The sequence below is a fragment of the Arthrobacter sp. TmtSoilC79 genome (assembly GCF_059739405.1).
Window position 1 is genome coordinate 3,193,565 of sequence record NZ_AP046051.1, and the last position, 230,686, is coordinate 3,424,250.

Consider the following 230,686-nt stretch of genomic DNA (forward strand, 5'->3'; position numbering starts at 1 on the left):
CCACCCGCGAGCAAGCCCTCCAGCGTTCACGCCGCGCCCTCGAGGAGATGGTGGTTGAGGGTATCCCCACCGTCATCCCGTTCGACCTCGCGGTAGTCACCGACCCCGCATTCGCACCGGCGGAAGGCTCGTTCAAGGTGCACACCCGCTGGATCGAGACCGAGTTCGTCAACAGCATCCCGGCATGGTCCGCCAACGCAGCAGGCGCTGAAACGCCCGACGCCGGTGAGCGCCAGCGCGTCGTCGTCGAGGTTGGCGGCAAACGGCTCGAAGTGGTTCTGCCCTCCGGACTGGGTGGTGGCACCGCAGCAATTTCCAGCGGTTCAGGCACCAAATCCGGCAAGTCCAAGAAGCGCTCCCGCTCGGCCGGCGCCACCGCTGCTGCTGCGGGCGGCAATGCACTCACCTCCCCCATGCAGGGCACCATCGTCAAGGTAGCGGCTTCAGAGGGTGACGTCGTGGCAGAGGGTGACCTGATCGTGGTCCTGGAAGCCATGAAGATGGAACAGCCGCTGACCGCCCACAAGGCAGGCACCGTGCGCGGCCTCGCTGCCACCGCTGGCGAGACCGTCGCAGCTGGTGCGGTCATCGCCACCATCGAGGACTAGCGCAAAGCACCCGAACACGACGGCGGCTCCGCACCATTGGTGCGGAGCCGCCGTCGTTAAGGGGTGCTTAGGCTACGTTGTTTTCGTAGTCCGTGTTTTTGGTTTCCCGGCTCAGCCAGAGGGCGATGAACGTCAAGACCGCGGCGAGGGCCATGTAGGCACCCACCCAGGCGGTGGACCCTTCGCCGAGCTGCCAGAGGGCAATCGCGATGAATGATGCTGGAGCTGCGCCCAACACCGATGAGAGGTTGTAGGCCACAGCCGAACCCGTGTAGCGGACGTTCGCCGGGAACAGTTCCGGAAGGATTGCCGCCATGGGACCGAAAGTGAGGCCCATCAGCGTGAAGCCAACGATCAGGCCAACCATCGCCGCTGCCTGGCCAGGCCCAAACATGGCGAACCAAAGTGCGCCGAATACGAAGATGCCGGCGGTGACTGCCAGCAGGAACTTGCGTCGGCCCCACTTCTCCGCGAGCGGCCCGGAAACCACCGTGAAGATGCCGAAGAAGACGACGCCGACGATCAGCATCCAAAGGAACTGGTTCTCCGGAATGCCCAAGCCGGGAACGAAGGAGTCTACCTGGGCCGGGGTCATAGGCTTGCCTGCCTTTTCAGCAGCAGCCTTGGCTGCTTCCAGGGAGGCCGGAGCCTTGCCGAAAGTCAGCGTGAAGGAAGTCATGATGTAGAACAGCACATACGTTGCCAACATGATGAACGTTCCCGCCAGGACGGGGCGCCAGTGATTCTTCAGCGTGGCGCCCAGTGGCAGCTTCTGGACTTTGTCCTGTTCGATGACCTTGCTGAAGGAGGCACTCTCCACCAGCTTGAGCCTGACATAGAGACCAACGATCACCAGTACTGCGCTGAGCAGGAACGGCACACGCCAGCCCCAGTCCATGAATTGCTGATCCGTAAGAGTGCCGCGCATCCAGATGAAGATCAGGTTGGCGATGATGAAACCGATGGGAGCGCCCAACTGGGGGAAGGTGCCGTAGATGGCGCGCTTTCCTTCGGGCGCGTTCTCGGTAGCCAGCAGCGCGGCTCCCGACCATTCGCCGCCCAACGCCAGGCCTTGGCAGAAGCGGAGAACCACCAGCAGGAGAGGAGCGAGGAGGGCCCAGCCGGCAACACTCGCGGTGGGCAGGCAGCCGATCAGGAACGTAGCGACACCCATGGTCAGCAGCGATGCGACCAGCGTTCCCTTTCGTCCGAACTTGTCGCCGAAGTGCCCGAAGACGACAGCGCCCACAGGGCGCGCCACGAAGGCTACGCCGAAGATGGCAAAGGCGCTAAGCAGCGCGTTGATGTCCGTCGCGTTGGGAAAGAAGAGCTTGGGGAAGACCAGCACCGAGGCAGTTGCATAGACATAGAAGTCGTAGAACTCGATGGTGGTGCCAATCATGCTGGCGAAGATCACCCGTCCGCGCGAGTTCACTGGCTTAGTGGACTCGCCTTCCTTGGATGGTGCAGTGGAAGACATGTATTTGCAGCTTTCTTTCACGCCGGCAGATGCCTCTGGAGCCTACCCGGCGATGGATTATTCGAGAGTTCAATAATAGTTCCCGCTGTCCATTGACTGGACAACCAAGTCCAGCATGCGGACAACCGGAAAAATCCCACACTGTGGTCCGCGCCACATTACCTCACCAGCGTCTCACTCGCCGGTGACCCCGCCGATAGGGAAATGTCACAGGCCGTTTACAAACAGCGACAGTGCGCGAAATGCGCCAAACCTACCTTGGAAGAACAACGTCCCCCACCAAGGAGGCACTTCCGTGACTGTTGACCGCACCGCAGATGCACTGGCCCCCATCCAGTCCACTGCCACCGCCGCTCCCGCCCTCGAACACCGCCCCGGCCGCTGGATCGCCAACTGGGACGCCGAAAACAAGGGCCAATGGGAATCCGAAGGACGGTCCATCGCCAAGCGCAATCTCTACTGGTCCATCTTCGCCGAATTCCTCGGCTTCGTCGTCTGGCAGCTGTGGTCCATCGTGGTGGTCCAACTCCCCGCGGCCGGCTTCCGGTTCGATACCAACCAGATCTTCTGGCTCATCTCCATCCCCAGCCTCGTGGGCGCCACGCTTCGTATCCCCTACACGTTCATGGTTCCCAAGTTCGGTGGCCGGAACTGGACCATCGTCTCAGCGCTGCTCCTGCTCATTCCCACCACCGGGCTTGCCATCTGTGTCTCCAACCCGGAAACACCCTTTGGCGTCATGCTCCTGGTGGCCGCCCTCGCCGGTTTCGGTGGCGGCAACTTCGCCAGCTCGATGGCCAACATCACCTTCTTCTACCCGGCCCGCGAAAAGGGTTGGGCGCTGGGCCTGAACGCTGCCGGCGGCAACCTCGGTGCCGCCGTCGCCCAGCTTGTTGTCCCCATCGCCATCACGCTGCTGGCCGCAGGAACCGTCAACCTGCCCATGGCAGGCATCATCTGGATCCCGCTGATCGTCATCGCCGCCTTCGGTGCCTACAAGTACATGAACAACCTCACCAACGCCAAGGGTGACGTGGCCGGTTCACTGGCCGCACTGAAGGAACCTCACCTGTGGATCATGGCGTTCCTTTACATTGGAACGTTCGGCTCGTTCATCGGCTTCGCCGGCGTCTTCCCCAAGTTGATCAAGGACTACTTCCCGGACTTCTCCTCCATCCACGTCGGAGCAGTGGCACTCTCGCTGGCGTTCCTCGGCCCCCTGGTCGGCTCCCTGGCCCGCCCCTACGGCGGACGCATGGCCGACCGCATGGGTGGCGCCCGGATGACCATTACCTCGTTCGCTTCCATGGCAGTCATCACGCTGACCATGATCTGGACGCTGCCCCTGAAGAACTTCTGGCTCTTCCTCACCCTGTTTCTGTTCCTCTTCCTGGCCAGTGGGTTCGGAAACGGTGCAACATACCGCATGATCCCGGTCATCTTCGCAACGTCCAGCCGGGCAGCACGCTCCGGAGCATCCAGCGCGGCCACTGCACGGCTCGCCGCTTCCTCCCTGGGCCTGATCTCCGCGATCGGAGCCTACGGCGGCTTCGTAATCCCACAGGTCCTCAACGCTTCCAACTCGGCCAGCGGCTCCTACACCCCGGCGTTCTACGGATTCGTTGGAGCCTACGTCCTGATGCTCGCCGTCTGCTGGGTTTGCTACATCCGCCCGGCACAGAAGCGCAACACGATCGGACACATCTAGATGCCCAACGGCGCCGATACCCACTGCCCCTACTGCGCGCTCCAGTGCGCCATGACGTTGACCCCGACTGCCCCGGCAGCCCCCGGGACAGCGGCCACGAACGCACCCACCGCAGAAACGGCGAAGCCTGAGCTTCCCTTGGAAGTTTCCGCGCGCGACTTCCCCACCAACCGGGGCGGGCTGTGCCGTAAAGGCTGGACATCGGCGTCGTTGTTGCGTCACAACGGGCGCGTCACAGAGCCCATGCTCAAAGGTTCCGACGGCGTTCACCGGCCCGTCTCCTGGGACCAGGCCCTCATGCTCATCACGGCAGCGGTCAAGGAAACCCAACAGCAGTTCGGAAATGACGCCGTGGGAGTTTTCGGCGGCGGCGGCCTCACCAACGAGAAGGCCTACCTGCTGGGCAAATTCGCCCGGCTGGCCGTGCGCACCTCCCGCATCGACTACAACGGCCGGTTCTGCATGTCCTCCGCCGCAGCTGCCGGCAACCGGGCCTTCGGCGTAGACCGCGGCCTCCCCTTCCCCGTCACGGACCTGGACACGGCCTCGGTGATCCTCATGCTCGGTTCCAACGTAGCCGAGACCATGCCACCGTTCGTCCAGCACCTTCAGGGCGCCCGGGACGCCGGCGGGTTGATTGTGGTGGACCCCCGCCGCTCGGCTACTGCAGCGTTCACGTCCGACGGCGGCGGCCTCCACTTGCAGCCGACGCCCGGCACTGATTTGGCGCTGCTTTTGGGCATCAGCCACGTGGTCGTCCACGAAGGGCTGGCAGACGCTGACTACATCGCCGCCAACACCAGCGGGTACAAGGCGGTAGTACGCAGCTTGTCTGCATTCTGGCCGGAGCGGGTGCAGTCCATCACCGGCGTCCCAGCCACCCTCATCCGGGAAACTGCCCGCCGCCTGGCCCAAGGAGCCCGCGGCCACGGCAGCTACATCCTCAGCGGCCGCGGCGTGGAACAACACGTTGATGGCACCGACACCGCAACTGCAGCCATCAACCTGAGCCTCCTCCTGGGCCTGCCCGGCTCCGCCCGCAGCGGTTACGGCACCCTTACGGGCCAGGGCAATGGGCAGGGCGGTCGCGAACACGGGCAGAAAGCCGACCAGCTTCCGGGCTACCGCAAAATCACCGACCCCGCGGCCCGCGCCCACGTTGCCCGCGTGTGGGGCATCGAGGAGTCGCTCATCCCCGGACCCGGGCTCCCCGCCGTCGAACTCCTCAACTCCCTTGGCAAGCCCGACGGCGTCCGGTGCCTTTTGGTGCACGGCGCCAACGTGGTGGTCTCGGCGCCCGATACCAACGCAGTGATTGAAGGGCTGCGCAGTTTGGATTTCCTGGTGGTCTGCGATTTCTTCATGTCAGAAACCGCTGCCGAAGCGGATCTGGTGTTGCCCGTGACGCAGTGGGCCGAGGAAGAAGGCACGCTCACCAACCTCGAGGGACGCGTGATCCGCCGTCGACGCGCACTGACGCCTCCCCCGGGTGTTCGCAGCGAATTGTGGCTCATGGCCCGGCTGGCGGAGTTGCTTGAGGCCCCTTCGACGTTCAGCGATGATCCCGAGACTGTTTTCGAAGAGCTGCGCCTGGCCTCTGCCGGTGGCTTGGCTGACTATTCAGGCATCGACTACGCCATGCTGGACCGCGGCGAAGCGGCTTATTGGCCCTACCCTGCAGGCAGTTCCGGGACGCCGAGGCTCTTTGCCGATGGCTTTGCCCATGCTGATGGCCTGGCCGTCATGGTTCCGGTGACCCCGTCCAAGCGGGCTGTCCGTTCGTTCGCGGATGACTCCCTGGCACTGGCAACCGGCAGGCTTCTGGAGCACTACCAATCCGGAGCCCAGACCCGGCGCGTGAGCGAACTCCTGGCCTCCCAGCCGCAGGCCCGGCTCCTGATTCACCCGGGCACGGCGGCCACCCGCGGCATTGCCAACGGCGACTACGCCACCGTGACCAACGAACGCGGAGAAGTGCTCTGCCGTGCCGAGCTGAGCACCGCGGTCCGTCCGGATACGGTCTTCCTGCCGTTCCACTTTCCCGGCCAGGAAAACGCCAACCGGCTCACGGAAGCAATCACTGATCCCATCTCCGGCATGCCGGAGTTCAAGACCAGCCGGGTGTGGGTCCGGAGGGCAGTGGCTGCGCAAGCTTCACCGGCCATTCCCACAAGCAGTCCAGCCATGGCCGGTTTGCCGGTAAACGCCAAGGAGGCCTCATGAGTGAGCGCATTGTTGTTGTTGGATTCGGGCCGGTGGCCGCGCGTCTTGTGGACGAACTGCTCCCTGCCGTCCGCGCCGGGCTGGTGCAACTTCTGATAGTAGGTCAGGAAACTGAAGCGGCGTACAACCGGGTGATGGTTGCTGAGCTCGGCGTGGGACGCACCACTGCGGAGGCCTTGGCCATGGCCGATGTGTCCGAACTGGAAGCCGACGGTGTTGAGGTCCGGCTGGGCATCAAGGTCAAAAGGATCGACCGCGCCCGCCAGCTGGTCATCCTGTCCGACGGTTCCTCCGAACACTATGATCGTCTGGTATTCGCCACCGGGTCCCGTCCAGTGATTCCCAACCTCACCGGCCTCAACCCCGATCCGTCCCGGCCCGTCCTTCCATCCGGGGTTACTGCTCTGCGTGATTTGCGGGATGCTGCCGTGCTGCGTTCCGCCGTGGCTGAAGGTCAACGCGTGGTGGTCCTGGGCGGCGGGGTGCTCGGGCTGGAAACCGCGTTGGCTGCCGCGGAAGAAGGCGCCCAGGCCACGGTGGTTCACAACGGGCCCTTCCCACTCGGCAGGAGCATCGACCGCGGCAGTGGCTCCGTCCTGACCAGCAGCCTGCGTTCCCGCGGCGTCCGGGTGGCCGGCAACGCCCGCTCCACCGGCGTGGAGACGGCCGGACCTGGCGGCGCCTTCTCCGCTTTGCTGTTGGATGACGGCTCGGCAATCGACGGCGACCTGCTCGTGTTGTCCTGCGGTGTGCGCCCGCGGATCGAGTTGGCGGAGGGGTGCGGGCTTCCTACCGCCACGGGGATACTGGTGGATCACCACCTCCGGACCTATCACGAGCCACACATGTTCGCGATTGGTGACTGCGCCGAAGTGCACTGCCCGGATGCGTCGTGTGTTGACTGCCGGACTGCTTCCGGCCCCTCCGGTCTTGTTGGTCCCGGCTGGCGGCAGGCTGAGTGGTTGGCCGAGTACCTTGTGGTCCTTGCCCGTGACGGCCAGGAAGCAGCAGATACCTTGGAAGCCCTGGCCACGGAGAAGCCCGGAGTGGTTGTCCTGAAGGCACGCGGCATCAACCTGGCCCTGGCAGGCGATAATCAAGCGGATCCGTGGGATGAGGAGTTGCTGGAGGCCGGCGCAACCTCCGGACGCCCCCGCCGCCAGATTTCCCAGTGGGCCGATCCCGAACACGGCCGCTACGTGAAAATGACCACCCGCGGCGGAGTGCTGGAAGGCCTGGTGGCCGTGGGCATGCCCCGGACCGCCGCCGAGTTGGTGGTGCTCTTTGAACGTTCCTCGGAGCTGCCTGCCGACCGGTCCCTGTTGCTCCGCCTGGATGGACCTGACCAGCTTGATGCCGACGCCACCAGCAACGACCCCCAGCGGACTGTATGCCGCTGCGCCGGGGTGAGTGCGGCCAGTATTTCGGAGTCCGTGGTGCACGGTTGCAGCTCCGTGGGCGAGGTCTCCAAGGCCACCCGCGCCGGAACTGGCTGCGGAGGATGCCACGAGGACATCAAGGGGATCATCGAGAAGCACTTCCAGGCAGCCGCCGCGTAGCTGTTGGCGGGGGTGCCCGGCCCCCGATTCGGGGGTTCCCTGCTCGGAGTGCCGCGTGCACAGTTCCCCGTGGGGGTGCCCGGCCCCCGATTCGGGGGTTCCCTGCTCAGAGTGCCGCGCGCACGGTTCACCGCGGGGGTGCCCGACCCCCGATTCGGGGGTTCCCTGCTCGGAGTGCCGTGCGCACGGCATACTTTGCAGCGAAGCCCCGAAGCGGCGCCTTAGACTGCTCGGGTGAACGTATCCGAGCAGGCACCAGGGGTATTTTTCGTGGAGGGACCTGCATCCAACTGGCTGATCGTGCGGGATGCTTCGGGATTCATGCTGATCGACGGCGGCTACCCCGCCGACCGTGACCTGGTCTTGGAGTCCGTGCGCGGACTGGGCCTGGAACCCGCCGATGCAAGGGCCATGCTGATCACGCACGGGCACGTGGACCATACAGGATCCGCGGCGTACTTCTCACGGACTTTCGGCACACCCATTCTGTGCTCCCCCGAGGAACTCGCCCACGTCCAGGGCAAGGAGAAGCATCAGGTCACGTTCGGCCAGGTTCTCCTACGTGCTTGGCGTCCCCAGGTTTTCCGTTGGATGCTCCACGTGATCAAGGCCAAGGCGCTTCAGGCAGAACCAGCCACGCGAGCCGAGGCCTGGACGTCTGAATCACTCCGCCACCTGCCCGGAAAGCCAGAGGCCATCCTGTTGCCAGGGCACACCCCAGGCAACGTTGCTCTCTTGCTACCGGATGCCGGCGCCATTGCAGTGGGCGACACGTTCGTCAGCGGACACCCCATCAGCCCGAAGTCCGGTCCGCAGATTTTGCACAGGATGTACCACTCGGACGCCTGCGGTGCCCTCACCTCGGCACTCTCGCTGGGCGCGGTCCAAGCCACTGGGCAAGCCACTGCCAAAGCCACTGTGATCCTGCCAGGCCACGGTCCCGCACTGCACATGCCATTGGCTCAGGCAGTGCGCGCGCTGCGTATGTAGGAAGCAGAAACGCCCGTTTCGATGGCTTGCTGCGCAGGGTGCCGTGCGGACGGCATGATGCGCAGCGAAGCCCCGAAACGGGCGTCCACTTTGGCTGGCGGTTACATGTGAACGTGCAGGCGCCGCGCAGCTTCCGAGATGGATCCGGTCAACGACGGGTACACCGTGAAGGCGCTGGCCACGTCATCAACGTGGAGCTTCTGGGTTACCGCGACGGAGATCGGGAAGATGAGCTCGGATGCGTTCGGCCCCACCACTACGCCACCGATCACGGTGCCGGAACCCTTGCGGGCGATGATCTTGACGAACCCGTCCTTGGTGTTGCGCATCTTGGCGCGGGCGTTGCTGAGCAGGGACAACATCACAACATCGCCCTGGTATTTACCCGAGGCCAGATCGGCCTCGGACACACCCACGGAAGCGATCTCCGGGGACGTGAAAATGTTGGAGGCCACTTGGTTGAGCTTCAGCGGCTTCACGCCGTCGCCCATGAAGTGGGCAATAGCGATACGCCCCTGCATGGCCGCGACCGAGGCCAGGGCGAAGACGCCCGTGCAGTCGCCGGCAGCATAGATGTTGGGAGCTGTGGTGCGGGAAACGCCGTCCACCTTGATGTGGCCGGACTCCGTGAGGGTCACGCCGGCTTCTTCAAGGCCAACACCGGCAGTGTTCGGGATGGAACCAACACACACCAGGCAGTGGGTACCTGTCACGATCGATCCGTCACCCAAGGTGACCTTGACGCCGTCGTCCGTTCGCTCCACCGCGTTGGCGCGGGACTTGGAGAGGACGGTGACGCCGCGGCGTTCAAAGACGCCTTCGAGCAACTTGGCCGCATCCGTGTCCTCACCGGGGAGGACCTGGTCACGGCTGGAGATCAGGGTGACCTTGGAGCCCAAACCGTTGTAGGCCGAGGCAAACTCGGCGCCGGTGACGCCCGAACCCACAACGATCAGTTCTTCGGGAAGCTCATCCAGGTTGTAGATCTGGGCCCAGTTGAGGATGCGTTCACCGTCGGGCTTGGCGGTGGGAAGTTCACGCGGATGTGCGCCCACAGCCAGCAGGATGGCATCGGCGTCAATGGTCCGGGTGCCCTCGAGCGTGAGGACCTCGATGGTGTTGTTGTCCAGCAACTTGCCGGAGCCGATCACGATCTCCACGCCCAGGCGCTCCAGGCCGGCACGGATGTCCTCGGACTGTCCATGGGCCAGGTTCAGCACGCGATCGTTGATGTGCTTGAGGTCTGCACGGGGCTTGGAAGCCGAGCCGTCGCCGTCGAACTTCACTCCGAGCTCATCCGCCTCGCCAACGCGGGTCATGAGGTCGGCGGTAGCAATGAGGGTCTTGGAAGGCACGACGTCGGTCAGGACGGCTGAGCCGCCGAGACCTGCACGCTCAACGATGGTGACGTGGGCGCCGAGCGAAGCGGCCACCATGGCAGCTTCATATCCGCCGGGACCACCTCCCAGGATCGCGATACGGGGGGCACTGAAGTCAACTTGGGTGGTCACAATCCTCAATTCTCGCTCATTGCCGCTCTGGCTGCCACTCAGCCCACCCTCACCAGCTCGCGGGTCCCTACCAAAGTCCCGTGGCCGCAAGGTAGCTTGTACCAGTGAGTAACACTGAGCTGATGAACACAGACCCCTTTGAGGCCGCGAAAGCCGCCGCCGACTTCATTGCCGCGGAGACCGGCGTCGAGTCCCATGACGTAGCCCTGGTGCTCGGATCCGGATGGGCGGAGGCTGCGGATTTGATCGGTGAAACCACCGCCACCCTGAACGCCACCGAAGTTCCCGGCTTCCACAAGCCCGCCGTGGTGGGCCACGTTGGCACCATCCGCTCCGTCCTGACCAAAGAAGGCAAGCGGGCCCTGGTCCTTGGCGCCCGGACACACTACTACGAAGGACGCGGCGTACGCTCCGTAGTCCACGGTGTCCGGACGGCAGCTGCCGCCGGATGCAAGACACTGGTCCTCACCAACGGGTGCGGCGGGCTCAATGAGGACTGGACCCCGGGCACTCCCGTACTGATCAGCGACCACATCAACCTCACCGCAGCATCTCCGCTTGAGGGCGCGACGTTCGTTGACCTCACCGACCTCTACTCCTCCCGCATCCGCGAGCTCGCCCGTGAAGTAGATCCCTCCCTGCAGGACGGCGTGTACGCACAGTTCACCGGGCCCCACTACGAAACACCGGCAGAGGTCCAGTACGCCAAGCGGATCGGGGCAGACCTGGTGGGGATGTCCACGGCGCTGGAAGCAATCGCCGGCCGCCACGCAGGCATGGAAGTTTTCGGCATCTCGCTGGTCACCAACCTCGCCGCCGGCATCAGCCCGGTTCCCTTGAGCCACGCCGAAGTCCTTGAAGCCGGACACGCAGCCGGAAAGCGGATCTCCAAGTTGCTGGCAGAGATCATCGCCAAACTCTAGCTTTGCCCGGGCAACTCCGCCGGGAGTGGGATCCCACCCCTTTAAGACCACTTTTAGGGGCGGGATCACACCGCCCGTTGCCCCTGAAGCGCTCAATGAGGATAGTTTTGACCCTATGACATCCAGCGATGCCGCATTTGACCAGCTGCTCACCGACGCCCGCCAATGGGCCTCACAAGACCCGGACCCGGCGACGTCGGCTGCCTTGGAGGAGCTGACGGAGCTCGCCGAGGGTGGAGATGCGGCAGCAGTGCAGGAACTGGGCGACAGCTTCAGCGGCACCCTGCAATTCGGCACGGCCGGTCTCCGCGCAGCCCTCGGCCCCGGCCCGAACCGCATGAACCGCGTCGTGGTCCGGCGCGCAGCAGCAGGCCTGGCAGCTTTCCTCACGGAGACGGTAGCCGCAGCGGCCCCCGGGACCCGGCCGCGCGCCGTCGTCGGCTTCGACGCCCGCTACAACTCGGACATCTTCGCGCAGGAAACTGCCGCGATCTTCGCCGCCGCGGGCATAGAGACGTTCCTGATGCCCGCAGCACTTCCGACGCCGTTGCTCGCCTACGCGGTCAGGAACCTGGACTGCGACGGCGGCGTGATGGTTACAGCCAGCCACAACCCGCCGCAGGACAACGGCTACAAGGTCTATCTCGGGCGGCATGCTGTTTCCGAGAGTGGACGCGGCTCCCAGATCGTGGCTCCCTACGATGCGCAGATCGCGGAAAAAATCGACGCTGTGGGTGCGCTGGACTCCATAGAGCTGGCCGATAGCGGTTGGACCGTACTGCCCGTGGCCATCGCCGCGGACTATCAAGCCGCCATGGCCGGGCTGGTTGACCGGGAACATTTCCCGGCCCGGGACCTCAAAATCATCCTCACCCCCATGCATGGCGTCGGCGGCGAAACAGCTGTCTCCGTCCTGAATGCCGCCGGATTTGGGGATGTCACTCTCGTGGCTGAACAGGCTGAACCCGATCCGGACTTCCCCACTGTTGCCTTCCCCAACCCCGAAGAGCCTGGTGCGCTGGACTTGGCGCTCGCAGCTGCCGCGGAGGCCGGCGCGGACATCGTCCTGGCCAACGACCCCGACGCCGATCGGGCTGCGGTGGCCGCCTTGGACCCGTCCACGGGAACCTGGCGGATGCTTCGTGGAGATGAAGTGGGCGCGCTGTTGGGTGCACACATCGTGGCGCGGCGGGCAGTCGGTGAAGGCGAGGAAGCCAGGGAGGGCGTCTTCGCAAACTCGATCGTTTCTTCGCGCCTTCTGTCCCGGATCGCCGCTGCCGCGGGGTACGCCCACGAGGAAACGCTCACTGGCTTCAAATGGATCTCACGGGTTCCCGGCCTCACCTACGGGTACGAGGAGGCCTTGGGGTACTGCGTTGCGCCCGAGCTGGTGCGGGACAAAGACGGTATCTCAGCGGCGGTACTGATCGCGGAACTGGCAGCAGCTGCCAAGGCCGAGGGCAGGACGATCTTTGACACCCTTGACGACCTCTACCTGGTGCATGGCCTGCACGCCAGTGACCAGTTGAGCATCCGGGTGGCGGACCTCGGACTGCTGGATGCCATGATGAACCGCCTGCGCGTCAATCCGCCCGAAGCGTTCGGAGGCTCCGCCGTCGAGGTCTTTACCGACCTTGCCGAAGGAAGCGAAGCCTTACCGCCCACGGACGGACTGCTGTACCTGACCCGGGACCAAAGCCGGGTCATCATCCGGCCCAGCGGCACCGAGCCCAAGCTCAAGTGTTACTTGGAAGTCATCCAGCCCGTGGAGTCCGCCGCGGAACTTCCCGGTGCCCGCCAGGCCGCACGGACCTCCCTGGACGATGTCCTCAGGGATGTCCGCGAAGCGTTGGGTCTTTAGAAGCGTCGGTCTTTAGCCGGGTTAGAGTTCAATCTCGATGAAGCCATCCACCAACCGGGTGGCGAACACATCGAGGGCGAGCTCGGGGTTGGTGAAGCACTCCCCGGTTTCGAGGTCGTAGACCTCTTTATGCAGTGGCGATGAGATGGTCGGCCGGCTTCCGCGGGATCCGATGATCCCGCGGGCCATGACGTTGGCCAGTGTTGCCGGGTCCTGCTGAGCCACGGCGAAGACCTCGGTGGACGCGATGCGGAACAGCGCAACCTGTCGGCCTGCAACCAGTGCCGCCTCGCCCCAAGCCAGCTCGAGTTCATCCAGCGGGCAAATCCTGTGCCACTCGCCGGTAACGGCAACATCCACGGCACGGTCCAGAATTACGGTCATTTCAGCCCCTCTCACTCTGTCCGGGTGCTGGCATTTTCGCCGTCACTCCCCCGGACCGGGCCACGCTTGCGGCCACTCTTCCACGTTAGGACCCTGGTGTTTCATCAGGTGTCCGCGTTTGTGTCCAGCGCGTAAAAGAGACCTCACGCCTCACGAAATGCCGTTGTGATGCAGAAGTTAAGATCACGAAACAAAAGGGAAACTGACGCGAAACTGCCCATACCTAGTCTGGAACCACGAGTTGCAGCAGATCCGTCTGCAACGTCTGCGAAAGGCCCACCAGTGACCGGACACACTTCAAGCACAGAGAACCCGCGCCGCGTCGTCGTCGTCGGCGGCGGCCCCGCTGCCCACCGTTTCACCGATGCCATGGTCAACCGCGGTCTTGAAGGCTGGCAGGTCACGGTGCTGACCGAAGAGGCCCACCTCCCCTACGACCGCGTGGCGTTGAGCAAGGCCCTCACCGAAACGGGTGTGGACCTTACTTTGGGCGACGCGTCCATGTGGGACCACGAGGCGCTGACCCTGGTGACCGGCGAGCGCGCCGTGAAGATCGACTCCGCCTCCAGGAGTGTCCTCACTGCCGCGGGGAACACGTACGAATACGACCACTTGGTGGTGGCTTCGGGCTCGGATGCAGCCCGCCTCCCGATTCCCGGTGCCGAACACACTCACGTGTACCGCACGCTCGATGACGTCTGGGCCATCAACAAGGCCATCGCCGAGCTCCGGGAAAAGCTGGGCCGCAAGGTTAACGCGGTCACTATTGGTGGCGGCTTGCTGGGCCTTGAGTCCGCTGCCGGCACCGAACAGTTGGGTGCCACTCCCATTGTCATCAACGGAGCACCGTGGCTGATGAACACGCAATTGGATGAGGGTGCCGGGCAGTCGCTGGGTCGCCTGATTGAGGCCAAGGGCTTTGAGGTCCATGGTGGCGTGTTCCCTTCCGAAGTACTGACGGACGACGACGGCAACGTCACCGGCGTCTTGATGGCGGACGGCCGCACCATTGAGGCGGACATCGTGATCGTAGCCGTCGGGGTCAGGCCCCGCGACGACCTCTTCCGCGCAGCAGAGGGTGAGGAGCAGCTGTTCAGCCTGGGCCAGCGTGGCGGCGTGGTCATCAACGATTACTGTGCCACTGAGGTGGAGGCCATCTGGGCGATCGGTGAAGTGGCCAACTTCGGAGGCATGTGCCTTGGATTGGTGGCACCTGCCAACACCATGGCCGAGATCGTTGCCGACCGCCTGCACGGTGGCGAGGCGACATTCCCCGGCTTCGACACTGCCACCAAGCTCAAGCTGTCCGGCGTGGATGTGGCCAGCTTCGGTGATGCGTTCGCCCGGACCGAGCATTCCCTGGAAATTGTCTACGCCGACCCGGCACGCGGCGTTTACCAGAAGATCGTCACCACCGATGATGCCAAGACCCTCTTGGGCGGCATCTTCGTGGGCGATGCTTCCCCCTACATGAGCCTTCGCCCGCTCCTGGGCCGCGAACTGGCAGCAGAACCCGGCGCGTATTTGAGCGCCGCGGGTGGAGGTGAGGCACCTGAGACTGAGCTTCCCGACGATGCCATCCTGTGTTCCTGCAACAACGTGGCCGCCGGAACCATCCGCGACACCATCAATGGGTGCGGTGCCTGCGAAGGCAACTCCCCCGTGCAGGAACTCGGCGAGCTCAAGGGCTGCACCCGTGCCGGCACCCAATGTGGTTCCTGTGTCCCCATGCTCAAGAAGCTCCTCGAGGGCGAACTGACAAAGTCCGGCATCGAAGTTTCCAAGGCACTGTGCGAGCACATCAGCCTGTCCCGCCAGGAACTCTTCGACGCCATCCGGGTGCTGGAACTGACCTCGTTCGAAGAGATCATGGCCAAATACGGCACCGGCGCCGGCTGCGACATCTGCAAGCCGACCATTGCCTCCATCCTCGCAAGCCAGCACTCTGCGTACGTCCTGGACGCCGGACGTGGGTCCCTGCAGGACACCAACGACCGCGCCTTGGCGAACATGCAGAAGGACGGCACGTATTCGGTGGTCCCCCGCATCGCAGGTGGTGAGATCACCCCCAAGGGCCTTGGCGTCATCGCAGCCGTCGCTGAGAAGTACAACCTCTACACCAAGATCACCGGCGGCCAGCGCATCGATATGTTCGGTGCACGGCTGGAGCAGCTCCCGGACATCTGGAAGGAGCTGGTGGACGCCGGTTTCGAGTCCGGGCAGGCTTACGGCAAGAGCCTTCGCACAGTGAAGTCCTGTGTTGGATCCACCTGGTGCCGTTTCGGAGTACAGGATTCGGTGGCCATGGCCATTGCGCTGGAGCTTCGCTACCGCGGCCTCCGCAGCCCGCACAAGCTGAAGATGGGTGTTTCCGGTTGCGCCCGCGAGTGTGCCGAGGCCCGGGGCAAGGACGTGGGAGTGATCGCCACCGCGGACGGCTGGAACCTTTACGTCGGCGGAAATGGCGGTGCCACTCCGGCACACGCCCAGCTGCTGGCCAAGGACCTGGACGACGAAACGCTGCTGAAGTACATCGACCGCTACCTCATGTACTACATCCGCACCGCCGACCGCCTCCAGCGCACCGCGCGCTGGCAGGAAGAGCTGGACGGCGGCATCAAACACGTCGAGGAAGTGGTGGTCAACGACTCCCTGGGCATCGCCGAGGAGCTTGAGGCCGCCATGGCCAAGCACATCGACACCTACGAGGACGAGTGGGCAGAAACCTTGAAGGACCCGGAGCGCCTCCGCCGTTTCCGCTCCTTCGTCAATGCTCCCGACCAGAAGGACGAATCCATTTCCTTCGTTCCGGAGCGTGGCCAGATCCGTCCGGCTACCAATGAGGAAAAGGGTGGCGTGCTCATCGCGTCGACCATTCCGGTCCGCAGCGAAACCGTCGGCGCAGGAAACTAGGGGTTCACCATGCAGCTCACCATTGATCTCACCGACCGCGACGTCCTTGTCACGGGCTCGGACACCTGTGCCCGCCAAGCCATCCGGCGTTACCAGGCTGCCGGGGCCAACGTGTACCGCCTGAGCACACCTGCGGGGGTGCCAGGTGACGGGCTGCTCCCGGAGCGTCCGTTCCTGGTGGCCGTGGTGGACGACGGCGACGACGGCTGGCTGCCGTTGGTGGAACGCTGCCGCGAGGCCGGTGTGCCCGTGGCTTTTGAGCCTGCCCCCGGCGCGGAGGGTCACGTGACTTTGGTGGGCGGAGGCCCGGGAGCCCTGGACCTCCTGACCGTCGGCGCCGTGGACGCCCTGCGTGATGCCGACGTGGTGTTCTATGACCGCCTGGCCCCTTACCAGGAGCTCGCCGATCTGACCTCTGCGGAACTGGTGGACGTGGGCAAGCAGCCTGGCCTTCACAAAGTCACGCAGCGCGACATCGAGAAGCTGATGGTCGAAGCTGCCCTTGCGGGCAAGAACGTGGTCCGGCTCAAGGGCGGGGATCCCTACGTGTTCGGGCGTGGCGGCGAGGAGGTGGCTGCCTGCGTTGCCGCCGGGGTCCCGGTACGGGTCATCTCCGGCGTCACCAGCGCCATCTCCGTTCCCGCCGCAGCCGGCATCCCGGTCACGCACCGCGAAGTGAGTCACATGTTCACGGTGGTCTCCGGCCACGCACCCTTGACCGAGACTGAACACATGCATTTGGCCGGCCTTGGCGGGACGATCGTGGTCCTCATGGGCATCGGCACACTTCCGCAGCTGGCCGCCGGGTTGCGCCGGGCAGGGATGAAGCCAGAGATGCCCATGGCCGTGGTGGAACGCGGTTACCGTCCGGGGCAACGCACCACCATCGCTGACCTGGGTACGATCGAAACAGCTGCCACCGGCTGCAGCAATCCGGCTGTGCTGGTCATTGGCGAAGTGGTCAAGGTAGCCGAGGCCAACCGCAACCACGCTGAAGCATCCGCTGAACTGAGCCGCCTGGCGGCTTCGCTCCTTGAAGCCTGAGGGTAAAACTTATGACTGTTGCACGCACCTTTGAAGTCCAGGACCCTACTGCTGCTCCGGAAGTTTCCGAGGCCGCCGATGCGCCGCTGGATGGATTCCGGATCGGAGTCACCTCGCACCGCCGTTCCCGTGACCTCATTGAGGCCCTGGAGCGCCGCGGTGCGAGCGTGTTGCACGCCCCCGCGCTGAAGATCGCCCCGGTGCAGGAAGACATGGTCCTTATTGAGGACACCCGCACCATCATTGCCGCGAAGCCGGACATCTGCATCGCCACCACCGCGTACGGCATGCGCCGTTGGTGTGAGGCCGCTGATTCTTTCGGCATCGGAGAACAACTCCTGGAAACACTGTCCGCCTGCCGGATGTTCGTCCGTGGACCCAAGGCCCGCGGTGCCGTACGCGCGGCCGGTCTTGCCGACGTCGGAATCAGCAGTGACGAAACCACGGCCACGCTGGTTGACATGCTCCTGGCCGAAGGCGTGCGCGGCAAGACGGTGGCCGTGCAGCTGCATGGTTACACCGATGTGCGCCAGCTGGAACGGCTGCGCATGTCCGGTGCCATTGTCCTGACCGTCACCCCCTACCGCTGGGTGAAGCCCGACGGCGAGGACAAGCTCCCGCGCTTGATCGAGGCTGTGGTGGGCGGCAACCTCGATGTCCTGACCTTCACCAGCGCACCAGCCGTGGACGCGATGTGGAGCACAGCCCACGAAATGGGCCTTTACCGTCAGCTCATCGAAGCCCTGAAGGGCCCCGTGACGGTTGCCGCAGTGGGGCCTGTCACCGCACAACCACTGGTCGACGCCGGTCTGACGCCACTGATCCCTGACCGTTACCGCATGGGGGCGCTGATCCGGTTGGTTACCGAGCACTTGTCCCTGAACCATGTGCGCCGCTTGGAGACCAAGAGCGCCACCATTGAGCTGCGTGGGCGTTGCCTGCGGATCAACGGTGAGGTCATTGACTTGGCGCCCGCTCCCCTGCTGCTCCTGCGTGCCCTGCTCGGCGCGGGCGGGGCAGTGTTGTCCCGCGAGGCGCTCTCGGACCTGTTGGATCTGCGCGGCTCCGTGCATGCCCTGGACATGACGGTCAGCCGGCTGCGCTCCTCGCTGCCCGATGGCAAGCTCGTGGAAACGGTAGTCAAGCGCGGGTACCGGCTGCGGGCGTAGGTGTACTGCCCGGGCCGCCTGCCTGGGGTGCCTGCCTGAGTTGCCTGTCCGGGCTGCCTGCCGGCAGTAGTGGCGTCCGCCCACCTCAGGCCGCCTTCACCAAAGGAAGTTCATCCCAGTTGGTGGTGTACCGGGGACTGAGCATGTCCCGTTTCATGGACCAGTCGGGTCCTCCCTTGATTCCGGCGTGCCCCAAACCGATGGAGCCCCGGCCGTAGCGCTTGCTGACTTGCTCCAACAGGGGGCCGATCCCACGTTCCTCGTGCCGGTTCTCAAAGATCTCCAGTGGTTTCTGGTTCCCGCTGGGGCGGAGGTCAGTAACCATGATCCCGGCCTTGGCGTATCTGACCCCTTCCTGGATCCTGGGAACCAATGCATGGGCAGCCTTGGTCAGCAGCACGGGATCCGAGGTGGGCATGGGCAGCTTGACGTTAACCGTGGGAAAGGACTTGTCGTTGGGGTTGTAGAACGAGGTGGCGGCAAAGGCTGTGAGCAATTTTGCTTGGAGATCGTGTTTGGCGAGCCTGGCACTTGCCATCTGGCCGTAGACGCTGAGTACCTGCCGCAGCTGCGCCGCCGTCGTAATCGGCGTTGAAAAGGAGCGGGAGAAGATCAGCTGGTCCCTCCCGATCCTTTCCTCCTCCATCGGGATGCACGGGGTGCCCTGCAACTCCAGCACGGTGCGCATCATAAGAATGGAGAATTTGTCCCGCAGGGCCACAGGGTCGGCCCGGACCAGGTCAAGGATGGAGAAGATCCCCATGGCGTTCAACCGTTTGGTCAGCCTGGTGGCCACGCCCCAGATCTCAATCACCGACAGCCGTGCCATCAAGGCCTCCCGTTGGGCCTCAGGAACGGAGTCCCAGCGGCACACTCCATTGAAAGCCGGATTGTGCTTGGCCCATTTGTTGGCCAGCTTGGCGAGCGTCTTGGTACGGGCAATCCCCACGCAGACCGGCACGCCCACATGCCGTTGGCACGCAGTTTTGATGGTCCGTCCCAGTTCGAGCAGCTCTTCCGGTTGACCTTTTACCCCCAGAAACGCCTCATCAATGGAGTACACCTCCTGCCATGCCGAGTACCGGGCCAGGAGCTCCATCACACGGGAGCTGATGTCCCCGTAGAGCTCGTAGTTGCTTGAGAGGGCAATGAGACCCCACTCCTTGGCCCGTGGAGCAAGTTTGAACCAAGGCTCCCCCAGCCCGATCCCCAGCTTCTTCGCTTCCGGAGACCTGGTCACTGCGCAGCCGTCGTTGTTGGACAGCACAATCACTGGCTTGCCCTCCAGCGAAGGGTTGAAGGCACGTTCCGCCGAAGCGTAGAAACAGTTGATGTCCACGTGGGCGATCTCTTGCATCCGGTGCATGAGTGCTGGCTTGGACATCGGTCTCCTCCGTTCGGCCTTAGCACGCGTGCCGCCATTCTGGAGCAGGACACGCCGCGCACTCGAACATATATTCGAATACCTTTACTGTACCGCCAGGCCCCGACAAATAGCTGAGCTCTTCCTACCCGATGTCCACGGCAGCGGTAAGGCATCCGTACGACTGGCTCCGTTGAACCAATCCTCGCCAACCATTTCGGTCGTTGTATTCGATGTTCGTGAACGGCGCTCCCGCAGCATCGAGTCGATCGGTTTCCAGTACAAACACGTTGTCGAGTTCGACGCATGTATGCCTGACAAATCCACCGTCAAAAGGGCTGTAGTCGTGTCGCGGGTTCAGGCTGGCGGTGCCTGTATCGTTTGGACCCAATGATGTAAACCCTGTCAGGTGTCAGAATTCCCTTCACGCGCTTCCCATCCTAACTATCGGAGTGCGTCACGGAGATGTTGTTGGCCAGTGTCCCAAACGTGGCATCGAGGCTCAGAGCATAAGCCTGTTGGCCCAAACCTATCCCGGCCTGTTGACCCGCGGTTCGCGAGGAGATGGAGAGATTGTTGTACTTGGACTTCCGCTTCAACCTCATGGCAGGATGGTCCGCCGGAGTGGGTCTGGTCGAAGCAGGACCGCCATTCCACCCAGCGTCGTTGACAAAATTGTTTGGAATCGGCCCCCAACCATCAACATTGGAGTTCTTGGCTGTGTCCGCGATCATGTTGTTGCCAGACGAAGCGATCTGGCCATTAACGCTCTCTGACTCCTCAAGCCAAAAGCCTTCGCCGCCGCAATTCTGCGCTTCGACCGAGGAGAATTCGCAGGAACCGTAAATCGTGGTACTCGGAATTGGAGAGGTTGAAAAGGCCTCGACCGGAGAACCGGACGAGGCCTTTCGTAGCCAGCAGGTTGGGGCGTGTAGCAGTAACTACCAGGTAACCAAATCCATCCCCGCGCTGTTCGCAATCGTGCGCGTAGACGTAAACCACACGTATCGACTGCAGTAGTTGGCCCCGCCGTCCCGAACGCTGCCGCAATTGCCGTAGTTATATAGGGGGCCAGCGACGGCCTGGATCATTCCGACAGCGCCGACGCTGCCATTGCCGTAGGGGGCAAGTACGGGCCCACCGCTATCCCCTTGGATTGCGGCACGCTGACCGTCCACTGTTTGGTAGCCCTCGATTTGGGAGGCGTAACCGTACCCGTCATTCCAGGAAAAATTCGTGTAAAGGACGCTGATATTGCAATGCACGCCGGAGTTCCCGCCGCTTGTGCAGATCCAGTCGCCCAATGAAACGTCGTGGAATCCAGCAACAGGTTTGGAATATCCTGCCGTGTTGTTCCACGCGCCGTCAAACATCCAACGGCTTCCGCCTTCGGACAGCATGGCGGCTTGACCATCGGGAGTATCCCACCACTGCATTCCTGCTGAGGATCCGGTATTGTCGCGGGCAGTCCACCAGCCAGATCCCTCACAGTGGCGGGCCGTATTGGTCCACTGCCCTGTTCCCGTTCTGGCTTTCAGCGCAAACCCAGTTGTGCAAGCTGTTTGGTTGCTGTTGAGTATGTACGCACCTGAGTTGAAGGGGTGGGAGTCATTCATGCGAGTGGCGGGGCGTGACTGGACTCCATCAATGACTTGGATAGGCCACTTGGTAATGTCGCGTGCAAGGTTCTCCACTGCAGCCCGTTCCGATGATGTGAGCAGGCCGCCTTCATTCTTGACGGCGTATCCGCGGATGGATATTTCACCTGAATCATCGCCGATGCCTCCGATGGAAGCTATCTTGAATCCCAGCGGTTCAAAGGCCTTGTCATTATTTATGAGGGCTTGAGTCGCCGAATCAATTTCGGGGACCGAATATGGACGCTCGGAGAATGTCACCATGATGCCTCGCTTTCGTCCTTCGTTGGCGACGGTTTCGCGAAGCAGGGATGAACCCTTCCACAATGCCTTTACAGAAAGGCTTTTTGCATCATTAACCTGTTCAACGTAGCCAGCATCGTAGATTCCCGGGACCTGTGTGATCCAGTACTTGAAGTCGGAGAGCTTCTTCTGGTTGTCCAAGAAGTCGACACCTACACTCTTGGAGTATTCCTCGATAGCGCCCTCCCCCGGCGGCGTGACCGGGGCATCCGATGCCGCCACGGCGGGGCTGATAATGCCGAGCAGCAAGACAAAAGTACCTGCTGCAATGGGTAGTGGTTTCTTCAATGAATCCCCGTCCAGTGCGGGCCGATTCGGTCTCGGTCCGTGTTTGATGAATTATTCAATGTCTTAAGACTGTGGCGGTCCGCAAGGCTATGCCCGAGCCGCGTATTGCTCCCTAATACCTGAATCCGGGGCAGTTCAGATCGCGCCGAAAGTCAGGGAGTCTTGACCTCTCGTCCATGTCAGCGCCCCGTTGGTGTAGTTGAGTTGAACGCCGTCCTTGAGGAAGTTGAGGGCCCAGGTCTGCTGTTCACCTCTCGCAGCATCAACACAGCCGGATGCGCCGATCGCGAGCTTCCCGGACAATGTCATGTTCGAGCCATCAATGGTGACGGGGGTGTTCACTGGTCCACATGGAAGAACAGCCGTCAGGTATGTTTCCTGACCAACTCGGTCCAACTGTGCTGTCACTTGTCCCTCGCTGACCCATGCCATGGGCTGACCTTCAGCAGTACCGGCTGTACTTTTGAACTTCCCGCACGGCGCATCAGGCAGGAATTTCGTGCACTCGCTCGAGGGCGACGCCGACCCGGTGCGCACCTCGGGACCTACGGCCGGCGTTCCTCCGGTTCCGCACGACGAGACGGTTATTGCTGCCAGCCCAACGGCAGCAATACTCAAGAACGACCGCAGTGTCTCCATAACTCCCCCAGCAAAATGATCAACAAAAGCGAATACTAATTGATTAAACGCAGAGCATACCCCGCCCAAAAAGTCCAGAAAAGGTAAGGCGTGCACAGGTCTCGAAGCATACGGTTCATTTACCTATTACACAAGCAATTTTGCTTGGAATTTTGATAGCAAAATTCAAAGGATGCTGATGACCATCCTTTGCCTCGGTAATTCCCGGAAGTTACTCAAACACAAGTAGACGGGCTGCCCTCTCCGGGTCAGTCAGCCTGCTTCAGGGAAGGCGACGCTGTTTGCCCCGAAGCTGGCCACCGCTGCCACAAATACAACACAGCGTCCTCGCAGAGATACTGCGGAGGGAAGTCGCTGAACGCTGTTGTCCTGACACTGTTCGAACGCGCTACGAACCCGCTATGGACTTAAAGATTCGCGACAACGATTTCTCCGCCTGAATGGTCACAAGGTGTCCCATTCTGCAGAATCAACGCCCTGTGGACCTGCTGAACACAGCGCAATCCACCGCGCTCATGTTGACGCTGGCCGGGTACCCCCCCATGACGGGCAGCGTCCTTACGTCTGCAGATCATCTAGACGTTTCAGCCCAGACAAGGACCGCGTTTGACCACCGCCGACGAAAACTTCAAATTAGTCCAACCGCTTATCGGCACGGTGATTGACGGCGGCATAACCCTCCTGGCTGCCGCCATTCCGTTCAATCGAACAAACAAGGCCAGCAAGAAGCGACAGAAACGGATTGACCAGCTCCCGTCCCAAAGGATTACTCGACGGAGAGACGCATAGGGCGGCTCAACTCCCTGCCTGATAAAGAGTTGGCGACGGAATGTCCGCCACTTCCCAGGATTGGTCCGGGCATCGTCGTCCCCTCATTTCCCTCCCACCCCCGCTAGGGGAACGTCACGTCACCTGGACGACCGGATGGGACGGGACCATCCAATCGGCCTCCATCGTCCTGGACACTCAGTTCGCGTCAGGAGAAACCCTCGAGGTGTTTGGATCCTGGCTGGTATCCAGTCCGGCTCCGTTCGTCCCGCCAGTTATTCGTTCAAAAGCTATTCGGCAAGTTACCGATAGCCGCCATAAATCTGCCGCTTCCTGCGCCGAAGAAGTCCGCTGCCGATGATGGCTGCAAGTTGTTTCCTGGCTGGTGAGTAGCGACCCTAGCGCGGCACCACGATCTCATCGACTCCGCACTGGAGCACAAGGTTGTCACTTCCGCCCGTCAGCATGCAGCCCTTGGGGTCGAAGAACTGTGTGGCGGACAGCCACGGGACACTTCGCTGCCAGAGCCCCCACGATTTTTGTGAATAAATGGAATACGTTTGTGGGTCGAACCCTGATTGTTCGACGATGACACTTTCTCCGCTGCTGGCCTTTACTTCGGTGTAGGTTGCCGCCACGGCGGCCAGCCCCATGCCAGCCGAATACAGAGACCACGGCAGAGCCGCCGCGACACTGGCCAGAACTGCAAGTACAGCAGTCAGCCGCCGGAGCCAGCCACGGGAAATCCGCCTGACCAACGCCGGTACAAGCAGAGCCAGTGCCACCACGGCAGCAAATCCGCTCAGAAGGTGAGCAAACAGAATGAACGCCCACCCCGGCATAACGAGGTAGACCAGAACCTCAGGCCATGAGTCGCTGACCCACGCTGCGGAGGCTTGGGCGACCGCTCCCAGCAACACCGAGACGAGGGCCGACGCGATGCCCCACATGAGGCGCGAGGCAACAGATCGCCTCGAATCCATTTCCGCGGAAACCCCTGCTCCTACTCGAGAAGCGCCCAACCGGGCCGCCGTTACGTCGTCTCCCGGCAACAGTTTCCGCACACCGCCATCCAATCACGCTTCTGACGTCGCCGTGGCGCGGCGGTCAGCGGAGCCAGCGAGGGAACCGGGCAATCTTTTCAGGTTTTGTTGCGCCCATTACCAATAGGCCGTGTGGTTCCTGCAGTGCGCCCGTCCCCTGATCCGGATCCGAAGGAGCGCTCAAGGGCAGCGATGAGTGGGGCAGGCGCCAGCCGGTCCAACAGGTCCACCGGCCTGGCATCCCGCAGTCCTGGGCTGCCGGTGACCATCCAGGCCGAAAAGTAATTGTGCGGAATCCTCAGTTCCATGGCACGCGCAAACAGGCGCAGCACCACGGGGTGCAAGGACAAGTCTTCGCGGAATTGGAAACCGGGACAGTACGTGCCATCTGCGGAAAACACGCGCACCAGTTGTTGCATCACAGGTTCGGGATCCTCATGTAGCTTCGCGAGCCGATGACGGACCCTTTCCAGATCCGGCAAGCCGAATTCGGCGCCCATCCGTTCCCAGAGTTCGCTGGGAACGGGCCCTTGCGAACGGGGCGGGCTCAAATGTGATGCAGGCATGTGGTGGCAACTCCCCAGATGGTGAGTTCAGAAAGGGCCGGCACGCGGATGTCCGGGTACTTGGGATTGTCGGCCTGGAGAATCACTCCCGAGGGCGTGACGCGGAGCCTTTTGATGGTCAGTTCCCCGTCGAGGACAGCGACGACGACGGACCCATCCCTGGGCTCCAGTGCCCGGTTGACGATCAGCTCGTCACCATCACTGATCCCTGCACCTTCCATGGACTGCCCCGTCACCCGGACCACGAAGGTGCTGGTGACGTCCTTGATGAGGTGCTCGTTGAGATCGATCCGGCCATCAAAATAGTCCTGCGCCGGCGAGGGATAACCGGCCGCCACCGGGAGAGGCGCCAGCAATACTGACATCAGGGAAAAGCCCGCATCTATCACGCGGGGGCCGACTATCACGCCCACAACACACCTTTATTCGAATATATGTTCGATACTTGAGTGTACAGCGGATGACGGACATTGTGGTCACCCCCTTGGTTTCCGCGGCGCAGGAGGCCGGCGGAATGGGGGCTGCAGCCGTTTACGCGTCCTGGCAAAAGACCGGTACTTTAGGGAAGGTCGAGCCAACGGAGGCTAGGCAGGAGACTCAACAAACCACCGTCTTCGACTGCAGGGTTCAATGCCGCGACGTTGTCCCCCAGTCGCGCTGTGCATCGCGAATTGGAGAGCCATGACCGCCCGGAGCAAGGACGTAGCTGATGCGCTCAGCGCCGATGTCACCCGTATTTTCAAGGAACGCTACCCGGATGAGCTGGCACACGCACAGGCCGTCCACGCACGCTCTGAGAAACTGGTTCTCGTCTTGATGTTCTCCACGGTGGCGCTGTGGTTCCTCGGCCCCGCGCTGTTCCTGACCGGTCTTATCAACCAAGTGGTCGTCATCGTGGTGCCGGGTCTGATGACCCTTGCGTTCCTCACCGTCGTGCTCGTAGCAATCGTCCGCAACCGGGCTGCGGCGAGGCCCGTCGTCGAGTACGCAAAGCAATGGGGTCAGAACGTCACAAGCGTGACGAAGAGGGGCATTACCGTCGCTGTTCCTAAGGGCGCTGTCACGGTGCCCGCGGAGTTCCGTGAGACGCGCGGGGTCACCCGCCAGCCCTGATGCCGCCATGGCGCCAAGCCCGGAACAGCGCTGCACGGCACCACCTGCACCAAGCCCGGGCGGTCTCCGCGGAGGTCTGTACGGCGGAACGGGACGAGTCATACCCTGAAGCTGTTCAGCAACGCGAACACCCGAAAAGAGGGCGGCCATGGCACGGGATCCCAAACCTACGTTGGAGCACTTGAACATCCTCCTCGGCGAGTGGGAAACATCAGTTCCGGGCAAGGATGTGCCCGGCCGGACCGCCTTCGAATGGTTGGAAAGCGGAGGCTTCCTCATCCAGCGTTCCACGGTCCAGCGGCCGGAGTACCCCAATGCGGTCAGCGTCATTGGAGCCACAGGCTCGGATGGAGCCTTCCAACAGCATTACTTTGACTCCCGGGGCGTGGCCAGGATCTACGACATGACGCTCAAGGACGGCGTGTGGACCCTGTTCAGGGATGGGCCCGACTGGCCGCAACGCTTCGTTGGCCACTTCTCCAAGGACGGCAACACCATTACTGCCCGGTTGGAACGCGGGACCTACCCCGGCGGGCCGCTGGAACACGACTTTGACATGATCTATACCCGCATTGCCTAGCGCGCGCTGAATCCACTGTCTCCACCTCATTTACAGATCCCCTGCCCGGTGGGAACATAAGCCCCATAGTCCGCGGAGGCATCGCCCGGCCACGCCCGGCGCCGCCAGCTGCAGCTATGTAGTCAGCTTTCCTCTGAGAGGAACGGCCATGGGTCGTCTGGGGACCGGGAACAGTGGGGCTGCGGGACCTGAGCCCGCTTCTGATCAGGCACGCCGCCGCGATGGCATCGAAAAGGTCGACGCCGTGGTGGTGGGCTCCGGCTTTGGAGGTTCCGTGGCGGCGCTTCGACTGGCCGAGGCCGGGCAGTCCGTTGTGCTCATGGAACGCGGCAAACCGTACCCGCCCGGCAGTTTCGCGCGTTCGCCGTCGGAGATGGGGCGGAACTTCTGGGATCCGGACCGGGGCTTGTATGGACTTTTTGATGCCTGGACGTTCCGCGGCACTGAGGGGCTGGTGTCCAGCGGGTTGGGCGGTGGCTCACTGATCTACGCCAATGTCCTCTTGCGCAAGGACGAAAAGTGGTTCGTCAACGAATCCCCCATCCCCGGCGGCGGATATGAGAACTGGCCCTTCACCCGGGCAGACCTCGATCCCCATTACGACGCCGCCGAAGCCATGCTCCAGCCCGTCCCCTACCCGTACATGGACACCGCGAAGACCCTGGCCATGGAGAAGTCGGCCGCGAACCTGGGACTGTCCATCACCAGGCCTCCCATAGCCGTCACGTTCTCGGCAGCACCAGGGACCGAACCGCGAACCAACCATGCACTGCCGCTGCCCGGCTACGGCAGTATCCACGGTCCTGCCACGGTGCGCACCACCTGCACGCTCAGCGGTGAGTGCGACATCGGGTGCAATGCCGGCGCCAAGAACACCCTGGACCACAACTACATCTCAGCGGCCGCCTTCAAGGGAGCCGATGTCAGAACGTTCCATGACGTCCGTGGCATCCGGCCCTTGAACCCCGGGTCGCCGGGTGGCGGCTACGAGGTCCGCTATGTGGTGCATCATCCGGATCATCACGGCGAACTTCTCACCGAACGCATCATCCATTGCCGCCGGCTCATGCTCGGTGCCGGCACATTCGGCACCAACTTCCTCCTGCTCCGAAACCGCGGTTCCCTCCCTGCGCTGAGCGACGCCCTTGGCACCCGTTTCAGCGGCAACGGCGACCTCCTGACGTTCATCATGGGTGCGAAGACGCCCCCGGCCAACGGCTCACGGCCCGGCGTCCGGAATCTGGCCGGCAGCCGGGGCCCGGTGATCACCACAGCCATCAGGGTCCCGGATTCACACGACGACGACGGCGATGGCCGCGGTTATTACGTGGAGGACGCGGGGTATCCGGCCTTCATGAACTGGCTCATCGAGACAGCGCAACTGGGCACCACCATCAAACGGACCGCCAAAGTGGCCGGGCAGCTCTTCAAGGACAGGCTGTTCGACGCCGGCCGGTCCAACGTCTCCGCCGACCTCGCCGCAGCGGTGGGCGATGGCCGTTTGTCCTCCAGTTCGGTGCCCATGCTGGGTATGGGCAGGGATGTCCCCGACGGTGTCATGACCCTCCGCGACGGGAGGCTGGCCATCGCGTGGACCATGGCAACCTCCAAGGAGTACTTCGGCCGCGTCCGCGAAACCATGGAGTCCATTTCCAAAGACCTGGACGGGGACTTCATCGACAACCCCCTCTGGTGGGCCAAGCGTGTCATCACGGTGCACCCGATCGGAGGAGCCCCCTCCGGACGGCATCCGGGCGAAGCAGTCTGTGATTCCTACGGCGAGGTCTTCGGCTATCCCGGATTGTTCGTGGTGGACGGCGCCGCGATGCCGGGCCCTGTGGGTGCCAACCCGTCCCTGACCATTGCAGCGTTCGCGGAGCGCACCTGCGCCCACATCATCGGGAACGCAGGGGAACCTGGTCGCCGGGGCATCCGCCCGGCAGATGCCGCAGGCTCCGGCGGGTCCGGCGAAAAGGTGGCCGTACAGCAGGAGGCGGCCGGCGCCGTCGTCGACGTCGCCGCGTCCGCTCCGCGTGCGTTGGCTCCGGACGCCACCAAAGGCAAGACCGCACCTGAGGAAAAGCCTGCGAGCGCAGTCTCTGAGGTGCCCGAGGCTTCCCAGGTGCGCAGCCGCGGACTGGGCAGGCCCGGCACTCCAGGCGTAAGCGGCAAAGAGGCCACCTCCGTCCGGTTCACCGAACAAATGCACGGTTGGTTCAGTCCGGGCATCGCCGATCCGGAGAAAGGGCGGAGCCTGGGCAGGGACCGGAGCAGGAAGATCATGTTCGAGCTGACCATCATCGCCGAGGACATCGAGGCGTTCGCCTCCGACCCGAACCATCCGGCCAGAGCTGAAGGCTACGTGCTGGCGGACTACTTCGGTGGCCGGATGCCGGTGGAACGGGGCTGGTTCAATCTGTTTGTCCAGGAAACCGCCGACGCCGCTGCACCAGCAAGGCGCATGCTCTACCGGTTGTGGCTGCGGGACCCGGGCGGAACACCCTTCACGTTCACCGGCCATAAACTAATCCGCAACGAGGCAGGATTCGACCTCTGGGCGGACACCACCACCCTGTATGCCACCATCCTTCGCGGGCATGTGCCACCGGATGGAGCGCCATTAGATGCTGTGCCACCGGATGCAGCGCCACCGGATCCAGGGACGCAGGATGCCCCGCCACCGGACGCCGCACAGCCAACTGCAGGCGGCGCCGCCCAAGCAGGCGTCGTCGGGGCCGGAATCCTCTACATCCGGCCCCTCGACTTCGCCAAGCAACTCACCACGTTCCGCGCCGAAGGACCGGCCCCGGCGGCAGGCTTGGTGACCTTCGGGAAGCTGTTTGCCGGCGAACTCTGGCAGGTCTACGGGCGGCGTCCCAGAGGCGTCCCCCTCCCGTTCACGTCAAAGCGATGAAAAGCCGGGAGCTCGCAAAACACCATGCCGTACTGGGGTTCACACCCCAGCCTGCGGTTCGTTGGCTCTCGCCGATGTCCTTGGCCAGGACTGCGTTGAAGGTCGCAGCGGCCACGGTCTTTGCCGATTTCGGCGATAAGCGCGAGCTTGAGGGCAGCTTCCCCTCGGATTCCCTGAGCTTGGACAAAATTCCCCTCCCGGGCCAACCAGCCCAGCCCGCCGTCAGCAGCCGCGGACTTCCCTCCCCTGGTGATCTCCGGGATGGGCGGGCCGCCGCTGCTGGGGCAACTGAGATGTGGCTCGACTTCGCGGCCGACCTCGGCGACGGCTTCGACGCCACGTACACAGTGGCGTCCTTGCTGGCCCAGGACACGCTGACGGTGGACGGGCATGAACTTCCCCGTGGAAGGGTCCTGGTCCTGGGCGGAGACGAGGTTTACCCGGTCGCATCCCCGGCAGCGTACGAGAACCGGATGGTGGGTCCGTACCGGGCCGCCTTCCCACCCGCGTTGCGAGGCCCGCTCAGCGCCCTAAAACACGTCGATTACGCGCACAGCGGGCCACCCAACGCGTCTCCGGTCATGCTGGCGCTTCCCGGCAACCATGATTGGTACGACGGCCTCACCTCGTTCATCCGGGTGTTCACCAGGCAGCGGAGCATCGGGGGCTGGCGGACCATCCAAACCCGCAGCTACTTCGCCCTCCGCCTGACCGGAACCCCTCCCGGTCCGGGCAGGAACGGCACCCCCGGCTGGTGGTTGCTTGGCCTGGACAGCCAACTGGGGCAATACATCGACGAGCCACAACTGGACTACTTCTACCGGAACGTCACTGTGCAACTGCAGCCCGGCGATGCGATCATCCTCTGCGTCGCTGCACCATTCTGGGTTGACGCCACGCAACCCGGGTGGGGTGACTTCCGCCAGGTGAACTTCTTCGAGCAGGACTACCTGCGCCGGCGCTTCAACCCTGGAACGGGCCTGTTCGACGCCACCGGTGCCAGCGTCAGGCTCTGGCTCACCGGCGACCTCCACCATTACTCCCGCTACGAGGACTCCCGCTACGAGGACTCCCCTTACGCGGACTCCCCTTACGAGGACTCCCCCTCCGAGGACTCCCCTTCTCCGGAAACCTCCGGCACCCAGCACCAGACCCCGGATCCGGGCAGGACCCAGATGATCACTTGCGGCCTGGGCGGCGCCTACCTCTCCGATACCCACGGACTGCCCGAACATCTCACCTTGCCTGCCGCGTCGGCCGCTCCCGGTGAATCGTCCAGCCTGCGGCAACCACAGCAGACAACAACACAGCAGACAGGCACGGAACAGCCAGACACCGGCCGCGTCTTCACCCGCATGCCCACCACGTTCCCCGGCCAAGGACACTCCCGCCTGCTCGGCCCGCAACTGGCCAACCCCTTCTCGCAGTTCTGGCTCCCCATCCGCAACCCCGGCTTCGGGCTCTCGCTGGGCATCATGCACGTGGTGGCCGCCCTGACGTTGTGGACAGTCTTCAGTGCCTTTCGCGGTGAGGCCTTTGTGGACAGCCTGCGCAGCCTGACTCGCGGAGACACCCCGGTACTTGTCATTGTCCTGATCCTTGCAGTGCCGCTCCTCCTGGCAGTTGCCTCGTTGTCCGCGCGTTCGTTGGGTCTGGCGCAGGCGGGCATCGTCGTTTTCGCCCGCGGCGCGCTGTACCAACTGTCCGCGCTCGCGGTGAGTACCGCCGTCGTGATCCTGATTCCCTGGCCGGTGAGTTGGCCGGACGTCGTGATCCTGCTTCTAGTGCTTGCCTTGGTACATCTGGGCGGGTGGGCGCTGGGCAGCGAGGCCTTTGCCCTGTACATCCTGGCGACGCCCAGTGGCGAAGTGGCCACGTGGAAGATGTCGGGCCAGGCGATCGAAGACCACAAGGGTTTCCTCCGCATCCATCTCTCCTCCGACGCCAACCTCACCGTCTACCCGTTGATGGTGGACACCGTCTGCCGCGATTGGAAATTGGCAACGAACGACGACGGCGCGCGGCCGGTACCGGTGGCCGGTTTGCCTGCCGTGCGGCTGCTTGAAGAACCCATCACCATCGCATGGAAGGGAAGCACCCCATGATCACCACCCGTGCCGAGCACAGGACAGAGGTCATCCCGATCCGTGCCCGCGACAACACACCCTTGAGCCTGGTCCACGTCACCTCCCCTGTTGAGGCCGTCAAAGGGCCGGTGATCCTGGTTCACGGCTCCGGCGTCCGGGCCGAACTGTTCAGGCCACCGGTCCGCACCACCATCGTCGACGCGCTCCTCGAGGACGGGTGGGACGTTTGGATGCTGAACTGGCGTGCATCGATCGACCTTGACCCCCTGTCCTGGACGCTCGCCGACGCCGCCGTGCACGACCATCCCGCCGCCGTCGAACACGTCCTGAAGTCCACCGGAGCCGAAAGCCTGAAAGCCGTCATCCACTGCCAGGGCTCCACGTCATTCACTATGTCGGCAGTGGCGGGCCTGCTGCCGCAAGTGGACACCATCGTGTCCAACGCAGTGTCCCTGCACCCCGTGGTCCCGGCGTTCTCACGACTGAAAATCGACTACCTCACGCCAGTGGTCAAAGCCTTCACCCCATACCTGTCGCCGGCGTGGGGCTACAAGTCCCAGGGCTACTTCACCCGCGCCATCCGGGGCCTGGTTAAAGCCACCCATCATGAATGCGACAACACCGTCTGCAAAATGGTCAGCTTCACCTACGGCAGCGGCCGTCCCGCCCTCTGGTCCCATGAGAACCTCGACGACGCCACCCACCAATGGCTCAGCGGTGAGTTCGCCGAAGTACCAGTAACTTTCTTCGAGGAGATGGGCCGCAGCATCAAGGCCGGGCACCTGGTGGCCGCCGGAAACCACCCGGAGCTACCTCAGAACCTGGTGGCCGAAGCCCCGCAGACCGATGCCCGGTTCGCCTTCATTGCCGGTCTGGACAACCGGTGCTTCCTGCCTGAAAGCCAGCAACGCACCTACGAATTCTTCCAAAAACACCGCCCAGGGAAGGACTCGCTCCACCTCATTCCCGGCTACGGCCACCTTGACGTCTTCTTCGGCGAGCACGCCTGGCAGGACACCTTCCCCATCATCGTCGATGAGTTGAACCGAACCTCCCCATCGACCACAGCCCCGGAGTCGAAGCCATGAAAAACCTCACCGAACTTGCCGTCCCCCTGCTCAAGCTCCTCCCATCACCTGTGCCGCGCAGGCAGGAACGGCTGCGTGGGCAGCACGCTTTCGCCGATGGAATCAAGTACGTCATGCCCGTCAATTCCGATGACTCACCAGTGCTGATGGCCGCATTTCCCATCAACAAACGGGCAGCCGCAGCCGCACTTCCCGGTTCGGAAATGCGGCCCTTCATCCTTGGCGGAAAGGGGCTGCTGGTGGTGACAGTGGTCAACTACAAATCCACCGACATCGGCAAATACATCGAGTACTCGCTCGCCATCGCCATCACCCACGGAAGCAGGCCCGCCCCACCCATCCTTCCCCTCCTCTTCCAAAAGACCTTCAAACTGGGCCAGTTCGTGGTGGACCTGCCCGTCAGCTCCGAAGTCTCGGTCAAGGGCGGCAAGGGAATATGGGGCATGCCCAAGCACCAGGCCAACCTGGACTTCGTGGTCACGGACTCCACCGTCTCAGCCCAATACGACAAGGACGGCCAATTGGGTTGCTACATCGAGATCCAACGCCCCGATCCCCTCAACCTGCCCCTCAAACTGGCCGCCTCCAACTACTGCGTCTTCCGGAACATGCTCTGGAAATCGGACATCTACTTCGAAGCCACCGGGGACATAGCCCTCGGTGCCCAAGCCAAGGCGCGGCTCGTCCTCGGTGACGCGCCCGGCGTCGAACCCTTGAAAGGCCTGCAGGTGGAGAGCAATCCGGTGTTCACCGCCTGGTTGCCCCAAGCCCACGGAGTCCTGGATGACCATTACGAAGCGTGGTTCCTCACCGCTCCAACCCAGCTCGAGGCTGTGGCCCTGCCTGGTGGGGACATGCTGGACAGCGTGGTGGACCTGGGCCAAGGGCAGGAATGGCTGGCACCGCCGGACCGGAGCCGGGTCTCCGGCGCTGTCCCAAGCCCGGCGCCCCGTGGTGGTGCCCAGTGAACTGGCTCCTCCTGCTGAACGCCCTCTACTTTCTCTTCGGCGCAACCATGTACGTGGGCACCATGTGGGTCCTGAAGTTCTTCCTCTACCCCACGTGGGAATCGTTGGCCCGCGATAACGTGGACATGCACTTCGGCATCCCCACCCGGGCGGCCACCAAGTTCTTCACCATCGTGGTGCCCGTCATGTTCATCTCCGGCGGCATCCTGGTGTGGTCCGAATGGGGCACCGTCCGTGTCATCCCCGCAGTGATCTGCCTGCTGGGAATCATCGTCCTGACCTGGGTGGGGCAAGGGATCATCATCCCCATCAACATCCGGATCCGCGGCGGCGACTTTGCCGACGACACCGAGCTGAGGTCATTGCTCAAACGCTGGATGATGCTCAACGACATCCGCTTCTACGTCTCCACCCTCACCTGGGCCGCCATGGTGTGGCTCCTGGTGGACCGTGGCCGGCTGCTCGAGTCATACGCGTGAACGCGCACCAGCCAGCCCAACCCGGACATCCGGCACAAGCCCGGAAACCGCACCCGCCAGGTACCGCGGCCTGGGCGGCCGCCGACCCCCTCCGTGCGGTACTCGCCGTCATTGCCATCATCACGGTCCTCACCGGAGCAATACAGGTCCCTTTCGGCGGGCAAGTCCTGCAACTGATCGGCGCGGACTCCACACCCGTGACCCGCCAACTCTTTGGCACCGTGGGAATGTTCATGATCGTGGTCGGCGGCCTTCTCCTCAACACCCTTCTCAACGACCCTCCCTCCCCCGAAGTGGTGCTGTGGTCCGCGCTCCAGAAAACCGGGGCCTTCGGAGCCGTGGGCATCGGCGTCCTCAACGGCGTCTTCGCGCCCATTGCCCTGATGGTGGCCTTCTTCGACCTCGCAACCGGGATCCTCCTCCTCATCCACTGGCGCCGCCTCACCGCCGCGCCGGCCACCATCGGGCTGCCAGGATGAAACACGCGGCAAAGCGTTCACTGGTCCTCGCCGGGGGCGGCATGCGGGTGGCCTGGCAAGCCGGCGTGGTGAAAGCGCTCGCCGAGGAAGGCTTGGAATTCCAGCACATTGACGGCACCTCCGGCGGGATCCTCACGGCGGGCATGATGCTCTCCGGTGTCCCGCCGGAAGAGATGTGCGCCCGCTGGTCAGGCGTTGACGTCAAGGACTTCGGCTCAGCATTGCCCGCGGGTGACTACCTCAAGGGCCCGTGGTCCCTGCCCGCCCTTGGCGACGCCGACGGCATCCTCGGCAAGGTATTTCCCGCCTTGGGCATCAACGACGCCACCATCCGTTCCCGCGCAACCCAAGCCCACGCCGTCGAGGGTTCCTTCAACGTGGTGGAATTCACCGAAAAGCGCTGCCACGCAATCGACGCCGCGGACATTGACGCCGGGCTGATGGCTGCAGGCATGTCGCTTCCGATCTTCCTCAAACCCCTGCGCCGCGATGGGAAAATCTGGACCGACGCCGTCTGGATCAGGGACGCCAACGTAGCCGAAGCCCTTCGGCGCGGCGCCGAAGAAATATGGCTGGTCTGGTGCATCGGTAACACCCCGTATTGGGGCGACGGGCCGCTGGAACAATACGTCCACATGATCGAGATGAGTGCCATGGGCGCCCTCCTGGCTGACTTCGACGCTGCCGCAGCCGCTGGACGGGAGTTTGTGCTGCACGTGATCCGTCCCCGCCACCCCCTCCCCCTGGATCCGGAGTTCTACCTGGGCAGGGTCGACGCCGATGCTCTGATCGGCATGGGGTACAGGGATGCCCGCGCCTATCTGGACACCATGACCTCCGCAGGGCTGGCCAAGGACGCCACATGCACGGCAATGACAGACCCTGCGCCAGGAGTCCGCTTTACCGACACGCTCCGGGGCGAACTGGACGGATCGCCCGTGACGTTCAAAGCGGCGGTGGTTCTTCCCTCCGATCCCGGGGATGAAGCGCCGCAACTCACGGGCTATCTGGAACACTCCCGCTTCGGGCGGGCATTCCTGGCCGGCGGGCGGCTGGAAACCCATGGCGATGACCTCACGTACCGTGCCCGGATAAGGGTCGACGACGGGTGGCAAACCCTGGCGCTGACACGGACCCTGAGCGATGACCCCGGGCCCGATGCCTGGGCTGATTCGCGTCACGCCCGGCTCGAAGTCGGCGGGCTGGCAGCCGATATGACCATGAGCCTGGGAGATGCTGCCGGGCTTCTGGCCTCCGTCGAACCAGTGGGCGCTCACGGATTTGTGGACCGCGCAGGAGCGGTGGCAGCTTTCGCGGGCAACGGGTTCCGTGAGCTGCTGCGCCGATATTGATCCCGTCCGCGGAGCTAATGTGACGCACGTTATTACCGGCCGGTAAACAGCGCGCTACGGATACGCCAAAGATGGCAACAGCGGGGAAACACCGGCGAAAAACCAGCCGCCTACGCTGATGATCAACAGCAGGTCATCTGAGCGAAAGGGCCAAACATGTCCGCCACCCCGTCCGCAGCTTCCCTCCACATCGTCATCGCAGGCGCAGGCCCCGCGGCCCAGGCTTTGGTGCGGCGGCTCACAGGCGGGTCGGACTCCCGGCAGCGCCCGTTCGAGGGCACCATCACCGTTCTCAGCAATCGCGACGACTGCCCCGACGCCTTGCTGGAACTCGCCGAACTCCCCCAGGTTTCGGTGCGCTTCGGACAGCCGGCCAGCTTCATCGACTCCGGCGCCAAAATCGTCACTACCGTGGACGGCATGGAGTTCTCCTATGACCAGTTGGTCATTGCCACCGGCTCGGCGCCCTCCCTCCCGCCCGTAGTGGGAGCCGAATCCGGCCTGAGCTATTCCACCATCGACGACGCCGCCGCTATCGGTGAAGCCGTCAAAGACCTCACCAAACTGGTAGGCCGCCGTCCCTTGGGAATCCTGGTGGGCAATGGACCTGCCGCAGGCCAGGCTGAGGCAGTGCTGCGCGCCCGTGGAGTCCGTCCCGTCCGCACCACCCTCCGCCCTGCCGCCGTCGTTGCCGCGTCGGGCGTTGCCGCTTCGGGCGTTGCCGAAGAGACCGCGTCAAACCTGCCGGCCATTGGCATCCTGTTCGAGGACGGCAGCAGCATGAAGGGTGACCTCGTGGTCCTTGCCGAGGAACGGACCGCCCGCAATGAACTCGCCGGGAGTGCAGGCTTGCTGGTTGCCTCCGACGGCGGCATTTCCGTTGGGCGCGACCTCGCAACCTCCGTCCCGGGCATCTGGGCGATCGGTGATGCTGCTTCATGTGATGGGCTCCGCCTTGGTTTGCTGCTCTCCGCCGAGTCTTCTGCGATGTTGTGCGCCTCCGGCATGCTGTTGGGCCTGCGGGGTACTGAAGATCAGCAGGTCCCGATGGCTGCTTAGCCAGCGCGGCGTGGCCGTCTTCCACGGCACCCAGGCCCTCCCTGCGGCAGGCAAGCCATGTGGCAAGATGGTCCTTTGACGGGCAGTGACAACCCTGCGGCCACCGGGCCGGCCACGCCCTGCACGGAAGGATCCCATGAGCAACCAAGCGGTCGCCCCGGCGAACATCGCCTCCTACATCGACCACACCCTGCTGAAGCCGGAGGCCAGCGAAGCAGACGTCCTCAAGGTCTGCGCCGAAGCCATCGAATACCGGTTCAAGTCCGTCTGCGTGAACCCTGTCTGGGTCAAAACCGTAACCAAAGCACTCAAGGGCTCCGGTGTGCTGACGTGTTCGGTCATCGGGTTCCCGCTGGGCGCCACGCCCACCGACGTCAAGTCGTTCGAAGCCCGCGGAGCGGTCCTCGACGGCGCTGACGAGATCGACATGGTGATCAACATGGCTTCCGCCCGGGCCAATGACAAGGGTGCGCTGGTGGACGACATCAAGGCCGTGGCCGAGACGGTCCATGCAGGTGAGGCCATCCTGAAGGTCATCATCGAGACGTCCATGTTGAACGACGAACAGAAGGTCATCGCCTGCGAAGCGGCCGTGGAGGCAGGGGCGGACTTCGTGAAGACTTCCACCGGATTCAACGGCGGAGGAGCAACCGTTGAAGACGTAACGTTGATGCGCAAGACCGTTGGGCCCGATATTGGGGTCAAAGCGTCCGGCGGAGTGCGGTCCCTTGCCGATGCACAGGCTATGATTGCTGCTGGTGCAACACGTATCGGTGCGAGTTCGGGAATTGCCATTGTCAAGGGTGAACAGGGTTCATCTGCCTACTAGGGGCTTCCAGGACCACCAGAGATTTTGAGCCCTGCGGGGCCGAGGAGGAACGAATGTCCAAGAACGCAACCAGCGCCCCCATCGAGCGCGAGAACAACCTGGTCCAGAGCATTGTCCTGTTCCTGGTCATGATTGTGCTCTTCCTGGGCGCCATCTACTCGCTGTCCTTCCTCAGCCTCGAGAACCCGTGGCCCATGGCCGTTTGCCTCGGCCTTTTCGCCCTGGCTTTCTGGATCCCGCAGACCATTCTTGGCCGCTCTGACTCCGCCGGCGAAAACTAAGCCTCTTATCTTCAAAGAAATGCGGCCCGGGTTCATACCCGGGCCGCATTTCTTTTTGAGCCAAACAATGACAGCCGCCGGGCCGTCAGGGGACCTGCACTACGCCCCCCAAGGCCGCCAGAACCCCTGGCCAGTGCTGTTGCGCCAGCGTCCACGCCGCAGCTCCCATGCCCACCATGGCGTAACCGCTGACCGGTATCAGGACCAACCATTCGCGTCGGGAACCGGCCCTCCCCAGCAGCGGGATGGAGAAGGCTCCATTTGGCCGCCAGATTCCCCGGATCGGGGATTTCCGCAGGAATTTCGGCGGCTTGATGACAATGGGCCACAGGAGCGGTACACCCCCCACAGTGATCATGTCCCCCACGATGTGCACCACCACACCTGTGAGCATGGACAGCGGTAACCAGCCCCACTGGTCCGGGGCAAACCAGGTGACCAAACCTGCCATGACCACAGCAAAGAGCCAGTTGGTGATCCACCCGGACTTCGGGAACAGGTTCAACGCCTTGGCCGCCAGGTTGATCATGAACATACACAGCAGTCCCGCGCCCACAGACAGCTTCCCCATGGGCGTCACCATCTGGAACTGAGCGGCCATGGCTGCCAGCACAACAAAGGCTGAGGCGCCCAACAGGGAGTGCGTCCCTTGGCGGTGCCCGCCGCTGGCCTTCTCAATTCCCACCGCAATCACATTGGACAACGGCGGCAGGGAGTTCGCAATGGTGCTGTGGCGGTGGTCCCAGTCGACTACCAAAGCAGTTCCCGCCGTCGCCATGGCACCGATCAGAATGCCGGTGGAATCCAGGGGGTACCAGCCCAGGGCGTACGGGCCGGTCGAGGCAATAGCTATCCACGCCGCGGCTCCTGACGCGGCGTGATGTCCTCCCATCATCGACGTTAGCCCGCCTTGACGGGCGCGTCGGTGAAGATCGCTTCGATGACGTTGTTGGCCCACTGCAGGATCTCGGCATCCTGAAGATCGCGTCCACCGATTTTGGCTGTCTTGGGCTTGGGAATCAGCACGGCATCCAGCGCGGGTTTCACCTGGGAGCCCGGGTACATGCGGTTCAGGCGCATGGTTTTGGACTCCGGCAGTTGCGCCGGCGAGAAGCGGATGAAGTTGCCTTGGAGCGCGACGTCGGACAGGCCGGCTTCGCGGGCACCTACACGGAAGCGCGCCACGGCAATGAGGTTTTGGGCTGGCAGCGGAGGCTCGCCGTAACGGTCCACGAGTTCCGCCAGGACCTCGTCGATGGCCTCATACGTAATGGCAGCGGCCAGTTTTCGGTAGGCCTCCAGGCGCAGCCTTTCCCCTGGCACGTAGTCGTGCGGAAGGTGGGCGTTGACGGGCAGCTCAATTTTCATCTCCGCGGCCTTTTCTTCGGCCTCGCCGCGGTATTCGGCCACAGCCTCGCCCACAAGGCGGATGTAGAGGTCGAAGCCGACGCCCTGGATGTGGCCCGACTGTTCGCCGCCCAGCAGGTTTCCCGCACCACGGATTTCGAGGTCCTTCATGGCCAGCTGCATGCCGGCGCCGAGTTCGTTGTGCGCGGCTACGGCCTTCAGGCGCTCCAGGGCCACCTCGCCAAGTGGCTTTTCGGAGGGGTAGAGGAAGTAGGCGTAGGCCCGTTCACGGCCACGTCCAACGCGTCCGCGGAGCTGGTGGAGCTGCGAGAGTCCGTACTTGTCAGCGCCATCGACAATGAGGGTGTTGGCGTTGGAGATATCCAGGCCGGTTTCGATGATGGTGGTGCAGACCAGGACATCGAACCGCTTCTCCCAGAAGTCCACGATGATTTTCTCGAGGCGGCTCTCGGACATTTGACCGTGCGCCACTTCCACCCTGGCTTCAGGGACGAGCTCGCGGATTTGGGCCGCGATGCGCTCGATCGATGAGACCCGGTTGTGGACGAAGAACACCTGGCCTTCGCGCATCAGCTCCCTGCGGATGGCAGCGGAGGTTTGCTTGTTCGTGTAGGGACCGACGTAGGTCAGGACCGGGTGTCGTTCCTCCGGAGGGGTGGCCAGGGTGGAGGTTTCCCTGATACCGGTGAGCGACATTTCCAGCGTGCGGGGAATGGGTGTGGCACTCATGGCCAACACATCGACGTTGGTGCGCATCTTCTTCAGCGCTTCCTTGTGCTCCACACCGAAGCGCTGTTCCTCGTCCACGATCACCAGTCCGAGGTCCTTGAACTCGAAGTCCTTGGACAGGAGCCGGTGCGTACCGATCACCACATCCACGGCGCCGCTCTTGACGCCCTCGGCCGTTTCTTTCGCTTCCTTGCTGCTCTGGAACCTGGAGAGCGGCTTGACCCGCAGGGGGAAGCCGGAGAAACGCTCCGTGAAGGTTTCGTAGTGCTGCTGGGCCAACAACGTGGTGGGCACCAGGACAGCCACTTGCTTGCCATCCTGGACGGCTTTGAAGGCGGCGCGGACAGCGATCTCGGTCTTGCCGTAGCCCACGTCACCGGAGACCAGGCGGTCCATGGGGATCTCTCGTTCCATGTCCGCTTTGACTTCATTGATGGTGGTCAGCTGGTCCGGTGTTTCCACGTAGGGGAACGCTTCTTCAAGTTCACGCTGCCACGGAGTGTCCGGGGCAAAGGCATGGCCGCGTGATGCCATGCGGGCGGAGTAGAGGCGGATCAGTTCGCCGGCGATTTCCTTGACGGCCTTGCGGGCCTTGGACTTGGTGCTGGCCCAGTCCGCACCGCCCATCTTGCTCAGCGCAGGGGTGTCACCGCCGACGTAGCGCGTCACTTGGTCCAGCTGGTCAGTGGGTACAAAGAGCCGGTCCCCCGGAGCACCGCGCTTGGACGGGGCGTACTCCAGGACCAGATACTCGCGCAGGCCGGCATCGGAGGCCGAGGTACCTGTCACCTTGCGCTGGATCAGCTCCACGAACCGGCCGATGCCGTGCTGCTCATGGACCACGAAATCGCCCGCGTGCAGCTGGAGGGGGTCCACGGCGTTGCGGCGCTTGGAGGGCATGCGCCGCATGTCCTTGGTGGAACTTGCCGTCGCCCGGCCCAGCAGGTCGGCTTCGGTCAAGAGGCCAAGTTTGAGCCCGTCAAGGACAAAACCACGCCCGACGGCGGCGGTGGTCACCTCGATGATGCCCGGTTGGGGCTCCTTGTCCAGGGACTCCACCCGGGAGCAGGGAATATCGGCATCGTGGAACAGCTCGGCCAGGCGTTGGGCAGGTCCGGGACCATCGGTCACCACCACCACGCGCCACTGCTCGCGGACCCGGGAACCGATGAATTCCAGCATCTCGGCCACTTCGCCTTGGTATCCGCGAGGTTCGCGGGCCCGCATGTTCAGGACATCGATATCCAGGACGAGGTCCTCGTCCGAGGCGAGCGAGGTGATGGACCACCAGGAGACGCCGTGGGCGAGGGCGGCCGATCGGGTATCGGTCAGTGACCGGAAACTGGCCGCATGCAGGTCGGTGGATGCCTGGGAAGACAGGTCAAGGGGCGCCGCACCGCCGTCGGACGCCGTTGACCATGCAGCTTCAAGGAATTCCTCGTTGGTGGCTGCGAGATCATGCGCGCGGGTGCGGACCTTTTCCGGTTCGATGACCACGGAGAGGGAGCCCGCCGGGAGCTGGTCAACGAACGGGACCATGGCATCCACCAGGACCGGGGCAAGGGATTCCATGCCCTCAACAGCGATCCCGCCGGCAATCTTCTCCAGCATGTCCGCAGCTGCGGGCATGTCGGCTTTGAGCCTGGCCGCGCGGGACATGACAGAGGCGGTGATCAGGATTTCCCGGCACGGCGGGGCGTGCAGTTCGGTGGGGTGGTGAATGCCGCGTGCGGACAGCGAGCGCTGGTCGGCCACGGCGAACCAGCGCATCTGGTCCACTTCATCGCCGAAGAACTCCACCCGGATGGGATGGTCCTCGGTGGGTGGGAAGACGTCGAGGATGCCGCCGCGGACCGCGAATTCGCCACGGTGCGTCACCATGTCCACACGTGCGTAGGCTGCGTCGGACAGGGCCCTGACAACCTCCGTGAAAGAACGCTCCTGCCCCACCTGCAGTGTCACTGGAACCAAGTCCCCCAAGCCGGCAACAATGGGCTGGACCACGGCGCGAACGGGAGCCACCACTACCCGCAAGGGGGCCGACGTCGAGGTTTCAGGGTGGGTCAGGCGGCGCAGGACGGAAAGCCGGCGCCCGACGGTGTCCGAGCGCGGCGAGAGCCGCTCGTGCGGGAGGGTCTCCCAGCTGGGGAAGGTGGCCACGGATTCGGCCGGCAGATATGAGGCGAGCGCAGCGGTGAGGTCCTCGGCTTCACGTCCGGTTGCTGTGACGGCGAGGACCACGGGAGCGCCGGCACCGTCGTCACCAGCGGAGGCCAGGGCGTCGGCCATTTCGGCGAGCAGCACAGCGCGCATGCCAGTGGGAGCGCTGATCTGGTAGTCGGTGTTGCGGTCGCTGAAGGGCCGCTGAGCTTCCGTTCGCACGCGGGCGAAAGTCTTGTCCTCCGCCAAGGCGCGGCGCAGACCGTTGAGGCTCATGACAGAAACTCCTAGGGTGGTTCCAAGGGCAGGCAACACAAATGCCCGGAAATTCAGAAGAACGCCGGGTCATTCCAGCCTACCTCTACCCCCAGCCCCAGGAGTTCCTTTGCAGCCTTCGGAAGCTACGCATTCCAACACACCGCAGGACACCAGGACCGTACTGGTAACAGGCGCCACCGGATACATTGGCGGACGTCTGGTCCCCCGGCTCCTTGAAGCCGGCCACAAGGTCAAGGTCCTGGTCCGCACGCCACAAAAGATCGCCGATGTCCCTTGGCATGATCATGTGGAGATCATCGAGAACAGCCTCTCGGACGCAGACGGACTCACCGAGGCCCTGGCCGGCGTGGACGTCCTGTACTACCTGGTCCACTCCATGGCATCCGGCAGCGGGTTCGAGGCCAAGGAGGAAGCCATGGCCCGGCTCGTGGCTGGAGCCGCGGCAGGGGCCGGTGTGGACAGGATCGTCTACCTCGGCGGACTGCACCCCGAGAACGAGGAACTGTCCATCCACATGCGTTCCCGCGAGACCGTGGGAAAGGTGTTCCTGGACTCATCAGTGGACTCGATCGTGTTCCAGGCCGGCGTGGTGATCGGTTCGGGATCCGCCTCGTTCGAGATGATCCGGCACCTGGCCGAAACACTTCCGGTCATGCCTGCCCCCAGTTGGGTGAACAACCGGGTTGAGGCCATCGCGGTCCGTGACGTCCTGCACTGCCTCGTGGCTGCTGCGGCGCTCCCGGATAAGTTGAACCGTTCCTTCGATATCGGTTCCCGGGACGTCCTGAAGTACAAGGAGATGATGAACGAGTACGCGGTGGAGCGTGGGCTCCCCCGGCGCCTGGTCATCGCGCTTCCCGTCCCGGCTCCCAAGCTTGCCGGATTGTGGGTGGCCCTGGTGACGCCAATTCCCCTGTCCATGTCCCTGCCTTTGGTGCAGTCGCTGCAGCATGACGCAGTGTCGCGGGAGCACGACGTCGACCGTTACATACCCCAGCCCGACGGCGGCCTGACCCAGTACCGCCGTGCCGTCGCTTTGGCGTTGGGCAAGGAACGGGACGGACAGGTGGAGACCACCTGGGCCAACGCGGGGATCGACGCCGATCCGCTTCCCAGTGACCCCGATTGGGCGGGCTACAAAGTCTTCCTCGATGAAAGGACCTTCCACAGCGAGGCCCGGCCGGAGCACGTCTGGACCATCATTGAGGGCATCGGCGGTAAGAACGGCTGGTATTCGCTGCCGCTGGCATGGCGGGTCCGGGGCTGGCTGGACAAGCTCCAGGGCGGGGCTGGTTTGCTGCGCGGACGCCGGCATCCCAAAACCCTCAACGCCGGTGAGGTAGTGGACTGGTGGCGGGTGGAAGCCATCGACCGCGGGCACCTGCTGCGCTTGCGGGCCGAGATGCGGGCCCCGGGCGGGGCCTGGCTGGAGTTGGCGGTGGAGCCCGACGGCGAAGGCAGCCTTTATAAGCAGCGCGCCATTTTCTTCCCGCGTGGACTTGCCGGGCGCCTCTACTGGCTGGGGGTGTACCCGTTCCACGGATTCATCTTCCCGTCCATGGCCCGGAACATCTCGGCAGCGGCCATCACCCTCCAGGAGAGCTCCCCGGCAAGCACCGGTTCAGGGGTGGCCGGCGGAACCCCGTAGGATGTTGGGAGCTAAAAAGCTTCACCACCACCATTCACGGAGGACCCATGGCCCTGAGCGCATCCACCACCCTGCCGCACAGCGTTGACCGCGTAGCTGCCGTATTTGTCGACGAAGAATTCCTGCGTCACACGAGCGAACTGGTGGGCGGCTCCCTGGAATCGTTCACGATCGACGGCGACCCCGCCGGTGCGTTCAGCACCGTCACTGTCCGCACCCTGCCCACCACGCGACTGCCGGACATTGCCCGGAAGTTCGTCGGCGAGACCCTGAAGGTCACCCAGACCGAGCAGTGGGAAGCTCCCGCGGCCGATGGCTCACGGGCCAGCAACATCGCCTTGAAGATTTCAGGCGCGCCCCTGGACGTCACGGCTGTCCAGCGCCTCGTTGCCGACGGTGCCAACACCAGGATCGAGCTCGAAGGCAACGTCACCTCTTCGGTACCGTTCCTCGGTGGCAAGATCGCTGATGCTGCGGAGCCGATGGTTGGCAAGGCACTGAACATCCAGTCGCAGCAGGCCCAGGCCTGGCTCGAAAGCCACTAGCGTGGAGATCCCCGCGATCCTTGCGGTTGTCCTGATCGTCGCAGGGCTCTGGTCGCTGCTTGTGTGGCCACAGTTCCTCAAGCGCGTCATGAAGGATCCCCGCGCCCGCGATGCCGCAGGCAAGGCCACCCGGTTCCTCACGGTCCACGTTGTCCTGGTCACCATCTCCATGGTGCTGGGATTGGCGACGGCGGCCATTGGCATTGCAGGCTTGGTCGCCTGAGCTTCACCCGGCCAAACAGGAAGCAGCGCGCGCTGTGAGAACTCATTGCGCGCGCTGCTTCCTGTTTTAGGCGGTGGCCTGGTTGAGGGCATCCTCGGCAGCAACCCAGGAGATCATGGCGCATTTGACGCGCGCCGCGTAACGGGCCACGCCTTCGAAGGCCGCCGCGTCACCGAGGACCTCGGGGTCGGCCTGGACCTTGCCGCGGGACCGGAGGACTTCGCGGAAGTTCCCGATCACCGTGTGCAGTTCCTCCACGGACATTCCCTCGCCGAGGTCGGTCAGCACCGAGGCAGAAGCCATCGAAATGGAGCAGCCCGCTCCGTCCCAGCTGATCTGCTGGACGGTTCCGTCCGCAACGGCGAGCCGCAGCGTGACTTCATCCCCGCACACCGGGTTCAGTTGGTGTGATTGACCGGTGGATGCCCCTTCAGGGGCGGCCGTTTCAGCCAGGCCACTGCCGTGCCGCTGCTTGGAGTGGTCCAGGATGATCTGCTGGTACAGCTGGTCAAGACTCATGGTGGTTATAGCCTGTTCGGTGGTTGATGGTTGCCCGGCATGTCAGGGCTGCTGATGGTCAGGCCTGGAAATAGGCCCGGACCCCGGAAACGGCGTCGAGGAAAGCATCGACGTCGTCGGTGGTGTTGTAGAGGTAGGTACTCGCCCGGGTGGTGGCTGTCAGGCCGAGCCGGCGGTGCAACGGTTGGGCGCAATGGTGACCGACTCGGACGGCGATGCCTCGGTCATCAAGGAACTGCCCGACGTCGTGGGCGTGCACACCGGCGACGTCGAATGCGGCCAGGCCGATCCGTTCCGACCCGGAGGCCGGTCCGACAACCCTGATGCCGTCGATGCTTTCAAGCCCCTTGACGAGGCGTTGGCCCAGCGTGGCCTCCCATGCATGGATGCGTTCGATTCCGGTCTCGGTCAGGTAGTTCACCGCAGTTGCGAGCGCCACGGCCTGGGAGATGCGCTGGGTTCCGGCCTCGAACCGCTGGGGCGCCGGCAGGTATTCGGCACGTTCCATGGTCACGGTGGTGATCATGGAACCACCGGTGAGGAACGGCGGCATGACATCCAGGAGCTCCTGCTTCCCATACAACACGCCGACGCCGGTGGGGGCCAGCATTTTATGGCCGGAGAACACAGCGAAGTCGACGTCCAGTTCCTTGACGTCCACAGCCATGTGGGGCACGGACTGGCAGGCGTCCAGGACCACCAAGGCGCCCACCCTGCGGGCAAGTGCCACGAGGTCCGCCACCGGGTTGATGGTGCCAAGGACGTTGGAAGCGTGGGTGAAGGCCAGGAGCTTGGTCCGCTCCCCCACGAGTCCGGCGGCGGCGTCCAGCAACAGGGTGCCGTCGTCTCTGACAGGGATGTACCTCAGGGTGGCCCCGGTCCGGAAAGCCAACTCCTGCCAGGGAATGAGGTTGGCGTGGTGTTCCATTTCGGTGACCACGATCTCGTCGCCGGGACCAATGGCCAGCTCTTTCAGGCGCGAATCACCACGGCCCTGTGCCGCCCACAATCCGGCGTTGGAGAGTGCGTAGCTGATGAGGTTCAGGCCCTCGGTGGCATTGGAAGTCCATACGGTTTCTTCATACTGTGCACCGATGAAGTCCGCCACCGTCTGGCGTGCGTCCTCGAAAACCTCCGTAGCTTCAACAGCCAGGTGATGGGCGCCGCGGTGAACGGCAGCATTGCGTTGCTCGTAGTACTCCTGCTCGGCCTCGATGACACTGAGCGGATTCTGCGACGTAGCACCGGAATCGAGGTAGATCAGGGGTTTACCGTTGACCATCTGGTCCAGCACCGGGAAGTCGTTCCGGATCCGCAACACCTCCGCATTGTCCATGGCATGCACGGACCGAAGCAGTGAGGCTGGGGTTGATACGGCAGTCAAGGGGCGCTCCTTGGAAATCCTTCAGGGACTCCCCATTATCCCACGTGGGGCTGCACCGGGCGGTGTGCCGTTCAGCACGTCAGCCGCCTGCCCTTCCCGGGACCCAGCCCAGCGGCGGAACGGCGCCGCTGTCGAATGCGCTGCGCAGGCGCTCAACCAGGACCGAGGCACGCCGGCTCGCCGCACTCCTGGTGCGGGCTTCGTACCCACTGGCCGCAAGGGAGTAGCACATGGCAGCATGGGCAAAAAGCCTGTCGGCAGACAAGCTCCTCCCGGCCGTCTCGAGCGTTTTGGGGTCCTGGTTCAGCAGCGCCGACGCAAACGTGCCAAGCGCGGTTCCCCGGGCTCCGTGAATTCCTGCTGCCAGCCCTGCCAGGCGCCGCTGCAGCACCAGGTCCTCGACGGCGGTACTGGTGGCGTTGAGCATCAGGAGGGAGACCGCCTCGGCTTCCAACATCGTGTTGCCCTGGTGGCGGAGTTGTTCAGCCAACTCCATCAGGTGGCCGGGCCTGCCGGCAAGCTGGTCCTGTGCGGCTGCCAAATACACGGAGCTGAGTTGCGCGAGCAGACCCCCTGGATCCTGGACTTCCCGCAGGGCCGAGACACTCTGACCACACCGTTCCATCGCCTGCGCAGGGTTCCCGCGCAGCGCCTCGCAGTAGGCCAGCATGGCCGCCGCGAAGGCAAGGACCGGCGGAAGGCCGGCGTCGGGAAGTTCCGCAAGGACAGGTTCCAACGTTGTCGCCGCCGCGCGGGTAAGCCCTTGGCTGAGTTCTGCATACGCGCGGGCAACGTCCAAACACACAGCAAGGTAGGTGGGCAGCACAAAGGCGGAAGGACAGTCCAACAGCGCATCAACCTGGCTCCAGGCCAGGTTGTTGCGGAGGCACACCACGTGTCGGAGCAGCACCGCCGGGCGGAACATGTCCAAGGCGGGGTTTGCATCAACTGCAGCCATGGCCGCTGTTGACCGCTCCAACGCCTCCGGCGCAGCCCCCGTCAGCAGCAGCCGTTCGGCTTCCCGGACGTTGCGGACCAGTTGGGCGGTCCCCTGTTCGCCTGAACCCTCTTCCTCCTGCCCGCTGCGCCACGCCCGGCCCGGAACGGCACCCAGGAGTTCGAGCGCCAGCAAGCGGTGACCGGCGTCGGCCTTCACTTCCGGCGATCCCCCGGCGGCTGCAAGTTCACTCAGTTCCGGAGCGGCTTCGCCCAACAAACCCTCGGCAACCAAAGCGCGGGCCCTCAGGAGCCTCGCCTCGTCCTTCCGCCCCGGGGCGGCCACTGCGGCGGCGGCACGGATGGCCAGTTCTGCCGTTGATGGCCTGTCGGCCGCCGGTGCTGCCGCGAGGAGAAGTTCGTCCGACAACGTCAGCCCGCAGTCCAGGGTCCAGTTCATCCAGCGCAGCAAGGTGGGAGCTGATTCCCGTGTCAGGACCGGCTCCTCAACGCCAAGGCGGAGGGCCAGGCTCCTGGGCCGGGGCACTGCCAGTCGGGTGCCCTCGCCGCGAAGCCAGGAACTCGTCCTGACCAGCGGCGGCCTCCCGGCCAACAGCCTGATGTGATGGTTTGCCAGGAGATGTTCAACGGCGGTGTGGCCGAAATGGTGCTCCACCACATCCACAGCCACCGGTTCCGCGAGCGCGATGAGTTCCAGGGCGTGCCGTTCCTCGGCCGGCCGTGCAGAGTTTTCCGCCTGCACCTGCGCCACCACGCCCGGCCAGTCACAGTGGGCGCGGACATCAATGGTCCAGTAGCCGTCCTTCTGCGCCAACAGCCCCGCGCTGCGGGCATCATTGAGGGCGATTCCCAGCAGCCCCACATTGAAACCGCTCATGGCGGCCAGAAGGCTGCTGGCACGGCGCTGGACCTTGCCGCCCAGGACAGCTTCGGCCAGCGCGTGCGCCTCCATGAAGCTGAAGGGAGGCAGGAAGAACTGTTCCAGGAAGCCGTCTTCCCAGAGTTGGTAAAGGTCCGGAGGCAGGGGCCGTCGGCTGTCGGCAGTAGCTACCAAGGTGGCGCCAAAGCCCGGAATCAGCTGCAGCAGGACAGCCAGTGAAGCGGGATCGAAGTAGTGGATATCGTCCACCAACAACACCAGCGGCGGACGCGCCGCCCGCACCTGGTGCTTGTTCCGGCGTCGGCCGCTGTTTGGCGTGTACAGGTACTCAGCGGCCCCCAAGGTGCTGGTCAAGGCACGCAAGACGTGAAGTCCCGGGAGCATGGTGCTGTCGCCAGCGCTTTCGGCAGCGGCGCCCAGTGCGCCATAGCTGATGGTTTTGAGTTCCGGCTTTCCCGCGAAAGTCCTGACGTCCATGGTTTCCGGGAGGCCCGCTTTGATGGAGAGCAACAGGTGGCTCTTACCGGATCCCCGGTCTCCCGTCACTACGATGCCGCTGGTGGAGGGGGAGGGTACTGCGGAAAGGATGATGTCCAGCAGCCGTGCCCGGTCTGCGAAGGGTGATGGCCTCAGCCCGACTGTGACGGTGTCTTCGTCCAGCCAGGGATCCGGCAGCATGCGCACTCCAATAGAAGCAGTCCCATGATCCGGGAGGGGTGGTTTTCCGCGAAGTGCGGGCTACCTGGCCTAGAAGCCGGCGGCGGCTGGGGGGAGAGTCTCGGTCTCAGAAGACTCTGTCGCCGCCGGCTTCGTCCAGGGCCGGAACACCTTCCGGTGTCCGGTGCATCGGCTCAAAGAGACCACCGATGCGGATGATGCGACTTTCGGAATCCCGGTGATGCTTGGGGCTGAACCGTTCTTCCAAGATCAATACTGCCGGGGCGGCGAACGCGGTACACCAGTAGTTGGTACTCGATTAGCTGGGGGCTTTTTCCGGGCCTCTACCTTGTTGTACTCAGTCCCCCAAGGGGCAACTACTTGGTTTGGGCACAACACGCCCGCGGGTTACTCCACTGATTGGCAAAATTCCCCGCGATGGCGGGCACAAGTGGCGTCAAAGGAGTGACTGAGTACTCAAACGGACACTGGTATCAGTGACGGACAGCAGCGCCGAGATCTTCCCGCCGGCGAATGCCCAACTTGGCGTAGCTGCGGTACAGGTGGCCCTCCACCGTGCGCACGGAGACCATCAGCTTCTCTGCGATTTGGCGGTCGGTAAGTCCCGAAACTGCCAACGCCACAATGTCCTGCTCCCGGCGGGTCAAAGGCACCGAGCGGTCCGCTTCGGCAGTGGGGTCATGGAGGAGGGCATCGCCGAGGCTGGCTTCGCTGACATCGCGCAGCACCGCCGCCTGGCGGGCCTCAGGGCGCTTCCCTTCGGCATCAAAGGACAGGGCGGCTTTGTCGAACGCCACGGCCGCCGGCCCGGGCATTCCCGCCGCAGCAAGGAGATTCCCTGCGTTGACGAAGCCTTGGCCATCAGCGCCCACATGTGCTTCCGCCAACGACAACCACCCGGCCGCCCACGCTCCGGACATAGTGCCGGCGGCTACCTTGATGGACTCCATGGCCTGCACGTCGCCAATCTCGGCCCGGAGCACCAGGTTCTGCAGCAGGACCCCTGGCAGGCGATGCAGGGACGCGGATTCCGGCAGCGTCCGTAGTTTGTCCAGGCCTGATCCTTTGGATACCAGTTCCTGGCCGGCCAGCGTGAAGAGCCCGGCCAGGGCCTCCACGTAGGCTCCGCCGGTGCCGGCCCGCCCATCACCGGCTGGGGCACCGGCAGGGGCGCCGGCCTCGCCGGCAAGGGCACCGGCCTCGCCGGCAAGGGCACCGGCCTCAGCTGCAAGTCGCTCGGCCAGCGCGGTATCGCCGGAGCGTGCTGCGGCGTAGAACGCCAGCGCATTGCCTAGGTTCCTCAGCTGTTGGGGATCCTTGACCCGGAGTGCCTCAACGGCGGGAGTCACCAGCTCCGCCGCTTGCTCCAGGCGGCCTTGCCGCAGCAGGGACAACCCTTGGAGGGTTTGGATATCGCCGCCAAAGACTATGAGTCCCAGTGCCGATCGTGCAGAGTACCGTTCAAGGCCGGACGCGGCAGCACCCCAGTCTCCAGCTCCCAGGGCGGCGAGGGTATAGCGGGCCAACACAAAGTCGCTGAAGTACAGGAGGTCATCATCGGCCGCGTCCAGCAGCGCCAATGCTTGACGTCCGGCATCCAGCGCTTCCACGGCCTGCCCTTCCACTGTCAGGAGCTCACACTTCATGGCCAGGAGGAACACCTGGTTCATGACGTGGTCCGGGTCCTCGCTGTTGAGAGCTTCCCCAAACCGTTCGATCCCCTCACGGAGTTCTGCATAGCAGCCATCGTGGGCAAGGGCGGCCAGCTCCAGTGCCGTAGCGTGCCGTCCCACGAGCCCCACCAGGGGGTCCGACTCAGGAAGGCCGCTGGTGAGCGCCGACGCCGCGGCCCTCGCATCGGCCACAATGTCCTCTGCGGTATCCCCCATGGCCGCCCGTGCAGCGGCCCACAACAGGCCTGTTCCCAGTGGGCCCGATGGATCGGCGTCCAAGTACCCCAGGTCTTCTTCCAACAGCCGTACGGCGTTGCGGAAGTCGCCGTCGTTGTAGTTGACCATGGCCATGACGGCACGGGCGCGTGGGCGCAATGCCTCGGAGCGGACCTTTGCCGCTGCTGCCAACGCAAGGGGGTTCTGCAGCAGTTTGGCGGCCAGGAATGCTGCTTCCAGCAGCTGTTCATCATCGACGTCGGCACCGCAGTCCAGCGCCCAGCTCACCAACCGGAGCAATCCCTCGGCCGTGGGTGGCTCCGCCAGCAGGTGCTGGACCATACGCTGGCGGATCTGGAGGCTGCGGGCCGGGGAGACGATCTGGCGCAGCGCCTCGCTGTACATGGGGTGCCACATTTTGAGTGGGCTTCCCGGCCCGTTGGTGGACAGGACCAACCGGCTGTCCATCAGCGACCGCAGCGTTTCCCTGCCCACCTGGGTATCGAGCACGGAAGCGGGGACCGGTTCGGAGAGGGCGATGACATACATCGCTTCCCTCTCAGCCTCGCTGGTGCGCAGAACCCTGTTCCGCACTACTTCCGCCAGGCCCTCGCCGCTGCCGGAGAGGGCGCGTGTCAGAAACCAGACGCCGTTACGCCGCACCAGGTTTCCATCGGCCTTAGAGTCATCCAGGAGGCATCGAAGTAGCAAAGGGTTGCCCTCGGAAACGGAATGCAGCACATCCACGGCGCTGGCCATGACGGTCCCGCCCAAGGTTTTCTCCGCGAGTTCAGCGACGCCCTCGTGGTCCAGGGGATGAAGCTCCAGGCGCTCGGCCAGTCCGTCATACCAAAGCTGAAGCAGAGCCGCGGGCAGACCGGGGCGTGGCCTGCCGGTGGCCACGAGCCTTGCCCATCCCGCGGTCACCAATTCGGCCAGGATCTGGGTACTGCCTTCGTCAAGATCGTGGGCATCATCGACAACCAGCAGGAGCCGCGCGCCCTCACCCCCACGGCGTTTCTCGAACTGGGCCCAGAACTCGCGCAGGATCGCCACGGGCGAGGTGGCTTGTTCCACGGGCAGATCCAGCAGGTAGGGCGCAAGGACACCGTAGGGCACAGCGGACAGGGCGGGGCTTCCGTGCACCCGCATGACCACCATTTCCCCTGCCAGGCGGGCCGCAATTTCAGAGGCCAGGGCAGTCTTGCCGATACCGGGGTCCGCCACCAGGAGCACGGCCCCCGCGCCTTCCTGACGCAGGATCTTCATGGCCAGTTCCAGCTCGGCGTCCCGGCCTACAAGGTGCTCAGCCCGCATGGGCACTCCGCACTTCTACGGCTTTGCCTGCTTCACAGCAGCCCATTGAGCTCGCCTCGAGACGAAACGCCCAGTTTTGTGAACACCTGGTACAAATGGCCTTCGACAGTTCGCACAGACACCCCGATATCCATCGCGATTTCACGATTGCTGACACCCTTCCCGGCGAGTTTAGCAATTTGGCGTTCCCGCTCCGTCAAGACCGGCGCGTCGCTGCGGGGTTGGATCGGCAGCGCGGACACGGAATGCTCCAGCCGTTCGAGCCTCAACTGAGCTGTGCGGGCAGCAGTTGTCTCGCCGGCGTCGCGGGCATAGTCCAAGGCCATGGCCACGCACCTGGCCTCAACCACCAGCAGGTCCAGGGATGCTGCGGCATCAGCGGCTTCCAGCATGGAACGGGAGTTTTTGCTCAATGCACCACGGGCGAGGTTCCCGGAGATCTGGGCAAGCGGGCCTTGTCGGCGCCCGGCAATGTCTTCAAGCAGCCGGTATTCCTCGTCAGTGCCCTCCACGGTGGCGCCGAAGAGGCAGATGCCGGCAGTGGTCAACCGCTGCTTCCCAACATCGTTGCGGACCCGGGCCAGGAGCCGCTGTTTCACGTCAGGGTCCCCCATCCAACGTCCGGCCATCTCAGCACAGAACTCCGACACGGATTCGGAGAAATACGTCCCGGTTCCCCGGCATGTCCTGTACAGGTCCAGGTATCGGCCTGCCTCCACGGAATTGCCCAGCTGGGCGTAGGCAAAAGCCGTCGCAGCGTAGGCCACCTTGTTCATGTTCATGGCCGGTCGGAGTTCCAGTTGGGCAACTGCTGACCGCAAAGGCTCAATGGCGCAGGCAGGTTTGCCGGCGTAGGCGTAGGCGAGGCCGATGCCCAGTTCGGTCAAAGCGCCCCTGTACTGAAGCCGTGAGGACCGGGAGGGTGTGCGCCGCATGAGTTCAATGCATTGCCGCCACTGTCCTGACAGCAAGAGCACCAGGAAAGCATGCTTCGCGAAGGCCTCTTCCAACTGGGCAGGCCTGTCCGTGTCCCCCAGATGCCGCGACAGTGTCCGCGCAAGTTCCTGCGCCTCAAGCTCCCGGCCAAGGATGCAACGGGCTTCCACCAGGAAAAACGCCGACCTCAACCAGTGCTCCCGGTCTTGCCCGGGGTCTTTGGCCAGTTCCTCTTCCAAGGCGTCGATGATCGAGGCGTACTCGCCCATGTAGGTGTTGTACTCGTAGTTGCACAGGTGGAGGCGGTTGAATGCCTTGGCCACCACATCAGCCGGGTAATTGCCCGCCATCGCTGCAAGAGTGTCCAGAGCGTCGGAAATGACCCCTGGGACCATGCCCGCCCGACCATCAATCCAGGTCATTGCCTGGCATTTCGCGGCACTTATTTCGGCAAACTCCAGCGGGTCCAGCGCGGCGAAGTGCGACTCGGATACCTCGTCCAGGGCCTGGGCTGCGTGCAATGGAAGGTCCAGCATGAGGTACGCCGCGGCCTTCAGGCGCTGGCCGGGCACCCACTCCTCGTCTTTGGGATCCAGGGACAACGTGCATTGGATGGCAAAGTTGGGGTCGAAGTCATCCAAAGCCGCGCGTCCGGCCGCAAGTGCAAGCGCCGGCGACGGTGTGGGCTCGTCCTCGCAGGAATGCATCCACGCCGCATAGCTCAGAAGATCCTGTGCAGCCAAACCCCGCAGTTCAGGTTCCTTGGGACCATGAAGCATCAGCCGCAGTTCACGCCTGCGGCGGGTACTGAGCCAGCCCTGGACTACCTCGCCCACGTAGGGATCTCGCAGGGACACCCAGTGGTCTTCGCCGCGTTCGACCGTGAGCAGCCCGGAATCTTCCATCTCCACCAGAACCTCGGTGCCGAAGATGGCTGCCAGGTCCACCAAGGTCGCGCGCTGCGCACAGGCCAGGATTTCGACGACGGTCCTGCTGGCCTGCGTTTCGCGCGCCAGTTTGGAACGGACAAAGTCCTCCACCACCGTGGCGCCTTCAAGTTTGATCCGGTCCCGGAGCGTCCAGACGGAATCGTTGAGCACCAGGTTGCCTGTGTGCCGCTGCTCTTCCAGGAGAGCGTGGAGGAGCATTGGGTTTCCGCCCACTGCCGAGTGCAGCGAGCCGACCAGCGTTGATGAAACATAGTGTCCAAGGACCGAACCCAGCACCTGCTTGGTCTGTTCTTCGCTCAGGGTGTTCAGGTGGACCTCACCCAACTCCCCTTCGAGGACCAGGCGATGGAAGTCGGCGGGGAGGTCGCTGGCACGTTGAACGGTGGCAACTACTTTGGCCGTACCGCTGGCCATGAGGTTCAACAGCACCCCCGTGCTCATGGGGTCCATGCCGCCGGCGTTGTCCACAATGAGCACGGTGTCCCGGCCCGCCGCTTCCTTCCTGATCAGGCTGGTTACTGCATGCAGGATTCCGGTAGGCGAACTCACGGCTTCCGACGGCAGCCGGGCCAGCAGGAAACCCAGGCAGCCGTAGGGGGTTTGTCCGTTGGCAACGGTGTTACGCAACTGGAGGCTGTGGACCTTGGGGCCCAGCGATGAGACCACGGCCCTGGCGAGGCCGGATTTACCAATTCCCCGTTGGCCAGTGAGGATCACCCCGTAGGACTCGGGAGACTCGAGGAACTTGCCTGCCTTCGACAGATCGTGGCTGCGGGCCAGCAATGACCACGTTTGCCTGTCCGTCGGCCCACCCACAAGATCGGGAGCCGCAGCCCTTGCTGCGCCTCCCCCGCCCTTGTTTAGCAACTCCGCCGACATTCGCATCCTTCGCTACACATCTGCGACAGTCCCCCACCGCTTACCTGCGTACCATGCACACTACCGTCGGGCGCCGACACTTTGTAGGCCTTGGGGTCGCTGGGACCGTCAGGCTTTCCTCAGGCTTTCCTCAAGATTTGCTCAAGTTTTTGCGGGGTGGTGCTTCTGCTGGGCTGACAACAAGCCTTGGTCCATGAGCAATTGCACGGCGTCAGCGGCTTCATCCAACAGGAACGGCAGTTCCTTCTTCTCAGCGGTGGCAAAATCCCTGAGGACGTAGTCGGCAGTCTCCATGCGGCCCGGAGGCCGGCCAACTCCCACCCGGACGCGCAAATAGTCCTTGGTGGCGAGTGCTTTGGAGATGTCACGGAGCCCGTTGTGCCCGCCCTCGCCACCGCCCAGTTTTAGCTTGACTGTGTTAAAAGGGATGTCGATTTCGTCGTGGACCGCAATAACGTGGTCGGGTGCGATGTCGAAAAAATTGCACAGTCCGGCAACAGGTCCCCCGGAGGTGTTCATGTAGGTCATGGGCTTGGCCAGCACTACCCGCGGGCCGCCGATGCCCAGCCGGCCCTCCACTACCTGGGCACGGGCCTTGTGGACCTTGAACTTCCCGCCCATGCGGGAAGCCAGTTCGTCCAGCACCATCTGCCCCACGTTGTGGCGGTTGTTGCTGTACTCGCTGCCGGGGTTGCCGAGGCCGACAATCAGCCAGGTCTCACTCATGGTCTCATCCTAGGAAAGGTTTGGTTGTTTCAGCGGCGGACGTGCCCAACCGACGGATTGGAGCAGCGGGGACAAAGGAAAGTGGCCGGGACCCGAAGGTTCCCGGCCACTCAACGGCTTGCGCCTCAAACAGTCAAAAGACTACTCAGCGGCCGGTGCTTCTTCTTCAGCCTCGGAAGCGGTCTCAGCGATGCGGACCACCAGGGTGTCACCTTCGGTGAGGAGGGTGGAGCCCTTCGGCAGCACGAGGTCGGACGCGTGGATGCTCTCGCCGGCCTTGAGGCCTTCGATGCTGACCTCGACGGCGGTGGGGACGTGGGTTGCCTCGGCTTCGAGGGAAACCGTGGTGGCTTCGAGGCTGGCAACAGCACCCGGAGCAACTTCACCGGAAACGTGGATCGCGATGTCGACGGTAACCTTCTCGCCGGCCTTGACGGTCTGGAGGTCAACGTGCTCGATGATCTGCTTTACGGGATCGCGCTGGATGTCCTTGACGAGCGTCAGGTGCTGCTCGCCGTCGACGTCGATCGCCAGGAGGGCGTTGGAAACGCGCACTGCCAGCGTGGTGGCGCGGCCCGGCAGGTTGATGTGGATCGGCTCTGCGCCGTGGCCGTAGATGACAGCCGGGATCTGGCCGGCCATGCGTGCACGGCGGGCGAAACCCTTGCCGAATTCGGTGCGCAGTTCTGCGGTGAGCTTCTGCTCAGACATGTTTACTCCTTGATTACTGTGGCGCCCGGGAAAATCCGGGCTGGTCTATCAGCAAGGGCGGAGGTCTGGAGACCTTCTACGCCCGGCTGGGATCGACCGCTGAGCAGCCGTTCCGCCTGTGTTGAAGGAGATGCAGACCCAGTCGATAACGGAGACCCGCAACCCAAGCCCACGCAATGTGGACCGGATGTGCTCTCCCTCGCCAAGGTATCCCCAAGAGTTTAGCAGCGGAACGCGTGCAACATGAAAACGGGCAGCAAAACGGGCCACCCGCAAGCTCGCAAGCTGCTGATGGCCCGTTTTGGAACAGACTTTCTTATGCCTTGCCGTCGAACAGGCTGGTGACCGAACCGTCGTCGAACACTTCACGGATGGCGCGGGCAATCAGCGGCGCGATCGACAACACCGTCAGGGACGGGAACCGCTTCTCGGCCGGAATGGGCAGCGTGTTGGTAACCACGACTTCGCGGGCACCGGAGTCGGCCAGGCGCTGCGCGGCGGGGTCGGAGAAGACCGCGTGCGTGCAGGCAATGATGACGTCCTTGGCACCGGCGTTCTTCAGGACCTGAACGGCGCCGGAGATGGTTCCACCGGTGTCGATCATGTCGTCGATCAGGACGCAGGTGCGGCCTTCCACCTGGCCAACAACAGTCTTGGAGACAGCCTGGTTGGGGACGGTGAGGTCACGGCTCTTGTGCACGAACGCCAGCGGGGCGCCGCCCAGTCGCTCGGCCCACTGCTCGGCAACGCGGACGCGGCCGGTGTCCGGGGAAACAACGGTGATGTTGTCGGCTTCAACCTTGGTGCGGATGTAGTCAGCCAGCAGCGGGATGGCCATCAAGTGGTCAACGGGACCATCGAAGAAGCCCTGGATCTGCGAGGTGTGCAGGTCCACGGACATGATGCGGTCCGCACCGGCGGTCTTGTAGAGGTCGGCCACCAGGCGGGCGGAGATGGGCTCGCGGCCACGGCCCTTCTTGTCCTGGCGGGAGTACGGGTAGAACGGCGAAACAACCGTGATCCTCTTGGCAGAGGCCCGCTTCAGTGAGTCGATCATGATCAACTGCTCCATGAGCCAGTTGTTCAGCGGCGCCGGGTGGGCCTGGATGACGAAGGCATCGGTGCCTCGCACGCTCTCGGCCGAACGGACGTAGATTTCCCCATTGGCGAAGTCGTAGGCGTCGATGGGCAGGAGTTCGGTCTCCAGCTCCTTCGCGATTTCCTGCGCCAGCTCCGGATGCGCCCTTCCGGCGGCGAGAATCAACTTCTTCTCTCCGTGTGCGGTAATTTCGCTCATGCCTGTTTGCCTTCTTCTATGGTTGCCGGGGATTGTGAAGATGTGGAGGCGTTTGCCGGTTCCTGCGCGGCTTCGGCCAGCTTGGCGGAGGCGGTGCCCGGGCGGTTGGCAGTGACCCAACCTTCAGCATTGCGCTGCGCGGCCAGGCTCAGGGCCAAGGCTCCTGCGGGAACATCCTTGCGGATGACGGCGCCGGCGCCACTGTAGGCGCCGTCGCCAACAGTCACGGGAGCCACGAATACCGTGTTTGAACCGGTGCGGACGCCCGAGCCGATCACCGTGCGGTGCTTCTTCTCGCCGTCGTAGTTGGCCGTGATGTTGCCGCAGCCGATGTTGGTGTCCTCACCGATTTCCGCGTCGCCGGCGTAGCCCAGGTGGGACAGCTTCGAACCGCGGCCGATGGTCACGTTCTTCGTTTCGTAGAAAGCGCCGATCTTGCCCGTCTCGCCCAGGACCGTGCCCGGACGGAGGTACGTGAACGGTCCGACACTCGCCTTGGCACCAATCGTGGAACCCGAACCATGGGTGCGGGTCACCTTGGCGCCCTCACCGACGTGGACGTCGGTCAAGGTGGTGTCGGGACCCACGACGGCGTCGCGCGCCACCGTGGTGGAGCCGTGAAGTTGGGTGTTCGGCAGCAGCCGGACGTCTTCGTCGAGGTTCACGGTCGAGTCGATCCATGTGGTGTTCGGGTCCACGACGGTAACGCCTGCGCGCATCCAGGACTCGATGATGCGGCGGTTGTGCTCGGCACCAAGCGCGGAAAGCTGGATACGGTCGTTGGCGCCCTCAACCTGCCAGCGGTCTTCAGTCACGACGGCGGCAACCCGGCCACCGGCGTCGCGCGCCAGTCCCAGGACATCCGTCAGGTACATCTCGCCCTGCGCATTGTCCGTCGTGACCTTCGCAAGGGCGGTGCGCAACACTGCGGCGTCGAAAGCATAGATACCGGAGTTGACCTCGCGGATGCTGCGCTCAGCCTCGCTGGCGTCTTTGTGCTCACGAATGCCGGTGACCGTGCCGTCCTCGGCGCGGAGGATCCGGCCGTAGCCGGTGGCGTCGTCCAATACGGCGGTCAGGACGGTGACTGCGTTGTGCTCAGCCTCATGGGTGCTGACGAGTTCGCCCAGCAATTCGCCGGTCAACAGCGGAACATCGCCATAGGTGACAACAACGGTGCCAACCAGTTCGGCCTCGGCGTCCAGGGCCTTGAGGGCCACCTCCACTGCACGGCCTGTGCCGGGAACATCGTCCTGGTCAACAATGAGGGCTTCGGGATCCAGCGCTGTGACGTGCCCAGCCACGCGGTCGCGTTCATGGCGGACAACGAGGGCGAGCTTCAGCGGAGAGATGGAGCGGGCTGCCAGAAGGGCGTGGCCCACCATGGAGCGTCCGCCAATTTCGTGGAGAATCTTGGGGGTCCGGGACTTCATGCGCGTTCCAGCGCCTGCGGCCAAAACTATGACCGCTGCGGGACCGTTGGATTCGGGGCTCACGTACTGGCTCTCCTTGCTCGGTATGTCCCGGGTAACCCGGCTTCGGAATGCTGCCATCCCATCGGACCCGGGCACCGTTTGAGCCGTTCCAGGTACAGAGAGGAGCGCATTTTCCGACCGTTCCGCCCATAGGATTCGAACCTATACTCCACGGCTCCAAAGGCCGGGGTGCTGCCATTACACCAGAGCGGACCGTGCATGATTCACACCCTCAGGCAGCAGGGCCTGACAGTTTCCCGGGCTACCGGGATGCACACACAAGAAACTAGTTTGCCATGACCATTGCGTGCTTCGCGACTTGACCGCCCGATCCCCCTTCCGCGGCGCACCACAGGACGTGTCCTGGACCCCTTTCCACCCTGCCGCACCGGGCCCGCACCCTGCCCTTAAGGCATGATGGTCACGTGAGCAAGCGCACTGAACTCCCCCGGCCCGAGGAAACCGCCGAGCCCTTGGAACAGGTTTCCAGCGGCCCCGCAGTACGCACCAGGATGACCGGGCAACAGCGCAAATCCCAACTGATCGGCATTGGCCGGGCACTCTTCGCGGCCCGCGGCCTCGATGGCACCACCATTGAGGAAATCGCTGCCAGCGCAGGAGTGTCAAAACCCGTCATCTACGAGCACTTCGGCTCCAAGGAAGGCCTGTACAGGCAGGTTGTGGAGACCGAATTCCGGATTCTGCTGGACTCCATCACCGAGGCCCTCAGCACCGAAGCCAAGCCCCGGGTCCTGGTGGAACGGGCAGCGTTGGCCCTCCTCGGCTACATCGAAGACCGCACCGACGGTTTCCGGATCCTGATGCGCGATGCCCCGCCCTCACAGCCCGAAGGCGCCTTCTCCACACTTCTCTCGCACGTCACGGCACGGGTGGAGCACCTGCTGTCCGACGAATTCGCCCGCCGGGGATTCAGCGCCGCGGACGGTGCCATGTATGCGCAGATGCTGGTGGGAATGGTGGCGATGACCGGACAGTGGTGGCTCGACAGCCGCACGCCGGACAAACGGGCTGTTGCCGCGCACTTGGTGAACCTGGCTTGGAACGGCCTTACGGGTCTGCAGAAGGAACCTGGACTGCGTTCAGAAGCCTGACTGCGTGTGAGCCTGTGGACACCTCCACGGCGCCAACGCCCTTCGCCGAGGCTTGGACACAATGCATAGGTGACCCTCCGCTCACGGGCGACCTTCATGCACCCTCTTCCACATCCCCCACCCTTCAACCCAACCCTCATCCACATCCCCCACCCTTCAACCCAACCCTCATCCACATCCCCCGCCCCTGAGCGGCGGGTTTGTAGGATGTGCACATGACAGCTCCCCAGCTCTACATCACCTTTCCCGGGACCGCGCGTGAGGCCCTGAGTTTCTACGCCGAGATTTTCGGCGGGGAGCTTTCGTTGCACAGCTTTGCTGAATTCAACCGAACTGACGGCCTCCCGGACGCCATCGCCCATGGCGTCCTGAGTGGCGTGGTCTCGCTGATGGGTTCAGATGCTGCCGGTGACGAAATGGCCGTCAGCATTCAAGGTGCCATGCTCTCACTGCTGGGAACTGCCGAACCCAAAGTTCTTCACGAATGGTTCGACAAACTGGCCGACGGAGGTCAAGTCCTGGATCCGCTGGCGCCAAAGCCTTGGGGTGCCTCAGACGGTCAAGTAGTTGACCGTCACGGTCTCCGCTGGCTCATAGGCTACGAAGGTGTGCGTTAGAGCCACCCAAACCCCGGGGATGTGAGAGACCGTCGCCCCCAAACCTCGGGGATGTGAGAGAACGTCGCCACCAAACCCAGGGGATGTGAGAGACCGTCGCCACCAAACCCAGGGGATGTGAGAGACCGTCGCCCCCAAACCCAGGGGATGTGAGAGACCGTTGGGAACACACAGGCGCAGCGGCGGGCATCCGGAAGCGTGCGTCAAAGCGACGAAGGAGCAGCACACGGAGGATGCGCGCCCCTGCGCCGCCAGCACGAGACACGAGCCACGAGCCACGAGACACGAGCCACGAGACACGAGCCAGCACGCGGAGGATGCGCGCCCCGGCACCCGCCAGGAACTACTCGCCGAGGATTTCGGCGGCCTCCAACCACTCGAGCTCAAGCCCCTCTTTTTCTTCGAGCAACTCCTGCAACTTGGCATTGAGCTCCCCCAGGGCGTCGAAGTCGCCCGATTCGGACTTCGCGGCCATCTGGGTGTGGAGCTTTTCTTCCTGCTGGGAGATCTTGCCGAGCTGCCGGTCGATCCTGTTGAGGTCCTTGCGGGCCTCGCGTTTTTCGGCTTCGCTGGCGCCGGACGGAGCGGCAGCGGAAGAAGAGCCGCTTGCAGAGGTCGGCGCACCGGAACTGCCACCGATGGCACCCGAGGCAAGGGCGGCTTCGCGCAGTTCGAGGTACTGATCCACGCCACCGAGCAGGCCGCGGAGCTTGCCGTCGCCGAGCAACGCCATCTGGTTGTCCGTGACGCGTTCCAGGAGGTAGCGGTCGTGGCTGACAACCACCAGGGTTCCGGGCCAGCCATCCAGGACGTCTTCAACGGCGGCCAACGTGTCGGTATCGAGGTCGTTGGTGGGTTCGTCAAGCATGAGGACGTTGGGCTCTCCTACCAGCAGGCGCAGGAGCTGGAGTCGTCGCCGCTCGCCACCGGAAAGGTCCGAAACGGGGGTCCACTGCTTTTCTTTGGTGAACCCAAGCTGTTCAACGAGCTGACCGGCAGTGAATTCCTTGCCGCCCACGCTGAAGGACCGCTTCTCGCGTTCGATCACTTCAATAACGCGCAGATCCGAAACGTCGTCCAGCTCTTTGACGTCCTGGGTGAGCACAGCAGTGACGACGGTCTTTCCGCGCTTCACTTTCCCGGAGCTTGGTTGGATCTCACCGTTGAGCAGTTTCAGCAGCGTGGACTTCCCGGCACCGTTCACACCCACCAGGCCCAGGCGTTCACCCGGGGCGAGCCGAAGCGTGATGTTGTCAAAGAGCTTCTGTCCGCTCTCGCCGCCCAAGAAGTCCAGGCTGACGTTTTCCAGGTCCAGAACGTCCTTGCCCAAGCGTGCGGTGGCCATTTTGCTCAGCGCCACGGAGTCACGGGGATCCGGCACGTCGGCGATGAGGTCGTTGGCAGCTTCGATGCGGAATTTGGGCTTGGCGGTCCTGGCGGGGGCGCCGCGCCTCAGCCAGGCCAGTTCCTTCTTGACGAGCTGCTGGCGTTTATTTTCGACGACGGCGGCCGTGCGGTCACGCTCGGCGCGGGCCAGAACGTAGGCGGCGTACCCGCCGTCGAACATGTCCACCATGGCATCGTGGACTTCCCAGGTGTAGTTGCAGACTTCGTCAAGGAACCAGCGGTCGTGGGTGACCACCAGGAAGGCGCCCTGGTTCGCGCGCCAGCGGGTCTTCAGGTGCCGGGCCAGCCAGGCGACGCCTTCGACGTCGAGGTGGTTGGTGGGTTCGTCAAGCATGATGACGTCGTGGTCTTCGATCAGGAGCTTGGCCAGCGCAACACGGCGCTTTTGCCCACCGGAGAGCGCATGGACGTTGGCGTGCCAGTCGACGTCGCCCACCAGGCCGCCCATGACTTCGCGGATCTTGGCGTTGGCGGCCCATTCGTGGTCCGCACGGTCGCCGACGATCGCGGCGCCCACCGTGAGGTCGCCGTCGAGTACATCTCCCTGGTCCAGGTAACCGACGTTGACGTCACCGCGTTTGGTGACACGGCCGGAGTCCGGCGTGGAGCGCAGGGCGAGCAGGCGCATGAGGGTGGACTTGCCGTCACCGTTGCGCCCCACCATGCCGATGCGGTCGCCATCCTCCAAACCGAGGGTGACGCCGTCGAGGACTGTGCGGGTCGCGAACGAAACGGTGAGGTTTTCGCCGCCGAGCAGGTGGGCCAATGGGTACTACTTTCTACTGCTGGAATGCGGAGGTACGGAGTTGGAGGGGTTCTAAAGCAGGGTATCGGAGATGATCCGGGCGCCCGGCACGGGGCCGTGGACAGCCAAAGCGGTGTGTCCGCGGTGACCCAGCTCTTCGGCAAGAACCGTGGCTGAGACCGAATCCCGGGCAAGCAGGGCGATGGTAGGCCCGGAGCCGGACACCATGCCGGCAAGTGCGCCGCGGGCCTCGCCCAGTCCAATGGTGTCCCGGAGCTGCGGGGCCAAAGCTATGGACGCCCGCTGGAGATCGTTGATGAGCACCCGGCTGAGGGTCTCCGGATCACCGTTGCGGAGCGCCTGCAGAATGGTGGGATCCACGTCAACAGGTTCAGGAATTTCGACGCCTTCCGAGTCCCGAAGGCCATCAAGAGTGCGGAAAACATCCGGCGTCGAAAGTCCGTAATCCGCGAAGACCAGCACCCAATCCATTTGCGCCTTGGCCAGGGCAGGCGATAGCTTGTCGCCCACGCCAAGCCCGACGGCGGTGCCTCCCAGGAGCGAGAACGGTACGTCTGCGCCCAACTCGGCTGCCAGATGGGCAAGTTCCTCGCGGGAAAGGCCGCTGTTCCAGAGTGCATCGCAGGCCAGCAGCGTGGCTGCGGCATCCGCTGAGCCGCCTCCCATGCCACCGGCGACCGGCACCCGCTTGGTGATTTCAAGGTGAACGCCGGTCGGCTTTTCGGACATTTCGGCCATGATCGCCGCTGCTTTGTAGGCAAGGTTCCGTTCATCCAGCGGGATGTCCACGCCGTCGAGGTCCAACGCACTGTCCGGGCTGATGCTGATGGTGATGCCGTCAGTCTCCGTGCTGGTGGCCGCCACCTCTTCGTACAGGGAGACCGCAAGGTAGACGCTGGCCACGGAGTGGTATCCATCGGGCCGCAGCGGGCCGACGCTCAGGGAGACGTTGACTTTCCCGGGCGCTTTGACGCGGACTGTCCGGGCATGGAAGCGGTCCCCCGCGAACGGGAGGCTGCTTGGTTTTCGGATGCCCGGGTTCATGCGTCCACGGGGTGGCGTGCTTCGGCGATTTTGACGTAGGCGGAGATGTCCAGGACCTCGCCGCGGGCGGTGGGGTCCACGCCGGCCGCAACCAGGCAGCGCTCTGCTTCTGCAGCACTGCCGGCCCAGCCGGCCAGGGCTGCACGGAGGGTCTTCCGACGCTGGGCAAAGGCGGCGTCGATCACGGCGAAGACCTGTTCGCGGGTGGCATGGGTTTGGGGCGGGTCATGGCGGGTGAAGGCCACAAGCCCGGAGTGGATTTTGGGTGCGGGCCAAAAGACGTTCATGCCGATCACGCCGGCTTTTCGCATATGCCCGTACCAGGCTGCCTTGACGGAGGGAACACCGTAGATCTTGGAGCCAGGTGTTGCAGCCAGCCGGTCTGCTACCTCGTCCTGGACCATGACCAAGCCGTGCTGCAGGCTCGGGAAGTGCTGCAGCAGGTGAAGCACCACCGGGACGGCAACGTTGTAGGGCAGGTTGGCTACCAATGCCGTTGGGGGCACGGGCAGTTCGGTGACCTTCATGGCGTCGGAAAGCACCAGGTGGAAGTTCTCTTCCGCCCCGGGCCGCCACGCCCGGACGGTTGCCGGCAGCTTTTCGGCCAGGACGGGGTCGATCTCCACCGCCACCACGGTCTTGGCGGCATCCAGCAAACCGAGGGTCAGGGATCCCAAGCCCGGGCCGACCTCCAGCACGGTTTCACCGGAGTCGATGTTTGCGGCAGATACGATCCTGCGGATGGTGTTGCCGTCGATGACAAAGTTCTGCCCGAGGGTCTTCGTGGGGCGTACACCGATTTCCTCGGCAAGCCGTCGAATGTCAGTGGCACCCATCAAAGGCGCGACGGCGGCGGGTTCGGAATTCGGTTCAGTCACCTAGGTATCGTATCGCCTGTGAGGGGTCAGGCTGCGTGCGCGCAGCCCCAGTCGCGGAGCCCGTTCTTGGCGTAGAGGCGGTTGGCGATGTCGATCTGCTGGGCCTTGGTGGCCAGGCTGGCGTTCGGAGCATAGGCGCCGCCACCGTTGGCAAGCCAGGTGGGGCTGGAGAACTGGAGGCCGCCGTAGTAGCCGTTGCCGCTGTTGATGGACCAGTTTCCGCCGGATTCACACTGGGCGATCCTGTCCCACATTGCCTCGTTCGGGGCACCGGTAGGACCGCTGGAGGTGGGGGCCGAAGCCTTGGCCGGAGCCGCAGCTACGGGGCGGGCTTTGGTGCCAACGCTGACCTTTTCGGTGACCGGCTTGGTGGTGACATTGCTCGAAACCAGGGCACGTGATGCTTCGCGTCCGTCAACCAGGACCAACTTGAAAGTCTTGACCAGGGAACCGGCTACGCCTTCCTGGGTCACCTTTTCTTCGCCCTTGTACAGATCGGCGGATTCGGTCTTGACGCTTTCGAAAGGCACCTCTTCGGTGGCTTCGGCGGTCTTGCTGAGGTCCACGCGGGAGACCTTGATCACCATGTCCTGGACGATGGGCGCGTTGCCAGGCTGTGAGATGCGGTCGTTGGCGCCGACGGTGATGCCGGAGTCCTTGAGGACAGTGGCGACGTCCGCCGCCGTCGTGGTGGTGCTGGTGTCCTTGCCGTCAGCCACCAGGCTGATGGTCTTGGGCGTGGAGATGGAAACGAAGGATCCGGTGACCTCCAGTGATGCTTCCTTGGGCTGGGAGATCTGGGAGGAGCTTGCCACGCCGAGTTCACTGACGAGCGCGGCAACGTCCGGGGCGTTCGTGTTCACGGTCTTGCGTGCACCGTCCAGTTCAATGGACACGGCCTTGGCGAGGTTGATGTTCACCACGGAACCGTTGTCTACGCGGGCGTCGAGGGCCGGTGAAACCCTGTCTGCGTCCTTCAGCTCGACCTTGGCCGCCTTGACCACCTGGTCAACGGTGCCGCCAAAGGTCTGGATGGAACTTACCTTGCCGTCCACGTTGAGGGTGACGGTCTTGTTGTTGCCCACGAAGGCGACAACACCGACCACCAGCGCTGCAACAACCAGCAACTGGGCACCGACTTTGAGGAAGCTGAACTTGCCATCCGTTGTGAAGAACTTGATCACGATTGCCCATAACTCTCAGACCGTCCGGGCACGGGGAAAAGCACAGAAATAATGCCAGCGGCAAAACGGAGGGGCCAGGCACAAAGCCTGGTCCCACACTTGCTGCCGGCATCTGCGCCGCCAATTACATTCAACTGATTCAGGCCGGTGTTAACCGGACCCAGCTGTCCGAAGGCCTTCCCCGACCCCGGCTACTTGTTTAACACAGTAACCGATCTGTTATAAACGAGCCAAGACTTCTGCATACCGGGTATTCATCCCCAGTTGCTCCAGGGACCCTTGCAGCACCGTCCTAGGCCCATGAACCGTAGGCCTGGAGCGTGTTTTCCGCCAGGCGCGAACAGAGCTCGGAAAGGTCATCTCCTGTCACTTCAGCCATGGACCGAACCGTGTACGGAACCATGTAGCTGGCATTGGGCCGTCCACGGTGCGGGTGGGGCGTGAGGAACGGTGAATCGGTTTCCACCAGGATCCGGCGTGGTTCGGCGATCGCCAAGGCTGCGCGAAGGTTCCCGGCGTTCTTGAATGTCATGGTGCCGGCAAACGACATGTACCACCCGTTCTGGTTGCAGGTCCGGGCCAATTCTTCGTCCCCGGAGAAACAGTGGAACACCACCCGTTCCGGGGCACCTTCTTCCATCAGGACCTGCACCACGTCGTCGTGGGCGTCACGGTCATGGATTTGCAAGGTCAATCCCAGCCGCTTGGCAATATCTATGTGTCGCCGGAAGGAGTACCGCTGGGCCACAAGCCCTTCCCCGTGGGTCCGGAAGAAATCCAACCCCGTTTCGCCGATGGCGCGGATTCGGGGGTGGCCTGCCAGCTCTTCGATCTCGGCCAGGGCCGAGTCCAGTTCGCCGCGCCCCGCGTAGACCGGGGCATCGTTGGGGTGAATCGCCACCGCCCCAAGCAGGCGGGGGTCCGCGTCCACAGCCTCGACGGTAAAGCGGGAGGACTCCAGGTCGCAGCCCACCTGGACGGCTCCCTGCACCCCAACAGCCTCGGCCGAATCCATGGCGTCCTTGACGGAAACCTCTATCAGCCCGTGCCTGAAATCCAAGTGCGTGTGGTTGTCCATGACGGGGACGGGAAGGGGTTCCGGTGCGGGCGGGTACTCCTTGCGGGAATCTGTATCCCCGGATGGTGCGCGGTACGGAGCAGGAGCGAGCGAATTACACATGCTCCCACCTTAATCGGACCGCGGTCCCCCTGAGTGGCGGCCGGGCCCGCGGAGATAAATTCCACTTGGCACATAAATTCCCGGGCACTATGTCAGAGGCGACCAATGTCTGGGTAGTCTGGAACGGACAGACGGTCAACAACAGCAACACATCACCATGATTGCTGATGCAGTGGCCACGGCTGAAGGGCAATCCATGGAGTCCAAGCGACAAGTATCCGTTGAACCTACCCCGTTCCAAGGGGAGGCTTACAGTACGCTGCCACGGGATGGTGCGGCACTGAATGGACACAGGCCGCAGGTCATGGACGCGGAGCGCTTCCACGATGCCAGCGAACGCATCCTGGGATCCATCAGCAAGGTCATTGATGGCAAAGCCGATGCCGCCAAGCTCGCTTTGACAGTGTTGCTGGCCCAGGGCCACCTCCTGCTGGAAGACGTTCCCGGCGTAGGCAAGACCCTGCTGGCAAAGACTTTGGCCCGGACCGTGGACTGCACGGTCTCCCGCATCCAGTTCACGCCCGATCTCCTGCCCTCGGACGTCACCGGTGTCTCCATCTACAACCAGTCCTCACGGCAGTTTGAGTTCCGGCCCGGCGCAGTGTTCGCGAACATAGTCATCGGCGACGAAATCAACCGTGCTTCGGCCAAGACCCAGTCCGCGCTGCTGGAGTGCATGGAAGAGCACCAGGTCACCGTTGACGGGCATTCCTACCAGCTGGGACTTCCCTTCATGGTGGTCGCGACACAGAACCCCATCGAAATGGAGGGCACCTACCCGCTGCCCGAGGCCCAGCGCGACCGTTTCATGGCAAGGATTTCCATGGGCTATCCGGACAAGGAGGCCGAAATCGAGATGCTGGAGACGCACCAGGCGGCTTCTCCCCTGGTCAACGTGACCCCCGTGGTCTCGGCCGCCGACGTCGCGGCCATGATCGCAGCCGTGCAGCAGGTGTATGTGTCCGCGGCAATCAAGGAGTACACCGTTGCCATCGGGCGGGCTACCCGCGACAGCGCCCGCCTCCGCCTCGGCGCGAGCCCGCGGTCCTTGTTGCAGCTGCTGAGGGCAGCCAAGGCAACTGCGGCGTTGGACGGCCGGGACTTCGTCCTGCCCGATGACGTAGTGGACGTGGCCGAATCTGTATTGGCGCACCGGATCATCCTGGACCGCAAAGCTGCGAGCTCCGGTGATACGCCGCAGAGCATCCTTCGGGGCATCCTGGCTGCCCTGCCGGTTGCCCAGGAACCACCCGGCGCATGGCGCAGGGACAGGCACACCGCCTAGGAGGCAGTAATGGCGCTCGTGGATCGGCTCCCCAAGCACTTGTTCACCAATCGCGGCTGGGGCTTGCTGGCGGCCGGAGCCGTCTCCCTCGGGTGCGCCTACGTCATGGGGAGGCGGGATCTGCTGACCCTGGCGGTCTTGTTGCTTATCCTGCCGCTCGTGGCCTTGGCCGGGGTACGTGTGCTGAAGCCCAAGTTCCAGGTGTACCGGGAGTTCAATCCCTCCACAGTGGAGACTTCCAACACCACCACCGTTCGTTTGGCTGTTGCCCGGTCCTCGTATTCCACGGGGCACGTCATCATGGAGGAGCAGTTGCCTCCCCGCTTCGGTTCGCCCCCGGCATTCCGTTTCCCGGCCCGCTCCGCGTCCGGAGGAACCAGCCGTTACGAATACCATCTGCGCTCCGGTAAGCGCGGACAGTTCCGCATCGGTCCGGTCACGGCAGAGTTCAGTGACCCCTTCGGTTTGTCGCTGCGGCGGCATGCAATCGACGACGGCGACATCCTCACCGTGACGCCGGCCGCCGTCGAACTTCCTGTCACCGGGCTGGCAGGTGCGCGCGGCAACGACGGTGTGACAGCCACGCGCATCAGGGCCAACCCCAGCGACGATGACATCATGACCCGCGAATACCGGCATGGCGATCCCATGCGCCGGGTCCATTGGGCGGCCACGGCACGTCACGGCCAGCTCATGGTCCGCCAGGAGGAATCGGTGACCACCCCCGAGGCCACCCTTATCCTTGACCAGCGCTTCACCGCTTTTGCAGCAGGCTCGGGTTTCATGTCCGGAGGCCACGACGAGGACTCGGACCTGGTGACCAGCCCCGGCTTCGAATGGGTGGTGACGGCGGCAATGTCCATAGCGGCGCATCTGGCGGAGTCAAACTACTCCTTGCGGGTACTGGATGTTTTCGGCAGCCCCGCGTTCATCCGTTCGCGATCGGCGTCGGAGCCGGATACCGAAGAATTCACCGGCATCGGCGGGCTGCAGGCCATCGCCGAAGGGCTGGCCGCCATTGAACTCAGCGGCCCCAGGCACACCCGTGCAGAGCACCATAAGCCGGACCACAATAAGCCTGAGCACCACGGGCCCGACCAGCACAGGCCGGACCAGCGCAGGGCAGACAACCACAGGGCCGACCACGCCGCTGGCCCCGCAACGACCCCCGCAGCGGCCCCCGCCAGCTCGGATGCCTCCGATTCCGCCTTCGATGACCGGCTCATGGACAAACTGGCCGCCCACCGCCTTCGCGGCCCGCTTCTTGCCCTGCTGGGCACCCTGACTCCTGCCGAGGCCCGGTCGCTGGCGCCCGCGGCAGCGTACGGTGCCAACGCGTTTGTCCTGATGGTCAGTGATGCCAACCGGAACAATGATGATGTCCTGGAGATTCTGCGCCTGGCAGGTTGGCGTGTGGCCGTGGTGACCTCCAGGACCCAGTTGGCCGCTGCCTGGTCTTCCTTTGACGAAGGCGGAATCGTGGCCGCGGCAGGAGCAGCCATGGACGTTCGCCGTGGAGCGGCGGTGCCGCGATGACCGCTACATCCCATCGGGGGTCCCCTGCCCCTGTTCATCCCGGCGGAACCACCGGGCCAAAGCCGTCGGGGTCCCCGCGCCCACGAACCCCTGGCCCCGGCCCTTACCCCTGGGTCATGGCAGGGTCGATCGTTGTTGCCGTCCTGGGCGCTGCTTTGTCCTTGAACGGTGTCCTCAGGGGGTGGGCCTGGTTCATGCCCTTGATCACCACAGTGGTGGTTGTTGCGCTGACGTTGGCCCTCCTCCGGGCGCTCCGGGCCAAACCGCTGTTGGCTACCTTGGGTTCGTTCGCCTCGCTCGCGGGGATTCTCAGCTTCACCTTCTTCAGGCAGGAAAGCCTGGCGGGCTTCATCCCCACTCCGGGGACCTTGACCGCCGTCGGACGCCTGGTCAAACGCGCTGCCGAGACGGTGGTTTCCGAAAGTGCCCCTGTGGCTCCCAACGCGGGAATCGTCTTCGTCATGTGCGCGTGTTTGGGTCTCCTGGTGATCCTGATCGACGCTTTGGCAGTGCCACTTTCGATGCCCGCAGCCAGCGGTATCGGCCTTCTGGCAGTGATGGTGGTTCCGGCCACCATCAAACCGCAGAGCGTGGGCGTTGCCGGTTTCATTGGCGCCGCTGTTGGGTACCTCCTCATTTTGGGATGCAGCCACTGGTTTGCCCCTGATGCCAGGCTCCAGTCTGGATCCGGCAGGGGCTCGGGCCAATTCCGGCGCTCCTTGGTGACCGGAGGCTTGGCGCTGGCCTTGACCATGGTGGTGCCGCTGGCCATTCCGGGGTTCGAGACCGGGACCTTTCCCCAAGGATCGCGGCTGAGTCCGTGGGGCACCTCCAACGGACTCAACCCCATGATCACGCTGGGCAACAGCCTCCGGAGCCCCACGGGATCGGGCCGCATCACCTATGCAACCAGTGCCAGCGGCCCTCTTTACCTGAGGTCAGTGACCATTGACCACTTCGACGGCGAAACCTGGGCCCCGGATGACCGTACAGCGCAGCGGCGCGCGGGTGCCGACAGGATCGAAACCGGATACGCGGTCCAAGGCGAAGTGGTGAACACAGTGACGTCGGTCAATGCCGGCCTGTTCACCAGCCCCTACCTTCCTGCTCCCTTCGCGCCAGCATCGGTCAACGGCCTTAATGGGCGGTGGACCTGGGATCCTGCCACGTTGAGCATCATGAGTAACGAGACCACCACCCGGGCCCAGCGGTATGTGGTGTTTTCAGGAGCCCCGAAAATCACGGCGGAATCCCTGTCCCGGGCCACCGCGGCCCCCCAAGGCATCTCAGAGGACTTCCTGCGGATTCCGGGGAACCTTCCCGACATCGTGCGGCAAACAGCTGATTCCGTCACGGCTTCCCAGAGCAGCAACTACGGCAAGGCACTGGCCATCCAGAAATACCTGCGCTCCGGTGAATTTACGTACTCTTTGCAGGCGCCGGTGCAGAACGGCTACGACGGCAACGGTCTCTCAGTCCTGGCCGACTTCCTTACCGTCAAGAGTGGCTACTGCGTCCATTTCTCTTCGGCAATGGCCGTCATGGCGCGTGCTGAGGGTATTCCCAGCCGCATTGCCGTGGGTTACGCACCCGGCCGGCTGACAGGCGAGTCGGTGGCGTTGGTGGGCCAGGGTTCCTTCCCTGAGTACGAGGTAGATGCCCGGGATGCCCATGCGTGGCCCGAGCTCTACTTCGAGGGCCTCGGCTGGGTGCCGTTCGAGCCCACTCCTTCGCGCGGCGTCGTCCCCCAGTACGCTACGGAAACCTCCGTTCCGGGCAACCTCAGCACCAATGCGGACGAAAAAGAAGTCCTGACCACCCCGGCCCCGGCCACGCCGGCCCCTGTTCCGTTGCCGGGCGTGGAAACTCCCGCTGGGGGAACAACCAACGCGAACCCGCTGCCGGTCATCGGCGCGGCGGCTGCAGGCGTGGTACTGCTGCTCGCGTTGCTGTGGTCACCGCGGCTGAGCCGGACCATACTGCGGCGGCGCCGCCTGAACCAAAAGCCTGCCGACGACGCCGATGCCCTGGAGGCCGGCTTCAAGGATCCCGTCCCTGAGCTGGCGTGGGCGGAGCTGCAGGACCTCGCTGCGGACTACGGTTTGCCGTCGACGCCCAGCGAAACGCCAAGGCACTTCTCAGCAAGGCTTCGCTCCAGCGCAGCCCTCGGGGAAGCTGGAGGAATGGACGACGCCGCTCACGTCGCGGTTGCCTCACTCACCTCGGATTTCGAGCGGCAGCGTTATGGCCGTTGGAGCGCACCGGCAGCGGCGCCAGCGGCAGCGGCGCGCGTCGCCGTCGTGCGTGAATCCTTGCGTACCAATGCCCGCTGGCTGGTGCGCTTCCGCGCCGACTGGCTGCCTCCGTCGATGATGCGTCGGTGGGTCCATGCGCTGGGCGCACCGTTCCGGGCCATAAGTTCCCTCGGTACTGCTTCCGGGCGAGGGGTTGCCCGGTGGTGGCGGACGCTGCGGGGAGCGCTCCCCCAGCGGCGCTGACGCCACAGCTGCGCCGTCGCCACACCGCCACCGACGCCACAGCTGCGCTGACGCCCCAGCGGCGCCGTCGCCACACCGGCGCCGACCTCACACCGCCACCGACCTCACAGCGGCGCTGGATCCTGCAGACAGCAAAAGGCCCGGTCCCAGGAACTTGTGGTTCCCGGGACCGGGCCCTTGCGTTTACCGGCCGTTCTTGTTGCGAGAGCGGCGGGCGTGCTCCTTGGTGGAAAGAGCAGGCTTAGTCGGCGTACGGGTCCGCGATACCCACGTACTGGGTGTACAGGTACTCTTCGATGCCTTCGGAGCCGCCTTCACGGCCCAGCCCGGACTGCTTGACGCCACCGAACGGTGCCGCCGCGTTGGAGATGACTCCGGCGTTCAGGCCGAGCATGCCGGTTTCGATCCGCTCACTGATGCGCAGGCCACGGTTGAGGTCCTTGGTGAAGACGTAGGCCACCAGTCCGTATTCGGTGTTGTTGGCCAGGCGAACGGCGTCGTCCTCGGTGGAGAAGGTGATGATCGGCGCTACCGGCCCGAAGATCTCTTCCTGGAGGATACGGGCGTCGGCCGCGACGTTCTTCAGCACGGTGGGCTGGTAGAAGTATCCGGGACCGTCGACGGCGGCACCACCGGTGACGGCAGTGGCACCTCCTGCTACGGCTTCAGAAACCAGGGCGTGAACGCCGTCGCGGGCCTTGCCGTCGATCAGCGGGCCAACCTTGGACTCGGGCTCGGTACCGCGGGCAGTGGTGAGCGAGCCGATCTTGGCGGCAAACTTCTCGGCGAAGGAGTCGGCGATGGACTCGTGCACAATGAAGCGGTTCGCAGCGGTGCAGGCCTCACCCATGTTGCGCATCTTCGCTGCGATGGCACCCTCAACTGCCTTGTCCAGGTCAGCGTCCTCGAAGACCACGAACGGGGCGTTGCCGCCAAGTTCCATGGAGGTGCGCAGGACCTTGTCGGCGGCTTCGCGGATCAGTGCCTGGCCCACCGGGGTGGAGCCGGTGAAGGAGATCTTGCGGAGACGGTCATCCTTGATCAGCGGGCCGGTGACAGCACCGGCGGTGGAGGTCTGGATGACGTTGAGCACACCGGCGGGAAGGCCGGCCTCCTGCATGACCTGTGCGAACAGCAGGCTGGTCAGAGGGGTCAGGTTGGCGGGCTTGAGCACCATGGTGCAACCGGCGGCGACGGCCGGGGCAACCTTGCGGGTAGCCATGGCCAGCGGGAAGTTCCACGGGGTGATCAGCAGGCAGGGGCCCACCGGCTTCTTCTGCACCAGGAGGCGGTTCTTGCCATCGGGGGCTGCAGAGTAGCGGCCGGACACGCGGACGGCTTCCTCGGAGAACCACCGCAGGAACTCTGCGCCATAGGTGACTTCGCCGCGGGCCTCGGCCAAGGGCTTGCCCATTTCCAAGGTCATCAGCAGTGCGAAGTCCTCGGCGCGTTCGGTGACCAGTTCAAAGGCGCGGCGCAGGATCTCGCCGCGTTCGCGGGGGGCGGTGCGGGCCCAATCGGCCTGGGCGGCAGCAGCGGCGTCGAGGGCGGCAGCGCCGTCTTCAGCACCGGCATCGGAGATGCTGAGCAGGACCTTGCCCGTTGCCGGGTCCTCAACATCAAAGGTCTTTCCGGATCCGGCCGGGCGCCACTGACCGTTGATCAGCAGGCCGGTGGGGACGGAAGCCAGCAGTTCGCTTTCGCGTTCAACCGTGACAGTCATGGCGACTCCTTCGTCTTGGGTGCTTTGGAGAATTGCACCACTGGGGTTCGTTGCCGGAAGTGGCGTGAATTACTGCCACCGTACTGCCCCGTGAGAAGGAGTGTCTACGCCTTCACGCACTGCCATGCAGGCGCTGAATTGTGCAGCTGCACAGCGTCGATCAGCGCGCTGAGAGTACCGCCGAGTACAGTTCCCGCTTGCTGACGCGGGCGTCCTCCGCCACTGCTGCCACGGCTTCCTTGAGGCGGATGCCCTGGGAGATGAGTTCGTTAACGGCTGCGACGTGGTCCTCGGGTTTGCCGGGCTCCTGTTCAGGCGCACCACCAACTACCACGGCGATCTCGCCGCGGACTTCGTTGTTCTCTGCCCACTGGAGCAGTTCGCGCAGGGTTCCGCGAATAACTTCCTCATAGGTCTTGGTCAGCTCGCGGCACACCGCTACGCGGCGATCGGCACCAAAGCGCTCGTGGAGTGCCCGGAGCATCACTTCGAGCCGATGCGGGGCCTCGAAGAAGACCATGGTGCGGCGCTCGTCCGCGAGGTCCGCGAGGCGTGAGTTCCGCTCCCCCGCTTTACGCGGCAGGAACCCCTCAAAGCAGAAGCGGTCGGTTGGCAAGCCGGACAGTGCCAATGCGGTCAGAACGGCCGAGGGGCCAGGGACGGCGGTGACGGTCAAGCCCGCGGCAACGGCGCCTTCCACCAAACGGAACCCGGGGTCCGATACGGCAGGCATTCCGGCGTCGCTGACCATCAGGATGGTCTTTCCTGCCCGCACATGGTCCAGGAGCTCGCCGGTCTTTGCTGCCTCGTTGTGCTCGTGGTAGCTGATGACCCGTCCGGAGACTTCCACTCCCAGGGCCGTCACCAACCGGTGCAACCGCCTGGTGTCCTCTGCAGCCACGATGTCTGCGGTCCCCAGGAGTTCAATCAGCCTCGTGGTCGCATCACCCACGTTTCCGATGGGGGTGGCAGCCAGGACAATCCTGCCCACGCCCGGAGTTGCGCCGGCGCCGGCTGCAGGAACGGCCTCGTCCAGTTCGTCGCTGTAAGGTGCCTCGTCCGGGGTGCTGCGCTGTTCGTCCACCTGCCAAGCCTAATGCCGCGCTGCCTCCAGCGCCGCACCTCAACGCTGCGGCAAGGATGGAAAGGTAGCATGGGCGGGTGAACCAGTCGCCCGTTCCTGCCAGCACTTCCGGAACTCCTGTGGCGTCCCCAGCAACCACCGGAGCCGGTGACGCGGCTGCAGCGGACACCATGGAGCAACCGTCCGCCCCGGTTCCCGGGGACTTGACGCGGCAACGGCGGACCCTGCCTGCCAATCACACGCAGGCCACGACGCTGCCCGGCCGCGGGCTGGAAGGCCACCGGTGGATAGCCCGGCCAGTGGAGGCTTACACCGTCGAGGCCCTCAAGGAGCGCCTCATCGGCGGGATCCAGAGCTGGCGGGACTACCCGCCGTCGCTGCGCCTGTGGTTCTGGCTGATCCCTACCATCACTGCGGTGCTGGGCGGCATCCTCCGCTTCTTCCGGCTGGATGCTCCGCACAGCCTGGTGTTCGACGAGACCTACTACGTCAAGGACGCGTACTCCTATCTGGTGAGCGGCTACGAGCGCAGCTGGCCGGCGAACGCCAACGACTCCTTCAATGCCGGCAACCCCAACGTCCTCCTCAATACCCCGGAGTATGTTGTCCACCCGCCGGTAGGCAAGTGGATGATCACCTTTGGAATGTGGCTGTTCGGTGGCGACAACCCGTTCGGCTGGCGTTTCTCCGCAGCGCTGGCGGGAACAGTGACCGTATTCCTCGTCTCGCTTATCGCCCTGAAGTTGTTCCGCTCCCACACGCTCGGCGCCGTTGCCGGGCTCCTGCTGGCCATTGATGGCCATCACTTGGTGCTCTCCAGAACTGCTTTGCTGGACGTTTTCCTTGCGTTGTGGATCCTTGCCGCCTTCGGTGCCCTGCTGTTGGACCGCGACGACGGCCGCCGTCGTCTGGCTTCACGGCTCGCCGCGCAGGCGGCTGCTTCCCCGCAGGGCCGCCCGTCACCTACGCAGTTGGTGGCCGGCCCATGGCTCGGAATGCGCTGGTGGCGGCTGGTTGCGGGGATCTGCCTCGGTTTGGCCGTGGGAACCAAATGGTCGGCTTTGTTCTTCGTAGCCGCCTTCGGCGTGATGACGGTCCTCTGGGACCTGAACGCGCGGCGTATTGCCGGTATCCGCAGCTGGTTCAGCGCCGGCATCCTCAAGGACGGCCTCCTGGCTTTCGTCACCATTATTCCGGCAGCAGCGGTCACCTATGCAGCTACATGGACGGGCTGGTTCCTGTCCAAGGATGCCTACTACCGGCAGTGGGCGGCCACCAACCCTGCACCGGGATGGGATTGGCTGCCCAATTCCGTGCGGTCCCTGGCCCACTACCATTTGGAGGCGTACAAGTTCCATCAGGGACTCAGCTCGGACCATCCGTACGAGTCCAGCCCCTGGACCTGGCTCGTCATGGGCAGGCCTACGTCCTTCTACTACCAGACCCCCAAACAGGGCACCCCTGGCTGCGTGGTGGAAACCTGTTCCTCGGCCATCCTGCCCGTCGGCAATCCGGTGGTGTGGTGGGGTGGAACCATTGCGCTGGTCATCCTGTTGTTCTGGTGGGCCGGCCGCCGCGACTGGCGGGCAGGTGCCATCCTGGCCGGTGTCGCCGCCGGGTACCTTCCGTGGTTCATGTATCCGGAACGCACCATGTTCATTTTCTATGCGGTGTCCTTTGAACCGTTCCTCGTCCTTGGCCTGACCTACGTGCTGGGCCTGGTCCTGGGCCGCAGCAGCGACCCTCCGTGGCGGCGTCGATCAGGGCTCTACGTGGTGGGATTTGTGGTGGTCCTGGCAGTGGTGGCGACAGCGTTCTTCTACCCCGTCCTGACCGCGGAAGTGATCAGCTACCAGGAGTGGCGGATGAGGATGTGGATGCCGTCGTGGATCTAGGAGGCAAGCAGTGAGGGAAGCCAGCACGGAACTTCTGGTCGAGGCCGACCCCGACTCCAACGTAACCGACCTCCTCCTGGAACGCTGCGCCAAGGATCCGTTCGGCACCCTGTATGCCCACAAGACGGCCAATGGATGGCTCAACGTGTCAGCCGCCAGATTCCTCGCAGATGTCACCGCACTGGCCAAGGGACTGATTGCCGGAGGCCTCAACCCCGGGGACCCCATTGCGGTGTTGTCCCGGTCCAGCTACGAGTGGACGCTGGTGGACTTCGCCATCTGGATGGCCGGAGGTGTTACGGTGCCCATCTACGAGACGTCCTCGGCAAGCCAGATCGAGTGGATCCTGGCCGATTCCGGCGCCCGGCGCATCTTCGTCGAAGACACAGCCAAAGCCGGACTCGTGCACAACTTGGTGGACCGGTCTGCGGCCATCGGCGATGATCCCGTGACGATCATCCGGATGGACCACGACGGCGACGCCCCCAACCTGACCAGCGTCTCCGCCGTCGGGGTCGGCATTATGGACTCAGAGCTGGAGCGCCAGCGCAGCGCAGCGAACCTCTCCGACATCGCCTCGATCGTGTATACCTCCGGAACCACCGGCAAGCCCAAGGGCTGCGAAATCACCCATGGCAACTTTGTCCTGGTGGCACGGAACGTCATCCCGTTCCTCCCCGAGCTGCTGATGCAGCAGGGTGCGCGGACGCTGATGTTCCTGCCACTGGCGCACGTCCTGGCCAGGGCAGTCCAGGTAGTCTGCCTCACGGCTGGCATCACGCTTGGCCACAGCGCAGGAGCCAGTGGACTGATGGGGGACCTCAGCACTTTCAAGCCCACCTTCCTGCTCGCCGTGCCGCGCATTTTTGAAAAGGTCTACGCCGGCGCCGGCCACAAGGCCGCCATGGGCGGAAAGGCAGCGCTCTTCTCTGCAGCGTCGGCTACCGCCGTGGAATATTCGACGGCGGTGGACCTCGCCGCACGCGGGCAGGGACCGGGGCCGGGGTGGCTTCTGGGCATGAAGCATGCCGCGTTCAACAAGCTCCTCTATCCCAAAGTCCGGGAGGTTTTCGGCGGACAGGTCGGCTACACGGTCTCCGGAGCCAGCCCGCTGAGTCTTCGGGACAACCATTTCTTCCATGGTGCAGGCGTGCCTGTGCTGGAGGGCTACGGGTTGACGGAGACCACTGCCCCGTGCACCGTCAACACTCCCAGCATGACCCGAATCGGTACCGTGGGGATCCCCCTTCCCGGCACCACCATCCGGGTGGCCCAGGATGGCGAAGTGCTGGTCAAGGGCATCGGTGTCTTCAAGGGCTACCATGCCAATGAGGAGGCCACCGAGGCTGCGTTTGTTGATGGCTTTTTCCGTACCGGTGACCTCGGCGAGCTGGACCCCGACGGCTTCCTGACGATCACCGGCAGGAAGAAGGACCTCCTGGTCACTGCCGGCGGTAAGAACGTGGCGCCCGCACCTTTGGAGGAGAAGCTCCGCGAGCACCCACTGGTGGGCCAGGCCGTGGTGGTCGGAGACGGCCGTCCCTTCGTCGCCGCACTGGTGAGCCTGGATCCTGAAGGACTTGACGACTGGTGCGCCGAGAACAAGATCGGTGCTTTGTCACCTGCCGAAGCGGCCGGTGATGACCGGGTGAAAGCGGCCGTTCAGTCCGCCGTGGACGAGGCCAATAAGCTCGTTTCTGCCGCTGAGTCCATCCGGAAGTTCGTGTTCATCACAGCCGAACTCAGTGTCGAGTCGGGGCATCTGACGCCTTCGCTCAAACTGAAGCGGGCAGCCGTGGTTAACGACTTCCCGGCCGCTGTGGAGAAGCTGTACGAGAAGTAGCGGCACGTGTTCTGGCGCCCCAGGGCACGCCGCACAGCGGGCCCTGCTAGCGCCTGGCGTCAGTTGATTCCCTGCTGAGGTTGTCCGTATCGTCTGTGGCCGCGTCGTCGTCCGAAACCTCGGGCTGATCAGCCGTTGTGTCAGCACCCCGACGCCGCTTGGTGGGCCACGTGAAGATGAACGTCACCGTAGCCACGAGGAACACCAACGCGCCGATGACGATGCCGGCGTCGATCCAGAATTGTCCCGGGAAGAGCCTGATAAGAGTGTCTTCCAGGGAGAACGTCCACGTTCCATTGGCGAAGAAGATCCGGTGGAACTCGGTGAAGAACTGCTCCCAGCTCAGGGCCGCCAGGACTGCGAGGCCAATGATGATGACCAAAGTGACGATCGACCCTGCAAAGAGACCTCGGCGGATGCCGCCGTTGCTGCGCTTCCGCAGGTACAGGATGGCGATGATGCTGAGGATGATGAGCAGCAGTCCGGCACCGAAGGAGGACAAAATGACCAGCTTCACGTCGGCCATGTGCGCCACTTCGCTGTCCTGGAAAAGCTTGGTGCCATCCTGGTTGACCAAACCACCCAGGTATCGCGGACCAGCCCAGTTGCTGAGGTAGTCCACGGCGTAGGAGCCGTAGGTCATGCGGTCATCTGTGCTGAATCCGTAGCCATCGCCCGGAAAACCGGGACGGTTGTACTCCACCCACAGGAACAGTGGGCTGGTAACAGCCCTGACGGCGAGGACCAGGAGGATCACCGGGTAGAACACAGCCAACAGAACCTGGAAGACGCGCGGTCCGATCGGCTTGACCTTGGCGGCCTGCTCACGTTCGGCGTTGCGGCGGGCTACTTCTTCTTCGGGCGGGCGGACCTGAAGGGCCGACGTCGGCAAGGGTTCTGAATAGTGCGAGGACTCTTTCTCCGACGCGGTATCGGCAAGAGTGTCAGCGAACAGCGGGGGTTCGGGCTCGGCGTCGGCCGCTTCTGCAGCTTTCCGATCGGCACGGCTTCCGGGCTGGCCACCGGCAGGCGTAGCTGGTGTCGCGGTAGCGGGCGTCGCGGTAGCGGGCGTCGCCCCTGTGGCAACCGCCGGTGCGGAGTCAACCGCACTGGAAGTCGTCGTCGTGGGGGCCGCCTTCGGGTCAGCCGCCGGAGAGGCACCGCTGGAGGTCTTCGGCTTCATCCAGTCGAAGGCCGGCTCGTTGGGGTCCTCATGGACGTCCGTGTCCGGTTCTTGTGGTTTTGGGCTCTTGTCGCTCACAGCGGTTTCACTTCCGTAGGCATCCACCGGCGAATGCGTACTGCCGGCTCTCTTGTCTGCATTCGAGCCTACCGCCCGGTCCGAGGCTGACACGCTGTGCCACCCCGGCTGGGACCGGATCGAAACGTAACTGTAAGGTCTACGCGGCGATGCTGCGATATCCGGCGTCGTTGGCGTCCAGGTCCCCGGTGACACCTGTCCGGGCGGCCCTTCCGCCGAGCACCAACGTGTAGACCCAATAGGCGGCCAAAACCGCCGCACCTATGGCGATCTTGGCCCACACTGGCAAAGCACTGGGCGTCACGAAACCTTCCACCATTCCAGAGACCAGGAGGACAAGCACCAGCCCCAAGGCAACGGTGATCAGCGAACGCCCTTCGTCAGCAACAGCCTGCAGCCGGGTCCGCGGACCTGGCCGCACCATGGCCCAAAAAATCCTGAGGCCGGCAGCACATGCTATGAACACCGCCGTCAGTTCCATCAGTCCGTGCGGGAGGATGTAGCTGAAGAAGACATCCATTTTCCCCGTAGCCAGGAAGAGGCCGGCTGCCACGCCCACGCTTTGGGCGTTCATGAACAGGATGTACGGGACCCAGAATCCGGTCACTCCAAACGCCACGGCCTGCGCTGAGATCCAGGCATTGTTGGTCCACACGGCACCTGCGAAAGAGGCCGCAGGGTTCTCCGAGTAGTAGTTGATGAAGTCTTCCTCTACGTACTTCTGGACCTTGGCGTCACTTGCCACCGCCCGCAGCGCCTCCGCCGACGTTCCAATCCACACGGCGTACGCGCCTGCCACCAGGACGAAAGCCACCCCGCACCAAAGGGTCAGCCAGCGGATCCGGTAGAACGCGGCTGGTAAGGAGATCACAAAAAAGCGTGCCAGGTCCTCCATGAAATTCGAGCGCGCCCCGGTGAACCTGGTCCGGGCTTGCGCCAGCCCTGCAGATAGGGTGGCGGACAACGCAGTCTCCGGAGCAACCGAGCGGATCAGGGACAAATGCCCGGACACGGTCTGATAGAGCCGCAACAATTCGTCGGCTTCAGACCCCGTGAGGCGGCGCTTATGCGCAAGGAAATGCAGCCTGGACCATTTGTCCCCATGTACGGCCGAGAAGGCGTCGATGTCCACGGCACCACCCTAGCGCCTCAGTCCGCCCAAGAGGTGGGTCCCGCCGCTAGACTCGATGATGCGGGCACGCCACGCGCCTGCACCGTTGGGAAGGCATGGGGGCTGGCATGAGTTCAATCATCACAGGCGAGGCAGTGGTCCTCGAACTGCGCCCGGCATCCTTCGCTGCCCGCGCGCTGGGCCTCGTCATCGACGTCGTCTCGCACATTGTTCTGGCCATACTCCTCATCATCCTGGTGGGCGTTGCATCAGAGGACCTCGACGACGCCGCAATCCGCGCACTGATCCTGGGCAGTGTTGTCCTCTCCATCGTCATTGTTCCCGTCACAGTGGAAACCCTCACCCGTGGACGCTCCCTGGGAAAGCTCGCCACCGGGCTACGGATTGTGCGCGACGACGGCGGTTCCATCCGCTTTCGGCAGGCGCTCATCCGTGGACTGCTTGGCGTCCTGGAAATCTATTTGACCTTCGGCGGCCTGGCGATCGGCGTGGCACTGTTCAACGACCGGTCCAAACGCCTCGGCGACATTGTGGCCGGAACCTACTCGCTCCGCCAACGCGTCCCCTCCAAACCCCGCATCATGCCTGTGGCGCCGCACTACCTGCAGGGCTGGGCCGCTATGGCAGATATCGGCAGGGTCCCCGACGCCACCGCGCGCAGGGCAGGTACCTTCGTGCAGCAGGCCTACCTCATGGCCCCGGCATCCCGGGTCAACATGGCTACGGCCATTGCCTCCGAACTCGCCAAATACGTCGCCCCTCCCCCGCCCGGCGGGACAATCCCCGAGGACTACATCGGAGCAGTCCTCGGGGAACGCCGCAACCGTGAACTTGTGCGCCTGCGCCAGGCGGAGAAGCGGAACGCGTCAATCGGCGAGCGGCTGCAAAAGCTGCCGTTCACTGACGGTTAGTGCCTGCCACCGGCTTGTCCCGGTTGCAGGCTTTAGCGCCAGTGGTCTGGTCTAGTGAGTCTGTGCGGCAGGAGGGTGGCGGGGTTTCCTTCGGCGGCGTTGACTTGGGGTTGGGTCAAGTAGAGGGCCTTGGAGAGGTCCGCTCCGTGGAGCTGGGCTCCGCGTAGATCGGCTCCCAGGAGGTCTGCCGTAGTGAGGTCGCTGTTCCTGAGGTTTGCTCCGATCAGGTAGGCACTCCGGAAGTTGGATCCGCAGAGGCGCTGGTTCGCCAGGTCCGCGCCCATCAGGTCGGCGCCACTGTGTTCACCGTTCCGGTGAGCACCGACGTCGTGCGTTTGCGTGTCCTCGGCTCCGTAGGAGGCTCGTTGTTCTTCGCTGACCTCCATCAAGAGGACCCGCACTTCCATATGCAGGGTCTCGACGTCGGTGTCCAGGATCGCGGTTGCGTCGCCTTGAGCGATGGCTGCTATGCGCCCGGACAGGCTCTCCGCTGCCATCGCCAGGTCCGGATCGAAGGTCCGTTGCCGGGCTTCGACCAGGTACCAGAGCATTTCGTGGAGTTGCCTCACCACTTTGAACACGGCGAACATCGACTGCCCCAGGGAAGGGCTCTCCTTCCAGCTCGTGCCCCCAAAGGTTTGTTGGGACACTACCTGGCCTGCGCCAAAGCAGTCGAAGACGGTGCAGCCGCGGAATCCACGGGGCCGGAGCCGTTGGTGGATTGCGCAGGAAAAGTCGGCGGCCATGTTCGGGCACGGCGTCGCGGCCGGTTTATCGATGGCGAAGTCAGCCGAACGGGCGAATCCGAGCGCCGTGCAGCAGAGGGCAAAACAGTTACTGCAGTCCGGGCTGAGGGTAGGTGAAAGTGTCATTTGTGCTCCATGTGATGAAAAAGGGTCCGGTGGAAAGGGCCGGGGAACCCGTGCGTGGGTTCCCCGCAGGGACACCCGGAATCACCATGGAGGGCAGCACAAAGTGAAGGGCCGACGCGTGGTCGGCACAGTGTGTTTTCGTCAAAGCGCGCAGGAGATAATCACTGCGGCCAATCATAACGCTGGGCTAGCGCTGGGCGTAACTTGCCCAAGGGATGTTCCAGTCGCCGAAGCCTTCCAACGGCTCTACTGCCGGCGCTCCGGTGTTCAGGATCTGGACCACGTCGCCGGTCTTCATGTTGTTGAAGAACCAGGCTGCGTCGTCCGGCAGCAGGCCCACGCAGCCGTGGGAGACGTTTACGCGTCCGATGGCTCCCCACGCCGATTCGAGTGCTTGGTGCACGTACACGCCGGACCACGTCAGGCGGTTTGCGTAATCCACCACCATCGGTGCGTAGTAGCCCTTATCGCCTGGCTTCAGGCCGATGCTCCCGGCGTTGAAGTTGGACTTTCGCTCCTGCTCCAGGATCACTGCATAGCCCGTGGGAGAGAGCCAGTCCTCGCCTCCGAGCGACACAGGTGCAGTGTGGACCAGTTGCCCGTCGGAGTACACGTTCATGGTCTTGGTGGTGTCGTCCACAACGGCCACCCGCTGGGGACCGGTGGTGAAGGTCGAGACTACGTCGGCATTGCCGATCATCTTGTTACCGAAATCGACGCCCAGGAGTTTCATGTCCACGGTGACAGTGGTGCCCGAGGCCCAGAACGCCTCGGGCCGGATCCTTGCCTTCTTGTCTGAATACCAGTGCCAGGCAACCGGCTGGCCGGAAGAGACCGAGATGGCAACGCGCTTCTCCATGGCAGCTTTATCCACCACGGGCTCGCTGAAGTTGATCTCGATGGGCTGGCCGGATCCGGCCGTGGTCCCATTCCGGGGATAGACGGAAGCGTCCGCCTCAAAGGCAGCCGACACGGTGGTGAACGTTTGGGTCTTCTTGGTTTCCTTCCCGGCGGTGTCCACCAGGGTGAAGGAATAGCTGTACTGGGTCTTGAACTTCAGGACTTCCTGGGTGGTCCAGGTGCTCCCATCCGGGCTGGTCTTGCCCTGGACAGGGGCGCCACCGTCCACGGGGGCCAGGACAACGTCCTTGACCTTGCCGTTGACAGCCTTGATTTGCGGTCCCACCACTGGATTCCACTCAAGTGCGCCGTCCAGCGGGGTGATGCCCAGCTCTACGGGCTTGGCTTCCACCGTAGGCGTGGGAGAGGGTGCAGCGCTGCTGTCCTGGGAAGAACCGGCAAGGAGTCCAGGCACCACAACCACGCCAATGCCGCCCACCGCAATAGCTGCGCAGACTCCTATGATGGCAAGGATTTTGCCCTTTTTCCGTTTGGCGACTTCCGTCATGGTTCCCATCATCCTGTCCCCCGCAAGCATTACTGAACACCCAATTCTAGCCGAAAGGCCGGCAACGCTGATCGCGCGCCGGCCTTTCACCATCGATTTGAGTTGCGGTGGAACCCTTTAGTAGCGGTAGTGCTCCGGCTTATAGGGGCCGGCAACGTCCAGGTCAAGGTAGTCGGCCTGGTCCTTGCTCAGTTCCGTCAGCTCCACGCCAAGTGCGTCGAGGTGGAGCCGTGCGACCTTCTCGTCCAGGATCTTGGGAAGCACGTAAACCTGCTTCCCGTATTCGCGTTCGCCCGCGGGTTGGTCCTTCTTGGTCCAGAGTTCGATCTGCGCGATGGTCTGGTTGGCGAAGGAGTTGCTCATCACGAACGACGGGTGTCCCGTGGCATTGCCCAGGTTGAGGAGGCGGCCCTCTGACAGCACGATGATGGAGCGCTCGGAGTCCGTGCCCTCCTCAAACACCCATTCGTGGACCTGCGGCTTGATCTCCACTTTCTTGACACCCGGGATCTTTGCCAGGCCGGCGATGTCGATCTCGTTGTCGAAGTGGCCGATGTTTCCCACGATTGCCTTGTTCTTCATGCCCAGCATGTGCTCGGCCATGATGACGTCCTTGTTGCCCGTGGTGGTGATGAAGATGTCGCCCTGGGCGAGGACCGTCTCCAGCTTGGCAACCTGGTATCCGTCCATGGCGGCCTGGAGGGCGCAGATGGGGTCAATCTCGGTGACAATGACCCGTGAGCCCTGGCCACGGAGGGCCTCGGCAGCTCCCTTGCCGACGTCGCCGTAGCCACAAACGACAGCAACTTTGCCGCCCATGAGGACGTCCGTTGCCCTGTTGATGCCGTCCGGCAGGGAGTGGCGGATGCCGTACTTGTTGTCGAACTTGCTCTTGGTGACGGAGTCGTTGACGTTGATGGCCGGGAACAGTAACTTGCCCTGCTCGGCGAGCTGGTACAGCCGGTGGACACCGGTGGTGGTTTCCTCGGTGACACCCTCAATGCGGGCGGCCAGGCGGGTCCACTTTTGCGGATCAGCGGCAAGGGTCCGGCGCAGGAGGTCCAGGATGAGGACGTACTCCTCCGGGTCATCCTTGGTGGCCGTGGGAACGGCGCCTGCGGCTTCGAAGTCGACGCCCTTGTGCAGCAGCAGCGTGGCGTCGCCGCCGTCGTCGAGAATCATGTTGGGACCCAACTCCGGGTTTGCATCAGCCCCGGGCCAGGTGAGGATCTGCTCCGCAGTCCACCAGTACTCTTCCAGGGTTTCGCCCTTCCAAGCGAAAACCGGGACACCCTGCGGGTTTTCCGGGGTGCCCTTGCCAACAACGACGGCGGCAGCTGCTTCGTCCTGGGTGGAGAAGATGTTGCAGGAAGCCCAGCGAACTTCGGCTCCCAAGGCCGTGAGGGTCTCGATCAGGACAGCCGTTTGGACCGTCATGTGCAGGGAACCGGCAATCCGGGCACCCTTGAGTGGCTGCGAAGCACCGAATTCGGCGCGGAGTGACATCAGCCCCGGCATCTCGTGCTCGGCGAGGCGGATCTGGTGGCGGCCGGCCTCGGCAAGGGTAATGTCGGCAACTTTGAAGTCAAAAGTCATGGAAATCCTTAGGGGTACCGTGCGGAATGAGTGAAGAAGCGGGGGCTAAGCCTTTGAATCGTGCTGGCCGGAAGTGGCGGCATTGGCCGCAGCAAGGAGTTCCGGGGGCAGGAGCAACGGGATGCCGTCCTCTATCGCGTAGCGGAGCTTCCCGCCATTGGAGTCTTCAGGAACGGAGACCAGTTCCTCGCCCTCCTGGACCAGCGGTGAACCCGTCACGGGGCAGCGCAGGATGGACAACAGTTCAGGACTGACCTTTGGCATGAATGATGCTCCCTGGGTGGCGCCTACGTGGCGCAGCTGGCGGATGTTATCTGCAGATTCCAGACTACCGCGCAGGATCAGTGGGTTTGCAGCGCGGCGTCGAATTGCGTCCGAAGCCCAAGGCCCGGACCTTCGGTTACCGGGTCAGGAGGGTTCGCGGAGGATGCGAAGGTGCCCGCGACGGGTCCCCTCGATTGCTGCCGGCGGCTCCATCTGCGGGTGGCTTTGCCGTGCAGCGGTTTCGGGGGCTGCCGAAGCCGCCTCACGGACAGCATTGGCAAGGGCCAACAGGTCATCGGGGCCGGGTTCGGGCGGCGTGGCAGGCATAGCCAGCCGGAGCACTTCCCAGCCCCGCGGAACGGTCAGGCTCTCGGCGTGCTGTGAGCAAAGATCGTAGGCGTGCGGCTCGGCATAGGTGGCCAATGGACCAAGGACAGCGGTGGACTCGGCGTACACGTACGTCAAAGTAGCCACCGCTGACTGGCGGCAGGCTGATCTTGAACACTGACGAATGGCACCCACAACATCCCAGATTAGCGCCACTTGGCTCCATCCTGTGGCATTGGATGCCCGTGGCCCCGTGAAGATGGCCCCTCTGCCGGTAACTCGCCGCTGTGCGTGCCATGATGTCGCGCAGACGGGTCGCCGGGACTAAAGTCGATATATGCAGTCACAGCCACATGTTCCCGGATTCAGCATCCGGTGGACTGACGCCGATGGCGATCAGGCAGAGCAACACGCCGGTCCTGGCGCGAGGGGTTTCCGGCGGCGCCGGCGCAACCGCCATGGCCGGGGACTGCGGGGAGAGCTCATGCTCCCCAGCCTTCCCGGCTTCCGAACCCGCGCAGAGCGCTTTGATGACATGGTTCTGGACTCTGCGGAGCGGCTCCAGGACATGTGGGGCAAGCAACTGGACGGTGTCCTGTTTGCGGTCGACGAGATCCCGCCCAACCTTGAACAACTCGTTGCCCAGGGAAGCCGCGCCCCCTTGGGCTCCTATACGCCAGGCGGCCGCGGCGAAGCACCCATGATCACTGTGTACCGCCGCGTGGTGGAGCAAGGCTGCGGCAGCCGGGACGAACTGCAGGACCTGGTGCACGACGTCGTGGTGGAGTACACCGCTGAAATGCTGGGCGTTCCCCCTGAGACCCTTGATCCCGTCTACCGCCGCCGGTACCAGTAACACCGGCCAGTAGCCGACTAAAACCCGCTAGTAACCGACGGAGACCGGGACCTTTTCAAGTCCGGCAGCCGCATCCTGGATAGCTACTACCGAGATGTCCGCGCGCCCTTGGGTACCGAGGACCAGTGCACCGTAGATGGGGTCGCCGGAGGCTGACACTACATACCCCGCCACCACCGAATCACCGGACTTTGCCGGGAGTTCGATCAACGATGTGGTTCCACCGGACATGTCCACGTCAACTGCTTTCCCCACAGCACCGTCAGCGGTCACAGGAGCATAAGTCACCGTGCCGCGCCCCTCGGGAACTCCGAAGCTCAAATACCGCTGCCCGTTCCGGGGTACGGCCACCAGGTGCTGGCTGCCGAGGCGGGCCGAGGAAGGTGACCAGGCAAAATCGGTGGCTTCCTCAACTTTGGCCCCCCGCGTAACCCGGGCCGAGGCCACAAAGGCAACATCGGAACTGGCCTTGACCGTGTAGGTGCCGGCCGGTATGCCCTCGAGATCCACGGTGGCTACGGATCCACCTTTGACCGTGACCACTCCCCCGCTGGGTACTTTCCGTTCGCCGTTGGCCCCGTAAAGGCTCACCTGCACTACGGCATCGGTAGAACCCGGGACGGCGATCTGCAGCGCCGGCGAGGCATCGGCGAAACCGGATTTAGCCGCCAGCGCTTTCGTAGCCGCCGGGTCCTGGATGTCGACGCCGGACATCACCTGCAGGTTCGAGGCACCGGAGCCAGGGGCAAGGTATTCGACACCGCCGGGAGCGAGCCCGCGCAAGACACTCTGTTGGATGGTCGCAGCAACCGGGCCACCAGTACTGCGCACGTGGACTGCGAGTTGCGATTCACTGGGGGCAAGTCCTGCAAGGTTCACAGAGCGGGTGGTTCCGGGAGCTACCAGGAGTCCCCGCGCCCCGGGTGCCTGGATCTGGCCCTGCTCCCCGAAAAGGTCAAGGTTCACGGTGGCCGGAGTCTCCGAGGCATTGCTGAGGTTCAGGACTGCCGTGCGTCCCACTGCCGTGTTGGCGCCCAGGAGCCAGGCATCGTTTCCCGGCGATTGGCATTGTGCCGAAGCGAGGCCGCGCAGGTCTCCATCGGTGGCGGAGTAGCTAAGGTTGGCCGCCATGGAGGCTTGCTCGTTCCCCAGCGGATCTGCCCCCACCACGGCCGGGGCCGTCACGGGAGAAAGGGATGCCACTGCGGCAGATAACACCGGGGGTCCGGCAGTTGGCGTCGGAGTGCTGGTGGGAGCCTTCGCAATCTCAGCAACAGCGGCTCCATCCAACGTTGTCACCTTGCTTCCCGGAACCGTACCGGCCGGGTTGCTGAGCACCACCGCATTCAGGGCACTGGCGGCTGTAGTGGACACGGGACTGAACTCCGCATCGGTTCCCACCACGGTTCCACTGAGAAGCCGGGCAGGCTCCGGGCACACGCCCAGTGCCCGTCCCGCTGGAACATCGGCCTGCCGGATGTCCATGGTGGTTCCGCCGGAAGGTTCTGGCATCATCGAGGTCGCTGCGACGGCCCCTCCGCCGGCTGCCAGGATGGCTACCGCGGAGAGGACTCCGGTCACAACGCCCCGGTTGGAACTTCGAGCCCCTTTGCCTGCACTACGTGACGACTTACCTCCAGCCGGCTGTTTACCCTCAGCTGGCTGTTTCTGGTCCTCAGACACTGCTGTACTCCTTACGGAGGGAGACTTCGTCCCTCGACATGCCGGTTCGGGTGCGTCGCGCCGGCACAGGTATGGCCAGCAGCAGCGTCAGCCCCATCACCACGGCCTGCATCAGGCCGAACCACAACGCCCAAGGGTTGGTGTAACGGATTTCCAGCTCACCACCGTTGGCGGGGAGCTCAAAGGCTTGCGACCATCCGGACGTGGCGGCTTTGAGCTGCCTTCCATCCATCCAGGCCGTCCAGCCGGGGTCGGATCGTTCAGCCATCACCAGCTTGCGGCCCTCCCCACCTGCAGGAACGGTGGCATCCACGGATACTTCTTCGGCCGGGAGGTTGGCTACCGTCGTCCCTTTGGAATCAACGATCCGGATGCGGTGCGTGGTCTCTGCAGCCGCGGCGGCCGGCTGGTTCCGCGGCGAGACCCGCCACAGCCATCCGGCGTCCGTCTGCCCAACAGCCACCAGGCCCGGGACGGCGTCAATCCTGCTTGCAGTCAGTTGGGCTGCGTTGTCGGCGGCCTTAAGGACTACGAATCCCGCTCCAAGTTGTTCAAGGTCAGCGCGCGGGTCCACTCCACTGCTTGCCACGATGGTGGCCACTGCCCGCCGAAGCGAGGCCGTGGCGGCGTCATCGTCCACAATTTCTTCGCGGCCTGGTGCGCCGATGATGGTGCGGGCCGAAGCGATGGTGGACAAGCTGTCCAGGGTCGTGCCGGCTCCGCGCATCAAGGAGGACGTAAAGGCACCTTGTTCTCCACTGGTGATAACCAGCGTCCGGGTACGCTCAGGCCCCTGTCCGCGATCGACCGCGGTGGCCGGCAAAGTCCCGGTGTCCACCGGCCATACCTGGCGTTCGGTCCCCAAGGAGGACGGTTTCTTTTCGGCCGCGTTGGCTGACGTGGACGCGCCAGGGGCCGGTGAGGGCTGGAGAACGTTCTGCGCCGCCCAGGCGCCCATGCTTGCCAGCGGCCCGGCCACGAGGAGCGTGAGGACAAGCCCGGAAGCCACACGCTGCAAAGGAATCCTTGGGCCGCTGGTATCAGTCGTGCGGCGGGGCGCACCAAAGAGCTTGTCAGCGCCTGTAACGGCAGCACCGAGCAACAATATGCCGGCAGCTGATACGGCCGGGCCGGTGAAGGGCCCCACGATGACGTCGTTGTTGACGCCGGTGGCGACATGCCCCACCAACCAACTACTCGCCAAGGTAGCCAACGCTGCCAACCAGAACACCCTGGCCAGCGCCGTCCGCTTGCCGGGCAGGAACAGGGCCGCCACAGCGAGGACCAGGACCGGCGCACTGACCAGCAGCGCAAGCAGCAAAGCCCAGGGTGCTGCGCCCGGGCCGAAGATCGCCAAGCCGGTCAAGCCGCCGTCGATGTCGAATGCCAAGGGCTGCCCCAGCAGCTGCTGCCAGATCGGCGCGGCGTCGAAGGTCAGGGGCAGTCCGGGATCAGCCAGGAGGGCACGCGGCCTGTCCAAGACCGAAATTCCGTACGGCACGAACAGTGCAACAGTGGGAAGAAGAGACCACCACAGCGTCTTGCCACGCTGTCCCAGGATGACGGCGGACAGGACTACCGCAACAACAACGGGTCCTAGAAGCGACGGTGCCGAGGCGGTAACAATGGCCATTGCAAGCCCGCCGGCGGCGGCGGCGGTCCACGACGGTGTCCCATTGATGCCCGGCTTTCCGAGAACGGGAGCAGGGCGCCGGGTCAGGGCTGCTCCCTGATGTGAACGTCCTTGACCGATCGCGGATCCTGAGGCACGCAGGAGTGCCAACAGCAGCAGCGGCATCATCACATGGGCAATCAAGGCACCAGCGCGGCCCTCATTGATCGCGACCAGCAGCGCAGGAGCGGCAGACCATGCCAAGGCAGCAACAGTCCGGAAACGGCGCTTCGTCGTCAAAGCCCCGGCAGCAAACCATGCGCCAATGGCAGAGAGTGGCATGGCCAGGACCAGCAACCAAGCCATGGCCGGGTTGCCGTCCCCTCCGCCAAAGAGGGACAACAGCCACAACACGTAACCGAAGGGATCGCCGTGGCCCGGCAGGCCTGCGCCAAGGGAAATCCACCATGTGGAGGCATTGGCCCAGATGTCTCCGGGCGTTTCAGACAGCGGGATGAGGCCGCCACCGGCCACAATTCCGGAGCGCACCAGGCCCAGCAGGCCAATAAGGGAAGCGGCCAGGGCCAGCAGGGCTGCTGCGGCTGCACCTGTTCCTACCCACCCGCGTTCATTGGTTGCCAGCGCAACAAAGTCGTCGGCGGCATCCCCGCTGGGTTCCGGTGCCAGGAGGTCCGAGACCGCTGACGGTTCATCGCCGGGACGGATGGCCTCCAACAGGGACCGCCTGTTGGCACGGACTTCGCGGGTCGACTTTTGCAGGCCCCGGACCACGGCACGCCGGACGCGGCGGGTTCCGGCGGCAACACGGCGGCCCCGGGCGATGGCTACAGGACGCATCAAGGCGGCAAAGGTTGCCCTGAACTGCGAGAAACCGTACCCCGGTTCCTTGACCAGAATGCTCAGCATAAGTCGGACCACGGCACCGAAGACCGCGCCCAGTGCCTGGAACGGAACGTTCCACCAGGGGGTGTGCTTGAGACGCAAATGAATCTGGGCTTTACGTGCCGCAGATGAAGTGCCCAGGCCATGGGGCCGATGCTCCACGTGGAACATCCGGGCGCTGGGAACCACTACCACCCGGTTGCCGGCGAGCCAGTTGCGCCAGCAGAAGTCCACGTCATCGCCGCTGCCGGGCAACGCGGGGTCAAAGCCCTGCAACAACTCCCACACATCGCGGCGGATCAACATTCCGGCGGAATTCACCGCGAAGGTGTCCGTGCGGGCGTCGTATTGTCCCTGATCCACTTCGTCGGCGTCGATCAGTGTCAGGCGCTCGGCCCAGCGGCTGGTGGAAAGCCCGGCATCCACGAGGTGCCGCTCATTGTCCCAACCGAGCTGCTTGCAACCGGCCACCGTTACCGACGGCGCCCTTTCCACGGCATGCAGAAGCTCCGCCAAGGCGTCAGCCGCCGGGGCGGCGTCATCGTGAAGGAGCCAAATCCAGTCAACAGTGCCAGGGCGGTTTCCAGCATCATCGCCGGGCACGCCCCTGTCAGGCGCCAGCTCGTGCAAGCCCGCTTGAACAGCTGCGCCGAAGCCGGATTTTGCCTGCGCGAAAGTGGTGACATTGGCTTGGCCGAAGGCTTCGCGAAGCATATCCAGCGAATGATCCGTGGAGCCAGTATCAATGCCAATGGCGGCATCTGCCGGACGGGTTTGGTCCGACAGTGCCGCCAGTGTCCTGGGGAGATAGTCGCCGCCGTTGTGGGAAACCACAACGGCGGTAACGTGAACTTCCTTGAGAATTAGACCGCTCGCTTCCTTAGCCGACGACGTTCCCGCTCAGAGAGTCCGCCCCAAATCCCAAACCGCTCGTCATTGGCGAGGGCGTACTCCAAGCACTGCGAACGGACGTTGCACGCCCCGCAGACTTTCTTGGCGTCCCTGGTGGACCCGCCCTTTTCCGGGAAGAAAGCCTCCGGATCCGTTTGAGCACAGAGCGCATCAGTCTGCCAGCCAAGTTCACCTTCATCATCGAAGTCACCCTTGCCCGGAAGGCCGATCCATACAGGCTGGCCCGGTGTTTCCAGCGGGCGACGAACCTCCATGGGAGGATCGTCCAAGTCTTCTTCCGGCCCTGCAGGCAGGTCCCCGATCAGCGCCTCGTGTGCGGCCAGGAGGGCAGTTGCCTGATCCTCCAAGGAGTCCTGCACATTTTGGTTGTAGCGGTCTGCCGCTTCCGGATCCGCTGGGTCGACGTACCAATCCCCCGGTACTTCCCGCGAACGGTATTTCACCGACGCATGTTCTGCGACGACTGCATCTTCCTGGATACGCAACGCTTGCCCCATGGCGTCCCTCCTGATTTTGCAGCTGCTGCCTGGATGTGTTTCCGATTCCCGGCGACGTTCCGGTCATCTGTGCAGCGGCGTTTGATTACTAATTACACGCGTGTAACTACCCGTCAGTCAAGCCGCGCCGGAATAATAATCAAGAATCCAGAGAAACGTGGGATGCGCCACGCCCAACATTTTGCCCGTGCCGCCGCCCGCCTGCCGGGGAAATGGGAGGGTTGGATCAATTTACGTGAACTTTCATTGAATTTCCGCGGAAAATTAAGCCCCCGCCCCAGAGCGCCCACCGACTGGACAAAATGGCATGTGTCGCAATTCACAAAGCCGGCCCTAATCCCAGGCGTGGCGCCGGACCACCGTGGCAAGATTGACGCATGAGCATCCCGGCAGCAAACCTGATGACCACCCTGCGATCCGGCCATTCAACCTCGCCGCGCCTGACCTGGTACGGGCCGGATGCGGAGCGGGTTGAGCTTTCCGGCCGCGTCCTGGATAACTGGGTGGCCAAGACCAGCAATCTTTTGCAGGACGAACTCGATGCCGAGCCAGGCATGGCCGTCCGCCTTGACCTCCCGGCGCACTGGAAGTCGTTTGTGTGGGCGCTGGCCGCATGGCAGTTGGGAATGGAGGTGGTCTTTGACCAGACCTCCGCGGACCTTCTCGTCACGGACACTCCCGACGGCGATGCCGGGGCCGGCTTCGACGCTGTCGTTGCCGTGCCGCTGGCCGCGCTGGCCATGCGATGGCCAGGCGAGCTGCCATCCGGCGTCGTGGATTACGCGGCGGAAGTCCGCTCCCACGGCGACGTCTTCATGGCACGCAACGAGGCCGCTGCGGAGCTCCCGGCAGTGCGCGGCACCTCAGAACTCACGCACGAAGCGCTCATGGAAGAGTTCGCGACCGGCCAGGAACCCGGCGTCCGCCTGCTGGTGCGGGCCAGCGAGGGCCTGGAAACCTGCCTGGCAGCTTCACTGGGAGCGTGGCACGGCGACGGTTCGGTGGTTTTGGTCCACCCGGACCTGGAGGTGACTGAGCACCTGCTGCAGAACGAGCGGGTCAGCCGTTCTTAACGGACGGCAACTCGCCGGTGCCGGGGTTGGCAGCTCCGGCCTCGCTCTTGGCCTTGTGGTGAAGGTCGATGATCTCGTGGTCATGCGAGAACTCGGGCTCAGCGTCCAGCTCTTCGTTGAACACCCAGAACCGGTAGGCAAAGAACCGGAAGATGGTGCCCAGAATGAGGCCCACCACGCTGCCGGCAATGAACAGGGACGGCTTGTCGTTCAGGTCCAGGATGTACTTGGCGAACCACACACACCCTGAGGCGATGAGGAGCCCCACGAGGTTCATCACGGCGAACAGCACGGCCTCACGGACCACGTTGGCCTGCTTGCGGTGGCGGAAGGTCCAGAAACGGTTGGCGACCCACGAGAAAACACTTGCAACGATCGTCGCAATGGCCTTCGCCCAGACCTCGCTGCCATGCATCGGTCCGGAGAACAGCCAGATGAAAACGGCCGAGTCAATGACAAAAGCGACACCGCCGACTGCGCCGAACTTTGCTACTTCACGCCAAAAGAGCGAGGCAAGTCCGCGGATGCGATCTGCAAGTGTGGTGATCATGACCCTCCATGGCCGTTGAATAGGTGGGCCGGTGGGCCGATTCCATTTTAGCGCCGTTTTCCGCGCGCTGCCTTTGAGCAGACTGTGAGAAGGCCAAAATCGGCTCCCGCAAGGGGTGTAACGCTGTGGAAAAGCGGTCTTATGGGCGGCAGAATCCGTGATCCTGCCGCCGGTTCGGTAGGCTGAACCTTGTGACTTTTCCAGTAATTGGCGTTGTTGGCGGCGGCCAGCTCGCACGAATGATGGCTCCGCCCGCTACCGCCCTGGGCTTCGAACTCCGAGTTTTGGCTGAGGGCGTGGACGTTTCGGCTGTTGCCGCCGTGGCCACAGCCCCGATCGGCGACTACAAGGACTTGGACGCCCTCCTCGAGTTCTCCAAGGGCCTGGACGTGCTGACGTTCGACCATGAGCATGTCCCCACGGAACACCTAAGGGCCCTTCTGGAAGCCGGCGTCAACGTCCAGCCCGGCCCTGATGCGCTGGTGAACGCCCAGGACAAGCTGGTGATGCGGGCAGCAATTGACCGCCTTGGCCTGCCCAACCCGGAGTGGTCCGCGGTCAGCAGCGTTGAGGAGCTCGTGGCCTTCGGCGACAGGATTGGCTGGCCCATTGTCCTGAAGACCCCCCGTGGTGGTTACGACGGCAAGGGCGTCAGGATCGTGGACTCCGCTGCTGACGCCCAGGACACTGCCGATTGGTTCCAGGCAATGAGCCCCCTGCTGGCAGAGGCCAAAGTGGACTTCAGCCGCGAACTGTCCGCGCTGGTGGCGCGAACCCCCAGCGGCGAATCCCGGGCCTGGCCCGTAGTCCACACGATCCAGGTGGACGGTGTCTGCGACGAAGTCATCGCACCGGCACAGAACATTGCCGTTGAGGTGGCCGCGGCTGCCGAAGAGGCGGCACTTCGCATTGCCAACGAGCTTGGCGTCACCGGAGTAATGGCTGCAGAGCTGTTCGAAACCCCGGGGGTCGGAGCCGGCTTCCTCATCAACGAACTCGCCATGCGCCCTCACAACACTGGCCACTGGACGCAGGATGGATCCATCACCAGCCAGTTCGAGCAGCATCTTCGGGCAGTGCTGGACCTTCCGCTCGGAGCAACCGACGCGCTGGCACCCGTGGTGGTCATGAAGAATTTCCTCGGCGGGGAAAACCAGGACCTCTTCAACGCCTTCCCCATGGCCTTGGCCTACGAGCCCGCAGCCAAAGTCCATTCCTATGGCAAATCCGTCCGCCCCGGCCGCAAGATAGGCCACGTGAACCTCGTGGGCAGTTCGGTCTCCGACGTCGACTCCGTCCGTCGGCGCGCCACAGCAGTGGCCAACATCATCCGCGACGGCCACAAGCCCGAGCAGACCACCCTTGAGGAGAGCGCATGACGACAGAAGCAACAGCCCCGCTGGTAGGGCTCGTGATGGGTTCGGATTCAGACTGGCCTGTGATGGAAGCCGCAGCCGATGCCCTGGCCGAGTTCGGTATCCCTTTTGAAGCCGACGTCGTGTCCGCGCACCGCATGCCCACGGAAATGATCCGCTACGGCCAGACTGCGCACGAACGCGGGCTGCGTGTCATCATTGCCGGCGCCGGCGGCGCCGCCCACCTCCCCGGCATGCTTGCCTCGGTGACACCGCTTCCTGTCATCGGCGTCCCCGTTCCCCTTAAGACCCTGGATGGCATGGATTCCCTGCTGTCCATCGTCCAGATGCCTGCCGGTGTCCCCGTGGCTACGGTCTCGATTGCCGGGGCACGAAACGCCGGCCTCCTTGCTGTGCGCATGCTCGCTTCGGGAACGGACGAACTCGCCGCGAAGCTCCGCGCTGATCTGGTGGACTTTGCCCAGGAACTCAATGACGTCGCCACCAAGAAGGGCGAAAACCTGCGCCGCAAGGTAGAGGAAGTCTTCTCCCCGGCCAACGCTTCAGCCCGGAGCCCCCGCTAGGAAGGCACCGGTTGACCACCATGCACAAGACTCAGAATCAGCCCGGTTCCGCCCTGACTGATCCCGTTCGCTATCCGTCCGGGGCCAGCGCCCCGGTGCGGACCAAACGCGCCTTCGTGCTGGTCCTGCTCACCCTCTTCATTCCCGGCAGTGCCCAGATCGTTGCCGGCGACCGGAGGCTCGGCCGGGTGGCGCTGCGCGTGACGCTCACGGTGTGGGCCCTGGCGCTGGTTACCTTGTTCATCGCCATGGTCAACCGGACCCTGTTGCTCAGTGTGTTCACCCACCCAATCGGTTCCCTGTTGATCATTGTGGTCCTGGTGGCCCTGGCCTTGGGGTGGGCCTACCTTTTCCTTAACACTTTGAGGATCATCAGGCCGGCCCTGCTGGCACCTGGGATGCGGCCCATCATTGCCGTGGTCCTTGCAGCCTCAACGATCCTTGCCAGCGGTTCGCTCGGTTATATCGCCTACGTCCTCAACGTCAGCCGGAATGCCATCGGCAGTATCTTCGATGCCGGCCCCGCCATCGAACCCGTGGACGGACGTTACAACTTCCTCATGATGGGTGGGGACGCCGGGGACGACAGGACGGGACGCCGCCCGGACAGCCTTTCGGTCATCAGCGTTGATGCCAAGACGGGCGAAAGCGCCATCATCTCGGTCCCCAGGAATCTTCAGAACGCCCAGTTCAGCGAAGGTTCGCCTATGCGGAAGATCTACCCGGACGGCTACAACTGCGGCGACGAATGCCTTATCAATGCGGTCAATACCGAGGTCACCAACAACTACAAGGACCTCTACCCCGGTGTGGCCGACCCCGGAGCGCAAGCCACTCTGGAAGCCGTTTCCGGCACCTTGGGAATCACTGTCCAGGCCTACGTGCTGGTGGACATGGATGGTTTTGCCAAACTCATTGACGCCATGGGTGGCATCCGCATCAAGGCCGGCGGCTGGGTGCCCATCAGCGGCCCTGTGACTGACGAAGCCAACGGCATCCATGGCATGCCCGACGGCTGGATACCGGCCGGCGACCAGCACCTGGATGGCTTCCATGCCCTGTGGTACGGGCGGTCCCGTGAGTTCGTGGACGACTACGCCCGCATCGCACGCCAGCAGTGCGTGCAGCAGGCCATGCTCAAGCAACTTGATCCGGCCACCCTGCTGACCAAGTTCGAAGACATCGCCAACGCCGGAACCAAAGTCGTCGACTCGAACATTTCCTCCAACCAGTTGGGGAGCTTCGTGGACCTCGCCTTGAAGTCCAAGAATCAGCCTGTCAAACGGCTCACCATCGGCCCACCGGACTTCGACGCGTCATTCTCCACCGTCCCGGACTTCGACCTCATCCATTCCAAGGTCCAGGAAACCCTCGCCGGATCCAACGGCCCCAAGGCCGATGACGCCCTCGTGACCGGCAACGGCGCAGCTGCCGGAACCATCGTGGCGGCCGGGCCTGTTGCAGGCAGCCACCCGGCGGGCCAGCTTCCCTCACCATCGGCCGATTTCACTCCTGTGACCACCACACCGGACGGCACCCCGATCACCATCGAGCTCTTGAACGGCCTCAAGGCCCAGGGCGATGAGCAAGGCATACGTGACCTTGTGGCAACCAACGGGCAGTGCGCACCACTGTAGGCTTGCAGCTCCGTTCAACCCCACGTCCAGCGCAACGATAAGGACTTTCTTTCGTGTACCAGATTGAGAATGTTTTGCGACCCTATGCGTGGGGTTCGACGACGGCGATCGCAGACTTGCTGGGGCGGCCGGCCTCCGGTGGCCCCGAGGCGGAGATGTGGATCGGAGCCCACCCTGACTCCCCCTCTACAGCTGTCCACCCCAACGGTGTTACCCAGCCCCTGAATGCACTGATCGAGTCCGATCCCCAGCGGTTCCTGGGTTCGGAGAGCCTGGCGGAGTTCGGCCCCCGCTTGCCGTTCCTGGCCAAGTTGCTCGCTGCCGAACAGCCGTTGTCCCTGCAAGTCCACCCCAGCTTGGACCAGGCGAAGGAGGGGTTCGCCCGCGAGAACGCCGCCGGCATCCCCGCCGATGCGGCAGAACGCAATTACCGGGACGATAACCACAAGCCGGAGATGATCTTTGCTTTGACTCCGTTCAAGGCTCTGTGCGGCTTCCGTCCTGCTGCCGGGTCCAAGGCCGTCTTTGAACACTTGGCCCGCGTCCTTGATTCCGCTGCCGTCACTGTCCCGCCCGTGATTTCCAGCGTCATTTCCGATCTCGGCCTGCCCGAGGAGCCCGCTGCCCTGAAAGCAGCCTTCAGCCGCCTCATTGAGGGCGGCAGCCAGGTTTCCGATGCCATCAACGAAGTAGTCGCCGTCTTCTCAGCCGGCGCGCCGTTGGAACCGCATCGTGGGGTTCTTGCTGCGATGCTGGATATCAACGAAGCCTTCCCCGGCGATCCGGGCGTCCTCATCTCCCTGCTCTTGAACCACCTGTCCCTTGAGCCCGGCGAGGTCGTGTACCTGCCGGCCGGAAATATCCATGCGTACCTCCATGGCCTGGGCGTGGAAGTCATGGCTTCCTCCGACAACGTGCTCCGTGGCGGGCTCACCCCCAAGCACGTTGACGTACCCGAGCTCCTCAAGACCGTCCGGTTCGAAGCCTTGGGCGTCCCTCGTGTCCGGGTCAGCGGGACGGAATTCGGACAGGAGCTTTATCGCCCGCCGTTCAAGGAATTCCAGTTGCAGCGCATCGAACTTGCCCCTGGCGCCGAACCGGTGCCTTTGGCACAAACCGGGCCAGCCGTCGTCGTGGTGGTTTCAGGTTCGGTGCTGCTTGACTCGCCCAAGAGCGACCTCCGGCTTGGGCGCGGTGCAGCCGCTTTTGTTCCCGACATTGAGGCTCCCGTCAACGTCCACCCCGTGCAGGGCGCCACAGAGGTCAGCGTCGCCTTTGCGGTGACCACCGGGCTGGGGAACTGATCCATGGAGTTTTTCCTGCAAACGCCCGCTTGGGCTGCCGTCCAACGTTCCCTGGGCCGCCGCGTCCACGAACAGTCCGGTCCTGGCTGGAGCTTCCTGGCCATCGAGGAGAAGAACCCTGCGGGCAAGGTCATTTATGCTCCCTACGGCCCTGTGGCAGAGTCGGTTGAAGCCTTCGACGCCGCTACTGCAGCTTTGGTGGCTTTGGCCAGGAAGGTCCATGCGGTCTTCGTCCGGATGGAACCTGCCGCTTCCGGTTTCACCGCCTCCGACGCCGGTCCCCTCCTCCGCTCGCGCGGCATGCGTCCCGCCCCGGTAAACCAGCAGCCCGAGCTCAGCTGGATCGTGGACCTCGACGGAGATTTCAAAGAGGTCCTGGCAGGCATGAAGCCGACCAACCGGAATCTGTACCGGAACATCCACAAAAAGGGTGTGACCTTCCGGGCTTCACAGGATCCGGCCGACATCAGGATTCTCCTGCACTTCCTGCACCTGACTGCTGCGCGGAACGGCTTCAAACCCCAAAGCGATGAATACCTCACCCAGGTGGCTGCCTCCCTGCTGCCTGCAGGCTGCGGAACACTCTTTATCGCCGAACTGGAGGGCGAGCCGATCGCCGCCGCCTTCGCCTACGACTCCGCTGACACCCGCGTCTACGCCCACGCCGCCCTGGACGACACCCACCGCAAGCTCAGTGCCGGCATCCCCCTCCTGGTGACGCTGATGGCCGATGCCAAGGAGAAGGGCTTGAAGCATGTGGACCTCTGGGGTGTGGCGCCCGAGGACCAGCCTGACCACAAGTGGGCGGGCTTCACGGCGTTCAAGAAGTCCTTCGGCGGCCGCGAAGTGTCCTATCCCGGCACCTGGGACCTCCCGGTCAACAAACTCCGCTACGGGGCATACCAGCTGGCCAGAAAGCTCCGCGACAAAGTCCGCTAAGCCCGGATCTCCCCTAACCCTGACCGCCGCCCTCGCGCACTAGATCAGGTGTCACTCCCACCACCCACTCTGGGCCGGCTCCGACCCCGACACGCCCTGCTTCCCGGCGCGCCCCGAGGAGTACGCAATCAAACTAGGTGGTGAAGGCACACCCCGGGTACACCCTCCCCCACCCTTTAGCAGCGCGAAGCCGAACGTGGCCGGACACAGAGAAGGACGGCGAGTATCGCGAAAGCGGCATCAAATCGACGAGGTACGAGGAGATAGCCGCCGAGCGATGCTCGCCGTCCTTCTGTTAAACCCGGGGGTTACGGCTTGCGCGCGTACGTCTCCCACTTGGATGCGTGGTGCTCAGCCTCGACAAAGCGCACAGTCCCGGACTTGGAGCGCATCACGATGGACTGCGTCATGACGCGGTCCTTCTGGTAGCGCACGCCGTGGAGGAGGTCACCGTCCGTGATGCCGGTGGCTGCGAAGTAGCAGTTGTCCGAGGTCACGAGGTCGTTGGTGGACAGGACGCGGTCGAGGTCGTGTCCAGCGTCGATGGCCTTCTGCTTCTCGTCGTCCGAGGTGGGCCACAGGCGGCCCTGGATGACACCACCGAGGGACTTGATGGCGCAGGCGGTGACGATGCCTTCCGGGGTGCCGCCGATGCCCATGAGGGCGTCCACGCCGGTGCCGGAGCGGGCTGCAGCGATGGCGCCGGCGACGTCGCCGTCCATGATGAACTTGGTGCGTGCGCCTGCTTCGCGGATTTCTTCGACGAGCGGACGGTGGCGGTCGCGGTCCAGGATCATGACGTTGAGCTGGTTGACCTTGACACCCTTTGCCTTGGCAATGAGGTGCAGGTTCTGCTTGACGGGCAGGCGAAGGTCCACCATGTCGGCCGCTTCGGGGCCGGTGACGAGCTTCTCCATGTAGAACACAGCGGAGGGGTCGAACATGGATCCGCGCTCGGCCACTGCAAGCACTGCGAGGGCGTTGTTGATGCCGAGGGCGGTCAGGCGGGTTCCATCGATGGGGTCGACAGCGACGTCACACTCGGGGCCGGTGCCGTCACCAACCTGCTCGCCGTTGAACAGCATGGGGGCTTCATCTTTTTCGCCTTCACCGATGACCACGACGCCGTTGAAGTGGACGGTTTGAAGGAATGAACGCATGGCATCGACGGCGGCGCCGTCTGCCTTGTTTTTGTCACCGAAACCTACCCAGTGGCCACCGGCAATAGCCGCGGCCTCGGTGACGCGGACGAGTTCAAGCGCAAGGTTGCGGTCGGGTTCGTCGATGCCGACGGCGAGCGACGGCGAAATCGTGGAATACTGCTGGGTCATTGGTGCAGGAGACACTTGAACCTCTTCTTCGAGTGACGATTCACGGGACCGGACACGGTTGCGCGGGGCAACCCGGGGTTCCTCTATCAACGATCATAGTCGCCGCGTCCACCGGAGGTCGTTGGATGACCACGGCCCGCAATACCGCCGGTGAGGTCCCCGGATGTGTGTTCCCCGCTGCCATGGGGGATCATGGAAGGGTGAGTGAAACGCAGGACAAGCCCGCAGCTGAGAACCAATCCGACGCTGCACCGGCCACCGAAACCGATGCCCAGGCCATCCCGGATGCCCCGTATAAACCCGTGATTGCGGCGAAAGCTGCCAAACGGGCCAATGCTTCGGTCATCGGCATGGTCATCGCGCTGCTGGTCTGCGTTCTCGCTTTCCTTCCCATCGTCTTGATGAACCCGGCTCCCAAGGGCGAGGGTTTCAGGCCCGATATCGATGTCACCGCGATCGCCCGCAACGCCACTGGTGTGGCGGGATTCACACCCGTGACCCCGGATACGGGCGACACATTCAAACCCAATTACGCCCGGTGGGAATCGGGTTCCGGAAGCGGTGTCCCCACGTGGGAGATTGGTTTCCTGACCCCCAAAGAGGGCTTCATTGGCCTGACCCAGACCAATAAGGCCAACCCCACCTGGGTCCTGCAGCAGACGGAAAACCTCCCCGTCACCGGCACGCGCAACGCCGGGGGCCAGGACTGGGAACTGCGCGATTCCGGCAAGGAAAAGCGCAGTATGGTCCTGGACTACCGGGGTACCACCCTGATCCTGAGCGGCACGGCAAGTCTTGACGAGTTCGCTACCCTCGCCGCCGCCGTCGTGAAGTCTGCAGACCAGGCCCCGGCCGCAAGCGCTCCGGCCTCAGGCACGGCTTCGTCGCAACCGTCCGCGTAATCGCCGCAACAGTTTCACGGACTGCACTCTCCGCGTCGTAAAGTAAGGCTCGTGCCTACTTACCTGACTCCAGCCCTGGCGTGGCGCCGTCTCCGCGAGGGCAACGAACGTTTTGTTTCCGGCGAATCCCTGCACCCCAACCAGGACGCTTCGCGACGATCGTCACTGATTGAGAACCAGAATCCCTTTGCCGTGATCTTCGGCTGCTCGGACTCCCGGCTCGCTGCAGAAATCATTTTTGACCTGGGCCTCGGTGACGCCTTCGTGGTCCGAACCGCCGGCCAGGTCATTGATGACGCAGTCCTTGGTTCCCTCGAGTACAGCATCAGCGAACTCCGTGTCCCGCTGATCGTGATCCTCGGCCATGACAGCTGCGGTGCGGTGAAGGCCACCAAGGCTGCTGTGGAAACCGGCGAGATGCCTCCCGGCTTCATCCGCGACCTCGTGGAGCGCATCACGCCCTCGGTCTTGACGGCCCGGCGCAATAACCAGGACGACGTCAACGACATGGTGGTGGAGCATGTGAAGCAGACAGCCGCCCGCCTGGCTGACAGCTCACGTGTGATTTCCGACGCCATCGACGACGGCCGTGTGGCCGTGATCGGCCTGTCCTACAAGCTCGATGAAGGCCGCGCAGCCCTCGTTTCCGGGATCGGCAAGCTCTAAGGAGGCGTGCTCCGGCCGCCGTGCCGGAGCACGTAGCACTCCCCTCCGGGTTTTCTGTGAGGCGTCCAACCGCCCTAAGCTAGCCCCATGACTTCCACCACTGAGTTCCGTATTGAACATGACACGATGGGCGAAGTTCGCGTCCCCGTGAACGCCCTGTACCGCGCCCAGACGCAGCGTGCTGTGGAGAACTTCCCGATCTCCGGCAAGACGCTTGAGCGCACACACATCGAGGCCCTGGCCCGGGTGAAGAAGGCAGCTGCACTGGCAAACGCCGAACTGGGGGTGCTCGATGGTGAGCTCGCCGAGGCCATCGCCGCCGCTGCCGATGAGGTTGCCACGGGCAAGTACGACGGCGACTTCCCGATCGACGTTTTCCAGACCGGCTCGGGCACCTCGTCCAACATGAACACCAACGAGGTCATCGCCGAGCTCGCATCGCGCGCCCTCGCGGCCGCCGGGAGCGAGAAAGTTGTTCACCCGAATGACCACGTGAACGCTTCGCAGTCCTCCAACGACGTCTTCCCGACCTCCGTCCACGTTGCCGCGACCTCCGCCCTCATCAACGACCTGATCCCGGCCCTTGAGTACCTGGCAGCTTCGCTAGACCGCAAGGCCGTTGAGTTCAAGGACGTCGTCAAGTCCGGCCGCACGCACCTCATGGACGCCACGCCGGTCATGCTGGGCCAGGAGTTCGGTGGCTACGCAGCCCAGGTCCGCTACGGCATCGAGCGCATCAACGCCGCACTCCCCCGCGTTGCCGAAGTTCCCCTCGGCGGCACCGCTGTAGGCACCGGCATCAACACCCCTGCAGGCTTCCCGGAGCGCGTCATCGAACTCCTGGCTGCCGACACCGGCCTGCCGCTGACCGAGGCCCGCGACCACTTCGAGGCACAGGCCAACCGCGACGGCCTGATCGAAGGCTCCAGCCAGCTCCGCAACATCGCCATCTCCTTCATGAAGATCAACAACGATCTCCGCTGGATGGGCTCGGGCCCCAACACGGGCCTCGGCGAGATCGCCATCCCTGACCTTCAGCCGGGCTCCTCCATCATGCCGGGCAAGGTCAACCCGGTCATCTGCGAAGCGTCCATCATGGTCTGCGCACAGGTCATCGGCAACGACACCGCCATCGCCTGGTCCGGCACCAACGGCGCCTTCGAGCTGAACGTGGGCATCCCTGTCATGGCCGCCAACCTGCTTGAATCCATCCGCTTGCTGGCCAACACCAGCCGCGTCATGGCCGACAAGATGATCGATGGCATCACCGCCAACGTTGAGCGCGCCCGCTTCCTGGCCGAGGCTTCCCCGTCCATCGTGACCCCGCTGAACAAGTACATCGGGTACGAAAACGCGGCAAAGATCGCCAAGATCGCCGTCAAGGAAGGCCTGACCATCCGCCAGGCAACCGAGAAGCTTGGCTTCGTCGGCGAGGGCGAAGGCAAGGTCTCCGAGGCCGACCTGGACAAGGCCCTGGACGTCACCACCATGACTTCCCCCGCCCACAAGGCTTAGCACTTAGCGCACTTACTCACCGCACGACGACGGCCGGTACCTTTCGCACGAAAGGTACCGGCCGTCGTCGTACCCCGGAGTTTTTGTACAGCAGACGCCCCTAAGACCCTCCCTCAAGGGCATCTGCTGTACAAAAACTTCTGACTCTTTTTGCACTTTTGGGGTAAGAGTGCAAAACTTTACTCTGTGAGCAATAGTGCAAATATTGATGGTGGCCTCCGCGAGCGCAAGCGGGCCGCCACGCGGACGGCGATTACCGCCGTCGCGCGTTCCCTGACCGCTGAGCATGGCCTCAGCGGTTTCACGGTTGAGGAAGTCTGCGAAGCGGCGGGGATTTCGCGCCGAACCTTCTTCAACTACTTCCATTCCAAAGAAGATGCCGTGATCGGTTCCTTCTCGGATGAATTGCCCGCCGACGCCTTGGAGTCGTTCAACCAGAATCCTTCGCCCACGCCGGACAGCATCTCGGGGACTCTGCTGGCAGCCCTGCATGTACTCACCGTGACCCTGATGGAGCGTTCGTCCATCAGCCGTACCGAAGTCCAGCAGTTCATCGCTGCCATCACGGCTGAACCACAACTTCTGGCCCGCCTGACCCTGGAGGGGGAGGCGCGCGAACGGGAATTCGCCGCCCTGGTGGCCGCCCGCGAAGGGCTGGATCCCGGGCATCCCGAAGTCATGACTGCGACGGCGTTGTTCGGGGCGGTCTCCAAGAAGACAGCCCAGCAGTTCTTCTCGGAGGAAAACACCCGCCCGTACCGCGGGATCCTCGAACAGAACCTCAACGCCGCACGGAAACTCTTCGCCCAGCCGTTGGCCACGAACCAGCAACTGGGCCCCAATCCCCTTGAAACCTCGAAGGACCCCGCATGAGTACAATTTCGAAAGCGGCAGAACCATTGCTGCTGACCCAGAAACGCATCTGGATCATCTTCTCGGCGCTGATCGCAGGCATGCTGCTGTCCAGCCTTGACCAGACCATCGTCTCCACCGCCATGCCCACCATCGTGGGCAAGCTCGGCGGGGTGGAACACCAGGCGTGGATCACTACCGCATATTTGCTGGCCACCACCATCGTGATGCCCATCTACGGCAAATTCGGTGACATCCTTGGGCGCCGCAACCTGTTCCTGGTGGCCATTGCGCTGTTCACCCTCGCGTCCGTGGGCTGTGCGTTTGCCACAGATTTCTGGGGCTTCGTCATCTTCCGCGCCATACAGGGCCTGGGCGGCGGCGGCCTCATGATCCTTTCCCAGGCGATCATCGCTGACCTTGTTCCCGCCAAGGAGCGCGGCAAGTACATGGGCCCGCTGGGCGCCATCTTCGGCCTCTCCGCCGTGGCCGGACCCTTGCTGGGTGGATTCTTCGTGGACCACCTGACCTGGGAGTGGGCTTTCTACATCAACATCCCCATCGGCATCGCCGCATTCATCACCGCCTGGTTCACACTGACCCTGCCGAACAAAAAAGCCGAAAAGAAGATCGACATCCTGGGTGTCCTCTTCCTCTCAGCCGCCACCACCTGCCTCATCTTCTTCACCGACTTCGGTGGCAAGAAGGACGAAGGCTGGGACTCGCCCCTGACATGGGCCTTCGGTGCCGGCATGGTCCTGGCTGCGTTCGCTTTCGTCATGGTTGAACGCCGCGCCGAGGACCCCATCATTCCCCTCAGCCTGTTCAAGAACCCCATCTTCATCAACGCAACGGCCATCGGCTTCACGCTGGGCCTGGGCATGTTTGCTGCCATCGCCTTCGTCCCCACTTTCCTGCAGATGTCCTCCGGAACGTCCGCCGCAGAATCCGGCCTGTTGATGCTGCCCATGATGGTGGGCCTGATGGGCACCTCCATCTACTCCGGTATCCGCATCTCCAAGACCGGCAAGTACAAGATGTACCCCATCCTTGGTGCAGCACTGACCATCGCGGCCATGCTCTGGCTGACTACACTGGCAGCGTCCACCCCCATTTGGGTGATCTGCGTCCAGCTCTTCATCTTCGGGGCGGGCCTGGGCCTGATCATGCAGGTGATCGTCCTGGTGGTCCAGAACTCCGTTCCTGCTGACCAGATCGGCACGGCAACCAGTACCAACAACTACTTCCGCGAGGTAGGTGCATCCCTGGGTGTCGCCGTCTTCGGTGCGATCTTCACCAATCGCTTGTCGGAGTCGTTGACGGAAGCATTCACCGGTGCCGGCGCTTCAGCGGAGCAGGCTTCGCAGTCCACCAGCACTCTGGATCCGCAGGCACTCTCACAGTTGCCGGAACAGTTGCGGGACGCGATCGTCAACGCCTATGCCAATTCCCTGGCGCCCGTGTTCTGGTATTTGGTGCCGTTCATTGCCATCGCACTCATCCTGGCCATCACCCTGAAGCAGATCCCCCTCTCCGACACCGCCGGAATGGTGGCACGCGGCGAGGCGGTTGGCGGCGAGGAAGCCATCCGGCTCGAGGCCGAACGTCTGGAGACGGCACGCTTGGAAGCCGAACTGGCTGCTTCCGGCGGAATCGAAGGCACCTCGGACGGGCTCGACAAGGACCGTGCCGGCGCCGGACGATAGCGGTATCAGTCCTCCACTTGGTATGCCACGGGGCCTTCGGGCTCCGTGGCAAGCCTGATTGCTTCGAGGTTTCCGGCGCTCATCTCCGGAAGGTCATCCAGCGCGAACCATCCCACGTCCAGTGATTCATCATCGTTCACGCGGGCTTCCCCAGAGACGTACCGGCAACGGAAGGTGATGTCCAGGAAGTCACATACATCGCCGTTGGGAAAGGTCACCGGGCCTACAACCCCGACGCCGATGATCCGTTCAGTTTCGGCCACGACTGCCGTTTCCTCGAAGATTTCCCGGACCAGCCCGGGAGCCGGGTGCTCACCCGGCTCCAGCATTCCGGTGATTAAGGCCCAGTGGCCGTTATCGGCGCGTTGACCCAGCAGCACCCTGCCGTCGTCGTCGAACACCACTCCCCTTACTGCCGGAAGCCAAAGGGGATCGTTACCGATCTTTTCCCGCAGTTTCAGGACGAATTCCGGTGCACCCATGTGTCAGCTTTCCTTCACTTCGATGGTCGCGTGTGAGTTCTTCAGGGTGAGTATGTCGCTTAAACACCTGCTGGCCCAAGCATGCCGCAGCCCGGTGAACGCGAAAATACGGGGTGGGTTGCAGTTTGGCCGCAGTTCCTTTCGTTGGAATCTTCAAGAGGGCACGACCACCATCGCAGCCGCCGCTCCGGCCAACATGAAAGGGCCGAAGGGGATGGCCGAACGCAGGGTACCGCGGCGTGAGACCAAAATCACCAGGCTCCACAGCCCACCCAAAATGAAAGCGGCGAACGTCCCTGCAAACAGGTGGCTCCACCCCAGGTAGCCCAGGTAGAGCCCCAACACACCCGCCAGCTTGACGTCGCCAAAGCCCATGCCGGGTGGGTGGATGAGACGCAGCACGAAATAGAAAAGCCACAGCACAGCGCCTCCCGCGAGGACCCGGAGTCCCGGTACAGCGAACAGCGTGGCTGAAAGCTGCTGGCCCTTGCTTCCGCCGTCCAAGAACGACACGAGGGATGCCGCCAGCAGCAACACCCCGGCCACGGCGTAGGAAGGGAAAACGATGCGGTTGGGCAACAGGTGGCTCCGCACATCGATTACCGTGAGCCGGACAGCCATCACCACGAAGTACAAGCAGGCGGCCATCACCAGCCAGAAGCCCAGCGGGCTGGCATCCCAGAGGTCGGAGAGTCGTCGGATCACTCTCGGATGCTATCCCGCTTTGGCCGCCGGGCCCGCTTGAAGGGCTGCGTAAACTGTGGATATGGGGAGCTACAGTGCAGGAGGACCGGGTTTCGACCTCTCCTCCACATTTCGGAATCTTTGCCGTTCTTCGCCGTGGAAATGGACGAGCCTCCGCTTCGAGTACCTGGAAAGGCCCGGGACGGGCTCCAACATGGTCCGCGCATGGCTGAGGCGGCCAGGCGCTCTTCGCATGGAAACTCCGGACGGCCAATTGCTGCACAGCACCACGGGCATCAACGACTCCCGGGATGATCTGTACGTCTCCTCAACACGCCGCTCATGGTTGCTTCCAGCCCATCTGGTGACGCCCGTTTACGACGACGCCGGCTTGGTCCGCCGCCGACCGGAGGCCGCCTACGGGGAGCCCTCGTTCGGCAACGGCCGCCTCGCGGCAGCACTGGATCCCGTGGAACTGGCCGGCAACGCTCCCGTTCCCCTCGAGTTCCCCGACACCAACCCGGTCTTCCTTGAGCAACCGCGGGAGGTTGACCATGAGGGCCGCCTGGCTTTGGAATCCATCGTCACGCCGAGCCGGACCTACGTTCCCTCTGACCCCTCTGAACCCCTGGCCCACCCCGGGAGGACGCTGATCAGGATCGACGCCGGTACCGGCGTCTGTGTGGCCAGCCAGAGCCTGGACGGAGACACCTCGGGAAAGGGCCACTGGCTGAAGATCCTTGCGGTGGACGAGTACATGTTGGACGACCTTTTCCTGGCCGAGTCCATGAACCTCACCGACGTCCGACGCCACATCCCTTGGGACATAGGCCCCGCCGCCTGACACCCCCGCCGCCGAGGGGCGAGCTCCCGGCAGTATCGGAGCCGCCAAAGCCCCGAAACCTAACCCCTCGGCGAGCGTGACGGAACACCCCAGCCGCCGAGCGGCGAGCTCCCGGCACTATCGAAGCCGCCAAAGCCCCGAGATCCAACCCCTCGGCGAACCTGAGGTGCGGCGCGGCCTGGGAAGCGCCTGCCCCGGTGTGACTCGCGTGGTTCCTCCTGCCGGGCTAAGCTACGGCGATGACATCGCTGGCAGACATTTGGCCCCCGTTCGGACTCGTCCTCACCACCCCGAGGCTGAGCATCCGTCCAGTTCTCGACGACGACATCCCGGCCGCCGTCGCCGCGGCCCGTTCCGGCGTCCACGAGCCCGGCAAGAGCCCCTTCAGCACCCCGTGGACCGATCTTCCGGACGATGAACTCGCTCCCAATATGGCCCAGTGGTACTGGCGCTGCCGCGCTAACTTCATCCAGGAATCCTGGACCCTTTTGCTCGCGGTCTGGAACGAGGATGAGTTCCTCGGCGTCCAGGACATCGGCGCCAAGAACTTCTCAACGCTGAAAACCGTCAGCACCGGCTCTTGGCTCAAGCAGTCCGCACAAGGCAAGGGCTTCGGCAAGGAGATGCGGGCCGCCGTCGTGAGTTATGCCTTCGACTACCTGAACGCCGAAGTGGCCGAATCCGAGGCCGCCCGCTGGAACCAGAAGTCCTTGGGCGTCTCCACCAGCCTCGGCTACGAGCTGAACGGCATCTCCCGGGAGGGCTGGGGAGACACAGCCCAGGAAGTCCAAAAAGTCCGGCTCACTCCCACCACTTTCAAACGCCCGGACTGGACCCTCAAAGTCCAAGGCCACGAAGCGCTGAAAACCTACCTCAAGCTCTGACGGATTTCCACGGCGACAGCGTGGCTTCGGTCTCCCGCGAAGGAGCGCATCGCGACGCATCGGACCCCGAAGGTCGCCCAGCGACCTTCGGGGTCCTTTTGCGTTGTGTCTAAGCGACGGCGGGAGTCCGTTGCCGCGCGGTGGTGACCACGGTGCGGAAATGAACCTAGATTTCAGCCCCTTCAAGTAGTTCCGTCACCAGCGCAGCAATCGGCGACCGTTCCGAACGGGTCAGCGTGATGTGACCGAACAAGGGGTGACCCTTGAGCGTCTCGACAACAGCGGCCACACCGTCATGGCGCCCAACCCGGAGGTTGTCGCGCTGGGCGACATCGTGGGTGAGGACGATCTTTGAGTTTTGTCCGATGCGGCTCATGACGGTGAGGAGGACGTTTTTCTCGAGGGATTGTGCTTCGTCGACGATGACGAAGGCGTCGTGCAGGGAGCGCCCACGGATGTGAGTCAGGGGCAGGACTTCAAGCATGCCCCGGTCCATGACTTCCTCGACGACTTCCTGGCTCACCAAGGCTCCCAGGGTGTCGAACACGGCCTGGGCCCAAGGGTTCATTTTTTCGGACTCGGATCCGGGCAGGTAGCCAAGTTCCTGGCCGCCCACTGCGTACAGGGGCCGGAACACTACAACCTTGCGGTGCTCACGGCGCTCCAGGACAGCTTCCAGGCCGGCACAGAGAGCCAGTGCGGATTTGCCTGTGCCTGCACGTCCGCCGATGGAGACGATCCCCACGGCGGGGTCCATGAGCATGTCGATGGCCAGCCGCTGCTCGGCGGAACGTCCGTGGAGGCCAAAGACATCACGATCGCCCTTGACCAGGCGAACCTGTTTGTCCGCCCCGACCCTGCCCAGTGCGGATCCGCGGTTGGATAGAAGGACCAAGCCTGTATTGACCGGGAGTTCGGCGGCAGCTGGAATGAAGACCGGCTCGTGGCCATAGAGCGTGGTGATTTCGTCGTCGTTGGCCTCAACCTCGGCCATACCGGTCCAGCCGGAGTCTTTGACGAGTTCGTTGCGGTACTCGTCGGCTTGCAGTCCCATGGCAGAGGCTTTGACACGCATGGGGAGGTCTTTGGACACCACGGTGACGTTGTGGCCCTCGTTCGCCAAATTCTTGGCTACGGCCAGGATGCGGCTGTCGTTGTCGCCTCCACGGAAGCCGGCCGGCAACACGTCCGGGGAAATGTGGTTCATTTCCACCCGCAGCATTCCACCGTCCGTGCCGAGGGGGATGGATCGGTCCAGTCCTCCGTGTTCGATCCTCAGGTCGTCCAGGAGCCGGAGTGCTTTGCGGGCGAAGTACCCGAGTTCTGGATCGTGGCGTTTTCCTTCCAGTTCGCTGATGACCACGATGGGGACGATGACTTCGTGTTCAGCGAATCGCAGCAACGCGTGCGGATCGGACAACAGGACGGACGTATCGATGACGTAGCTGCGGCCTGTGGCGGATTTTTTGGTCCGCGCTGTTTGTGGGACGCGCTTGGCGCGAGAGGTAGCTGCACTTACCCCGTCGGAAACCATTGCGGGCAGTTGCTCAGAAATAGCCACATCGACTCCAGCCCCGGGCAGTTCGCCCGGCCTAATGGTGAAGCGGCTCGGCCGGAAGGCCGGGCGTGGCCTCCCATGTAACTGGTGCGATGTTCCGCTCCATGTATTGGCCTCCCCGATCAGCGGGCGGTTTTGCCTGCTGATGTGATTAACGTAATCCCGGACACATTCATTTCCGCAACCCGCGCCCGGCAAGTCGCATGTCGGGGGCGTTAATTTTTGGTGAACCTGCCGGCTTTAGGTTCCGTAGCGGCGCTGACGTCCGGCATAGTCCCTAAGCGCCCGCAGGAAATCAACCTTGCGGAACGCGGGCCACAACGCCTCGCAGAAATAGAACTCGCTGTAAGCGCTTTGCCACATCAGGAAGCCGGAGAGCCGCTGCTCGCCGGAGGTGCGGATGACCAGGTCGGGGTCAGGCTGTCCCCGTGTGTAGAGGAAACGGGATATGTCGTCCACCGAAAGTTCATCTGCCACCTCCGTCATGGTCCGGCCTTTGGCAGCGGCGTCGTGCAGCAGTTCCCGGACGGCGTCGACGATTTCGCGGCGGCCGCCGTAGCCGACGGCGACGTTGACATGGATCTTCTCGTGGACCGGCGTGCGGGCCGTGAGTTTGTTGAGCCGTTCGGCGAGGTAGTCCGGCAGGAGCTCAGGAGCACCCATGGCATGGACGGAGACGTCCTCGTCTTCGTCCAGGCGGTCCATGGTGTTGGCGATGATTCCCATGAGGAGGTCAAGTTCCTCACCGGAGCGGTTCATGTTGTCAGTGGAGAGCATGTAGAGCGTCACTACTTTGACGCCGAGCTCCTGGCACCACCCGAGGAATTCGTGGATTTTGTCCGCACCGGCCTGGTGCCCCTGGCTGGTGGGTGCGTTGAACTGGCGCGCCCAGCGGCGGTTGCCATCCACCATGACACCAATGTGTCCCGGGATCTGGTCCTGCTTCAGGGATCTGAGGAGTTTGCGCTCATAGAAGCCATAAAGGAAACCGGGCAGCTCCACCGGACTCTCACCTGACTTCCTTGCTTGTACGACGACGACGCACATCCTAGGCTACCTTCCCCAGCTGGGCAGCCGGTGCAGCAGGCGGTCAAAAACAACCCCGCACTTGTTACCCTGCGGTAACTTACCGGAACGTAAGTTATTGTTTAACCATGGCTGAGCTCGTTGAAACCAAGCCCCTTTGGCGCGGCTGGATCCATGCTGTCGCGGCTCCTTTTGCCCTCGCTGCGGGCATTGTCCTGGTGTCGGTGGCACCCACGGCGGACCGCAAGATCACCTCCGCCATCTACGCGTTAACAGGCTTCCTGCTGTTCGGTGTCAGTGCGGTGTACCACCGGGGAAACTGGTCCCCCAAGGTCCGTATGGTCCTCAAACGGCTGGACCACACCAACATCATGCTGGTCATTGCCGGCAGTTACACTCCGCTGGCCTGGTCGTTGCTGGAACGCTCCGAGGCCGTCACCCTGTTGTGGCTCGTGTGGTCCGGCGCCATCGTGGGGGTGCTGTTCCGGGTTCTATGGACGCATGCTCCCCGATGGCTGTATGTTCCCGTCTACATCGCCTTGGGCTGCGGGGCGTTGTTCTACTTGCCGCAGTTCTTCAGCGCCAACGCGGCCGCGGCGATCCTGATCTGCGTGGGCGGCGCCCTGTACATCGCCGGCGCGGTGTTTTACGCCATCAAGAAGCCCAATTTCAGCCTCAAGCACTTCGGCTTCCACGAACTCTTCCACGCCTTCACCGTACTGGCCTTCGCTGCCCATTTCATCGCCATCATGATGGCTGTGCTGAGCTAGTTCGCGCTCTTTCAGATGCCCGAGGCCATCGCCGGCAAGCAAACGGGCATGTCAGCGGCTGCAGCGGCCTGAGGCACACCACTGAAGAACCCGCGACGGCGGGAACTTCGGCGCGGTGCTGAACCCACCGACGTCGGGTCTTCAGACGGGCGAGCCGCCTTCACCGCTTATTAGCAGGGGTTTCAGCCAGGTAGTTCAGCGCGCCCCGGGCGCGGCATCGCCGTTCTCATCTGCTGTGGGCGCCGCGGCGTTCCCTGTCGGCGCGCCGTTCCCCGTCTCCGCGTCGTTCTCTGACTCAGCGGCCAGCCGGGCTTCCTCCACCTGGGCCCGGTAACGGACGCGCCGGATGCGGCGGACCATGTCCACAATCAGGAACGTGGTCAGGATGACGATGAAGGCCGTGAGGACGAAGCCCCATGTACCGGGCGTCACCTGGTCCTCGGACAGGCCGGGCCGCAGCGTGCCCGAGGGGTTGGGCGACGGGGTAACGGTCAGGGCGAGAATCAAGTGCTGCACGTTCAAACCTTCTATGGGAGCTGATGCATTGCCGACGAGCGGCAGGTAGCCGGAAGCTGGGTGGCCCGGCAGCAATTTCTACGGACGATAGAAACTGCCGGAGTTCTTATCTTATCCCTGCGAACAGGTCCTTCTCCGGCAGCTCGGACGGCACCGTGGACTTGACCAAGGTGTAGTCCTCCCATGGCCACGCCGTCCTCTGCAGATCCGGCGAAACTGCGAAGAAGAAGCCCAGGGGATCGATCTGGGTACGGTGGGCCCGGAGTGCGTCGTCGCGCGCTTCGAAGAAATCACCGCAATCAACCTGTGTGGTGGTCTGGTGCCCGGGAGGAACGGGCGTGTGGCCCTCGGCGTCGGCCTCCAACCACGCAGCAAGGCGCTCAGCGTACGGGGACTGCAGCCCCGCCTCTTCCAGCGCGAAGTGCAGTGCACGGAATCGTTCAGGACTGAACGCCCGGTCGTAGTAGAGCTTGCTCGGAGCCCACGGCTCCCCCATGCCCGGGTAGCGGTCCGGATCGCCGGCGGCATCGAACGCTTCCACGGCAACCTTGTGCGCCATGATGTGGTCCGGGTGCGGGTATCCGCCGTTTTCGTCGTAGCTCAAGATCACGTGCGGCTTGAAACTGCGGACCAGCCGGACCAGGGGCGCCGTGGCGCGTTCGAGCGGCTGGAGCGCGAAGCACCCCGGCGGCAGGGGCGGAAGCGGATCGCCCTCCGGCAGGCCCGAGTCTACAAAGCCGAGCCACCTTTGCTGGATTCCAAGGACAGCAGCTGCATTGGCCATTTCGAGCCGCCGGGCGCCGGCCATATCCCGTTTTGGATGGGGCGCATCCTCCATGGCCGGATTTTGGATGTCACCACGTGAGCCATCAGTGCACGTAGCGACCATCACATCCACTCCCGCAGCGGCGTACATTGCCATGGTCGCCGCACCCTTGCTGGACTCATCATCCGGGTGGGCGTGGACGGCGAGCAGCCGCAGCTGCTGGTCGGAACTGCTGGACGCTGTCACGTGACGGCTCCTCTTTCGTGGATCAAGCTGTGTGGGCGGTGATGGGGCGCCGGGATCGGCACTAAACTGGACGGGTGACTTCAGAGGACCTATCGGCCACCCAAGTACCGGCAAGCACCAGCCTAGCCAATCGCTACGGCGGTCAAAAGCGCGCCATGACCCGCAAAACCAAGCGGAACATCATCATCGGCGCCCTGGTCATCGGGATTGGGTTCGCGGGCTACGTCGCAACCGGCTCCGCGCAGGCCCCGGTCACGTTCAAGGACATCGGCTACAGCACCGTGGACGGCACCCAGGCAGAGGTGGATTACCAGGTCACCAAATACCCCGGAGCCACCGCCAAATGCGCCATCAAGGCCTTGGATTCCAAGTTCGCCGTAGTGGGCTGGAAGGTTGTGGAGGTCGGTCCCAACGATCCCCAGGACGACCCCGACGGCGGCAGAACCACCGTCCAGCGCACGGTCCTGCGAACCGAGTCGCCGGCCGTCTCGGGAGTGGTGGACAACTGCTGGATCACCGACAGCGGGAAATAACGATCATGTGACCCATGACTCAACCGGTTTGGGTTCGTCCAAAGGATTTACTACAATGGATGAAACCTTCACCCCGTTAAGTTGGTTACTGAGTTCCAAAGTGGCCACCTCGGCGGGGTCTTTTGCATTGTCAGATCTAGAGGAGAAATCCGTGTCTACCACCAATAGCGCCACTGCGGCTTGGCTCACCCAGGAAGCTTTCGACCGCTTGCAGGCTGAGCTGGACCACCTTTCCGGCGCTGGCCGGGCGGAAATCGTCCAGAAGATCGAAGCTGCCCGCCAGGAAGGCGACCTGAAGGAAAACGGCGGCTACCACGCAGCCAAGGAAGAGCAGGGCAAGATCGAGGCCCGCATCCGCCAGCTCACCGCACTCCTGCGCGACGCCCAGGTGGGCGAGGCCCCTGCCGATGACGGAATCGTTGAGCCCGGCATGCTGGTTGTTGCCCGCATCGCCGGCGATGAAGAGACGTTCCTGCTGGGTTCCCGCGAGATCGCCGGGGATTCCGATCTGGACGTCTTCAGCGAGAAGTCACCTTTGGGCGCTGCAATCATCGGCCACAAGGAAGGCGACAGCCTGAGCTACGTCGCCCCGAACGGCAAGGAAATTCCGGTGGAGATTGTCTCCGCCAAGCCTTACGTCGCCTAGGCTCCGGCCCACAATCCCGAAATACACGACGCCGGCCCACCCCTTAGCGGGGCGGGCCGGCGTTTTTCGTGTGGTCACCCGACTGGGTCGCGGTCCAGCTCGTTCCCTGCGCAGGGAACGAGCTGATCCGGGACCTACGGGTTAGAGATCCACGGCCTTGGATTTGGGTCGCAGCAGGACAGCAGCGATGATCCCGCCAACAGCACCGCCCAGATGCGCCTGCCAGGAGACGAAGCCCATCACGGTGGGCAGCACGCCGAAAAGAATGCTGCCGTAAGCCATGAACAGCACCACTGAAAGCAGGATTTGCCACCAGCTCCGGTTGAAGAATCCGCGCACCAGCAGGAATGCGAAGAATCCGAACACCAGCCCGGACGCTCCGACGGTCACTCCCCCGCCTCCAATGAGCCACACTGCAAGGCCCGAGCCCAGCCAGCTGAAGGCCAGTGCCGTGATGAACACCCGGACCCCGGACAGGAAAACCAGGAACCCGAAGATGATCAGGGGCAGCGTGTTGGAGAGCAGGTGGTTGAAGTTCGCATGCAGGAGCGGGAACGTCAGGATGTCCAGCACACCGTCCATGGAGCGTGAACGCAAGCCAAAGGTGTAGTTCAGGCCGTGGCGCATCAGGGTGTTGACCATCTCGATGACATAGAGCAGGATCACGAATCCACCCATGACAAGAAGACCACTCTTCGCCCGGCCGGCCAGCGACTCCCGGTCTGCTTCCTTGGATCCTTCTGGCATTCCCAGCACCATGGGCGCTCCTCCCGTCAGTGCACCACAATCGGCTGGAAGCCCTCGGCCCGCAGTGCGCCGAGAACCTGTTCGCCGTGTTCATGGCCCTTGGTTTCCAGGTTGATGGTGATGGAGACGTCGCCCATGCTGATGGAACCGCCCAGACGGGTGTGGTCCAGGCCTGTGACGTTGGCGTCGTTTTCGGCAATGATGCGGGCAATTGTGGCCAGGGAACCAGGGCGGTCGTCGAGCATCATGCGCACCGTCATGAATCGTCCTGCGGCTGACAGGCCACGCTGGATGACTTTGAGCATGAGCATGGGATCGATGTTGCCGCCCGAAAGCACGACGGCGGTGTTCCCCGGGTTTTCGATCTTGCCATCCATGAGTGCGGCTACTCCCACCGCACCGGCTGGCTCAACCACCATCTTGGCCCGCTCCAGGAGGAAGATCAGCGCCCGGGCCAGGGAGTCTTCGCTGACAGTGACAACGTCGTCCACCAACTCACGGATGATGCTGAAGGGCAACTGTCCCGGGCGGCCCACGGCGATGCCATCAGCCATGGTGGTGACCTTTTTGAGCGGAACCAAGGCATCAGCGGCCAGTGACGGCGGGTAGGCGGCAGCATTCTCCGCCTGGACGCCGATCACGCGGATTTCACGTCCAAGTTCTTTGGCCCTGGCCTTGATGGCCACCGCCACGCCGGCCAGGAGTCCACCGCCGCCGACGCCCATGAGGATGGTGTCCACGTTGGGGATCTGGTCCAGGATTTCCAGGCCGATGGTTCCTTGGCCCGCAACGACGTCCACGTTGTCAAAGGGGTGCACGAACACTGCACCGGTCTCATTGGCGTAGCGCTGCGCTTCAGCCAGGGCTTCGTCAACGTTGTGGCCATGCAGGACAACTTCTGCACCGTGGCTGCGGGTGGCCGCCAGCTTGGGCAGTGCCACGCCGAGCGGCATGTAGATGCGGGCGTTGATTCCCAGGCTCTTTGCGGCCACCGCAACGCCTTGGGCGTGGTTGCCTGCCGAGGCTGCAACGACGCCGCGCTTCTTTTCGTCCTCGGTCAGCCGGGCCATGCGCACGTAGGCGCCGCGGACTTTAAAGGAGCCTGCGCGCTGCAGGTTCTCGCACTTGAAAAAGACGTTGCCGCCCACGAGGCTGCCAAGGGCACGGGACGACTCCACCGGAGTCTTGGTAATAATGCCCTCGAGCAACTCCTGCGCCTTGAGGACATCGTCCAGCGTGACGGGCAGGGTTTCGAGGGTATTCACTGACTATTCTCCTTTGGTGGTGTCGGCGGCCGGGCCCTCAACAGAGGTGCTCCCTGCAGCCTTGTTCTTTCCTGCGATGCCTTTACCAAGGCGTGACTCGGGCTTGGGGAGGCGGACCTCCTTGAAGTTGGCGTCTCCATCCGTCCCCGCAGAAGCAGTTGCCGGCTGAAGCTCCGTGCCACCCAATCCTTCATCATGTTCCCACGTCCGGCCGGCAATGTATCGAACGGCCGTATTTACTACGGCGAGCAACGGGACCGCGAACAGTGCACCCGGGATGCCTGCCAGGTACGAGCCCGCAGCCACGGAAAGGATCACCGCCACCGGGTGCAGGGCCACAGCCTTGCCCATCACCAGTGGTTGCAGGATGTGGCTTTCGAGCTGCTGTACCAGCAACACAATGGCCAGCATGATCAGGGCATTGATGGGTCCATTGGCTACCAACGCCAGTAGGACGGCGATCGCTCCTGTCACCAGGGCGCCAACTACCGGGATGAAGGAGCCGATGAATACCAGGACAGCCAACGGAAGTGCCAGCGGGACCTGGATGATGGCCGCACCAACACCGATGCCGACAGCATCGACGAAGGCCACGAACATCTGGATGCGCACGTAGCTGACCATGGAGGTCCAACCGCGGCGCCCGGCACCGTCGGTGGCCTGGCGCGCGGACTTGGGCAGGAGCCGCACCAGGAAGCCCCAGATCCGGCTGCCTTCGAGCAGGAAGAAAATCAGGATGAACAGTGCCAGGACCAGGCCTGCGGCAAAGTGCCCCGCGGTACTGCCAAAGGAGAGGGCACCGCTGAGGATGCTGCTGCTGTTGTTCTGGAGAGCATTCGCACCGTCGGCAATGTATTGGTCAATCTGGTCCGCTGTCAGGTGGAGCGGGCCATCGGCCAGCCACGTCTGGATCTGCTGGATTCCAGCGAGGGCTTCCTGCCAGAGCTCCCCAAACCCGGACACCAGTTGCCTCCCCACCAAGGCGAGGGCTCCGGCGATGACGCCGATGAAACCCACTACCGTGACGGCCACTGCAGCCCCATTGGGCAGATTGCGGTTGCGGAGCCAGGCCACTACCGGATAGAGCAGCCCTGCCAGCAAGGCGGCCACCATGACCGGGATGATGAGGAAGCTGACCTTCCCGAGCAGCCACACCAGCGCGCCGATCATGAGCAGGATCAAACCTGCCCGCCACGACCACGCAGCAGCAATTCGCACCCCGTAAGGGATGTCTTCGGCAATTTGTCGGTCAGAGCGGGATTTGGCGTCCGGTGTTGGCGTCATGAACCCATAATTCCGTAGCCTACGCCGTATGGGAAACCGGCCCGCGCAGCAGGTACCAAACACAGTCGCAGGCGGGACAACCCGCTTAGAGCGATGCGCTGATCCCCCAGCCCATGGTGGAGGCCTCCCCCGGGTCCAGCCAGCGCAGTCCGTCACCGCTGTTGAAGGCGTTGGCCGGGCCTGTCATCGGCTCGATGGCCACGGCTTTGGAGCGGCCAGGGAAAGTGTCGGTGACGAAGACATGGACGTAGGGGCAGGTCTCGTCCTGTTCCAGGCTGACGCTGCGGCCATCCGGCGCGGTCAGCGTGTGGCGGGCAAGGCCGCCGTCGTACTTAAGGTCCGTCAAGGCGACATCAATCAACAGGTCTCCCACCGCGGTGCCACCGGAAAGGTCATACTGGCCGTCTGCAGCGGCTGTGCTGCGGGGAATCAGCCGCTCATCGGCCACCAACCTGGTACGCGCGTTGACCGTCAGCACCAGGTCCTCGGGCGCGACGTCGCCCAGCCGCAGGTAGGGGTGCGCCCCCAGCACAAAAGGCGCCCTGTCCTGGGAGTCGTTCACCAGGGTCTGTTGCACGCGGAGGTCCATGTTCTCGTCCAGCTCATAGCGGACCGTGTGCCGGACCAGGAAGGGGTAGCCGTGCTGCGGAAAGACGGTGGCTTGGAGTGTCACACTGAACTCGGACTCGTCCACCAAGGCGTAGGCGGCGTTTCGCAGCAACCCGTGGCTGGCGTTGTTGCGGGAGACCTCGGTGATGTCGAGCTGTTGCTTCTTCCCCTCGAGGTACCAGACACCGTCCTCCACCCGGTTGGCCCACGGCGCCAAGGTGATGCCTGTGGCGCCCGGAGGAATTTGGTCGTCTCCGTAGCTTTCGGTCAGCTGGACGCCGTCGCGGGAGTAGAGGCGGAGCCCGGCAGCGAGTTCGGTGATGACGGCGAGCGCGGCACCCCGGCGAAGCTCGAATTGGCGACCCGTGGCGAAGCGGCGCGTTTCGGAAGGTCGGGCACTATCGGCAGGTGATGACGAGGCAGGCATGGCAATACCGTACTTCATCCCCTGCAGGGAAGCCGCTCACAGAATGTTAGCTTTTGTTAGAATCTATGCGTTTTTGGTCACTTGTGGAATAATGATCCTATGAGTCGCATCACCAGCACCCGCCTTTCGGACAGCCGCGAGCTGATCTACTTCGACGACCCCGGAACACCGGAACGAACACCGGAATCCTTGGTAGACCACCGCGGGCTTCCTGCCAGGGGAGAGCCCGGCGAGGTCCGGTATGACGCCTTGTCCGGCGACTGGGTGGCAGTTGCCGCCCATCGCCAGTCCCGCACCCACCTGCCACCGGCTGACCAATGCCCCATTTGCCCCACCACAGCGGCGAACCCGTCGGAGATCCCTGCAGCGGACTACGACGTCGTAGTGTTCGAGAACCGTTTCCCCTCCCTGGGCCCGGCCCTGGGTGACATTCCCCCTCTCCCTGCCCCGGGTACCAGCGGGCATGGGATGACAGGTCCGGCGTTCGGCCGCTGCGAAGTAGTTGCTTTCACCCCGCAACACACCGGCTCGTTCGCTGAGCTCGGCGAAACCCGCGCACGCACGGTCATTGAGGCCTGGGCCCAGCGGACCGAAGCCCTCAGCGCGATGCCAGGCATCAAGCAGGTGTTCCCGTTCGAGAACCGCGGCGCGGACATCGGAGTCACACTGCACCACCCCCACGGCCAGATCTATGCCTACCCGTACGTCACGCCGCGCGCCGCCCAGCTTGGTGCGGTGGCCCGGAAGTATTACGACGACGTCGACGCGAAGGAAACGCTGGCGGCCTCACTCCTGAAGGCCGAGCGCGAAGATGGCAGCCGCATGGTCCTGGAGGCCGAACACTTCAGCGCCTACGTTCCCTTCGCAGCGCGGTGGCCCCTGGAAATCCATCTGGTCCCCCACCGCAGTGTTCCCGACCTCGCAGCACTCACGGGCGCCGAACGCGACGAACTTTCGCACGTCTACCTCGACCTCCTCAAGCGCCTCGACTCGCTCTACCCCACCCCAATGCCGTATATCTCCGCTTGGCACCAGGCTCCACTTGACCCGGTCCTGCGTCCTGCCGGCCAGCTCCACCTGCAGCTGACCTCGCCCCGCCGTGCAGCCGATAAGCTCAAGTACCTGGCCGGCTCGGAGGCCGCCATGGGAGCGTTCATCAACGACACCACCCCCGAAGCCGTGGCTGAGCGCCTCCGCAGCGTCGCTGCGGCACCGGCTTCACCCAAGACCCTGGAAGGCACCCGCGCATGACCACCACCACCGACACCAGTGTCCTTGCTGCCCGCTTCCAGGAAACGTTCGGAGCAGTTCCGGACGGCGTATGGCAGGCACCCGGACGGGTCAACCTGATCGGCGAGCACACGGATTACAACGAGGGCTTTGTGCTGCCCTTCGCCATCGATAAGACCGCCAAGGTGGCGCTGCGTGTCCGCGAGGACTCAACAGTGCGGATGCTTTCAACCTTTGGCGGGCACGGACTGGTCGAAGCAGACCTCGCCGGGCTGGAGCCGGGCACCGGTGAGGGCTGGTCCCGCTACCCGCTCGGTGTTGCTTGGGCCCTGAAGGACCGCGGCATTGACGTCCCCGGCTTCGACCTTCTCCTGGATTCGGATGTCCCCTCGGGGGCAGGCCTGTCCTCCTCCCACGCCATTGAGTGCGCCGTCATCAGCGCCCTCAATGAGCTGACCGGCGCCGGGCTCGAAGCCGAAGACCTGGTCCTCGCCACCCAGCGTGCCGAGAACGTCTACGTTGGTGCGCCCACGGGAATCATGGACCAGTCCGCATCCCTGCGCGGAGCCAAGGGACACGCCGTCTTCCTGGACTGCCGCGATCAGCACGTGGACCTGGTCCCTTTCGACGCTGAAGCCTCCGGCCTGGTCCTCCTGGTCATCGACACCAAGGTTTCGCACTCACACGCCGACGGCGGTTACGCATCCCGCCGGGCGTCCTGCGAGTTGGGTGCCGAAATCCTCGGCGTGAAAGCACTGCGCGACGTCGGCGTGGAACGTTTGGAGGAAGCGTCCGGACTGCTGGATGAAACCACCCTCAAGCGCGTCCGCCACGTTGTCACCGAAAACGACCGCGTGCTGCAGACCGTGGAAGTACTGGGAAAACAGGGACCCGCCAACATTGGTGCCCTGCTGGATGCAAGCCACGTATCCATGCGGGACGACTTTGAAATCTCCTGCCCCGAACTGGATCTGGCTGTTGACGTCGCCCGCGCCCATGGCGCCATCGGTGCCCGCATGACCGGCGGCGGGTTCGGCGGCTCGGCCATAGCCCTGACTCCGGTGGGCCAGGAGCAACAGGTGCGCGACGCCGTCGTGCGTTCCTTCGCCGACGCCGGCTACACCGCACCGGACATTTTCACGGTGACTCCGGCAGCAGGTGCCCGTCGTTTGGCCTGACCTTCCGCGACTTTGATGCAACCGCCCGGCGCCGATACCGGCGCCGGGCGTAAGCTGTGGCCATGACTGAGGCTGTCATTGTTTCCACTGCCAGAAGCCCCATTGGCCGGGCTTTCAAAGGTTCCCTCAAGGATGAGCGCCCTGACGATCTGGCCACCGCCATGGTGCAGGCCGCCCTGGCCAAAATACCGGCGTTTGATCCGGGCAGCGAGGATGGGCGGGGCCTGGACGATCTCCTGCTGGGCTGCGCCGAACCCAGCGGCGAGGCCGGCTCCAACATGGCACGCGTGGTGGCCGTCCTGGCCGGGATGGACCGGGTACCGGCGGCCACAGTCAACCGATTCTGCGCCTCGAGCCTGCAAACCCTGCGGATGGCCTTCCACGCCATCAAATCCGGGGAAGCCCAGGCAATCGTATCCGCCGGAGTGGAGAGTGTTTCGCGCTACCAGAACTGGGCCGGCGCCGGCGAGACGGACACCGCCAACCACAACCCGCTCTTCGCCGCGGCGGCGCAACGCACCGACTCCCGGGCGGCGTCCAACATACCGTGGACAGATCCCCGCATGGGCGGACGCTTGCCGGACATCTACATCTCCATGGGCCAGACTGCCGAGAACGTTGCCACCACCTACGGCATCAGCAGGGCCGAGCAGGATGAATGGGGTGTCCTGAGCCAAAACCGCGCCGAGGCCGCCATCGCCTCAGGCTTCTACGCCCGGGAGATCACCCCTTACACCCGTAAGGACGGCACTCTAGTAGAGCGCGACGACTCTCCCCGGGCCGGAGTGAGCCTTGAAGGCGTATCCGCACTGCAGCCGGTGTTCCGCCCGGAAGGCACTGTCACCGCAGGGAACGCCTGCCCGCTCAACGACGGCGCGGCGGCGGTAGTGGTCATGAGCGACTCACTGGCCCATGAACTGGGCCTTGAGCCGCTGGCCAGGGTGGTCTCCACCGGGGTGAGTGCGCTGTCCCCCGAGCTCATGGGCATGGGCCCCGTCGAATCCACGAGGCGGGCTTTGGCGCAGGCCGGACTGACCATGGACGACATTGACCTCGTGGAGCTCAATGAGGCGTTCGCCGTTCAAGTGGTGGCCAGCGCACGGGAGTTGGGCATCGATCCCGCCAAGCTCAACGTCCATGGCGGGGCCATCGCCCTTGGACACCCGTTTGGCATGACCGGTGCGCGGATGACCACCACGTTGTTGAACGGATTGAAAGAGCGCGACGGAACCCTGGGGCTTGCCACCCTCTGTGTTGGTGGAGGGCAGGGAATGGCTGTGGTTTTTGAGCGCCTGAGTTAGTTTGCTGCGGGGTGCTCCTGCGCCAAGGGGTTAGGTCCCGGCACTATGAACCCTCCCCCCACTCCCGAGGCGTCAGGTCTCGGCACTATGGATCCCTCCCACACTCCCGAAGGGTCAGGTCTCGGCACTACGAACCCTCCCCCCACAGCCGAGGGGTTAGATCTCAGCACTATGAACCCCGCATACTGCCGAGACGTCGCCCCTCGCGGACGTGGACAGCGCACTTCGAGCCCTCCCATACTGCCGAGGGGTTAGCTCTCGACACTATGAGCACTCCCCGACACTCCCGAGGGGTTAGGTCTCAGCACTATGAGCCCTCCCCATACTGCCGAGGGGTTAGGTCTCGGCACTATGAACCCCCGCATACCGCCGAGACGTCGCCCCTCGCGGACGTTGACAGCGCACTATGAGCCCCCCATACCGCCGAGACGTCGCCCCTCGCGGACGTGGACAGCGCACTATGAGCTGCCGAGACGTCGCCCCTCGCGGACGTGGACAGCGCACTATGAACCCCCGCATACTGCCGAGACGTCGCCCCTCGCGGACGCAAAAATGCCCCCGAAGACTTTTCGGGGGCATTTCCGCGTTGGCTTACTTTGCGGGGTGGGACTGCAGCAGCTAGTCGTCGCCTCGCAAGATGGCCAGGAGACGGATGATTTCCACATAGAGCCACACCAAGGTGACCGTCAGGCCGAATGCCGCAACCCAGGAGTAACGCTCCGGGGCGCCGGCGCGGACGCCTTGCTCAATGCTGGTGAAGTCCATGATGAGCGAGAAAGCTGCCAGGCCGATGGCCAGGATGCCGATGAAGACACCCAGCGGGATGCCCGCAATCGTCATGCTGGTGCGAAGGCCGAACGGTTCCTGCACGGCACCGGTCCACATCATGACCATGTTGATCAGCGCGAAGACGGCGTAACCGATGGTGGCAATCATGAAGAAGCGCACCATCTTGGGGGTGGCGCGGACCTTGCCGCTCTTGAAGAGCACCAAAGTGACGCCGAAGACTGCAAGAGTTCCGATAACAGCCTGGAGACCGACACCCGGGTACATGCCGTCGAGGATGCGGGTCAGGCCACCAAGGAACAGGCCCTCAAGGCCGGCGTAGGCAAGGATCAGGGCCGGCGAAGGCTGCTTCTTGAACGTGTTGACCAGTGCCAGGACGAATCCGCCCAAGGCACCAACGATCATGAGCATGGTGGAGAGGGCGGGAGCTACGAAGAGCGTCACGCCGGCACCGATCACCAGGACCACAAGGCAAGCGACGGTCTTCATGATGACGTCGTCATAGGTCATGCGGCCGGTGTCGGCGGGGCCGGCAGCCGGCTGGTTGTACATCTGCTGCAGCTGCTCGTTGGTCATGTTCTGCTGCTGTGCAGACCAAGCGGCCTGGCCGTCCATCACCTGGCTCGGTGCCCGGCCAGGTGCTTGGTTAAACTGCTGGCCGTACGGGTTCTGCGGTACAGGCGGGGCCTGCTTTGCTCCACGGAAATTCTTTCCGTTGAAGACTGGGTTTCCGCCAAGTGCCATTACGGGTGTCCTCCTGAAAAAGGGCTAAGTGATATGTCACGGTACCAAGTACCACGCGCGCGCGGCAGGGAAAGTTCCTTTGTTCACCCAGACGAAACGCAACCGTGACCCTAAAGCGGCAGGGTAGTGGTGGCCGGCACTTCGCCGACCGTTTAGAAACACCCGTGAACAACAAAGGTTTACTTAACTGCAGCTACATCATTAGTTGCCTATAACTTCACAGTTGTTATCCGATCGCGATGTTTGCACCCCCGAACAGGGCATTTATTCCGCTCACCGGGCGGTAACATAGGCCACACATGGGTGACTTAGATCACAATCGAGGCAGCTAGGCAAGAACTGTTCACAAGCCCCATTTACCGTTCGCACCGGCTGCAATGGCGCAGCCGGGACCACCCCCACTGTGGAGGTTTCCATTTTGAGAAGCACACTGCGCGACCCGTCCATCAGACGGTCCAAGGGACTACAGAGAGTGGTAGGGGCATTTTTTGCGTCCCTCATCGCCGCTCTGTTGATCGCCGCCCCCTCGGCACAGGCAACCACCCCTTCGCCTTCGCCGTCACCGACGACATACCAAAACAACATCAGCGGGTTCCTCCGCGACGATGCCCGGGCCCCCATACCCGGCGTCAAGATCAAAGCCACCGGCAATGGATTCGAAGGTGACGCCACCTCCGGCGCAAACGGAGCGTGGAACATCGGAGTCCCTGTCCAGGGCACCTACACCATCGAGTTGGACACCTCTACTTTGCCCGAGGGCATCACCCTGGCCGAGGGCCAGGACAATCCCCGTGATGTCACGTTCAGCCAAACCTCCAACCTGTCGGTGATTTTCGCCTTTGGTAAGGGAATCGTGGTCCAGCAGCAGGACTTCGGCCAGAACCTCCTGAACCGCCTCGTCGCAGGCTTGAGCTTCGGCCTCCTGCTTGCCCTTGCCTCCGTTGGCCTGTCGCTGATCTTCGGAACCACGGGCCTGACCAACTTCGCCCACGGCGAGATGGTGACCCTGGGCGCCGTCCTCGTCTTCATGTTCAACGGCTTCGGGCTCCCCTTCTGGCTCGCGATCCTGCTCTCCCTGATAGGTGGCGGCCTCTTCGGCTACGTCCAGGATGCCGGGCTCTGGCGTCCGCTGAGAAAACGTGGTTCGGGCCTGGTTCCCATGATGATCGTCAGCATCGGCCTTGCTTTGGCCATCCGCTACGTCATCCAGTTCTTCTTCGGTGGAGCCACCCAGCAGCTGCCCGGCGCGCAAAGCGCGGAAATCCAAATCGGGCCGGTTTCCATCTCCCCGAACAACCTCTGGTCACTGGTCATCAGTGCGGTGGTCATCGCCCTGATTGGCATCGTCCTGCTCAAGACCCGTCTCGGCAAGGCAACGCGTGCTGTGGCGGACAACCCCGCTTTGGCGGCCGCCTCCGGCATCGACGTCGACTCCGTGATCCGCATCGTCTGGATCGTCGGCGGCGTCCTGGCTTCCCTCGGCGGCATCCTGTGGGCGTACTACCGTCCGGGCGTCACGTTCGATATGGGCTCGCAGATCCTGCTGCTCATCTTCGCCGGTGTGACACTGGGTGGTTTGGGAACTGTATTCGGCGCCCTGATCGGTTCGATCGTCGTCGGCATCTTTGTGGAACTGACTACCGTGTTCGGCCTTCCCGCCGACCTCAAGTACGTCGGTGCACTCTTCATCATGATCGTTGTTCTTCTGTTCCGACCGCAGGGTATCCTCGGCCGGCGTGAGCGTGTGGGTTAGGAGCGGGCCATGGACTTCGGATTCATTTTCTCCAGCGCCCTTGGCGAGTTATTCAGCCCGACGACGGCGGCGTACGCACTTGCCGCTTTGGGCCTTGCAGTTCACTTCGGCTACTCAGGCCTGTTGAACTTCGGCCAGGCCGGCTTCATGGCCGTTGGCGCCTACGGCTTTGCCATTTCCACCCTGACCTTTGACGCTCCGTTCTTTGTCGCTTTGGTGGTTTCCATCCTGTGCTCGGTGATCTTCGCGTTCATCCTGGGCATTCCCACCCTCCGGCTGAGAGCCGACTACCTGGCTATCGTCACCATCGCAGCCGCGGAAATTGTCCGCTATGTGGTGACCACCAACCAGCTCACCGGCGTTACCGGATCCGCCAACGGGCTGGCAGCCTTTGAAAACACGTTCTATGCCATGAACCCCTTCCCCGAAGGCTCCTACATGGGCATGAACAACCGCGACTTCTTCATCCGCGTAGTTGGCTGGGGATTGGTGATCGTCTGCTGCGTGCTGGTATGGCTCCTGATGCGCAGCCCGTGGGGCCGTGTCCTGAAGGGTATCCGCGAAGACGAGAATGCCGTGCGATCCCTCGGCAAGAACGTCTACGCCTACAAGATGCAGGCACTGATCATCGGCGGTGTGCTGGGCGCTTTGGCGGGCATGATCTTCACGCTCCCCCGCGGCGCCGTCCAACCGTCCAACTACGGCACGGAACTGACGTTCTTCCTGTGGACCTGCCTCCTCCTCGGTGGCATGGCCACGGTGTTGGGGCCGGTCATCGGGGCAATGATCTTCTGGGTAGTCCTGTCGCTGACCCAGAGCCTGCTCTACGGCCTCATCGAATCAGGGGCAGTCACCTGGCTGACAACCGTCCAGGCCGGCCAGTTGCGCTACATCCTGGTGGGCGTGGCGCTGATGCTCCTGATGATCTTCCGCCCGCAAGGCGTCTTCGGCAATAAAAAGGAGCTTGCTTTCGCATGAGTGAGACCAACGAACACAACAGCAACACAGCAAACACAGCAAACACAGCAAACACAGACGACATCGACTACATGACCGATTCGCGGCCCATTGCAGTCGGGGATAACACTCCGGGCTGCAAGAAACGCGATCCCATTGTGGTGGCCGAGGATGTCACGAGGTCCTTTGGTGGCATCAACGCCGTGGACGTCGAATATCTCGAGATCCCGCGGCACAAAATCACCGCTTTGATTGGTCCCAACGGCGCCGGAAAGACCACGCTCTTCAACCTGCTGACCGGCTTCGACACTCCCAATACGGGCAAGTGGCAGTTCGAAGGCAACAGCTTGGCCGGAGTTTCTTCCTACAAGGTGGCGCGCATGGGTATGGTGCGCACTTTCCAGCTGACCAAGGTCATGGGCAAGCTGACCGTCATGGAGAACATGCGGCTCGGCGCAGCGGACCAGCCGGGCGAACGGCTTTCCAAGGCCCTGTTCAAGGGCATGTGGGGTGGACGCGAAAAGGAAATCACGGCCCAAGCCAACCTGCTGTTGGAGAAGTTCAAACTCGATGCCAAGAAGGACGACTACGCTGCGTCCCTCTCGGGCGGCCAGCGGAAACTTCTGGAAATGGCGCGGTCCTTGATGGTCAAACCCAAGCTGGTGATGCTCGATGAGCCTATGGCCGGTGTGAACCCGGCCCTGACTCAATCGCTCCTGGACCACATCAAGAACCTCAAGGCTGAAGGCATGACCGTGCTCTTCGTTGAGCACGACATGAACATGGTCCGGCATATTGCCGACTGGGTGGTGGTCATGGCCGAAGGCAAGGTCGTGGCCGAAGGTCCCCCGGGCGAAGTCATGAAGAACCCCGCCGTGATCGACGCTTACCTGGGCGCCCACCACGATGTGGATCTCGGCGACGCGGAAGGCATCAAGGTGCTTGAGGCGGAGCTTGAGGCCGATGAGGAGTCGGTGGTGGGTACCGAAGACGCAGGCATCCTGTCCGAGATCGTTGAAACCAAGAAGGAGGACGGGAAATGAGCAGCAGTGTCAGTGAAATGCCCTCGGCGGCAGCCGCACCGGCAAGCGATTCCGTCGTCAAGGTCACCAATTTGGTGGCCGGGTATATCCCCGGGGTCAACATCCTCAACGGTTGCAGCATTGAGGCCCGCAAGGGTGAGTTGATCGGAATCATCGGCCCCAACGGCGCCGGCAAGTCCACTCTCCTGAAGGCCATGTTCGGCCTGGTGAAGGTCCATTCCGGCACCGTAGTAGTCCGGGGCCAGGACCTCACCGGATTGAAGGCCAACAAGCTGGTGACCCAAGGTGTGGGATTCGTGCCGCAGACCAACAACGTCTTCGCAGCGCTGACCATCGAAGAGAATCTCCAGATGGGCATGTTCCAGCGTCCCAAGGCCTTTGCCGAGCGCTTCGACTTTGTTGCCGGGTTGTTCCCGGAGCTGGCAAAGCGGCGGGCCCAGCGGGCGGGGTCACTTTCCGGTGGCGAACGCCAGATGGTGGCCATGGGCCGGGCTTTGATGATGGACCCGGCAGTACTGCTCCTGGACGAGCCGTCGGCAGGCCTCTCCCCCGTCAAGCAGGACGAAACCTTCCTCCGGGTCCACGAGATCAACCGTGCCGGTGTCTCGGTCATCATGGTGGAACAGAACGCACGCCGCTGCCTGCAGATCTGCGACCGCGGCTACGTCCTGGACCAGGGCAAGGACGCATATACAGGTACGGGCCGTGAACTGATGAAGGATCCCAAGGTCATTCAGCTCTACTTGGGCACCTTGGCTGACGAGGTCTAGTTCCAACCACAACGACGCGGGGTCACATCCGGGCCATGTTGGGTCTCCCAACGCCCAGGATGTGACCCCGCGTTGCTGTTTGCTGGCATGCTGGATTGATGCCGGAAGGGATCACTGAAAGACAACGGAATGTTCTGACGTCCTGGTTGGGCCCCTACGCGGTGGTGCAGGACCATTCATGGCCGCTCCAGGACACCACAGTGCTGCAGCTGGAGGCAGCCGGCGGAGATCACGTCATGGTGAAGGCAAGCACGGCCAGCCACCATATCCGCCGCGAAATTGCAGCCTATTCCCGTGGGATGCCGGGCCTGGACGGACGGGTCCCGGTCCTGCTGCATGCCTCACCGGAGGCAGGGCTGCTGGTGACCCGCTACCTTCCCGGAACGGTTGTGGCGGGCACACCGTCCGAAAATGAGCCGGAAACGTACCGCCAGGCCGGCTCGATCCTTGCCGCACTGCACCAGCCTGCCGGGACGTCCCACAGTTATGTTCGGGCGTTGAAAACCAAAACCGGCCACATCATCGAGCGCGCAGCCTCGCTGCTCCCCCGGCAGACCCTGGAACATCTCACAGCGGAACTGGAGGGGGTCACGCCCGGCCCGGCGGAGTTGGTCACCACCCATGGCGACTACCAGCCCCGGAACTGGTTGAACGACGACGGCGACACTAAAGTCATCGATTTTGGCCGGGCCGACCTCCGCCCCTGGGTCCACGACCTTGTCCGGCTCAGCCATCAGCAGTTCCTGGGGCAGGAACGGCTTTCACAGGCCTTCTACGAAGGATTGGGCCGGGTCATTGAATCCCCGCAGGACCGCATTCTGTGGAGGCTCGAGAACCTGAACCAGGCCGTTGCCACGGTGGTCTGGGCGCACGGGATCGGTGACGAGGATTTCGAGCAGCAGGGCATCGCCATGGTGGCGAGGGTACTGAGCCGCGATTTCGCGCCGGAGACGATCCAAGGGTGGCCCACCCGGGACAGTTAGTGAATTGGCGTTTAGTGAATGGGCCTACGAGTTAAGTAGACGGGCCCCCTTCCAACGGGAAGGGGGCCTGTCCTTGGTGCGGTCTGGATCAGAAGCGTTTAGAGCTTGCCGAACTCTTCACGGACCGGCTTGTAGGTGTTGTCATCCTGGTACTCGTAGATACCGATGTACGCCTCGGTGGGGTCACCTGCGTCGGAGAACGTGACAGGACCGGACTGACCGTCGTAGTCGATGTCCTTGCCCTGGCGGAGCAGCGTGACACAAGCAGCAAAGCTGGTGCACTTCTCGCCGCCTTCAGAGACTTCCTTCAGCTTGGCTGCGATCTCGGTACCCTTGGTGCTCTTGGCGGCTTCAGAAGCCAGCGAGATCAGGTTCACGGCGTCGTAGGACTCGCCTGCGTAGCTGTAATCCTTCAGGGCGGGATCGATCGCGAGCAGCTTCTTCTTGAAGTCGTCCTTGGCGAACGTACCGGGAATGGTTCCCTGTGCGCCCTTCATGGTGCCGGCCTGGAAGTCCTTGCTGTAGTCCGAGGTGTTGCCGTCAACCATGAACAGCTGCGTGGGCTTGATGCCCTTGCCGGTGATCAGGGGGACGATGCTCTTGGCCTGGTCGAAGGTGATCAGGGCGATCGCATCCGGCTTGGCTGCGAGGACCTTGTCCACCTGGCTGCTGAACTGGGAGTCGCCCTCGTTGAAGAGTTCTTCAGCAACAACCTTGCCGCCGGCTGCCTCGAAGGCTTCCTTGACGTTCTTCTGGAGGCCGGTTCCGTAGGCGTCATTCAGGACGATCATGCCAACGGTCTGGGCTCCACAGGTAGCCATGTAGTTGCCCAGGACCTTGCCCTGCAGGACGTCGGAGGGTGCAGTGCGCCAGTAGAGGCCCTTGTCGTCCCACGTGGTGAAGTCAGGCGAGGTGTTCGCAGGCGAGAAGTGGATGACTCCGGCGCCCGTGATCTGGTTGATGACCGTCTTGGAGACGCCTGAGGATGCAGCACCGATGACCGCACTCACGCCCTGGCCCAGGAGGGCCGTGGTGGACTGGGTAGCGATGTCCGTCTTGGTGTCACCGGAGTCGCGGTGGACCACAGAGACAGGGGCACCCAGGACGCCGCCGGCGTCGTTGACTTCCTTGATACCGAGGTTAACGCCGGCAATTTCCGGCGGGCCGAGGAACGCCAGCGACCCCGTCGTCGGCAGGAGCGATCCAAGTTTGAGCGGTGCGTCAGTGGTGGTGGTCGAGGGAGGTACTGGTCCCGTGTTGGTGGCAGCCTGGCTGTTGCCGGCTCCCGCCCCGCCGCTGGGAGCCGGGCAGGAAATGCCTGCGGCTGCGGCAGAAGACGACCCGGTCTGGGTAGGGGTCGAAGACCCACCACAAGCCGTGGCCAAGAGAGCGACCCCAATGCCAAGCGCTGTTAGCTTGGCGGCTCGGGGCGCCGCTGGGGAAAGATCAAACATGCGTTGTCTCCTCGATCGAAAGGTGCGAACTGCCTTTGATGCGATTACTCAGGTGTTCCTGATTAAGACTCAAACTAATGCAATTGCGCGGCGAACATAAGTGATTCAGGTCACATCCCTATAACACTCGTTGCCTGTGGGGAATCTACGAGCCAGCTGGGAATTTCCGCGGAAGACTTCACACGCACGGGGAAGGGAGCATCAGCTCCTACCTTCCGCCGTGCCCCAGGTGGGACTCGAACCCACAACACGCGGATTTTAAGTCCGCTGCCTCTGCCAATTGGGCTACTGGGGCGCCCGGACCATGGTATCCCAGCTACAGCTCATTGAATGGCGCGGCGTAGCGGAACGTGCCTCCGACGTCGTCGGGCCATTCAGGAAGCGTCAACAACTGGAAGTGATCGCCCCACGCCTCCTCCGGCGGCTGGACGCCCAGGGAGGCGGCCGGCACGTATCCGAAGCGCGGGTAATACAAGGGGCTTCCGAGCAACGCAATCCCTGGCTCTCCGGCCACCGCGGCCCGGGCAGCGGTCTCACGCATCAAGGCTGAACCGATCCCCCGCTTCTGAAAATGGGGAAGCACGCCGATCGGGCCCAACCCCAACAACTCCAGGTCCCCGATCCAGCCACGGGTGCTGATCGCATGCCCCACGATCTCCCCACCCATTTCGGCGACCACGCTGAACTGCGGCAAGTACTCAGGGCACTCAAACAGCGAACGCAGCAGCCCTACCTCAATCGGCACACCGTCCACGGGCTCGCCGGTCACCGGCGAAATGGAAAAGGCCCGGGCCGTCAGTTCCAGGATCTCGTCACGGTCCCCGGGCCGCTCAGAACGCAGGACCACGCCTTGCGCAAGCAGCCTGAGCACGTCCATGGCCCGGCCGGCATCTGCCGAAGGGACCAGGAGGTGGTCGTGATGGAAACCCGCCAGGACGTTGCAGCTGATGCCCGCATGGGTCAGCGCGGCACTCACGGCAGCCGTGAGTCCCACTGCCTCCAGGGCCGAATGAACCTGAAGCGTGATCCAGGCAGCCACGAAGTCGTAGCTGAGGCCCAAAGCATCGGCTTCGTCCCTGCGCATGACCACCGTAAGGCCCTCGGCCTCGCGGACCGCGGCCTCGATCCCGCCCTCCAGTGGCTTTCCGTGCGGCCACAGTGCGTAGACGTAGTCACCCTCGCGGGCCACGGGATGGAGGGATTCCAAAAGAGTCTGCAGATCGGTTTCACCGGACATGAGGACAGTCTAGGGGCGCGGGGCGATGGGGCCGAGGCCACGCGAGGGTTAAACGCCGACGGCGGCCACTCCCGAAAAGGGGGTGGCCGCCGTCGTGCGTGTACTAGCCGTCGTGCGTGTACTACTTGGCGTCGGCAGTAACCGGGGTCTTGACTTCCTCGGCAGCCGGCTTCGCCTCAGCCGGCGCCGGAGCAGCGGCAGGCTTGGGAGCCGGAGTTGCGGCGGCCACGAAGGCGCCGCGCGGGTTGTCGAGGTCGATCAGCTGCGTGGTGTCGCGGCCGGCGAAGAAGGCCAGGATCCAACCGAAGACCACGCGGAACTTGCGCTCCACCGTGGGCATGGCCATGCCGTGGTAGCCACGGTGTGCCAGCCAGGCCAGGCCGCCCTTGAGGCCGATGCGGCCGAGCAGGTTGATGTTGGCAACACCCTTCCACTCGCCGAAGCCGGCCACAGCGCCAAGGTTCTTGTGCTTGTAGTCGTGCAGCGGCTTGTCCCAGCGGGAAGCCCAAAGGTTCTTGGCGAGCTTCTTTGCCTGGCGGAGTGCGTGCTGGGCGTTGGGAACGCAGGTGCCGTCCGGCAGGCCCTTGCCCGTGAGGTCCGGAACAGCGGCGATGTCGCCGGCAGCCCAGGCGTTCTCCACGATGCCTTCGTCGCCTGCGATGCGCAGGTCAGGGAGGACGCGGACGCGGCCACGCGGTTCCAGCGGGAAGTCAGTGGAGCGGATCATCGGGTTGGCCTGCACGCCGGCAGCCCAAACCAGGGTATCTGCTTCAACTTCGCCGGCGGGGGTCTTGTCCGGGAGGTTGATCAGCTTGAGGTTGCCCTCTGCGCTGTCAAGGGAAGTGTTCAGGAGTACTTCGATGCCACGGCTGCGGAGGTGCTCCACAACCCATTCGGCCTGTGAAGCGGTGACCTCGGGCATGATGCGGCCCATGGCTTCAACCAGGATGAAGCGGACTTCTTCCTGGCGGACGCGCGGGTTGTTGCGCACGGCAGCGCGGGCGAGGTCTTCCATTTCGGTGAGGCACTCGATGCCGGCAAAGCCGCCGCCGACCACTACGAAGGTCAATGCCTTGGCGCGCTCTGCGGGGTCGGTCATGGTGGACGCGGCTTCGATGCGCTCGAGCAGCTTGTTGCGCAACGCAACGGCTTCCTCGATGGTCTTCAGGCCAATGCCCTTGTCCGCGAGGCCCTTGATGGGGAAGGTGCGGGTGATGGCGCCGGCGGCGATCACGACGTCGAAGTACGGGATTTCGAAGTTTTCGCCGCCATCGGACGGAGCGATGACCGCGGTACGGTTGGCGTGGTCGATGCTGGTGACTCGGCCCTGGATGAGCTCAGTCTGCTTCAGGTGCTGACGGTGGGAGACGACGGCGTGGCGTGCCTCGATGTTGCCACCTGCAACTTCCGGGAGGAAGGGCTGGTAGGTCATGTACGGCAGTGGATCTACGACGGTGACGATGCCGCCCGCGTTCGCGATCTTCTTCTGCAGTTTGAGTGCTACGTACAGGCCGACGTAGCCGCCGCCGACGACGAGAACCCGGGGACGGTCAATGAGCTCTGGGGTGGTTGCCATGAGTCCAGAGTACAGCACTTTGTGAAAATCTTCACTAACTACTTCCGAGAGGGTGGATCCACCTTCAAAAGTGCACCCGTTTCGGCTTCCTCGGGCACTGTCTGCGGGTTTTTGGAGACCCTCCGCAACTGGATCGCCGCACCGGTCACCAAGGCAAGGAACAAGGCTCCAAAACCAAGCACGACGGCGGCGGGCAAGGCGTCGTCGACCGTCGCCGGAGTCTTCGCGGCCGGTACTGTGGGATCGGCGAGTGTGGGCGCCGCACTGGTGGGACTCGCTACCGGAGCCTGGGACGGCTCGCTGAAATCTCCACGGCGGTGGACGCGGATCCAGTCGGCGATCGAACCCAGCGGGTTGCTGCCGGCTGCGGGCACGTCATCCTTCAGGGCCGCATCCGCGTTGAGGATGCCGTAGCCGTAGAGCGGATCCTTACCCGGAGCTCCTGCGTCCTTTGCCGTGCTGACGATCCTGTTGATGACCTGGTTGGCGCTCATCTCCGGCCACTTGGAACGGATCAGGGCCGCCACGCCGGAGACGATGGGCGCCGCGCCGGAGGTACCCGCCCACTCGGCGTAGGAACCGCCCGGGATGCCACCTACAAGTTTCTCAGCCGGAGCGGCAACGCCGATGCTGATTCCCTGGGACGAGGAATCAACGCTGGCGCGCCCCTCGCCATCGAGCCCGGCGACGGTGAGCACGCCTGGAATGGTTGCCGGAGCGCCCACCTGCACATTGCCACCCACGCGGTTTCCGGCAGCGGCCACGATCACCACGTCCTTCTGCTCCGCGTACAGGAACGCCGCGTCCCAGCTTTGCGGCCAATCCGGCGAAGTACTGCCCAGGGAGATGTTGATGACTTTGGCCCCATTGTCCACGGCCCAGCGGACGGCATCCGGAATCTGCTCCTGGTCCGTTTTCCCGCCCGGGTTGGGTGAGCCAAGCCAGGTGGAGACTGCCAGGATTTCCGCTTCAGGGGCGACGCCGATGATTCCGTCCGGTCCGCCGACCGGTGCCGCGGCGGGTGGCCCGGGCGGTGTGGCCGACGCCGTCGGTGACGGCGAGGCCGTAGGAGTAGTGTGGCCCCGGCCGGCCAACATGGTGGCTACCAGGGTGCCGTGCTCGGTCTTGGCACCAATGCTCTTTTGTCCGTTGGGGGCTCCGGCGCCCGAAACGTCCGTTCCGCCTACTACAGCGCCCTTCAGGTCCGGGTGGCTGCCGTCAATGCCGCTGTCAATGATGGCCACCTTGACTCCGGCTCCCTTGGATACCTGCCATGCGCTGGTGACACCGGAGTCCTTTAGCCAGAACTCCTTGTCGCGCCATGCGTCCGCGCTGGCGGCCGGGGCCGTCAACAACGCACCAGCCAACGCCCCGCCTGCCATGGCGGTAGCCAGGGCAGCGGAGAGAGTGCGGCGGAAACGCAGGGTCATCCGGCGTCCCTGATGCTCAGGGCGATGCCGTCCAGGATGTCGTGCTCACTGGCAACGGCCGCTTCAATCCTGCTGTTGCCGACACTGCCGCTGCAGACACTGGACAGGCGTTCCAGGATACGGCGCCAAACCAAGGCACCGGCTCCTATGACATCCACACGGCCCGGATGCATGTACGGCAAGGCAGCACGTTCATCCCGCGTCATTTCCAACAGGTTGGTGCAAGCATCGCTGATGGTCTCCAGACTCAACGACGCACCATGGATTCGTTCGGGGCGGTATTTGTCCAGGCCCAACGCGTGCGCGGTGACGGTGGTGATTGACCCCGCAACGCCCACCACAGCTGTGGCGCGGTCAAGCGGTACCGCCTGCATGGCCAGGTCCAGTGCGGCGTCGACGTCGGCCTCTGCTGCGGCGATTTGCGCCGCCGTGGGCGGGTCGCTGCGAAGGTGCCGTTCAGTCAGCCTGACGCAGCCGATGTCTACCGAACGTGCCGCCATAACGCCGGTGGAGTCGCCCAGGACAAACTCAGTGCTGCCACCTCCCAGGTCCACTACCAGGATGGGGTCCTCCCCCATGGCCGGCAGGACGCTGCCGGCACCGGCGAAGGACAGCGCAGCTTCCTCGTCGCCGGTGATGACTTCAGGCTCCACTCCCAGGAGATCCCGGATGCCGTCCACAAATACCTGGCGGTTACGGGCATCACGGGTGGCGGACGTGGCTACGAACCGGACACGTCCGGCGCCGTGCACCTTGATGAGTCCGGCGTATTCACGTGCTGCTGCGAACGTTCGTTCCAAGGCCTCCGGGGCCAGCTCACCTGTGGCATCGACTCCTTGGCCCAGGCGGACCACGCGCATTTCACGAACGACGTCCCTCAAGGGTCCCGGCGCGCCGTCTGCTGAAGCATCGGCGATGAGCAGGCGGATGGAGTTGGTTCCGCAGTCGATCGCTGCAACGCGGCTCATGCAGTCCCTTCCTGCGGGCCCGGAGTTTCTGTCCTGGATTGACGCACCGGCGCGGGCCGGCCCACGATCTCCGGCAGTCCCTGGGGCCCGTGGCGGCTCAGGTCCCGGGAGGGAGCCTCGCCGGAAGTGTCCCACGCACCGTCGCAGTAGCAACGGTCCTTGGTCCACCACTCGGCGATGGCGTCCAACGCTTCATCTCCCAGCGGGTTGACGCCCGGGCCGGCAGCCAAGGAATGCCCCACCAGCACGTGGAGGCATTTCACGCGGGTAGGCATGCCACCGGCGGAGATTCCGTCAATTTCAGGGACAGCACCTGTTCCGGATCGACCGGCAATGTCGTTGCGCGCCTGCAGGTAGGACTCGTGGGCACCCTGGTAGGCACCTGCGAGGTCCTGGTCAGCGGTCAGTCGGGAGTTCATCTCGTTCATCATCCCGCCGGCTTCCAACCGCGACACCGCGGAAGTAATGACCGGGTGGGTCAGGTAGAACGTGGTGGGGAATGGCGTTCCGTTGCTGAGCCGCGGCGCCGTGGCGGCAACCAACGGATTGCCGCAAACGCACCGTGCAGGGATCTCAACGACGTCCCTGACCGGCCGGCCGAGCTGGCGGCTCAGGACCTCGAGATCGTGTGCTGATGGCCGGCGGGATTCCTGCGGCACGGCTGCCGTGTTCTCTTCCACTTGCGCTGCCACCCTTCCTGCCCTTGGTGCCGTGTCCAGTGCGGACACGACGGCGGTGGGCACCGCGTCTAGTCAGTTGCCGATCGTCTGATTGACTCCCAGAGGGCATCCACCCATGGCAGGTTCTCCGGGTTTGCAGACGATCCGGAGCCGGTGCGGCCTCCTGGCGTGCCGGCGGCTTCTTCTCCCCCAAACACCCAGTAACCTGTTTCACCCGGCATAACCATGTTAATGCGGTCGCGGGCCTGCTGCTTCACGTAGTTGGGATCCTGCCACCGGGAAAGCTGCTTGTTGAGCTCCGTCTGCTCCGCCTTCCGCCCCGCAATTTCGGCTTCCAAGGCCGAAATCTCGGCGCGCTTCTCCAGGAAAACCTTCACAGTGGGGGCCAGCATGATGGTGATGGCAATCATGACCACAGCCAGTGCCAGCATCCTGCCGGAGAACGCCTTTGCCGGAACCGGGTCCAGCTCATGTTCGACTGCGGCCCTGGTGCCCTGCTTGCCTGAAGACTTGTCCGACGACTTGCCTGAAGTCTTGTCCGCGGCCTTCGAATTGGTCGCTGTGGGCTTCTTGGTGGAAGTCTTTCCGGCCACAGGAGACTTCGGACCGAGGGTTCCGCCACCAGTGGCGGGCGCTTTGGTGGCCCCTGCCGAAGTCGACGTTTTGGCAGTCGTCCGCGCACCACCGAACTCGGCTTTGATGACGTCGCCGCTGCCGGAAACGCCCGTCCGTGCAGCCGCAGCAGGGTCTTTGGGAGCAGTTCCGGGAACGCCGGCGCTGGTCCGGGTTTCGCTGGGCCGGCTGCCGCTTGGACGGGTTTCGCTGGGACGGGTTTCGCCGGCTGGCGTTCCGCTGGCTGGGCGGGCCGTGGAGGAGGAACGGCCTGCACTGGACGGGCCCAAGGCGTCAGCCCTGGGTACCTTTGGACGACGGGTGGCCATGACACTCCTGTAATGCCCGGTGCTTGCCTGGCGGGTTGCTGCGCTTGCTGGTGTTGACCTGGCCCGCTTCAAACAGAAACTGCGCTAAACAGAAACTGCGTTAAACAGAAACCGGTGGCCATGGTCTTTCCACCATAGCCACCGGTTACGTGTTTTCGCTGAAGGCTAGCCCTTGAAACGCGGGAACGCGCTGCGGCCGGCGTAGCGTGCTGCGTCGTCGAGTTCTTCTTCGATGCGCAGCAGCTGGTTGTACTTGGCAACGCGCTCGGAGCGGGCCGGGGCACCGGTCTTGATCTGGCCCGCGTTGGTGGCAACGGCGATGTCAGCAATGGTGGTGTCCTCGGTTTCGCCGGAGCGGTGCGAGGTGATGGTGGTGTAGCCGGAACGCTGGGCCAGGGAAACGGCGTCGAGCGTCTCGGTCAGGGAGCCGATCTGGTTTACCTTGACCAGCAGGGAGTTGGCCGTAGCCGTCTCGATGCCCTGCTGCAGGCGGACCGGGTTGGTGACGAAGAGGTCATCGCCCACCAGCTGGACCTTGTCACCGATGGTGTCGGTGAGGGTCTTCCAGCCTTCCCAGTCGTTCTCATCCAGCGGGTCTTCAATGGAGACCAGCGGGTAGTCTGCAACGAGTTCAGCGTAGTAGGCGCTCATTTCGGTGGCAGAGAGTGCCTTGCCTTCGAACTGGTAGGCGCCGTCCTTGTAGAACTCGGAGGAGGCAACATCCAGGGCCAAGGCGATGTCCGTGCCCGGGGTGTAGCCGGCGTTCTTGATGGCTTCCTGGATGAGGTCCAGAGCAGCGCGGTTGGACGGCAGGTTCGGGGCAAAGCCACCTTCGTCGCCGAGGCCCGTGGAGAGGCCCTTTTCCTGGAGGACAGCCTTGAGGTTGTGGTAAACCTCAACGCCCCAGCGCAGGCCTTCGGAGAAGGTCTCGGCGCCGATCGGAGCGATCATGAATTCCTGGATGTCCACATCGGAGTCGGCGTGCGAGCCGCCGTTGAGGATGTTCATCAGCGGAACGGGCAGGACGTGGGCGTTCGGGCCGCCCAAGTACTTGTACAGCGGCAGGTCTGCAGAAGCAGCGGCAGCGTTTGCAACGGCGAGGGATACACCCAGGATGGCGTTGGCGCCGAGCTTGCCCTTGTTGGGCGTGCCGTCCAGGTCAATCATGGCCTGGTCGATGCTGCGCTGGTCGGTGGCGTCGAAACCAATCAGGGCCGGGGAGATCTCGTCGATAACGGCGTCGACGGCCTTCTGGACACCCTTGCCGAGGTAACGGCCCTTGTCGCCGTCGCGAAGCTCAACAGCCTCGTGCTCGCCGGTGGAGGCACCGGAGGGAACTGCTGCGCGGCCGATCTGGCCGTCGGAGAGCAGAACCTCAACTTCTACGGTCGGGTTTCCGCGGGAATCAAGGATCTCGCGTGCGTGGATGGCATCGATAAGCGCCATGGATGTGCTCCTTATGGGCAAATTACAGGAATGAGGAGGGAAATTCTCAACGTCCTCGTCGCTACTAGCGTAGTCGAGAGTGGCTCAGGTTACGGCACAATTTCCAAAGACCCACGTCATGAAGGCTGTGCCCTGGTGCTCTGGAACGATCGGACAGCGGCACGAAGGGCCCGTTCGGCGTCGAGTCCTTGCTCCCGGGCACCCGCGACAACGGCGAGCAGCAGCTCCCCCAGGGCCTCTTCCGAGGCAGGGATGGCAGGAAGTCCGACGGCGGCCAACGCACCTTGTGGATCGGCCATCCCTGCGCGGGCTGCCCTATCCAGGGACTTCTGGGCCGCAGCCAAGGCAGGAAGGTGCGGCGGGATGCCCTCGAAGGGATCCTTCCGTTCCGGCTTCTCGGCGCGTTTAGCGGCGTCCCACTTGACGATGATTTCCTCGACGCTGGCCGGGAAAGAATCCCGCAGGGAACCGTCCGCCCTGAACACGTGCTGGTTTCGCCGGACCATCTTGGCGTTGATGGCCCGGGCTACGGCAGCGAAATCAAAGCTGCCGCGCTCCTCGGCGAGCCGGGCGTGAAGCACTACTTGCAGCAGTACATCGCCCAACTCGCCGCGAAGCTCGTCGTCAACAGCGCCGGCTTCGATCGAGTCCACTACTTCGTAGGCTTCCTCAATCAGGTATTCCACCAGCGACTCGTGCGTCAGCGCACCCATCCAGGGGCAGTGCTCACGCAGTGCTGCGATCGTCCGGATGAGCTCTTCGAGCTCATTGGAGTCCTTAGCCGAGGTTGGCGTAGGCATCGTTGATGTACTCAACCAGGGCTTCACGCTCGTCCAACGGCAGGAAGGCAGCCTCGGCAGCATTGAGCGTCAGTTCGAGGAGATCATCGAGGTCGTAGTCGAAGGTCTCCACCAGGAGCTCCAACTCATCGGTCAGGGTGACCCCGCTCATGAGGCGGTTGTCGGTGTTGATGGTGACATTGAAACCGAGCTGGAAAAGCATGTCCACCGGGTGGCTCTCGATGCCATCACCAAAACCGGAAATGGCGCCGGTCTGCAGGTTGGAGGAAGGGCAGATTTCCAAGGCAATGCCGCGGTCGCGGACCCAGGCGGCAATGCTGCCAATGGTCACCATGCCAACGGTGTCCTCGCCGTCGTCGTCGGAGTTGTCCTCGAACTCCACCGAGATGTCCTCGGCGATCCGGACACCATGGCCCAGGCGCAAAGCGCGGCCGTCAACCAGCGCGGACTGGATGCTGTCCAAACCTGCTGCTTCGCCGGCATGGACGGTGGCCGGGAAGTTGTTTTCGGCGAGGTAAGTGAAGGCGTCCTTGAAACGGGACGGCAGGAAGCCGTCCTCGGCGCCGGCAATATCAAAACCAACAGCACCGTTGGCACGGTGGCGGACGGCGAGCTCGGCGATTTCCTGGCCACGGTCGGCGTGGCGCATGGCGGTGATGAGCTGGCCCACCTGGATCTGCCGGCCGCTTTCGTCAGCGGCGTCAACACCGGCTTCGAGACCGGTCTGGACGGCCTCAACAACCTCGTCCAGGGTCAGGCCCTTCTGCAAGTGCTGTTCCGGCGCCCAGCGGACTTCACCGTAGACCACGCCGTCCTCGGCAAGGTCTTCGACGAACTCCTTGGCGACCCTGAACAGGCCTTCCTTGGTCTGCATGACGGCAATGGTGTGGTCGAACGTTTCGAGGTAACGGACCAGGGATCCGGAGTCGGCTGATTCGCGGAACCATTCGCCCAGCGCGACGGGGTCGGTGGAGGGCAGGGTGTGGCCGACCTCCGCAGCGAGCTCAATGATGGTGGCGGGTCGGAGGCCTCCGTCCAGGTGGTCGTGGAGGGAAACCTTGGGCAGGCTCTTCAGGTCGAAGTCAAGGGCAGGGGCGGCGTCAAGTATGGGCTCAGTCACGTACTAAGACTAGTCCCCAACGGGGCCTTGGCCAGTACTGCTCTTTTACCTGCTCTTATACCTGCCGGCCACAACTAACTGGCCGGCTTGGAGAGGTCGACGCCGGCGACAGCCTTTTCCGTGGGACCGGAAACAGGACCGGAAACCGGTGATTCGGCACCGGCAGCAGTGTCCTTGGCCAGGTCCTTCTTTTCAAGGTACTTGTGCCACCAGCGCAGGGCGTGATCCACCACGATGCCCAAAATTACGGCGAAGGCGACTGCGATGCCGACTCCAAGGAGCGGGTTGTTATGCACCCATTGACCGGCAAGGAGGCCGATACCAATCGAGTAGGCAACCCAGGTGACGCAGGCGAAGGCGTCCAACCAGAAGAAGGTCCGGTGGCGGAACCCGGTCTGCCCGGCAACGTAGTTCACCGCGACCCTTCCCCAAGGGATGTACCGGGCCGTGAAAATGAGGACTGCGCCGCGCTTGTCGAGCTCATACTGTGCCCAGGCAAACATTTTCTGGACCTTGGGCCTGCGCATCCACTTCCAGCGGGTGAGACCGATTTTCCGGCCCAGCATGTAGGCCATGTTGTCACCGGCCATGGCACCTACCAGTGCCGTTGCGCCCAGGATCCAGAGGTTGGGTTCTCCGCTGTGAAGGGACAGCGCCGAGAGGCCCACAATGGCTGTTTCGCTGGGCAGGATGGTGGCAAATCCGTCAATGAAAAAGAAGACCAGGAGTACCGGGTATATCCATGGCTGCCCGGCTGCATGCTCGAGCATTTGGTTCAAAAACTCCACGCGGCGGTAGCTCCTAGGCGAATATGACTTGACACTGTGACGGAAGTCGCTCTTAGTGTCCCATGGCCGGGACGTCGTTCGCTACGCCCCAGCCTCGGGATCACACGCTTAACGCTATAGCTGCCGGGATGGTGCCGTCGTCAACCGCGGGGCTGATCTTCCGGGGCTCCCGGCGTCATACCGTGGGTGGAGCCGGGGCGTCTTCGCCGGGAATGTTCTTACCGTCCAAAGGCACCGATCCCCGGACCTTGCTGATGATCCGATCAATGATGATGCCCAGGATGACGGCCACCACGATCGCTATGACGGCACCCAGAAGGTGGTTGTCCTCGAACCAGACACCAAAGAAGTAACCAAGGATCACCGAATACGTGGCCCACAGGACAGCGGACATGGCCGTCAGGGCAACAAAGCGCCGATGGTGGAAATGCGTGGCGCCTGCCGTCAGGTTGACGGCCACCCTGCCGATGGGTATGAACCGGGCCACCATGATCAGCGAGGCAGACCGGCGTCGAAGTTCCTTCCCGGCCCAGCGGAAGGCGCCTTGCATCCGCTGGGTACGCATCCAACGCCAACGCTGGATGCCGATGCGCCGGCCGATGATGTACGCGATGTTGTCCCCGGAAAAGGCGCCAATGGCAGCCATCAATCCCAGCAGCCATGCGTTGGGCAAGCCGCTGCTTCCGGAAACGGCGCTGAGGCCTACCACGACCGACTCACTCGGGATGGGCGGGAAGAAGCCATCAATGACGCAGCAAGCCAGCACCAGGAACAACACCCATGGCTGCCCGGCCGCGGCGAGGATGAAATCGTTGATGGCCTGCACGGTTTCCTTAAGGTAGCCGGCTCCCAATGGCGCCGGATGACTGGTGTTCCGGGCTGCTCTTGGCGAACAACCCGGAACACTTAAGCCTAGGCGATGCGGTCGATGATGAGCTGGTGCGCCGGGCGTGAACCCTCCGGTGCAATCACCACGGCTTCCTGGAGCGCTTCCTTGGCCCGCTCGAATTTCCCAGGGGTGTCCGTCAGGAGCGTCATGAGCGGCTCACCCGCACGGACCAAGGCGCCGGGCTTGGCGTGCAGCCGCACACCGGCCCCTGCCTGGACCTGGTCTTCCTTGCGGGCCCGCCCGGCACCGAGGCGCCAAGCGGCCACACCTACAGACAGCGCATCCAGTTCCATCAGGACACCATCCGCAGGAGCATAGACAACCTCGGATTCCTTTGCCACCGGAAGGGCGGCACGCGGGTCGCCACCCTGCGCTTGGATCATCCGGTTCCAGACGTCCATGGCACGGCCGTCCTTCAAGGCGGCCGCGGGGTCGGCGTCGTGGATTCCGGCACCGGCCAGCATCTCCTCGGCCAACCGGACAGTCAACTCGACGACGTCTTCCGGACCGCCGCCGGCAAGGACCTCCACGGATTCCTCGACTTCGATCGCATTTCCGGCGGTCAACCCCAGGGGCGTGGACATATCCGTGATCAGCGCAACGGTATGTACGCCGGCGTCCTTGCCCAGGGCCACCATGGTCTCTGCCAGTTCGCGGGCCCGCGCTTCGTCCTTCATGAACGCGCCCGAACCCACCTTGACGTCCAGCACCAGGGAGCCCGTTCCTTCAGCGATCTTCTTGCTCATGATCGAGGAAGCAATCAGCGGGATGGCTTCCACTGTGCCCGTGACGTCACGCAAGGCATAGAGCTTCTTATCCGCCGGGGCGAGCCCGGAGCCCGCGGCGCAAATGACAGCGCCAACGTCCTGGAGTTGGGCCATGATTTCGTCGTTGCTGAGGCTGGCCCTCCACCCGGGGATGGCCTCGAGCTTGTCCAGGGTTCCGCCGGTGTGGCCGAGTCCGCGGCCCGAAAGCTGCGGAACGGCGACGCCGAACACGGCCACCAGCGGTGCCAGCGGCAGCGTGATCTTGTCCCCGACTCCCCCGGTGGAGTGCTTGTCGCTGGTAGCCTTCCGGCCGCCGTCGGGCCTCGTCAGGGAGGAAAAGTCCATCCGCTCCCCCGAGGCGATCATGGCCGACGTCCACCGCGAGATCTCCGAGCGGTCCATTCCGTTCAGCAGGATGGCCATGTTCAGCGCAGCCATCTGTTCCTCGGCAATCACACCGCGGGTGTAGGCATCAATGGTCCAGTCGATCTGCTCAGGCGTGAGCGTGCCCTTGTCCCGCTTGATGGAAATGATCTGGACGGCGTCGAACGCTTCAGTGCTGGTCACGTGGTTTCCTCCAGGTGTTCGGGACCAAAGGCGTCAGGCAGCACCTGGTCCATGGATTTGATTCCCTGAGTTGTCATGAGCTGCATTCCGGGCGCCCTGAATTCGTAGAGCAACTGCCGGCAACGCCCGCACGGCATGAGGATGTTGCCTTGGCCGTCCACGCAGTAGAACGCGGCGATCCTGCCGCCCCCGGTCATGTGGAGCTGTCCCACCAGGGCACATTCGGCGCAGAGGGTCAGGCCATAGCTGGCATTCTCCACGTTGCAACCACTGATGATCCGGCCGTCCTCGGTAAGGGCCGCAGCCCCCACCGGGAACTTCGAATACGGGGCGTAGGCGTTGAGCATGGCCTGCTTGGCAGCAACTTCCAGTGCCTGCCAGTCAATGTCATTCGCAGGCATCGTCAACCCTTCACGTACGGTATGCCGCTGGCCGCCGGTCCACGTGACTTACCCACCAAACCGGCGACGGCGAAGATGGTCACCAGATACGGCAGCATGGCCATGAACTGGCTGGGCACCGGAGTACCAATGATGCCCAGGATGGACTGCAGGTTGTACGCGAAGCCGAACAGGAGCGATGCCAGGAAGGCGCCGATCGGGTTCCACCGGCCAAAGATCAACGCTGCCAGGGCGATGAAGCCACGGCCGCCGGAGATGTCCTTGGTGAAGGAGTCGATGGTCACCAAGGTGAACACCGCGCCGCCGATACCGGCGATGGCACCACCCAAAGTGACGTTCCAGAAACGGGTGGCGTTGACGTTGATGCCCAGGGTGTCGGCAGCCTGCGGGTGCTCGCCGACAGCGCGGACACGCAGGCCCCACCGGGTCTTGAACAGGCCGAACCACACCACAGCCACAGCCACGTACATGAGGTAGCCCGCGATGGATTGCTCAAAGAGGATGGGACCAATGATGGGGATGTCCGAGAGCAGCGGGATCGGCAGGATATCAAGCCGCCCCGGGGTGTTGAACTGCTCCTTGTTCGGCACCATCAAAGTGCCGTAGAGGAAGCCGGTCAGACCCGACACGAGGACGTTGAGGACAACGCCCACGATGATCTGGTTGACCAGGTACTTGATGCTGAAGACCGCCAGGACCATGGATACAGCGGCACCGGCAGCAGCGGCTGCAATGAGGCCAATGTACGGGCTGCCAGTCATCGTGGCCACCAGGGCAGCAGTGAATGCGCCACCCAGGAGCTGGCCCTCGATGGCGATGTTTACTACGCCTACACGCTCACAAAGCACGCCTGAGAGAGAACCAAAGACCAGCGGCACTGCCAGGGTCACCGAGCCGGCAACCAGGCCGGCCAGTGAAATGGAGGGCTGCCGTGCCCCTGCCACGATCCAGACAAGCAAAGCGAAGACAAAAACCACGGCAAACACGATCGGAAGCCACTTCGGTGAGCGCTCCCCCTGCGTCCAGAGGTAGATGGAATAGGCGGCCATGGCCAGGAGCAGGATGCCAAAGACCACACCGCCCACCTGCCCGGGAATCATAAGGGCGGGAACGGCGACGGCGTCACCGGCGTCGCTGATTTTCATTTCGGCGGTCTGGTCCGGGCCCAAAAAGCCGAAGAAGACCAGGGCTATGAGGGCAAGGATGCCGAGGGAGAGCGGGACTTTCATGGATGGCCGGAAGGCCGGCAGGGCCGTTGATCCCGACGTCGGAGCGGTGGTTGTCGCGCTCATTTGGCACCTCCGGAGGCGTTGACGAGGGCAGCCTTGGGAGCCGCTTTCGGTGTCTTGTTCTTCTTCTTTTGCTCAAGCCGGAAAATCGACCTGATCAGCGGGGGTGCCGCGATGAAGAGAACGATCAGGGACTGGACCACCAACACGATGTCGATGGGCGTCCCCGTCTGGATCTGCATCTGCACGGCCCCTGCACGGAAAGCTCCAAACAGCAGGCCGGCAAAGAACGTCCCCCAGGGCGTGCTCCGTCCCAGCAGTGCAACGGTGATGGAGTCAAAACCGATCTGGGCGGCGACGCCGCCGGTCAGCACTTTCTCGGTGCCGGCCACTTGGGCAACTCCGCCAAATGCGGCGAGGGCGCCGGCCATGGCCATCACCAGGATGGTGGCGCGGGGTACGTTGACACCGGCTGTCCGGGCTGCGATGGGGTTGGCCCCCACTGCCCGGAATTCGAAGCCGATGGTGGAACGGTTCAGCAACCACCACACGCCAAAGGTCAGTGCGATGGCCACCAGGAACCCAAGGTGCAGCCGGGATCCCGGGATGAGCACCGGATATGTCGCCGACTCATCCAGGCGCGGCGAGATGGGGCTGCTGTCGCCAGGACGGCGGAAGGCAGCTGTATTGAGGAGGAAGTCCAACAGGAACAGCGCCACGTAGTTCAGCATGATGGTCACGATGACCTCATGCGCTCCAGTCCGGGCTTTGAGGATGCCGACGATCCCGCCCCACACAGCGCCACCCAGGACACCCATGATGATGACCACCAGCAGGTGCAGGCCGAACGGCAGGTGCCAGGTGAAACCGACATAGGCCGCCAGCGTGGCACTGATGATGATCTGGCCTTGCGCACCAATGTTGAACAGCCCTGCACGGAAGGCCAGGGCCACTCCAAGGCCGGCGCAGATCAGGGGCGTTGCCACGGTCATGGTCTCGAGCAAGGGCTTGAATCCCTCACGTGCGCTGAAGACGGAGCCTTGGAAGAGCGCAACGTAGCTCTCGGTCATGGCCGCCCACAACGCATTGAGGAAGTCCGTGGGCCGGGCAAAGAGATAACCTGCGGTTTTGGCTACCTGGGTATCGGTGCTGGCGATCAACAGGCCGCCCAGGAACAGGGCAACCAGGACCGCCAGGACAGAGACAAAACCGTTGCCCATGACGATCCGGCGCAGGACGCTGCCCTGCTGGTGGCCAGGGTCCCCGCTTTGGGATGAAACAGGCACAATGGAGGGTTCCAGCGTTCCTCCTGCGGTGTCCAGCGCCACGTCAGCGGCACGGACTTCAGCCGTGGATTCATCGGGTGCAGGGGCCTTGTTGGACTCGTCTTTAGTTGTCATCGGAGCCTCCTTCCGGGCCGACTCCGGCCATCATCAATCCGAGCGTGTCCCGCGACGTCCCGCCGGGGACAATACCGACGAGCTTGCCCTTGTACAGCACGGCAATCCGGTCTGCGAGTTCAATGACTTCATCGAGCTCGGTGGAAACAATCATGACCGGTGTTCCAACATCGCGTTCGGCAACGATCCGTTTGTGCAGGAATTCGATGGAACCGACGTCCACGCCGCGTGTGGGCTGGCTGGCAATAAACAACCGCAGGGGCCGGGACAGTTCCCTGGCCATGACTACTTTCTGCTGGTTGCCGCCGGACAATGTTCCGGCAGCCGACGCCGCGGAGGGCGTCCGGATGTCGAACTCCGCAATCTTGGTCTTTGCGTGCTCGGAGACCTTTGCAGGTTTCATGCTGATTCCGCTGGCAAACGGTGCTTGGTCATAGAGGTCCAGGACCAGGTTCTCAGCTACGGAGAAGGGACCTACCAGCCCGTCCACCGAGCGGTCCTCCGGCACGAACCCAACGCCGGAGCGCAGGACTTCCTTGACGGAAAGCCCCAGCAGCTCCTTGCCATCCAGCGTCACCGAACCAGTGACATGGTCCTGGATTCCGAGAATGGCTTCGGTGAGCTCCGTCTGGCCGTTGCCTTGTACACCGGCGACGGCGAGGATCTCGCCTTGGGCGATTCCGAAGCTGATCCCGTCCACCACGTTGGTGCCATTGGCTGCCCGGACCGTCAGGTTCTCCACCACGAACGTGGTGTCCTTCGGTTGCGCCGGGGCCTTGTTCAGGCTCAAGCTGACGGGACGGCCCACCATCATCGATGCCAGTTCAGTGGCCGATGCCGTAGGAGGTGCATCGCCCACCACTTTGCCGCGGCGGACCACGGTAATGACGTCGGAGACAGCTTTCACTTCCCGCAGCTTGTGCGAAATGAACACAATGGAGGTGCCGCCGGCCTTGAGCTGGCGCATGATGTCCAGGAGTTCATCGGTTTCCTGGGGTGTCAGCACAGCCGTGGGTTCGTCCAGGATCAGGACTTTGGCTTCGCGGACCAGCGCCTTGATGATTTCGACGCGCTGCTGGACACCCACAGGGAGGTCCTCCACGAGGGCGTCGGGATCGACGTCGAAGCCGTATTGATCGGAAATCTCCCGGATTTTCTTCCGGGTTTCTTCCATGCTCAGCACACCGCCAAAAGTGGTGGGTTCTGCGCCGAGCGCCACGTTTTCTGCCACCGTGAAAACGGGAACCAGCATGAAGTGCTGGTGCACCATGCCAATACCTGCTGCCATGGCGTCGCCAGGTCCACGGAAGTTGACCGGTTGGTCATCCACCAGGATCTGGCCTGCTGTGGGCTCATACAGCCCGTACAGCACGTTCATCAGGGTTGATTTACCGGCACCGTTTTCGCCCAGGAGGCAATGGATCTGGCCGGATTCGACGACGAGGTCGATGTCTTGGTTGGCGTAGAAGGTCCCGAAGGCTTTCGAGATCCCCTTCAATTCGAGTTTCACAACTCCCACCGTTCTGTGAGTCCGAGGGACAGCTGTACTGCTCCAAAGCCACTGGCTTTGAGGCCCAGCGTAGTCAGGGCAAAAACGCGCCGCCAGTACCGGGGCTCGGTACTGGCGGCGCGTCCAGGAATTGATTTACTTCTTGGGGCTCGCTGCCGATTCGACAACCAGCTTGCCGGAGACGATGTCTGCCTTCAGGGCATCGAGTTCGGACTTGGTTTCTGCGGTCACGGCCGAGTCAAGGTCGTGGAACGGAGCAATCGCAACGCCATCGTTTTCCAACGTGCCAACGTAGGCCTCGTTGGTGAACTTGCCGTCCTTGTCATCCTTCACCACGGTTTCAACGGCCTCGCCCATCTGCTTGACCACGGAGGTCAGCATGAGGTCCTTGTATTCGGGGGCGGTGAGGTAGCCGTCGGAGTCAACCCAGATGAGCTTGACGTCCTTGCCTGAGGCCTTGGCTTCCTTCAGCGCAGCGCCTGCACCCTTACCAACCGGTCCGGCCACGGGCATGATGATGTCCGCGCCCTGGTCCAGCAGGTTGATGGTGACCTGCTTGCCGGTGTCCTGCTTCTCGAAGTCACCCGTGAATGAGCCGTCCTGGGTGTTCTTGTCCCAGCCGACAACCTGGACGGTCTTGTTCTTGGCCTTGTTGTAGGCCTGGACACCGTCGTAGAAGCCGTCCATGAAGATGGTGACCGTGGGGATCTTGATGCCGCCGAAGGTACCCACCTTGCCCGTCTTGGACGTGGCCGCAGCTGCGTAGCCTGCCAGGTAGGCCGCTTGTGCCGTGTCATAGACGATCGGCTTCACGTTGGTGATGGGGGTTTCGTACGAGTAGTCGATAATCGCGAAGTGCTTGTCGGCGTTCGCAGCGGCGGCAGCCTTGGTGGCGTCGCCGAGGAGGAAGCCGACCGTAACCGTGAGGTTGCAGCCTGCGGAGACCATGCCGTTGAGGTTCGTCTCGAAGTCGCTGTTGGCCTTGGATTCGGCCGACTTCACGGTGATGCCCAAGTCTGTCTCAGCCTTCTTGAGGCCTTCGAACGAGGACTGGTTGAAGGACTGGTCATCGAATCCACCGGAGTCCGAGACGATGCATCCAAGGAAGTCACTCTTGGTGGCGGTGCCGGAGCCAGCATCGGGGGCCTGTCCACAACTGGTCAGCAGGAGCGCTGCTGCGCCGAGGGTGGCAACACCGGCCATTGAACCGCGCTTCAGGGTGGCACGCAGTGGTTTCTTCAATTTTCCTCCAGGAAGAAAGTGATTGGCGCTACGACGGATGGTCAATGAGTGTCCGTTTCCTATACCTGAGGCAGAAATTCTGTTTTCACTGATGCTCGCAGCTGCGCCGAAGCGCATTGATGTCACCAACACTAGTGGCCTGGAACACACCCAGCTACCACAAATGATCCCTCCAGGTCAGATTGTTGACCTTTTGTTACCAAGCAGTAGCCGGGTGTGCAAGTCACATGCGATTCACCTGTGGATTAAAGGCGGACCAGCATCTTTCCGGTGTTCGCCCCGTCCAGCAGGTCAATGAAGGCCTGCGGTGCGTTTTCCAGTCCGTCAACGATTGTCTCGTCATAGCTGACGGACCCATCGGCCAGCCATCCGGCCATCTTCTGCGCAAATTCGGGGGCGTGTTGACGCTGGCCGCCCACCAGGAATCCACGCAGGGTGAGCTGCTTGCCGATGGCCACGGCAAGGTTCCGGGGCGCGACCGGGGGCTCGGTGGAGTTGTACTGTGCAATGGCACCGCACATGGCCACACGGCCGCCTACTGTCAGGGTTGCCAGGGCTGCTTCCAGGTGTTCTCCGCCAACGTTGTCGAAGTAGACATCGATGCCGCGCTCCCCTGCCGCATCCTTGAGCTGGTCCAGCACCGGAGCGTCGTTGTAGTTGAAGGCGGCATCAAAACCGAGCTCCAGCAACCGGGCAACCTTCTCCGGGGATCCCGCACTGCCGATCACCTTTGATGCACCCATGGCTTTGGCGATCTGGCCCACCATGGAACCGACGGCCCCAGCGGCTCCGGAGACGAACACGACGTCGCCTTCCTTGAACTCTGCGACCTTCAGCAGCCCCGCGTAAGCAGTCAGCCCCGTCATGCCCAGCGCACCCAGGAAGGCAGACGTCGGGGCCAGCCCCGACGGGACGGGAGTAGTTGCCGCGGCGTCCACTACAGCGTGCTCGCGCCAGCCCAGTTGATGCACGACGACGTCACCCACCTTGTGCGCGTCCGAACGGGACGCGATCACCTCACCTACCGCACCGCCGTCGAGCGCTGCATCCAGACGGAACGGCGCGGAGTAGGACTTGACGTCGTTCATGCGGCCACGCATGTACGGATCCACGGACATGAACTGGTTCTTCACCAGAACCTGTCCCTCGGCGAGCTCCGGGAGCGGTGCCGCTGCCAGCCGGAAGTTCTCCTGGGCCGGGCGTCCCACCGGGCGGGAGGCCAGCTGGATTTCGCGGGTTTCAGTTACGGCGCTCATGCTGCGAACTCCACGAGCTTGAGGTCTACGGCCATGTTGCCGCGGGTTGCATTGGAGTAAGGGCAGATCTGGTGCGCTTTGGCCATCAGCTCTTCAGCGGCGCTGCGGTCCAGCGCGGGCAGGGCAATCTCGAGTTCGGCAGCCAGGCCGTAACCTTCACTGTCCGTCAGGGCGCCGAAGTGGATCTTGGCAGCCACTGCGGAGTCGCTGAGGTCAACGCGTTCCTTGCGGCCCACCAGGCGCAGGGCGGAGTGGAAGCATGCCGCGTAGCCGGCAGCAAAGAGCTGCTCCGGGTTGGTTCCTTCACCGTTGCCGCCGAGCTCCACGGGGCTGGCCAGTGCTACATCCAGCTTGCCGTCATTGGTGCGGGCGTTGCCATCGCGGCCTTCGCCGGAGGCCAGTGCCTCGGCAGTGTAGAGAGTCTTCATGGTGTTTCCGTTTCTCTTCGGGAATGGATGTTCCGGGATTTTCCGGGAGTTCGTCAGAGTGAGCTGTTCAAGGCCGTGGTGAGTTTGCCGAGCGTGGCGTGGAGCTGTTCGATTTCGTCGGCAGAAAGCCCTGCTGCGTCGGCGAGGCGCTGGGGAACGGCCTGGGCACGGGCGCTCAAGGCGGTCCCGGCGTCGGTCAGAACAACGTCCACGCGGCGCTCGTCTTCGGCCGAGCGGCGGCGTTCCACCAGGCGCAGGCCCTCAAGGCGCTTCAGGAGGGGTGACAACGTTCCTGAATCCAGGCCGAGTTCGGCACCAAGGTCGCGGACGCTCCGGGGCTCCTGCTCCCAGAGGACCAGCATCACCAGGTACTGCGGGTAGGTCAGGCCGAGGTCATCCAGCACGGGGCGGTAGACCGCCGTCGCCGCCTTGGACGCCGAGTACAGCGCAAAGCAGACCTGGTGGCGGAGGCGGGGTGCATCACTCATGAATAAAACGATAGTGCACAATTCAATTGTGCACAACTCATCTGCCCCTGACGTACCCAACCGAGTCGCAGTTGAGCGCGTTCTGACGGGTCAAACGCGCTCAACTGCGAGTCAGGTGGGTTTACTGTTCAGTGCGTTTACTGCTCAGTGGGTTTACTGTTCGAGGTCGCGGATGGTTCGCAGGGCAGCTGCGGTCAGCACGCGGATGGCGTAGCCGAGGGCGCGTTCATCAACAATGAAGTCACCGCGGTGGAGATCGTACTCTTCGCCGCCCGGGGTGTGCGTACCCAGGCGCATCATGGCACCGGGAAGGTCCGCCAGGAACCAGGCAAAGTCCTCGCCACCCATGGACTGCGGCGTGAGGACCACCGCATTCTCCCCCAGCTCGGCGCGGGCAGAGGCTTCAATAAGCGCGGTCTCATGCTCGGAGTTCACCACGGGCGGCACGCCACGGGTGTGTTCCAGATGGACATCCACGCCGTAGGGCGCGGCAACCTGCCGGACGACGTCGTCCAGCAACTCCCCCGCACTGTGCCAGGCGTCGCGGTCCAGGCAACGCATGGTGCCGGCCATGTAGCCGGTTCCCGGAATGGCGTTGGGTGCCGAACCTGCGGAAATCTGGCCCCAAACCACCGACACGCCACTGCGGACGTCCACGCGGCGGGAAAGGACTGCCGGCACATTCACCGCGATTTGAGCCAGGGCGAACACAAGGTCCTCGGTCAGGTGCGGCCTGGAGGTGTGCCCTCCCCGGCCGGAAAGCTCAATCTTGATGGTGTCCGACGCCGAGGTGATGGCCCCGATGCGGGTGCCGATCTGGCCTACGTTGATCCGCGGATCGCAATGCAGCGCCAGGATACGCGGCACGCCTTCCAGCACTCCCTGTTCGATGCAGGCCAGCGCTCCGCCGGGCATGGTTTCCTCGGCCGGCTGGAAGATGATCCGGACCGTGCCGCCGAGCGGGTTGTTCTTGTGCATCCGCTGCAGCGTCAAAGCGATGCCAAGCATGGCAGTGGTATGGACATCGTGCCCGCAAGCATGGGTCACACCATGGTTCTTCGAGGCGAACGGCAAGCCGGTTTCCTCAATGATCGGCAGTGCGTCAATGTCACCACGAAGGGCGGTGGCGATGGGGCCTTCACCCACGTCAACGGTCAGGCCGGTCTCCTCAAGTCGCCTGGGCTTCAGCCCGGCGGCCTCAAGCCGCTCCACGAGCTTGTCCGTGGTGCGGAATTCCTTGAAGGAAAGCTCAGGGTGCGCATGGAGGTCACGCCGGAATTCGACGAGTCCGGGAAGGAGTTCATCCACCCAAGGACTCACAACGGGAGCTGGCTCGGTTTCAGTCGTGTAATTGCGCACGTCACAACTCTAGCCATGCCACGCCTCCGAAGAACGAAAGCCACCTCTTGGTTACGCTGCGTTCAGGCGCAGGACAACCAAAGAGGTGGCTCACGGTATAAGGAGGTTGGTTACAGCACGTCCGTATCGCCGCTGGCCTTGAGGGCATCAACAGTGCCCTTGACCAGTTGCGCGTGCTCTTTGGTGGTGACCAGGAGCGCGTCCGGGGTGTCCACGATGACCACATCCTTGATGCCAATCAGTGCAATGACGCGTTTGGTATCGGAGACCACCACGCCGCTGGCATTTTCCGCGAACACACGGGCGCCTTCACCAAGCACGGTCACTTCGTCCACATCACCGGCGTTGTTCAGGCGGCCGATCGCGGCAAAGTCGCCGACGTCGTCCCACCGGAAAGTACCGGGCACGACGGCGACATCGCCGGCTGCCGCTGCGGGCTCGGCAACGGCGTAGTCAATGGCAATCTTGGGCAGCGTAGGCCAGACCCGGGCGGTCACTTCGGCACGCTGCGGCGTATCCCAGGCCTCCGCGATCTCCTGGAGGCCCTTGAACAGTTCAGGCTGGTTGGCTTCAAGGTGCTTGAGCATGAGCGCCACGGGAGCCACGAACATGCCCGCGTTCCAGACGTAGTCCCCGGCTTCGACGTACTTGTTGGCTACTTCCTGGCTTGGCTTCTCAACGAACTCCGCAACGGCCAGCGCATTCGGTGCGCCTTCGACGTGGAGGGCAGCGCCGGAGCGGATGTAGCCGAAGCCGGTGGAAGGGTGCGTGGGCTTGATGCCGATGGTGACGATTTTTCCCATTGCGGCGGTATAGATGGCCTCGCGCACGGTTTCCTGGAAAAGATCGTCCGGGCTGATGACCTGGTCTGCCGCAAAGGAGCCCATGATGGTCTCCGGGTCGCGGCGGTACAGGATGGCAGCGGCAAGACCGATCGCGGCACCGGAGTCCTTGGGTTCACTCTCGAGCACCAGTTCGTCGTCGCCCACTTCAGGGAGCTGGCGGCAGACTGCGGCGCGGTGGGCAACACCGGTGACAACCAATACCCGCTCGCCGGCCAGCGGCTCCAGGCGGTCATAGGTGGCCCTCAGCAAGGTGCTGCCAGAACCGGTCAGGTCATGAAGGAACTTGGGCGCTGCGGCCCGCGAGAGTGGCCACAACCGGGTCCCCACACCGCCGGCCGGAATAACCGCATGGAAGCGGTTCATGGGCGATTCCGGGTATTTTGCGTCTTCTGTACTCACCGCAACACTTTATCCGACGCAGGCGCGAAGCCCTGCAGCGCGCCACGCATGTGGCATTCGTCTCAGCAAGTGGCGAAAATCGCCTGAATACTGGCACGAAACATGGATTTAACAAGGAGAGAAGCCCGTCCTAAATTGAATATGCTGTGAGCGAAGCCTAGATTTAGGCGTGAGCTACGAGTGCTCTCGCAGCAGGCGTTCCCCTTGCGTGGATCCCATGCCAGCGCCGCTGTGTTGCAGGAAGGTTTAATCAGTGCCGACAAAACCAGCTGGCACCTTGTACCGCGGCCGTGAAGGCATGTGGTCCTGGGTTGGACATCGTATTACCGGTGTAGTGATCTTTTTCTTCTTGTTGGTCCATGTGCTGGACACCTCATTGGTGCGCGTGTCCCCCGAGGCCTACACGGCCGTCATTGGTGCTTACAAGAACCCCCTCATGGCCCTGGGGGAAACGGGCCTGGTCGCTGCGATCATCTTCCACGCCTTCAACGGCCTGCGCGTGATTGCCATCGACTTCTGGAAAAAGGGCGCCAAGTACCAGCGCCAAATGCTGTGGGTCGTGCTTGCGCTGTGGCTGGTCACGTTCGCCGGCTTCGCCATCCGCCACCTTTCCCTCGCGCTGGGAGGCCACTAAGCCATGACAACCATCGAATCTCCGCGCAGCGGAAAAATCGCACCGAAGTACAACCGCACCGGCTCCAGCCGTGGCAACTTCGAGATGATCGCCTGGCTCTTCATGCGCCTCTCCGGCATCGTCCTCGTGGTGCTGATCTTCGGCCACCTCTTCGTGAACCTGCTGGTAGGCGAAGGCATCCACGCGATCGACTTCGGCTTCGTTGCCGGCAAGTGGGCAGATCCGTTCTGGCAGTTCTGGGACCTGGCCATGCTGTGGCTTGCCATGCTGCACGGTACCAACGGCGTCCGCACCATCATCAACGACTACGCCGAGAAGGATTCCACGCGCTTCTGGCTCAAGATGGTCCTCTACGCGGCCACCCTGGTCATCATCATCCTTGGCACGCTGGTGATCTTCACCTTCAACCCGTGCCCCGTCGTCGACGGCGTTCAGCTTCCTGGCGGATTCTGCCCGGCACCGTAGCGGCGCTGCCGGTTGCTCTCCCGAGCCAACCGGTTCGCCTGACGTAGCGGAGCAGCCTCCGCCGACCATCTGAATTTTTGAAAGAGAGAGCATCTGGTATGCAGGTCCATAAGTACGACGTCGTCATTGTCGGTGCAGGTGGCGCCGGCATGCGCGCCGCGATCGAGTCCGGTCAGCGCGCACGCACCGCGGTACTGACCAAGCTCTACCCCACCCGCTCGCACACAGGTGCAGCCCAGGGTGGCATGTGTGCAGCACTGGCCAACGTCGAAGAAGACAACTGGGAATGGCACACCTTTGACACCATCAAGGGTGGCGACTACCTGGTTGACCAGGACGCAGCCGAGGTCATGGCGAAAGAAGCCATCGACGCCGTGCTGGACCTGGAGAAGATGGGCCTGCCGTTCAACCGCACGCCCGAAGGCCGCATTGACCAGCGCCGCTTCGGTGGCCACACCCGCGACCACGGCAAGGCCCCCGTCCGCCGTGCTTGCTATGCAGCCGACCGCACAGGCCACATGATCCTGCAGACGCTGTACCAAAACTGCGTCAAGCACAACGTTGAGTTCTACAACGAGTACTACGTCCTGGACCTGCTGATCGTCGAAGAAGACGCAGTGCGCGAAGACGGAACCCCGTACAAGCAAAAGCGCGTTGCCGGTGTGGTCTCCTACGACCTCGCCTCCGGTGAGCTCCACGTCTTCCAGGCCAAGTCGGTGGTGTTCGCTTCCGGTGGCGCCGGCAAGGTCTTCAAGACCACCTCCAACGCCCACACCCTCACGGGTGACGGCATGGGCATCGCGTTCCGCCGCGGCATCCCCCTGGAAGACATGGAGTTCTTCCAGTTCCACCCGACCGGCCTCGCCGGCCTGGGCATCCTCCTTACCGAGGGTGCGCGTGGTGAAGGTGCCATCCTGCGTAACTCCGAAGGTGAGCGCTTCATGGAGCGCTACGCCCCCACCATCAAGGACCTCGCACCCCGCGACATCGTGGCCCGCGCCATGGCCAACGAGGTGCGTGAAGGCCGCGGTTGTGGTCCGAACAAAGATTACGTCCTCCTGGACCTGACCCACCTTGAGCCGGCGCACATCGAAGCCAAGCTTCCGGATATCACCGAGTTCGCCCGCACCTACCTGGGTGTGGAACCGTTCACGGATCCTGTTCCGGTGTTCCCCACGGCGCACTACGCCATGGGTGGCATCCCCACCAACATCACCACTGAAGTGCTGCAGGACAACGACACGATCGTGCCGGGCCTCTACGCCGCCGGTGAGGTTGCCTGCGTTTCCGTCCACGGCTCCAACCGCCTGGGCACCAACTCGCTCCTGGACATCAACGTGTTCGGCAAGCGCGCCGGCATCGCCGCTGCGGAGTATTCCAAGACCGCCGACTACGTCGAGCTGCCGGAGGACCCCGAGGCAATGACCCGTGGCATCCTGAACGGGCTCCTTACCGGCAACGGTACCGAGCGTGTGGCACAGATCCGCAAGGAACTGCAGGACACCATGGATGCCAACATGCAGGTGTTCCGCACCAAGGAATCCCTGGAGCAGGTCCTTCGCGACATCGCTTCCTTCGAAGAGCGGTACAAGCACGTTACCGTTCAGGACAAGGGCAAGCGCTTCAACCTGGACCTCCTGGAAGCCGTGGAACTGGGCTTCCTCCTGGACATGGCCAAGGTCATGACCGTAGGTGCACTGCACCGTGAAGAGTCGCGCGGCGGTCACTACCGCGAGGACTTCCCGGACCGCAACGACGAAAAGTTCATGAAGCACTCCATGGCTTACCTGGACACTTCCGTCACCGTCGATTCCTCAGCGGAATCCGTCGCGGGCATCCGTCTTGAGACGAAACCCGTCATCTTCACCCGTTACGAGCCGATGGAGCGTAAGTACTAATGACGACCGAAATGGCAGAGCCCGCTTCCAAGATCGAGCTCCCGGCAAGTGTTGCCGGTGACGGTGAAATTCCGACGTTCCACATCACGCTTCGCGTGCGCCGCTACGATCCCGAAATCTCGGACGAAGCACGTTGGGACGACTACAAGCTGACCATGTACGGCACGGACCGTGTGCTGGATGCCCTCCACAAGGTCAAGTGGGAGATCGACGGCAGCGTTTCCTTCCGCCGCTCCTGCGCCCACGGCGTGTGTGGTTCCGATGCCATGCGCATCAACGGCCGCAACCGCCTCGCCTGCAAGACGCTGCTGAAGGACCTGGACACCACCAAGCCCATCACCGTCGAGCCGATCAAGGGCCTCCCTGTGGAGAAGGACCTGATCGTGGACATGGAGCCCTTCTTCCAGTCCTTCCGCGAAGTCATGCCGTTCCTGATCAACAAGGGCCACGAGCCCACCAAGGAACGCCTGCAGTCCGTTGAGGACCGTGAGCGCTTTGACGACACCACCAAGTGCATCCTGTGCGCCGCCTGCACCTCGTCCTGCCCGGTCTTCTGGACCGATGGCCAGTACTTTGGTCCGGCGGCGATCGTCAACGCCCACCGCTTCATCTTCGATTCCCGTGATGACGCCGGCGACATGCGCCTTGAGATCCTCAACGACAAAGAGGGCGTGTGGCGTTGCCGCACCACCTTCAACTGTTCGGAAGCCTGCCCGCGTGGCATCCAGGTGACACAGGCAATCGCAGAGGTCAAGCAGGCCATCCTGTCCCGCAAGATCTAGTTCGCGTTTCACCACAAGAACACACGACGACGGCGCCACTCACCACTGATGGTGAGGGGCGCCGTCGTCGTTAATCAACTGCCGCAACCGGCTCCGCAACGCAAGGAGATCAGCGTGTCACGCTCTGAAAAGATCAGCTTCACGGGTAGTACCGGCGACGCCCTGGCCGGCATCGTGGACGTGCCCGAGGGGCCCATCCGCGGCTGGGGCCTGTACTCACATGGCCTGACCCTTGGCAAAGACAGCCCCGCGGCTTCGCGCATCTGCAAGGGGCTTGCGGAGCAGGGCGTGGGGATGTTGCGTTTCGACAACCTCGGCCTGGGTGGATCCGCTGGCGAATGGTCGGCAGGGTCCTTCAGCGTCAAAGTGGCCGATACCATCCTGGCCGCGGAGTTCATGCGGGAACAAGGCCGGGCAATTTCCTTGCTGGTGGGCCACTCGTTCGGCGGTGCGGCAGTGCTCGCCGCAGCCCGCGACATTCCCGGCCTGAACGCCGTGGTGACTGTTGCGGCACCATACGAGCCCAAGCATGTTGAGCACATGTTCGATACCGAGATGGAAGACATCCTGCGCGACGGCAGCGCGGTGGTGGACCTTGGCGGCCGTCCCATGGAGGTCCGCCGCCACTTTGTGGAGGACGTGGAACGCGCTGATCTGCGCGACTGCATCCGAACCCTCCACAAGCCCCTGATGGTGATGCACTCCCCCACCGACAACACCGTGGGAATAGACAACGCCAGCGAAATCTTCCGCACCGCCCGGCACCCCCGGAGTTTCATCTCCCTTGAGGGCAGTGAGCATCTGCTGACCGGCAAGGGCCAGGCAGCACGGGTGGCCCGCATCATCAGTGCATGGGCGGACCCGTACCTGGAAGTCGCCAACGCCGTCTAGCTAAAAGCAACGCGGGGTCAGTTGTGGCCCCTAAACCGCTTCAAAAGTGGCCATAAGTGACCCCGCGTTGCTCTTGCCTACTTGCCTATGGCGGCTTTGCTCTCGCTAAGCCATTGCTCGGCCGCCTTCTCCGGGCTCAGCCTCTTGAACAGAACCTCGGTGTTGATGCGGGCGGTGATCTCGGAGACCGCCGTGGATCCCGTAGGACCAATGAAAGTTGGAGCGAAGTCCATCTTGCCGATCTGGTCGATGTAGGCGGCTTCGGCCTTGCCCTGCGGTGTCAGGAGGTCCTGGATGGCCGTGCGCATGCCGGAGTTGCTGGGCACGCCGCGGTCGCTCTGGATGATCTTCGCAGCGGCCTCATTGTTGATGAGGAAGCTGACCAGCTTGGCGGCAGCATCTGTGTGCTTGCTCCGGGCTGAGATGGTGTAGAACTGCGAGGACTGGAGCCAGATTCCGGGCGTGGGCTTCTCCCCTGGGAGCTTGAGCAGCTTCAATTCTGCCCCTGAGGCTTTGCTGAGGGCAGTCAGTGAGTTGGTCCAGGTCAGCATCATGCCGGCCTGGCCCATGCCCATGAGTGTTTGCTCGGTGCTGACGTTCAGTTTCTCAACGGTCTCCGACGCACTGGGGGCAGCTCCGGATTCACTGAGCTTCAGGGAGAAGTCGAAGTAGTCCTGCACGGTTTCCTTGTCCAGGCCAAGCTGTCCCTCCTGCGTGTAGAGGGACTTGCCGCGCTGGCGGGCGAAGGCATCCAGGGAATCGTGCGTCAGGACGGTAGCCGTGCCGTAGGTTCCCTTGGGGCTCTTGGCTGTGATGTCCGCAGCGGTCTTGGCAAAGTCATCCCAGGACCAGGAGTCGTCGTCCGGCAGGGCGACACCCGCGGCCTGGAACACGGCAGGGTTCACTACTATGGCCAGGGCGTTGGCGCCGGTGGAGACGCCGTACTGCTTGCCTTGGACCTGCCCGTTTTCCAGGGCTCCCTGGTCCATCTTGGAAAGATCCAGCGAACCCTGCACCTTGGACAGGTCCAAAAGTGCGCCGCGGTTGGCGTACTCAGCAGGGTAGGCACCACCCATGGTGATGACATCCGGGGCGTCGTTGGCCGCAACCTGGGTGGCCAGTTTGTCGAAGTAACCCCCGATGTCGCCGTACTCCGGCTTGACCTTGATATTGGGGTTGGCGGCCTCGAACTCCTTGATGGCCTTGTTGGTCAGATCCGCACGGGTGGCGTTTCCCCACCATGAGAAACGGATCTCCACCGGCCCGTCTTCGGGCTGGTTGGAGGAGGGACTGGAACATGCTGCCGTGAGGCCAAGCATGCTGACGGCCGCGACGAAAGCTATGGATTTCCGGAGATGCCGGAGGGATTTACGCGTCATTGGGTAAGCTTCTTTCAGGCTCAGAAAACGGTTCCTGAAACGTATCAAGACCGTGTATATTCGTCAATAGTTTGGGATATGAACTATTTAGGCCACTCAAGGAGAATGCCGTGCCGCCCCTGCCCCTGGACCGGATCCAACTCCGGGACCCCTTTGTGCTGACCCAACCGGCCACCGGAAACTACCTGCTCTTCGGCAGCACGGATAAGAACATCTGGTCCGGCCAAGCCACCGGATTCGACTGCTACAGGAGCAGCGACCTGACCACGTGGGACGGCCCCTTCGAAGCCTTCAGGCCCCCACCAGGCTTCTGGAGCCAGGAGCAGTACTGGGCTCCGGAGGTCCACGAATACCAACGGCGCTACTACATGTTCGCGACGTTCATCGGCCCCGGCCGCCTCCGTGGAACCCAGGTTCTTGCCGCTGATAAACCTGAGGGACCCTATGAACCGTGGAGCGAGGGCCCTGTCACTCCTGCAAACTGGCAGTGCCTGGACGGCACCCTTCACCTGGATGCAGAAGGAACACCGTGGATCATTTTCTGCCACGAATGGAAGCAGGTGCACGATGGCGCCATGATGGCCCAGCGACTCAGCGCCGACCTCCGGAATGCCGTGGGCGTTCCTGTTTTCCTCTTCAGTGCCTCGGAGGCGCCATGGGCGCGCGCCCTCGATGTTCCCTCCGTCCGTGACCGGGAATTCCCTGTTTTCGTCACCGACGGTCCGTTCCTCTTCAGGCTCAGCAGCGGCAACCTCATCATGCTTTGGTCCAGCTTTGGCGATGACGGTTATGCCATGGGCATTGCCCGCAGCGAATCCGGAACAGGGCAGGGGCCATGGGTCCAGGAAGCAGAACCGCTCTGGAGCACGGATGGGGGGCACGGAATGATCGGCCGATACCTGGATGGCAGCCTGTTCCTGACGCTCCACCAGCCCAACAAGACGCCCTTTGAACGGGCTGCGTTCTTCCCGCTCAAGGAACTCGAACACACCGTCACACTTGCCGGCACCGTCCCTCCCGAAAGGCTGACATGACCCCTCCATCCCCTCCCATCGATCGCAAGGCACTGGTCCGGCGGCACAACGTCCGCCAGGACCAACTGGATCCACGCAGTCCCGTCTCCGTGGGCAACGGCGAGTTCGCCTTCACCATGGACCTCACCGGGCTGCAATCATTGCCCGACCACTATCCAGTGGGGGCACGCGATGAACTGCCGCCAGGAACACTCCTGGGGACCCAGGCCCAGTGGGGTTGGCACTCTGTACCCCCGCCCCACCCTTACGACCTCGCCGGCTCGACCGTCCTCTACGATTCACCCCGCGGCCCTGTCCCCTACGTGGACATGGTGGGTGAGATTGTGAACGATCGTGAAACGGATACCTCCCTGGCCGAAACCTGGCTCCGGGCCAATGCCCACCGGCTGGACCTGGGACGCATCGGATTCCGGTGGAGGGACCATCGAGGTGAACGTCCCCTCGAGCCGGCAGACATTGTTCAGACGGAACAAACGCTGGACCTCTGGACGGGCTCGGTCATCAGCCGGTTCACACTTGCCGGGCACCCCGTTAAAGTCACGACGGCGTGCCACCCGGACCGGGATGAGCTCGGCTTTCGCATCGAGTCCACTGCCCTTGCGTCGGGCTTGGTGGTGGGCATTGGCTTCCCGTACGGCTCCGAGGCATGGCACGACGCTGCGGACTGGACCCGGCCTGAGGCGCACACAACCACGCTCACTGGACCGTCCCCCGTGGACGAACATCACGGTGCTGCAGTGTGGACTGCACACAGGGAACTGGATGATTCCCATTATCGGGCCATCATTACCGGACAGGACCTGGCGGTGGAACAAGCCGGGCAGCACCACGTGGTTATCGCCCTGGCAACGTCCGGGGCGTTGTCCGTACCAGTGCTGGACTTCTGTGTTGAGTTCCGGTCCGCCGGGCACGGCGACTGCATCCCGCGAGGCAACAACAGGCCCGCCGGCCACGCCGGGCAGCCGGCCGGCTCCGCAAAGGCGGGCACCGGCGTCGAACTTTCTCCCGCCGGTGCCGTCATCGAAGCCTCAGCCATCCACTGGGCGGCGTTCTGGTCCTCGGGCGGAGCGATCGAGCTCGATGCCACCGACGATCCGCGCGCCAAGGAGCTGGAACGCCGGATTGTGCTGTCCCAGTACCTCACCGCGATCAACTGTTCGGGGTCTTTGCCGCCGCAGGAAACAGGGCTGGTGTGCAACTCGTGGCGTGGCCGTTTCCATCTGGAAATGCACTGGTGGCATGCGGCGCACTTTGCGCACTGGAACCGGGTGGAACTTCTGCTCCCGTCCTTGCGGTGGTACTCCACGGTGCTGGAGACCTCGCGGCAGACGGCCAAAGCGCAAGGTTTCGACGGCGTCCGCTGGCCCAAGCAGGTAGGTCCGGATGGGCGCGAGAGCCCCAGCCCGATCGGGACATTTTTGATCTGGCAGCAGCCGCACCCCATCCACCTCGCCGAACTGGTGTACCGGGCCAACCCGGGCACGGAGGTGCTGGAGGAGTTCGCGGAGATCGTTTTCGAGTCAGCCGCCTTCATGGCAAGCTTTGCCCACCCCAGCCCGCGCAGCTTCGAACTGGGGCCTCCCCTGATTCCGGCCCAGGAAAGCTACGGCTCGATCCGGTCCAAGGTCACCAATCCCACCTTCGAACTGGCGTATTGGCAGTGGGGCCTGCGGACGGCGTCAGAGTGGCGGGAAAGGCTGGGGCTGGAACCTGTTGCGGCATGGTCCGAGGTAGCAGATGGCATGGTCCCACCACGGGTGGTGGACGGCGTGTATGCCGCGATCGACGTCGAGCCCTTCACCATACGCACCGACCATCCCTCCATGCTGTGCGCCCTCGGGGTCCTTCCGCAGACCGACCTCATTGATCCGGACCTCATGCGGGCCACGCTGTCCGATGTCTTGGCCGACTGGGACTGGGGCAGCACATGGGGTTGGGACTATCCGGTGATGGCAATGACTGCCGCGCGGCTTGAGGATCCGGAAGCCGCCGTTGATGCGCTGCTCCTGGACGCCGGGAAGAACACCGTCCTGGCCAACGGCCACAACCGGCAGACGGACTCATTGCCGCTGTACCTTCCCGGTAACGGCGGACTCCTGGCCGCTGTGGCCCTCATGGCGGCCGGCTGGGACAACGGACCGGAACGGCAAGCACCGGGGTTCCCCGCGGACTGGACCGTTGCCTGGGAGGGGCTGGTGCAGGCTCCCTAGCTGCGGCGGGGGCCCACTGCTGCGCCCACGAGGGCCCCCAACCCAACCCCGACGAGGATGCCCAGGAACGGTGAATTGAAGATCAGCTGGCCAACGATCAAACCGACGGCAGCGCCCAGGAGGCAGCCGATCCACAGTTGATTGTTCATGGCGTCTCCCGGAGTAGGTGGTCTCAGGTGCGGGGAATGACTCTGCGGGACCCCAGGACCTTTTTGCGCGGAGCCTCCCCCGATTCAGTATCGGCCTCGCGAATGGCTGACCACGACGCCGACACCAGATACACCTGGCTCACCAGATTGAACCAGATCAGCAGGCCGATGATGATGGCAAAGGAAGCCAGCACCGGGTTGTTGCCGGAGCGGGCCAGGAGCTCGGTGCTGAAGAACTGCAGGACAGTGGTCCCCACGCCTGCGAGCACAACCCCCTCCAGGAACGCGCGGCGCCCCAATTTCAGGCTGCCTGCGATCCTGAACAGTACTGCCGCCGTCGCGCAGTTCAGGAGGAGGGGAACCACGATCTTGACCGTGGAGGCGATGGGCGCGGCCACTGCCTCATCGAGCTTCAGCAGGGCGATGAACCAGTCGGCAGCTGTTCCAAAAATCAGGGACGCACCTGCACTGATGATGAGGATGACGCCCAGCAACACCAGGGTGCCGGCATCGATGAGTTTCTGGAGGAGGCCGTTGCGCATGAGCGGATCAGCGTTCATTACCCCACGGAGCCCCTCCCTGACACTGGCAATCCAGCCCAGGGAGGTGAAGATGGTGACGGCTGCGGCAATCAGTGCTGTCCAGCCGAGTCCGGAGGGGTTCAGGAGCGTTTGCGGATCCACCAGGCCTTCGCCGCCATTGACCTGCAGGAGCCCAGGCGCTGCGGAAGCCACACTGCCGATGACAGCGTCTTCCAGCACCGGGTTGCCGCCCAGGACGATCCCGGCGATCGCGAAGCCCGTGGTCAGCAGGCCCGTCACGGAGAAGAACATGTTGAACCCGATGCCTGCACTCAACAGAGGCCCATGCTGGCGTGTGTAGTGCTGGAAGGCACGCATGGCCCGAATGGTGTTCAACCTGGCCATGAAGAGGGCGAAGAAAGCACCCGCTTTCTTCGGCAGGCCTTCACCTGCGCGCTTGGCGTGACCCCAATCCTGCCTCTTGCGAAGCAGCTCAAGTTTGAGCTTGGCCAGCTCAGTTGGCAGCGGAGGAACGTCCGCCTGTGTGGCGTGAATCCGCTTGCTGTTCTTCGTCAGTATCGCCGCCAAAGTCGAGCTCTTCCCGTAGCTGCCATATTCCATTGGTGTCGTGCTCGTAAAGTCCCATGCTAACCACAGGGAAGGTGGCCCGGTAATCTCTGAGCACCGTTTCGGCCTCATCCAGGTTTTCCTGGGCAACATCATGCGCCACAGTGACGTGCGGATGGTACGGGAAAGGCAGCAACCGTTCGAGGGGCCCGGATTGAAGTTTCTCGTGCAACTGCACGCACTCTTCAAAGCCTTCTTCGACGTTGACGAACACCACAGGTGACACCGGGCGGAAGGAACCCGTGCCCGAGATGGTGATGTGGAAGGGCTCCTGGGTCCGGGCTACTTCGCGGACATGTTCCCGGGTGGCCGCCCAGTCCTGGGTGGGCGTCGTGGTGATCAGGGTGATGTGGGCGGGAATGACTTCGGCCATGGGGTCGCCGAACGATGCACGCCATTCCTGCAGTTCGCGGGCGATCTCAGGTGGAAAACCAAGGATGACGCCAACACACATGGTGCTGCCGTCACCGCAGTCGGCGCCAGTGGCACCGCTCTGGCGAGAGTCGTCCGGACCGACACCCTTGCGGGTGTCGGTCTTGACGTTGAGCCGGCCAGCAGAGCACATGGAGTTAGCGGACTCCCAGGTCGCGGTGGGCATCTCCGCGGTAGGGCAGGAAACCGACCTTGGAATAGACATCGGCCAGGGTTGCTGAGGCGATTTCACGCGCCTTGTCTGCGCCGAGAGCCAGGAGTCGGTCCAGTTCCGCAGGATCTGCCAGGAGCTCGTTGGCCCGCTCCCGGATGGGTGCCAGATGGCCGGAGACGAGTTCGGCCAAGTCAACCTTGAGGTGCCCGTACATCTTGCCCTGGTAGTCGGCCACGATCTTCTCCACGGGAGTTCCACTGATGGCCGAGTAGATGGTCAGCAGGTTCGAAACACCGGGCTTGTTCTCACGGTCGTAGCGGATCTCGGTTTCGGTGTCCGTGACAGCCGACTTGATCCGCTTGGCCACCGTCTTGGGATCATCCAGGAGGTTGATCAAGCCGGCGGGCGATTCCGCGGACTTTGACATCTTGGCGGTGGGGTTCTGGAGATCGTAGATCTTGGCCGATTCCTTCTGGATGAAGGCCTCGGGCACCTGGAACGTCTCTCCGAACCGGCTGTTGAACCGGTTGGCGAGGTCCCGGCTGAGTTCCACGTGCTGGCGCTGGTCTTCACCCACCGGCACACCGTGCGGCTGGTACAGGAGAATATCGGCGGCCTGAAGGATGGGGTAGGTGAACAGGCCAACGCTTGCGTGGTCCGAACCCTGCTTCTGCGCCTTGTCCTTGAACTGGGTCATGCGGGCCGCTTCGCCCATGCCGGTGATGCAGTTCAGGACCCAGGCGAGCTGGGCGTGCTCGGGGACCTGGGACTGGACGAACAATGTGCACTTGTCCACGTCCACACCGCCGGCGATGTACTGGGCAGCTGTCACACGGGTGCGCCGCGCAAGTTCTGCCGGATCCTGCGGGACTGTGATGGCGTGCAGGTCCGGGATGAAGTACACGGCGTCATACTCGTCCTGCATCCGAACCCAGTTGACCAAGGCGCCGAGGTAGTTGCCCAGGTGCAGGGAATCGGCGGAGGGCTGCATTCCGGAGAGAACCCGGTGCTTGGCGCCGACGGCGAGTTTGGTGGACGTGCTGGTCTGCGGCGCGGCCACAGTGCCGGTTTCAGTGGTGATGGAACTAGTCATGGAGGAATACCTTAGGAAGCTTAGAGCCGGTAGTCGACTACCAGCGGTGCATGGTCGGAGAAGCGGGTGTCCCACGACGGCGCCCGGTCCACGACAGCCGAGAAAGCGGCTGCTGCGAGGCCCGGTGTGGCCAGGTGGTAGTCGATGCGCCAGCCTGTGTCAGTGTCAAAGGCCTTACCGCGCTGGGACCACCAGGTGTAGGGGCCGGCGACATTTCCTGCCAGGCCCCTGTGGACATCCCTCCAACCGATTTCTTCGCCGAGGAAGCGGTCAAAGTAGGCTCGCTCCTCCGGAAGGAAGCCGGCACGCTTGACGTTGCCCTTCCAGTTCTTGATATCCAGTTCGGTGTGTCCGACGTTGAGGTCACCCACCACCAGGGCGTGGTCGCTGTGCTTGGCGAGTTCCGGCAAGCGGACCGTCATGGCGTCGAGGAAGCGGAATTTATCATCCTGCTTGGGGGTGCCGACTTCTCCGGAGTGCACGTAGGCGCTGACGACGGTCAGCGTGGCGGGTTCCCCGGCGGAGTTCTTGACGGCGTAGTCGGCTTCAACCCAGCGGCCTGAGGTGTCGAAATAGGAATCGCCGATCCCAATGCGCGTGGCGGTGGGCTCTTCGCGGGAAGCAATCGCCACACCGGCCCGGCCCTTGGCCTCAGCTTCGGTGTGGAGGATGTGCCAGCCTTCGCCGATCAGCTTCCTGACGATGTCATCAGGCGCGCGGACCTCCTGCAGGCAGAGAATGTCAACATCGCGCGGCTCCAGCCATTCCGCCATGCCGTTCTTGTAGGCAGCCCTGAGGCCGTTGACGTTAACTGACGCGATGCGAAGGAAGTCCTTCTTCAATGCCGTACTCACCCGGTCCACTCTAGTCGATGATGGTGCCGGCTACGGGCTCGTCAGAGCCGCCGGAGGACTTGATCATGTCGCGCGCATTGGTAGCTGTAATGGCAATGGTTTCCAGCGCGCGGTTGATGGTGTCCTGATCGGCTGCACCACCCTTGGCCCGTTCCTCGTCCACTACGCGGACTTGGACCTGGACGATCTTGAACGAGTGGTCCAGCTTGAGGTCCCGAACCTCGTCGGTCTTGCTGCGTTCGGCGACGACGCGGGTACCCCCGTTGTCGGCGGTGGACGACGACGGCGCGCGGCCGGCTGCGGCGTTGAACGCATTTTGCGCTTCGGTCAGCTTTGCGCCGGCACGCTGCGCGGCCCTGCGGATGCTGAGCACCACGAAGGTGGCCAGGGCAAGCCAACCGAAGGCCACTACTGCGACGACCCAACCCACAACATCGTTCTGGTTGGCCGCGAAGATCACGGCTACCAGGAACGCGATGATGACAACGGTCATCCCCAGGCCGCCAATGCGGAAGCCTTTGAACATGCCTTTGCCGGCGGGAGACGTGGACGGGTGCGGGTCACCGAGAGATTGCATGGATCCATTCTCTCAAACGCTCAAAGGTGCCTGCGCCAGCTTCCACGGACGGCGAACACCAGCCCCCAAGCCCCGGGTTTTTGTACAGCTAATGCCCCCAAGACGCCTCTTTCGGGGCATTAACTGTACAAAAACTCCATCACTTAAGGAACAGCTGGCGCAGCCTTCCGGTGGTCAGCATGATCCCCAGAGCGATCATCACCCCGTAATAGCCCACGTGGATTGCCGTGGCAGGGCTGAAGGAGCCCACGCTGATCTGCCGCAGCAACTCCACCCCGTGCCAGAGGGGCATGGCCTGGATGAACCACTGAATCACCTGCGGGTAGACGCTGAGCGGGTAGAACGTGGCACTGAACAGGAACATGGGCAGGAGGAAGAAGTTGATCCAATCCATCTGTTGGAAGGTCTTCATGAAGCTGGTGATGCCCATGCCGAAGCTCGCGAAGCCAAAGGCGATCAGCACCGAGGCAGGAATGACCAGGATGGCCCACCAACTGGTGAGCAGCCCCATGACACCCATCACGGCGGTGAACCCCGTGGCGTAGAGCAAGCCGCGCAGAAGGGCCAGGAAGATCTCGCCGATCGCCACATCCAGGGGCCCCAGGGACGTGTAGAGCATCCCTTGGTAGAGCTTGGCAAAGTTCATCTTAAAGAAGACGTTCCAGGTGGAGTCGTAGATGGCGCCATTCATTGCCGAGACCGCCAGGAGTGCCGGGGCAATGTAGGCGGCGTAACTGATTTCCTCACCACCAGGGCCTTGCACGGTGCCCACGATCGAGCCCATGCCCACGCCCATGGCCAGCAGGAACAGCACCGGCTCGAAGAATCCGGACACCATCACCAGCCAGGTGCTGGACTTGGCCGCCATCAGCCCCCGGCCTACCACTGCCTTGGCGTTGCGGGAGTACAGCGAACCGAACTTTCGCTCACGGGCAACGTCCGTGGCGCTGTGCCCGCCTGTGAGGACACTCATGAGCCCATCCTTTTCACGAATTGGCGGCGCACCATGATCCAGCCGACGGTGGTTGTCGCCAGCAGGAACACCACGTGGGTGATGGTCAGCAAGGGATTCTGGTCCATCCCGTAGGTGAAGACCCGGCCCAGCTCCGTTCCATGCCACACCGGTGAGATCCAGCCGATCCAGCGAACCGCGATGGGAAGGGAATCCAGCGGGAAGAACGTCCCGGAGAAGAGGAACAAAGGCATGACGATGAACCGCTGCACCAATGCGAATTGCCCTTTGTCTTGCTTGATGCTGGCGGCATAGGCCATCAGCGGCAAACCAAAGGACAGCGCCGCAACTGTTGCCACAACGGCAGACACCCAACCCCAAGGGCTCGGCGAAGCTCCGAACAACGCCACCACCACGAAGTAGACCACGGACTGCAGGAGGAACCTCAGGGTGCTGGCCATGATGTGGCCGCTGGCGATTTGCTCGGGAATCAACGGCGAGGCGTGCGGGCCGTAGAACACGCGGCGCCACTTGAAACCGTCCATGATGGGGTAGGAGAACTCCCCCGATGCCGTCATCACCGCCGCGGAGACCAACAATGCCGGAGCCACAAACTCCAGATAGCTGACACCTCCGAACGCTGCCTCGCTGTTGGCATCCACCAAGCTGGCCAGTCCCACGCCCATGGCAAAGAGGTACGCCACCGGTTGGCCCACGCTGTACAGGATCACGGACCACCCGTAGTTGCGCATGACGCGGAGCACCTGCTCCGCGTAGAAGAAGGAACCCCATCGCCGCGCCCTGGCCGCCGACACCTCAGGTGAGTGGGCCCGCAACGGTTGCGCCGCCGTCGTGATTGGTTTGTTTGTTGAGTCAGTCAACTGTTCCCCTAGTCAACGAGGCTCCTGCCGGTCAGCCGCAGGAACACGTCCTCCAGCGACGAGCGGCGCACCAGCGAGGTCATCGGATGCAGCCCACGGGCAGAGACCTGCTCCAGCGCGGCCTCGCCGTCGTGGGCGTAGATCAACACGCGGTCAGGCAGTGTCTCCAAACGCTCACCAATGCCTTGGAGCTCGACGCCGATGGTCGCGTTCCGCTCGGATCCAAACCTGAGTTCAAGTACTTCACGCGATGAGTGCTCGCGGATGAGGGTCGCCGGGGACCCCTCGGCCATGATCCGACCCTTGTCCACCACGATCAGGCGGTCGCACAACTGCTCGGCTTCATCCATGTAGTGCGTGGTGAGGATCAGCGTGACGCCGCTTTCCTTCAGCCGGAACAGCCTGTCCCAGAGGATGTGGCGCGCCTGCGGATCAAGGCCGGTGGTGGGCTCATCCAGGAGCAGGATCCGGGGCTCGTTGATGAGGGACCGGGCAATCGTGAGCCTGCGCTTCATGCCGCCTGAGAGGGCATCGACCTTGGAATTGGCTTTATCCGTCAGCTGCGCGAATTCCAGCAGTTCATCGGCCTTTGGCTTCAAATAGCTCAGGGGCAGGCCGAAGTAGCGCCCGTAGACGATCAGGTTCTCGCGGACTTTCAACTCTTCGTCGAGGTTGTCCTGCTGCGGAACCACGCCAAGGTGTGCCCGGACCTCAGGGCCGTTCGACTCGGGGTCCAGGCCCATGATGGTCAACGAGCCGGACGTTCTCTGGGACACGCCACCGATCATTTTCATGGTGGTGGACTTGCCGGCGCCATTGGGGCCAAGCAGCCCGAAGGACTCCCCCGCCGGCACGTCGAAGGAGATGTTGTCCACGGCAGTGAGCTCACCATAGGACTTGGTGAGGTTCCGGGCGCTGATGACGAAGGGGCGGTTCATGCCGACGCTGGCTTGCGGGGACTCTGACTGTTTTGATGACGGTTTTGATGACTGTTTTGATGACGGTGTAGCAGAGCGGGTCGCTTCATTGTGCACCCTCAGCAGACTAGTAGCGCCCACCGACATGTGAAAGGGCTCTTGCAGATATTCCTGCATGAGCCCTCTCGATTCCGTATAGATCCCGTCAACTGCCCGGCTGCGAGCGCAGGACCTCCAACCGCTGCCTGAACTCGGTTTCGTCAATTTCTCCGCGGGCATACCGCTCACGGAGTACGCCCTCTGCCCCTTGCGCTGCGGCCCAGTGATGGTTCCTCCACCACGTCCTCCGGGCGAGGAAAATGAACAGGCCGATCACAAGAATCCAGAACAACGGGAACAACAGGAAGAACGGCCACGCTACGCCGTCTCCCCACGGCCCGTGCATTGCGACGGCGGCCGGTACCTGTGCCAGTGTGCTCCCGGATGTTGTGGTCGCCCCGATGATGGAAGTCAATGCGGTGAACATGTCGATGATCCAAACTCTCTCCGCCGGTGCCGGCGCGAACCGTCTTTCGGCTCTGGTTCGAGTCTGCCGATCGGCGGGCGGCGTGGCGTCCGCCGTCGGGAGTCACCTTGGGAGGCCCCGCTACTCCCGGTGGAGTCGCCTGGGAAGGATCAGCTGCTCCAGCCGGGCTTCACCAAACCCGACTCGTAGGCGAGGACTACCAATTGCGAGCGGTCGCGGACCATCAGCTTGGTCATGATGCGCGAAACGTGGGTCTTGGCTGTCAGTGGTGTGATGAAGAGCCGCTGGGCGATCTCGGCGTTGTTCAGGCCCTCTCCCACCAACGCCAGGACTTCGCGCTCACGTTCGGTCACCTGTTCCAGCGGGATGACCTTCGCCGCCGCCCGGCTTTGCGAGGCAAGCTGGGCCATGATGCGCCGCGTCACCGAGGGCGAGAGCAGTGCGTCTCCGTCGTGTACTACCCGGACAGCCCGGATGAGCTCGGCCGGCTCGGTGTCCTTCACCAGGAACCCTGCCGCACCGGACCGGACGGCCTCGGCTATGTACTCATCGAGTTCGAAAGTGGTGAGGATGATGATGCGGGTACCGGCCAGGTCAGGGTCGCTGAGGATTTCCCGGCCTGCGGCAAGTCCGTCCTGGTCCGGCATGCGGATGTCCATGAGGATGACGTCCGGTTTGTCGCGGGCAGCCAAGCGGACAGCCTCCCGACCCGTCCCCGCCTCAGCCACAACTTCCATGTCCGGCTCGGCGTCCAGGAGTGCGCGGAAGCCCGCCCGAATGAGTGTTTGGTCATCGGCGAGAAGGATGCGGATCACGGCGTGTTTCCTTCCGGTTCAGTCGGCAAGCCGGCGTGGACTCGAAGGCCCGGGTCCAGTTCATGGAGGGTGAGCGTACCGCCCAAGGCCGACGCCCTCTCCCGCATCCCCGTGAGGCCGTTGCCTGGGGCCGCGCCGCGCATGCCACCGCCGTCGTCGTCGATGGTCACGGTCAGCAGTCCGGCGGCTTCAAGGATACGCACGACGGCGGATTGGGCGCCTGAGTGCCTCCCGACGTTGGTGAGGGCTTCCTGGATGATCCTGTAGGCGGCTTCCTGCACGGCCGGGGTGATGGCGCCGTGGTCGGAGTTGTCCTCCAGTGTCACCTGCAGGCCGCTGAACCCGGCGTTTTTCACGAGACCGGGGACTTTGGCCAGGCCGGGACGGGCTGCCGGTGCCAGCGGGACGTCCTCCCGCAGCACGCCCAGGAGTTGCCGGACCTCTGTGAGTGACTCCTTGCTGGCGGCCTTGATGGCTTCCAGGGCCGGCCTGAGCTTCTCGGGATCGTCGGCGCCAACATGCAGCGCCACCGATGCCTGAACGTTGATCATGGAGAGCGAATGGGCAACGACGTCGTGGATGTCCCTGGCCAGGGTGAGCCTGTATTCGTCGCGCTCGGCCTTTTGTGCTTCCTCGCGGCGCCTGCGGAATTCGGCCAAGCGTTCGCTCCGGCGCCGGAAACCCTGCCCGATCAGCACAAGGATCGCAGCCCACGCCACGCCTGCGGAGGCCCGCACCGCCCAGTTGGGGTCCCCCGGGAGGAGGGCAGCAGTGATCACCGCGGCCGCAGCGATCCCGGCCCCCGTCCACGCTTGCCAGCGCAGGCCTGCCGCTGCCGTCAGCACGATCCCCAGCGCCAGGGACAACACCACCGGTCCCCACGCATAGCCCAAAGCCAGGTAGGTCCCTGTTGCCAGGAGAGCGACCGGGAGCATCACCTGCGGGGCACGCCTGCGGAAGGCCAACCCTGCCGGTCCAGCCAGGAGCAGGAGGATCGCCAGGGCGTCCAGTGGCCGGGGCGCGTCCTGGCGGCCGGCGGAAAACAACGTCCCCACCACTTGGACCACTGCCACAGTGATGACGATAAAGCTCGTGGGCGGGCCGGCGAATCGGCGCTGGCCCGGAAATGGCACTGACCCCGAACGCCTTGGGGACCCCTCGGGCCTTGGTGACCCCGCGGGTCTGGACTCCTGTGGCCCGGACTCAGGGGGCCTGGGCTCTGGGAATCGGGGCTGCATACACAGAGCCTAGCTGTGCTCCACGGGTGAGTCGTCGGGCTAAAGGAGCAGCCCGCCTACTCCCGGAGGAGTACGCGGGCCGCGGAGCATGCGGGGCCGTTTCGGGGGTTCCCTGCAAAAGATGCCGTGCGCACGGCATCTCCTGCAGCTTGGCCCCGAAACGGGCTCCGGATGAGTTCGGGGGAACCTAGGCGATGCCTGCCTGACGCTCAGCACTCTCCACGACGTTCGCGAGCAGCATGGCCCGGGTCATCGGACCCACGCCGCCCGGGTTCGGGGACAGCCAGGCGGCGACGTCGGCAGCTGCCGGGTCCACATCTCCGGTGACAACAGCCTTGCCGTTGCCGTCGTCCACGCGGCTGACGCCGACGTCGAGCACTATGGCGCCCGGCTTGAGGTCTTCGGCCTTGATCATGTGCGGCACACCGGCAGCGGCGATCACGACGTCGGCCTGCCTGAGTTCCGCCGGCAGGTCCACCGTTCCGGTGTGGGCAAGGATGACCGTGGCGTTGACTTCCTTGCGGGTCAGCAGCAGTCCGATGGGGCGGCCGATGGTGACGCCGCGGCCAACCACCAGGACACGCTTGCCCTTGAGCTCAATGTTGTGGCGGCGGAGCAACTCCACGCAGCCCTTGGGCGTGCAGGGCAGCGGGGACTTCATCTCGCCGTTGACGTTGGCCACCAGGCGGCCAAGGTTCATGGGGTGCAGGCCATCGGCATCCTTGTCAGGATCCATGGCTTCGAGGATGACGTCCTGGTCGATGTGCTTGGGCAACGGCAGCTGGACGATGTAGCCGGTGCACTCAGGGTTGTTGTTGAGCTCGCGGACAACCTCCAGGAGGTCTTCCTGGCTGATGTCTTCGGGGAGGTCGCGGCGGATGGACTGGATGCCAACCTCTGCGCAGTCCTTGTGCTTGCCGCCGACGTACCAGGTGCTGCCGGGGTCCGAGCCCACCAGGATGGTGCCCAGGCCCGGGACGATTCCCTTGGCGGCGAGGACGGAAACGCGAGTGGTCAGTTCTGCCTTGATGGCTGCGGCGGTGGCCTTGCCGTCAAGGATCTGTGCGGTGGACTGTGTCATTCCATCTGCTCTTTCTGGTGGGTGACCTGTGTGGAGAAGTCTCGTAGGAGGCTCATGCCAACGGGACCCGCCGCCGTAGGTGTGGCGGCGGATCCCGTCGGCTCCGGGTCAGAGCCCGGGTGGTGCTTGTCTATCCGCGGAAAATGCGGATTACCACTGCTCGTGCTGCGGGTACAGCGGGAAGTCAGCGGCCAGCTTGTCAACGCGTGCCTGGAGGGCTTCCACGTCCGTAGCCGAACCGGCCTTCAGCGCGGCGGCGATGATCTCGGCAACCTCGGTGAACTCGGCAGCACCGAATCCGCGGGTAGCCAGGGCAGGGGTACCAATGCGGAGGCCGGAGGTCACCATCGGCGGGCGGGGGTCGAACGGAACAGAGTTGCGGTTCACGGTGATGCCCACCGAATGCAGGAGGTCCTCGGCCTGCTGGCCGTCCAGCTGGGAGTTGCGGAGGTCAACCAGCACCAGGTGGACGTCGGTGCCGCCGGTGAGGACAGAGACGCCGGCTTCGGCGACGTCGGACTGGTTCAGGCGGTCGGCGATGATCTTGGCACCCTCGAGCACGCGCTCCTGGCGTTCCTTGAACTCCTCGCCGCCGGCGATCTTGAAGGCAACGGCCTTCGCGGCGATCACATGCATGAGCGGACCGCCCTGCTGGCCCGGGAAGACGCTGGAGTTCAGCTTCTTGGCCCACTCCTGCTTGCCCAGGATCACACCGGAACGGGGGCCGGCCAGGGTCTTGTGGACCGTGGAGGTGACGACGTCGGAGTACGGCACCGGGCTGGGGTGCAGTCCTGCTGCAACCAGGCCCGCGAAGTGCGCCATGTCAGTCCAGAGGAGTGCGCCAACCTCGTCGGCGATCGAGCGGAAGGCAGCGAAGTCGAGGTGGCGCGGGTAGGCGGACCAGCCGGCGATGATGACCTGCGGCTTCTCGGCAATGGCCTGCTCGCGCAGCTTGTCCATGTCGATGCGGAAGTTCTCTTCTTCAACCTGGTAAGCGGCTACGTTGTAGAGCTTGCCGGAGAAGTTCAGCTTCATGCCGTGGGTCAGGTGCCCACCGTGTGCCAGGGACAGGCCAAGGATCTTGTCGCCCGGGGTGATCATGGCGGAGAGCGCAGCAGCGTTTGCCTGTGCACCGGAGTGCGGCTGGACGTTGGCGTACTCGGCGCCGAACAGTTCCTTGACGCGGTCGATGGCGAGCTGCTCAGCGACGTCGACGTATTCACAACCACCGTAGTAGCGGCGGCCCGGGTAGCCCTCGGCGTACTTGTTGGTCAGGACGGAGCCCTGGGCTTCCATGACGGCGCGGGGGGCGAAGTTTTCGGAGGCGATCATTTCCAGGGTGCCGCGCTGGCGGCCAAGTTCCTGGTTGAGGACAGCTGCGATCTCAGGATCGAGATCGGCGAGCGACTGGTTGCTGACAGACGCGGAAGTGGTTGAGGTAGTCACGGAGATCTCCTGGCTAGGCAACGGGTGGTGCTACAGGTCAGGCTACCGGCAGCAGCATTCCCGCGTCCCCTTGGTTACGGCCGTTTGATGCGGCAGGGAGCGGTCACGTGCGTGCAGCGGTAAGACATGACCCTCGGCCCAGGCGTACGATCCGTGGTCTTCATGATTGTCGCTCCCTGGTGGTAGTCCACCCAACGCCAGTTGCGACCCGTTAACAGTACAACAACGTGGCACAGGTAGGCTTGATCGTGTGACTGACTCCACCGCTTTCGTTATTACACTCTCCTGCCCCGACCGCCCCGGCATTGTCCACGCGGTAGCCGGGGCCCTCCTGGGGTCCGGCTGCAATATCGCCGACTCCCAGCAGTACGGAAGCCCCAGCACAGGCAACTTTTTCATGCGGGTGGAGGCTACGACGTCGTCCTCCCAGGAGGAGCTGACCGCAGCGCTCCGACCCGTGGCCGAATCCTTCGGCATGACCTGGAAGATCAACCCGGTTGGCGAAAAGGTGCGCACCATCATCCTGTGTTCCAAGGATGCGCACTGCCTCAACGACCTCTTGTTCCAGCAGCGCACCGGCACCTTGCCCATTGAGGTTCCCGCCATTGTGTCCAACCACCGTGACCTGGAGTCGTTGGCGGAGTTCTACGGCATCCCGTTCCACCACATCCCCGTGACGCCGGACACCAAGCCGCAGGCCGAGGCACAACTGCTGAATCTGATCGCCGAACACGACGTGGAACTGACCGTCCTGGCACGCTACATGCAGGTCCTCTCCAACGATCTGTGCACGGAGTTGAACGGCAAGGCCATCAACATCCACCACTCGTTCCTCCCCTCCTTCAAGGGCGCCAAGCCGTACCACCAGGCGCACGCCCGCGGTGTGAAGATCATCGGCGCCACCGCCCACTACGTGACGGCAGACCTCGACGAGGGCCCGATCATCGAGCAGGAAGTCATTCGCGTTGACCACGCGCGAACCGCTGCCCAGTTCGTCCAGATGGGCCGCGACGTCGAAGGCCGCACGCTGGCCCAGGCTGTCCAGTGGCACGCCGAACACCGGGTACTCCTCGATGGCACCCGCACCGTGGTGTTCAACTAGCACTGCTCCTATGCTGAGGGTATGCGGGGCATTCCTCACGCCGAGCACGAGGCTGATTTGGCGGTCTACTACGACCGTCAGGCACCTGTCCGGAACACCCGCGCGCTCACGCCACACCGTGTCGAGTGCAGAGAATGGTTCATCGGGCTCCTGAAATCCGAGCACCGTCACTCGTTGTTCGAATTGGGGTGCGGCACGGGCATTGAGGGCCTGGAGTTTGTCCGCGCCGGATTGCACTACACCGGGGTGGACTTGTCCTCTGAGAGCGTCCACTTGGCACGCTCGGCCGGATTGGAAGCTTCGGTTGCCAGCGGCCGCGGCCTGCCGTTTCCGGATGCTGTCTTCTCAGCCTCATGGACCATGAGCACCCTGCTCCACGTTCCCAACAGCGGAATTCACGACGTCGTCAGCGAACTTGTGCGGGTCACCGCACCAGGTGCGCCAATCGCCGTCGGGCTCTGGTCAGGTGAGGATGATGAGGTCCTGAACCCGGAAGACCTGGAGGAACCGCGGCGTTTCTTCAGTCGCCGGAGCGATGACACCGTGCTCAGGATTTTCGGCGGGCATGGCTCGGTTGAGCATTTCCGGACGTGGCCTGAGGGTGTGGGCGCGGAGTCCGGGCCGGGCGCGGGCAACTGGGTACAGCACTACCAATTCCTGGTCCTCCGCACCCCGGCCCCAACCAGGTGACAGCAAACGTCCCACTGACGGCCCATAGCGACGTTTGCTGTTACCCAGTTGGGAAATAAGCTGGGCACCATGGCTCCCTCTTACACTTTTGCCGGGGACACCCCGGCCATCCATGAATCCGCCTTCGTTGCGCCCACGGCTTCCATCATCGGCAAGGCCACGTTGGCGCAGGACTCCAGCGCCTTCTACGGCGTCTCCGTCCGCGCGGACACAGCTGCGATCAGCGTCGGCGCAGGCTCCAACCTCCAGGACAACGTGGTCCTCCACGCCGACCCCGGCTTCCCCTGCACGGTCGGCGAGCGCGTCTCCGTGGGGCACAGCGCCGTAGTCCACGGCTGCACGGTGGAGGACGACTGCCTGATCGGCATGAGCGCAACCATCCTCAACGGCGCAGTGATCGGCACGGGCTCGCTCATTGCCGCCGGCGCCGTGGTGTTGGAGGGCACGGTCATTCCCCCACGCTCCTTGGTGGCCGGCGTACCTGCGAAGGTCCGCCGGGAACTCACCGATGAAGAGTTCGACGGCGTGAAGCACAACGCCGCGCACTACAAGGAACTCGCGGCGGCGCACCGGGACATGCACGCCTCTTAACGCGTAATGCGAGGCCCGCTCTGCATCCTAACTTGGGGGTTTAGGATGCAGAGCGGGCCTCGCAACGTATAGAACTAGTCCAGGGAAATCGGGCCGAGCTCGTCCAGGAGGTCGCCCGGACCGGGGTTTGAGGCAACTGAAGAACCACCCAGGTGGTTCACCACGCCCCACACAGCATTCAGGCCGGTGGTCACGGCGCCCTCGGCCCAGCCGGCGGTGAAGGACACGTCATCGCCGGCGAGGAAAATCCCGCGCTGGTATTCCGGAAGCTGGTCCTGCTTGAAGTGCGTGAACAGACGTTGCTGGTAGCGGTAGTGACCGGGCAGGTTTGCCTTGAATGCACCCATGAAGTTGGGGTCGGCCTCCCAGGAAACGGTGATCGGCTGCCCGATGATGTGGCTCGCGACGTCCACGCCGGGATAGATCTGTTCCAGGGAGTGCAGCATGAGCTTCACGCGCTCCTCGGCAGTCAGCGCCAGCCATTTCAAGGCGTCGTCGTTCCATGTGTAGGACAGGAGCATCACGGCGGGCTTGTCCGGGCCGTCGTCGAGCAAGTACGTGGCCCGGTTGAGGCGGTCGGTGAGCGTCATGGACAGGACCTCGCGCCCGGTCTCCCGGTCGATGTCCTTCCAGAACGGCCGGTCCACCATCACGAACGTCTTGGACGACTGCATGTAGTGCGAGCGCTCGATCGCGGTCCACAATTCTGCCGGGAACAGCGCTTCCTCGGTGTGGATCCGGGTGGACAGCAGCCAGGACTGGCAGGTGGTCACCACGGCCTGGTAGGTGGCTTCGCGTCCCCAGTTTTCGCGGACCAGGAGGTCGCCGTTCTCCGCGCGGCGGATGTTGTCCACGGCGCCCCGCGGCGAACCGCTGTGGAGCGATGACAGAGAGGTGCCTTCGGGCCAATAAGCAAGGTTCGACGGCGCGTGCTGCCACAGTGCCTCGGGCAGCCTTTGCGCTCCTCCCGCAATGGAGCGGTGCTGGTCATCGGCGTCCGTGTAGACAACCCGCAGGATTTCGAGGATGGAGTTGGGGAAGTCAGTATCCCAACCGCCCGTGCCGAAGCCCACTTGGCCGAACGCTTCACGGTGCGCGAATCCGGCTTCCTTGAAGGACTTGCTGGCGGCGATGAAGCCGTAGAAGGTCTGCTCATCGAGTTCCGGGAGGAGCGCGTTCCAGAGTTCCTTGATCCGCTTGGTGTCGCGGGCCTTGATGGCTTCCTGCATCTGGGCGAAGGCCGCGCCATCGTTGACTGCAGCCTTCCAGGCGTCGGCCACTTCGAGGAAGAACTCCGGAAGTTCATCCGCCGTGGTGGCGTAGTGCTTCTTACCGGCGAGTTCGATGACCGTTGAGGACGTGGCGGGGGCCATGGGGTTGGGGAACTCGTTGGTATCCAGGCCCAGCAGATCCACGTAGTGGTAGAACGCCTTGCCGGAGACTGGGAATCGCATGCCGCCAAGATCTGCCACCACGCCGGGAGCCGAGGGGAAGCTGGCGGTCCGGAGGCGTCCACCGATCTGGTCGGCCTCGTAGATCACGGGCTTGAGGCCAAGCTTCATCAATTCATAAGCGGTGACGAGCCCGGACAGGCCGGCACCGATGATGGCCACTTCCGTACCGTAGAGCTCCTCGGGAACGGAGCCCAGTCCGTCGGGGTGGGCCAGGTAGTGGTCATAGCTGAAGGGGAAGTCCGGATTCAGCATGGTGATGGGGGCACCCGTTGCGTCAGGGGCTCCGGGTTCCTCGATCAGGGGAAGTTCTGTGGCGATGGTCATGACTTTGCTGCTTTCACAGATTCCGGGCCCACGGCCCTGGTGGTCAGTTCACGATAGTCCTGCTCGCTGAGCGCGGCTACCTTGGAGTTCCGGCGTCCATAGCCGAAGTAGATGGCGATGCCCACCAGCATCCAAACACCGAAGGTGATCCAGGTGTCGGCGCCCAGGTTGAGCATCAGGTAGGCACACATCAGCGTGCCCAGAATGGGAGTGATCGGGTACAACGGGACCTTGAAGCTCCGTTCAAGGTCGGGACGGTTGCGTCGCAGGTAGATGACTGCAACGTTGACCAGTGCGAAGGCGAAGAGTGTGCCGATGCTGGTGGCGTCAGCCAACGCACCCAGCGGGACCAGGCCGGCAGTGAGGGCGACGGCGGTTCCGATGATCAGCGTGCCGGCAACCGGAGTGCCGGTGCGGCGGGAGACGCGTCCAAAGACCTTTGGCATCATCCCGTCCCGGGACATGGAGAGCATGATGCGGGTCTGGCCGTAGAGCACGGTCAGCACGATGCTGGCGATGGCCAGCACAGCGCCGATGGAGAAGACCAGGGCAACCCAGGGCTGGCCGGTGAGCTCATGCAGGATCTGGACCAGGGCAGCTTCTGTCCCGTCGAACCAGTCCCAGGGGCGGGCACCGATGGCTGCCACGGCAACCAGGACATAGATGGTGGTCACAATCACCATGGAGAGCATGATGGCTCGAGGCAGATCGCGCTTGGGGTTCCTGGCTTCCTCGCCGGCTGTGGAGGCGGCGTCAAAACCGATGTAGGAGAAGAAAACACTGGACGCTGCTGCGGACACGCCGGCCGCGCCCATGGGCAGCAGTGGCTCGAAGTTCCCTGCGTTGAAGGCAGTGAATGCCACGGCGCAGAAGAAGATCAGGATGCCCACCTTGACCATGACGATCGCCGTGTTGATCCAGGCGCTCTCCCGGGCACCCCTGACCAGCAGGACCATGGCCAGGATCACGATCACCATGGCAGGGACGTTCACCAAGCCACCGTCACCTGGCGGCTGGCTGATGGCATCGGGAAGGAACTGGCCGAAAGCGGCCAGGGTTTCATTGACATACTGCCCCGCGCCGACGGCGACTGCTGCCACGGAAACGGCGTATTCGAGCACAAGGCACCAGCCGCAGATCCACGCCATGCCCTCGCCCATGGTGGCGTAGGAATAGGAGTAGGACGAGCCGGCCACCGGAACAAGGCCGGCCATTTCGGCGTAGGACACGGCGGAGAGCAGCGCAGCCAAACCTGCGATCACAAAGGAGATCCAGATGGCGGGGCCCGCCAAAGGCACGGATTCGCCGAGGATCACCAGGATGCCGGTGCCCAGCGTGGCGCCGACGCTGATCATGGTCAGTTGGAGGACGCCGAAGCTGCGGACCAGCGGCGTACCGCCCTCACCGCTTCCTGCTTCGCTGACCATCTGGCCAATCGGCTTGCGGCGCAGCAGCTGAGCTCCCAGGCTCGGCCTCGTGGCGCTCACCGCCGTTGTATTTTCGGTGTTCACAGGCACGGTCACCCTTGACGTCCCTTCAAAGTAGTTTCGATTTCCCCTCCACAAGACTGGCATGTGAGCCACCTCTCACCATGGTGCAAAATGACCTATAGTGTTCAACCATGAGACGTAATGCACACTATCAAGGAGCCGCTTCAGCGGCCCTCTCGGGACAGGTCACCGTGGACCTGTCCGCGATTTCAGACAACATCAAAGCCTTGAAGGCACGCACCGCAGCGCCGCATTTCATGGCCGTCGTCAAAGGCAACGCCTATGGCCATGGACTCATCGACGTAGCCCGCACCGCTGTAGCCGCGGGGGCCGACTGGCTCGGAACTGCCCAGCTCAGCGAGGCCATCGCCCTTCGCAAAGCCGGCATCAGCACCCCCATCCTTTCGTGGCTGTATCTGGCATCCCAGACGAGTTCGGCCATCCTTGAGGCACTGGAAAACGACATCGATGTTTCCCTCGGAAGCGTCAGCCAACTTGAGGTTCTGGCAGGCATCGCACAGCGGGTGGGCCGGCCCGCCGTCGTGCATCTTGAACTGGACAGCGGCCTGAGCCGCGGAGGAGCACGGAAGGAAGACTGGGCAGAACTTGTGAGGCAGGCACGCCTGGCCGAACTGGACGGCACGCTCCGCGTCCGGGGGCTCTGGACCCACTTGGCCTGGGCCGACGTTCCTGCCCACCCGGGCAACGCCACCGCCGTGGCCGAGTTTGAGGACGCTGTGCGGGAGGCCCGGGAAGCCGGCCTGAATCCCGAACTCCGCCATGTTTCCAGCTCCGCCAATATCCTTGACCGGCCCGAATTCCACTTCGACATGGTTCGGGCAGGACTGGCCATCTACGGCCTGGCACCTGCGGACCACCTGAACCCGGCTGACTTTGGACTGCGGCCGGCACTGAGTGTGACGGCACCGCTGGTCATGGTCAAAAAAGTTCCGGCAGGCACCGGCGTCAGCTACGAACACCAGGCCATCACCTACGAACCGCGCTACCTCGGACTCATTCCACTCGGCTACGCGGACGGCATCCCCAAGGGCATCAGCGGGAGGTCAGTGGTGAACATTGCCGGCCGCAGTGTCCCTGTGATCGGCAAGGTGTGCATGGACCAGTTCATGGTGGACCTGGGTCCTGATGCCTCAGGGATCAACGTCGGGGACACGGCAGTATTGTTCGGCGACCCGGCCAGCGGGGCGGCGAGCGCCGACGATTGGGGCGCCGCGATCGGCAGCCACGGCGACGAAATCATCAACAGGATCGCCCCGCGCCTTCCGCGTGCCTACGCAATCGGTGCCGACCAGAACGCCGCCTACCAGTGCCCGGACTACCAGGAGCCGGCCGACGCCGGGCAGGGCAATGTCGCCTGAGCCCGCCACCTCCCGCCTGAGTTTCGTCACGCTCGAACAGTTTGTTGAGCAGCTGCCGCCGGAGTTGAGAATGCTTCACGACGGCGGCAGCGGCTCGTCGCTGCTGCGGTGGGTGGAACCCAGTGAGCTCGAAGATCCCACCCCGTACTTGCCAGAGGGTGAGTTCCTGTTGACCGCCGGGCTGCCCTTCCTGGGGAAGGGTGGCTCGGCGGCAAAGGTGGACGCCTATGTGCGGCGGTTGGTGGAGGCGAAGGTTGCTGCGCTGGGTTTTGGCATCAGGCCCTATTTCGACGCCGTGCCTGATGCTTTGCTCGGCGCCTGCCGGAAGCATGGCCTGACCTTGTTCGAGGTACCGGAGTCTGTTCCGTTCGCCGCCATTGGACTGGAGTTTTCACAGCTCCTGGAGACCGACAACGCGAGGGTCTTTCGGCAACTGGCAGAGACCAACCGTCAACTCATGCGCGCGGTCCTCTCCCCCAGGCCTGAACACGAGCTCCTGGCAGCACTGGTTCAGCGGGTCCCTGTGTGGGCCATCCTGGTGGGTGCGGACGGGCGGGTCCGGGCGCGCGGGCACAGTGCCGGCGGCAGCACCGGCGTCGAGCATTCCTTGTTGGCGCCGATGCTGGAGCGGCTGCTGTCCGGCAGCGGTCCGCGCGTGGAGATGGACGGCTTCGAGGAGGCGGGCTCGTCCTTGGTGGTTGGACATCCGCTCCGCAGTACCAAGGATGCAAACCTTGGCGCGCTTATCCTTGGCTCGGATACTCCGTTGACGCCTGCCCAGAACAACGTGGTGCAGTCGGCCGTGGGGCTGTTGGAACTGCTGGTGCGGCAGAGAACCAGCGGCTCGCTGGCTCCCAGCCAACTGGCAACAGCGGTGCTGCTCCATCCGGATTCGCTGGCTTCCGGCTCAACCAAACAGCTCAATGGGCTCAAGGACCTGCTGGCCCAGAGCTTGTCCTCCACCAGGTCCGGGCAGATGCGCGTGGTTCAGGGCATCAGGGTGGAAGGCGCAGCCGACGACGGCCCGGTTCGTGAGCTGCTGCAATGGCGGAGGCTGTTCGACACCAAACTGGTGGAGATCACCGAGTACGGATTCGCGGCGATAACCCGGCTGAAGGTGGACGACGCTTTGCTGGCCGACATCGAGAAACTGGGATGGCGCCTGGTGATAGGCGAACCCACCGAGCTGACGGGCCTGACCGCTGCCTACCAACGGGCCACGTCACTGCGGAGCCGGGTGTTGACCACCGGCAAGAGCGCGCGCGTGGACGAAGTGACGTGGTCAGTTGCCGGGCTTCTGGGACGCGAAGCCGGAACCATGCTTGCCGGACGGCTCCTTGGACCGGTGTTGTCGCTGGAGGCGGACCGGCGCGATCCGTTGCTGGCCGTCCTGCGCGGTTGGCTTAGCGAAAACGGCAGCTGGGACGGTTCGGCCAAACTCCTTGGGCTCCACCGGAACAGTGTCCGCCGGCAGATCGGGGTCCTGGGCGAACTGCTGGACATGGACCTCAACCAGGCACAGGTGCGGGCCGAGCTGTGGTTCGCGCTCCAGTATGTGGAGGAGTTGATGCAGGCAGGGGCAGACGGGATGGTCGCCTAGCTGCGCTGGTCCCATTTCCCGTAGAGTTCCGGCCGGCGTTCGCGCAAGTACGGGACTTCCTCCCGCGCCGCTTTCACCGTGTCCGTGCCGACCTCCGCGAACAGCAACGTTGGGGAATCCCCCGCCGCGGCAAGCAACGATCCATCCGGCCCGGCAACCACGCTGCCGCCCAGGAAGTTGTACACATCCTCGTGCCCCGCGTGGTTGGCATAGGCCACATTCAGCTGGCTTTCCAAAGCGCGGGCACGGATCAAGACCTGCGGCACGTTGTCGAACCCGGCCGACAGGGCCGTGGGAACGAGCAGCAGTTCAGCGCCGCGGGTTGCTGCTGCCCGCACGGCCTCCGGGAATTCGACGTCGTAGCAGATCAGCATGGACGTCCGGATTCCGTTGAAATCCACGACGGCGGGAGGTTCTTGGGCGGCGACGAATGCCTTGTGCTCCTCCGGACCGAAGAGGTGCACTTTTGCGTAATTGAGGACCTCGGCACCGGAGTCGTCCAGCAAAGTAGCCGTGATGTGCCAGCGGTTTGCAGCGGCAGCCGGCTGCGCGCCGTCGTCGTGCGCCGGCAGTTCCGTACTGACCGCCGGAAGGCTGTAGACCAACCCGATCCCATGCGTCCGCGCGATCCCGGCCAGGCGTTCCCGGATGTCCGGAAGGGTTGCCGGGTCCAGCTCAGCGTGGAGGCGCAACGGCGCGTATCCAACAGGGAACAGCTCGGGAGTGAGCAGCAGGCCGGCGCCGGCCTGGGCTGCGCGCCGGGCGGCGTCGTCGATCGTTTTGAGGTTGGCGTCGACGTCCATGACGGAAGCATTCGCCTGCAGGACGGAGAGCAGCATCTTTACCACCTAGGTTTTCGCCTGGTACCGGCGCTCACGAGGATGCCGGACGTTTCTTGGTTCCAGACTAGGCCCGGCACGCCTGCCCAGGTTGGGGCATTTGGACCTGCACCCGCGCAAAGCGGGACGCATTGCCCGCATCTCTGGCGTTGAGGGGCCCGCTCTGCAGGCATCTCTGGCGTTGAAGGGCCCACTCTGCAGGCAAATCCCCGTTCATAGCGTGCATAGCGGGCCCCACAACGGGTACGTATCCCATGTTCTTGCGTTGGAGTATGTCGGGGAGAGTTGACTCCTTGTGTTCACTTCTTGACTACAACGTTGCTTGTGGGGCAATCTTCTTGTCATGCCCGCTACGCAGCGCTCAACGAAGAGCCATCCAAGAAAACCCGGCTCGCAGTCCGCGCTGCGCCATCTGAATCAGCAACGCATCATCGAGTGCCTGTTGAACGGCCCCTCCACGCAGGCCGAACTCTCACGCCAGACAGGGCTGTCCACGGCAACGATCTCCAACATCGTGAAAATCATGCAGGACGCCGGCCTCGTTTCCACCGAGCCCACCACCAGCTCCGGCCGCCGCGCAACCAATGTGCGGCTGAACAGCAACGGCGCGGTCGCCGTCGGAATCGACTTTGGACGCCGCCACCTCCGCGTGGTCCTGGCATCACTGGGCTACCACGTCATTGCCGAGGATTACATCGAATTACCGCTTGGACACCAGGCAGAAGAAGGCATCGCCGCTGCGGTCCCGCTGCTGGAAAAACTGCTCCGGGAGAACGGGATCGACCGCACAGCAGTCGTCGGCGCGGGTGCCGGCATTCCCGGCCCCATCGACCGCCGTTCGGGCACTGTTGCCCAAGGCGCCATCCTGCCGGAGTGGGTAGGCATCGATATCCTGCACCGGCTGGAAGAAGCGCTGAATTGCCCCGTCTTTGTTGACAACGACGCCAACCTCGGCGCTTTGTCAGAAGTGACGTGGGGACCCCACAGCGGCGTCTCCAACCTCATGTTCCTCAAGATCGGCTCGGGTATCGGCGCCGGCCTGATCCTCAACGGTTTCCCCTACTACGGCAATGTGGGCATCACTGGGGAAATAGGACACGCCACCATCCATGAGCACGGCCTGGTGTGCCGCTGCGGGAACAGGGGTTGCCTCGAAACGATAGCCTCCACCACCACAATGATCGAGCTGCTGGGCCGCGGCCAGGAGAAACTCCTGACGCCGCAGGACATCGTCCGGAACTGCCTCGCCGGCGACTCGGCAACCCAGCGCGTAGTGGACGACGCCGGCCTGGCGGTGGGACGCGCTTTGGGCAACGTTTCCAACCTGATCAACCCTGAAGTGATTGTGGTGGGCGGCCCGTTGGCCGGCCTCGGCGACCTCCTGCTGGACCCCATCCGCAGGGGGCTGGTACGGCACGCCGTACCTGTGGTGGGAGAGACAACCCACTTGGCAATGTCCTCGCTGGGGGCGCGGGCAGAGGCCCTTGGAGCTGCCGCTTTGGTGTTCCAACACGCCGGTATTACCGGTAGGTAACGAAATCGTTAGCTGGCTCTTGCGTTCAAGTCTTGACGACAAGGGCCGTGATCCAGTTTACTTTTTCATCAGACAGCTCCGCCATTGCGGAGCCGACAACGAAGTCATGCATTGGAGGCGTAAGGGCTGATGACATCCCTCGACACGCAAGGTGATCCCATCCTTTTGGAGATGCGCTCGATCACAAAGGAATTCCCGGGCGTGAAGGCCTTGTCGAACGTGAACCTGCGCGTGATGGCCGGTGAAATCCACGCCATCTGCGGCGAAAACGGCGCTGGCAAGTCCACGCTCATGAAGGTTCTTTCCGGCGTTTACGGCTACGGCAGCTACACGGGCGACATCGTGTACCAAGCCGAAACACAGCAGTTCAAGGACATCCGCGCAAGCGAAGCTGCCGGCATCGTGATCATCCACCAGGAACTGGCGCTGATCCCGGAACTGTCCATCATGGAGAACATCTTCCTGGGCAATGAACCCACCAAATGGGGCGTGATCGACTGGGCAGAGGCCCGCAAGCGCTCCCTCGAACTCCTGGCCCGCGTCGGCCTCCGCGAGGATCCTGATACCCCCATCAAGGAAATCGGCGTCGGCAAGCAGCAGCTGGTCGAAATCGCCAAGGCGCTGAACAAGTCCGTGAAGCTCCTGATCCTGGATGAGCCCACTGCAGCACTGAACGAATCGGACTCCCAGCACCTCCTGGACCTGATCCTTGGCCTGAAGGGCCGGGGCATCACCTCGATCATCATTTCCCACAAGCTCAACGAGATCGAACAGATCGCCGACGAGATCACCATCATCCGTGATGGAAAGTCGATCGAGACCCTGAACGTCAAGCGGGACGGCGTGGACGAGGACCGCATCATCAAAGGCATGGTTGGCCGGACGCTTGAGTCCCGCTTCCCCGACCACGAGCCCAAGATCGGTGAGGTCTTCTTCGAGGTCAAGGACTGGACCGTGGGCCACCCGCAGATCCAGGACCGCCTTATCTGCAAGGGCTCCAACTTCTACGTACGCCGCGGTGAAATCGTTGGCTTCGCAGGGCTCATGGGCGCCGGACGTACCGAGCTGGCCCGCTCCCTCTTTGGACACTCCTACGGCCGCTTCATCAAAGGCCAGGTGTACAAGGACGGCAAGCAGGTCAACCTCCGCAGCGTCAAGCAAGCGATCGACGCCGGGCTGGGCTATGTCACTGAGGACCGCAAGTCCCTGGGCCTGAACCTTCTGGATGACATCAAGTCCACCACGGTCTCGGCGGCACTGAACAAGATCAGCAATTACTCGGTGGTGGATACCCGCAAGGAGTTCTCCGTTGCCGAGGAGTACCGGAAATCGCTGCGGACCAAGGCCCCCTCGGTTGAGGAAGGCGTAGCCAAACTCTCCGGTGGCAACCAACAAAAAGTGGTGCTGGCCAAGTGGATGTTCACCGACCCGGACCTGCTGATCCTGGACGAACCCACCCGCGGTATCGACGTGGGTGCCAAGTACGAGATTTACGGCATCATCCAGAAGCTCGCCAACCAGGGCAAGGGAGTGATTGTCATTTCCTCGGAGCTTCCGGAGCTCCTGGGCCTGTCCGACCGTATCTACACCATCTTTGAGGGCGCCATCACCGGTGTCCTGGACAAGAACGAAGCAAGCCAGGAGAGCCTCATGAAGCTCATGACTTCCGCCCGCAAAACCGCCTGACCGTTGGCCCAGCCTCGCCCCTTCCTGACACAAGGACCAAAACAATGAACGCGCTCAAGAAGCTATTTGGTGGCAATACCCGCCAGTTCGGCATGATCTTCGCCCTGGTGGCACTTATCGTCTTCTTCCAGATCTTCACGGACGGCCGCACGTTGACGCCCGGCAACGTGATCAACCTGTTCAACGGCAACTCTTACATCCTGATCCTGGCAATCGGCATGGTCCTGGTCATCATCGCCGGGCACATCGATCTCTCCGTCGGTTCCGTGGCCGCGTTCGTGGGCGTATCGGTTGCCCTCGCCATGCGTGACTGGGGACTGCCTTGGTGGGCAGGTGTGCTGTTCGGCCTGCTTCTGGGGGCGGTGATCGGCGCTTGGCAAGGCCTATGGACGGCCTATGTGGGCATCCCCGCCTTCATCGTGACCTTGGCCGGCATGCTGTTGTTCCGCGGCTTCAACCAGTTCGTCGGCAAGTCCAACACCATCCCTGTTTCCAAGGATTTCCAGTTCATCGGCTCCGGTTACCTGCCGGAGATCGGCCCGAACACCGGATTCAACAACCTCACCTTGCTCATCGGCATCGTGGCGGCAGCATTGGTTGTCATCATGTCCATGCGTGCCCGGGCCGCCGCCAAGGCACTGGGCGCCGATGTTCCCGAACTCTGGGTCGAGGTCACCAAACTGGTCTTGATCTGCGGCGCCATCCTCTACGCCACGTACCTCTTCGCCACCGGCCGCCCCGGAACCTCCTTCCCCATCCCGGGCTTGATCCTGGCCGTGCTGGTCCTGATCTACGGCTTCATCGCGGACAAGACGGTCCTTGGCCGCCACGTCTACGCCGTGGGTGGCAACCGGCACGCAGCCGAGCTCTCCGGTGTGCAGTCCAAGAAGGTCAACTTCATGGTCATGATGAACATGTCCATCCTGGCCGGCCTGGCCGGCATGATCTTCGTTGCCCGTTCCACGGCGTCGGGTCCGTTCGACGGTGTCGGTTGGGAACTGGATGCCATTGCAGCCGTCTTCATCGGTGGCGCAGCCGTGACCGGTGGCGTTGGTACCGTGATCGGCTCGATCGTCGGTGGCTTGGTCATGGCTGTCCTGAACAACGGCCTCCAACTCCTGGGCGTTGGCGCCGACCTCACCCAGATCATCAAGGGCCTGGTGCTCCTGGCCGCGGTTGCCTTCGATGTCTACAACAAGTCCCAGGGCAAGAGGTCCATCACGGGCATGCTCATCAAGGGATTCCAGCGCAACAACAACGAGATCAAGCCGGACGAAACCACATCCACCAAAGAGGTCATCTCCAAGGAAGCGTAATCCGCTCCCTGACAGACTCGCTCCACCCCACCCATACAGAAAGTGAACCAAGATATGCGAATGTTTGGTAAAGCAGGAAAGGCAGCAGCAGTCGCTGCCATCGCGGCACTGGCGCTGACAGCCTGCGGCCGCGCCGACAGCGGCTCAAGCACCAGCACGGCAGGCGGGGAAGCGTTCCCCAAGGACTCGCTGATCGGCGTCGCACTTCCGCAGAAGACCAGTGAAAACTGGGTCCTCGCGGAGAAGCTGTTCAACGACGGCCTCACCGGGGCCGGCTTCAAGGCCGACGTCCAGTTCGCCAACGGCGGCGTGTCCGAGCAGCAGAACCAGATCAGTGCCATGGTCACCAAGGGTGCCAAGGTCATCATTGTGGGTGCCATCGACGGCGCCCAGCTGGGTACACAGCTTCAGCAGGCCAAGGACTCCGGCGCAACGGTCATCGCTTATGACCGCCTGCTCCTGAACACCGAGAACGTGGACTACTACGTGGCCTACGACAACTTCAAGGTTGGTGTCCTCCAGGGCCAGGCCCTGCTGGACGGCATGAAGGCCAAGAAGGCAAGTGGTCCGTACAACATCGAGCTCTTCGCCGGCTCCCCCGATGACGCCAATGCGAAAGTCTTCTTTGACGGCGCCATGAGCGTCCTGAAGCCGAAGATCGACGACGGCACCCTCAAGGTAGTCTCCGGTCAGACCTCCTTCGAGCAGGCTGTTACCCAGGGTTGGAAGCCTGAAAACGCCCAGAAGCGCATGGATGCCCTGCTCTCCGGCAGCTATGGAACGGCTTCCCTGGACGGCGTCCTGTCCCCGAACGACACCCTGGCCCGTGCAGTGCTGACCTCCGTACGCAGTGCAGGCAAGCCGCTCCCGATCGTGACCGGCCAGGACTCCGAAGTTGAGTCCGTGAAGTCGATCATGGCCGGCGAGCAGTACTCCACCATCAACAAGGACACCCGCAAGCTCGTTGAGCACGCCATCACCATGGTGAAGGACCTCCAGGCCGGCAAGCAGCTGGAGATCAACGACAAGGACTCCTACAAGAACGGCGTCAAGACCGTCCCCGCGTTCCTCCTGCCTCCGCAGATCGTGACCGCTGAGAACGTCAAGACCGCTTACGTTGACGATCCGGTACTCGGCCCGATCACCAAGTAACACCCTCTTCAGAGCAAGCCCCGGTCCGCCAGCAGGTGGGCCGGGGCTTTCTCTTGCCCGCATTTCTGCTGGGACACCGCTGCCTGGCACGTACGTGTCCGAGCTAGCGGTGCGCGGTGTGGTCGGACATGGCGCGGCGGCACCGCTCCTTGCACAGCCACCCACCCCTGCGGAATGAGAGGATGTCAGTCATGACGCTCCCTATCGCCAAGCCGTGGCTTTCCTCACAGACCAACCAGGATCCCCGGGCTGCCACCGGCCGGCGCTTGAAGTGGGGCGTCGTATCTACGGGCAACATTGCCAATAGTGTTTCCAAGGACCTGGCCCTCCTGGAAGACGCAGAGTTGTATGCAGTGAGTTCCCGGACGCAGGCTGCCGCTGATGCGTTCGCGCACACGCTGGGTTTTGCCAAGGGCTACGGGGACGACGGCGGTGTTCCCGGCTACCAGCGTTTGGTGGAGGACCCGGCCGTGGACGTGGTCTACGTGGCCACACCCCATGCCCAGCACTTCCTGATTGCCGCCGCCGCCCTGCGTGCCGGCAAGCACGTGCTCTGCGAGAAGGCCCTCACCATCAACGCCCGCGAAGCCACCGAACTGGTTAAGTTGGCGAGGGAGAATAACGTGTTCTTCATGGAGGCCGTGTGGAGCCGTTTCCTGCCGAGCATGCAGCGGGCCTTCGAGATCGCAGCCTCGGGTGAGCTCGGACAAATCCAGTGGGTCAGCGCGGACCTTGGTTTCCCTGCACCCTATGATCCTTCGGCACGCATCTGGGCCCTCAACGACGGCGGCGGGGCTCTCCTGGACATCACCGTCTACCCCTTGCTGTGGGCCTTGGGAACCCTGGGATTCCCGCAGTCCGTCACGGCGATAGGCACGCTGAACGACGACGGCGTGGACACCCAGAACGCCCTGACCCTGGGCTATTCAAGTGGCGCGCAGGTTCAGCTCACTTCATCGTTGATGGCGCACGGCCCCCGGACAGCCACCGTTGCCGGCGGTCTGGGGTTCCTGCAAACCGTGGGCTCAGTGAACAACCCTCGTGAGCTGATGATCCGGATTGGCTGGGACGAGCCGCGGCACGAGCACTTCGAGACTGTGGGCATCGGCTACACGTATGAACTCCGCGAAGTTACGCGCTGCATCCAGCAAGGACTGACCGAAAGCCCGGTCATGCCACTGGAAGATTCCATCAACGTCATGCGCCTCTTTGACGGTGTCCGCTCCCAGTTGGGGATCCGGTATCCGAACGACGCGCGGTAAAAGCACCGCTCCGGCGACGACCTCCCTGGCGACCGACCTCCCTGGTGACGGGGCCGCACAGCGAGTGTCGCCGTCGTGAGTTAACGCAGGCGCGCTATCTCCCGCGTGCCAGTGCAGCTAGCGCCGTGGACCGGCGGTTTGCCTTGCCAGCTTGCGGTCCACGGACAGCGCACCGGGCCCAAGGAACACGAAGGCCACCGAGATCGCGGCGTAGATGATCAGGAGTTCCGCGGTCACCCCGGCCTTGTCCGTGAGCAGGGGCTTGCCCGCTTCGGTCACGAACCAAATCCCGGCAAACATGATCGCAGCAAGGAAACCCGCCACCCGGGTCAGTGCGCCAAGTATCAGGAGCAGGCCCAGCCCCACTTCGCCGGCAATCAGCAACCAAGCCACGATCTCCGGCTTCTGCACGCCCATGGCGGCAACGGATGCAGCAAAGGCAGCATGCCCGGCCATGAGCTTCTGGATGCCGTGGACCATGATGAGCGCGCCGAAGACCACCCGCAGGATGGTGACGCCGCGGGCGGAGGACTTGGGTGACGGGTGAAGGAATTTCACGCGTTCCAATCTTCCATGCCTGGGGCTGGGGTCCAAACGCGAGCCTGACGCCGTGGGTCAGGACAGCAGCCCCGGAATGTCCTTCACGCCATCCAGGATGTGGTGGTGCGGGTGCCCGGCCAGGTCTTCGCGGCCCAGTTTGCCGGTCAGGACTCCGACGGCGGTGACTCCCGCGTTATTGGCAGCGGCAAGATCGTTCACGGTATCCCCCGCGGCCAGCACTGCGCGGACGTCCTGGACTCCGGTCAGTTCCATGGCACGGTGAATCATGTGCGGTGCCGGTCGTCCTGCGGCTACTTCGTCGGAGCAGACGACGGCGTCCAACAGGTTATCGTCGTCGACGCTCCAGCCCAGCCGCGCCAGGAGGGGCTCGGCGACGTCGCGCGAGAAGCCGGTTGTCAGGGCCACTTTGACGCCTTGCCGGCGGAGTTCGCGGAACGCGTCTTCGACGCCCTCAAGTGCTACCGGCGGGTTGGCGTCGTAGAACTCCACGAGCAATTCCTTGAAGCGCTTGAAGGCGGCGGCGACTACCTGCGGCGTGGCAGCGCCTCCCCCGGCTTCAATGAGCGCTGTGATGGCCTCAACTTTGTCCGCACCCATCCATTGCTGCACTGCCTCGGGTGTGGTGGCCACTCCGGTTTCTTCAACGCAGCGGGCAAGGGCTACGTACACGTCTCCGTGTTCGTCGATGGTGGTTCCGGCCATATCGCAGGCAACAAGCTTGATCATGGGGTGGCTCCTTCAGTGTGGATGCGGACCAGGGCGGCCCTGCGTTCCACGGTGTTGTCGATGGTGAAGTTGGTCAGCGCCGGCAGGTAGCGGTCCTCCGAGTATTCGAGGGGTTGCCCATCGGCTGATCTGGTAATGCGGCGTTCGCGCAGGAGCGGAATGCCTTCGGTTTGTTCCAGGAGTTCGGCATCCTCCTCGGTGGCGGCGACGGCGTCGATGGTGTGGCGTGCACTGTGCAGATCAACGCCTTGGTCCTTGAGGAAAGCGAAGATGGAGCCTGAGTCGGTATCAAAGTCGAACAGTTTCCGGCCCACCTCCAGGATGAACGTGGTGCGCTCGATCATCGCCGGCGCGTCATCCAGATAGCGCACCCGCAGGAGTTCCACCACGGTGGTGCCTGGCATCAGGCCAAGTGCCTCAGCTGCTTCCGGACTGGCTTCGCGCCGGGCCACTTCAAGGGTCCGCTGCCCGGGCTTTTTTCCGATCCCGCTGGCCCACTCAGTGAACGAGTTGAACGTCGAGAACGACTGCGATGGCACGGACGAGCGCACCATGGGTGGGCGGCCGCGCCCGCCGGTCACTGCACCTTCAGAGCGCAGGAAGGCGAGCGCCTGGCGGATAGGTCCGCGCGATGTTCCGAACTCCCGGCACAGCTCCGCTTCGCTGGGAAGCTGGAATCCGGGCGGCCAATCACCGTCAGTGATCCGGCGCATGAATTCCTCGCTCAAACGGACGTGGAGGGGTTCATTCTGCTGTGTGCTCACCACTTGATAATACAAGTCGAGTGACCGGATAACACTGTATTTGAGCCGCTGTAGGTGAATTCGGCATGAACTCACATGAACGGAAGTTAAATTAGGATTAACTTGTATATACAAGATGCGTTCTGGCTTGATTTATCCTTCCTGGAGCCGTCAAGGTCAGTGATGTGAACAACCCAAGCATTCCCACCACAGCCGCCAGCAGCACCATAGGCCAACCCAGCGACGTCCTGATTGTGGGCGCCGGAATCGTGGGCCTGGCCCACGCCGCGCATGCTGTCTCCAACGGCCTGACTGTCACCATCATCGAACGGGACCATCACGCCGTCGGCGCCTCCGTTCGTAACTTCGGCCACTGCTGCATCACCGCGCAGTCCGGCGAACTGTACGAGCTCGCGCAGACCTCCCGGAAGTACTGGCTGGAGTTCGCCGAGCGAGCCGGGTTTTGGGCGTCCGAAGCCGGCGCAGTGGTCCTTGCCCGCACCGAAACCGAAATGGACGTCCTGCGCAAACTCTCCGAGGTGCGCGAGCCTGGACAGGTTGAGCTGCTCTCCCCCGCCGGAACCCGGGATCGGTTGGGTGCCACTGTTTCCGCCCGGGAACGAACGCACGACGACGACGGTACTTCGGGTGCATCATGGCCCGCTCTGGTGGGCGGCGCCTTCCTTCGGGACGACCTCCGCGTCGACCCCCGCACCACGGTGGCACAGTTGGCCGAGTGGCTGAGCCGGCAGCCCGGCGTCGAACTTCACTGGAACACCGCCGCGCTGGGCTTCAGTGAGTCCGCGGAGGGCGTCACCGTGCAGACGTCGCGCGGCGGGCTTCGTGCGAAGCGGGTCTTCGTATGCGTTGGCCACGACGTCGACTATCTGTTCCCGGATCTGGCCACCGAACACCGGATTCAACGGTGTTCGTTGCAGATGTCCTTGGCGGCCCAACCGTCCGGAGTCGAGTTCGCACCTGCAGTTCTCACGGCAACCTCGATGCTCCGGTACCCGGCGTTCACGGACATGCCCGCCGCCGCTGCACTCCGCGAGGAGGTATCGGAGAACCAGCCGGAACTTCTGGAGATCGACGCCAATGTGATGTTTACCCAGCGTCCTGACGGCACCATCATCCTGGGCGATTCCCACCACTATGCCCGCACAGCGGACCCCTTCCTGGACGAATCCGTCACCTCCACGCTCAACGCCGAAATCGAGTCCAGGATTGGCGAACCATTGGAGATCATCCAGCGCTGGCAAGGCATCTACGCGTCCTCCGACGTCGGCCCGGTCCTTGTCCGGGAAGTCCGCCCCGGCGTCACGGTGGTGTCGGTGACCTCCGGCGTTGGCATGACCCTGTCCTTCGGCCTCGCACACCGCAACGTATCCCACTTGTACTGAACTCCCCATCCCCTTCGCATAAGGATTCCCATGAAAACCTCGCTCTTCACCGGTTCCGCGCTAGCCCTCGCTACCGTTTTGGCGCTCACTGCCTGCGGTGGCTCGGCCCAGTCCTCCCCCGAAGCCGCGACCGCCACCTGCCCCAATGGTGAGATCAAGTTCGGCATCGAGCCCTACGAGGACCCGGCCAAGCTGAAGCCCGCTTACGACGTCCTGGCGGCCGCGCTGTCCAAGAAGCTCGAATGCCCCGTCAGCGTCCAGGTGGTGGAGGATTATGCCGCCGAGGTGCTTGCCATGCGCAACGGCAAGCTGGATCTGGGCCAGTTCGGCCCGCTGGGCTACGTGTTTGCTGATGCCAAGGCCGGGGCTGAGCCCTTGGTTTCCTTTGGCACTGCCGGGAAGGAGCTCAGCACGTACACCGCCGGGATCTGGGTTCCGAAGGACAGCCCCATCCAGGCCATTGGTGATTTGAAGGGCAAGTCCCTCGCCCTTGGCAGTGTGGGGTCCACTTCGGGTGATGTCCTGCCTCGCTTCGGCCTGCGTGAAGCCGGAATCGCCGATGCCGACATCAAGATGGACTACACCGGCGGCCATCCCGAAGCCCTGTTGGCACTGACCAACGGCAAGGTGGACGCGGCGCAGATCAACTCGCAGACCCTGGCGACGGCCATCGCCGCAGGCACGTTCGCTCCGGAGAATTTCCGCCAGGTGTGGACCTCCAACCCCATTCCCAACGACCCCATCACCGTGCGCGGCGACGCAGATCCCGCATTCAAAGCAGCCGTGAAGGATGCGTTCCTCAGCCTGGATCCCGCTGACGTCGCAAAGGTTGGCGAGTTCCTCGATGTCACCCCTCCGGGTCCGCTCCTGGAGGTCACCAAGGACAACTACACGCCACTGTTTGAGCTCGCCGAGACCATGGGCCTCACCGAGAAGGATCTGTAATGACTCTCTCGGTCCAAGGCTTGCGGAAATCCTTCAGCGGCAGGACTGTCCTTCAAGGGGTGGACTTCTCCGTAGCCGCCGGCGAACTTGTGGCATTCCTGGGCGCCAATGGCTCCGGGAAGTCCACCACCCTGCGCTGTGTCATGGGCATCACGTCGCCGGACGCAGGGAGCATCAGCATCGATGGGGCTGCATTGGAATCTTTGCAGGGCCGTGAACTGCAGCAAGCCCGCCAACGCATGGCCATGATTTTCCAAAAGATCCATCTCGTCCCGCGCCGCACTGCCTTGGACAACGTTTGCGCCGGCGCCTTGGCCCGCATCCCCACGGTTCGCTCGCTGAGTCCAGTCCTGTTTCCGTCGGACGTCCAACAGGAAGCCCTCGACTGCCTGGACCGTGTGGGCCTGGCCGACCGCGCTTTCGACCGGGTGGGCCGGCTTTCCGGCGGACAGCAGCAGCGCGTCGCCGTAGCCCGGGCACTCTGCCAGCGCGCCGACGTCGTACTCGCCGACGAACCTGTCTCCGCACTGGACCCGCACGCAGCAGAGCAGGTGATGGCGCTCCTGCGCGAACTCGCCCACTCCGAAGGGCTGGCGGTGGCAGCGGTCCTCCATCAACCCGATCTCGCGCTGCGATACGCCGACCGGTCCATCGGCCTGCTCCAGGGCTCCATGACCTTCGACCTCCCTTCCACAGAGGTCACGGCCGACCACCTCGACACGTTGTACGCCCCGGACAGGGACGTTTCAGACAGGACCCAGGCAGCATGACTCCCCACACTTTGACCCCGGCCGTCGCCCGCCGGAACCACACCGGCACACCCCGCGTGGCACTGGTCCGCCCGAAGAAGCCGCTGCGGTGGATCACGACGGCGGCAGTGGCGGCCGCCGTCGTCGGGCTTCATGCCGTGGCCATCGAGGGTACTGACTTCAAGCCTGAGCTCTTGGTGGACGGTTGGAAGGGTATGGCCGCGTTCATCGGCGACGCGTTCCCGCCGGACCTCAGCTGGGAAAAGACGCTGAAGCCCGGGCTCGAAGCCACCCTGGTGACCCTGTGGATTGGTTTGCTGGGCACCACGCTGTCCGTGCCGTTCGCCCTGCTGCTCGCGGCGCTGGCCGCCGGGAACACCAGCCCGCACCGGCTCATCTACCAAGCTGCACGCGCCATCCTGTCCTTCTTCCGGGCCGTTCCGGACATCGTGTTTGCGCTGATCTTCGTAACCGCCGTGGGTCTGGGTCCTTTTGCCGGGGTGTTGGCGCTGATCTGCCACAACACAGGTGTGATGGGGAAGCTGTGGGCGGAATCCATGGAGGAAATCGACGCCGGGCCGCAGGAAGCACTCCGCACGGCCGGCGCCAACCGGATCCAGCAGGTCGCCAATGCCACGCTGCCCATGGTGGTTCCGCAGTTCGTGGGGCTGCTGCTGTACCGCTTCGACGTCAACGTGCGGTCCTCGCTGGTCCTTGGACTGGTGGGAGCCGGGGGCATCGGGCTGTTGATCAACCAGTCCATTAAGTCGTTCCAGTTCGACTCCATGCTCACCCACATCCTGATCGTGTTGGTGCTGATCATCGTGGTGGACCAGTTCTCCGCGTGGATCCGCAGGCGCCTGGCCGCATAACGCTGCCTTGTTGCCCAACTAACGCTCCACTGAGTCCTCATTGCGACGTTTGCTGTCACCGAGTTGGGTCAGTGGGGGCAGAATGGGAGGTGGCCCCAGATTGTGGCCACGGTCCTGAAGCGGGCCGGGTGTGAACGGAGCAGGCATGCAGGTTGACGTTGTGGTTGTTGGCGGAGGAGCCATGGGATCAGCTGCCGCCTGGCAACTCGCCCGGGCCGGGCGCTCGGTGGTTCTGTTGGAGCAATTTGAGGCCGGACACCACATCGGCGCTTCGCACGGCGCAACCCGCAACTTCAACACCGCCTACGCCGAGGCCGACTACCTCGATCTCCTGGCCGAATCCAAGACACTCTGGGACGAACTCGCGGCCGAGCACGGGGCTCCCCTGTTGGACATGGTGGGATTGGCGAACCATGGCAACCTTCCCCGCCTGAAGCAGGTCAGGGAGGCCCACGAGGAACGCGGCGTCGAAAGCTACTTCATCTCCGCCGAAGAAGCCGCCAACCGCTGGCGCGGAATGAACTTCGCCACGGACGTCCTCTTCGTGCCCGGCTCCGGCCGGATCCGTTCGGCGGACGCCCTGGTGGCGCTGCGCAAGTCCGCCGAGGCCCACGGCGCCGTTTTCAAGTATTCGACGCCGGTCCGGGACATCCGTATCGATGGCCCCGAGTCGGTGGTGGTAGTGACCGAAGAGACCGAGTACACGACTGCCCGGGTGGTGGTGGCAGCGGGTGCCTGGACCCCGAAGGTCCTGAACGGACTTGCCAAGCTCCCGGCGTTGGTGGTGACCCAGGAACAGCCCGCCCACTTCACGCCCACAGACGACACGCTGGTGTGGCCTGGCTTCAACCACAGCCCTGATCCCGATCCGAACAACGAACTCTACGAATACTGGTTCAGCCCCGTCTACGGCATGCTCACCCCAGGCGAAGGCGTCAAAGCAGGCTGGCACGGAGTGGGGCCCGTCATGGACCCCGACGAGCGCACGTTCGAGCCCATCCCGCAGCAGCTCGAAGCGTTGGTGCGGTACGCAGAAGAGTGGCTGCCCGGCGTCGACCCTTCCACCGCAGTTCCCATCAGCTGCACCTACACCACCACGCCCAACGAGGACTTTGTGCTGGACAGCTTTGGGCCATTGGTGGTGGGTGCCGGTTTCTCGGGCCACGGGTTCAAGTTCACGCCGGCCATTGGCCGGGTGCTGAAGGACATCGTCGACGGCGGCGTGGCACCGGAGCGGTTCCGCGCTGACCGCTAGGAGTTTTTGTACAGATAATGCCCCCAAGACCGCGTCTTGGGGGCATTATCTGTACAAAAACTCGGAGCTCGGGCGCCCGTGAAAGGCACCCGAGCTCGAAGGACTACTTCTTCAGGTCTGCGAGGACCTTGTTGAACGTAGCCGACGGGCGCATGATTTCAGCGGCCTTGGCGGCGTCCGGACGGTAGTAACCGCCGAGGTCGACGGCGGGACCCTGGACTGCGGCGAGCTCGCCGACGATTGCCGCTTCGTTGGAGGTCAGGGCTTCGGCGATTGCCGTGAAGTCCTTGGCCAACTCGGCATCTTCGGTCTGCTTGGCCAGTTCCTGTGCCCAGTACGTGGCCAGGTAGAAGTGGCTTCCGCGGTTGTCCAGCTCGCCGACGCTGCGGCGCGGGGACTTGTTTTCCAGCAGGAACGTACCCGTGGCGCGGTCCAGCGTGTCGGCCAGGACCTGTGCGCGGGCGTTGCCTGTGGTGGTGGCAAGGTGCTCGAAGCTGACGGCAAGGGCAAGGAACTCGCCCAGGCTGTCCCAGCGGAGGTGGTTTTCCTTGACTAGCTGCTGAACGTGCTTGGGAGCGGAGCCACCGGCGCCGGTCTCGAACAGGCCGCCACCGTTGATCAGCGGAACGATGGAGAGCATCTTGGCGCTGGTGCCGAGCTCGAGGATCGGGAACAGGTCCGTGAGGTAGTCGCGGAGGACGTTACCGGTGACGGAGATGGTGTCCTCACCCTTGCGGATGCGCTCCAGGGTGAAAGCCGTGGCCTCAACCGGGGAGAGGATCTTGATCTCGAGGCCCTCGGTGTCGTGTTCCTTGAGGTACTCGTTGACCTTGGCGATCAGGTTGGCGTCGTGGGCGCGGGTTTCGTCCAGCCAGAACACGGCCGGGGTCTGGGATGCGCGGGCACGGGTGACGGCCAACTTGACCCAGTCGCGGACCGGGATGTCCTTGGTCTGGCATGCGCGCCAGATGTCGCCCGGGAAGACCTGGTGCTCGGTGAGGACGTTGCCCTTGCTGTCCACGAGCTGGACCGTGCCGGCTGCCTGGATCTCGAAGGTCTTGTCGTGGCTGCCGTATTCTTCGGCTGCCTGTGCCATCAGGCCCACGTTGGGAACGGTGCCCATGGTGGTGGGATCGAACGCACCGTTGGCACGGCAATCGTCCAGGACAACCTGGTAGATGCCGGCGTAGGAGCTGTCCGGGATGACAGCCAGGGTGTCGGCTTCCTTGCCGTCCGGGCCCCACATGTGGCCGGAGGAACGGATCATGGCCGGCATGGAGGCGTCAACAATGATGTCTGACGGGACGTGCAGGCTGGTGATGCCCTTGTCGGAATCGACCATGGCCAGTGCGGGACCGTCTTCGAGGCCCTTGGTGATTGCTGCCTTGACGCCTTCGCGGACGTCCTCGGGCAGGTCTTCGAGGCCGCTGAGGATTGCTGCGAGACCGTTGTTCGGGCTGATGCCTGCGGCTGCGAGCTGCTTGCCGTAGGTGTCGAACAGCTCGGAGAAGTACGCCTTGACGACGTGGCCGAAGATGATGGGGTCAGAGACCTTCATCATGGTGGCCTTCAGGTGTGCGGAGAAGAGGACGCCCTCTTCCTTGGCTCGGGCAACCTGAGCCTTGAGGAACTCGTCCAGGGCGTCGGCGCGGAGCACGGTGGCGTCCACAACTTCGCCGGCCAGGACGGGGAAGTCCTTCTTGAGGACCTTGGTGCTGCCGTCTTCCTTGACCAGCTGGATGGTCAAGGAGTCGTTGGCGTCCAGGACAACGGACTTCTCGTTGGAGCGGAAGTCGTTCTCGCCCATGGTGGCCACGTTGGTCTTGGAGTCAGCGGACCAGGCACCCATGGAGTGCGGGTTCTGGCGGGCGTAGTTCTTCACCGACAGGGGTGCGCGGCGGTCAGAGTTGCCTTCACGCAGCACCGGGTTCACAGCGGAGCCCTTGATTTTGTCGTAGCGCGAGCGGATGTCCGTCTCGGTGTCCGAGGAAGGGTTGTCCGGGTAGTCCGGGAGGGCGTAGCCCTGGGCCTGGAGCTCGGCGATGGCAGCCTTGAGCTGCGGCACGGAGGCGCTGATGTTGGGCAGCTTGATGATGTTGGCTTCCGGCTGCTTTGCCAGTTCACCAAGTTCAGCAAGGGCATTGCCCGTGCGCTGTTCTTCTGTCAGGAAATCACCGAACACGGCGATGATGCGACCGGCCAGCGAAATATCGCGGGTCTCCACCTCTACTCCTGCGGTGGAGGCATACGCTTCAACAATCGGCAGGAATGAGTACGTTGCCAGCATCGGCGCTTCGTCTGTGTGGGTATAGATAATCTTGGCCATTGGCGGGGTTCTCCCTGAAAGTCTGCAGATTTCAACATCTCCTAACTTACCCGAGTAGACCGTTTTGGCGGCCCTTCGTGTCCGGGATCACTCTCTGCGTTACCGCTCACAACAGGACCCACGCCCGACGGCGGGCTGGCCGCCGCCGCTGCCGGCCGCCGTCGTGCGCTTCTCCGGGCTCCCCCGACGAGGGTGCGGTGACATGGCCCGCCCGGCCTCGACAAGCAAGTGACAGCAAATTATCACAAAGTCTGAAACATCTCTTTACAAAATTGTCACACGTTGGGTAACTTCAATTGCGTCAGTCGGCGGTCGCCATCACTGGCCGCCTCACTCCCTCGATAGGTAGGAACAACGTGACAAAAACCAAGACCCTGGCCACAAGCCTGCTGAGTCTGTCCGCTGCCGCAATCCTGGCGCTGGTTGGAACCACCAGCGCCAACGCGGCACCGGTCAACACCACAGACTCCAGCGGCGCTGCGGTCAGCAGCCATGCAGTGTCGGACACCGGCGCTGCCGACTACTGGACGCCGGAACGCATGAAGAATGCCAAGTCCGGTGAGATCCTCTCCGCAAAAGCACTTGAACGCGGCAAACTCCTCAACGTCGGCAAAGCCCCGGTCACTGAAGCCCCGGGCGCCGTGAGCAGCATCGCCGGCCAGGCACCCGCAGCTGATTCCACAACCATCGACCGCAAGGTCAACCAGAGCGAAACTCCGGTCAAGCACATCGGCAAGATCTTCTTCACCCTTGGCGGCTCCAACTACGTCTGCTCCGGAAACTCCGTCACCGCAGCCAACAAGAGCACGGTCTCCACTGCCGGCCACTGCGTCAACGAAGGCCCCGGCGCTTACGCAACCAACTTCGTCTTCGTGCCTGCCTACCTCAACGGCGCGGCACCCTATGGGAAGTGGACGGCAAAGGCGCTGTACTCCCCCACCCAGTGGGCCTCCAATGGCAACATGCAGTACGACACCGCCTTCGCTGTCATGAACACCCTCAACGGCCAGAAGCTCGCCGACGTCGTCGGTTCCTCGGGCGTCCAGTTCAACGCCGCCCGCGGCCTGAGCTACAAGTCCTTCGGCTACCCGGCAGCCTCGCCCTTCAACGGTGAATCGCTCAAGAGCTGCTCCGGCAAGGCCACCAACGATCCCTACAACCCGCAGTTCAACAGCCAGGGAATCCCCTGCAACATGACCGGTGGTTCCTCGGGCGGTCCGTGGTTCATCGGCACCAGCTCCTCCGGCTACCAGAACTCCGTGAACAGCTACGGATACGGCAGCAACTCCAGCACCATGTACGGCCCGTACTGGGGCACCGTCATCCAGTCCACGTACAACACCGCAGCAGCGGCTTCGTAGCGCTCCTGAATTGCCACGCACGTCCCTGTTAAGAATGTGCGGATAAAGCACGACGGCGGCCGTCCCCTACCGGGGGCGGCCGCCGTTGCGTTGTGGTTCTTGGTGCGTTGCGGTGCTGAGCGCGTTGAGGTGCTTGGTGCGCTGTGGTGCTCAGCGCTTGCGCGCCAGGCGGCCCACGCCGCCCGGTCCCTGGCCGAAGCGCAGCGAGGGTTAGTGCGGCGGTGGGGATTAGTGGAAGAAGTGGCGTGCGCCGGTGAAGTACATCGTGATACCGGCAGCGTTGGCTGCGGCGATGACTTCCTCGTCGCGGACTGAACCGCCCGGCTGGACGACGGCGCGGACACCGGCGTCGATCAGGATCTGCAGCCCGTCAGCGAACGGGAAGAACGCGTCCGAGGATGCAACGGCGCCGCGGGCACGCTCAGGTGCGTCGCCGCCGCTGGTGTTGGACGCGCCGCCGGCACCTTCGACGTCGGATTCCACCGTCACGCCCAGCGTGTTGGCGCGCTCGACGGCCAGGCGGCAGGAGTCCAGGCGGTTGACCTGGCCCATGCCGATGCCCACGGCTGCACCGTGGTTGGCGATCAGGATTGCGTTGGACTTGGCGGCGCGGCAAGCGGTCCAGGCGAAGGCGAGGTCCGCGAGCGTTGCTTCGTCTGCGGCTTCGCCGGCAGCGAGCGTCCAGTTGGCCGGGTTGTCGCCGTCGGCATCTACCTTGTCGGACATCTGGACCAGGACGCCGCCGGAAACCTGGCGCATCTCCGACGGGTAGCGGCCATAGCCCTCGGGCAGGGCAAGGAGGCGGATGTTCTTCTTCTTGGAGAGGATCTCCACCGCTTCGGGCTCGAAGTCCGGGGCGATGACAACCTCGGTGAAGATGTCAGCAACCGTGCGGGCCATGCCTGCGGTGACGGTGCGGTTCGCCGCAATGACGCCGCCGAAAGCGGAGACGGGGTCGCAAGCGTGGGCCTTGGCGTGGGCGTCCGCGATCGGGTCTGCAGCGTCAGCGGAACCAACAGCCACACCACACGGGTTGGCGTGCTTGATGATCGCGACGGCAGGCTCGGCGAAGTCGAAGGCAGCGCGGAGGGCGGCATCCGCATCGACAAAGTTGTTGTAGCTCATGGCCTTGCCGTGCAGCTGGTCGGCCTGGGCGATGCCGGCGGGGGCAGCTTTGTCCACGTAAAGCGCGGCCTGCTGGTGCGGGTTTTCGCCGTAGCGGAGGACCTCGGAGCGTTCCAGGGACAGGCCTGCGTAGGCGGGCCAGTCGATGATGCCGTCGCCGTCTTCGTCCAGGAACTGGCTGGCAGTCCAGGAAGCAACAGCGTTGTCGTAGCTGGCCGTGTGCGCGAAGGCCTTGGCAGCCAAGCGGCGGCGGGTGTTCAGGTCGAAGCCCCCGTGAGCTGCGGCGTCGACTACTGCGCCGTAGAAGTTGGGGTCCGTGACAATGGCGACGGCGGCGTGGTTCTTCGCTGCCGAGCGCACCATGGCGGGGCCTCCGATGTCGATCTGCTCAACAACATCGTCCTGGGGCGCACCGGACTTAACGGTCTCGACGAACGGGTACAGGTTGACCACGACGAGGTCGAAGGTTTCGATCTCCATGCCGGCCAGGGTGTCCATGTGGGCCGGGACGCGGCGGTCGGCCAGGATGCCACCGTGCACTCGCGGGTGCAGGGTCTTGACGCGGCCGTCCAGCATTTCCGGGGAGCCGGTGACTTCTTCGACTTCCTTCACCGGGATGCCCGCGGCGGCGATCTTCTTGGCGGTGGAGCCGGTGGAAACAATGGCGACGCCGGCTGCATGCAGGCCCTTCGCGAGCTCCTCCAGTCCCGTCTTGTCGTAAACCGAGATCAGTGCACGGCGGATGGGAACACGGTCAAGCTGCGTCAAGCTCACAAAAGTCTCCGTCTTAGTTCGCGTAGATATCGCGGGTAGTCTCGCGGGTGGTGGGATACGGAGAGTTTATCGCGTTTCGGGAATGGCCCCGTTTTGCGTCTTTGCGACCCTTCCGTTGCGAGGCCCGCACTACACCCCCGGCCCGGCCCGAACCCTGCACACCCGGCCCCACAAATCCCACCCCCAGCGTTGCGAAGCCCGCACCACACCCTCGGTCCGACCCAAACCCTGCACACCCGGCCCCACAAATCCCACCCCCGCGTTGCGAGGCCCGCACTACACCCTCGGCCCGGCCCAAACCCTGCACACCCGGCCCCACAAATCCCACCCCAGCGTTGCAAGGCCCACTCCGCACCCTTGGCCCGGCCCAAACCCGGCACACCCGGCCCCACAAATCCCACCCCCCGCGTTGCGAGGCCCGCACTACACCCTTGGCCCGACCCAAGGATTACGACGCCGGACCCCGCCACCCGCGCGACACCAATGCATCGCGCACCTTACGTTCCGCGTTGGCCCATCCACTTTTCATTTGACCGTCGGAGAACCTGAGCACGATCCAGCCCATAGACCGAAGCCGGTCGTCACGTTCGATGTCTTTGCCCCACTGCACGGGGTCGGAGCGATGATGGTCGCCCTCGTACTCCATGGCAATTTTGTACTCCCTGTACTGAAGGTCCGGCGTGGATACATACCTACCGTGTTCATCGAAGACCGGCTGCGTAACCGCTGGTTCTGGCAGCCCGGCGTCGACTATTTTCAACCGCAGCCTGGATTCCTGCGGAGAGTCGACCCCAACGCGAAGCAACGGCAGTATCTCCCGGGCCATCCTGATTCCCTTGACTTTGGGTCGCCGGTCAATGACTTCCTGGATGGCCTCGATCGATGACAGCGGATTCTCCCGAGCCAACAAAAAGTCTCCGGCCGCCACAAGCGAAGACCGCCCCATGTGCCGGGCTAAATCCAGCCATGTCCACTCAGGCGACGTCAATTGCACCCCGTTGACTACACGAACATCCTTGGCCAAGAGCGGGGCCCGATGCCCGATCACTCCCCTACGTTTGACTCGCCCAATCTCGTGTCGTCGCGTCACATGAATAGAGCCGTTGTTGCCTTCCTCCTCCAGATATATCGGAAGGGGAATCGACCAGAGGAGCGCAGAGGTCACATGGCTGACCGCACACCTGGGAGTGACTGCCGTATGCAGCCGGGCAAGTAGGGCAACGTTCAGGCGAGCGCTTCGGTTAAGACGGATACCCCGGCTAGGTGTGACGAGGCCCGCTGATTGCAGCCTCCCGCGTGGGACTCCGGCGGCGTAGGCATCGCTGACCAGGAAGCCTTCGGGGTCGATCGCGGGCGGCAGGGGCATCGGTTTGCGCATTGGACCATGCTTGCGCGAAACGGTCGGCGGCGTTGCGTTATCCACAGATTTGGCCTCTGGAGGGCGCAGGGACTGTTCCTCCACAGAAGTGCTCCCTACGTTGCGAGGCCCACTCTGCCCACAAAACGAGCCCCAAACCCTGCAGAACAGGCCCCACAACGAAAGGAGCCCACCCACTGCGAGGCCCACTCTGCCCACTAAATGAGGTCCGAACCCTGCAGAACGGGCCCCACAACGAGGGGGCCCACCCACTGCGAGGCCCACTCTGCCCACTAAACGGGCCCCAAACCCTGCAGAGCGGGCCTCGCAACATAGGGTTGATCCATGGAAGCCACCGAGGTTGTTCTTGTTGCCGATGTTGGGAAGAGCCGTTGCCGCGTGGAGTTGCGCAGCGGCTCTGAATTGCTGGGAGCTGCCGACCAGCACGGCTTCGCCGGCGTGCACGTGGACAACGGGCCCACCCTGGCCTTCGAGCTCCTTCTCGAAACGCTCAGCATGTTGCCGCCCGGCCTGCCCGTCGGTGCCGTGACCAGCGTGGGTGCCGCGGTGGCCGGGGTCGAAGCATCTGCGGAGAAGTCGCAGGAACTCGCCACCATGTTGTCCAGGAGATTCAGTGTCCCGGCCGCGGTCCTCTCGGATGCCACCGCCGCCCAGCTCGGCGCACTCCAGGGCGCCCCGGGGACCACGCTCATTGTGGGTACCGGTGCCGTGGCCTTCCGTTTCGATGAAGCCGGCGTCCTGCACCGGGCCGACGGTTGGGGACCCTATCTGGGGGACCGAGGCAGTGGACGGTGGATCGGACAGCAAGGACTTCAGGCCGTTCTTGAAGCGCACGACGGCGGCCCGGCCACCTCGTTGTCGGCCGCAGCGGCCGCTCTGGTTGAGTCGCCGGCGATGCTCCCGGGGTGGCTCGCCGCCCATGAGAACCCCTACCGCGCCATGGCCCGTTTCGCGCCGCTGGTTCTGCACGCAGCGGAGGCGGGCGACGCCGTCGCGCGTGACATCATCGGCGAGGCGTGCCGCATCCTGACCCGCACCGTGAAGCTGGCCAACGGCGAGGCGGCCGGTTCGTCCCGCGTGGCGCTCCTGGGCGGAGTGGTGGGATCGGACTTCTTCGCGTCGCTCTTGCGGAAGTCCCTCGCTTCGGCTGGGATTGAGGTGGTTGCACCGCTCGGCGATGGCTTGGACGGTGCTGCCCTCGCTGCGACGCGCCGCGGGCTCATCCAGGAAAGGTACATCCACCGTGACGGAACAAACTGGCCCGACTAACGCCGACAAACTAGCGGGCCTGCGCACGGAACTCGCCGGGTTGGCGACCGAGGCCACGGCAGAAGGCCTGGAAAACCTGGACATCCTGGGCACCGAGGAACTGGTCGCCGCGATGCTTGCCCACAGTGCAGGAGTACACGCTGCCGTTGAGGCTGCCAGTCCCGCAATTGTCCAAACGGTCGACGCCGTTGCGGAGCGGCTCCAGCGCGGTGGCCGCCTTTTGTACGTGGGAGCCGGCACGGCTGGGCGTCTCGGTGTGCTTGACGCAAGCGAGTGCCCGCCAACGTTCGGCACCCCGCCGGGACTCGTCGTCGGACTCATCGCGGGCGGTACCAAAGCGATCCAGCACCCCGTGGAGTACGCCGAGGACAACGCAACTGCCGGGGCACGGGACCTGCACGATATCAACGTCACTGAAGCGGACGCCGTCGTGGGTATTACCGCCTCCGGCAGGACGCCGTACGTGATCGGCGCGCTGGAAGAAGCACGGAAGAGGGGCGCGTTCACGGCGTCGCTGGCGTGCAACAAGGGTTCGGCCGTAAGCCACGTCGCGGATGCAGCGATCGAAGTTGTTGTAGGTCCGGAGTTCATTGCCGGCTCTACAAGGCTGAACTCAGGGACGGCCCAGAAACTTGTCCTCAACATGATCAGTACGTTGGTGATGGTGAAACTCGGCAAGACGTACGGGAACCTCATGGTGGATCTTCGCGCCACGAATGAGAAGCTGCTGGCCCGCTCCCAGCGCACCGTCCAGCACGCTACCGGCGTCTCTGCCGAGGAAGCTGCTGCGGCTTTGGACTCCGTGGGTGGTTCGGTAAAGGCGGCCATTTTGGTGCTCCTGACCGGTATCGAGGCTGGTCAAGCCAAGGGTGCTTTGGAAGCAGCCGGTGGTTTCCTGCGACGGGCCATCGAGAACCAGAAGTAACGCGGACTTCCGCACCGTGCGCAGCGCATAAAGTTGCATGCAGGAGGCCCAATGAATACATACACAGCCGTGCCCAGCGGCGAGCAAGTTGTGCAGGAACTGCCGTGGCGGTGGAAGGTCCAAGGACGGATTTTCGTGATCGGCGGGCTTGGATTCATGTTCGATGCCTGGGATGTCACGCTCAACGGCATCCTGATTCCGCTGCTGTCCAAGCACTGGTCGCTGCAAGCTGCTGATGCGGCGTGGATCGGCACGGCCAACCTTATTGGCATGGCCGTGGGCGCGTTCGCGTGGGGCACGATTGCGGACACCATCGGCCGTAAAAAGGCGTTCACTGCCACCCTCCTGATCTTCAGCATCTTCACGGTTCTGGGTGCCTTCGCCCCGGACATCGTGTGGTTCTGCATCTTCCGTTTCATGGCCGGCTTCGGCTTGGGCGGCTGCATCCCCGTGGACTACGCGCTGGTGGGCGAGTTCACGCCCCGGAAGCAACGTGGCAAGGTGCTCACGGCCATGGATGGCTGGTGGCCTATCGGTGCTGCGCTCTGCGGCTTCGTCTCCGCCGGGCTGGTGGCGGCCTTCGGGGACTGGCGGCTCACCATGCTGATCATGGTGCTGCCCGCTTTGTTGGTCTTCTGGATCCGGCGTTCGGTTCCGGAGTCGCCGCTGTTCCTGATCCGGGCGGGCCGCCGTGCCGAGGCCGCGGCCGTGATCGATGGCTTAGTGGAGGCCACCGGCGCTTCGCCGCGCGCTTACAGCCTGCCCGAACCGCAAGCCGCTCCGCGCCTCTCCCCCGGCAGTGCGTGGGCACAGCTGCGGCGGATTTGGCAGTTCAACTGGAAGATCACCACTGCTGCATGGGCCCTGTTCTTCAGCATCCTGTTGGTCTATTACTTGTCGCTCACGTGGATGCCGCGCATTCTTATAGGTGCCGGTTTCGAGGAGTACAAGGCATTCGTCACGACGGCGAGCATGGCCGCCGTCGGACTCTTGGGCGTGGTGGTCGCGGCGCTGCTGGTGGAGCGCGTGGGCCGCAAGTGGATCCTCGCGATTACTGGTCCTTTGTCCGCGCTGACACTGGTGATCGTGGCGTTCGTGGTGGATGTGCCCTCGGCTGCGGTGTTCTGGCTGCTGGTGTTCGGGTTCGTGGTCCAGGTGGCCATCCCGGTCCTGTACGCGTACGTCTCTGAGCTTTATCCGACCGAGCTTCGAGGCTCGGGATTCGGCTGGGCTTCGACGTTCTCCCGGATCGGCGCAGGCTTTGGTCCCTTGGTGTTTGCCTCGTTCTTCTGGCCCGAGTTTGGGTTGGCTCAGTCGTTCGCGATGGCTGGTGGCCTGGTGTTGCTGTCCGTGCTGTGGATGGCGTTCTTCGCCCCGGAGACGAAGCAGCGCGAGCTCTCCTAATCCGCGGCTTCACCCGACTAATACGCAGATCAGGTGGTTCCCGGGGCTGGGAACCACCTGATCTGCGACGTACTTGGGGCGCGGGCCTATGCGGGTGGGGGCCTACGCGGGGGCGGCCTCCGCGGGTGTGGACCTACGCGGGGGCGGCCGCGAGGTCTGCGAGGGTCTGGACCAGCAGGCGACGCTCCACTACCTTGATGCGCTCGTGCAGGGATTCCTCGGAGTCCTCCGGAAGCACGGTCACCGCTTCCTGGGCAATGATGGGCCCGGTGTCCACGCCGGCGTCGGCCCAGTGGACGGTGCAGCCCGTGACTTTCACGCCATAGGCCATCGCGTCGCGGACACCGTGGGCACCCGGGAAGGACGGGAGCAGCGCGGGGTGTGTGTTGACGTATTTGCCGTCGAAAGCGCTGATGAAGTCTTCGCTGACGATCCTCATGAACCCTGAGGACACCACGACGTCGGGGGCGTAGGACAACACCTTGTCCCGCAGGGCGGTGTCCCATTCAGCACGGGTTTCGAACGAGTTGAAGTTGACCACGAACGTCTCGATGCCGGCTTCGTCAGAACGCTCCACGCCGTACGTGTCAGGGCGGTCGGCGCCCACAGCGGCGATCTCGACATCCAGTTCACCCGACTTCACGGCGTCGATGACTGCCTGAAGATTGGAACCGGTACCGGAGACGAGGACAACAATGCGCATTGCACTAGCTTATGGGCGGCTCGCGTAGGCTGGAAAACATGAATCCCGACGTCGGTCCCAAGCCGAGCCAGCAACCCCGCTCCGAGGCCGAAAAGTCAGCCCTCGGCGTGACCCAAATCCTGTTCCGCGCTTTCCTTCTGACAGCTTTGGGTGCGTTCTTCGTGTTCTCCCTGAACGTGAACTACGTCTGGTTGAGCGCCATTTTGACGCTCGCGGGTTTGGTGTTGGGGATCGTCGTGCTGGTGCGCACTCTGAAATACAAGCACCCGCGGTTGATTCTTTTCGGGACAATTTCCGGACTGGTGGTCACGGCCGTGATGTGCCTGCTGATCTTGACGTCGGTGCTTTTCTTCAACCAGGTCAGCACGTACCAGGATTGTTCCCGCGGGGCGCTGACGGAGTCCGCCAAGTCGCAGTGCCTGACGCAGCTCGAGAACTCCATGCCGGGACCGCTGCGCTAAGCAGATACCGGAGCAGCCCGGCGTAAGGGGCGCCGATCCGCTCAGGCGTGTTCGCCGTCGTACGCTGCTTCGTCGAGGTTCGCCTCGCGCTCTTTCTGGCTGCGTTCCAGCCAAGGCCCCACCGCGTAGCCAATAACGACGCCGATACCCACCTCCGCGGCCAGCCAGACTGCCGTCAACAACGGATGGGGTCCGATTTCGGTTAGCCGCCCAATACCGGCCGAACCGCGGGCGATCCATGCCAAGGCACCACCCAGGAGACCCGCAACGGCACCAATGAACGCACCCAGGAACAGAGTTGACGCGGCCGCGGTGAACCAGCGGGCCTTGATCTTGATGGAGAGCCACTCGTCAAAATGGTTCTCGCCTTCACGGAGGAACCACCAGCCGGCCAGGATTCCGGCGACAACGGGCAGCGCAAGTGCCATGGCTCCGGCGTCGAGCTGTCCTGCGGGGAGGGCGCCCAAAACGGGGACCGCGGGGAGCGGCCCCACCGCTGTGCCCAACGGACCGGCTGTGGAGCCGATGCCGAGCGAGAAGCCCGCGCCCGTGGACCAGGAAAGGGCGAAGATGACGAGGTTTGGCAGGAAGCCCAGCTGCGCGATGGTGAGGACGGCCCCGCCGAGCGCGCCGGCCTGGATGCCCTCGTAGACGGCGATGATGTCCGTCCAGTGCCAGACGATGGTCACCGCCAAAAGCAGTGCGGCCAAACTGACCGAAGCCATGGCCGCAACGAACCCGGCCTTCAATGCCGAGCCCACGTACGAGCCCGCCCAACGGGAATGTTGGCTGGTCTTCGCAAGCCAGGCGACGGCGTCGACTCCGATCAGGCGGCTCCAGGAGCCGGCCTCTCGTCGCGCGCCCACGATCATGCCCAAGCCAAACGAAACCAACGGAATGGTCATGGCGAACCACAGGTTGATGACAACCTCGGGGGTGCGGCACACGAAACCTGTTGCGGCCCCGAACGCCGCGTACACCACGAAGGCGCCGAGAAATGCCTGCCACAGTTGGTCGGTGTAGGAAGCCCGGGCCAGCCGACGACCCGCGCGCCACGCCAGCAGGAACGGGATGAGCGTAAGGCCCAGCGGAATCAGGGAGAGCAACCCCGAACCTGGCTGGGCCGCGGTACCGATGTTGACCTGCGCCAGCTCCAGAGGGACGCCATGAATCAGCAGCCAGGCTTGTCCGCCCAAGCGGGCCAGGGAGTCGACGTTGCGGTCCTGGAAACCATCGGTTGCCCAGACGCCCACCAGCGGCAACACCACCACGATGGCCGAAATGAACGCCGCCTGCGCCGCTTCCAAACCACCCTGGAGCCAAAGGGGCATCGGGAGGCCACGGTTTCCGGTCTGATCAGCGCGCAGTTTCATCGTGATCTATCGTGCCACGGCGGGCCGCTCCCACCCCGCAGGCGCCCCTGAAATACCGCGAATTCCAGCGCTTTTTCCGTGCGGCGGCCGTAAAATGGGAGGTGTTCTCCCGGGGCACGGAGCCCTCAACGACCACCTCAGCTCCGCCCCACCTGCGCAAACTTTGCAAGGCCCGGAAACAAACGAAGCCGGGAACTAGGAGCGGCCAATGGATCGGTGTCACAACTCATAACAGAAAGTCGTACTAGCAGCTGGTGCAGCCGCCAACGGATTCTCTCCATAGGCTGCACCAGCCTTCTTTTTGCCCCGCCGCACGCACCCCACCTCCCCTCTCGCTTCGCCGAGGGGCGACATCTCGGCACTTTGGGACCTTCTTACGGTCGAGATCTAACCCCTCGCGAGCCAACCCACGACGGCGGCTCGGCAGCCCAAGCGCGCACCCCACCGCCCCTCACCCCACCGCCGAGGGGCGACCTCTCGGCACTTTGAAGCCCACACATACTGCCGAGAGCTAACCCCTCGCGAGCCAACCCACGACGCCGGCTGGCTAACTCAAGCACTCACCCCACCACACCGCCGAGGGGCGACATCTCAGCACTTTGAGGCCCACATACTGCCGAGAGCTAACCCCTCGCGGGCGTCCGCTAGAGCTGCGGCCCGTAGATGAACTCCTTGGCGTGATTGACGGCCTTCTTGAAGGCGTCGTTGCGGAGTGTCACTTGCTCCCGGCTGGCGCCCCCGGTGGGTTCAAGAAAGGTCGTGGGTCCGGGCCGGAGCATCCAAATGTCACCGGCCGGCGGAAGGTAGAACACGCCGAAAGACCGGTGCTCGGGGTCCTCGGTCCAGATCGGCACCACGGCAACCGCAGCGCCGGTGTCCGGATTGATCCACTGGGCACGGGGCATCGGCTGTTCATGGACTTCGGGGTCCAGGAAAGGCGCCGTTCCCCTCCCCCAGCGTTTCTCGAACCGCTCGTAGAACGCAGGAATGATGTGGCCGTCGTACGGACGCCAGGCGCTCATGAATGACTCCTTGGTGATCTCAATTTGCGGACCGATGGTTCCCAGCGGGGCGGTCCAAAAGTCAGCGGTGACTCCTGAGCGCTCCCGGCGGGTTTGGGTGAAGTCTCATTACGGTGCACCCGGACTTTCACCGGCGTACCCTCGGTTCCGGACGAACTTCCGCCCCGGGGGCCGGGTGTGCCGGACCGCGCATGATCGTAAGCCGCCCGCTTCCTTGGGTCCGACAAAACGACGAACGCCTGCATGATGGCGTGCAGTTCCTGGAGGTCGGCCGCGGAGGTGGTGCCGCCGTCGTCGACCTTTTGGCGGGTGTCCGGGTGAAGAGTCCGAAGCAGCGTGCGGTAGGCGCGCGTGATTTCACGGGTCGTCGCGTCCGGCGACACGTGAAGAGTCGCGTAGTGGTCAGGTTTGATACTCACTGCTGGTTCCGGTTTCTGCCGCGGAGTTGGAGATGGCCCCCGGCTGAACCGGGGGCCATCGCTCGGGAGACGACATCGGGGGCCGCTTTCATGTGCGCTAAAAACGCTGTGACGTGGCGCGAAGCCTGCGCCCAACTATTCCGATGCGGCCGCTTCCGTCGTTCCCGGCCGGCGCTCCGCTGGCGGGCCACCCCCGGGTGAGCCTTCCGGCGGAGCGTACGGGTCATGCGTTGATTTCCTGCCTCTGCCCGCTGGAAGTAATTTCGATGCGCCGCGGCTTGGCCTTCTCTGCGACCGGGATCCGGAGTGTCAGGACGCCGGCGTCGTAGTTGGCTTGGATGCCGTCGGTATCGAGGGTGTCGCCGAGGATGAGCTGGCGGCTGAAGACACCCTGGGGGCGTTCGGCGGCGAGCATCTCGGTGTTCTCGCCCGCGGGCGACTTGCGCTCGGCCTTGACCGTGAGGACGTTCCGTTCAACATCCAGATCCACGGTCTCCGGATCAACCCCTGGCAAGTCGAAGGCAACAACGAATTGTCCGTCCTCCTGCCATGCATCCATCGGCATTCCGGCCGGGCGTGCTGTTGTGCCAAAAACCTGTTGGGCGAGCCTGTCGAATTCGCGGAACGGGTCAGTGCGCATCAGCATTTGGTTCTCACTCCTTAGATCTTGATGCTGATTCTGTTGTTCGTGCCAGCCTCTTGATCTGTATCGACTGGTATAGATTTTTTATAGCACTGGTGAGAGAGTGGATGCAAGTAGTTCTTCGGAAGATTTTTGGAGGTCTTTGATGGCAGCTTCGGATGGCACGACTGCCGCTGAAGAGTACGACGGCGGCCCGGCTGCTTCCGCGGCGAACGGCACGCCAGCTTCTGCCGACGATCGTGACGCACGCGGGGTCTACGCAATCTCTGTGGCGGCGGAGCTGGTCGGCACGGGGCAGCAGAACATCAGGCAGTACGAGCGCAGGGGCCTGGTCACCCCGGACAGGACCGACGGTGGCACACGGCGTTACAGCGAGGACGACCTTGTGACGCTTCGCAGGATCGGGGTTCTGTTGGATGAAGGGCTTAACCTGGCCGGCGTGAAGATGGTGCTCGAGTTGGAGGCTGAGAACCGGGGGTTGAGCGAGGACAACCGGGGGCTGGTTGACGACAACCGGGAGCTCCGGGCCGATAACCGCGGGCTGCGGAAGGATTTGAAGCGGGCGCGGGGCGGGGATTCCTAAGGTCTCCATGAATTACGCCCCCGAGACCTTAAGCTTCGAAAAACTAGAGCGCAACCCTTTCGAGGATAAATGGAAGCGGGACATCACATAATAAAAAGGACTCGTAGCACTAAGTTATTGAAACGCAATTTATGGAATCGTGCCTAAAGTGTTCAGCTCTGCAATAGTGATGCCATGACAACTCCAGAGCTTCCGGGGGACGGCTCACAGCAGCCCTACCCTCATCCCCAGCAACCCCAGTACGCGCAAGGCACCGGAGCGCCGCAATACACCCTCCCCGCACCACCGACGAATACGAAGAAGCAGCTAAACGTGGTCGGCCTTATTGCGCTCATAACAGCTGTGCTGGGCTTTATTTTTGCTTGTGTTCCAGGCGCCCTGATAGTCGGCTGGGTCCTGCTGCCTATCGCATTCATCTTGGCTATCGTGTCCCTTTTCCTGAAAGATAAAGCAAAATGGATGGGAGTCACAGCTTTGATCACTTCCGTAGTCGGCACGATTGTTGGAGTGGTCGTCTTCACTGCTGTCGTGGCGACCTCGTTTGACAACGCCTTTGGCAGCGGCGACACCAAAGTTGTAGAGCCTTCCAAGGATGGAGCCACTGACAGCGGAGCCAAAACCGACGCAGCTGCGAATGCCGGAACTCGAGAAAACCCATATCCCATTGGTTCGATCATTGAGTCAAAGGATTGGCGTGTAGTAATAAACTCGGTCACGCTGGCCGCTACGGATGCTGTGGTGGCAGCCAACCAATTCAACAAAGCACCCGTTGCCGGATCGGAGTACATCCTGGTCAACTACTCGGCAACCTATACAGGTGACGACGCCAACGGACAGATGCCCGTCTTCGTCTCCGTCGACTACGTGACAGCCGATGGGAACACAGTCGATGGCACCAAAACACTGGCCGTGGCACCCGAGTCAATCGACAACATGAGCACACTGTATAAAGGTGCCACTGCAACGGGAAATAAGGCGTTCGAGGTTCCCAGCGCGACTGCCGGACAAGGGGTCTTGGCAGTCCGAGCAGGAATGTTCGGCGACAAGGTATTCGTCGCCACCAAATAGGCATACGAAACGGCAAAACCCCCGACCGCATGAACTGCATCCGGGGGTTTTGCCGTTCATCACCTTAGAGAATCGCGGTCATACCGTTCCAGCCTTGGCCTATGACGCTCCCGATGGGCCACTTTGCGCCGCCACTGCCGGAGAAGAGCCACAATGCGCCAGACGAATCGCGAGCCATGATGTCCGCTTTTCGATCGCCGCTGAAGTCACCAGTAGCGAAGAGCGCCGTCATGCCATTCCATCCCTGGCCGTATTGAACTTGAGGCAACCAGCCGCCTGCACCGTTTCCGGGGTAGAGCCAGAGCCGACCGCCGGAATCCCGCGCCATCAGGTCAGATGCGCCGTCGGTGTTGAAGTCACCAACGCCCAGGATGTCCGTCATGGATGACCAGCCAGAACCGATCTGGACCCTGGTCAGCCAGCCGCCCTTGCCATTTCCTGGGTACAACCACAAGACGCCACTACCGTCCCGTGCGGCAACATCCAGGTTGCCGTCGCCATTGAAATCGCCTGCTGAGGTGATTGCCGTCATGCCGCTCCACCCCAAGCCAATCTGCACACGTGGCAACCAACCGGCAGAGCCGTTCCCGCCATAGAGCCACAGCACGCCGGAAGAGTCGCGGGCCAAGACGTCTGAGGATCCATCACCGTTGAAGTCACCCGGAGCAACGATGGCCGTCATGACATTCCACCCCTGACCGACTTGCCGCCTGTCGAGCCATCCGGCCGCGCCGTCGCCTGGATAGAGCCAAAGGGTGCCGGAACCGTCACGTGCCAGAACGTCAGCGTTGCGGTCTCCGTTGAAGTCGTTTTTAACTGATTGCGGATTAGCGGGCTGAATGACAGTCACGGAGGCACTGCCCTGGTTGGCTACGTATGCCGTGCCCGTGTAATCGTGGACTGCAACGGCTACCGGTTGAGCTCCAGTTCGAACTACAGTCGACGTATTGGAAGAGTCGATGACGGAAACACCTCCACGGCTCAGCGTGGCGTACGTTCTTTGTCGGGTGGAGTCCACGGCCAAGGAAGTCGGCCGGCTCGGGAGGCTAATCTGGGCGATCTTCTGCCTAGTTGCCGGATTCACCAGCACAATCGACGAACTTCCACCAGCATTCGTGGACTCGACATAGACAGTACCGGTCCAGGAATTCACAGCCACTTTCCCGAACGTTTCGTTGATCTGATAGACGAGGTTCGAGTGATTGGAGTCGTCCACTAGCCCCAGTTCGCTCTGTGGGTTACCGATGTAGCTCCCCGCGACAGTTCGATAAACCGCGTTAGTCTGACTGTTCACAGCGTGACCAACCGCATCTCCAGCACCCAGGACATATACGTCCTTGGCGTTTGTTTGCCCGTCTATGACGGTAAAGACGCCGTCTGTGGTTACGAAGACCTTGTTTCTGAACGAATCGACAACCACGCTACGCGGAAGAGACGTGTAATAAGGGATATCGACGGGCGTAGGACCGGTGCGCGGGTCAAGGACGGTTATCCCATTGCTATAGGCGACGTAAACCTTCGACGTGACCGGGTTGACGGTCACGATGCCGGGGTTGGGGCCGGTTTTGACCCTTCCTGCGACGGTGGTCCCATTCATGATAACCACGGAGCCGTTAGCACCAGCTTTGCCTGCAACGCTGACGTAGGCGGTGCTGCTACCGATCGTTGCAATACCTTGAGCGACGCCCCCGACGTCGACTGTGGTCACCTTTCGAGTACGAGCATCAATGACTGACACGCCGTTATCGGTGGCAACGTAGACGTCGCCCGTATAAGTCACGGATATGTCATGCGGCGCGTTGCCTACGGCAATATCGAACGACGTCGAGTCAGCCTTCGCTGGCGACCCCACCAACAGCGAAACGGCCATCGCACCCACAACGGCAAGAGCCGCCGTCGTCCGCTTTCGACCCAACTTTTTCAATCCGGACACAGTAGAACCAGACGCGACAGAACCCAAGGGGACCCCCAGAAAATGAGACGCGACTGCCGCGTCGATGAGCGGAGTCTACAGCTTGTGACGTGAACTACAGAATCGCCGTCATCCCGCCCCACCCCGTGCCAACACGGGAAGCCGTGGGCCACGCCGCTCCCCCGCTGCCGGCATAGAGCCACAGCTCGCCTGCGGCGTTCCGGGCCAGGATGTCGGCATTGCCGTCACCGTTGAAGTCGCCCGGGCCAACAAGGGAGTTCATGACGTTCCAGCCCTGCCCGATGACGCGCTGCTGCTGCCAGCTGCCGTATCCGTTGGCCGGGTAGAGCCAGAGCGCGCCGGAGCTGTCGCGGGCAACAAGGTCGGAGACACCGTCAGTGTTGAAGTCGCCGACGCCGGTGATCTCGGACATGCCGTTCCAGCCCGTGCCCACTTGGATGGGAGAGAGCCAGCCACCGGCTCCGTTGCCGCGGTACACCATCAGCACGCCTGAGGCGGTTCGGGCTGCGATGTCCACATGGGAGTCGCCGTTGAAGTCGCCCTCGGATTCGATGGCGGTCATACCGGACCAGCCTGTGCCGACCTGAACGCGGGAAAGCCAGCCACCTGAACCGTTGCCCGGGTAAAGCCAGAGCAGCCCGCCGGTGTCACGTGCCAGGACGTCAGCGTTGCCGTCACCGTTGAAGTCGCCGGGAGCGACCAGGGCATTCATGACGTTCCAGCCTTGGCCCACCTGAATACGAGGCAGCCAGCCACCTGAGCCGTCGCCCGGGTACAGCCACAGCACGCCCGAAGCTTCCCGGGCCAGGACATCAGCAAAGCCGTCACCGTTGAAGTCGTTCTTGACCGGCGGCTCAACGTTTGCGTCGATGATGCCCACGGATGCCCGCAAGTAGCTGACTACGTAGACCTTGTCCGTGGCGGTGTTGACCCCTGCAGCTACGGGCTCGTTGCCTGTGTACACGGTGTAATTGGTGTTGTTCTGCCCGTTGATGACGGTAGTACCGCCGCTGTAGGTGGCGGCGTAGATCTTGTTGTTAGTGGGGTTGATTACCAGTTCATGAACACGGGAGGAAGTACCGATAGTAGCGATCTCGGCGTTGGTTGAGCCGTTGAAGACCTTCACGCCGCCAGCAGTTGACGGCCCGTCCACGGCAACATAAATCCGGTTGCTGGCGGTGTTAACAGCAATGAGGCCGAGTTGGCTGGACGATGCCAGGGTTGCGTCGATAGTGTCGCTGGCTCCGTCGATGACCAGGAGTTTGGCACCCGAGTTGGCCCCTGTGCTCGCATAGACCTTATTGGTCACGGTGTTCACAGCCACGTTGAGAATGGGGCTCCCGCTCGGGGCGATGGTTCCCGTCACGAAGCCGCCTGCTCCAATGACCTTGAGGGTTCCATTGGAAATGACGTAGGCCTTGCCGGTCACAGGGTTCACCACGATGTCCTGCGCTCCGCCGGCCAACGGTACGAACGTGGTGGCCAGGGTGGCTCCGTCAATGATGGTGACACCACCTTTGACGCCTACGTAGATCTTGTTGGTGGTCTCGTTAACGGACACGATGTATGGCTGCTCGCCGACCGTAACTGAGGCTTTGACGAGCTCCGTTGCGCCGTCCACCACTGCTACTGTTCCGCCGATCAGGCTTGCATAGACGGTGTTGGTGACGGTGTTGACGTCGACGTCCCAGGGCATGTCGCCGGTATTTATGGTTCCGCTGGCAGTAACACCGTTGATGACGGAAACGCCTTCGAAGGAGGCCACGTAGGCCTTGTTCGTCACCGGGTTGACGGCGATATTTCCCGGGCGTTCGCCAACGGAAGCAAAATCAGTCACGGCATCAGCAACAGCCGGCGTAGCATTCAGGCCCAGAGGACCGGACAACAAAGCCAGCCCCAACCCGACGGCGACCATGCCCGCCGCTGCCCGGCGCCGCCGTCGTGCATTTACTTCCCCGAGCGCGCGCGAATTATCCCCAGCAGCAACCATGGCAAGACCCCCAGAACTTTCGACGCCCAGCACGTCGGATACGGGAAGTCTACTTGGACGCTGGGACAAAACAGAGAACCACCTGTTAACCAACTCTTCCTCCACAGGCCACCGGATCGAACCCGCCACGCCAACCGCCCCGACCACCGTGGAAGGCGTGAGGATCGCAATCGTCGCCGAATCATTCCTGCCATTGATGAATGGGGTAACCCACTCGATACTGCGGGTGCTGGAGCATCTGCAGGAGCGCGGGGATGAGGTGATGGTGATCGCGCCGTCGACGTCGGACACTGATGTTTCGAGCGTCGAGAAGGGTGCGTATGTGCACCGGCTTCCCTCCGTGCCGCTGGCCGGATATACGAATGTGCGGGTTGCGTTGGGTGGTGTGAATCGGGTCAAGCGAATCCTTGCCGATTTCGCCCCCGACGTCGTTCATCTCGCCTCCCCGTTCGTCCTCGGCTGGCGCGCCGTGCAGGCCGCCCACCAACTCGGCATCCCGACTGTGGCGATCTACCAAACCGAAGTTCCCAGCTACGCCGCCCGCTATGGCGTGCCGTTCCTGGAGAACTGGGCCTGGAACCGCGTGGACAACATCCACCTCCTGGCCACCCGAACCCTTGTGCCGTCCACGTTCGCGCTGAACCAGTTGCGCGGACGCGGCATCCTGCGCGTGGACATGTGGCGCCGCGGTGTGGATACCGCCCGCTTCAACCCCGCTAAACGTTCGACGGCGTGGCGCAGCTCGGTAGCGCCCGACGGTCACCGGATCATCGGCTACGTCGGCCGGCTCGCCGTGGAGAAGCAGGTTGAGGATCTTGCCGTGCTGGCTGACCTGCCCAACACGAAGCTGGTGATCGTGGGTGACGGCCCGCAGCGCGCGGCCCTCGAAGCGCAGCTCCCCAACGCGCATTTTGCCGGATTCCTCGGCGGGGATGCACTGGCGGAGGCTGTTGCGGGCTTTGACCTGTTTGTTCATCCCGGCGAGTTTGAGACCTTCTGCCAGACCATCCAGGAAGCCATGGCATCGGGCGTTCCCGTGGTGGCGACCGGCCGTGGTGGCCCCTTGGACCTCGTGGAAAATTCACGCACCGGGTGGCTGTACGAGCCCGGGAACCTCACCCAGTTGCGCGGCTACGTCCAGGACCTGACGGGCGACGAGGCCAAGCGCCGCGCGTTCGCCACGGCAGCAACCGCCTCGGTCCAGGGGCGGACGTGGCCTGTGCTCAGCGCCGACCTGGTGCGGCATTACACCGAAGTCATCGCCTCCTCCGCCCGTGAAAACGGGCCCACAGAACTCACCTCAAGCAAAGGACCCTCCTCATGAAGATTTCCGTGATCGGCTGCGGCTACCTCGGCGCAGTCCACGCAGCAACGCTCGCTTCGATGGGCCACAACGTGGTGGGCATCGACGTCGATTCCTCCAAGGTGGAGCAGCTCAACAAAGCTGCGGCACCCTTCCACGAGCCCGGTTTGGACGAGCTCCTCCAGGACGGCCGCACCACTGGCCGTCTCGTGTTCACCACGGACTTCTCCGCTGCAGCTGATGCGCAGGTGCACTTCCTCTGCGTGGGTACCCCGCAGTCCAAGACCTCTGACACCGCGGATCTCTCCTACCTCATGGGCGCCACGAAGAGCCTCCTGCCGCACTTGGCCAAGGGTGCCGCCGTCGTGGGTAAATCGACGGTGCCGGTAGGCACGGTGGAAACGCTCCGCGCGATCCTGGCCCGACGCTCGGACGTGCTGCTCGGCTGGAACCCTGAGTTCCTGCGCCAGGGCACAGCGGTGAAGGATTCGCTGGTTCCCGACCGGCTGGTTTATGGCGTCCCGGGTGGCAAGGGTGCCGCGGCCGGCGCTCCAGTAACTGCCGTGCTGGATGCGGTGTACGAGCCGCTGATAAACGCCGGCATCCCGCGGCTCGTCTGCAACTTCGCGACGGCGGAACTGATCAAGTCGGCGTCGAACGCGTTCCTGGCCACGAAGGTCAGCTTCATCAACGCGATGGCTGAGCTGTGCGACGCGTCGGGCGCTGACGTGAGCGAACTCAGCGAGGCGATGGGCCTGGATCCGCGTATCGGCAACCGCTACCTGCACGCCGGACTCGGGTTCGGCGGTGGCTGCCTGCCCAAGGACATCCGGTCGTTCCGTGCGCAGGCCCGCGAACTTTCCGTGCCGTCCGTGGATGAATGGATGGCCCTGGTTGATGCGGTGAACCTGGACCAACGATCCCGCGCCGTGGAGGTGGCCCGCGAGATGTGCCGTGGCTTCCTGTCCGGCCGCACCGTGACCATCCTCGGCGCAGCCTTCAAGCCCGACACCGACGACATCCGCGACTCCCCCGCCCTGGACGTCGCCCAGCAACTCGCCGCCGCGGGCGCTCACGTCACTGTCACCGACCCCAAAGCCATCAACAACGCCTGGATCCGCTACCCGCAAATCCGCTTCGAAGCCGACACCAAACGCGCCCTCGAAGGCGCCGAACTGGTGCTGCTGCTCACCGAATGGGACGAATACGTGGCGCTGTCGCCTTCAGTTGTGGGAGGCCTCGTACGACGCCGGATGGTGCTGGACGCTCGGAACGTTCTGGACGCTGAGGCCTGGCGGAGCGCGGGGTGGACCGTGCGCGGGTTGGGGACGGGGGCTTCGGTTGTGGCTGGTGCGGGTGGCGGGGCTGGGGTAGCTGTGGCGGGGCGTTCGGGCGGCGCCGGGCGTGCCGGTGGGAAGAAGCACGCGCGGGCGTGAGCCCTTTGTGGGCCTGAGCTCGGGCGGTGGACCTGCCGACCGTAACGTGCGCCCAGCCCAAAGTCATAGATAACTTCTCCTCCCCATGCTGATGTGCCGAATGTTATGGTCACGGGACGCGCCATCGCATCGGCGCATCTACAAGGGGGCAATAAGTGAAAAAGGGTTCTATACGCACGGCCAAAAACCGGCATCTAGCAGGCAAGTCTTTCTGGACTCAAAGCAGGAAGACACTGGGGCTGGTGGCGATCGCGTCTTTATTGGCTATGAGTACGGCCTGCGGCCAGGGAGGGACAACAAGTGCCAGTTCGGTGAACAGCACAACGGCAAAACCGTCCGCGACACCGTCTCCGACGCCCAGTAAGGTCGCTGGGACCGCTTGCACAACGGAGAAGGCGACTCAGAAATCTTCCGGTGAGACCTATGTTTGCGCGATTGACCGCGCCGGCACATTGACGTGGTTGGACTCAGCGACCGCCAAGAAACTTTCCGATGATCGAGCTGCGGAAGCGGCGGCGAAGGCTGCAGCCGAGAAAGCGGCAGCGGACAAAGCCGCTGCGGACAAAGCAGCTGCTGACAAAGCCGCAGCTGACCAGGCAGCGGCAGCTCAAGCCGCGGCCGCAAAAGCAGCAGCCGATAAGGCCGCTGCTGACAAGGCGGCTGCTGACGCCGCGGCCGCCAAGCTTGTTCCCAAGACTGTCGTCCCAGCGGCGCCGCAGGCACAGAGTAACTGCGATCCGAACTACTCGGGTTGTGTTCCCGTGGCATCCGACGTCGACTGCGCCGGAGGCAAAGGCAATGGGCCGGCGTATGTGCGGGGACCGGTGACTGTCATTGGTTCTGACATCTACGGCCTCGACAATGACGGAGATGGGATCGGCTGCGAGAAGTAGTCATCGTGTGGGTGACCGTGGCCGAGAGGCTGCGGTCACCCCCATTTTGCACGCGAGCGTGAGCCCCTTTGCTTTACTGGGGGCATGGAAGAGCCTGCAAGAAAGGACCGTACCCTCAGAGCCGAGGGTCTGGTCAACGCGCGCGATCTCGGCGGATTGGAACGCGTTGACGGAACGCTGACGCCGAGCGGAGTGTTCTTCCGCAGCGACAACGTGGACCGGATCAGCCCCGATGGATGGCAGCACTTGCACGCGGCCGGGATCCGCACCGTCGTCGATCTTCGCCAACCGGGTGAACGGCAGAAGGACACCCAGAAACGTCCAACCTGGCTCACCACCATCAACGTGGACCTCGATGGCCTTGAGAACACTGGTTTCTGGGCAGACTACTGGGACAACGGTTTGGTGGGCACCGCCATGTACTTTGCGCCCCACCTCAATGAGATGCCCGAGCGAGCGGGAGCTGCTGTCTCGGCCATAGTCAATGCACCGCCAGGCGGTGTCCTCTTTCACTGCATGGGCGGCAGGGACAGGACCGGCATCATTGCCATGATTCTGCTTTCGGCCGTGAAAGCCGGTACGGAGGAGATCGTTGACGATTACCTCGAAACGGTCCGGTTGGGCGATATCAGGGCAGCCAGCGACAACAGGAACAATGCCGAATCTCTACTGAACGAACTCTGCGAGCGCCACGGAACCACCACGGAAGGTGCCTTCCGAACGGCTTTGGCCGGCTTCGACCTTCCCGGCTTTATCGAGGCAGCTGGCCTATCCGAAAGTGACCGCGACGCACTGTTCAGCTGGCGCGGCAGCGTCCCGGCGAGTCAGTCCATGCGATTCTGAACGTCCAAGAGAAACTTGACCCCGGCGTCGGACAACCTCGCAATCATCCGCACCCAACCAGGACCTTCCCACAACTCGAATCGGCGCAGGTTCCTTGTAACGTCGTAAGCGAGATCGCTCGCCACGGCTCCAGATTCTGCCGGTCAAAGCCTGCGCGAGCTTCGGTGGCGATCTAACGTTGTCGCTGCATCGCGTCCAGAACTGACAGCAGCCTGGGTGCGCCCGGAAGGGTGTTGTCAACGATTCTCGTAGCCCGCAACCACGGCTGAGAATTCTCAAAGTAGATACGTTGACCGCCGACGTATCGCCGCATCGATGGATGTTCCGGGTCCGGGTTGCTCCCGTCCCTTATGGACATCCGCCTGGCTGTCTCGGAAAAGGGCACATCAAGGAAAATCGAGTAGTCCCAGAGTCCAACCAACTCATCGCGGTGGAGGAACATGCCCTCTACTAGTACCAAAGCGTTGTCCGGGGCCAGCTGGGGTTCGACCTCGATTCTTACGTTATTGCCGGCATCTGTGGCCGCCCTTCGAATTCTTCCGTTCCCGCCATTTCTCAAAGGTGCGAGGACATTGTGGTCGAAAGCAGTGTAATCGTAAGTATCCAGCCAGAATCCCTCTGGAGATGCTCGGCCCCGGCGGTGGCGGACATCCTGAAGGTTGAGAAAATCATCCAGGTGAATTGTCACGACGGGCCGCCCATGAATTGCGAGGGCGAGCGCTTCCACGAAGGTTGATTTACCGCTTCCATCAACCCCGTCGATAGCTATAAGTTGACGGCTCGGTCCTAGCGCAAGTACTTCCTCGGCAAAGAACTGCAGCAGTTGCGCCCGACGCGGCACTACGTTTTCTCTCGTCATCAGACAATGGTGGCACTGACGACGGGAATCACCCCAAAAGGTTCGAAGTGAACCTTGGCGCGATCAGTCCATCCGGCTCTGAACCTCCAAGAGGAACTTAACGCCGGCGTCGGACAACTTCTCATTCATCCGCACCCAACCTGGGCGTTCCCATAGCTCCAGTCGGTGCAGGTTACGTGTGACGTCGTAGTAGAGGTCGCTCGCCCACGACAGAGGAATCTCGCCACCCGTCCGGGTTCTCAAACCGCCGTGGTGAAGGGCGGCCTGGATCACTTGGTCCCGAAGATTGTAGGGCGGCTCGTCGCCAGTCAGCTCCCAATGAACGAACAGGGGCGTTGCCAAGCGTTCCGCATCGCTGCCTGGGTTCGCGAACTGGTTTGCCAGGAAAGCCCACAGGGCTTCGGGATCCCCGGCCAGTTTCCGTCCCCTGGGCGTGAGGAGCAGTTTGTCCTTGAGCTTGCGCAGAAGCTTCCACTCCTGCAACTGCTCCCTAAGACTCCGGATGGGCAACGTGCTCACCTCGACCCGTCCAGCCGAGATCCATTCGTCGTCCCAGCCAAGCTCGGTCATGGCGTGCTTGACGAAGGACGGCTTCAAGTATCCAGCAGAGGTCAACGGCAGACCGTCGTGCTGGGCTTCCTGGAGAAACCATAGGATCGGGCCCAGAACGTCCTCGTAGTCCGCAACCGTCACTTCACCTGGCCAGAGCCGCTGCGCCAAACTGCGCAACTGTCCGCTGACTGCCACCAGATCAAAAGCTTTCGGATCGAATTTCAAGACACTCTCCTGCGTCACGAATTCAAGCCACTCAACGGCTTCCCTATGCTCGGGGTGCTTGGGGTTGGAGACAACAGCAACCACGTTGGCGTAGCCAGCCACTCCGCCGGAATCCTCAATAGGTCCCCGCATCGCACCGTTAAGGCAAGCGATGGTGTTCTCTTGCAGCTCGGCCGGGCCCACAACCTCGATCTCATGTGTCCAGCTGTCGCCGAAGTCGTACTCGTAAAGGAGGTCTGATACTCCCGGCTTCTGAGGGTCAAACAACTCCAGCAGCCGCGCGGCGGCCGGGTTTTCGGCACCTTCTGGACCGTCGCCGTCGTCGACGTCCATGAAGAGGCGCTTTTTACCCGACCGGTCGTGGCCCGCTACGGCGTAAAGGTGGGAATTCCTCCACCCAAACGCGCACTGGATGGCACCGTGCAACTCGGCGAGGGTGGCACTTTCCGGTAGGACAAGCTGACGCCAGATCAGGGGCTCCGTGCCACTGATCGAAAGGCGAAGCTCGACCGCCGGAACGGTTTGGGGCGAATCCATAACGGCAATTCTGCCAGTCTCCCCCGATCCCGCGTCACTCGCCGCCGGTTCCGCTCACTACCTCTATGTAGGGGGTCGAACTCAACGAGGACAAGGACTTGCCAGTGATCACGCATTTCTACCCGGCGGCTCTTCGCATCATCACGTGCGTCGTAGCTGTTTGCTCGGCTGTGTCGGCAACCCTGCTTGGTACGGCGCCCCCTCCTGGTGGCCTCGACGTCCTGGACCCCGCAGATTTGAGGGCAATCGCCGTCGTCCTGACCATGGCGCTGGGAGTCGTGGCGCCTATAGCAGTCCTGATGGTGGACTCCCTCAAGTGCCTGCTTCTCAAAGCGGGCATC

The 230,686-nt window shown here is 63.4% G+C and carries 200 protein-coding genes, 2 tRNA genes and 1 riboswitch (2 of these 203 cut by a window edge); of the genes, 93 read left to right on the forward strand and 109 right to left on the reverse strand.

The genetic code is table 11. The annotated features are described in order from the left end of the window. On the forward strand, window positions 1–608 hold the final stretch of the coding sequence (locus AC6JA3_RS14585) for an acetyl/propionyl/methylcrotonyl-CoA carboxylase subunit alpha (RefSeq protein WP_347781555.1). 1,264 nt of this gene lie to the left of the window's left edge; 608 of the gene's 1,872 nt are visible here — the last part of the coding sequence; its start codon lies beyond the left edge, outside the window; its stop codon occupies window positions 606–608. 67 nt (window positions 609–675) lie between these two features. Here the strand turns inward: AC6JA3_RS14585 and AC6JA3_RS14590 are convergent, their stop codons facing one another. Continuing rightward, on the reverse strand, window positions 676–2,088 hold the full coding sequence (locus AC6JA3_RS14590) for an MFS transporter (protein ID WP_026542737.1): 1,413 nt from the start codon (window positions 2,086–2,088) through the stop codon (window positions 676–678). Window positions 2,089–2,383: 295 nt separating this feature from the next. Between AC6JA3_RS14590 and AC6JA3_RS14595 the strand changes: the two genes are divergently transcribed. The 4 genes from AC6JA3_RS14595 (at window position 2,384) to AC6JA3_RS14610 (ending at window position 8,568) form a co-directional block, all read left to right on the forward strand. Beyond that, the gene (locus AC6JA3_RS14595) at window positions 2,384–3,796 is read left to right on the forward strand and encodes an MFS transporter (protein ID WP_026547110.1); all 1,413 of its coding nucleotides are present in this window, start codon (window positions 2,384–2,386) and stop codon (window positions 3,794–3,796) included. After that, window positions 3,797–6,019, forward strand: coding sequence for a molybdopterin oxidoreductase family protein (locus AC6JA3_RS14600; protein WP_347781556.1), 2,223 nt, complete (start codon window positions 3,797–3,799; stop codon window positions 6,017–6,019). It abuts the gene before it with no gap. After that, window positions 6,016–7,578, forward strand: coding sequence for an FAD-dependent oxidoreductase (locus AC6JA3_RS14605; RefSeq protein ID WP_347781557.1), 1,563 nt, complete (start codon window positions 6,016–6,018; stop codon window positions 7,576–7,578). Before AC6JA3_RS14600 ends, AC6JA3_RS14605 begins: the two co-directional genes overlap by 4 nt. Before the next feature lie 234 nt (window positions 7,579–7,812). Beyond that, entirely contained in the window at window positions 7,813–8,568 is a 756-nt protein-coding gene (locus AC6JA3_RS14610) for an MBL fold metallo-hydrolase (RefSeq protein ID WP_347781558.1), read from the forward strand. 101 nt (window positions 8,569–8,669) lie between these two features. Here the strand turns inward: AC6JA3_RS14610 and AC6JA3_RS14615 are convergent, their stop codons facing one another. Then, the gene (locus AC6JA3_RS14615; RefSeq protein ID WP_026542741.1) at window positions 8,670–10,079 is read right to left on the reverse strand and encodes an NAD(P)H-quinone dehydrogenase; all 1,410 of its coding nucleotides are present in this window, start codon (window positions 10,077–10,079) and stop codon (window positions 8,670–8,672) included. Between the two features lie 122 nt (window positions 10,080–10,201). Here AC6JA3_RS14615 and AC6JA3_RS14620 point away from each other — a divergent pair, with 122 nt between their 5' ends. Both AC6JA3_RS14620 and AC6JA3_RS14625 read left to right on the forward strand, forming a co-directional pair. After that, window positions 10,202–11,002, forward strand: coding sequence for a purine-nucleoside phosphorylase (locus AC6JA3_RS14620; RefSeq protein WP_175493362.1), 801 nt, complete (start codon window positions 10,202–10,204; stop codon window positions 11,000–11,002). Window positions 11,003–11,117: 115 nt separating this feature from the next. Next, on the forward strand, window positions 11,118–12,863 hold the full coding sequence (locus tag AC6JA3_RS14625; protein ID WP_347781559.1) for a phospho-sugar mutase: 1,746 nt from the start codon (window positions 11,118–11,120) through the stop codon (window positions 12,861–12,863). A gap of 21 nt (window positions 12,864–12,884) precedes the next feature. Here AC6JA3_RS14625 and nirD read toward each other — a convergent pair whose 3' ends face one another. Further along, on the reverse strand, window positions 12,885–13,247 hold the full coding sequence (gene nirD, locus AC6JA3_RS14630) for a nitrite reductase small subunit NirD (protein WP_497920186.1): 363 nt from the start codon (window positions 13,245–13,247) through the stop codon (window positions 12,885–12,887). Between the two features lie 282 nt (window positions 13,248–13,529). On the opposite strand from nirD, the gene nirB reads away from it, so the two are divergent. From nirB to AC6JA3_RS14645, 3 genes are read left to right on the forward strand one after another with little or no spacing between them, the layout of a single operon-like run. Continuing rightward, window positions 13,530–16,160: a nitrite reductase large subunit NirB gene (gene nirB, locus AC6JA3_RS14635; RefSeq protein WP_497920187.1), complete on the forward strand. Its 2,631-nt coding sequence runs from the start codon at window positions 13,530–13,532 to the stop codon at window positions 16,158–16,160. A 9-nt stretch (window positions 16,161–16,169) separates the two neighbouring features. Beyond that, complete coding sequence (gene cobA / locus AC6JA3_RS14640; protein WP_026542746.1) at window positions 16,170–17,204, forward strand: uroporphyrinogen-III C-methyltransferase; 1,035 nt, start codon at window positions 16,170–16,172, stop codon at window positions 17,202–17,204. Window positions 17,205–17,215: 11 nt separating this feature from the next. Continuing rightward, window positions 17,216–18,373 carry a uroporphyrinogen-III synthase gene (locus AC6JA3_RS14645; RefSeq protein WP_347781562.1) on the forward strand — a complete coding sequence of 386 codons (1,158 nt, stop codon included), beginning with the start codon at window positions 17,216–17,218 and terminating at the stop codon, window positions 18,371–18,373. Window positions 18,374–18,458: 85 nt separating this feature from the next. Here AC6JA3_RS14645 and AC6JA3_RS14650 read toward each other — a convergent pair whose 3' ends face one another. The 4 genes from AC6JA3_RS14650 to AC6JA3_RS14665 form a co-directional block, all read right to left on the reverse strand. Further along, a complete protein-coding gene (locus AC6JA3_RS14650; RefSeq protein WP_347781563.1) occupies window positions 18,459–19,757 on the reverse strand; it encodes a Y-family DNA polymerase in 1,299 nt (432 codons plus the stop codon). A 419-nt stretch (window positions 19,758–20,176) separates the two neighbouring features. Then, complete coding sequence (locus AC6JA3_RS14655) at window positions 20,177–20,341, reverse strand: hypothetical protein (protein ID WP_155854103.1); 165 nt, start codon at window positions 20,339–20,341, stop codon at window positions 20,177–20,179. Between the two features lie 336 nt (window positions 20,342–20,677). After that, window positions 20,678–21,964 carry a chymotrypsin family serine protease gene (locus AC6JA3_RS14660; protein ID WP_155854102.1) on the reverse strand — a complete coding sequence of 429 codons (1,287 nt, stop codon included), beginning with the start codon at window positions 21,962–21,964 and terminating at the stop codon, window positions 20,678–20,680. 135 nt (window positions 21,965–22,099) lie between these two features. Then, complete coding sequence (locus AC6JA3_RS14665) at window positions 22,100–22,306, reverse strand: hypothetical protein (RefSeq protein ID WP_026542751.1); 207 nt, start codon at window positions 22,304–22,306, stop codon at window positions 22,100–22,102. A 157-nt stretch (window positions 22,307–22,463) separates the two neighbouring features. Between AC6JA3_RS14665 and AC6JA3_RS14670 the strand changes: the two genes are divergently transcribed. Then, window positions 22,464–22,622, forward strand: coding sequence for a hypothetical protein (locus tag AC6JA3_RS14670; protein WP_155854101.1), 159 nt, complete (start codon window positions 22,464–22,466; stop codon window positions 22,620–22,622). 1,147 nt (window positions 22,623–23,769) lie between these two features. On the opposite strand, the gene AC6JA3_RS14675 is transcribed toward AC6JA3_RS14670, so the two are convergent. From AC6JA3_RS14675 to AC6JA3_RS14685, 3 genes are all read right to left on the reverse strand, one after another. Further along, entirely contained in the window at window positions 23,770–24,354 is a 585-nt protein-coding gene (locus AC6JA3_RS14675) for a hypothetical protein (protein ID WP_497920188.1), read from the reverse strand. Window positions 24,355–24,512: 158 nt separating this feature from the next. Beyond that, window positions 24,513–24,980 (reverse strand): hypothetical protein, encoded by a 468-nt coding sequence (locus tag AC6JA3_RS14680; RefSeq protein ID WP_209320073.1) that lies wholly within the window; start codon window positions 24,978–24,980, stop codon window positions 24,513–24,515. After that, a complete protein-coding gene (locus AC6JA3_RS14685; RefSeq protein WP_026547099.1) occupies window positions 24,962–25,393 on the reverse strand; it encodes a LexA family protein in 432 nt (143 codons plus the stop codon). The genes AC6JA3_RS14680 and AC6JA3_RS14685 overlap by 19 nt, the downstream gene beginning before the upstream one ends. Before the next feature lie 268 nt (window positions 25,394–25,661). Here AC6JA3_RS14685 and AC6JA3_RS14690 point away from each other — a divergent pair, with 268 nt between their 5' ends. The 12 genes from AC6JA3_RS14690 to AC6JA3_RS14745 all read left to right on the forward strand — a co-directional run bounded on the left by AC6JA3_RS14690 (window position 25,662) and on the right by AC6JA3_RS14745 (window position 38,209). Beyond that, window positions 25,662–26,093 carry a hypothetical protein gene (locus AC6JA3_RS14690; RefSeq protein WP_347781565.1) on the forward strand — a complete coding sequence of 144 codons (432 nt, stop codon included), beginning with the start codon at window positions 25,662–25,664 and terminating at the stop codon, window positions 26,091–26,093. A 148-nt stretch (window positions 26,094–26,241) separates the two neighbouring features. Continuing rightward, window positions 26,242–26,673 (forward strand): hypothetical protein, encoded by a 432-nt coding sequence (locus AC6JA3_RS14695; RefSeq protein WP_091550737.1) that lies wholly within the window; start codon window positions 26,242–26,244, stop codon window positions 26,671–26,673. Window positions 26,674–26,821: 148 nt separating this feature from the next. Further along, window positions 26,822–29,587, forward strand: coding sequence for a GMC oxidoreductase (locus AC6JA3_RS14700; protein ID WP_347781566.1), 2,766 nt, complete (start codon window positions 26,822–26,824; stop codon window positions 29,585–29,587). Continuing rightward, entirely contained in the window at window positions 29,584–31,692 is a 2,109-nt protein-coding gene (locus AC6JA3_RS14705; RefSeq protein ID WP_497920189.1) for a hypothetical protein, read from the forward strand. Before AC6JA3_RS14700 ends, AC6JA3_RS14705 begins: the two co-directional genes overlap by 4 nt. After that, window positions 31,689–32,762, forward strand: a complete 1,074-nt coding sequence (locus AC6JA3_RS14710; protein WP_347781568.1) for an alpha/beta fold hydrolase — start codon at window positions 31,689–31,691, stop codon at window positions 32,760–32,762. The genes AC6JA3_RS14705 and AC6JA3_RS14710 overlap by 4 nt, the downstream gene beginning before the upstream one ends. Next, entirely contained in the window at window positions 32,759–33,730 is a 972-nt protein-coding gene (locus AC6JA3_RS14715; RefSeq protein ID WP_347781569.1) for an acetoacetate decarboxylase family protein, read from the forward strand. Before AC6JA3_RS14710 ends, AC6JA3_RS14715 begins: the two co-directional genes overlap by 4 nt. Further along, entirely contained in the window at window positions 33,727–34,209 is a 483-nt protein-coding gene (locus tag AC6JA3_RS14720; protein ID WP_026547092.1) for a hypothetical protein, read from the forward strand. The genes AC6JA3_RS14715 and AC6JA3_RS14720 overlap by 4 nt, the downstream gene beginning before the upstream one ends. After that, window positions 34,206–34,688, forward strand: coding sequence for a hypothetical protein (locus AC6JA3_RS14725; protein ID WP_347781570.1), 483 nt, complete (start codon window positions 34,206–34,208; stop codon window positions 34,686–34,688). The genes AC6JA3_RS14720 and AC6JA3_RS14725 overlap by 4 nt, the downstream gene beginning before the upstream one ends. Further along, on the forward strand, window positions 34,685–36,040 hold the full coding sequence (locus tag AC6JA3_RS14730) for a patatin-like phospholipase family protein (RefSeq protein WP_347781571.1): 1,356 nt from the start codon (window positions 34,685–34,687) through the stop codon (window positions 36,038–36,040). Before AC6JA3_RS14725 ends, AC6JA3_RS14730 begins: the two co-directional genes overlap by 4 nt. Before the next feature lie 156 nt (window positions 36,041–36,196). After that, window positions 36,197–37,099, forward strand: a complete 903-nt coding sequence (locus AC6JA3_RS14735) for an FAD-dependent oxidoreductase (protein ID WP_347781572.1) — start codon at window positions 36,197–36,199, stop codon at window positions 37,097–37,099. Window positions 37,100–37,235: 136 nt separating this feature from the next. Then, window positions 37,236–37,928 (forward strand): deoxyribose-phosphate aldolase, encoded by a 693-nt coding sequence (gene deoC, locus AC6JA3_RS14740; RefSeq protein ID WP_026547089.1) that lies wholly within the window; start codon window positions 37,236–37,238, stop codon window positions 37,926–37,928. A gap of 53 nt (window positions 37,929–37,981) precedes the next feature. Then, window positions 37,982–38,209 (forward strand): hypothetical protein, encoded by a 228-nt coding sequence (locus tag AC6JA3_RS14745; RefSeq protein ID WP_026542762.1) that lies wholly within the window; start codon window positions 37,982–37,984, stop codon window positions 38,207–38,209. A gap of 85 nt (window positions 38,210–38,294) precedes the next feature. On the opposite strand, the gene AC6JA3_RS14750 is transcribed toward AC6JA3_RS14745, so the two are convergent. Then, a complete protein-coding gene (locus AC6JA3_RS14750) occupies window positions 38,295–39,104 on the reverse strand; it encodes a metal-dependent hydrolase (RefSeq protein ID WP_347781573.1) in 810 nt (269 codons plus the stop codon). 5 nt (window positions 39,105–39,109) lie between these two features. Continuing rightward, entirely contained in the window at window positions 39,110–42,742 is a 3,633-nt protein-coding gene (mfd, locus tag AC6JA3_RS14755) for a transcription-repair coupling factor (protein WP_347781574.1), read from the reverse strand. 109 nt (window positions 42,743–42,851) lie between these two features. On the opposite strand from mfd, the gene AC6JA3_RS14760 reads away from it, so the two are divergent. From AC6JA3_RS14760 to AC6JA3_RS14770, 3 genes are read left to right on the forward strand one after another with little or no spacing between them, the layout of a single operon-like run. Further along, window positions 42,852–44,393: an SDR family oxidoreductase gene (locus AC6JA3_RS14760; RefSeq protein ID WP_497920190.1), complete on the forward strand. Its 1,542-nt coding sequence runs from the start codon at window positions 42,852–42,854 to the stop codon at window positions 44,391–44,393. A 47-nt stretch (window positions 44,394–44,440) separates the two neighbouring features. Further along, a complete protein-coding gene (locus AC6JA3_RS14765) occupies window positions 44,441–44,938 on the forward strand; it encodes a DUF2505 domain-containing protein (protein ID WP_026542766.1) in 498 nt (165 codons plus the stop codon). 1 nt (window position 44,939) lies between these two features. Beyond that, window positions 44,940–45,161, forward strand: a complete 222-nt coding sequence (locus AC6JA3_RS14770) for an SCO4848 family membrane protein (RefSeq protein WP_026542767.1) — start codon at window positions 44,940–44,942, stop codon at window positions 45,159–45,161. A 66-nt stretch (window positions 45,162–45,227) separates the two neighbouring features. Here the strand turns inward: AC6JA3_RS14770 and sufU are convergent, their stop codons facing one another. The 10 genes from sufU to AC6JA3_RS14820 all read right to left on the reverse strand — a co-directional run bounded on the left by sufU (window position 45,228) and on the right by AC6JA3_RS14820 (window position 59,972). Further along, window positions 45,228–45,680: a Fe-S cluster assembly sulfur transfer protein SufU gene (sufU, locus tag AC6JA3_RS14775; RefSeq protein WP_026547086.1), complete on the reverse strand. Its 453-nt coding sequence runs from the start codon at window positions 45,678–45,680 to the stop codon at window positions 45,228–45,230. 58 nt (window positions 45,681–45,738) lie between these two features. Next, window positions 45,739–47,064 (reverse strand): cysteine desulfurase, encoded by a 1,326-nt coding sequence (locus tag AC6JA3_RS14780; protein ID WP_043432501.1) that lies wholly within the window; start codon window positions 47,062–47,064, stop codon window positions 45,739–45,741. A 79-nt stretch (window positions 47,065–47,143) separates the two neighbouring features. Beyond that, on the reverse strand, window positions 47,144–49,579 hold the full coding sequence (locus tag AC6JA3_RS14785; RefSeq protein ID WP_026547084.1) for an ATP-binding protein: 2,436 nt from the start codon (window positions 49,577–49,579) through the stop codon (window positions 47,144–47,146). Between the two features lie 473 nt (window positions 49,580–50,052). Continuing rightward, window positions 50,053–52,785, reverse strand: coding sequence for a helix-turn-helix transcriptional regulator (locus tag AC6JA3_RS14790; RefSeq protein WP_223944968.1), 2,733 nt, complete (start codon window positions 52,783–52,785; stop codon window positions 50,053–50,055). A 32-nt stretch (window positions 52,786–52,817) separates the two neighbouring features. After that, entirely contained in the window at window positions 52,818–55,550 is a 2,733-nt protein-coding gene (locus tag AC6JA3_RS14795) for a helix-turn-helix transcriptional regulator (RefSeq protein ID WP_223944967.1), read from the reverse strand. Window positions 55,551–55,691: 141 nt separating this feature from the next. Beyond that, window positions 55,692–56,276, reverse strand: coding sequence for an aminoacyl-tRNA hydrolase (gene pth / locus AC6JA3_RS14800; protein ID WP_026547081.1), 585 nt, complete (start codon window positions 56,274–56,276; stop codon window positions 55,692–55,694). 141 nt (window positions 56,277–56,417) lie between these two features. Next, window positions 56,418–56,987, reverse strand: a complete 570-nt coding sequence (locus tag AC6JA3_RS14805; RefSeq protein WP_026542774.1) for a 50S ribosomal protein L25/general stress protein Ctc — start codon at window positions 56,985–56,987, stop codon at window positions 56,418–56,420. 316 nt (window positions 56,988–57,303) lie between these two features. Continuing rightward, a complete protein-coding gene (locus AC6JA3_RS14810; RefSeq protein ID WP_011774071.1) occupies window positions 57,304–58,284 on the reverse strand; it encodes a ribose-phosphate diphosphokinase in 981 nt (326 codons plus the stop codon). Continuing rightward, window positions 58,281–59,780 (reverse strand): bifunctional UDP-N-acetylglucosamine diphosphorylase/glucosamine-1-phosphate N-acetyltransferase GlmU, encoded by a 1,500-nt coding sequence (gene glmU / locus AC6JA3_RS14815; protein ID WP_026542775.1) that lies wholly within the window; start codon window positions 59,778–59,780, stop codon window positions 58,281–58,283. The genes AC6JA3_RS14810 and glmU overlap by 4 nt, the downstream gene beginning before the upstream one ends. Before the next feature lie 120 nt (window positions 59,781–59,900). Continuing rightward, a tRNA-Gln gene (locus tag AC6JA3_RS14820) sits at window positions 59,901–59,972 on the reverse strand. A 299-nt stretch (window positions 59,973–60,271) separates the two neighbouring features. Between AC6JA3_RS14820 and AC6JA3_RS14825 the strand changes: the two genes are divergently transcribed. Next, window positions 60,272–60,871 carry a TetR/AcrR family transcriptional regulator gene (locus AC6JA3_RS14825; RefSeq protein ID WP_026542776.1) on the forward strand — a complete coding sequence of 200 codons (600 nt, stop codon included), beginning with the start codon at window positions 60,272–60,274 and terminating at the stop codon, window positions 60,869–60,871. 215 nt (window positions 60,872–61,086) lie between these two features. Beyond that, window positions 61,087–61,488 (forward strand): VOC family protein, encoded by a 402-nt coding sequence (locus AC6JA3_RS14830; protein ID WP_223944966.1) that lies wholly within the window; start codon window positions 61,087–61,089, stop codon window positions 61,486–61,488. A 343-nt stretch (window positions 61,489–61,831) separates the two neighbouring features. On the opposite strand, the gene AC6JA3_RS14835 is transcribed toward AC6JA3_RS14830, so the two are convergent. From AC6JA3_RS14835 to AC6JA3_RS14855, 5 genes are all read right to left on the reverse strand, one after another. Beyond that, a complete protein-coding gene (locus AC6JA3_RS14835) occupies window positions 61,832–63,661 on the reverse strand; it encodes an ABC-F family ATP-binding cassette domain-containing protein (protein WP_497920191.1) in 1,830 nt (609 codons plus the stop codon). Window positions 63,662–63,712: 51 nt separating this feature from the next. Further along, window positions 63,713–64,705: a 4-(cytidine 5'-diphospho)-2-C-methyl-D-erythritol kinase gene (locus tag AC6JA3_RS14840; protein ID WP_026542779.1), complete on the reverse strand. Its 993-nt coding sequence runs from the start codon at window positions 64,703–64,705 to the stop codon at window positions 63,713–63,715. After that, window positions 64,702–65,583: a 16S rRNA (adenine(1518)-N(6)/adenine(1519)-N(6))-dimethyltransferase RsmA gene (gene rsmA, locus AC6JA3_RS14845; protein WP_026542780.1), complete on the reverse strand. Its 882-nt coding sequence runs from the start codon at window positions 65,581–65,583 to the stop codon at window positions 64,702–64,704. Before rsmA ends, AC6JA3_RS14840 begins: the two co-directional genes overlap by 4 nt. Before the next feature lie 26 nt (window positions 65,584–65,609). Further along, complete coding sequence (locus tag AC6JA3_RS14850) at window positions 65,610–66,767, reverse strand: resuscitation-promoting factor (protein WP_091550765.1); 1,158 nt, start codon at window positions 66,765–66,767, stop codon at window positions 65,610–65,612. A 292-nt stretch (window positions 66,768–67,059) separates the two neighbouring features. After that, window positions 67,060–67,947, reverse strand: coding sequence for a TatD family hydrolase (locus AC6JA3_RS14855; RefSeq protein ID WP_497920192.1), 888 nt, complete (start codon window positions 67,945–67,947; stop codon window positions 67,060–67,062). Window positions 67,948–68,143: 196 nt separating this feature from the next. On the opposite strand from AC6JA3_RS14855, the gene AC6JA3_RS14860 reads away from it, so the two are divergent. The 3 genes from AC6JA3_RS14860 to AC6JA3_RS14870 are packed head-to-tail and all read left to right on the forward strand — an operon-like array spanning window position 68,144 to window position 73,266. Further along, window positions 68,144–69,232, forward strand: a complete 1,089-nt coding sequence (locus AC6JA3_RS14860; RefSeq protein WP_497920637.1) for an AAA family ATPase — start codon at window positions 68,144–68,146, stop codon at window positions 69,230–69,232. Window positions 69,233–69,241: 9 nt separating this feature from the next. Further along, on the forward strand, window positions 69,242–70,768 hold the full coding sequence (locus AC6JA3_RS14865; RefSeq protein ID WP_497920193.1) for a DUF58 domain-containing protein: 1,527 nt from the start codon (window positions 69,242–69,244) through the stop codon (window positions 70,766–70,768). Continuing rightward, window positions 70,765–73,266 (forward strand): transglutaminase TgpA family protein, encoded by a 2,502-nt coding sequence (locus AC6JA3_RS14870; protein WP_497920194.1) that lies wholly within the window; start codon window positions 70,765–70,767, stop codon window positions 73,264–73,266. Before AC6JA3_RS14865 ends, AC6JA3_RS14870 begins: the two co-directional genes overlap by 4 nt. 241 nt (window positions 73,267–73,507) lie before the next feature. Here the strand turns inward: AC6JA3_RS14870 and AC6JA3_RS14875 are convergent, their stop codons facing one another. Together AC6JA3_RS14875 and rsmI are read right to left on the reverse strand one after the other, a co-directional pair. After that, window positions 73,508–74,989: an NAD-dependent succinate-semialdehyde dehydrogenase gene (locus AC6JA3_RS14875; protein ID WP_026542786.1), complete on the reverse strand. Its 1,482-nt coding sequence runs from the start codon at window positions 74,987–74,989 to the stop codon at window positions 73,508–73,510. A gap of 160 nt (window positions 74,990–75,149) precedes the next feature. Beyond that, on the reverse strand, window positions 75,150–76,025 hold the full coding sequence (gene rsmI, locus AC6JA3_RS14880) for a 16S rRNA (cytidine(1402)-2'-O)-methyltransferase (protein WP_497920638.1): 876 nt from the start codon (window positions 76,023–76,025) through the stop codon (window positions 75,150–75,152). 218 nt (window positions 76,026–76,243) lie between these two features. Here rsmI and AC6JA3_RS14885 point away from each other — a divergent pair, with 218 nt between their 5' ends. Both AC6JA3_RS14885 and AC6JA3_RS14890 read left to right on the forward strand, forming a co-directional pair. Beyond that, window positions 76,244–77,968, forward strand: coding sequence for a dolichyl-phosphate-mannose--protein mannosyltransferase (locus tag AC6JA3_RS14885; protein ID WP_497920639.1), 1,725 nt, complete (start codon window positions 76,244–76,246; stop codon window positions 77,966–77,968). Between the two features lie 10 nt (window positions 77,969–77,978). Continuing rightward, window positions 77,979–79,811, forward strand: a complete 1,833-nt coding sequence (locus AC6JA3_RS14890; protein ID WP_497920195.1) for an AMP-dependent synthetase/ligase — start codon at window positions 77,979–77,981, stop codon at window positions 79,809–79,811. Window positions 79,812–79,857: 46 nt separating this feature from the next. Here AC6JA3_RS14890 and AC6JA3_RS14895 read toward each other — a convergent pair whose 3' ends face one another. Together AC6JA3_RS14895 and AC6JA3_RS14900 are read right to left on the reverse strand one after the other, a co-directional pair. Further along, window positions 79,858–81,072, reverse strand: a complete 1,215-nt coding sequence (locus tag AC6JA3_RS14895; protein WP_497920197.1) for a TIGR01906 family membrane protein — start codon at window positions 81,070–81,072, stop codon at window positions 79,858–79,860. A gap of 139 nt (window positions 81,073–81,211) precedes the next feature. Continuing rightward, on the reverse strand, window positions 81,212–82,204 hold the full coding sequence (locus AC6JA3_RS14900) for a stage II sporulation protein M (RefSeq protein ID WP_223944958.1): 993 nt from the start codon (window positions 82,202–82,204) through the stop codon (window positions 81,212–81,214). Window positions 82,205–82,311: 107 nt separating this feature from the next. Between AC6JA3_RS14900 and AC6JA3_RS14905 the strand changes: the two genes are divergently transcribed. Beyond that, window positions 82,312–83,115, forward strand: coding sequence for an RDD family protein (locus AC6JA3_RS14905; protein ID WP_026547069.1), 804 nt, complete (start codon window positions 82,312–82,314; stop codon window positions 83,113–83,115). 32 nt (window positions 83,116–83,147) lie between these two features. Here the strand turns inward: AC6JA3_RS14905 and AC6JA3_RS14910 are convergent, their stop codons facing one another. The 5 genes from AC6JA3_RS14910 to AC6JA3_RS14930 all read right to left on the reverse strand — a co-directional run bounded on the left by AC6JA3_RS14910 (window position 83,148) and on the right by AC6JA3_RS14930 (window position 87,777). After that, on the reverse strand, window positions 83,148–83,987 hold the full coding sequence (locus AC6JA3_RS14910) for a pentapeptide repeat-containing protein (protein WP_026547068.1): 840 nt from the start codon (window positions 83,985–83,987) through the stop codon (window positions 83,148–83,150). Between the two features lie 187 nt (window positions 83,988–84,174). Continuing rightward, window positions 84,175–85,395, reverse strand: a complete 1,221-nt coding sequence (locus AC6JA3_RS14915) for a L,D-transpeptidase (protein ID WP_497920198.1) — start codon at window positions 85,393–85,395, stop codon at window positions 84,175–84,177. Window positions 85,396–85,512: 117 nt separating this feature from the next. After that, window positions 85,513–86,991: an adenosylhomocysteinase gene (gene ahcY, locus AC6JA3_RS14920; RefSeq protein ID WP_497920199.1), complete on the reverse strand. Its 1,479-nt coding sequence runs from the start codon at window positions 86,989–86,991 to the stop codon at window positions 85,513–85,515. Window positions 86,992–87,036: 45 nt separating this feature from the next. Next, the gene (locus AC6JA3_RS14925; protein ID WP_026542796.1) at window positions 87,037–87,255 is read right to left on the reverse strand and encodes a Trm112 family protein; all 219 of its coding nucleotides are present in this window, start codon (window positions 87,253–87,255) and stop codon (window positions 87,037–87,039) included. A gap of 144 nt (window positions 87,256–87,399) precedes the next feature. Next, on the reverse strand, window positions 87,400–87,777 hold the full coding sequence (locus AC6JA3_RS14930; protein WP_175493379.1) for a DUF3499 domain-containing protein: 378 nt from the start codon (window positions 87,775–87,777) through the stop codon (window positions 87,400–87,402). Between the two features lie 142 nt (window positions 87,778–87,919). On the opposite strand from AC6JA3_RS14930, the gene AC6JA3_RS14935 reads away from it, so the two are divergent. Next, window positions 87,920–88,438, forward strand: coding sequence for a metallopeptidase family protein (locus AC6JA3_RS14935; protein ID WP_091550785.1), 519 nt, complete (start codon window positions 87,920–87,922; stop codon window positions 88,436–88,438). A 27-nt stretch (window positions 88,439–88,465) separates the two neighbouring features. Here AC6JA3_RS14935 and AC6JA3_RS14940 read toward each other — a convergent pair whose 3' ends face one another. Genes AC6JA3_RS14940 through AC6JA3_RS14950 form a run of 3 tightly spaced genes read right to left on the reverse strand, consistent with a single transcriptional unit; the run spans window position 88,466 to window position 94,045 of the window. Beyond that, window positions 88,466–90,121: a DUF5719 family protein gene (locus AC6JA3_RS14940; RefSeq protein ID WP_497920200.1), complete on the reverse strand. Its 1,656-nt coding sequence runs from the start codon at window positions 90,119–90,121 to the stop codon at window positions 88,466–88,468. Then, a complete protein-coding gene (locus AC6JA3_RS14945; RefSeq protein WP_497920201.1) occupies window positions 90,114–93,470 on the reverse strand; it encodes a glycosyltransferase in 3,357 nt (1,118 codons plus the stop codon). Before AC6JA3_RS14945 ends, AC6JA3_RS14940 begins: the two co-directional genes overlap by 8 nt. 29 nt (window positions 93,471–93,499) lie before the next feature. Continuing rightward, window positions 93,500–94,045: a WhiB family transcriptional regulator gene (locus AC6JA3_RS14950; protein WP_497920202.1), complete on the reverse strand. Its 546-nt coding sequence runs from the start codon at window positions 94,043–94,045 to the stop codon at window positions 93,500–93,502. Between the two features lie 377 nt (window positions 94,046–94,422). Between AC6JA3_RS14950 and AC6JA3_RS14955 the strand changes: the two genes are divergently transcribed. Beyond that, complete coding sequence (locus tag AC6JA3_RS14955) at window positions 94,423–95,118, forward strand: TIGR03089 family protein (protein ID WP_497920203.1); 696 nt, start codon at window positions 94,423–94,425, stop codon at window positions 95,116–95,118. Here AC6JA3_RS14955 and AC6JA3_RS14960 read toward each other — a convergent pair. After that, window positions 95,105–95,668, reverse strand: a complete 564-nt coding sequence (locus tag AC6JA3_RS14960) for a GtrA family protein (protein WP_026542802.1) — start codon at window positions 95,666–95,668, stop codon at window positions 95,105–95,107. The two genes, AC6JA3_RS14955 and AC6JA3_RS14960, sit on opposite strands and share 14 nt — an antisense overlap. 191 nt (window positions 95,669–95,859) lie before the next feature. On the opposite strand from AC6JA3_RS14960, the gene AC6JA3_RS14965 reads away from it, so the two are divergent. The 5 genes from AC6JA3_RS14965 to AC6JA3_RS14985 are packed head-to-tail and all read left to right on the forward strand — an operon-like array spanning window position 95,860 to window position 101,487. Beyond that, window positions 95,860–97,047 (forward strand): 5-(carboxyamino)imidazole ribonucleotide synthase, encoded by a 1,188-nt coding sequence (locus AC6JA3_RS14965; RefSeq protein WP_026542803.1) that lies wholly within the window; start codon window positions 95,860–95,862, stop codon window positions 97,045–97,047. Next, window positions 97,044–97,607 (forward strand): 5-(carboxyamino)imidazole ribonucleotide mutase, encoded by a 564-nt coding sequence (gene purE / locus AC6JA3_RS14970; protein WP_347781590.1) that lies wholly within the window; start codon window positions 97,044–97,046, stop codon window positions 97,605–97,607. The genes AC6JA3_RS14965 and purE overlap by 4 nt, the downstream gene beginning before the upstream one ends. Window positions 97,608–97,627: 20 nt before the next feature. After that, window positions 97,628–99,244, forward strand: a complete 1,617-nt coding sequence (locus AC6JA3_RS14975) for an LCP family protein (RefSeq protein ID WP_091551151.1) — start codon at window positions 97,628–97,630, stop codon at window positions 99,242–99,244. Window positions 99,245–99,297: 53 nt separating this feature from the next. Next, entirely contained in the window at window positions 99,298–100,548 is a 1,251-nt protein-coding gene (manA, locus tag AC6JA3_RS14980; protein ID WP_497920204.1) for a mannose-6-phosphate isomerase, class I, read from the forward strand. A gap of 3 nt (window positions 100,549–100,551) precedes the next feature. Then, window positions 100,552–101,487, forward strand: coding sequence for a lipid II:glycine glycyltransferase FemX (locus AC6JA3_RS14985; RefSeq protein WP_497920205.1), 936 nt, complete (start codon window positions 100,552–100,554; stop codon window positions 101,485–101,487). A 308-nt stretch (window positions 101,488–101,795) separates the two neighbouring features. Here the strand turns inward: AC6JA3_RS14985 and glpX are convergent, their stop codons facing one another. Continuing rightward, window positions 101,796–102,818 (reverse strand): class II fructose-bisphosphatase, encoded by a 1,023-nt coding sequence (glpX, locus tag AC6JA3_RS14990; RefSeq protein ID WP_026542808.1) that lies wholly within the window; start codon window positions 102,816–102,818, stop codon window positions 101,796–101,798. A 200-nt stretch (window positions 102,819–103,018) separates the two neighbouring features. Here glpX and AC6JA3_RS14995 point away from each other — a divergent pair, with 200 nt between their 5' ends. From AC6JA3_RS14995 to AC6JA3_RS15015, 5 genes are all read left to right on the forward strand, one after another. Further along, window positions 103,019–103,720: a DUF4245 domain-containing protein gene (locus tag AC6JA3_RS14995; protein ID WP_245232878.1), complete on the forward strand. Its 702-nt coding sequence runs from the start codon at window positions 103,019–103,021 to the stop codon at window positions 103,718–103,720. A 51-nt stretch (window positions 103,721–103,771) separates the two neighbouring features. Continuing rightward, on the forward strand, window positions 103,772–104,386 hold the full coding sequence (locus AC6JA3_RS15000; protein WP_026542810.1) for a carbonic anhydrase: 615 nt from the start codon (window positions 103,772–103,774) through the stop codon (window positions 104,384–104,386). A gap of 87 nt (window positions 104,387–104,473) precedes the next feature. Further along, on the forward strand, window positions 104,474–105,901 hold the full coding sequence (locus AC6JA3_RS15005) for a class II fumarate hydratase (protein WP_026542811.1): 1,428 nt from the start codon (window positions 104,474–104,476) through the stop codon (window positions 105,899–105,901). Between the two features lie 186 nt (window positions 105,902–106,087). Next, complete coding sequence (locus AC6JA3_RS15010; RefSeq protein WP_497920206.1) at window positions 106,088–106,774, forward strand: TetR/AcrR family transcriptional regulator; 687 nt, start codon at window positions 106,088–106,090, stop codon at window positions 106,772–106,774. After that, entirely contained in the window at window positions 106,771–108,459 is a 1,689-nt protein-coding gene (locus AC6JA3_RS15015; protein WP_497920207.1) for an MDR family MFS transporter, read from the forward strand. The genes AC6JA3_RS15010 and AC6JA3_RS15015 overlap by 4 nt, the downstream gene beginning before the upstream one ends. A gap of 5 nt (window positions 108,460–108,464) precedes the next feature. Here the strand turns inward: AC6JA3_RS15015 and AC6JA3_RS15020 are convergent, their stop codons facing one another. Further along, window positions 108,465–108,941, reverse strand: a complete 477-nt coding sequence (locus tag AC6JA3_RS15020; protein ID WP_497920208.1) for an NUDIX hydrolase — start codon at window positions 108,939–108,941, stop codon at window positions 108,465–108,467. A gap of 153 nt (window positions 108,942–109,094) precedes the next feature. After that, complete coding sequence (locus AC6JA3_RS15025) at window positions 109,095–109,646, reverse strand: prepilin peptidase (protein WP_497920209.1); 552 nt, start codon at window positions 109,644–109,646, stop codon at window positions 109,095–109,097. 61 nt (window positions 109,647–109,707) lie between these two features. On the opposite strand from AC6JA3_RS15025, the gene AC6JA3_RS15030 reads away from it, so the two are divergent. Both AC6JA3_RS15030 and AC6JA3_RS15035 read left to right on the forward strand, forming a co-directional pair. Continuing rightward, window positions 109,708–110,469, forward strand: coding sequence for a hypothetical protein (locus AC6JA3_RS15030; RefSeq protein ID WP_347781592.1), 762 nt, complete (start codon window positions 109,708–109,710; stop codon window positions 110,467–110,469). 239 nt (window positions 110,470–110,708) lie between these two features. Beyond that, entirely contained in the window at window positions 110,709–111,353 is a 645-nt protein-coding gene (locus tag AC6JA3_RS15035) for a GNAT family N-acetyltransferase (protein WP_497920210.1), read from the forward strand. Window positions 111,354–111,519: 166 nt separating this feature from the next. On the opposite strand, the gene phoH2 is transcribed toward AC6JA3_RS15035, so the two are convergent. Both phoH2 and AC6JA3_RS15045 read right to left on the reverse strand, forming a co-directional pair. Next, window positions 111,520–112,914, reverse strand: coding sequence for an RNA 5'-3' helicase PhoH2 (gene phoH2, locus AC6JA3_RS15040; RefSeq protein ID WP_497920212.1), 1,395 nt, complete (start codon window positions 112,912–112,914; stop codon window positions 111,520–111,522). Window positions 112,915–113,151: 237 nt separating this feature from the next. Beyond that, entirely contained in the window at window positions 113,152–113,958 is an 807-nt protein-coding gene (locus tag AC6JA3_RS15045) for an isoprenyl transferase (protein ID WP_051420836.1), read from the reverse strand. A 107-nt stretch (window positions 113,959–114,065) separates the two neighbouring features. Here AC6JA3_RS15045 and trhA point away from each other — a divergent pair, with 107 nt between their 5' ends. Next, complete coding sequence (gene trhA, locus AC6JA3_RS15050) at window positions 114,066–114,707, forward strand: PAQR family membrane homeostasis protein TrhA (RefSeq protein ID WP_091550809.1); 642 nt, start codon at window positions 114,066–114,068, stop codon at window positions 114,705–114,707. A 195-nt stretch (window positions 114,708–114,902) separates the two neighbouring features. On the opposite strand, the gene AC6JA3_RS15055 is transcribed toward trhA, so the two are convergent. After that, a complete protein-coding gene (locus AC6JA3_RS15055; protein ID WP_347781595.1) occupies window positions 114,903–115,223 on the reverse strand; it encodes a hypothetical protein in 321 nt (106 codons plus the stop codon). A 106-nt stretch (window positions 115,224–115,329) separates the two neighbouring features. Then, a complete protein-coding gene (gene mca, locus AC6JA3_RS15060; RefSeq protein WP_026542822.1) occupies window positions 115,330–116,235 on the reverse strand; it encodes a mycothiol conjugate amidase Mca in 906 nt (301 codons plus the stop codon). A 74-nt stretch (window positions 116,236–116,309) separates the two neighbouring features. On the opposite strand from mca, the gene AC6JA3_RS15065 reads away from it, so the two are divergent. Both AC6JA3_RS15065 and greA read left to right on the forward strand, forming a co-directional pair. Beyond that, window positions 116,310–116,768: a DUF4307 domain-containing protein gene (locus tag AC6JA3_RS15065; RefSeq protein WP_026542823.1), complete on the forward strand. Its 459-nt coding sequence runs from the start codon at window positions 116,310–116,312 to the stop codon at window positions 116,766–116,768. Window positions 116,769–116,919: 151 nt separating this feature from the next. Further along, entirely contained in the window at window positions 116,920–117,414 is a 495-nt protein-coding gene (greA, locus tag AC6JA3_RS15070) for a transcription elongation factor GreA (protein WP_026542824.1), read from the forward strand. Window positions 117,415–117,555: 141 nt separating this feature from the next. Here greA and AC6JA3_RS15075 read toward each other — a convergent pair whose 3' ends face one another. The 4 genes from AC6JA3_RS15075 to AC6JA3_RS15090 all read right to left on the reverse strand — a co-directional run bounded on the left by AC6JA3_RS15075 (window position 117,556) and on the right by AC6JA3_RS15090 (window position 121,746). Continuing rightward, on the reverse strand, window positions 117,556–118,173 hold the full coding sequence (locus AC6JA3_RS15075; protein WP_026547488.1) for a rhomboid family intramembrane serine protease: 618 nt from the start codon (window positions 118,171–118,173) through the stop codon (window positions 117,556–117,558). 14 nt (window positions 118,174–118,187) lie between these two features. Then, on the reverse strand, window positions 118,188–119,426 hold the full coding sequence (gene ilvA / locus AC6JA3_RS15080) for a threonine ammonia-lyase (RefSeq protein WP_026542826.1): 1,239 nt from the start codon (window positions 119,424–119,426) through the stop codon (window positions 118,188–118,190). Window positions 119,427–119,429: 3 nt separating this feature from the next. Continuing rightward, entirely contained in the window at window positions 119,430–120,710 is a 1,281-nt protein-coding gene (locus tag AC6JA3_RS15085; RefSeq protein WP_026542827.1) for an AI-2E family transporter, read from the reverse strand. A gap of 85 nt (window positions 120,711–120,795) precedes the next feature. Then, complete coding sequence (locus tag AC6JA3_RS15090; RefSeq protein ID WP_497920213.1) at window positions 120,796–121,746, reverse strand: aldose 1-epimerase family protein; 951 nt, start codon at window positions 121,744–121,746, stop codon at window positions 120,796–120,798. Window positions 121,747–121,845: 99 nt separating this feature from the next. Between AC6JA3_RS15090 and galT the strand changes: the two genes are divergently transcribed. The 3 genes from galT (at window position 121,846) to AC6JA3_RS15105 (ending at window position 125,455) form a co-directional block, all read left to right on the forward strand. Continuing rightward, complete coding sequence (galT, locus tag AC6JA3_RS15095; RefSeq protein WP_035761223.1) at window positions 121,846–122,997, forward strand: galactose-1-phosphate uridylyltransferase; 1,152 nt, start codon at window positions 121,846–121,848, stop codon at window positions 122,995–122,997. Beyond that, on the forward strand, window positions 122,994–124,154 hold the full coding sequence (gene galK / locus AC6JA3_RS15100; protein ID WP_497920214.1) for a galactokinase: 1,161 nt from the start codon (window positions 122,994–122,996) through the stop codon (window positions 124,152–124,154). The genes galT and galK overlap by 4 nt, the downstream gene beginning before the upstream one ends. A gap of 62 nt (window positions 124,155–124,216) precedes the next feature. Next, window positions 124,217–125,455 (forward strand): acetyl-CoA C-acetyltransferase, encoded by a 1,239-nt coding sequence (locus AC6JA3_RS15105; protein WP_497920215.1) that lies wholly within the window; start codon window positions 124,217–124,219, stop codon window positions 125,453–125,455. 618 nt (window positions 125,456–126,073) lie between these two features. Here AC6JA3_RS15105 and AC6JA3_RS15110 read toward each other — a convergent pair. After that, a complete protein-coding gene (locus AC6JA3_RS15110) occupies window positions 126,074–126,985 on the reverse strand; it encodes a Bax inhibitor-1/YccA family protein (RefSeq protein WP_026542832.1) in 912 nt (303 codons plus the stop codon). A gap of 418 nt (window positions 126,986–127,403) precedes the next feature. Between AC6JA3_RS15110 and AC6JA3_RS15115 the strand changes: the two genes are divergently transcribed. The 5 genes from AC6JA3_RS15115 (at window position 127,404) to AC6JA3_RS15135 (ending at window position 132,491) form a co-directional block, all read left to right on the forward strand. Next, complete coding sequence (locus AC6JA3_RS15115) at window positions 127,404–128,738, forward strand: branched-chain amino acid ABC transporter permease (protein ID WP_223944933.1); 1,335 nt, start codon at window positions 127,404–127,406, stop codon at window positions 128,736–128,738. Between the two features lie 9 nt (window positions 128,739–128,747). Further along, a complete protein-coding gene (locus AC6JA3_RS15120; protein ID WP_026542834.1) occupies window positions 128,748–129,716 on the forward strand; it encodes a branched-chain amino acid ABC transporter permease in 969 nt (322 codons plus the stop codon). Beyond that, window positions 129,713–130,738, forward strand: coding sequence for an ABC transporter ATP-binding protein (locus AC6JA3_RS15125; RefSeq protein WP_497920216.1), 1,026 nt, complete (start codon window positions 129,713–129,715; stop codon window positions 130,736–130,738). The genes AC6JA3_RS15120 and AC6JA3_RS15125 overlap by 4 nt, the downstream gene beginning before the upstream one ends. Then, window positions 130,735–131,508, forward strand: coding sequence for an ABC transporter ATP-binding protein (locus tag AC6JA3_RS15130; protein WP_035761224.1), 774 nt, complete (start codon window positions 130,735–130,737; stop codon window positions 131,506–131,508). Before AC6JA3_RS15125 ends, AC6JA3_RS15130 begins: the two co-directional genes overlap by 4 nt. 98 nt (window positions 131,509–131,606) lie before the next feature. Beyond that, window positions 131,607–132,491 (forward strand): phosphotransferase family protein, encoded by an 885-nt coding sequence (locus tag AC6JA3_RS15135; RefSeq protein ID WP_497920217.1) that lies wholly within the window; start codon window positions 131,607–131,609, stop codon window positions 132,489–132,491. A 98-nt stretch (window positions 132,492–132,589) separates the two neighbouring features. On the opposite strand, the gene AC6JA3_RS15140 is transcribed toward AC6JA3_RS15135, so the two are convergent. The 24 genes from AC6JA3_RS15140 to AC6JA3_RS15255 all read right to left on the reverse strand — a co-directional run bounded on the left by AC6JA3_RS15140 (window position 132,590) and on the right by AC6JA3_RS15255 (window position 157,675). Further along, complete coding sequence (locus AC6JA3_RS15140; protein WP_026542837.1) at window positions 132,590–133,945, reverse strand: ABC transporter substrate-binding protein; 1,356 nt, start codon at window positions 133,943–133,945, stop codon at window positions 132,590–132,592. 221 nt (window positions 133,946–134,166) lie between these two features. Further along, window positions 134,167–134,240: transfer RNA gene (locus AC6JA3_RS15145), tRNA-Leu, on the reverse strand. Between the two features lie 21 nt (window positions 134,241–134,261). Further along, the gene (locus tag AC6JA3_RS15150; protein ID WP_497920218.1) at window positions 134,262–135,182 is read right to left on the reverse strand and encodes an N-acetyltransferase; all 921 of its coding nucleotides are present in this window, start codon (window positions 135,180–135,182) and stop codon (window positions 134,262–134,264) included. 121 nt (window positions 135,183–135,303) lie between these two features. Then, window positions 135,304–136,758, reverse strand: a complete 1,455-nt coding sequence (locus tag AC6JA3_RS15155) for an NAD(P)/FAD-dependent oxidoreductase (protein ID WP_026547496.1) — start codon at window positions 136,756–136,758, stop codon at window positions 135,304–135,306. Window positions 136,759–136,796: 38 nt separating this feature from the next. Further along, entirely contained in the window at window positions 136,797–138,188 is a 1,392-nt protein-coding gene (locus tag AC6JA3_RS15160; RefSeq protein ID WP_497920219.1) for a S8 family serine peptidase, read from the reverse strand. Continuing rightward, window positions 138,185–139,156: a Ppx/GppA phosphatase family protein gene (locus AC6JA3_RS15165; RefSeq protein ID WP_497920220.1), complete on the reverse strand. Its 972-nt coding sequence runs from the start codon at window positions 139,154–139,156 to the stop codon at window positions 138,185–138,187. Before AC6JA3_RS15165 ends, AC6JA3_RS15160 begins: the two co-directional genes overlap by 4 nt. Further along, window positions 139,153–139,836 carry a DUF501 domain-containing protein gene (locus AC6JA3_RS15170; RefSeq protein WP_202900203.1) on the reverse strand — a complete coding sequence of 228 codons (684 nt, stop codon included), beginning with the start codon at window positions 139,834–139,836 and terminating at the stop codon, window positions 139,153–139,155. The genes AC6JA3_RS15165 and AC6JA3_RS15170 overlap by 4 nt, the downstream gene beginning before the upstream one ends. A 68-nt stretch (window positions 139,837–139,904) precedes the next feature. Further along, window positions 139,905–140,777: an FtsB family cell division protein gene (locus AC6JA3_RS15175; RefSeq protein WP_497920221.1), complete on the reverse strand. Its 873-nt coding sequence runs from the start codon at window positions 140,775–140,777 to the stop codon at window positions 139,905–139,907. Between the two features lie 165 nt (window positions 140,778–140,942). Continuing rightward, window positions 140,943–142,223: a phosphopyruvate hydratase gene (gene eno / locus AC6JA3_RS15180; RefSeq protein ID WP_026542844.1), complete on the reverse strand. Its 1,281-nt coding sequence runs from the start codon at window positions 142,221–142,223 to the stop codon at window positions 140,943–140,945. A 116-nt stretch (window positions 142,224–142,339) separates the two neighbouring features. After that, the gene (locus AC6JA3_RS15185; RefSeq protein WP_497920222.1) at window positions 142,340–143,023 is read right to left on the reverse strand and encodes a MazG nucleotide pyrophosphohydrolase domain-containing protein; all 684 of its coding nucleotides are present in this window, start codon (window positions 143,021–143,023) and stop codon (window positions 142,340–142,342) included. Continuing rightward, window positions 143,001–144,143, reverse strand: a complete 1,143-nt coding sequence (locus AC6JA3_RS15190; RefSeq protein ID WP_026547502.1) for an adenosine deaminase — start codon at window positions 144,141–144,143, stop codon at window positions 143,001–143,003. Before AC6JA3_RS15190 ends, AC6JA3_RS15185 begins: the two co-directional genes overlap by 23 nt. A gap of 74 nt (window positions 144,144–144,217) precedes the next feature. Further along, window positions 144,218–144,913: a DedA family protein gene (locus AC6JA3_RS15195; protein ID WP_497920640.1), complete on the reverse strand. Its 696-nt coding sequence runs from the start codon at window positions 144,911–144,913 to the stop codon at window positions 144,218–144,220. A 193-nt stretch (window positions 144,914–145,106) separates the two neighbouring features. Beyond that, window positions 145,107–145,757 carry a DedA family protein gene (locus AC6JA3_RS15200; protein WP_497920224.1) on the reverse strand — a complete coding sequence of 217 codons (651 nt, stop codon included), beginning with the start codon at window positions 145,755–145,757 and terminating at the stop codon, window positions 145,107–145,109. An 86-nt stretch (window positions 145,758–145,843) separates the two neighbouring features. Beyond that, the gene (locus AC6JA3_RS15205) at window positions 145,844–147,154 is read right to left on the reverse strand and encodes a thymidine phosphorylase (RefSeq protein WP_497920225.1); all 1,311 of its coding nucleotides are present in this window, start codon (window positions 147,152–147,154) and stop codon (window positions 145,844–145,846) included. After that, entirely contained in the window at window positions 147,151–147,555 is a 405-nt protein-coding gene (locus AC6JA3_RS15210) for a cytidine deaminase (RefSeq protein WP_026542850.1), read from the reverse strand. Before AC6JA3_RS15210 ends, AC6JA3_RS15205 begins: the two co-directional genes overlap by 4 nt. A 2-nt stretch (window positions 147,556–147,557) precedes the next feature. Next, the gene (locus AC6JA3_RS15215) at window positions 147,558–148,847 is read right to left on the reverse strand and encodes an ABC transporter permease (protein ID WP_026542851.1); all 1,290 of its coding nucleotides are present in this window, start codon (window positions 148,845–148,847) and stop codon (window positions 147,558–147,560) included. Next, a complete protein-coding gene (locus AC6JA3_RS15220) occupies window positions 148,844–150,184 on the reverse strand; it encodes an ABC transporter permease (RefSeq protein ID WP_026542852.1) in 1,341 nt (446 codons plus the stop codon). Before AC6JA3_RS15220 ends, AC6JA3_RS15215 begins: the two co-directional genes overlap by 4 nt. After that, window positions 150,174–151,694: an ABC transporter ATP-binding protein gene (locus tag AC6JA3_RS15225; RefSeq protein ID WP_026542853.1), complete on the reverse strand. Its 1,521-nt coding sequence runs from the start codon at window positions 151,692–151,694 to the stop codon at window positions 150,174–150,176. Before AC6JA3_RS15225 ends, AC6JA3_RS15220 begins: the two co-directional genes overlap by 11 nt. Before the next feature lie 135 nt (window positions 151,695–151,829). Beyond that, on the reverse strand, window positions 151,830–152,936 hold the full coding sequence (locus AC6JA3_RS15230; protein ID WP_026542854.1) for a BMP family lipoprotein: 1,107 nt from the start codon (window positions 152,934–152,936) through the stop codon (window positions 151,830–151,832). 245 nt (window positions 152,937–153,181) lie between these two features. Beyond that, window positions 153,182–154,192: an NADP-dependent oxidoreductase gene (locus tag AC6JA3_RS15235; protein WP_223944923.1), complete on the reverse strand. Its 1,011-nt coding sequence runs from the start codon at window positions 154,190–154,192 to the stop codon at window positions 153,182–153,184. Then, a complete protein-coding gene (locus tag AC6JA3_RS15240; protein ID WP_497920226.1) occupies window positions 154,189–154,620 on the reverse strand; it encodes an organic hydroperoxide resistance protein in 432 nt (143 codons plus the stop codon). The genes AC6JA3_RS15235 and AC6JA3_RS15240 overlap by 4 nt, the downstream gene beginning before the upstream one ends. 53 nt (window positions 154,621–154,673) lie before the next feature. Beyond that, window positions 154,674–155,108: a MarR family winged helix-turn-helix transcriptional regulator gene (locus AC6JA3_RS15245; protein WP_223944922.1), complete on the reverse strand. Its 435-nt coding sequence runs from the start codon at window positions 155,106–155,108 to the stop codon at window positions 154,674–154,676. Between the two features lie 153 nt (window positions 155,109–155,261). Then, window positions 155,262–156,467, reverse strand: a complete 1,206-nt coding sequence (locus tag AC6JA3_RS15250) for an amidohydrolase (protein ID WP_497920228.1) — start codon at window positions 156,465–156,467, stop codon at window positions 155,262–155,264. Between the two features lie 110 nt (window positions 156,468–156,577). Beyond that, the gene (locus AC6JA3_RS15255) at window positions 156,578–157,675 is read right to left on the reverse strand and encodes a mannose-1-phosphate guanylyltransferase (RefSeq protein ID WP_397334567.1); all 1,098 of its coding nucleotides are present in this window, start codon (window positions 157,673–157,675) and stop codon (window positions 156,578–156,580) included. A gap of 289 nt (window positions 157,676–157,964) precedes the next feature. Here AC6JA3_RS15255 and sdhC point away from each other — a divergent pair, with 289 nt between their 5' ends. The 5 genes from sdhC (at window position 157,965) to AC6JA3_RS15280 (ending at window position 162,381) form a co-directional block, all read left to right on the forward strand. Beyond that, on the forward strand, window positions 157,965–158,345 hold the full coding sequence (gene sdhC, locus AC6JA3_RS15260; protein WP_018777254.1) for a succinate dehydrogenase, cytochrome b556 subunit: 381 nt from the start codon (window positions 157,965–157,967) through the stop codon (window positions 158,343–158,345). A 3-nt stretch (window positions 158,346–158,348) separates the two neighbouring features. After that, window positions 158,349–158,810, forward strand: a complete 462-nt coding sequence (locus AC6JA3_RS15265; RefSeq protein ID WP_017197835.1) for a succinate dehydrogenase hydrophobic membrane anchor subunit — start codon at window positions 158,349–158,351, stop codon at window positions 158,808–158,810. Window positions 158,811–158,908: 98 nt separating this feature from the next. Then, complete coding sequence (gene sdhA / locus AC6JA3_RS15270) at window positions 158,909–160,708, forward strand: succinate dehydrogenase flavoprotein subunit (RefSeq protein ID WP_026547511.1); 1,800 nt, start codon at window positions 158,909–158,911, stop codon at window positions 160,706–160,708. Further along, the gene (locus tag AC6JA3_RS15275; RefSeq protein ID WP_026542862.1) at window positions 160,708–161,490 is read left to right on the forward strand and encodes a succinate dehydrogenase iron-sulfur subunit; all 783 of its coding nucleotides are present in this window, start codon (window positions 160,708–160,710) and stop codon (window positions 161,488–161,490) included. Before sdhA ends, AC6JA3_RS15275 begins: the two co-directional genes overlap by 1 nt. Window positions 161,491–161,604: 114 nt before the next feature. Next, window positions 161,605–162,381 (forward strand): alpha/beta hydrolase, encoded by a 777-nt coding sequence (locus AC6JA3_RS15280; protein ID WP_026542863.1) that lies wholly within the window; start codon window positions 161,605–161,607, stop codon window positions 162,379–162,381. Between the two features lie 77 nt (window positions 162,382–162,458). Here AC6JA3_RS15280 and AC6JA3_RS15285 read toward each other — a convergent pair whose 3' ends face one another. Beyond that, window positions 162,459–163,760 carry an ABC transporter substrate-binding protein gene (locus AC6JA3_RS15285; protein WP_026542864.1) on the reverse strand — a complete coding sequence of 434 codons (1,302 nt, stop codon included), beginning with the start codon at window positions 163,758–163,760 and terminating at the stop codon, window positions 162,459–162,461. 110 nt (window positions 163,761–163,870) lie between these two features. On the opposite strand from AC6JA3_RS15285, the gene AC6JA3_RS15290 reads away from it, so the two are divergent. After that, window positions 163,871–164,794: a glycoside hydrolase family 43 protein gene (locus AC6JA3_RS15290; RefSeq protein ID WP_497920229.1), complete on the forward strand. Its 924-nt coding sequence runs from the start codon at window positions 163,871–163,873 to the stop codon at window positions 164,792–164,794. Then, the gene (locus AC6JA3_RS15295) at window positions 164,791–167,004 is read left to right on the forward strand and encodes a hypothetical protein (RefSeq protein WP_026547513.1); all 2,214 of its coding nucleotides are present in this window, start codon (window positions 164,791–164,793) and stop codon (window positions 167,002–167,004) included. Before AC6JA3_RS15290 ends, AC6JA3_RS15295 begins: the two co-directional genes overlap by 4 nt. Here the strand turns inward: AC6JA3_RS15295 and AC6JA3_RS15300 are convergent. The 14 genes from AC6JA3_RS15300 to glyA form a co-directional block, all read right to left on the reverse strand. Further along, window positions 167,001–167,153, reverse strand: a complete 153-nt coding sequence (locus AC6JA3_RS15300) for a YMGG-like glycine zipper-containing protein (RefSeq protein ID WP_162150377.1) — start codon at window positions 167,151–167,153, stop codon at window positions 167,001–167,003. The genes AC6JA3_RS15295 and AC6JA3_RS15300 overlap by 4 nt on opposite strands. Window positions 167,154–167,176: 23 nt before the next feature. Continuing rightward, entirely contained in the window at window positions 167,177–168,262 is a 1,086-nt protein-coding gene (locus AC6JA3_RS15305; RefSeq protein ID WP_026542866.1) for a YihY/virulence factor BrkB family protein, read from the reverse strand. Next, on the reverse strand, window positions 168,189–168,866 hold the full coding sequence (locus AC6JA3_RS15310) for a 2'-5' RNA ligase family protein (RefSeq protein WP_026542867.1): 678 nt from the start codon (window positions 168,864–168,866) through the stop codon (window positions 168,189–168,191). The genes AC6JA3_RS15305 and AC6JA3_RS15310 overlap by 74 nt, the downstream gene beginning before the upstream one ends. Window positions 168,867–168,870: 4 nt before the next feature. Further along, window positions 168,871–169,980 (reverse strand): tryptophan--tRNA ligase, encoded by a 1,110-nt coding sequence (gene trpS, locus AC6JA3_RS15315; RefSeq protein WP_026542868.1) that lies wholly within the window; start codon window positions 169,978–169,980, stop codon window positions 168,871–168,873. Window positions 169,981–170,000: 20 nt separating this feature from the next. Beyond that, window positions 170,001–170,834 carry an exodeoxyribonuclease III gene (locus AC6JA3_RS15320; RefSeq protein WP_026542869.1) on the reverse strand — a complete coding sequence of 278 codons (834 nt, stop codon included), beginning with the start codon at window positions 170,832–170,834 and terminating at the stop codon, window positions 170,001–170,003. A gap of 10 nt (window positions 170,835–170,844) precedes the next feature. Continuing rightward, window positions 170,845–171,411, reverse strand: a complete 567-nt coding sequence (locus AC6JA3_RS15325; protein ID WP_026547514.1) for a hypothetical protein — start codon at window positions 171,409–171,411, stop codon at window positions 170,845–170,847. A gap of 139 nt (window positions 171,412–171,550) precedes the next feature. Continuing rightward, window positions 171,551–172,384 (reverse strand): ABC transporter permease, encoded by an 834-nt coding sequence (locus AC6JA3_RS15330; protein WP_497920230.1) that lies wholly within the window; start codon window positions 172,382–172,384, stop codon window positions 171,551–171,553. Continuing rightward, a complete protein-coding gene (locus AC6JA3_RS15335; protein WP_497920641.1) occupies window positions 172,381–173,178 on the reverse strand; it encodes an ABC transporter permease in 798 nt (265 codons plus the stop codon). The genes AC6JA3_RS15330 and AC6JA3_RS15335 overlap by 4 nt, the downstream gene beginning before the upstream one ends. A 74-nt stretch (window positions 173,179–173,252) precedes the next feature. After that, window positions 173,253–174,182, reverse strand: coding sequence for an ABC transporter ATP-binding protein (locus AC6JA3_RS15340; RefSeq protein WP_026542873.1), 930 nt, complete (start codon window positions 174,180–174,182; stop codon window positions 173,253–173,255). A gap of 184 nt (window positions 174,183–174,366) precedes the next feature. Continuing rightward, window positions 174,367–174,687: an SHOCT domain-containing protein gene (locus AC6JA3_RS15345; RefSeq protein WP_497920231.1), complete on the reverse strand. Its 321-nt coding sequence runs from the start codon at window positions 174,685–174,687 to the stop codon at window positions 174,367–174,369. Between the two features lie 149 nt (window positions 174,688–174,836). Further along, window positions 174,837–175,502 carry a response regulator transcription factor gene (locus tag AC6JA3_RS15350; RefSeq protein WP_497920232.1) on the reverse strand — a complete coding sequence of 222 codons (666 nt, stop codon included), beginning with the start codon at window positions 175,500–175,502 and terminating at the stop codon, window positions 174,837–174,839. After that, window positions 175,499–176,635: a sensor histidine kinase gene (locus AC6JA3_RS15355; RefSeq protein ID WP_497920233.1), complete on the reverse strand. Its 1,137-nt coding sequence runs from the start codon at window positions 176,633–176,635 to the stop codon at window positions 175,499–175,501. Before AC6JA3_RS15355 ends, AC6JA3_RS15350 begins: the two co-directional genes overlap by 4 nt. Window positions 176,636–176,927: 292 nt before the next feature. Beyond that, window positions 176,928–177,821 (reverse strand): bifunctional methylenetetrahydrofolate dehydrogenase/methenyltetrahydrofolate cyclohydrolase, encoded by an 894-nt coding sequence (locus AC6JA3_RS15360; RefSeq protein ID WP_497920234.1) that lies wholly within the window; start codon window positions 177,819–177,821, stop codon window positions 176,928–176,930. 150 nt (window positions 177,822–177,971) lie between these two features. Continuing rightward, on the reverse strand, window positions 177,972–179,267 hold the full coding sequence (glyA, locus tag AC6JA3_RS15365) for a serine hydroxymethyltransferase (RefSeq protein WP_026542877.1): 1,296 nt from the start codon (window positions 179,265–179,267) through the stop codon (window positions 177,972–177,974). A 129-nt stretch (window positions 179,268–179,396) separates the two neighbouring features. After that, window positions 179,397–179,482, reverse strand: a riboswitch (ZMP/ZTP riboswitch). A 35-nt stretch (window positions 179,483–179,517) separates the two neighbouring features. On the opposite strand from glyA, the gene purU reads away from it, so the two are divergent. The 3 genes from purU to AC6JA3_RS15380 all read left to right on the forward strand — a co-directional run bounded on the left by purU (window position 179,518) and on the right by AC6JA3_RS15380 (window position 181,650). After that, complete coding sequence (gene purU / locus AC6JA3_RS15370) at window positions 179,518–180,369, forward strand: formyltetrahydrofolate deformylase (protein ID WP_026542878.1); 852 nt, start codon at window positions 179,518–179,520, stop codon at window positions 180,367–180,369. Window positions 180,370–180,390: 21 nt separating this feature from the next. Continuing rightward, entirely contained in the window at window positions 180,391–181,059 is a 669-nt protein-coding gene (locus AC6JA3_RS15375; RefSeq protein ID WP_497920235.1) for a class I SAM-dependent methyltransferase, read from the forward strand. A 69-nt stretch (window positions 181,060–181,128) separates the two neighbouring features. Next, window positions 181,129–181,650 carry a gamma carbonic anhydrase family protein gene (locus AC6JA3_RS15380; RefSeq protein ID WP_497920237.1) on the forward strand — a complete coding sequence of 174 codons (522 nt, stop codon included), beginning with the start codon at window positions 181,129–181,131 and terminating at the stop codon, window positions 181,648–181,650. Window positions 181,651–181,724: 74 nt separating this feature from the next. Here AC6JA3_RS15380 and AC6JA3_RS15385 read toward each other — a convergent pair whose 3' ends face one another. After that, window positions 181,725–183,428 carry a flavin monoamine oxidase family protein gene (locus AC6JA3_RS15385; protein WP_497920238.1) on the reverse strand — a complete coding sequence of 568 codons (1,704 nt, stop codon included), beginning with the start codon at window positions 183,426–183,428 and terminating at the stop codon, window positions 181,725–181,727. Continuing rightward, window positions 183,425–184,855 (reverse strand): amino acid permease, encoded by a 1,431-nt coding sequence (locus tag AC6JA3_RS15390; protein ID WP_497920642.1) that lies wholly within the window; start codon window positions 184,853–184,855, stop codon window positions 183,425–183,427. Before AC6JA3_RS15390 ends, AC6JA3_RS15385 begins: the two co-directional genes overlap by 4 nt. A gap of 194 nt (window positions 184,856–185,049) precedes the next feature. On the opposite strand from AC6JA3_RS15390, the gene alr reads away from it, so the two are divergent. Together alr and AC6JA3_RS15400 are read left to right on the forward strand one after the other, a co-directional pair. Further along, window positions 185,050–186,297 (forward strand): alanine racemase, encoded by a 1,248-nt coding sequence (gene alr, locus AC6JA3_RS15395; RefSeq protein ID WP_254779277.1) that lies wholly within the window; start codon window positions 185,050–185,052, stop codon window positions 186,295–186,297. After that, window positions 186,287–187,897: a PucR family transcriptional regulator gene (locus AC6JA3_RS15400; protein ID WP_497920239.1), complete on the forward strand. Its 1,611-nt coding sequence runs from the start codon at window positions 186,287–186,289 to the stop codon at window positions 187,895–187,897. The genes alr and AC6JA3_RS15400 overlap by 11 nt, the downstream gene beginning before the upstream one ends. Here the strand turns inward: AC6JA3_RS15400 and AC6JA3_RS15405 are convergent. Further along, window positions 187,894–188,736, reverse strand: coding sequence for a carbon-nitrogen hydrolase family protein (locus AC6JA3_RS15405; RefSeq protein WP_091550856.1), 843 nt, complete (start codon window positions 188,734–188,736; stop codon window positions 187,894–187,896). The two genes, AC6JA3_RS15400 and AC6JA3_RS15405, sit on opposite strands and share 4 nt — an antisense overlap. Window positions 188,737–189,079: 343 nt before the next feature. On the opposite strand from AC6JA3_RS15405, the gene AC6JA3_RS15410 reads away from it, so the two are divergent. The 5 genes from AC6JA3_RS15410 (at window position 189,080) to AC6JA3_RS15430 (ending at window position 195,686) form a co-directional block, all read left to right on the forward strand. Further along, a complete protein-coding gene (locus AC6JA3_RS15410; protein ID WP_026542886.1) occupies window positions 189,080–190,270 on the forward strand; it encodes an ROK family transcriptional regulator in 1,191 nt (396 codons plus the stop codon). Between the two features lie 129 nt (window positions 190,271–190,399). Next, window positions 190,400–191,956: a multiple monosaccharide ABC transporter ATP-binding protein gene (mmsA, locus tag AC6JA3_RS15415; RefSeq protein ID WP_026542887.1), complete on the forward strand. Its 1,557-nt coding sequence runs from the start codon at window positions 190,400–190,402 to the stop codon at window positions 191,954–191,956. Between the two features lie 44 nt (window positions 191,957–192,000). Next, complete coding sequence (gene mmsB, locus AC6JA3_RS15420; RefSeq protein WP_026542888.1) at window positions 192,001–193,272, forward strand: multiple monosaccharide ABC transporter permease; 1,272 nt, start codon at window positions 192,001–192,003, stop codon at window positions 193,270–193,272. A gap of 54 nt (window positions 193,273–193,326) precedes the next feature. Further along, the gene (locus AC6JA3_RS15425; protein ID WP_026542889.1) at window positions 193,327–194,424 is read left to right on the forward strand and encodes a substrate-binding domain-containing protein; all 1,098 of its coding nucleotides are present in this window, start codon (window positions 193,327–193,329) and stop codon (window positions 194,422–194,424) included. Window positions 194,425–194,615: 191 nt separating this feature from the next. Next, window positions 194,616–195,686 (forward strand): Gfo/Idh/MocA family protein, encoded by a 1,071-nt coding sequence (locus AC6JA3_RS15430; RefSeq protein WP_026542890.1) that lies wholly within the window; start codon window positions 194,616–194,618, stop codon window positions 195,684–195,686. A gap of 117 nt (window positions 195,687–195,803) precedes the next feature. Here AC6JA3_RS15430 and AC6JA3_RS15435 read toward each other — a convergent pair whose 3' ends face one another. Genes AC6JA3_RS15435 through AC6JA3_RS15445 form a run of 3 tightly spaced genes read right to left on the reverse strand, consistent with a single transcriptional unit; the run spans window position 195,804 to window position 197,737 of the window. Next, entirely contained in the window at window positions 195,804–196,244 is a 441-nt protein-coding gene (locus tag AC6JA3_RS15435) for a DoxX family protein (protein WP_497920240.1), read from the reverse strand. A gap of 57 nt (window positions 196,245–196,301) precedes the next feature. Further along, a complete protein-coding gene (locus tag AC6JA3_RS15440; protein WP_497920241.1) occupies window positions 196,302–196,973 on the reverse strand; it encodes a phosphonatase-like hydrolase in 672 nt (223 codons plus the stop codon). Further along, on the reverse strand, window positions 196,970–197,737 hold the full coding sequence (locus tag AC6JA3_RS15445) for a GntR family transcriptional regulator (RefSeq protein WP_026547536.1): 768 nt from the start codon (window positions 197,735–197,737) through the stop codon (window positions 196,970–196,972). Before AC6JA3_RS15445 ends, AC6JA3_RS15440 begins: the two co-directional genes overlap by 4 nt. Before the next feature lie 164 nt (window positions 197,738–197,901). On the opposite strand from AC6JA3_RS15445, the gene AC6JA3_RS15450 reads away from it, so the two are divergent. From AC6JA3_RS15450 to AC6JA3_RS15470, 5 genes are all read left to right on the forward strand, one after another. Continuing rightward, window positions 197,902–199,119, forward strand: coding sequence for a TIGR03364 family FAD-dependent oxidoreductase (locus AC6JA3_RS15450; RefSeq protein WP_497920242.1), 1,218 nt, complete (start codon window positions 197,902–197,904; stop codon window positions 199,117–199,119). Between the two features lie 30 nt (window positions 199,120–199,149). Further along, entirely contained in the window at window positions 199,150–200,064 is a 915-nt protein-coding gene (locus AC6JA3_RS15455; RefSeq protein ID WP_497920243.1) for a phosphate/phosphite/phosphonate ABC transporter substrate-binding protein, read from the forward strand. Then, entirely contained in the window at window positions 200,064–200,834 is a 771-nt protein-coding gene (locus AC6JA3_RS15460) for a phosphonate ABC transporter ATP-binding protein (RefSeq protein ID WP_026542895.1), read from the forward strand. Before AC6JA3_RS15455 ends, AC6JA3_RS15460 begins: the two co-directional genes overlap by 1 nt. Continuing rightward, window positions 200,831–201,685 carry a phosphonate ABC transporter, permease protein PhnE gene (phnE, locus tag AC6JA3_RS15465; RefSeq protein WP_497920244.1) on the forward strand — a complete coding sequence of 285 codons (855 nt, stop codon included), beginning with the start codon at window positions 200,831–200,833 and terminating at the stop codon, window positions 201,683–201,685. Before AC6JA3_RS15460 ends, phnE begins: the two co-directional genes overlap by 4 nt. Before the next feature lie 145 nt (window positions 201,686–201,830). Beyond that, complete coding sequence (locus tag AC6JA3_RS15470) at window positions 201,831–202,940, forward strand: FAD-dependent oxidoreductase (protein ID WP_497920245.1); 1,110 nt, start codon at window positions 201,831–201,833, stop codon at window positions 202,938–202,940. 103 nt (window positions 202,941–203,043) lie between these two features. On the opposite strand, the gene AC6JA3_RS15475 is transcribed toward AC6JA3_RS15470, so the two are convergent. Next, window positions 203,044–205,266 carry an NADP-dependent isocitrate dehydrogenase gene (locus tag AC6JA3_RS15475; protein ID WP_497920246.1) on the reverse strand — a complete coding sequence of 741 codons (2,223 nt, stop codon included), beginning with the start codon at window positions 205,264–205,266 and terminating at the stop codon, window positions 203,044–203,046. Window positions 205,267–205,622: 356 nt separating this feature from the next. Here AC6JA3_RS15475 and AC6JA3_RS15480 point away from each other — a divergent pair, with 356 nt between their 5' ends. Beyond that, entirely contained in the window at window positions 205,623–206,627 is a 1,005-nt protein-coding gene (locus AC6JA3_RS15480; protein ID WP_026542899.1) for a trypsin-like serine peptidase, read from the forward strand. A 228-nt stretch (window positions 206,628–206,855) separates the two neighbouring features. On the opposite strand, the gene purH is transcribed toward AC6JA3_RS15480, so the two are convergent. Continuing rightward, window positions 206,856–208,526 (reverse strand): bifunctional phosphoribosylaminoimidazolecarboxamide formyltransferase/IMP cyclohydrolase, encoded by a 1,671-nt coding sequence (gene purH / locus AC6JA3_RS15485; protein WP_497920247.1) that lies wholly within the window; start codon window positions 208,524–208,526, stop codon window positions 206,856–206,858. Between the two features lie 448 nt (window positions 208,527–208,974). Continuing rightward, entirely contained in the window at window positions 208,975–209,433 is a 459-nt protein-coding gene (locus tag AC6JA3_RS15490) for an endonuclease domain-containing protein (protein WP_497920248.1), read from the reverse strand. 795 nt (window positions 209,434–210,228) lie between these two features. Here AC6JA3_RS15490 and AC6JA3_RS15495 point away from each other — a divergent pair. The 3 genes from AC6JA3_RS15495 to AC6JA3_RS15505 are packed head-to-tail and all read left to right on the forward strand — an operon-like array spanning window position 210,229 to window position 213,502. After that, window positions 210,229–211,173 (forward strand): N-acetylglucosamine kinase, encoded by a 945-nt coding sequence (locus tag AC6JA3_RS15495; protein WP_497920249.1) that lies wholly within the window; start codon window positions 210,229–210,231, stop codon window positions 211,171–211,173. Continuing rightward, a complete protein-coding gene (gene murQ, locus AC6JA3_RS15500; protein WP_497920250.1) occupies window positions 211,148–212,098 on the forward strand; it encodes an N-acetylmuramic acid 6-phosphate etherase in 951 nt (316 codons plus the stop codon). The genes AC6JA3_RS15495 and murQ overlap by 26 nt, the downstream gene beginning before the upstream one ends. A gap of 51 nt (window positions 212,099–212,149) precedes the next feature. Continuing rightward, complete coding sequence (locus tag AC6JA3_RS15505; RefSeq protein WP_026542904.1) at window positions 212,150–213,502, forward strand: MFS transporter; 1,353 nt, start codon at window positions 212,150–212,152, stop codon at window positions 213,500–213,502. Between the two features lie 133 nt (window positions 213,503–213,635). On the opposite strand, the gene purN is transcribed toward AC6JA3_RS15505, so the two are convergent. Further along, the gene (purN, locus tag AC6JA3_RS15510; protein WP_497920251.1) at window positions 213,636–214,205 is read right to left on the reverse strand and encodes a phosphoribosylglycinamide formyltransferase; all 570 of its coding nucleotides are present in this window, start codon (window positions 214,203–214,205) and stop codon (window positions 213,636–213,638) included. A gap of 11 nt (window positions 214,206–214,216) precedes the next feature. Between purN and AC6JA3_RS15515 the strand changes: the two genes are divergently transcribed. Continuing rightward, on the forward strand, window positions 214,217–214,666 hold the full coding sequence (locus AC6JA3_RS15515; protein WP_026542906.1) for a CD20-like domain-containing protein: 450 nt from the start codon (window positions 214,217–214,219) through the stop codon (window positions 214,664–214,666). Between the two features lie 41 nt (window positions 214,667–214,707). Here AC6JA3_RS15515 and AC6JA3_RS15520 read toward each other — a convergent pair whose 3' ends face one another. The 4 genes from AC6JA3_RS15520 to AC6JA3_RS15535 all read right to left on the reverse strand — a co-directional run bounded on the left by AC6JA3_RS15520 (window position 214,708) and on the right by AC6JA3_RS15535 (window position 218,126). After that, window positions 214,708–216,039, reverse strand: a complete 1,332-nt coding sequence (locus tag AC6JA3_RS15520) for a cell division protein PerM (RefSeq protein ID WP_497920252.1) — start codon at window positions 216,037–216,039, stop codon at window positions 214,708–214,710. Window positions 216,040–216,683: 644 nt separating this feature from the next. Further along, a complete protein-coding gene (locus AC6JA3_RS15525) occupies window positions 216,684–217,061 on the reverse strand; it encodes a hypothetical protein (RefSeq protein ID WP_026542908.1) in 378 nt (125 codons plus the stop codon). After that, complete coding sequence (locus AC6JA3_RS15530) at window positions 217,058–217,480, reverse strand: J domain-containing protein (RefSeq protein WP_497920253.1); 423 nt, start codon at window positions 217,478–217,480, stop codon at window positions 217,058–217,060. The genes AC6JA3_RS15525 and AC6JA3_RS15530 overlap by 4 nt, the downstream gene beginning before the upstream one ends. Before the next feature lie 223 nt (window positions 217,481–217,703). Next, on the reverse strand, window positions 217,704–218,126 hold the full coding sequence (locus tag AC6JA3_RS15535; protein WP_026542910.1) for an Hsp20/alpha crystallin family protein: 423 nt from the start codon (window positions 218,124–218,126) through the stop codon (window positions 217,704–217,706). Window positions 218,127–218,268: 142 nt separating this feature from the next. On the opposite strand from AC6JA3_RS15535, the gene AC6JA3_RS15540 reads away from it, so the two are divergent. Then, entirely contained in the window at window positions 218,269–218,706 is a 438-nt protein-coding gene (locus tag AC6JA3_RS15540) for a MerR family transcriptional regulator (protein WP_497920254.1), read from the forward strand. A gap of 174 nt (window positions 218,707–218,880) precedes the next feature. Continuing rightward, a complete protein-coding gene (locus tag AC6JA3_RS15545; protein WP_238324983.1) occupies window positions 218,881–219,774 on the forward strand; it encodes a hypothetical protein in 894 nt (297 codons plus the stop codon). A 64-nt stretch (window positions 219,775–219,838) separates the two neighbouring features. Here the strand turns inward: AC6JA3_RS15545 and AC6JA3_RS15550 are convergent, their stop codons facing one another. Next, entirely contained in the window at window positions 219,839–221,707 is a 1,869-nt protein-coding gene (locus AC6JA3_RS15550) for an FG-GAP-like repeat-containing protein (protein WP_497920255.1), read from the reverse strand. A gap of 94 nt (window positions 221,708–221,801) precedes the next feature. Next, window positions 221,802–223,697, reverse strand: coding sequence for an FG-GAP-like repeat-containing protein (locus tag AC6JA3_RS15555; protein WP_497920256.1), 1,896 nt, complete (start codon window positions 223,695–223,697; stop codon window positions 221,802–221,804). Between the two features lie 157 nt (window positions 223,698–223,854). On the opposite strand from AC6JA3_RS15555, the gene AC6JA3_RS15560 reads away from it, so the two are divergent. The 4 genes from AC6JA3_RS15560 (at window position 223,855) to AC6JA3_RS15575 (ending at window position 228,172) form a co-directional block, all read left to right on the forward strand. Further along, complete coding sequence (locus tag AC6JA3_RS15560; protein ID WP_497920257.1) at window positions 223,855–225,021, forward strand: glycosyltransferase family 4 protein; 1,167 nt, start codon at window positions 223,855–223,857, stop codon at window positions 225,019–225,021. Continuing rightward, window positions 225,018–226,436, forward strand: coding sequence for a UDP-glucose dehydrogenase family protein (locus AC6JA3_RS15565; RefSeq protein ID WP_497920258.1), 1,419 nt, complete (start codon window positions 225,018–225,020; stop codon window positions 226,434–226,436). The genes AC6JA3_RS15560 and AC6JA3_RS15565 overlap by 4 nt, the downstream gene beginning before the upstream one ends. A gap of 461 nt (window positions 226,437–226,897) precedes the next feature. After that, window positions 226,898–227,329 carry a hypothetical protein gene (locus tag AC6JA3_RS15570; protein ID WP_346347060.1) on the forward strand — a complete coding sequence of 144 codons (432 nt, stop codon included), beginning with the start codon at window positions 226,898–226,900 and terminating at the stop codon, window positions 227,327–227,329. 84 nt (window positions 227,330–227,413) lie between these two features. After that, window positions 227,414–228,172, forward strand: coding sequence for a tyrosine-protein phosphatase (locus AC6JA3_RS15575; protein ID WP_497920259.1), 759 nt, complete (start codon window positions 227,414–227,416; stop codon window positions 228,170–228,172). Window positions 228,173–228,344: 172 nt separating this feature from the next. On the opposite strand, the gene AC6JA3_RS15580 is transcribed toward AC6JA3_RS15575, so the two are convergent. Together AC6JA3_RS15580 and AC6JA3_RS15585 are read right to left on the reverse strand one after the other, a co-directional pair. Continuing rightward, a complete protein-coding gene (locus AC6JA3_RS15580; RefSeq protein ID WP_497920260.1) occupies window positions 228,345–229,031 on the reverse strand; it encodes a nucleoside/nucleotide kinase family protein in 687 nt (228 codons plus the stop codon). A 63-nt stretch (window positions 229,032–229,094) separates the two neighbouring features. Beyond that, window positions 229,095–230,345, reverse strand: a complete 1,251-nt coding sequence (locus AC6JA3_RS15585; protein ID WP_497920261.1) for a plasmid pRiA4b ORF-3 family protein — start codon at window positions 230,343–230,345, stop codon at window positions 229,095–229,097. Between the two features lie 104 nt (window positions 230,346–230,449). Here AC6JA3_RS15585 and AC6JA3_RS15590 point away from each other — a divergent pair, with 104 nt between their 5' ends. Continuing rightward, a protein-coding gene (locus AC6JA3_RS15590) for a hypothetical protein (RefSeq protein ID WP_026547553.1) crosses the window boundary here: on the forward strand, window positions 230,450–230,686 show its 5' portion. The gene runs 177 nt beyond the window's last position; only the first 237 of its 414 coding nucleotides appear in the window; the start codon lies at window positions 230,450–230,452; its stop codon lies off the right edge, out of view.

Excerpts from the sequence above, each read along its gene's own strand:
- purE (WP_347781590.1), top strand. The coding sequence starts at position 97,044 with ATGACGACAGAAGCAACAGCCCCGCTGGTAGGGCTCGTGATGGGTTCG.
- AC6JA3_RS14840 (WP_026542779.1), bottom strand. The coding sequence starts at position 64,705 with ATGAACCCGGGCATCCGAAAACCAAGCAGCCTCCCGTTCGCGGGGGAC.
- AC6JA3_RS15385 (WP_497920238.1), bottom strand. The coding sequence starts at position 183,428 with ATGACCATCGCCACAGAACTTCCCCTGATCGAGGAACCCGGAGCCCCT.
- AC6JA3_RS14645 (WP_347781562.1), top strand. The coding sequence starts at position 17,216 with ATGACTGTTGCACGCACCTTTGAAGTCCAGGACCCTACTGCTGCTCCG.
- cobA (WP_026542746.1), top strand. The coding sequence starts at position 16,170 with ATGCAGCTCACCATTGATCTCACCGACCGCGACGTCCTTGTCACGGGC.
- AC6JA3_RS15390 (WP_497920642.1), bottom strand. The coding sequence starts at position 184,855 with ATGGTCAGCGAAGCAGGAAGCGGTGAGGGCGGTACGCCGCTGGTCCGC.
- deoC (WP_026547089.1), top strand. The coding sequence starts at position 37,236 with ATGAGCAACCAAGCGGTCGCCCCGGCGAACATCGCCTCCTACATCGAC.
- AC6JA3_RS14960 (WP_026542802.1), bottom strand. The coding sequence starts at position 95,668 with ATGATCACCACACTTGCAGATCGCATCCGCGGACTTGCCTCGCTCTTT.
- galT (WP_035761223.1), top strand. The coding sequence starts at position 121,846 with ATGAGTCGCATCACCAGCACCCGCCTTTCGGACAGCCGCGAGCTGATC.
- AC6JA3_RS15210 (WP_026542850.1), bottom strand. The coding sequence starts at position 147,555 with ATGCCTGCGAATGACATTGACTGGCAGGCACTGGAAGTTGCTGCCAAG.
- AC6JA3_RS14910 (WP_026547068.1), bottom strand. The coding sequence starts at position 83,987 with ATGACACTTTCACCTACCCTCAGCCCGGACTGCAGTAACTGTTTTGCC.
- AC6JA3_RS15565 (WP_497920258.1), top strand. The coding sequence starts at position 225,018 with ATGAAGATTTCCGTGATCGGCTGCGGCTACCTCGGCGCAGTCCACGCA.
- AC6JA3_RS14885 (WP_497920639.1), top strand. The coding sequence starts at position 76,244 with ATGGAGCAACCGTCCGCCCCGGTTCCCGGGGACTTGACGCGGCAACGG.
- AC6JA3_RS14735 (WP_347781572.1), top strand. The coding sequence starts at position 36,197 with ATGTCCGCCACCCCGTCCGCAGCTTCCCTCCACATCGTCATCGCAGGC.
- AC6JA3_RS15330 (WP_497920230.1), bottom strand. The coding sequence starts at position 172,384 with ATGAGTGTCCTCACAGGCGGGCACAGCGCCACGGACGTTGCCCGTGAG.
- AC6JA3_RS15520 (WP_497920252.1), bottom strand. The coding sequence starts at position 216,039 with ATGAAACTGCGCGCTGATCAGACCGGAAACCGTGGCCTCCCGATGCCC.
- AC6JA3_RS15275 (WP_026542862.1), top strand. The coding sequence starts at position 160,708 with ATGACGACCGAAATGGCAGAGCCCGCTTCCAAGATCGAGCTCCCGGCA.
- AC6JA3_RS14805 (WP_026542774.1), bottom strand. The coding sequence starts at position 56,987 with ATGTCTGAGCAGAAGCTCACCGCAGAACTGCGCACCGAATTCGGCAAG.
- AC6JA3_RS15380 (WP_497920237.1), top strand. The coding sequence starts at position 181,129 with ATGGCTCCCTCTTACACTTTTGCCGGGGACACCCCGGCCATCCATGAA.
- sdhA (WP_026547511.1), top strand. The coding sequence starts at position 158,909 with ATGCAGGTCCATAAGTACGACGTCGTCATTGTCGGTGCAGGTGGCGCC.
- AC6JA3_RS15195 (WP_497920640.1), bottom strand. The coding sequence starts at position 144,913 with ATGCTCGAGCATGCAGCCGGGCAGCCATGGATATACCCGGTACTCCTG.
- AC6JA3_RS15400 (WP_497920239.1), top strand. The coding sequence starts at position 186,287 with ATGTCGCCTGAGCCCGCCACCTCCCGCCTGAGTTTCGTCACGCTCGAA.
- AC6JA3_RS14795 (WP_223944967.1), bottom strand. The coding sequence starts at position 55,550 with ATGTCGGCGGAGTTGCTAAACAAGGGCGGGGGAGGCGCAGCAAGGGCT.
- AC6JA3_RS14710 (WP_347781568.1), top strand. The coding sequence starts at position 31,689 with ATGATCACCACCCGTGCCGAGCACAGGACAGAGGTCATCCCGATCCGT.
- AC6JA3_RS14655 (WP_155854103.1), bottom strand. The coding sequence starts at position 20,341 with ATGAGGTTGAAGCGGAAGTCCAAGTACAACAATCTCTCCATCTCCTCG.
- AC6JA3_RS15165 (WP_497920220.1), bottom strand. The coding sequence starts at position 139,156 with ATGAGCCGCGTTGCAGCGATCGACTGCGGAACCAACTCCATCCGCCTG.
- AC6JA3_RS15295 (WP_026547513.1), top strand. The coding sequence starts at position 164,791 with ATGACCCCTCCATCCCCTCCCATCGATCGCAAGGCACTGGTCCGGCGG.
- AC6JA3_RS15090 (WP_497920213.1), bottom strand. The coding sequence starts at position 121,746 with ATGCCTGCCTCGTCATCACCTGCCGATAGTGCCCGACCTTCCGAAACG.
- AC6JA3_RS15045 (WP_051420836.1), bottom strand. The coding sequence starts at position 113,958 with ATGTGCGTCGTCGTCGTACAAGCAAGGAAGTCAGGTGAGAGTCCGGTG.
- AC6JA3_RS14785 (WP_026547084.1), bottom strand. The coding sequence starts at position 49,579 with ATGCTGCCGGATCCCTGGCTGGACGAAGACACCGTCACAGTCGGGCTG.
- AC6JA3_RS15575 (WP_497920259.1), top strand. The coding sequence starts at position 227,414 with ATGGAAGAGCCTGCAAGAAAGGACCGTACCCTCAGAGCCGAGGGTCTG.
- AC6JA3_RS14625 (WP_347781559.1), top strand. The coding sequence starts at position 11,118 with ATGACATCCAGCGATGCCGCATTTGACCAGCTGCTCACCGACGCCCGC.
- AC6JA3_RS15540 (WP_497920254.1), top strand. The coding sequence starts at position 218,269 with ATGGCAGCTTCGGATGGCACGACTGCCGCTGAAGAGTACGACGGCGGC.
- trpS (WP_026542868.1), bottom strand. The coding sequence starts at position 169,980 with ATGACTAGTTCCATCACCACTGAAACCGGCACTGTGGCCGCGCCGCAG.
- AC6JA3_RS14715 (WP_347781569.1), top strand. The coding sequence starts at position 32,759 with ATGAAAAACCTCACCGAACTTGCCGTCCCCCTGCTCAAGCTCCTCCCA.
- AC6JA3_RS14750 (WP_347781573.1), bottom strand. The coding sequence starts at position 39,104 with ATGATGGGAGGACATCACGCCGCGTCAGGAGCCGCGGCGTGGATAGCT.
- AC6JA3_RS15555 (WP_497920256.1), bottom strand. The coding sequence starts at position 223,697 with ATGGTTGCTGCTGGGGATAATTCGCGCGCGCTCGGGGAAGTAAATGCA.
- AC6JA3_RS15440 (WP_497920241.1), bottom strand. The coding sequence starts at position 196,973 with ATGATCAAGCTTGTTGCCTGCGATATGGCCGGAACCACCATCGACGAA.
- AC6JA3_RS15130 (WP_035761224.1), top strand. The coding sequence starts at position 130,735 with ATGAGCAGCAGTGTCAGTGAAATGCCCTCGGCGGCAGCCGCACCGGCA.
- AC6JA3_RS15285 (WP_026542864.1), bottom strand. The coding sequence starts at position 163,760 with ATGACGCGTAAATCCCTCCGGCATCTCCGGAAATCCATAGCTTTCGTC.
- AC6JA3_RS15035 (WP_497920210.1), top strand. The coding sequence starts at position 110,709 with ATGACATCGCTGGCAGACATTTGGCCCCCGTTCGGACTCGTCCTCACC.
- AC6JA3_RS15030 (WP_347781592.1), top strand. The coding sequence starts at position 109,708 with ATGGGGAGCTACAGTGCAGGAGGACCGGGTTTCGACCTCTCCTCCACA.
- AC6JA3_RS15105 (WP_497920215.1), top strand. The coding sequence starts at position 124,217 with ATGACTGAGGCTGTCATTGTTTCCACTGCCAGAAGCCCCATTGGCCGG.
- AC6JA3_RS15535 (WP_026542910.1), bottom strand. The coding sequence starts at position 218,126 with ATGCTGATGCGCACTGACCCGTTCCGCGAATTCGACAGGCTCGCCCAA.
- AC6JA3_RS15300 (WP_162150377.1), bottom strand. The coding sequence starts at position 167,153 with ATGAACAATCAACTGTGGATCGGCTGCCTCCTGGGCGCTGCCGTCGGT.
- AC6JA3_RS14680 (WP_209320073.1), bottom strand. The coding sequence starts at position 24,980 with ATGCCTGCATCACATTTGAGCCCGCCCCGTTCGCAAGGGCCCGTTCCC.
- AC6JA3_RS14975 (WP_091551151.1), top strand. The coding sequence starts at position 97,628 with ATGCACAAGACTCAGAATCAGCCCGGTTCCGCCCTGACTGATCCCGTT.
- glpX (WP_026542808.1), bottom strand. The coding sequence starts at position 102,818 with ATGACCCAGCAGTATTCCACGATTTCGCCGTCGCTCGCCGTCGGCATC.
- AC6JA3_RS14935 (WP_091550785.1), top strand. The coding sequence starts at position 87,920 with ATGCAGTCACAGCCACATGTTCCCGGATTCAGCATCCGGTGGACTGAC.
- AC6JA3_RS15515 (WP_026542906.1), top strand. The coding sequence starts at position 214,217 with ATGGGCGGCTCGCGTAGGCTGGAAAACATGAATCCCGACGTCGGTCCC.
- AC6JA3_RS15545 (WP_238324983.1), top strand. The coding sequence starts at position 218,881 with ATGACAACTCCAGAGCTTCCGGGGGACGGCTCACAGCAGCCCTACCCT.
- mfd (WP_347781574.1), bottom strand. The coding sequence starts at position 42,742 with ATGAGCCTCAACGGTCTGCGCCGCGCCTTGGCGGAGGACAAGACTTTC.
- mmsA (WP_026542887.1), top strand. The coding sequence starts at position 190,400 with ATGACATCCCTCGACACGCAAGGTGATCCCATCCTTTTGGAGATGCGC.
- AC6JA3_RS15120 (WP_026542834.1), top strand. The coding sequence starts at position 128,748 with ATGGACTTCGGATTCATTTTCTCCAGCGCCCTTGGCGAGTTATTCAGC.
- AC6JA3_RS14730 (WP_347781571.1), top strand. The coding sequence starts at position 34,685 with ATGAAACACGCGGCAAAGCGTTCACTGGTCCTCGCCGGGGGCGGCATG.
- AC6JA3_RS14705 (WP_497920189.1), top strand. The coding sequence starts at position 29,584 with ATGAAAAGCCGGGAGCTCGCAAAACACCATGCCGTACTGGGGTTCACA.
- phnE (WP_497920244.1), top strand. The coding sequence starts at position 200,831 with ATGACTCCCCACACTTTGACCCCGGCCGTCGCCCGCCGGAACCACACC.
- AC6JA3_RS15215 (WP_026542851.1), bottom strand. The coding sequence starts at position 148,847 with ATGAGCGCGACAACCACCGCTCCGACGTCGGGATCAACGGCCCTGCCG.
- AC6JA3_RS14790 (WP_223944968.1), bottom strand. The coding sequence starts at position 52,785 with ATGCGGGCTGAGCACCTTGTAGGCCGGGACGCCGAGCTGGAACTGGCC.
- alr (WP_254779277.1), top strand. The coding sequence starts at position 185,050 with ATGAGACGTAATGCACACTATCAAGGAGCCGCTTCAGCGGCCCTCTCG.
- AC6JA3_RS15085 (WP_026542827.1), bottom strand. The coding sequence starts at position 120,710 with ATGACGCCAACACCGGACGCCAAATCCCGCTCTGACCGACAAATTGCC.
- AC6JA3_RS14695 (WP_091550737.1), top strand. The coding sequence starts at position 26,242 with ATGGCACGGGATCCCAAACCTACGTTGGAGCACTTGAACATCCTCCTC.
- AC6JA3_RS14765 (WP_026542766.1), top strand. The coding sequence starts at position 44,441 with ATGGCCCTGAGCGCATCCACCACCCTGCCGCACAGCGTTGACCGCGTA.
- AC6JA3_RS15310 (WP_026542867.1), bottom strand. The coding sequence starts at position 168,866 with ATGTGCTCTGCTGGCCGGCTCAACGTCAAGACCGACACCCGCAAGGGT.
- AC6JA3_RS14865 (WP_497920193.1), top strand. The coding sequence starts at position 69,242 with ATGGCGCTCGTGGATCGGCTCCCCAAGCACTTGTTCACCAATCGCGGC.
- AC6JA3_RS15240 (WP_497920226.1), bottom strand. The coding sequence starts at position 154,620 with ATGAAGACTCTCTACACTGCCGAGGCACTGGCCTCCGGCGAAGGCCGC.
- AC6JA3_RS15525 (WP_026542908.1), bottom strand. The coding sequence starts at position 217,061 with ATGAGCGCCTGGCGTCCGTACGACGGCCACATCATTCCTGCGTTCTAC.
- AC6JA3_RS14985 (WP_497920205.1), top strand. The coding sequence starts at position 100,552 with ATGGAGTTTTTCCTGCAAACGCCCGCTTGGGCTGCCGTCCAACGTTCC.
- AC6JA3_RS15140 (WP_026542837.1), bottom strand. The coding sequence starts at position 133,945 with ATGTTTGATCTTTCCCCAGCGGCGCCCCGAGCCGCCAAGCTAACAGCG.
- AC6JA3_RS15375 (WP_497920235.1), top strand. The coding sequence starts at position 180,391 with ATGCGGGGCATTCCTCACGCCGAGCACGAGGCTGATTTGGCGGTCTAC.
- AC6JA3_RS14915 (WP_497920198.1), bottom strand. The coding sequence starts at position 85,395 with ATGACGGAAGTCGCCAAACGGAAAAAGGGCAAAATCCTTGCCATCATA.
- AC6JA3_RS14745 (WP_026542762.1), top strand. The coding sequence starts at position 37,982 with ATGTCCAAGAACGCAACCAGCGCCCCCATCGAGCGCGAGAACAACCTG.
- AC6JA3_RS14700 (WP_347781566.1), top strand. The coding sequence starts at position 26,822 with ATGGGTCGTCTGGGGACCGGGAACAGTGGGGCTGCGGGACCTGAGCCC.
- AC6JA3_RS15075 (WP_026547488.1), bottom strand. The coding sequence starts at position 118,173 with ATGGTGCTGGGAATGCCAGAAGGATCCAAGGAAGCAGACCGGGAGTCG.
- AC6JA3_RS15345 (WP_497920231.1), bottom strand. The coding sequence starts at position 174,687 with ATGTTCACCGCATTGACTTCCATCATCGGGGCGACCACAACATCCGGG.
- AC6JA3_RS15495 (WP_497920249.1), top strand. The coding sequence starts at position 210,229 with ATGGAAGCCACCGAGGTTGTTCTTGTTGCCGATGTTGGGAAGAGCCGT.
- AC6JA3_RS14875 (WP_026542786.1), bottom strand. The coding sequence starts at position 74,989 with ATGACTGTCACGGTTGAACGCGAAAGCGAACTGCTGGCTTCCGTCCCC.
- AC6JA3_RS15505 (WP_026542904.1), top strand. The coding sequence starts at position 212,150 with ATGAATACATACACAGCCGTGCCCAGCGGCGAGCAAGTTGTGCAGGAA.
- AC6JA3_RS14925 (WP_026542796.1), bottom strand. The coding sequence starts at position 87,255 with ATGCCAAAGGTCAGTCCTGAACTGTTGTCCATCCTGCGCTGCCCCGTG.
- AC6JA3_RS14600 (WP_347781556.1), top strand. The coding sequence starts at position 3,797 with ATGCCCAACGGCGCCGATACCCACTGCCCCTACTGCGCGCTCCAGTGC.
- AC6JA3_RS14955 (WP_497920203.1), top strand. The coding sequence starts at position 94,423 with ATGAGCATCCCGGCAGCAAACCTGATGACCACCCTGCGATCCGGCCAT.
- mmsB (WP_026542888.1), top strand. The coding sequence starts at position 192,001 with ATGAACGCGCTCAAGAAGCTATTTGGTGGCAATACCCGCCAGTTCGGC.
- AC6JA3_RS15020 (WP_497920208.1), bottom strand. The coding sequence starts at position 108,941 with ATGGGTGCACCGGAATTCGTCCTGAAACTGCGGGAAAAGATCGGTAAC.
- AC6JA3_RS14905 (WP_026547069.1), top strand. The coding sequence starts at position 82,312 with ATGAGTTCAATCATCACAGGCGAGGCAGTGGTCCTCGAACTGCGCCCG.
- AC6JA3_RS15015 (WP_497920207.1), top strand. The coding sequence starts at position 106,771 with ATGAGTACAATTTCGAAAGCGGCAGAACCATTGCTGCTGACCCAGAAA.
- AC6JA3_RS14605 (WP_347781557.1), top strand. The coding sequence starts at position 6,016 with ATGAGTGAGCGCATTGTTGTTGTTGGATTCGGGCCGGTGGCCGCGCGT.
- AC6JA3_RS15235 (WP_223944923.1), bottom strand. The coding sequence starts at position 154,192 with ATGAGCGCCGTAACTGAAACCCGCGAAATCCAGCTGGCCTCCCGCCCG.
- galK (WP_497920214.1), top strand. The coding sequence starts at position 122,994 with ATGACCACCACCACCGACACCAGTGTCCTTGCTGCCCGCTTCCAGGAA.
- AC6JA3_RS15460 (WP_026542895.1), top strand. The coding sequence starts at position 200,064 with ATGACTCTCTCGGTCCAAGGCTTGCGGAAATCCTTCAGCGGCAGGACT.
- AC6JA3_RS14590 (WP_026542737.1), bottom strand. The coding sequence starts at position 2,088 with ATGTCTTCCACTGCACCATCCAAGGAAGGCGAGTCCACTAAGCCAGTG.
- AC6JA3_RS14620 (WP_175493362.1), top strand. The coding sequence starts at position 10,202 with ATGAACACAGACCCCTTTGAGGCCGCGAAAGCCGCCGCCGACTTCATT.
- AC6JA3_RS15405 (WP_091550856.1), bottom strand. The coding sequence starts at position 188,736 with ATGCTGCTCTCCGTCCTGCAGGCGAATGCTTCCGTCATGGACGTCGAC.
- AC6JA3_RS15245 (WP_223944922.1), bottom strand. The coding sequence starts at position 155,108 with ATGAGTGATGCACCCCGCCTCCGCCACCAGGTCTGCTTTGCGCTGTAC.
- nirD (WP_497920186.1), bottom strand. The coding sequence starts at position 13,247 with ATGACCGTAATTCTGGACCGTGCCGTGGATGTTGCCGTTACCGGCGAG.
- AC6JA3_RS14950 (WP_497920202.1), bottom strand. The coding sequence starts at position 94,045 with ATGGGGCAAGCGTTGCGTATCCAGGAAGATGCAGTCGTCGCAGAACAT.
- AC6JA3_RS15110 (WP_026542832.1), bottom strand. The coding sequence starts at position 126,985 with ATGGCACTTGGCGGAAACCCAGTCTTCAACGGAAAGAATTTCCGTGGA.
- AC6JA3_RS15360 (WP_497920234.1), bottom strand. The coding sequence starts at position 177,821 with ATGACACAGTCCACCGCACAGATCCTTGACGGCAAGGCCACCGCCGCA.
- AC6JA3_RS14675 (WP_497920188.1), bottom strand. The coding sequence starts at position 24,354 with ATGGATTCGAGGCGATCTGTTGCCTCGCGCCTCATGTGGGGCATCGCG.
- AC6JA3_RS14860 (WP_497920637.1), top strand. The coding sequence starts at position 68,144 with ATGGAGTCCAAGCGACAAGTATCCGTTGAACCTACCCCGTTCCAAGGG.
- AC6JA3_RS15150 (WP_497920218.1), bottom strand. The coding sequence starts at position 135,182 with ATGTCCGGTGAAACCGATCTGCAGACTCTTTTGGAATCCCTCCATCCC.
- AC6JA3_RS15265 (WP_017197835.1), top strand. The coding sequence starts at position 158,349 with ATGACAACCATCGAATCTCCGCGCAGCGGAAAAATCGCACCGAAGTAC.
- eno (WP_026542844.1), bottom strand. The coding sequence starts at position 142,223 with ATGGCGCTTATCGATGCCATCCACGCACGCGAGATCCTTGATTCCCGC.
- AC6JA3_RS14810 (WP_011774071.1), bottom strand. The coding sequence starts at position 58,284 with ATGAGCGAAATTACCGCACACGGAGAGAAGAAGTTGATTCTCGCCGCC.
- AC6JA3_RS15135 (WP_497920217.1), top strand. The coding sequence starts at position 131,607 with ATGCCGGAAGGGATCACTGAAAGACAACGGAATGTTCTGACGTCCTGG.
- AC6JA3_RS15185 (WP_497920222.1), bottom strand. The coding sequence starts at position 143,023 with ATGCCTACGCCAACCTCGGCTAAGGACTCCAATGAGCTCGAAGAGCTC.
- AC6JA3_RS15410 (WP_026542886.1), top strand. The coding sequence starts at position 189,080 with ATGCCCGCTACGCAGCGCTCAACGAAGAGCCATCCAAGAAAACCCGGC.
- pth (WP_026547081.1), bottom strand. The coding sequence starts at position 56,276 with ATGAGTGAGACCTGGCTGATTGTCGGCCTCGGCAACCCCGGCAGCGAG.
- AC6JA3_RS15430 (WP_026542890.1), top strand. The coding sequence starts at position 194,616 with ATGACGCTCCCTATCGCCAAGCCGTGGCTTTCCTCACAGACCAACCAG.
- AC6JA3_RS15160 (WP_497920219.1), bottom strand. The coding sequence starts at position 138,188 with ATGACCCTGCGTTTCCGCCGCACTCTCTCCGCTGCCCTGGCTACCGCC.
- AC6JA3_RS14690 (WP_347781565.1), top strand. The coding sequence starts at position 25,662 with ATGACCGCCCGGAGCAAGGACGTAGCTGATGCGCTCAGCGCCGATGTC.
- AC6JA3_RS15470 (WP_497920245.1), top strand. The coding sequence starts at position 201,831 with ATGCAGGTTGACGTTGTGGTTGTTGGCGGAGGAGCCATGGGATCAGCT.
- AC6JA3_RS15580 (WP_497920260.1), bottom strand. The coding sequence starts at position 229,031 with ATGACGAGAGAAAACGTAGTGCCGCGTCGGGCGCAACTGCTGCAGTTC.
- AC6JA3_RS14870 (WP_497920194.1), top strand. The coding sequence starts at position 70,765 with ATGACCGCTACATCCCATCGGGGGTCCCCTGCCCCTGTTCATCCCGGC.
- sufU (WP_026547086.1), bottom strand. The coding sequence starts at position 45,680 with ATGAGTCTTGACCAGCTGTACCAGCAGATCATCCTGGACCACTCCAAG.
- AC6JA3_RS14855 (WP_497920192.1), bottom strand. The coding sequence starts at position 67,947 with ATGTGTAATTCGCTCGCTCCTGCTCCGTACCGCGCACCATCCGGGGAT.
- AC6JA3_RS14650 (WP_347781563.1), bottom strand. The coding sequence starts at position 19,757 with ATGTCCAAGCCAGCACTCATGCACCGGATGCAAGAGATCGCCCACGTG.
- AC6JA3_RS15455 (WP_497920243.1), top strand. The coding sequence starts at position 199,150 with ATGAAAACCTCGCTCTTCACCGGTTCCGCGCTAGCCCTCGCTACCGTT.
- AC6JA3_RS15220 (WP_026542852.1), bottom strand. The coding sequence starts at position 150,184 with ATGACAACTAAAGACGAGTCCAACAAGGCCCCTGCACCCGATGAATCC.
- AC6JA3_RS15425 (WP_026542889.1), top strand. The coding sequence starts at position 193,327 with ATGCGAATGTTTGGTAAAGCAGGAAAGGCAGCAGCAGTCGCTGCCATC.
- AC6JA3_RS15255 (WP_397334567.1), bottom strand. The coding sequence starts at position 157,675 with ATGAACCGCTTCCATGCGGTTATTCCGGCCGGCGGTGTGGGGACCCGG.
- AC6JA3_RS15325 (WP_026547514.1), bottom strand. The coding sequence starts at position 171,411 with ATGCAATCTCTCGGTGACCCGCACCCGTCCACGTCTCCCGCCGGCAAA.
- AC6JA3_RS14830 (WP_223944966.1), top strand. The coding sequence starts at position 61,087 with ATGACAGCTCCCCAGCTCTACATCACCTTTCCCGGGACCGCGCGTGAG.
- AC6JA3_RS15005 (WP_026542811.1), top strand. The coding sequence starts at position 104,474 with ATGACTTCCACCACTGAGTTCCGTATTGAACATGACACGATGGGCGAA.
- AC6JA3_RS15175 (WP_497920221.1), bottom strand. The coding sequence starts at position 140,777 with ATGGCCACCCGTCGTCCAAAGGTACCCAGGGCTGACGCCTTGGGCCCG.
- AC6JA3_RS14825 (WP_026542776.1), top strand. The coding sequence starts at position 60,272 with ATGACCGGGCAACAGCGCAAATCCCAACTGATCGGCATTGGCCGGGCA.
- AC6JA3_RS15585 (WP_497920261.1), bottom strand. The coding sequence starts at position 230,345 with ATGGATTCGCCCCAAACCGTTCCGGCGGTCGAGCTTCGCCTTTCGATC.
- purN (WP_497920251.1), bottom strand. The coding sequence starts at position 214,205 with ATGCGCATTGTTGTCCTCGTCTCCGGTACCGGTTCCAATCTTCAGGCA.
- AC6JA3_RS15125 (WP_497920216.1), top strand. The coding sequence starts at position 129,713 with ATGAGTGAGACCAACGAACACAACAGCAACACAGCAAACACAGCAAAC.
- AC6JA3_RS15475 (WP_497920246.1), bottom strand. The coding sequence starts at position 205,266 with ATGGCCAAGATTATCTATACCCACACAGACGAAGCGCCGATGCTGGCA.
- AC6JA3_RS15340 (WP_026542873.1), bottom strand. The coding sequence starts at position 174,182 with ATGAACCGCCCCTTCGTCATCAGCGCCCGGAACCTCACCAAGTCCTAT.
- AC6JA3_RS15155 (WP_026547496.1), bottom strand. The coding sequence starts at position 136,758 with ATGGCAACCACCCCAGAGCTCATTGACCGTCCCCGGGTTCTCGTCGTC.
- trhA (WP_091550809.1), top strand. The coding sequence starts at position 114,066 with ATGGCTGAGCTCGTTGAAACCAAGCCCCTTTGGCGCGGCTGGATCCAT.
- ahcY (WP_497920199.1), bottom strand. The coding sequence starts at position 86,991 with ATGACTTTTGACTTCAAAGTTGCCGACATTACCCTTGCCGAGGCCGGC.